Source organism: Streptomyces sp. NPDC001373 (assembly GCF_042895815.1).
In the GTDB taxonomy this organism is placed as follows: domain Bacteria; phylum Actinomycetota; class Actinomycetes; order Streptomycetales; family Streptomycetaceae; genus Streptomyces.
This window is the reverse complement of the sequence record NZ_JBIAWQ010000002.1, coordinates 320,931-544,144: the sequence shown is the minus strand read 5'-3', so window position 1 is coordinate 544,144 and position 223,214 is coordinate 320,931. Positions and strand designations below refer to the sequence as shown.

Annotated in this window: 208 protein-coding genes, 3 tRNA genes and 11 pseudogenes (1 of these 222 only partly in view); 94 read left to right on the top strand and 128 right to left on the bottom strand. The window is 71.9% G+C overall.

Going from position 1 to position 223,214, the window contains the following annotated elements; translation table 11 throughout:
* The 3 genes from ACFY15_RS07945 to ACFY15_RS07935 all read right to left on the bottom strand — a co-directional run.
* On the bottom strand, positions 1-220 hold the 5' portion of the coding sequence (locus ACFY15_RS07945; protein ID WP_390688053.1) for a hypothetical protein. Its footprint begins 113 nt before the window's first position; the window shows 220 of its 333 coding nt (coding positions 1-220); its start codon is at positions 218-220; its stop codon lies off the left edge, out of view.
* 125 nt (positions 221-345) lie between these two features.
* Positions 346-1,674, bottom strand: coding sequence for a PH domain-containing protein (locus ACFY15_RS07940; RefSeq protein WP_390825182.1), 1,329 nt, complete (start codon positions 1,672-1,674; stop codon positions 346-348).
* Entirely contained in the window at positions 1,671-2,162 is a 492-nt protein-coding gene (locus ACFY15_RS07935) for a PH domain-containing protein (RefSeq protein ID WP_390688055.1), read from the bottom strand. The genes ACFY15_RS07940 and ACFY15_RS07935 overlap by 4 nt, the downstream gene beginning before the upstream one ends.
* A 31-nt stretch (positions 2,163-2,193) precedes the next feature.
* Between ACFY15_RS07935 and ACFY15_RS07930 the strand changes: the two genes are divergently transcribed.
* The 3 genes from ACFY15_RS07930 to ACFY15_RS07920 all read left to right on the top strand — a co-directional run bounded on the left by ACFY15_RS07930 (position 2,194) and on the right by ACFY15_RS07920 (position 4,608).
* Positions 2,194-3,336, top strand: coding sequence for an NADH-quinone oxidoreductase subunit D (locus ACFY15_RS07930; RefSeq protein ID WP_042816650.1), 1,143 nt, complete (start codon positions 2,194-2,196; stop codon positions 3,334-3,336).
* Positions 3,337-3,413: 77 nt separating this feature from the next.
* Positions 3,414-4,292 carry an arylamine N-acetyltransferase gene (locus ACFY15_RS07925; RefSeq protein WP_390825181.1) on the top strand — a complete coding sequence of 293 codons (879 nt, stop codon included), beginning with the start codon at positions 3,414-3,416 and terminating at the stop codon, positions 4,290-4,292.
* A 103-nt stretch (positions 4,293-4,395) separates the two neighbouring features.
* Positions 4,396-4,608, top strand: coding sequence for a hypothetical protein (locus ACFY15_RS07920; RefSeq protein ID WP_390825180.1), 213 nt, complete (start codon positions 4,396-4,398; stop codon positions 4,606-4,608).
* Between the two features lie 97 nt (positions 4,609-4,705).
* Here the strand turns inward: ACFY15_RS07920 and ACFY15_RS07915 are convergent, their stop codons facing one another.
* The 4 genes from ACFY15_RS07915 to ACFY15_RS07900 all read right to left on the bottom strand — a co-directional run bounded on the left by ACFY15_RS07915 (position 4,706) and on the right by ACFY15_RS07900 (position 8,296).
* Positions 4,706-5,785 carry a hypothetical protein gene (locus tag ACFY15_RS07915; RefSeq protein ID WP_390688057.1) on the bottom strand — a complete coding sequence of 360 codons (1,080 nt, stop codon included), beginning with the start codon at positions 5,783-5,785 and terminating at the stop codon, positions 4,706-4,708.
* Between the two features lie 98 nt (positions 5,786-5,883).
* Positions 5,884-6,876, bottom strand: a complete 993-nt coding sequence (locus tag ACFY15_RS07910; protein WP_390825179.1) for an ABC transporter substrate-binding protein — start codon at positions 6,874-6,876, stop codon at positions 5,884-5,886.
* 46 nt (positions 6,877-6,922) lie between these two features.
* Entirely contained in the window at positions 6,923-7,597 is a 675-nt protein-coding gene (locus ACFY15_RS07905) for an ABC transporter permease (protein WP_390825178.1), read from the bottom strand.
* Positions 7,598-7,600: 3 nt separating this feature from the next.
* Positions 7,601-8,296 carry an ABC transporter permease gene (locus ACFY15_RS07900; protein WP_390825177.1) on the bottom strand — a complete coding sequence of 232 codons (696 nt, stop codon included), beginning with the start codon at positions 8,294-8,296 and terminating at the stop codon, positions 7,601-7,603.
* A 161-nt stretch (positions 8,297-8,457) separates the two neighbouring features.
* Between ACFY15_RS07900 and ACFY15_RS07895 the strand changes: the two genes are divergently transcribed.
* Positions 8,458-9,423, top strand: a complete 966-nt coding sequence (locus ACFY15_RS07895) for an ABC transporter ATP-binding protein (RefSeq protein ID WP_390688061.1) — start codon at positions 8,458-8,460, stop codon at positions 9,421-9,423.
* 95 nt (positions 9,424-9,518) lie between these two features.
* Here ACFY15_RS07895 and ACFY15_RS07890 read toward each other — a convergent pair whose 3' ends face one another.
* Positions 9,519-10,628, bottom strand: coding sequence for an alpha/beta hydrolase-fold protein (locus ACFY15_RS07890; RefSeq protein WP_366449697.1), 1,110 nt, complete (start codon positions 10,626-10,628; stop codon positions 9,519-9,521).
* 152 nt (positions 10,629-10,780) lie between these two features.
* On the opposite strand from ACFY15_RS07890, the gene ACFY15_RS07885 reads away from it, so the two are divergent.
* The 6 genes from ACFY15_RS07885 to ACFY15_RS07860 all read left to right on the top strand — a co-directional run bounded on the left by ACFY15_RS07885 (position 10,781) and on the right by ACFY15_RS07860 (position 15,684).
* Positions 10,781-12,628 carry a phosphatidylglycerol lysyltransferase domain-containing protein gene (locus ACFY15_RS07885; RefSeq protein WP_390825176.1) on the top strand — a complete coding sequence of 616 codons (1,848 nt, stop codon included), beginning with the start codon at positions 10,781-10,783 and terminating at the stop codon, positions 12,626-12,628.
* Between the two features lie 76 nt (positions 12,629-12,704).
* The gene (gene folP, locus ACFY15_RS07880; protein WP_390688063.1) at positions 12,705-13,568 is read left to right on the top strand and encodes a dihydropteroate synthase; all 864 of its coding nucleotides are present in this window, start codon (positions 12,705-12,707) and stop codon (positions 13,566-13,568) included.
* Positions 13,569-13,614: 46 nt separating this feature from the next.
* The gene (locus ACFY15_RS07875; protein ID WP_390688064.1) at positions 13,615-14,058 is read left to right on the top strand and encodes a nuclear transport factor 2 family protein; all 444 of its coding nucleotides are present in this window, start codon (positions 13,615-13,617) and stop codon (positions 14,056-14,058) included.
* Between the two features lie 130 nt (positions 14,059-14,188).
* Positions 14,189-14,548: a dihydroneopterin aldolase gene (gene folB, locus ACFY15_RS07870; RefSeq protein WP_069920812.1), complete on the top strand. Its 360-nt coding sequence runs from the start codon at positions 14,189-14,191 to the stop codon at positions 14,546-14,548.
* Positions 14,545-15,153, top strand: coding sequence for a 2-amino-4-hydroxy-6-hydroxymethyldihydropteridine diphosphokinase (folK, locus tag ACFY15_RS07865; RefSeq protein WP_390688065.1), 609 nt, complete (start codon positions 14,545-14,547; stop codon positions 15,151-15,153). Before folB ends, folK begins: the two co-directional genes overlap by 4 nt.
* A 45-nt stretch (positions 15,154-15,198) precedes the next feature.
* Entirely contained in the window at positions 15,199-15,684 is a 486-nt protein-coding gene (locus ACFY15_RS07860; protein ID WP_390688066.1) for a DUF3180 domain-containing protein, read from the top strand.
* 550 nt (positions 15,685-16,234) lie between these two features.
* On the opposite strand, the gene folE is transcribed toward ACFY15_RS07860, so the two are convergent.
* From folE to dacB, 6 genes are all read right to left on the bottom strand, one after another.
* The gene (folE, locus tag ACFY15_RS07855) at positions 16,235-16,843 is read right to left on the bottom strand and encodes a GTP cyclohydrolase I FolE (protein ID WP_390688067.1); all 609 of its coding nucleotides are present in this window, start codon (positions 16,841-16,843) and stop codon (positions 16,235-16,237) included.
* Positions 16,844-16,935: 92 nt separating this feature from the next.
* Positions 16,936-18,969, bottom strand: coding sequence for an ATP-dependent zinc metalloprotease FtsH (gene ftsH, locus ACFY15_RS07850; RefSeq protein ID WP_390688068.1), 2,034 nt, complete (start codon positions 18,967-18,969; stop codon positions 16,936-16,938).
* Positions 18,970-19,163: 194 nt separating this feature from the next.
* The gene (gene hpt / locus ACFY15_RS07845) at positions 19,164-19,724 is read right to left on the bottom strand and encodes a hypoxanthine phosphoribosyltransferase (protein ID WP_007264874.1); all 561 of its coding nucleotides are present in this window, start codon (positions 19,722-19,724) and stop codon (positions 19,164-19,166) included.
* Positions 19,725-19,790: 66 nt separating this feature from the next.
* Positions 19,791-20,852: a tRNA lysidine(34) synthetase TilS gene (tilS, locus tag ACFY15_RS07840; protein WP_390825175.1), complete on the bottom strand. Its 1,062-nt coding sequence runs from the start codon at positions 20,850-20,852 to the stop codon at positions 19,791-19,793.
* A gap of 188 nt (positions 20,853-21,040) precedes the next feature.
* The gene (locus ACFY15_RS07835; RefSeq protein ID WP_390688070.1) at positions 21,041-22,186 is read right to left on the bottom strand and encodes a zinc-dependent metalloprotease; all 1,146 of its coding nucleotides are present in this window, start codon (positions 22,184-22,186) and stop codon (positions 21,041-21,043) included.
* Positions 22,187-22,232: 46 nt separating this feature from the next.
* Positions 22,233-23,645, bottom strand: a complete 1,413-nt coding sequence (gene dacB / locus ACFY15_RS07830) for a D-alanyl-D-alanine carboxypeptidase/D-alanyl-D-alanine-endopeptidase (protein ID WP_390688071.1) — start codon at positions 23,643-23,645, stop codon at positions 22,233-22,235.
* Positions 23,646-23,825: 180 nt separating this feature from the next.
* Here dacB and ACFY15_RS07825 point away from each other — a divergent pair, with 180 nt between their 5' ends.
* Positions 23,826-24,320 carry an inorganic diphosphatase gene (locus ACFY15_RS07825; protein ID WP_042818871.1) on the top strand — a complete coding sequence of 165 codons (495 nt, stop codon included), beginning with the start codon at positions 23,826-23,828 and terminating at the stop codon, positions 24,318-24,320.
* A gap of 160 nt (positions 24,321-24,480) precedes the next feature.
* Entirely contained in the window at positions 24,481-26,091 is a 1,611-nt protein-coding gene (locus tag ACFY15_RS07820; RefSeq protein ID WP_390825174.1) for a threonine/serine exporter ThrE family protein, read from the top strand.
* Positions 26,092-26,215: 124 nt separating this feature from the next.
* Here the strand turns inward: ACFY15_RS07820 and ACFY15_RS07815 are convergent, their stop codons facing one another.
* From ACFY15_RS07815 to ACFY15_RS07795, 5 genes are all read right to left on the bottom strand, one after another.
* Positions 26,216-26,929 carry a DedA family protein gene (locus tag ACFY15_RS07815; protein ID WP_390688073.1) on the bottom strand — a complete coding sequence of 238 codons (714 nt, stop codon included), beginning with the start codon at positions 26,927-26,929 and terminating at the stop codon, positions 26,216-26,218.
* A gap of 136 nt (positions 26,930-27,065) precedes the next feature.
* Positions 27,066-27,824 carry a MerR family transcriptional regulator gene (locus ACFY15_RS07810; protein ID WP_390688074.1) on the bottom strand — a complete coding sequence of 253 codons (759 nt, stop codon included), beginning with the start codon at positions 27,822-27,824 and terminating at the stop codon, positions 27,066-27,068.
* Positions 27,825-27,910: 86 nt separating this feature from the next.
* Entirely contained in the window at positions 27,911-28,423 is a 513-nt protein-coding gene (locus ACFY15_RS07805; protein ID WP_390825173.1) for a DinB family protein, read from the bottom strand.
* A 97-nt stretch (positions 28,424-28,520) separates the two neighbouring features.
* On the bottom strand, positions 28,521-29,978 hold the full coding sequence (locus ACFY15_RS07800; RefSeq protein ID WP_390825172.1) for an aldehyde dehydrogenase family protein: 1,458 nt from the start codon (positions 29,976-29,978) through the stop codon (positions 28,521-28,523).
* A gap of 92 nt (positions 29,979-30,070) precedes the next feature.
* Entirely contained in the window at positions 30,071-30,949 is an 879-nt protein-coding gene (locus ACFY15_RS07795) for a helix-turn-helix domain-containing protein (RefSeq protein WP_390688077.1), read from the bottom strand.
* Positions 30,950-31,311: 362 nt separating this feature from the next.
* Here ACFY15_RS07795 and ACFY15_RS07790 point away from each other — a divergent pair, with 362 nt between their 5' ends.
* Positions 31,312-31,806, top strand: coding sequence for an ATP-binding protein (locus tag ACFY15_RS07790; RefSeq protein ID WP_390688078.1), 495 nt, complete (start codon positions 31,312-31,314; stop codon positions 31,804-31,806).
* A gap of 95 nt (positions 31,807-31,901) precedes the next feature.
* On the opposite strand, the gene ACFY15_RS07785 is transcribed toward ACFY15_RS07790, so the two are convergent.
* Positions 31,902-32,147, bottom strand: coding sequence for a DUF397 domain-containing protein (locus ACFY15_RS07785; RefSeq protein WP_045946130.1), 246 nt, complete (start codon positions 32,145-32,147; stop codon positions 31,902-31,904).
* Between the two features lie 107 nt (positions 32,148-32,254).
* Positions 32,255-34,288 (bottom strand): FUSC family protein, encoded by a 2,034-nt coding sequence (locus ACFY15_RS07780; protein ID WP_390825171.1) that lies wholly within the window; start codon positions 34,286-34,288, stop codon positions 32,255-32,257.
* A 135-nt stretch (positions 34,289-34,423) separates the two neighbouring features.
* Here ACFY15_RS07780 and tatA point away from each other — a divergent pair, with 135 nt between their 5' ends.
* Positions 34,424-34,600: a Sec-independent protein translocase subunit TatA gene (gene tatA, locus ACFY15_RS07775; RefSeq protein WP_390688080.1), complete on the top strand. Its 177-nt coding sequence runs from the start codon at positions 34,424-34,426 to the stop codon at positions 34,598-34,600.
* A gap of 20 nt (positions 34,601-34,620) precedes the next feature.
* Here tatA and ACFY15_RS07770 read toward each other — a convergent pair whose 3' ends face one another.
* Entirely contained in the window at positions 34,621-35,796 is a 1,176-nt protein-coding gene (locus ACFY15_RS07770; RefSeq protein WP_390688081.1) for a DUF2786 domain-containing protein, read from the bottom strand.
* Between the two features lie 200 nt (positions 35,797-35,996).
* Between ACFY15_RS07770 and ACFY15_RS07765 the strand changes: the two genes are divergently transcribed.
* On the top strand, positions 35,997-37,709 hold the full coding sequence (locus ACFY15_RS07765; protein WP_390688082.1) for a bifunctional 3'-5' exonuclease/DNA polymerase: 1,713 nt from the start codon (positions 35,997-35,999) through the stop codon (positions 37,707-37,709).
* Position 37,710: 1 nt separating this feature from the next.
* On the opposite strand, the gene ACFY15_RS07760 is transcribed toward ACFY15_RS07765, so the two are convergent.
* The 14 genes from ACFY15_RS07760 to ACFY15_RS07695 all read right to left on the bottom strand — a co-directional run bounded on the left by ACFY15_RS07760 (position 37,711) and on the right by ACFY15_RS07695 (position 53,073).
* Positions 37,711-38,193, bottom strand: a complete 483-nt coding sequence (locus ACFY15_RS07760; protein WP_390688083.1) for a GNAT family N-acetyltransferase — start codon at positions 38,191-38,193, stop codon at positions 37,711-37,713.
* Between the two features lie 61 nt (positions 38,194-38,254).
* Entirely contained in the window at positions 38,255-39,469 is a 1,215-nt protein-coding gene (locus ACFY15_RS07755) for a serine hydrolase domain-containing protein (RefSeq protein WP_390688084.1), read from the bottom strand.
* Between the two features lie 182 nt (positions 39,470-39,651).
* A complete protein-coding gene (locus ACFY15_RS07750) occupies positions 39,652-39,909 on the bottom strand; it encodes a hypothetical protein (protein WP_390688085.1) in 258 nt (85 codons plus the stop codon).
* A gap of 12 nt (positions 39,910-39,921) precedes the next feature.
* Complete coding sequence (locus ACFY15_RS07745; protein WP_390688086.1) at positions 39,922-41,316, bottom strand: WhiB family transcriptional regulator; 1,395 nt, start codon at positions 41,314-41,316, stop codon at positions 39,922-39,924.
* Between the two features lie 124 nt (positions 41,317-41,440).
* Positions 41,441-42,058, bottom strand: coding sequence for a hypothetical protein (locus ACFY15_RS07740; RefSeq protein ID WP_390825170.1), 618 nt, complete (start codon positions 42,056-42,058; stop codon positions 41,441-41,443).
* On the bottom strand, positions 42,058-43,104 hold the full coding sequence (locus ACFY15_RS07735; protein ID WP_390825169.1) for a hypothetical protein: 1,047 nt from the start codon (positions 43,102-43,104) through the stop codon (positions 42,058-42,060). The genes ACFY15_RS07740 and ACFY15_RS07735 overlap by 1 nt, the downstream gene beginning before the upstream one ends.
* Positions 43,101-43,727, bottom strand: coding sequence for a hypothetical protein (locus tag ACFY15_RS07730; RefSeq protein ID WP_390825168.1), 627 nt, complete (start codon positions 43,725-43,727; stop codon positions 43,101-43,103). The genes ACFY15_RS07735 and ACFY15_RS07730 overlap by 4 nt, the downstream gene beginning before the upstream one ends.
* Positions 43,728-43,757: 30 nt before the next feature.
* Entirely contained in the window at positions 43,758-44,381 is a 624-nt protein-coding gene (locus tag ACFY15_RS07725; RefSeq protein WP_390825167.1) for a hypothetical protein, read from the bottom strand.
* 13 nt (positions 44,382-44,394) lie between these two features.
* Positions 44,395-46,671, bottom strand: coding sequence for a hypothetical protein (locus ACFY15_RS07720; RefSeq protein ID WP_390825166.1), 2,277 nt, complete (start codon positions 46,669-46,671; stop codon positions 44,395-44,397).
* Positions 46,672-46,834: 163 nt separating this feature from the next.
* A complete protein-coding gene (locus ACFY15_RS07715; protein WP_390825165.1) occupies positions 46,835-47,350 on the bottom strand; it encodes a hypothetical protein in 516 nt (171 codons plus the stop codon).
* A gap of 74 nt (positions 47,351-47,424) precedes the next feature.
* Entirely contained in the window at positions 47,425-50,421 is a 2,997-nt protein-coding gene (locus ACFY15_RS07710) for an ATP-binding protein (RefSeq protein WP_390825164.1), read from the bottom strand.
* Between the two features lie 7 nt (positions 50,422-50,428).
* Positions 50,429-50,968, bottom strand: a complete 540-nt coding sequence (locus ACFY15_RS07705) for a hypothetical protein (RefSeq protein WP_390825163.1) — start codon at positions 50,966-50,968, stop codon at positions 50,429-50,431.
* A 94-nt stretch (positions 50,969-51,062) separates the two neighbouring features.
* Positions 51,063-51,338, bottom strand: coding sequence for a hypothetical protein (locus ACFY15_RS07700; protein WP_390825162.1), 276 nt, complete (start codon positions 51,336-51,338; stop codon positions 51,063-51,065).
* A gap of 85 nt (positions 51,339-51,423) precedes the next feature.
* On the bottom strand, positions 51,424-53,073 hold the full coding sequence (locus ACFY15_RS07695) for a conjugal transfer protein (RefSeq protein WP_390825161.1): 1,650 nt from the start codon (positions 53,071-53,073) through the stop codon (positions 51,424-51,426).
* Between the two features lie 273 nt (positions 53,074-53,346).
* Here ACFY15_RS07695 and ACFY15_RS07690 point away from each other — a divergent pair, with 273 nt between their 5' ends.
* From ACFY15_RS07690 to ACFY15_RS07660, 7 genes are all read left to right on the top strand, one after another.
* Positions 53,347-53,805, top strand: a complete 459-nt coding sequence (locus ACFY15_RS07690; protein WP_390825160.1) for a hypothetical protein — start codon at positions 53,347-53,349, stop codon at positions 53,803-53,805.
* 40 nt (positions 53,806-53,845) lie between these two features.
* On the top strand, positions 53,846-54,481 hold the full coding sequence (locus ACFY15_RS07685; RefSeq protein WP_390825159.1) for a hypothetical protein: 636 nt from the start codon (positions 53,846-53,848) through the stop codon (positions 54,479-54,481).
* Positions 54,478-55,644 carry a hypothetical protein gene (locus ACFY15_RS07680; protein ID WP_390825158.1) on the top strand — a complete coding sequence of 389 codons (1,167 nt, stop codon included), beginning with the start codon at positions 54,478-54,480 and terminating at the stop codon, positions 55,642-55,644. The genes ACFY15_RS07685 and ACFY15_RS07680 overlap by 4 nt, the downstream gene beginning before the upstream one ends.
* Complete coding sequence (locus ACFY15_RS07675; RefSeq protein WP_390825157.1) at positions 55,641-56,030, top strand: DUF4913 domain-containing protein; 390 nt, start codon at positions 55,641-55,643, stop codon at positions 56,028-56,030. Before ACFY15_RS07680 ends, ACFY15_RS07675 begins: the two co-directional genes overlap by 4 nt.
* Before the next feature lie 190 nt (positions 56,031-56,220).
* Positions 56,221-56,907, top strand: coding sequence for a hypothetical protein (locus tag ACFY15_RS07670; protein ID WP_390825156.1), 687 nt, complete (start codon positions 56,221-56,223; stop codon positions 56,905-56,907).
* Between the two features lie 7 nt (positions 56,908-56,914).
* Positions 56,915-58,957, top strand: coding sequence for a peptidoglycan DD-metalloendopeptidase family protein (locus ACFY15_RS07665; RefSeq protein WP_390825155.1), 2,043 nt, complete (start codon positions 56,915-56,917; stop codon positions 58,955-58,957).
* Positions 58,958-59,043: 86 nt separating this feature from the next.
* Positions 59,044-60,777, top strand: coding sequence for a type IV secretory system conjugative DNA transfer family protein (locus tag ACFY15_RS07660; RefSeq protein ID WP_390825154.1), 1,734 nt, complete (start codon positions 59,044-59,046; stop codon positions 60,775-60,777).
* A gap of 165 nt (positions 60,778-60,942) precedes the next feature.
* Here ACFY15_RS07660 and ACFY15_RS07655 read toward each other — a convergent pair whose 3' ends face one another.
* On the bottom strand, positions 60,943-61,788 hold the full coding sequence (locus ACFY15_RS07655) for a hypothetical protein (protein ID WP_390825153.1): 846 nt from the start codon (positions 61,786-61,788) through the stop codon (positions 60,943-60,945).
* Positions 61,789-62,121: 333 nt separating this feature from the next.
* Positions 62,122-62,487: pseudogene (locus ACFY15_RS07650) on the bottom strand (sigma factor); the annotation flags it as partial.
* Positions 62,488-62,678: 191 nt separating this feature from the next.
* Between ACFY15_RS07650 and ACFY15_RS07645 the strand changes: the two are divergent.
* Both ACFY15_RS07645 and ACFY15_RS07640 read left to right on the top strand, forming a co-directional pair.
* On the top strand, positions 62,679-63,302 hold the full coding sequence (locus ACFY15_RS07645; protein ID WP_390825152.1) for a hypothetical protein: 624 nt from the start codon (positions 62,679-62,681) through the stop codon (positions 63,300-63,302).
* Positions 63,299-64,309 (top strand): hypothetical protein, encoded by a 1,011-nt coding sequence (locus ACFY15_RS07640; protein WP_390825151.1) that lies wholly within the window; start codon positions 63,299-63,301, stop codon positions 64,307-64,309. The genes ACFY15_RS07645 and ACFY15_RS07640 overlap by 4 nt, the downstream gene beginning before the upstream one ends.
* A 193-nt stretch (positions 64,310-64,502) precedes the next feature.
* Here the strand turns inward: ACFY15_RS07640 and ACFY15_RS07635 are convergent.
* The 11 genes from ACFY15_RS07635 to bldG all read right to left on the bottom strand — a co-directional run bounded on the left by ACFY15_RS07635 (position 64,503) and on the right by bldG (position 80,508).
* Positions 64,503-64,579, bottom strand: a tRNA-Thr gene (locus ACFY15_RS07635).
* Between the two features lie 107 nt (positions 64,580-64,686).
* The gene (locus tag ACFY15_RS07630; RefSeq protein WP_390825150.1) at positions 64,687-66,222 is read right to left on the bottom strand and encodes an alpha/beta hydrolase; all 1,536 of its coding nucleotides are present in this window, start codon (positions 66,220-66,222) and stop codon (positions 64,687-64,689) included.
* 144 nt (positions 66,223-66,366) lie between these two features.
* Positions 66,367-67,578, bottom strand: coding sequence for a DNA polymerase III subunit delta' (locus ACFY15_RS07625; RefSeq protein WP_390688105.1), 1,212 nt, complete (start codon positions 67,576-67,578; stop codon positions 66,367-66,369).
* Positions 67,579-67,687: 109 nt separating this feature from the next.
* On the bottom strand, positions 67,688-70,924 hold the full coding sequence (gene tmk, locus ACFY15_RS07620; protein ID WP_390688106.1) for a dTMP kinase: 3,237 nt from the start codon (positions 70,922-70,924) through the stop codon (positions 67,688-67,690).
* A 149-nt stretch (positions 70,925-71,073) separates the two neighbouring features.
* Positions 71,074-73,914: a type I DNA topoisomerase gene (gene topA / locus ACFY15_RS07615; protein ID WP_390688107.1), complete on the bottom strand. Its 2,841-nt coding sequence runs from the start codon at positions 73,912-73,914 to the stop codon at positions 71,074-71,076.
* A 267-nt stretch (positions 73,915-74,181) separates the two neighbouring features.
* Entirely contained in the window at positions 74,182-74,379 is a 198-nt protein-coding gene (locus ACFY15_RS07610) for a hypothetical protein (RefSeq protein WP_390825149.1), read from the bottom strand.
* A 137-nt stretch (positions 74,380-74,516) separates the two neighbouring features.
* Positions 74,517-76,046 (bottom strand): methyltransferase, encoded by a 1,530-nt coding sequence (locus ACFY15_RS07605; RefSeq protein WP_390825148.1) that lies wholly within the window; start codon positions 76,044-76,046, stop codon positions 74,517-74,519.
* Between the two features lie 175 nt (positions 76,047-76,221).
* Positions 76,222-76,776: a small secreted protein gene (locus ACFY15_RS07600; protein WP_390825147.1), complete on the bottom strand. Its 555-nt coding sequence runs from the start codon at positions 76,774-76,776 to the stop codon at positions 76,222-76,224.
* A 170-nt stretch (positions 76,777-76,946) separates the two neighbouring features.
* The gene (locus ACFY15_RS07595) at positions 76,947-79,352 is read right to left on the bottom strand and encodes a sodium-translocating pyrophosphatase (protein WP_390825146.1); all 2,406 of its coding nucleotides are present in this window, start codon (positions 79,350-79,352) and stop codon (positions 76,947-76,949) included.
* Between the two features lie 257 nt (positions 79,353-79,609).
* A complete protein-coding gene (locus tag ACFY15_RS07590) occupies positions 79,610-80,050 on the bottom strand; it encodes an ATP-binding protein (protein ID WP_390688111.1) in 441 nt (146 codons plus the stop codon).
* Positions 80,051-80,166: 116 nt separating this feature from the next.
* A complete protein-coding gene (gene bldG / locus ACFY15_RS07585) occupies positions 80,167-80,508 on the bottom strand; it encodes an anti-sigma factor antagonist BldG (protein WP_049716377.1) in 342 nt (113 codons plus the stop codon).
* Positions 80,509-80,588: 80 nt separating this feature from the next.
* Between bldG and ACFY15_RS07580 the strand changes: the two genes are divergently transcribed.
* The gene (locus ACFY15_RS07580; RefSeq protein WP_390825145.1) at positions 80,589-83,036 is read left to right on the top strand and encodes a DEAD/DEAH box helicase; all 2,448 of its coding nucleotides are present in this window, start codon (positions 80,589-80,591) and stop codon (positions 83,034-83,036) included.
* Positions 83,037-83,138: 102 nt separating this feature from the next.
* Here the strand turns inward: ACFY15_RS07580 and ACFY15_RS07575 are convergent.
* From ACFY15_RS07575 to ACFY15_RS07550, 6 genes and pseudogenes are all read right to left on the bottom strand, one after another.
* Positions 83,139-83,336: pseudogene (locus ACFY15_RS07575) on the bottom strand (Rv3654c family TadE-like protein); the annotation flags it as partial.
* A gap of 59 nt (positions 83,337-83,395) precedes the next feature.
* Positions 83,396-83,788: a TadE family type IV pilus minor pilin gene (locus tag ACFY15_RS07570; protein WP_390825144.1), complete on the bottom strand. Its 393-nt coding sequence runs from the start codon at positions 83,786-83,788 to the stop codon at positions 83,396-83,398.
* A complete protein-coding gene (locus ACFY15_RS07565; RefSeq protein WP_390688114.1) occupies positions 83,775-83,972 on the bottom strand; it encodes a DUF4244 domain-containing protein in 198 nt (65 codons plus the stop codon). Before ACFY15_RS07565 ends, ACFY15_RS07570 begins: the two co-directional genes overlap by 14 nt.
* A gap of 87 nt (positions 83,973-84,059) precedes the next feature.
* Positions 84,060-84,842: a type II secretion system F family protein gene (locus tag ACFY15_RS07560; protein WP_390825143.1), complete on the bottom strand. Its 783-nt coding sequence runs from the start codon at positions 84,840-84,842 to the stop codon at positions 84,060-84,062.
* A complete protein-coding gene (locus tag ACFY15_RS07555) occupies positions 84,839-85,723 on the bottom strand; it encodes a type II secretion system F family protein (RefSeq protein ID WP_390825142.1) in 885 nt (294 codons plus the stop codon). Before ACFY15_RS07555 ends, ACFY15_RS07560 begins: the two co-directional genes overlap by 4 nt.
* Positions 85,720-86,031: pseudogene (locus ACFY15_RS07550) on the bottom strand (ATPase, T2SS/T4P/T4SS family); the annotation flags it as partial. The gene ACFY15_RS07555 and the pseudogene ACFY15_RS07550, both read right to left, overlap by 4 nt.
* 73 nt (positions 86,032-86,104) lie before the next feature.
* Between ACFY15_RS07550 and ACFY15_RS07545 the strand changes: the two are divergent.
* The 12 genes from ACFY15_RS07545 to ACFY15_RS07490 all read left to right on the top strand — a co-directional run bounded on the left by ACFY15_RS07545 (position 86,105) and on the right by ACFY15_RS07490 (position 95,931).
* Positions 86,105-87,727 carry a recombinase family protein gene (locus tag ACFY15_RS07545; protein ID WP_390825141.1) on the top strand — a complete coding sequence of 541 codons (1,623 nt, stop codon included), beginning with the start codon at positions 86,105-86,107 and terminating at the stop codon, positions 87,725-87,727.
* A complete protein-coding gene (locus ACFY15_RS07540) occupies positions 87,724-88,074 on the top strand; it encodes a hypothetical protein (protein WP_390825140.1) in 351 nt (116 codons plus the stop codon). The genes ACFY15_RS07545 and ACFY15_RS07540 overlap by 4 nt, the downstream gene beginning before the upstream one ends.
* Positions 88,075-88,722: 648 nt before the next feature.
* Positions 88,723-89,040 carry a hypothetical protein gene (locus tag ACFY15_RS07535; protein WP_390825139.1) on the top strand — a complete coding sequence of 106 codons (318 nt, stop codon included), beginning with the start codon at positions 88,723-88,725 and terminating at the stop codon, positions 89,038-89,040.
* Positions 89,041-89,684: 644 nt separating this feature from the next.
* Positions 89,685-90,035, top strand: coding sequence for a hypothetical protein (locus tag ACFY15_RS07530; RefSeq protein WP_390825138.1), 351 nt, complete (start codon positions 89,685-89,687; stop codon positions 90,033-90,035).
* Positions 90,036-90,426: 391 nt separating this feature from the next.
* On the top strand, positions 90,427-90,819 hold the full coding sequence (locus ACFY15_RS07525; RefSeq protein ID WP_390825137.1) for a hypothetical protein: 393 nt from the start codon (positions 90,427-90,429) through the stop codon (positions 90,817-90,819).
* 26 nt (positions 90,820-90,845) lie between these two features.
* Positions 90,846-91,694: a hypothetical protein gene (locus tag ACFY15_RS07520; RefSeq protein ID WP_390825136.1), complete on the top strand. Its 849-nt coding sequence runs from the start codon at positions 90,846-90,848 to the stop codon at positions 91,692-91,694.
* Between the two features lie 699 nt (positions 91,695-92,393).
* Positions 92,394-93,017 (top strand): hypothetical protein, encoded by a 624-nt coding sequence (locus ACFY15_RS07515; RefSeq protein WP_390825135.1) that lies wholly within the window; start codon positions 92,394-92,396, stop codon positions 93,015-93,017.
* Between the two features lie 173 nt (positions 93,018-93,190).
* Entirely contained in the window at positions 93,191-93,457 is a 267-nt protein-coding gene (locus tag ACFY15_RS07510; protein WP_390825134.1) for a hypothetical protein, read from the top strand.
* Entirely contained in the window at positions 93,438-93,956 is a 519-nt protein-coding gene (locus tag ACFY15_RS07505) for a DUF6879 family protein (RefSeq protein ID WP_390825133.1), read from the top strand. The genes ACFY15_RS07510 and ACFY15_RS07505 overlap by 20 nt, the downstream gene beginning before the upstream one ends.
* Positions 93,957-93,966: 10 nt before the next feature.
* Complete coding sequence (locus tag ACFY15_RS07500; RefSeq protein WP_390825132.1) at positions 93,967-94,815, top strand: helix-turn-helix domain-containing protein; 849 nt, start codon at positions 93,967-93,969, stop codon at positions 94,813-94,815.
* A gap of 523 nt (positions 94,816-95,338) precedes the next feature.
* Complete coding sequence (locus ACFY15_RS07495; RefSeq protein WP_390825131.1) at positions 95,339-95,578, top strand: hypothetical protein; 240 nt, start codon at positions 95,339-95,341, stop codon at positions 95,576-95,578.
* 143 nt (positions 95,579-95,721) lie between these two features.
* A complete protein-coding gene (locus ACFY15_RS07490) occupies positions 95,722-95,931 on the top strand; it encodes a DUF397 domain-containing protein (protein ID WP_390825130.1) in 210 nt (69 codons plus the stop codon).
* Positions 95,932-96,093: 162 nt separating this feature from the next.
* On the opposite strand, the gene ACFY15_RS07485 is transcribed toward ACFY15_RS07490, so the two are convergent.
* Positions 96,094-97,080 carry a TadA family conjugal transfer-associated ATPase gene (locus ACFY15_RS07485; protein WP_390825129.1) on the bottom strand — a complete coding sequence of 329 codons (987 nt, stop codon included), beginning with the start codon at positions 97,078-97,080 and terminating at the stop codon, positions 96,094-96,096.
* Positions 97,077-98,243, bottom strand: coding sequence for a septum site-determining protein Ssd (gene ssd, locus ACFY15_RS07480; RefSeq protein WP_390825128.1), 1,167 nt, complete (start codon positions 98,241-98,243; stop codon positions 97,077-97,079). Before ssd ends, ACFY15_RS07485 begins: the two co-directional genes overlap by 4 nt.
* A 492-nt stretch (positions 98,244-98,735) precedes the next feature.
* Between ssd and ACFY15_RS07475 the strand changes: the two genes are divergently transcribed.
* The gene (locus ACFY15_RS07475) at positions 98,736-99,605 is read left to right on the top strand and encodes an HAD family hydrolase (protein ID WP_390688125.1); all 870 of its coding nucleotides are present in this window, start codon (positions 98,736-98,738) and stop codon (positions 99,603-99,605) included.
* Positions 99,606-100,035: 430 nt separating this feature from the next.
* On the opposite strand, the gene ACFY15_RS07470 is transcribed toward ACFY15_RS07475, so the two are convergent.
* A complete protein-coding gene (locus ACFY15_RS07470) occupies positions 100,036-100,857 on the bottom strand; it encodes an oxidoreductase (protein WP_390688126.1) in 822 nt (273 codons plus the stop codon).
* Positions 100,858-100,966: 109 nt separating this feature from the next.
* Between ACFY15_RS07470 and ACFY15_RS07465 the strand changes: the two genes are divergently transcribed.
* On the top strand, positions 100,967-101,977 hold the full coding sequence (locus ACFY15_RS07465) for an ATP-binding protein (RefSeq protein ID WP_390825127.1): 1,011 nt from the start codon (positions 100,967-100,969) through the stop codon (positions 101,975-101,977).
* Here ACFY15_RS07465 and ACFY15_RS07460 read toward each other — a convergent pair.
* Positions 101,934-103,244: a hypothetical protein gene (locus tag ACFY15_RS07460; protein ID WP_390825126.1), complete on the bottom strand. Its 1,311-nt coding sequence runs from the start codon at positions 103,242-103,244 to the stop codon at positions 101,934-101,936. The genes ACFY15_RS07465 and ACFY15_RS07460 overlap by 44 nt on opposite strands.
* 234 nt (positions 103,245-103,478) lie before the next feature.
* On the opposite strand from ACFY15_RS07460, the gene ACFY15_RS07455 reads away from it, so the two are divergent.
* From ACFY15_RS07455 to ACFY15_RS07435, 5 genes are all read left to right on the top strand, one after another.
* Positions 103,479-105,947: a SulP family inorganic anion transporter gene (locus ACFY15_RS07455; RefSeq protein ID WP_390825125.1), complete on the top strand. Its 2,469-nt coding sequence runs from the start codon at positions 103,479-103,481 to the stop codon at positions 105,945-105,947.
* A 267-nt stretch (positions 105,948-106,214) separates the two neighbouring features.
* On the top strand, positions 106,215-108,170 hold the full coding sequence (gene acs / locus ACFY15_RS07450) for an acetate--CoA ligase (protein ID WP_390688130.1): 1,956 nt from the start codon (positions 106,215-106,217) through the stop codon (positions 108,168-108,170).
* 229 nt (positions 108,171-108,399) lie between these two features.
* The gene (gene nhaA / locus ACFY15_RS07445) at positions 108,400-109,857 is read left to right on the top strand and encodes a Na+/H+ antiporter NhaA (RefSeq protein ID WP_390825124.1); all 1,458 of its coding nucleotides are present in this window, start codon (positions 108,400-108,402) and stop codon (positions 109,855-109,857) included.
* A gap of 54 nt (positions 109,858-109,911) precedes the next feature.
* Positions 109,912-110,370: a phage holin family protein gene (locus ACFY15_RS07440; RefSeq protein ID WP_390688132.1), complete on the top strand. Its 459-nt coding sequence runs from the start codon at positions 109,912-109,914 to the stop codon at positions 110,368-110,370.
* On the top strand, positions 110,367-111,341 hold the full coding sequence (locus ACFY15_RS07435) for an alpha/beta fold hydrolase (protein ID WP_390688133.1): 975 nt from the start codon (positions 110,367-110,369) through the stop codon (positions 111,339-111,341). The genes ACFY15_RS07440 and ACFY15_RS07435 overlap by 4 nt, the downstream gene beginning before the upstream one ends.
* Positions 111,342-111,735: 394 nt before the next feature.
* On the opposite strand, the gene ACFY15_RS07430 is transcribed toward ACFY15_RS07435, so the two are convergent.
* The 3 genes from ACFY15_RS07430 to nth all read right to left on the bottom strand — a co-directional run bounded on the left by ACFY15_RS07430 (position 111,736) and on the right by nth (position 114,705).
* Positions 111,736-112,938, bottom strand: coding sequence for a MarP family serine protease (locus ACFY15_RS07430; protein WP_390688176.1), 1,203 nt, complete (start codon positions 112,936-112,938; stop codon positions 111,736-111,738).
* Positions 112,939-112,951: 13 nt separating this feature from the next.
* A complete protein-coding gene (locus ACFY15_RS07425; RefSeq protein WP_390688134.1) occupies positions 112,952-113,671 on the bottom strand; it encodes an NUDIX hydrolase in 720 nt (239 codons plus the stop codon).
* A 116-nt stretch (positions 113,672-113,787) separates the two neighbouring features.
* Positions 113,788-114,705, bottom strand: a complete 918-nt coding sequence (nth, locus tag ACFY15_RS07420) for an endonuclease III (protein ID WP_390688135.1) — start codon at positions 114,703-114,705, stop codon at positions 113,788-113,790.
* Positions 114,706-114,956: 251 nt separating this feature from the next.
* Between nth and ACFY15_RS07415 the strand changes: the two genes are divergently transcribed.
* Together ACFY15_RS07415 and ACFY15_RS07410 are read left to right on the top strand one after the other, a co-directional pair.
* Positions 114,957-115,631: a Crp/Fnr family transcriptional regulator gene (locus ACFY15_RS07415; RefSeq protein WP_042811540.1), complete on the top strand. Its 675-nt coding sequence runs from the start codon at positions 114,957-114,959 to the stop codon at positions 115,629-115,631.
* A 245-nt stretch (positions 115,632-115,876) separates the two neighbouring features.
* Positions 115,877-116,686 (top strand): nucleotidyltransferase domain-containing protein, encoded by an 810-nt coding sequence (locus ACFY15_RS07410; RefSeq protein ID WP_390688136.1) that lies wholly within the window; start codon positions 115,877-115,879, stop codon positions 116,684-116,686.
* A gap of 22 nt (positions 116,687-116,708) precedes the next feature.
* On the opposite strand, the gene ACFY15_RS07405 is transcribed toward ACFY15_RS07410, so the two are convergent.
* From ACFY15_RS07405 to ACFY15_RS07385, 5 genes are all read right to left on the bottom strand, one after another.
* A complete protein-coding gene (locus tag ACFY15_RS07405; RefSeq protein ID WP_390688137.1) occupies positions 116,709-117,011 on the bottom strand; it encodes a hypothetical protein in 303 nt (100 codons plus the stop codon).
* The gene (locus ACFY15_RS07400; protein ID WP_390688138.1) at positions 117,008-117,853 is read right to left on the bottom strand and encodes an MBL fold metallo-hydrolase; all 846 of its coding nucleotides are present in this window, start codon (positions 117,851-117,853) and stop codon (positions 117,008-117,010) included. The genes ACFY15_RS07405 and ACFY15_RS07400 overlap by 4 nt, the downstream gene beginning before the upstream one ends.
* Positions 117,850-118,761: an NUDIX hydrolase gene (locus tag ACFY15_RS07395; RefSeq protein ID WP_390825123.1), complete on the bottom strand. Its 912-nt coding sequence runs from the start codon at positions 118,759-118,761 to the stop codon at positions 117,850-117,852. Before ACFY15_RS07395 ends, ACFY15_RS07400 begins: the two co-directional genes overlap by 4 nt.
* Positions 118,762-118,911: 150 nt before the next feature.
* On the bottom strand, positions 118,912-119,385 hold the full coding sequence (locus tag ACFY15_RS07390; protein WP_390688140.1) for a RidA family protein: 474 nt from the start codon (positions 119,383-119,385) through the stop codon (positions 118,912-118,914).
* Positions 119,382-119,543: a DUF4177 domain-containing protein gene (locus ACFY15_RS07385; protein ID WP_007264966.1), complete on the bottom strand. Its 162-nt coding sequence runs from the start codon at positions 119,541-119,543 to the stop codon at positions 119,382-119,384. Before ACFY15_RS07385 ends, ACFY15_RS07390 begins: the two co-directional genes overlap by 4 nt.
* A 46-nt stretch (positions 119,544-119,589) precedes the next feature.
* Here ACFY15_RS07385 and ACFY15_RS07380 point away from each other — a divergent pair, with 46 nt between their 5' ends.
* Positions 119,590-120,576, top strand: a complete 987-nt coding sequence (locus tag ACFY15_RS07380; RefSeq protein ID WP_390688141.1) for an ArsA family ATPase — start codon at positions 119,590-119,592, stop codon at positions 120,574-120,576.
* Positions 120,573-121,871 (top strand): ArsA family ATPase, encoded by a 1,299-nt coding sequence (locus tag ACFY15_RS07375; RefSeq protein ID WP_390688142.1) that lies wholly within the window; start codon positions 120,573-120,575, stop codon positions 121,869-121,871. The genes ACFY15_RS07380 and ACFY15_RS07375 overlap by 4 nt, the downstream gene beginning before the upstream one ends.
* A gap of 38 nt (positions 121,872-121,909) precedes the next feature.
* Here the strand turns inward: ACFY15_RS07375 and ACFY15_RS07370 are convergent, their stop codons facing one another.
* The gene (locus ACFY15_RS07370) at positions 121,910-122,260 is read right to left on the bottom strand and encodes a WhiB family transcriptional regulator (RefSeq protein ID WP_052291094.1); all 351 of its coding nucleotides are present in this window, start codon (positions 122,258-122,260) and stop codon (positions 121,910-121,912) included.
* Between the two features lie 397 nt (positions 122,261-122,657).
* On the opposite strand from ACFY15_RS07370, the gene ACFY15_RS07365 reads away from it, so the two are divergent.
* Positions 122,658-124,976, top strand: coding sequence for a transglycosylase domain-containing protein (locus ACFY15_RS07365; RefSeq protein ID WP_390688143.1), 2,319 nt, complete (start codon positions 122,658-122,660; stop codon positions 124,974-124,976).
* A 70-nt stretch (positions 124,977-125,046) separates the two neighbouring features.
* Here ACFY15_RS07365 and ACFY15_RS07360 read toward each other — a convergent pair whose 3' ends face one another.
* Entirely contained in the window at positions 125,047-125,508 is a 462-nt protein-coding gene (locus tag ACFY15_RS07360) for a GatB/YqeY domain-containing protein (protein ID WP_042811801.1), read from the bottom strand.
* Between the two features lie 68 nt (positions 125,509-125,576).
* Between ACFY15_RS07360 and ACFY15_RS07355 the strand changes: the two genes are divergently transcribed.
* From ACFY15_RS07355 to ACFY15_RS07345, 3 genes are all read left to right on the top strand, one after another.
* On the top strand, positions 125,577-126,515 hold the full coding sequence (locus tag ACFY15_RS07355; RefSeq protein WP_390825122.1) for a metallophosphoesterase: 939 nt from the start codon (positions 125,577-125,579) through the stop codon (positions 126,513-126,515).
* Between the two features lie 97 nt (positions 126,516-126,612).
* Positions 126,613-126,686 (top strand) — tRNA-Pro (locus tag ACFY15_RS07350).
* Between the two features lie 223 nt (positions 126,687-126,909).
* On the top strand, positions 126,910-128,235 hold the full coding sequence (locus ACFY15_RS07345; RefSeq protein ID WP_390825121.1) for a chloride channel protein: 1,326 nt from the start codon (positions 126,910-126,912) through the stop codon (positions 128,233-128,235).
* Positions 128,236-128,280: 45 nt separating this feature from the next.
* Here ACFY15_RS07345 and ACFY15_RS07340 read toward each other — a convergent pair whose 3' ends face one another.
* The 3 genes from ACFY15_RS07340 to ACFY15_RS07330 all read right to left on the bottom strand — a co-directional run bounded on the left by ACFY15_RS07340 (position 128,281) and on the right by ACFY15_RS07330 (position 130,421).
* Positions 128,281-128,874, bottom strand: coding sequence for an HD domain-containing protein (locus ACFY15_RS07340; protein ID WP_390688146.1), 594 nt, complete (start codon positions 128,872-128,874; stop codon positions 128,281-128,283).
* Positions 128,875-128,884: 10 nt separating this feature from the next.
* Entirely contained in the window at positions 128,885-130,186 is a 1,302-nt protein-coding gene (gene codA, locus ACFY15_RS07335; RefSeq protein WP_390825120.1) for a cytosine deaminase, read from the bottom strand.
* Between the two features lie 67 nt (positions 130,187-130,253).
* Complete coding sequence (locus tag ACFY15_RS07330) at positions 130,254-130,421, bottom strand: hypothetical protein (RefSeq protein ID WP_390688148.1); 168 nt, start codon at positions 130,419-130,421, stop codon at positions 130,254-130,256.
* A 99-nt stretch (positions 130,422-130,520) separates the two neighbouring features.
* On the opposite strand from ACFY15_RS07330, the gene ACFY15_RS07325 reads away from it, so the two are divergent.
* Positions 130,521-132,392, top strand: a complete 1,872-nt coding sequence (locus ACFY15_RS07325) for a prolyl oligopeptidase family serine peptidase (protein ID WP_390688149.1) — start codon at positions 130,521-130,523, stop codon at positions 132,390-132,392.
* 43 nt (positions 132,393-132,435) lie between these two features.
* Entirely contained in the window at positions 132,436-133,263 is an 828-nt protein-coding gene (locus ACFY15_RS07320; RefSeq protein ID WP_390688150.1) for an SURF1 family protein, read from the top strand.
* Here the strand turns inward: ACFY15_RS07320 and ACFY15_RS07315 are convergent.
* From ACFY15_RS07315 to ACFY15_RS07285, 7 genes are all read right to left on the bottom strand, one after another.
* Positions 133,241-134,398: a hypothetical protein gene (locus ACFY15_RS07315; protein ID WP_390688151.1), complete on the bottom strand. Its 1,158-nt coding sequence runs from the start codon at positions 134,396-134,398 to the stop codon at positions 133,241-133,243. The genes ACFY15_RS07320 and ACFY15_RS07315 overlap by 23 nt on opposite strands.
* Positions 134,395-135,153, bottom strand: a complete 759-nt coding sequence (locus ACFY15_RS07310; RefSeq protein ID WP_390688152.1) for a SigE family RNA polymerase sigma factor — start codon at positions 135,151-135,153, stop codon at positions 134,395-134,397. The genes ACFY15_RS07315 and ACFY15_RS07310 overlap by 4 nt, the downstream gene beginning before the upstream one ends.
* Before the next feature lie 169 nt (positions 135,154-135,322).
* The gene (locus tag ACFY15_RS07305; protein ID WP_390688153.1) at positions 135,323-136,399 is read right to left on the bottom strand and encodes an aspartate-semialdehyde dehydrogenase; all 1,077 of its coding nucleotides are present in this window, start codon (positions 136,397-136,399) and stop codon (positions 135,323-135,325) included.
* Positions 136,396-137,676 carry an aspartate kinase gene (locus ACFY15_RS07300; RefSeq protein ID WP_007264986.1) on the bottom strand — a complete coding sequence of 427 codons (1,281 nt, stop codon included), beginning with the start codon at positions 137,674-137,676 and terminating at the stop codon, positions 136,396-136,398. The genes ACFY15_RS07305 and ACFY15_RS07300 overlap by 4 nt, the downstream gene beginning before the upstream one ends.
* An 89-nt stretch (positions 137,677-137,765) precedes the next feature.
* On the bottom strand, positions 137,766-138,413 hold the full coding sequence (locus ACFY15_RS07295; protein ID WP_390688154.1) for a DUF5063 domain-containing protein: 648 nt from the start codon (positions 138,411-138,413) through the stop codon (positions 137,766-137,768).
* Positions 138,406-139,005 carry a recombination mediator RecR gene (gene recR, locus ACFY15_RS07290; RefSeq protein WP_042816380.1) on the bottom strand — a complete coding sequence of 200 codons (600 nt, stop codon included), beginning with the start codon at positions 139,003-139,005 and terminating at the stop codon, positions 138,406-138,408. Before recR ends, ACFY15_RS07295 begins: the two co-directional genes overlap by 8 nt.
* A gap of 68 nt (positions 139,006-139,073) precedes the next feature.
* On the bottom strand, positions 139,074-139,418 hold the full coding sequence (locus tag ACFY15_RS07285) for a YbaB/EbfC family nucleoid-associated protein (protein WP_390688155.1): 345 nt from the start codon (positions 139,416-139,418) through the stop codon (positions 139,074-139,076).
* 277 nt (positions 139,419-139,695) lie between these two features.
* On the opposite strand from ACFY15_RS07285, the gene ACFY15_RS07280 reads away from it, so the two are divergent.
* Positions 139,696-140,421, top strand: a complete 726-nt coding sequence (locus ACFY15_RS07280) for an SLATT domain-containing protein (protein WP_390688156.1) — start codon at positions 139,696-139,698, stop codon at positions 140,419-140,421.
* 39 nt (positions 140,422-140,460) lie between these two features.
* Here ACFY15_RS07280 and ACFY15_RS07275 read toward each other — a convergent pair whose 3' ends face one another.
* The 3 genes from ACFY15_RS07275 to ACFY15_RS07265 form a co-directional block, all read right to left on the bottom strand.
* Complete coding sequence (locus ACFY15_RS07275) at positions 140,461-141,111, bottom strand: hypothetical protein (RefSeq protein WP_390688157.1); 651 nt, start codon at positions 141,109-141,111, stop codon at positions 140,461-140,463.
* A gap of 110 nt (positions 141,112-141,221) precedes the next feature.
* Positions 141,222-141,887, bottom strand: a complete 666-nt coding sequence (locus ACFY15_RS07270; protein ID WP_390688158.1) for a GntR family transcriptional regulator — start codon at positions 141,885-141,887, stop codon at positions 141,222-141,224.
* 108 nt (positions 141,888-141,995) lie between these two features.
* Positions 141,996-143,348 carry an aspartate aminotransferase family protein gene (locus tag ACFY15_RS07265; protein ID WP_390688159.1) on the bottom strand — a complete coding sequence of 451 codons (1,353 nt, stop codon included), beginning with the start codon at positions 143,346-143,348 and terminating at the stop codon, positions 141,996-141,998.
* 245 nt (positions 143,349-143,593) lie between these two features.
* Here ACFY15_RS07265 and ACFY15_RS07260 point away from each other — a divergent pair, with 245 nt between their 5' ends.
* From ACFY15_RS07260 to ACFY15_RS07245, 4 genes are all read left to right on the top strand, one after another.
* Positions 143,594-144,235, top strand: coding sequence for a DJ-1/PfpI family protein (locus ACFY15_RS07260; protein WP_390688160.1), 642 nt, complete (start codon positions 143,594-143,596; stop codon positions 144,233-144,235).
* A complete protein-coding gene (locus ACFY15_RS07255; protein ID WP_390688161.1) occupies positions 144,228-144,719 on the top strand; it encodes a MarR family winged helix-turn-helix transcriptional regulator in 492 nt (163 codons plus the stop codon). The genes ACFY15_RS07260 and ACFY15_RS07255 overlap by 8 nt, the downstream gene beginning before the upstream one ends.
* Positions 144,720-144,799: 80 nt before the next feature.
* Positions 144,800-145,213, top strand: a complete 414-nt coding sequence (locus ACFY15_RS07250; RefSeq protein ID WP_390688162.1) for a nuclear transport factor 2 family protein — start codon at positions 144,800-144,802, stop codon at positions 145,211-145,213.
* Positions 145,214-145,218: 5 nt separating this feature from the next.
* On the top strand, positions 145,219-145,860 hold the full coding sequence (locus ACFY15_RS07245; protein ID WP_390688163.1) for a LysE family translocator: 642 nt from the start codon (positions 145,219-145,221) through the stop codon (positions 145,858-145,860).
* Positions 145,861-145,890: 30 nt separating this feature from the next.
* Here ACFY15_RS07245 and ACFY15_RS07240 read toward each other — a convergent pair whose 3' ends face one another.
* Complete coding sequence (locus ACFY15_RS07240) at positions 145,891-146,370, bottom strand: HIT family protein (protein WP_390688164.1); 480 nt, start codon at positions 146,368-146,370, stop codon at positions 145,891-145,893.
* A gap of 223 nt (positions 146,371-146,593) precedes the next feature.
* Here ACFY15_RS07240 and ACFY15_RS07235 point away from each other — a divergent pair, with 223 nt between their 5' ends.
* From ACFY15_RS07235 to ACFY15_RS07205, 7 genes are all read left to right on the top strand, one after another.
* Positions 146,594-147,586 (top strand): alpha/beta hydrolase, encoded by a 993-nt coding sequence (locus tag ACFY15_RS07235; protein ID WP_390688165.1) that lies wholly within the window; start codon positions 146,594-146,596, stop codon positions 147,584-147,586.
* On the top strand, positions 147,579-148,793 hold the full coding sequence (locus ACFY15_RS07230; RefSeq protein WP_390688166.1) for an acyltransferase: 1,215 nt from the start codon (positions 147,579-147,581) through the stop codon (positions 148,791-148,793). Before ACFY15_RS07235 ends, ACFY15_RS07230 begins: the two co-directional genes overlap by 8 nt.
* Positions 148,794-148,878: 85 nt before the next feature.
* A complete protein-coding gene (locus tag ACFY15_RS07225; protein WP_390688167.1) occupies positions 148,879-150,132 on the top strand; it encodes a sensor histidine kinase in 1,254 nt (417 codons plus the stop codon).
* Positions 150,129-150,800, top strand: coding sequence for a response regulator (locus ACFY15_RS07220; RefSeq protein WP_390688168.1), 672 nt, complete (start codon positions 150,129-150,131; stop codon positions 150,798-150,800). Before ACFY15_RS07225 ends, ACFY15_RS07220 begins: the two co-directional genes overlap by 4 nt.
* A gap of 87 nt (positions 150,801-150,887) precedes the next feature.
* Entirely contained in the window at positions 150,888-152,216 is a 1,329-nt protein-coding gene (locus ACFY15_RS07215) for a sensor histidine kinase (RefSeq protein ID WP_390688169.1), read from the top strand.
* Positions 152,213-152,872 carry a response regulator gene (locus ACFY15_RS07210; RefSeq protein ID WP_390688170.1) on the top strand — a complete coding sequence of 220 codons (660 nt, stop codon included), beginning with the start codon at positions 152,213-152,215 and terminating at the stop codon, positions 152,870-152,872. Before ACFY15_RS07215 ends, ACFY15_RS07210 begins: the two co-directional genes overlap by 4 nt.
* Positions 152,873-152,881: 9 nt before the next feature.
* On the top strand, positions 152,882-154,099 hold the full coding sequence (locus tag ACFY15_RS07205; protein ID WP_390825119.1) for a cytochrome P450: 1,218 nt from the start codon (positions 152,882-152,884) through the stop codon (positions 154,097-154,099).
* 5 nt (positions 154,100-154,104) lie between these two features.
* Here the strand turns inward: ACFY15_RS07205 and ACFY15_RS07200 are convergent, their stop codons facing one another.
* Together ACFY15_RS07200 and ACFY15_RS07195 are read right to left on the bottom strand one after the other, a co-directional pair.
* The gene (locus ACFY15_RS07200; protein WP_390825118.1) at positions 154,105-155,688 is read right to left on the bottom strand and encodes an ABC transporter permease; all 1,584 of its coding nucleotides are present in this window, start codon (positions 155,686-155,688) and stop codon (positions 154,105-154,107) included.
* Positions 155,685-156,584: an ATP-binding cassette domain-containing protein gene (locus tag ACFY15_RS07195; protein WP_390688173.1), complete on the bottom strand. Its 900-nt coding sequence runs from the start codon at positions 156,582-156,584 to the stop codon at positions 155,685-155,687. The genes ACFY15_RS07200 and ACFY15_RS07195 overlap by 4 nt, the downstream gene beginning before the upstream one ends.
* A 114-nt stretch (positions 156,585-156,698) precedes the next feature.
* Here ACFY15_RS07195 and ACFY15_RS07190 point away from each other — a divergent pair, with 114 nt between their 5' ends.
* Positions 156,699-157,214 carry a GbsR/MarR family transcriptional regulator gene (locus tag ACFY15_RS07190; RefSeq protein WP_390825190.1) on the top strand — a complete coding sequence of 172 codons (516 nt, stop codon included), beginning with the start codon at positions 156,699-156,701 and terminating at the stop codon, positions 157,212-157,214.
* A gap of 84 nt (positions 157,215-157,298) precedes the next feature.
* Here ACFY15_RS07190 and ACFY15_RS07185 read toward each other — a convergent pair whose 3' ends face one another.
* Positions 157,299-158,150 (bottom strand): diacylglycerol kinase, encoded by an 852-nt coding sequence (locus ACFY15_RS07185; protein WP_390825189.1) that lies wholly within the window; start codon positions 158,148-158,150, stop codon positions 157,299-157,301.
* A gap of 184 nt (positions 158,151-158,334) precedes the next feature.
* On the opposite strand from ACFY15_RS07185, the gene ACFY15_RS07180 reads away from it, so the two are divergent.
* Positions 158,335-159,618: an adenylosuccinate synthase gene (locus ACFY15_RS07180; RefSeq protein WP_390688174.1), complete on the top strand. Its 1,284-nt coding sequence runs from the start codon at positions 158,335-158,337 to the stop codon at positions 159,616-159,618.
* 295 nt (positions 159,619-159,913) lie between these two features.
* Here the strand turns inward: ACFY15_RS07180 and ACFY15_RS07175 are convergent, their stop codons facing one another.
* Together ACFY15_RS07175 and ACFY15_RS07170 are read right to left on the bottom strand one after the other, a co-directional pair.
* The gene (locus ACFY15_RS07175) at positions 159,914-160,990 is read right to left on the bottom strand and encodes a serine hydrolase domain-containing protein (RefSeq protein WP_390825117.1); all 1,077 of its coding nucleotides are present in this window, start codon (positions 160,988-160,990) and stop codon (positions 159,914-159,916) included.
* A gap of 87 nt (positions 160,991-161,077) precedes the next feature.
* Positions 161,078-161,748, bottom strand: a pseudogene (locus tag ACFY15_RS07170) (DUF4097 family beta strand repeat-containing protein).
* Between the two features lie 249 nt (positions 161,749-161,997).
* Here ACFY15_RS07170 and ACFY15_RS07165 point away from each other — a divergent pair.
* A complete protein-coding gene (locus ACFY15_RS07165; protein WP_390686370.1) occupies positions 161,998-162,735 on the top strand; it encodes a helix-turn-helix domain-containing protein in 738 nt (245 codons plus the stop codon).
* Between the two features lie 314 nt (positions 162,736-163,049).
* Here ACFY15_RS07165 and ACFY15_RS07160 read toward each other — a convergent pair whose 3' ends face one another.
* The 5 genes and pseudogenes from ACFY15_RS07160 to ACFY15_RS07140 all read right to left on the bottom strand — a co-directional run.
* Positions 163,050-163,925, bottom strand: coding sequence for an alpha/beta hydrolase (locus ACFY15_RS07160; RefSeq protein WP_390686369.1), 876 nt, complete (start codon positions 163,923-163,925; stop codon positions 163,050-163,052).
* 172 nt (positions 163,926-164,097) lie between these two features.
* Positions 164,098-165,300 carry a kynureninase gene (gene kynU / locus ACFY15_RS07155; protein WP_390686368.1) on the bottom strand — a complete coding sequence of 401 codons (1,203 nt, stop codon included), beginning with the start codon at positions 165,298-165,300 and terminating at the stop codon, positions 164,098-164,100.
* Entirely contained in the window at positions 165,293-166,141 is an 849-nt protein-coding gene (locus ACFY15_RS07150) for a tryptophan 2,3-dioxygenase family protein (protein WP_390686367.1), read from the bottom strand. The genes kynU and ACFY15_RS07150 overlap by 8 nt, the downstream gene beginning before the upstream one ends.
* A gap of 129 nt (positions 166,142-166,270) precedes the next feature.
* Positions 166,271-166,684, bottom strand: coding sequence for a DUF3151 domain-containing protein (locus ACFY15_RS07145; protein ID WP_390686366.1), 414 nt, complete (start codon positions 166,682-166,684; stop codon positions 166,271-166,273).
* 269 nt (positions 166,685-166,953) lie between these two features.
* Positions 166,954-168,033: pseudogene (locus ACFY15_RS07140) on the bottom strand (CE1758 family FMN-dependent luciferase-like monooxygenase); the annotation flags it as partial.
* A 246-nt stretch (positions 168,034-168,279) separates the two neighbouring features.
* On the opposite strand from ACFY15_RS07140, the gene ACFY15_RS07135 reads away from it, so the two are divergent.
* The gene (locus tag ACFY15_RS07135; protein WP_390825116.1) at positions 168,280-169,509 is read left to right on the top strand and encodes a transposase; all 1,230 of its coding nucleotides are present in this window, start codon (positions 168,280-168,282) and stop codon (positions 169,507-169,509) included.
* On the opposite strand, the gene ACFY15_RS07130 is transcribed toward ACFY15_RS07135, so the two are convergent.
* The 9 genes from ACFY15_RS07130 to ACFY15_RS07090 all read right to left on the bottom strand — a co-directional run bounded on the left by ACFY15_RS07130 (position 169,482) and on the right by ACFY15_RS07090 (position 179,225).
* Positions 169,482-171,437 carry a helix-turn-helix domain-containing protein gene (locus ACFY15_RS07130; RefSeq protein WP_390686364.1) on the bottom strand — a complete coding sequence of 652 codons (1,956 nt, stop codon included), beginning with the start codon at positions 171,435-171,437 and terminating at the stop codon, positions 169,482-169,484. The genes ACFY15_RS07135 and ACFY15_RS07130 overlap by 28 nt on opposite strands.
* Before the next feature lie 98 nt (positions 171,438-171,535).
* Positions 171,536-172,243: a BTAD domain-containing putative transcriptional regulator gene (locus ACFY15_RS07125; RefSeq protein ID WP_390825115.1), complete on the bottom strand. Its 708-nt coding sequence runs from the start codon at positions 172,241-172,243 to the stop codon at positions 171,536-171,538.
* A gap of 88 nt (positions 172,244-172,331) precedes the next feature.
* The gene (locus ACFY15_RS07120) at positions 172,332-173,063 is read right to left on the bottom strand and encodes a ScbR family autoregulator-binding transcription factor (protein WP_390686362.1); all 732 of its coding nucleotides are present in this window, start codon (positions 173,061-173,063) and stop codon (positions 172,332-172,334) included.
* 224 nt (positions 173,064-173,287) lie between these two features.
* The gene (gene fbaA / locus ACFY15_RS07115; protein ID WP_042813236.1) at positions 173,288-174,310 is read right to left on the bottom strand and encodes a class II fructose-bisphosphate aldolase; all 1,023 of its coding nucleotides are present in this window, start codon (positions 174,308-174,310) and stop codon (positions 173,288-173,290) included.
* 321 nt (positions 174,311-174,631) lie between these two features.
* On the bottom strand, positions 174,632-175,171 hold the full coding sequence (pyrE, locus tag ACFY15_RS07110) for an orotate phosphoribosyltransferase (protein WP_390686361.1): 540 nt from the start codon (positions 175,169-175,171) through the stop codon (positions 174,632-174,634).
* 20 nt (positions 175,172-175,191) lie between these two features.
* Complete coding sequence (locus tag ACFY15_RS07105) at positions 175,192-175,980, bottom strand: aldose 1-epimerase (RefSeq protein ID WP_390686360.1); 789 nt, start codon at positions 175,978-175,980, stop codon at positions 175,192-175,194.
* 55 nt (positions 175,981-176,035) lie between these two features.
* Entirely contained in the window at positions 176,036-176,893 is an 858-nt protein-coding gene (locus tag ACFY15_RS07100) for an SRPBCC domain-containing protein (protein ID WP_390686359.1), read from the bottom strand.
* A gap of 57 nt (positions 176,894-176,950) precedes the next feature.
* The gene (locus ACFY15_RS07095; RefSeq protein ID WP_390825114.1) at positions 176,951-178,591 is read right to left on the bottom strand and encodes a polyamine aminopropyltransferase; all 1,641 of its coding nucleotides are present in this window, start codon (positions 178,589-178,591) and stop codon (positions 176,951-176,953) included.
* Between the two features lie 115 nt (positions 178,592-178,706).
* Positions 178,707-179,225 (bottom strand): DUF2617 family protein, encoded by a 519-nt coding sequence (locus tag ACFY15_RS07090; RefSeq protein ID WP_390686357.1) that lies wholly within the window; start codon positions 179,223-179,225, stop codon positions 178,707-178,709.
* Positions 179,226-179,915: 690 nt separating this feature from the next.
* Between ACFY15_RS07090 and ACFY15_RS07085 the strand changes: the two genes are divergently transcribed.
* Both ACFY15_RS07085 and ACFY15_RS07080 read left to right on the top strand, forming a co-directional pair.
* Positions 179,916-181,100 carry a pyridoxal phosphate-dependent aminotransferase gene (locus tag ACFY15_RS07085; RefSeq protein WP_390686356.1) on the top strand — a complete coding sequence of 395 codons (1,185 nt, stop codon included), beginning with the start codon at positions 179,916-179,918 and terminating at the stop codon, positions 181,098-181,100.
* 8 nt (positions 181,101-181,108) lie between these two features.
* The gene (locus tag ACFY15_RS07080; protein WP_390686355.1) at positions 181,109-182,266 is read left to right on the top strand and encodes a hypothetical protein; all 1,158 of its coding nucleotides are present in this window, start codon (positions 181,109-181,111) and stop codon (positions 182,264-182,266) included.
* A 21-nt stretch (positions 182,267-182,287) separates the two neighbouring features.
* On the opposite strand, the gene ACFY15_RS07075 is transcribed toward ACFY15_RS07080, so the two are convergent.
* Both ACFY15_RS07075 and clpB read right to left on the bottom strand, forming a co-directional pair.
* Positions 182,288-182,824, bottom strand: a complete 537-nt coding sequence (locus ACFY15_RS07075) for a YbjN domain-containing protein (protein ID WP_042820112.1) — start codon at positions 182,822-182,824, stop codon at positions 182,288-182,290.
* Positions 182,825-182,947: 123 nt separating this feature from the next.
* Positions 182,948-185,554 carry an ATP-dependent chaperone ClpB gene (gene clpB / locus ACFY15_RS07070; RefSeq protein WP_390686354.1) on the bottom strand — a complete coding sequence of 869 codons (2,607 nt, stop codon included), beginning with the start codon at positions 185,552-185,554 and terminating at the stop codon, positions 182,948-182,950.
* 124 nt (positions 185,555-185,678) lie between these two features.
* On the opposite strand from clpB, the gene ACFY15_RS07065 reads away from it, so the two are divergent.
* Positions 185,679-186,098, top strand: a complete 420-nt coding sequence (locus ACFY15_RS07065) for a pyridoxamine 5'-phosphate oxidase family protein (RefSeq protein WP_390686353.1) — start codon at positions 185,679-185,681, stop codon at positions 186,096-186,098.
* 174 nt (positions 186,099-186,272) lie between these two features.
* Here the strand turns inward: ACFY15_RS07065 and ACFY15_RS07060 are convergent, their stop codons facing one another.
* Together ACFY15_RS07060 and ACFY15_RS07055 are read right to left on the bottom strand one after the other, a co-directional pair.
* A complete protein-coding gene (locus ACFY15_RS07060; protein WP_042820115.1) occupies positions 186,273-186,587 on the bottom strand; it encodes a (2Fe-2S)-binding protein in 315 nt (104 codons plus the stop codon).
* On the bottom strand, positions 186,587-186,784 hold the full coding sequence (locus ACFY15_RS07055; RefSeq protein WP_390686352.1) for a hypothetical protein: 198 nt from the start codon (positions 186,782-186,784) through the stop codon (positions 186,587-186,589). The genes ACFY15_RS07060 and ACFY15_RS07055 overlap by 1 nt, the downstream gene beginning before the upstream one ends.
* Positions 186,785-186,869: 85 nt before the next feature.
* Here ACFY15_RS07055 and ACFY15_RS07050 point away from each other — a divergent pair, with 85 nt between their 5' ends.
* Positions 186,870-187,937, top strand: coding sequence for a helix-turn-helix transcriptional regulator (locus tag ACFY15_RS07050; protein WP_390686351.1), 1,068 nt, complete (start codon positions 186,870-186,872; stop codon positions 187,935-187,937).
* 90 nt (positions 187,938-188,027) lie between these two features.
* Here ACFY15_RS07050 and ACFY15_RS07045 read toward each other — a convergent pair whose 3' ends face one another.
* From ACFY15_RS07045 to dnaK, 4 genes are read right to left on the bottom strand one after another with little or no spacing between them, the layout of a single operon-like run.
* Positions 188,028-188,492: a heat shock protein transcriptional repressor HspR gene (locus ACFY15_RS07045; protein WP_390686350.1), complete on the bottom strand. Its 465-nt coding sequence runs from the start codon at positions 188,490-188,492 to the stop codon at positions 188,028-188,030.
* A 1-nt stretch (position 188,493) separates the two neighbouring features.
* A complete protein-coding gene (gene dnaJ, locus ACFY15_RS07040) occupies positions 188,494-189,669 on the bottom strand; it encodes a molecular chaperone DnaJ (protein ID WP_390686349.1) in 1,176 nt (391 codons plus the stop codon).
* Positions 189,670-189,708: 39 nt separating this feature from the next.
* Positions 189,709-190,368 carry a nucleotide exchange factor GrpE gene (gene grpE, locus ACFY15_RS07035; protein WP_390686348.1) on the bottom strand — a complete coding sequence of 220 codons (660 nt, stop codon included), beginning with the start codon at positions 190,366-190,368 and terminating at the stop codon, positions 189,709-189,711.
* On the bottom strand, positions 190,368-192,212 hold the full coding sequence (gene dnaK, locus ACFY15_RS07030; protein WP_390686347.1) for a molecular chaperone DnaK: 1,845 nt from the start codon (positions 192,210-192,212) through the stop codon (positions 190,368-190,370). The genes grpE and dnaK overlap by 1 nt, the downstream gene beginning before the upstream one ends.
* Positions 192,213-192,618: 406 nt before the next feature.
* Between dnaK and ACFY15_RS07025 the strand changes: the two genes are divergently transcribed.
* From ACFY15_RS07025 to ACFY15_RS07015, 3 genes and pseudogenes are all read left to right on the top strand, one after another.
* Entirely contained in the window at positions 192,619-193,143 is a 525-nt protein-coding gene (locus ACFY15_RS07025) for a sugar transferase (RefSeq protein ID WP_390686346.1), read from the top strand.
* 110 nt (positions 193,144-193,253) lie between these two features.
* Positions 193,254-195,470, top strand: a pseudogene (locus ACFY15_RS07020) (heterodisulfide reductase-related iron-sulfur binding cluster); the annotation flags it as partial.
* A 764-nt stretch (positions 195,471-196,234) separates the two neighbouring features.
* Positions 196,235-197,158, top strand: a complete 924-nt coding sequence (locus ACFY15_RS07015) for a Yip1 family protein (RefSeq protein WP_390686345.1) — start codon at positions 196,235-196,237, stop codon at positions 197,156-197,158.
* Positions 197,159-197,248: 90 nt separating this feature from the next.
* On the opposite strand, the gene ACFY15_RS07010 is transcribed toward ACFY15_RS07015, so the two are convergent.
* A complete protein-coding gene (locus ACFY15_RS07010) occupies positions 197,249-197,746 on the bottom strand; it encodes a phosphoribosyltransferase (RefSeq protein ID WP_344159849.1) in 498 nt (165 codons plus the stop codon).
* The gene (gene dcd / locus ACFY15_RS07005; protein ID WP_007265045.1) at positions 197,743-198,330 is read right to left on the bottom strand and encodes a dCTP deaminase; all 588 of its coding nucleotides are present in this window, start codon (positions 198,328-198,330) and stop codon (positions 197,743-197,745) included. Before dcd ends, ACFY15_RS07010 begins: the two co-directional genes overlap by 4 nt.
* 470 nt (positions 198,331-198,800) lie before the next feature.
* Here dcd and ACFY15_RS07000 point away from each other — a divergent pair.
* Positions 198,801-198,874, top strand: a tRNA-Gly gene (locus ACFY15_RS07000).
* Between the two features lie 284 nt (positions 198,875-199,158).
* Here ACFY15_RS07000 and ACFY15_RS06995 read toward each other — a convergent pair.
* Positions 199,159-199,332 (bottom strand): annotated as a pseudogene (locus tag ACFY15_RS06995) (site-specific integrase); the annotation flags it as partial.
* A gap of 177 nt (positions 199,333-199,509) precedes the next feature.
* The gene (locus ACFY15_RS06990; protein ID WP_390686344.1) at positions 199,510-199,833 is read right to left on the bottom strand and encodes a putative quinol monooxygenase; all 324 of its coding nucleotides are present in this window, start codon (positions 199,831-199,833) and stop codon (positions 199,510-199,512) included.
* A gap of 149 nt (positions 199,834-199,982) precedes the next feature.
* On the opposite strand from ACFY15_RS06990, the gene ACFY15_RS06985 reads away from it, so the two are divergent.
* The gene (locus ACFY15_RS06985) at positions 199,983-200,960 is read left to right on the top strand and encodes a GlxA family transcriptional regulator (RefSeq protein WP_390686343.1); all 978 of its coding nucleotides are present in this window, start codon (positions 199,983-199,985) and stop codon (positions 200,958-200,960) included.
* 817 nt (positions 200,961-201,777) lie between these two features.
* The gene (locus ACFY15_RS06980) at positions 201,778-201,990 is read left to right on the top strand and encodes a hypothetical protein (RefSeq protein ID WP_390686342.1); all 213 of its coding nucleotides are present in this window, start codon (positions 201,778-201,780) and stop codon (positions 201,988-201,990) included.
* Between the two features lie 144 nt (positions 201,991-202,134).
* Here the strand turns inward: ACFY15_RS06980 and ACFY15_RS06975 are convergent, their stop codons facing one another.
* Positions 202,135-202,635: a DUF5994 family protein gene (locus ACFY15_RS06975; protein WP_390686341.1), complete on the bottom strand. Its 501-nt coding sequence runs from the start codon at positions 202,633-202,635 to the stop codon at positions 202,135-202,137.
* Between the two features lie 280 nt (positions 202,636-202,915).
* Here ACFY15_RS06975 and ACFY15_RS06970 point away from each other — a divergent pair, with 280 nt between their 5' ends.
* The 3 genes from ACFY15_RS06970 (at position 202,916) to ACFY15_RS06960 (ending at position 204,390) form a co-directional block, all read left to right on the top strand.
* Positions 202,916-203,491, top strand: coding sequence for a DUF5994 family protein (locus tag ACFY15_RS06970; protein WP_390686340.1), 576 nt, complete (start codon positions 202,916-202,918; stop codon positions 203,489-203,491).
* Between the two features lie 311 nt (positions 203,492-203,802).
* Positions 203,803-204,069 carry a hypothetical protein gene (locus tag ACFY15_RS06965; protein ID WP_390686389.1) on the top strand — a complete coding sequence of 89 codons (267 nt, stop codon included), beginning with the start codon at positions 203,803-203,805 and terminating at the stop codon, positions 204,067-204,069.
* Between the two features lie 48 nt (positions 204,070-204,117).
* Positions 204,118-204,390 (top strand): hypothetical protein, encoded by a 273-nt coding sequence (locus tag ACFY15_RS06960; protein WP_390686339.1) that lies wholly within the window; start codon positions 204,118-204,120, stop codon positions 204,388-204,390.
* A 12-nt stretch (positions 204,391-204,402) separates the two neighbouring features.
* Here ACFY15_RS06960 and ACFY15_RS06955 read toward each other — a convergent pair whose 3' ends face one another.
* Positions 204,403-205,671, bottom strand: a complete 1,269-nt coding sequence (locus tag ACFY15_RS06955) for an ATP-binding protein (RefSeq protein WP_390686338.1) — start codon at positions 205,669-205,671, stop codon at positions 204,403-204,405.
* A 236-nt stretch (positions 205,672-205,907) separates the two neighbouring features.
* Here ACFY15_RS06955 and ACFY15_RS06950 point away from each other — a divergent pair, with 236 nt between their 5' ends.
* Entirely contained in the window at positions 205,908-207,107 is a 1,200-nt protein-coding gene (locus tag ACFY15_RS06950; RefSeq protein ID WP_390686337.1) for a PP2C family protein-serine/threonine phosphatase, read from the top strand.
* A gap of 278 nt (positions 207,108-207,385) precedes the next feature.
* On the opposite strand, the gene ACFY15_RS06945 is transcribed toward ACFY15_RS06950, so the two are convergent.
* Positions 207,386-208,300 (bottom strand): LysR family transcriptional regulator, encoded by a 915-nt coding sequence (locus tag ACFY15_RS06945; protein ID WP_390686336.1) that lies wholly within the window; start codon positions 208,298-208,300, stop codon positions 207,386-207,388.
* 71 nt (positions 208,301-208,371) lie between these two features.
* Between ACFY15_RS06945 and ACFY15_RS06940 the strand changes: the two genes are divergently transcribed.
* Both ACFY15_RS06940 and ACFY15_RS06935 read left to right on the top strand, forming a co-directional pair.
* On the top strand, positions 208,372-209,025 hold the full coding sequence (locus ACFY15_RS06940) for a maleylpyruvate isomerase family mycothiol-dependent enzyme (protein ID WP_390686335.1): 654 nt from the start codon (positions 208,372-208,374) through the stop codon (positions 209,023-209,025).
* 140 nt (positions 209,026-209,165) lie between these two features.
* Positions 209,166-209,657, top strand: a complete 492-nt coding sequence (locus tag ACFY15_RS06935; RefSeq protein ID WP_390686334.1) for a DUF1772 domain-containing protein — start codon at positions 209,166-209,168, stop codon at positions 209,655-209,657.
* A gap of 128 nt (positions 209,658-209,785) precedes the next feature.
* Here the strand turns inward: ACFY15_RS06935 and ACFY15_RS06930 are convergent, their stop codons facing one another.
* The 6 genes and pseudogenes from ACFY15_RS06930 to ACFY15_RS06905 form a co-directional block, all read right to left on the bottom strand.
* On the bottom strand, positions 209,786-210,064 hold the full coding sequence (locus tag ACFY15_RS06930; protein WP_390686333.1) for a hypothetical protein: 279 nt from the start codon (positions 210,062-210,064) through the stop codon (positions 209,786-209,788).
* Positions 210,061-210,429, bottom strand: a complete 369-nt coding sequence (locus ACFY15_RS06925; RefSeq protein WP_390686332.1) for a hypothetical protein — start codon at positions 210,427-210,429, stop codon at positions 210,061-210,063. The genes ACFY15_RS06930 and ACFY15_RS06925 overlap by 4 nt, the downstream gene beginning before the upstream one ends.
* Entirely contained in the window at positions 210,426-210,692 is a 267-nt protein-coding gene (locus ACFY15_RS06920; RefSeq protein ID WP_390686331.1) for a hypothetical protein, read from the bottom strand. The genes ACFY15_RS06925 and ACFY15_RS06920 overlap by 4 nt, the downstream gene beginning before the upstream one ends.
* 589 nt (positions 210,693-211,281) lie before the next feature.
* Positions 211,282-212,439 (bottom strand): helix-turn-helix domain-containing protein, encoded by a 1,158-nt coding sequence (locus tag ACFY15_RS06915; protein ID WP_390686330.1) that lies wholly within the window; start codon positions 212,437-212,439, stop codon positions 211,282-211,284.
* Positions 212,440-212,469: 30 nt separating this feature from the next.
* Positions 212,470-213,108, bottom strand: a complete 639-nt coding sequence (locus ACFY15_RS06910) for a hypothetical protein (RefSeq protein ID WP_390686329.1) — start codon at positions 213,106-213,108, stop codon at positions 212,470-212,472.
* Between the two features lie 146 nt (positions 213,109-213,254).
* A pseudogene (locus ACFY15_RS06905) lies at positions 213,255-213,686 on the bottom strand (tyrosine-type recombinase/integrase); the annotation flags it as partial.
* A gap of 16 nt (positions 213,687-213,702) precedes the next feature.
* Between ACFY15_RS06905 and ACFY15_RS06900 the strand changes: the two are divergent.
* The 5 genes and pseudogenes from ACFY15_RS06900 to ACFY15_RS06880 all read left to right on the top strand — a co-directional run.
* Positions 213,703-214,053 (top strand): annotated as a pseudogene (locus ACFY15_RS06900) (serine hydrolase); the annotation flags it as partial.
* Positions 214,054-214,606: 553 nt separating this feature from the next.
* Positions 214,607-214,810, top strand: coding sequence for a cold-shock protein (locus ACFY15_RS06895; RefSeq protein ID WP_266976802.1), 204 nt, complete (start codon positions 214,607-214,609; stop codon positions 214,808-214,810).
* A 310-nt stretch (positions 214,811-215,120) separates the two neighbouring features.
* Complete coding sequence (locus tag ACFY15_RS06890; protein ID WP_390686328.1) at positions 215,121-216,641, top strand: DEAD/DEAH box helicase; 1,521 nt, start codon at positions 215,121-215,123, stop codon at positions 216,639-216,641.
* A gap of 46 nt (positions 216,642-216,687) precedes the next feature.
* Positions 216,688-217,092: a CBS domain-containing protein gene (locus tag ACFY15_RS06885; protein ID WP_390686327.1), complete on the top strand. Its 405-nt coding sequence runs from the start codon at positions 216,688-216,690 to the stop codon at positions 217,090-217,092.
* Between the two features lie 48 nt (positions 217,093-217,140).
* Positions 217,141-217,449: an SCO5918 family protein gene (locus tag ACFY15_RS06880; RefSeq protein ID WP_390686326.1), complete on the top strand. Its 309-nt coding sequence runs from the start codon at positions 217,141-217,143 to the stop codon at positions 217,447-217,449.
* 246 nt (positions 217,450-217,695) lie between these two features.
* On the opposite strand, the gene ACFY15_RS06875 is transcribed toward ACFY15_RS06880, so the two are convergent.
* Both ACFY15_RS06875 and ACFY15_RS06870 read right to left on the bottom strand, forming a co-directional pair.
* Entirely contained in the window at positions 217,696-218,055 is a 360-nt protein-coding gene (locus tag ACFY15_RS06875) for a hypothetical protein (RefSeq protein WP_390686325.1), read from the bottom strand.
* A gap of 506 nt (positions 218,056-218,561) precedes the next feature.
* Positions 218,562-218,816, bottom strand: a pseudogene (locus ACFY15_RS06870) (ATP-binding protein); the annotation flags it as partial.
* Between the two features lie 836 nt (positions 218,817-219,652).
* Between ACFY15_RS06870 and ACFY15_RS06865 the strand changes: the two are divergent.
* Positions 219,653-219,991, top strand: coding sequence for a helix-turn-helix domain-containing protein (locus ACFY15_RS06865; protein WP_390686324.1), 339 nt, complete (start codon positions 219,653-219,655; stop codon positions 219,989-219,991).
* Positions 219,992-220,030: 39 nt separating this feature from the next.
* Here ACFY15_RS06865 and ACFY15_RS06860 read toward each other — a convergent pair whose 3' ends face one another.
* Together ACFY15_RS06860 and ACFY15_RS06855 are read right to left on the bottom strand one after the other, a co-directional pair.
* Positions 220,031-220,732, bottom strand: coding sequence for a hemolysin III family protein (locus ACFY15_RS06860; RefSeq protein ID WP_390825113.1), 702 nt, complete (start codon positions 220,730-220,732; stop codon positions 220,031-220,033).
* Between the two features lie 64 nt (positions 220,733-220,796).
* Positions 220,797-220,958, bottom strand: a pseudogene (locus tag ACFY15_RS06855) (hemolysin III family protein); the annotation flags it as partial.
* 469 nt (positions 220,959-221,427) lie between these two features.
* Between ACFY15_RS06855 and ACFY15_RS06850 the strand changes: the two are divergent.
* On the top strand, positions 221,428-221,649 hold the full coding sequence (locus tag ACFY15_RS06850; RefSeq protein ID WP_390686322.1) for a hypothetical protein: 222 nt from the start codon (positions 221,428-221,430) through the stop codon (positions 221,647-221,649).
* 284 nt (positions 221,650-221,933) lie between these two features.
* On the opposite strand, the gene ACFY15_RS06845 is transcribed toward ACFY15_RS06850, so the two are convergent.
* Complete coding sequence (locus tag ACFY15_RS06845; protein WP_390686321.1) at positions 221,934-222,161, bottom strand: hypothetical protein; 228 nt, start codon at positions 222,159-222,161, stop codon at positions 221,934-221,936.
* Positions 222,162-222,566: 405 nt separating this feature from the next.
* Between ACFY15_RS06845 and ACFY15_RS06840 the strand changes: the two genes are divergently transcribed.
* Positions 222,567-222,899, top strand: a complete 333-nt coding sequence (locus ACFY15_RS06840; RefSeq protein WP_390686320.1) for a peptidase inhibitor family I36 protein — start codon at positions 222,567-222,569, stop codon at positions 222,897-222,899.
* Positions 222,900-223,214: the final 315 nt, after the last annotated feature.

The window sequence follows — 223,214 nt, the reverse complement described above, 5'->3', positions numbered from 1 at the left end:
CGCCGAGGATGGCGCGCAGCGAGCCGTTGAGCTCCGCGGTGACGGCGTCGGAGCGCCGCTTGAACGAGTCGAAGGCGGTGCGGCCGACGCCGTTGAACTTGCCTTCCAGCGGGTCGGCGGCGGCGATCAGCAGCTTGATCAGCGTGCCGAGGTCGTCGCTCGAACCGCTCGTGGCCTTGCCCAGTTCGGACAGCGTCGTGCTGCCCATGTCGAACTTCATCCGCCCACCCCTGACGTGTTGTGCCGTCGCTTCCGTGCCTACCTGTCTACAGAAGGGACGTTGCGAACACAAACACGGTTTCAGCTGGCCGGAACCTCTGTCCGGAAATCGACGGGGCCCCGGGCTCAGGCCATCCAACGGTCGGGGCGGGCCGTCGCCCGGGAGGTGCGGGAGCGGGCCGCCTGGGCGTAGAGGAGTGCGGTGGCCTCGCCGGCCGTCCTCAGCCGGGCGGTGACGGTGTTGCCGGCTCCGGTGTCCACGTGCAGGTCGGCCACCCCGCAGACGCGTTCCCGGAGGCCTTGCGTACGGCGCACGCTCTGCACCTTCGCATGCGGAACGATCTCCGTGCGTCGGCAGAGGCGTCCGCGCCGGGCCGCGAACAGCTCCGCCGAGACGGCCAGCCCGTACCCCTTCCACCACACCGGGACCACCCACCGCGAGCCCCGGCGCGGGGACGGCACGAAGGCCAGCGCCGCCGGGTCCGCGCCGGGCAGGACGCGGGCGACCAGGGCGTGGGCGGCGTCCCGGGTGGCGACCGGGACCAGGACCCCGTTCTTAGAGCCCGCCACGGCCAGCTCCACCCGCACCCACCCGCGCCGCCGCCACAGCAGCGGCTCCACGATCCGCACGGTCTGCACGCGCCCCGGCGGGACGGTCTCGTGGGCCCGGTCCAGCAGTCCGTGGTCCAGGCGCAGCCCGTCGGGGGACTCGGCGACCCGCCAGTCGTAACCGGTGAGGAAGCGGGCCGCGCTGCCCTTCCAGCCCGCGCCCAGCAGCGGCAGCAGGGCGACCAGGGTCGCCCAGGGGTTGGAGCTGAGCCCCCACACGAGCACCGGACCGGCGACCCCCGCGGCGAGGGCGGCCCACACGTCGAGGCTGAGCAGCAGGGAGACCACGAGGTCCCGCACCGGGACCCGCAGCAGCTCCCGCTCGGGGGCCTCGCCGAGCGCGGTGGCCTCGGCCGGGGCGAAGCCGGCCGCCCGGGCCAGCAGCTCGGCGCGCAGCGCGACGGCGTCCCCTTCGCCGAGGAAGGCCAGCTCGTCCTTGTCCTCGGTGCCGATGACGTCGATGCGCAGCGCGGCCACCCCGGCCACGCGGGCCAGCAGGGGACGGGTGACGTCGATGGCCTGGATGCGGTCGAGGCGGATGTGGGCGGTGCGCCGGAATACCAGGCCGGTGCGGATGCGCAGCTCCGTGTCGTTGACGGCGTAATGGGTGAACCACCAGCTGAGGAAGCCGTACGTGCCGAACACGAGGACCAGCCCGGCGAGCACGAGCAGGCGCAGCCACACGGGCAGGGCCAGCGCCCACTCCTGGGCCCGCTCCCCCTGCTGGGCGACCAGGCCGACGCAGCCGGCGATCGGCACCCAGGCGCGCCGCAGCGGCGTCAGCACGTGCAGCCGCCGCTCGGCGCCCGGCGGGGGCGGGGCCGGGGACGGGGCCGGGCCGGTCACAGGCCGGCCGATCGGGCCTCGCCGAGCTCGGTCAGGCGGTCGCGGAGGCGTTCCGCCTCGTCCGGGGCCAGGCCCGGGATCTTGGCGTCGGTGGCCGCCGCGGCCGTGTGCAGCTGGACGGACGCCAGCCCGAAGCGCCGCTCCAGCGGGCCCGAGGTCACCTCCACCAGCTGCATCCGCCCGTACGGGACCACCGTCTCCTCCCGCCACAGCACCCCCCGGCTGATCAGCAGGTCGTCCGCGCGCTCCGCGTACCGCCAGGACCGCCAGTTCCGCCCCAGCAGCACCCACCCCCAGACCAGCGGCAGCAGCCACGTGCCGCCGAGCGCCGCCCACCCCGCTCCGGCGAGCAGCCCCAGCGGGAGGGCCGTCGCCACCACGAGGAGGGTCGTCCACACCACCAGCAGCAGCCGCCGGAGGGACAGGAGCCCACCCGGCAGTCCGACCCATGCGGGCCGGTCCGTCTCACCCGTCGTCCCCGTTTCCATGCCCCCACCCTAGGACTGCGACAATGCGCCCATGACGGAGACCACGGTCGGCATCGGCGGCGCGGCGGAGAGCACCGACATGGTGCTCAACATCGGACCGCAGCATCCTTCCACCCACGGCGTGCTGCGGCTGCGGCTCGTCCTGGACGGCGAGCGCATCGCGAGCGCCGAGCCGGTGGTCGGCTACATGCACCGTGGCGCCGAGAAGCTGTTCGAAGCCCGTGACTACCGCCAGATCATCATGCTCGCCAACCGCCACGACTGGCTGTCGGCCTTCTCCAACGAGCTCGGCGTGGTCATGGCGGTCGAGCGGATGCTCGGCATGGAGGTCCCCGAGCGCGCCGTGTGGATGCGCACGCTCCTCGCCGAGCTGAACCGGGTCCTCAACCACCTGATGTTCCTCGGGTCCTACCCGCTGGAGCTGGGCGGCATCACCCCGATCTTCCACGCGTTCCGCGAACGCGAGGAGCTCCAGGCGGTCATGGAGGAGATCTCCGGCGGCCGCATGCACTACATGTTCAACCGGGTCGGCGGCCTCAAGGAGGACCTCCCGGCGGGCTGGCTCGGGCGCGCCCGGGCCGCCGTCGCCGACGTCCGCACCCGGATGGACGTCTACGACAAGCTCGTCCACGGCAACGAGATCTTCCGCGGCCGTACCCGCGGCGTCGGCGTGCTGTCCGCGGAGGCGGTGCACGCGTACGGCGTCTCCGGTCCGATCGCCCGCGCCTCCGGCGTCGACTTCGACCTGCGCCGCGACGAGCCGTACCTGGCGTACGGGGAGCTCCAGGACGTCCTGAAGGTGGTCACCCGCACCGAAGGGGACTGCCTGGCCCGCTTCGAGGTGCTGCTGGAGCAGACGCACAACGCGCTGGACCTGGCCGTGGCCTGCCTGGACCGGATGGCGGAGCTGCCGCCGGGGCCGGTCAACCAGCGGCTGCCGAAGGTGCTGAAGGCGCCCGAGGGGAGCACGTACGCCTGGACGGAGAACCCGCTCGGCATCAACGGCTACTACCTGGTCTCCAAGGGCGAGAAGACCCCGTACCGGCTGAAGCTGCGCAGCGCCTCCTTCAACAACATCCAGGCCCTGGCGGTCCTGCTGCCGGGGCAGCTGGTGGCGGACATGGTGTCGATCCTGGGCTCTCTCTTCTTCGTCGTCGGCGACATCGACAAGTAGGCCGGCGGGCCCGCCGACCTGACAGTCGGCGTGCGCCGCCCGCCGGGCGGGGACGGGGCCGCCCTAGGGTCGCCCGCATGACCACTGCTGCCACCCGCGACGACCTCGCCGGCTACCTCCGCAGGCTCGGCGTCACCGAGCCCGGCGCCCCCTCCGAGGAGGGGCTGTACGCCCTCGCCCGCGCCCACGTCGAGCGCGTGCCGTTCGAGAACACCGGCATCCAGCTGGGCCGGCCGCCGGGCATCGACCCCGCGCTGTCGGTGCGCCGGATCGCCGCCGGGCGCGGCGGCTACTGCTTCCACCTCAACGGGGCCTTCGCCCTGCTGCTGGAGGAGCTCGGGTACGAGGTGACGCGCCACCTCGGCGGAATGCACGGCGACCCGCAGTCCCGGGACGCGGGCGGCGACCACCTCGCCCTGACGGTACGGGCCGGGGGGCGGGAGCACTTCGTCGACGTCGGCATGGGCGACGGCCCGCACGAACCCCTGCCCCTGCGGGAGGGCGTGTACGCGCAGGGGTTCACCTACCGGCTGGAGCCGGCGGACGTGACCTGGGACGGGGGCGGCGAGGGCGGCGGCTGGAGCCTGCACCGGGACGGCGTGCCGACGCCGCGCATGAACTTCCGCTCGGCACCGGCCGTCATGGCCGACTTCGAGCCGGCACACCGGTGGCTGTCCACCGCCGAGGACTCGCCCTTCCGGCAGTCGTTCGTCATGCTGCGGCGCAGTGCCCGGGGCATCGACCGGCTGCACGGCCGCATGCTGATCCACACCGCCCCGGACGGCACGCGCACGGTACGGGAGCTCGCCACCGCCGAGGAGTTCTACGGGGCGGTCACGGAGGTCTTCGACCGCGACCTGGACGACCTCTCCCGCGAGGACCGCGCCGCCCTGTGGACCCGGGTGACCCGGGCCCACGAGGCCTGGCGCGCGTCGCGGGCGGAAACCGCCGGCTGAGGCGGGGCCGCGCTACGGCCGCGCCCCGCGCCGCGGCCGTAGCGGCGGGGGCGCGCGCCGGCCCGGCGGAGTCGATGTCGGTGCGGCAGGGCAGACTTGGGGCATGTCCGCTTCCCCCCGACGGGCCTGCCCGTCCTGCGGCCGCGACTGCGCCGTGACCGCCGGCCGGATCGCCCGCCACGACCCCCCGGCGGGGCGCCGCGCCGGCCTGGTGTCCTGTCCCGGGTCGCGGGCGCGCGTGGTCCTCGGCGCCTGCGCCCCGACACTGGACGGCTTCACCCTGGGCCCCCACCCGGGCCAGCTCCCCCTGTTCTGACCCCGCGCGGCGGCCACCGGCCGACCCGCCCGGTGGCGGCCTGCACCGGCTGACGCGGCGGGCCCGGACGGGCTCCCCAGCACCAGTGCTCCGACCGCTAGGAGATGGCCGTGCGGAGCCGGACCACGTCGATCGGTTCGGTCTCGTCGTGGGCCGTCAGGTCGATGACCTGGCCCACCGCCAGCTGCTCCGGCGTCGCCGGCTTGAACTCCGCTTCGGCCTCGTCCTCGCCGGACTCCGCCTTGTGCGCGGCCAGCGCCTCCGCGCCGACGACGTCCGCCAGGTCCTCGTTCTGCACGGACTCGATCGCGGCACGCGCCTGCGCGGTGTTCTTGGTGCCGAAGAAGTCGAAACCGCCCTCGACGCGCGAGGCGGAGCGCCGCTGGGCCGCGTACGGGGCCACCGGCGCCGCGGGACGCCGCACCGGGACCGCCGGCGTCAGGGCCGCGGCGGAGGTGGGGGCGGGTGCGGGGACCGCCGGACGGGTGTGGTCGCCGGCGGAAGGGGCCGGATCCCTGGGGGCTGCGGCGGAGGGGGCCGGCTCCCTGGGGGCTGCGGCGGAGGGGGCCAGCTCCCTGGGGGCGGCGGCAGCGGCCGCCCGCGCCTGCGACTTGCGCAGCAGCGCGGTCATGGCCGCGTTGGCCCGCGCGTACCCGACCGCGGTCGGCGCCCCGCTGCCGGTGCGCTCCTCCGACACCGCCGGAAGCTCCTTCGGGTTGCCCGCGTTCTCCAGCGCCAGCAGCCGCCGCTTCTCCAGCGCGCTGGCCCGCTCGGTCTCGGCGGTGGCGTACCGGCGCAGCAGCGCGGCGTGCTCCCCGCGCAGGCCCGCGAGTTCGACCCGCTTGGCGCGGAGCTTGGCGTCCAGCTTGGCGCGCAGGACGCGGGCCTCCTCGAGGTCGGACTCCAGCTCGGCTATCCGCTCGTCGGTCTTCCACTCGTCCTTGACCCGCTCGCGGGCCAGCTCCGCCACCCGGCGGCCGGCCGCCCGGTCCCAGGAGCGCATCAGGACGGCGCCGCCGATGCCCGCGGCCGCCGTGAGGGCCACGAGCAGGCGCAGCGCGAGGGGTTCCGCGAGGAGCCAGGCCGCGCCGGCACTGGCGACGGAAACCCCGCCGACGGCCGTCGGCGTGAGAAGTCGGTGCAGGGGCTCGGGATTGCGGTGACGTCCACGGGGCATGGCCTGAAATTTACAGGGCGTGGGCCACGGTTGGGGTACCCGCCCGGCAATCTCTTCCCGCGCGGTTACCCCACAATTGGCCATCAACCGTGTAACCGCTACTTCTTCAGAAGGCCCTTGGCTTCCAGGTACGCCTTCGCGACGTCCGCCGGCTTCGCCCGCTCCGCGTCCACCTTGCGGTTCAGTTCGACGAGGTCGGCGGTCGTGAGCACCTTGGTGAGCCGCTCCAGCGCGGCCGCGACCTCCGGCGCCCCGGCGTCCTTGGCGTTGACGACCGGGAGCACGTTGTCGGCGTTCTGGAGCTTCTTGTCGTCCTCCAGCAGGACCAGGCCGAAGCTGTCCAGGGTGGCGTCGGTGGTGGTGGTCAGCACGAGCTGGTCCACCCCGTCCTTGACGGCCTGCTTGGCCTGCGGGGTGCCGACGCCCTTCGGGTCGATACCGGAAACCTGGATTCCGTACGTCTTCTCCAACCCGGGTGCGCAGAAGGGGCGGACGGAGCATTCGTCACCCGCCGCGATCTTCACCTTCTGGCCCGACTTTCCAAGATCGGAAAGGGTCCTGAGGTTGTTCTTCTGGGCGAATTCCCTGCTCACGGCGAAGGCGTTCTGGTCGACTGCCGCGCCCGCCGGGAGCGCCTTCAGACCGAGCGGCGCCGCCAGCTTCTCCAGCGCCGTGACCGTCGCCGGCGCGTCGCTCGACGCGACCGGCTTCCCCTTCGGCGCGTCCGGACCGTTCACCTTGGCGTTGAGGAACTCCGCGAGGGTGGCCGCGTACTCCGGGACGACGTCGATCTCGCCCTTCTCCAGCGAAGGCTCGTACAGCTCCCGGTTGCTGACCGTGGTGACGGAGGTGTCGTAGCCCGCGTCGGCCAGGAGCCGCGCGTACAGCTCGGCCAGCACGTCGGACTCGGTGAACCCGGCCGCGCCGACCACGAGCCTGCCCTTGGCTCCGCCGCCCCCGGACGAGGAGGAGGACGAGGACGAGCCGCCCTCCTTGGCCTTCTCCAGGCTGTCGCCCCCGCAGGCGCTGAGCGAAACGGTCAGGGCCACCGCGCCCAGGGTCGCGCCGAGGATGCGCGTGGACTTGCTCATCATGCTCCTTGGAGATCAGGGGAAAGCGTCGGAAAAGGGGACGGGCTCAGCGCGGCACCCGGCGTCCGCGGCGCAGCAGCAGCCGGTCCGCCGCGACCAGGAGGCCCTCCACCAGCAGGGCCAGCAGCGCGACCAGCAGGGCGCCCGCCACCACCTGCGGCGTGTTGTAGGTGTTGAAGCCGGCGGTGATGATCCGGCCCAGGCCTCCCTGGCCGACCATCGCCGCGATCGTGGCGGTGGCGATGACCTGGACGGCGCCCGAGCGCAGCCCGGTCATCACCAGCCCCCGGGCGAGGGGAAGTTCCACCCGCCAGAACAGCTGCCGGCCGGACATGCCCATGCCCCGGGCCGCCTCGACCACCGCGCGGTCCACCTCCCGCACGCCGACGTACGCGTTGGTCAGCAGCGGCGGTACGGCGAACAGCACCAGCGCGGCCACGGCCGGCAGGTAGCCGGCGCTGCGCAGCGGCGAGACCATGAACAGGGCCAGCACCGCGAACACCGGCACGGCCCGCCCCACGTTGGAGACGTTCACCGCGAGCGCCCCGCCCCGCCCCACGTGTCCGAGCCACAGCCCCACCGGCAGGGCCACCGCGCAGGCGACGCCCAGGGCGATCCCGCTGACCAGCAGGTGCTCGACCAGGCGGTGCCGGACGCCGCTCTCCCCCGACCAGTTGGCTCCGTCGGCCAGCCAGCCGCAGGCCTTCCCGAGCACCTCCACGCCTCAGCCCCCCTTCCCCGCCCGCGCGGGGCGTCCGGCGCGGGTCCACGGGGTCAGCAGCCACTGGAGGGCCAGCAGCAGCAGGTCGGCGGCGAGCGCGAGCAGGACGCACAGCACGGAGGCGGTGAGCACCTGGGCCTTGAAGGAGCTGTTCACGGCGGGGGCGATCAGGTTGCCCAGCCCGCCCTTTCCGACGATGGAGCCGACGGTGGTCAGCGCCACGGTGGAGACGGTCGCGATCCGTACCCCGGCGAGCAGCGCGGGCAGCGCCAGGGGCAGTTCGACCTGCCACAGCAGCCGCGCCGGGCCGTAGCCCATGCCGCGTGCGGCCTCCCGCACCTCCTCGGGGACGGCCTCCAGGCCGGCCAGCACGTTGCGGACCAGGATGGTCAGCGAGTACAGCACCAGCCCGGTCACCACGAGCGCCGCCGAGAGCCCGAAGAAGGGCAGCAGCAGGGAGAACATGGCGAGCGAGGGGACCGTGTAGAGCAGGGTGGTCAGGCCGAGCACGGGGGCCGCCCAGCGGCGGCCGCGGCGGGCCAGGAGCGCGAGGGGGACGGCGACGGCGACGCCGATGAGCACCGAGACGGCCGTGATCCACACGTGTTCGAGGGTGGCGTCGGCGAGTTCGGGGGCCCGGGAGCTGACGTAGTCCCAGCAGATCCAGTCGTTCGCCACCAGGCAGTTCCGTACCGCCACCCCGCCACCCCCTTCTTCCCTCGCACACGCGTACCCGAAGACCCGGCCAGTGCGACCATAACCCCGGGTGCCCGCACCGGCCGGAATGATTCGCACAGGTGCAACACTCCCCTCACAAAGCCTTCGCCCATCCGTGAGCAGCGGTGGGGGAGGATGGCGGAGTGATCCGATTCGAGCATGTGACCAAGCGCTACCCCGATGGGACGACGGCCGTCGAGGACCTGACGTTCGAGGTGGCGGAGGGCGAGCTGGTCACGCTGGTGGGCCCGTCCGGCTGCGGCAAGACGACCACGATGAAGATGGTCAACCGGCTCATCGAGCCCACCTCCGGCCGGATCCTGCTCGACGGCGAGGACGTCTCCGCCGCCGACCCGGTCGAGCTGCGCCGCCGCATCGGGTACGTCATCCAGCAGGTCGGGCTGTTCCCCCACAAGACCGTGCTGGAGAACACGGCGACCGTGCCGCAGCTGATCGGGACCCCGAAGGCGAAGGCCCGCGCGCGGGCGGCCGAGCTCCTCGAACTCGTTGGCCTGGACCCGGCCGTGTACGGGGACCGCTACCCCGAGCAGCTGTCGGGCGGGCAGCGCCAGCGCGTCGGGGTCGCCCGCGCGCTCGCGGCGGACCCGCCGGTGCTGCTGATGGACGAGCCGTTCGGCGCGGTGGACCCGGTGGTGCGCGAGCGGCTCCAGAACGAGTTCCTCACCCTGCAGAGGACGGTCCGCAAGACCATCCTGCTGGTCACCCACGACCTGGAGGAGGCCGTCCGGCTCGGCGACCGGATCGCGGTCTACGGCGGGGGCACCATCGAGCAGTTCGCCCGGCCGGCGGCGGTGCTCGGCGCCCCGGCGACCGACTACGTGGCCTCCTTCGTCGGCGCCGACCGGGGGCTGCGGCGCCTCGCGGTCACCCCGGTCGGGGAGGCGGACCTGACACCGGCGCGGGAGGGCGAGGCCCCGGCCGGCTCGGTCGCGCTGGGGGCGTCGCTGCGCGAGGCGCTGGCGGCCCTGCTCCAGGAGGACGCGGGGCGGATCGGGGTCACGGATCCGCGGTCCGGCGCGCTGGTCGGTGTCCTGACCCCGGAGGGCGTCCACCGGGCCCTGCGCCGGGCCGAACCGCCCGCGGCATGACGAAGGGCCCGACGGGAGTCGGGCCCTGACCACGCGCGAGCAAGAGGGGCTCGGTACTGCTGGACTGCTGGACTGCCGGGACCGCGTGCCCTGCCTCAGGCCTGCATGCGGCTGCTCATCCACACCAGCATCGGCGGGATCTCGCGGCGCCAGGTGTTGAAGTTGTGGCCGCCGCTGTCGAGGATGATCGAGGAGACCCGGTCCGGACCCTTGACCAGCTTGATGAACTTCTTGGTGTCGTTCAGGTTGTCCTCGCCCTTCTCGCTCGTGGTGACGAGGAAGGAGGTGCCGGTCGGCTTCTTGTTCTCCATGCTCCACAGCACGTCCGCGGCCTTCTTCAGCTTCTCGTCGCCGTGGAAGAGGTCACCTGTCGTCGGGTCGTCGGCCGCCTTGTAGTACGCGGACAGGCCCGCGGCGGCGCCGAAGACCTGCGGGTGGTGCGCTGCGATCTTCAGGGCGCAGTAGCCGCCCGTGGAGTTGCCGATGAAGCCCATGTTCTGCGGCTTCTTGCCGACCCGGAAGGTGCCCTGGATCGCCTGCGGCAGGTCCTGCGCGAAGAAGGTCTCCGTCTGCGGACCGCCCGGTATGTCCACGCACTCGGTGTCGCGCGGCGGCGCGATGGTCGGGCGCAGCATGACGAGGATCATAGGCTTCATCTTGCCCTGCTTGGCCTGCTTGAAGGCCGTCATGGGGTAGTTCAGCCCTTTGATGAGGTTCTCGGCGGTACCCGGGTAACCCGTGAGGACGATGGAGGCGGGGAAGTTCTTGTCCTTGTGCTGCGGCTGGAAGTACTCCGGCGGGAGCCAGACGTAGCCGGGACTCGTTATCTTCGACTTCTGCCCGGTGATGGCCACCTTCAGTATCTGACCGCCGACCTGCGGCTGGCCGCCGCCGGGGACGTCCAGCTTCTGTTTGTCGATGACCTTGATGTCCTTGCTGCTCATCGAGTGGTCGACGACCTTGCCGATGGCCGTCTGCTGACCGAACAGGTCGGCCCAGGAACCGTAGAAGAGGAAGGACTTGTTGGCGGCGAGACCGACTGCCGAGAACAGCGCCAGCTGGGTCGCGAGCAGGAGGCCGACCCGGCCGAGGACCGACCGCCAGGTGCGGCCGGAGAGCTTCGGCCAGAGCCAGACCGTCACCGCGAACAGCGCTACACCCGCGATGATGGCCAGGACCAGAACGGCATTACTGGTGAGACCCATGAGCAGTCAGTCGACTTTCTGATGGCAGGGCTGGATTTTTCCGACGGAAGAGTGAACCCGCTCCTCCTCGATGTCGTCCTAGTGGACGCACCACACCCCGGAGGCTGTCGCGGCCTTCGGCCACATGATCTCTCGCGGAGCAACGGGAAGCGATGTCTAGCAGGATAGATGGCGATAAGTCGGGACAGGTTCCGAGTAAGGTCCGGCGAATCTTCCGCGGACCCAAGCCGGAGTCGGTGCCCGGTCTCGTAGGTACGGCCGTCATGATCGTCGGCCTTCTGGACATCGCGGCGGGCGTCTTCCCGCGATTCCGCCACAGCCGGTTCCACGCGGTCACCGAGGTGCTGCCCGGCTCCCTGGGCCCCTTCGCCGCGGCCCTCTCCATCAGCGCGGGCGTCCTGATCCTGCTGCTCGCGCACGGACTCAAGCGACGCAAGCGGCGCGCCTGGCGCGCCGCCGTGATCCTGCTGCCGGCCGGTGCGGTCGCGCAGTTCGTCTACCGGCACTCGATCATCAGCGTGGTCATCTCGGCGGTGCTCCTCGCGCTGCTCGTACGCCACCAGGGTGAATTCAAGGCCCTCCCGGACCCGCGCAGCCGCTGGAAGGCGCTCGCGAACTTCGTCCTGATGAGCGCCGGCTCCATCGGCCTGGGCCTGGTCATCGTCAACGTCCACCCGAACAAGGTCGTCGGCCACCCCAGCCTCTACGAGCAGATCACCCACGTGGTCTACGGCCTCTTCGGCTTCGAGGGCCCCGTCGACTACGCCGGACGGGTGAGCTGGACCGTCGGCTACTCCCTCGGCGCCCTCGGCATGCTGACCGCCGTCACCACGATCTACCTCGCCTTCCGCCCCGAGCACCCGGCCGCGCAGCTCACCGCGGACGACGAGGCGAAGCTGCGCGACCTGCTCGCCAGGCACGGCGGCCGCGACTCGCTCGGCCACTTCGCGCTCCGCCGCGACAAGGCCGTCGTCTTCTCCCCCAGCGGCAAGGCCGCCGTCACCTACCGCGTGGTCTCCGGCGTCATGCTCGCCTCCGGCGACCCCGTCGGCGACGTCGAGGCCTGGCCCGGCGCCATCGAGCGCTTCATGGAGGAGGCCAAGGCCCACTCCTGGACCCCGGCCGTCGTCGGGTGCAGCGAGACGGGCGGCGAGGTCTGGACCCGTGAGACGGGCCTGGACGCCCTGGAGCTCGGCGACGAGGCCATCGTCGATGTCAAAGACTTCTCCCTCGCCGGACGCCCCATGCGCAACGTCCGCCAGATGGTGAAGCGCATCGAGCGCAACGGCTACACCACCAAGGTCCGCCGGGTCAGCGAACTGAACGAGTTCGAGCTGTCCCAGGTGCGCGGCGCGGCCGAGGCCTGGCGCGGCACCGACACCGAGCGCGGCTTCTCCATGGCCCTGGGCCGCATCGGCGACCCGGGCGACGGCGACTGCATCATCGCCACCGCGCACCGCGTGGAGGAGGGCGACAGCAGCCCCTTCGGCGACCTGAAGGCCATCCAGCACTTCGTGCCATGGGGCAAGGACGGCATGTCGCTGGAGATGATGCGCCGCGACCGCGGCGCCGACCCCGGCATGAACGAGCTGCTGATCGTCGCCTCCCTCCAGCAGGCCCCCGAGCTGAAGATCGAGAAGGTCTCCCTGAACTTCGCGATGTTCCGCGCGGCCCTGGCCCGCGGCGAGAAGATCGGCGCCGGCCCGGTCCTGCGCGCCTGGCGCAGCCTGCTCGTCTTCCTCTCGCGCTGGTTCCAGATCGAGTCGCTGTACAAGTTCAACGAGAAGTTCCGCCCCCGCTGGGAGCCGCGCTTCATGGTCTACCGCCACCACCGCGACCTGCCCCGCATCGGCTTCGCCGTGATGCAGGCCGAGGGCTTCGTCACCCTCGCCCTCCCCCGCCTCTTCGAGAGCCGCCGCCGCCCGAAGCCGGTCCGCCCCTGCGCCCACCAGGAGACGACGGTCCCGGCCCAGCAGGACCGCGAGGTCCAGGCCGCGTAGCCGCCACCGCTCCCGACGCCCCCGTGCCCGCCAGGGCCCGGGGGCGTTCCGCTGCGCGGGATCTACCCTGGACCCCATGAACACCACCGCCCCCCGGGGCCACGTGGCCGGGCTCCCCGACTGGGACCGCTGCGCGGTCATGGGCGTCGTCAACGTCACCCCCGACTCCTTCTCCGACGGCGGCCGCTGGTTCGACACCACCGCCGCCGTCAAGCGCGGCCTCGACCTCGTCGCCCAGGGCGCCGACCTCGTCGACGTCGGCGGCGAGTCCACCCGCCCCGGCGCCACCCGCGTCGACGCCGAGGAAGAGCTCCGGCGCGTCGTACCCGTCGTCCGCGGCCTCGCCTCCGAGGGCGTCGCCGTCTCCGTCGACACCATGCGCGCGACCGTCGCCGAACAGGCCGTCGCCGCCGGCGCCCGCCTCGTCAACGACGTCAGCGGCGGCCTCGCCGACCCCCGCATGATCCCCGCCGTCGCCGCCACCGACGTCCCCTTCGTCGTCATGCACTGGCGCGGCTTCAGCGACAACATGAACAGCCTCGCCGTCTACGCCGACGTCCTCGCAGAGGTCACCGCCGAACTCCGCGCCCGCATCGACGCCGTCGTCTCCGGAGGCATCGCCCCCGAGCGGATCGTCGTCGACCCCGGCCTCGGCTTCGCCAAGAACGCGGAACACGACCTGGCCCTCGTCGCCCGCCTCCCCGAGCTGCGCGCCCTCGGCTTCCCCCTCCTCGTCGCCGCCTCGCGCAAGCGTTTCCTCGGCCGGGTCCTGGCCGGCGCCGACGACGCCGCCCCGCCCCCCGCCCGCGAGCGGGACGCCGCCACGGCCGCCGTCTCGGCCATCGCCGCCCACCAGGGCGCCTGGGCCGTACGGGTGCACGAGGTACGGGCGACCGCCGACGCGGTTCGGGTGGCCCGTGCCGTGGAAGGGGCTCTGTGACCCGCAGGGCCGACGGGACCGACCGGACGCACAGGGAAGGGGAAAGGTGAGCCGTACCGACATCGAAGCCGTCGAAGAGGTCAACGCGGCCTTCTACGAGGCCATGGAGCGGGGGGACTTCGACGCACTGTCGGCGCTCTGGCTCGACGACGAGATCTCCTGCGTCCACCCGGGGTGGCCGGTGCTCTCCGGGCGGGGCGAGGTGCTGCGCTCCTACGCGCTGATCATGTCGCACACCGAGTACATCCAGTTCTTCCTCACCGACACCAAGGTGGCCCTCATAGGCGACACCGCCCTGGTCACCTGCACCGAGAACATCCTCAGCGGGGGCCCCGCCGAGCAGGCCGGGGAACTCGGCCCGCTCGTCGGCCAGCTGGTCGTCGCCACGAATGTGTTCCGACGCACACCGGAGGGGTGGCGGCTCTGGTCCCACCACGGTTCTCCCGTGCTCACGGACTCCGATGACGAGGAAGAAGAGGCCTCCGACTGACCCAAGGGCGGGGGCGAAGGTTTATCGCAGGTAAATTCGAAGGTGGACGACGCCGACCGCACTCGGCGTAGGCCCAAGGGCCCGGGGAGTCCCGGGACCGGAAGCACCTACGAAAGCAGGAGTGATTCGCGTGGATCGTGTCGCGCTGCGCGGCCTCAAGGCTCGCGGGCACCACGGCGTCTTCCCCCGGGAACGCGAAGAAGGCCAGACCTTCATCGTCGACCTCGTGCTGCACCTGGACACCCGCCCGGCGGCGGCCGGGGACGACCTGGCCAAGACCGTGCACTACGGGGTCGTGGCCGAAGAGGTCGTCGACGTCGTCCAGGGCGAGCCCGTCGACCTGATCGAGACCCTCGCCGAGCGCATCGCCCAGCAGTGCCTCAAGCACGAGGCCGTCGCCCAGGTGGAGGTCGTCGTCCACAAGCCGGACGCACCGATCACCGTCCCCTTCGACGACGTGACCGTCACGATCACCCGGAGCCGCGCGTGAACAACGGACAGAACGCCCAGAGCGACCCCACGGTCCAGCCCGTCCCCGCGTCCGTGGTCGAGGCGGTCGACGCGGCCGACGTGACGCTCTCCAACCCCAAATGGGCCGTGATCGCGCTCGGCGCCAACCTCGGCAACCGGCTGGAGACCCTCCAGGGCGCCATCGACGCCCTCGGCGACACCCCCGGGCTCCGGGTCAAGGCCGTCTCACCGGTCTACGAGACCGAGCCGTGGGGCGTCGAGCCCGGCTCCCAGCCCTCGTACCTGAACGCGGTCATCGCCCTGAAGACCACCCTGCCGCCGTCCTCGCTGCTGGAGCGGGCGCACGCCGTCGAAGAGGCCTTCGACCGGGTCCGCGAGGAGCGCTGGGGCCCGCGCACGATCGACGTGGACATCGTGGCGTACGCCGACGTGGTCTCCGACGACCCCGTCCTGACCCTGCCGCACCCTCGGGCTCACCTGCGGGCCTTCGTCCTGGCCCCCTGGAACGACATCGACCCCGAGGCCCAGCTCCCCGGCCGCGGCCCGGTCTCCGACCTGCTGGCCGCGATCGGCCTGAGCGGGGTCACGCCGCGGGCCGACCTGGAACTCCGTCTCCCGGAATAGCCGTTAGCGTGTTCAGGTAGCAGACACTGAACAGGGGACGCGCAAGTGAAGCAACTGAGGCCGGCGGTCCTGGCGGGCACCTTCGTGATCGCCGGCGTGCTGTCCTGGGCCGGCGCCCGCCTGTGGAACGCCTACGGCAACCTGCCGGGCGTCCCACTGGCCGCGCCGATCGTGCTGGCGGTCATCGCCGCGGTGCTGTTCGCCACCGCCCTCTCGCTGCGCGCCCGCCTGAAGGCCCAGCGCGAGCGCCGTCCGGGAGCCAAGGGCGTGGAGCCGCTGATGGCGGCCCGCGCGCTAATCTTCGCGCAGGCCAGCGCCCTGGTCGCGGCCCTGGTCGCCGGCATGTACGGCGGGGTCGGCGTCTTCCTGCTGACCGACTCCCTGGACGTCCCGGCCCGCCGCGACCAGGCCTGGTACGCGGGCGGCTCGGTCCTGGCGGGCGCCGCGGTCGTCGCGGCCGCCCTCTTCCTGGAACACGTCCTGAAGCTCCCGGACGACGAGGACCCCCACAAGGCCCACGCGGCGGCCTAGGGGCCGCTACTCCAGCCAGGCCGTTCGGGCGAGATGCCCGCTGACCAGGAACGTCTGGTGGGAATCGAGCGGAAGCCGTAAAGGGTGGACGGCTTTCGGCTCACCGGACGCGCCTCGACGGCCGTCACCTCCACCCATGCCGACTCCACGAGGTGGAGAGGGTGCGCCTCGGATCGGAACGTGCCCCTCGTCGGCCAGCCGTCGGCGATGACCAGGCGCGACGCCCGCCCCTTGGCGCTTGGTGTGAACCGCGCCCCGACCACTCTGGCAAGCTCCTCCAGGAACGGGACGTTCGCGCTGATGAGCACCCGTGCGGGCCACCGCTGGATCCGGCAGCCGTCGCCGTCCTCATACCCGTCGAGGAAGCCTCTGAAGGTATGGCTACGACCGTCGCGCAGCGTCCACAACAGGTCCGCCCGGCCGCACGTCACAGGCCCGCAGACGTCCTCCTACCGCGTTGACGGTCTGCCGACTCGGTAACCCCCAAAGCATCGGTCCCCCTCCACATCCAGGCGGAGGGGGACCGTAGCGGACCGCACTGACAATCCGGCTAGCGCGCGATGATGAGGCTCATCGCCTCGCTGCGGGTCGCGGGGTCCCGGAGCTGCCCCCGCACCGCCGACGTGGTGGTCTTGGCACCGGGCTTACGGATCCCTCGGACCGACATGCACATGTGCTCGGCCTCGATCACGACGATCGCCCCTCGGGCCTCCAGGATCTCCATGAGAGAGTCGGCTATCTGCGTGGTCAGACGTTCCTGCACCTGCGGCCTGCGGGCGAAGACCTCCACGAGGCGCGCCAGCTTCGAAAGCCCGGTGATCTTGCCCGACTCGGCCGGGATGTAGCCGATGTGGGCGACACCGTGGAAGGGCAGGAGGTGATGTTCGCACAGACTGACGATTTCGATGTCCTTCACCAGGACCATCTCGTCATGGCCGAGGTCGAACGTCGTGGTCAGGACGTCCTCCGGCTTCTGCCACAGGCCGGCCAGGATTTCGCGGTACGCCCGCGCCACGCGTGCCGGGGTCTCCAGGAGGCCCTCGCGGTCCGGGTTCTCGCCGACCGCGATCAGGAGTTCGCGGACGGCCGCCTCGGCTCGCTTCTCGTCGAACTCGCCGATCGTGCCCTCGCCACCGGTCAGGGTCACTGGGTCGGTCATCTCATCCTCGTTCCTGTGTGCGCGTACGGCGTACGAACGGCCGCGCCCCCCAGGCTAGAACCTGGGGGGCGCGGCATCCATTCCGGACCTGATCAGGCCCCCGGACGGTCCTCCGGGGAGGACTCCGGGGACTTCTCCACCGACACGGCCGTCTGGGCCGAGGCCGAGGTGCCGTTGGCGGCGTTCGTCAGCTGGAGCTCCTTGGGCGAGAGCACCGGCGGACGGGTGGAGGGGGTGCGGCGCGCGGAGCCGGTCCAGGCCGGGCGGGCCGGGCGCTTCACGATCGTGGAGAAGATCTCGGCGATCTCCTCCTTGCCCAGGGTCTCCTTCTCGAGGAGCGCCAGCACCAGGTTGTCCAGGACGTCCCGGTTCTCGACCAGGATCTCCCAGGCCTCGTTGTGCGCGGTCTCGATGAGCTTCTTGACCTCTTCGTCGACCAGCGCCGCGACCTCTTCCGAGTAGTCCCGCGGGTGCGACATCTCGCGGCCCAGGAACGGCTCGGTGTTGTCCCCGCCGAACTTGATCGCGCCGAGGCGCTCGGTCATGCCGTACTGGGTGACCATCGCGCGGGCCGTCGCCGTGGCCTTCTCGATGTCGTTCGCGGCGCCCGTGGTCGGATCGTGGAAGACCAGTTCCTCGGCCGCGCGCCCGCCCAGCATGTACGCGAGCTGGTCGAGCATCTCGTTGCGGGTGGTCGAGTACTTGTCCTCGTCGGGCAGGACCATGGTGTAGCCCAGGGCCCGGCCGCGGGACAGGATCGTGATCTTGTGCACCGGGTCGGAGTTCGGGGAGGCCGCCGCGACCAGGGCGTGTCCGCCCTCGTGGTACGCGGTGATCTTCTTCTCCTTGTCGGACATGATCCGGGTCCGCTTCTGCGGGCCCGCCACGACGCGGTCGATCGCCTCGTCCAGCATGAGGTTGTCGATCAGCTTCTTGTCCGAGCGGGCCGTGAGCAGCGCGGCCTCGTTCAGCACGTTGGACAGGTCGGCACCGGTGAAGCCGGGGGTGCGGCGGGCGACGGCCGAGAGGTCGACGTCCGGTGCGACCGGCTTGCCCTTCTGGTGGACCTTGAGGATCTCCAGACGGCCCTGCATGTCCGGGCGGTCGACCGCGATCTGGCGGTCGAAGCGGCCGGGGCGCAGCAGCGCCGGGTCGAGGATGTCGGGGCGGTTCGTGGCGGCGATCAGGATGACGCCGCCCTTCACGTCGAAGCCGTCCATCTCGACGAGCAGCTGGTTGAGGGTCTGCTCGCGCTCGTCGTGGCCGCCGCCGAGGCCCGCGCCGCGGTGCCGGCCGACGGCGTCGATCTCGTCGACGAAGACGATCGCCGGGGCGTTGGCCTTGGCCTGCTCGAACAGGTCGCGGACGCGCGAGGCGCCGACACCGACGAACATCTCGACGAAGTCGGAACCGGAGATCGAGTAGAAGGGAACGCCGGCCTCCCCCGCGACGGCACGCGCGAGCAGGGTCTTGCCGGTGCCGGGCGGGCCGTAGAGCAGCACACCCTTGGGGATCTTGGCGCCGACGGCCTGGAACTTCGCCGGCTCCTGGAGGAACTCCTTGATCTCGTGGAGTTCCTCGACGGCCTCGTCCGAGCCCGCGACGTCGGCGAACGTCGTCTTCGGGGTGTCCTTGGTGATGAGCTTGGCCTTGGACTTGCCGAAGTTCATGACCCGGGAGCCGCCGCCCTGCATCTGGTTCATCAGGAACAGGAAGACGACGACGATGAGGACGAAGGGCAGGAGCGAGAGCAGCACGCTCAGGAACGGGCTGGTCTTGTCCGGCGTGACGGAGTAGCCGTCCGGGATCTGACCGGCTTCGTACTTGGTCTGGAGGTTCTGGGCGAGCTGTACGCCCTGGTCCCCGATGTAGTTGGCCTGGAACTTGGTGCCGCTGTTGTTGCCGAGCTTCTGGCCCTTCTTCAGCTCGATCTTGATCATCTGGCTGTCGCCGGTGGTCAGCTTGGCGCTCTCGACCTGGCCACTGTTGATCGCCTTGATGACCTCGCTGGTCTCCACCGACTTGTAGCCGCCGCCGGAGCCGACGACGTTCATCAACACGACCACGGCGAGGACGGCCAGCACGATCCACATGACCGGCCCACGGAAGTATCGCTTCACGTCCATCCATACGGGGTGCCGGGCACCCCGTCCCTCCTGCCCGTAGGTAAATGCTGCTGTGAGTAAAGACTGTTCTTCGGAATGTACCCCTGTATTGTCACCCGCCGCCCCGTGGGACGGCTGACAGACCCGCCTTCTCCTCCAACGGCGGGAATCGCCCCCGGGTTCCCCCCGGGGGCGATCCAGGTGACGGCGGGGGTTCAGCCGCCGTAGACGTGCGGGGCGAGCGTCCCGACGAACGGCAGGTTGCGGTACTTCTCCGCGTAGTCGAGGCCGTAGCCGACGACGAACTCGTTGGGGATGTCGAAGCCGACCCACTCGACGTCGATGGCGACCTTCGCGGCCTCGGGCTTGCGCAGCAGCGTGACGACCTTGAGGGAGGCCGGCTGGCGGGAGCCCAGGTTCGACAGCAGCCACGACAGGGTCAGGCCGGAGTCGATGATGTCCTCGACGATCAGGACGTGCTTGTCCTTGATGTCGGTGTCCAGGTCCTTGAGGATCCGCACCACGCCGGAGGACTGGGTTCCGGCGCCGTAGGAGGACACCGCCATCCAGTCCATGGTGAGCGGGGTGGACAAGGCGCGCGCCAGGTCCGCCATCACCATCACGGCGCCCTTGAGCACCCCGACGATGAGCAGGTCCTTGCCCGCGTACTCCGCGTCGATCTTCGCGGCCAGCTCGGCCAGCTTCGCGTCGATCTCTTCCTTGGTGATGAGCACCGACTGGAGGTCGTTGCCCATGTCCTTCTCGTCCACCCGCATCACTTTCGTTGTCGGCCGGGGCTCCGGAGGGCGTCCCCGGAGGACTCAGCCGTGCTTCAGCACCAATCAGCCCTGCCGGATGACAAGTCTGCCACCCTGCCGCTGGGCCTCGACGCGGCCGGGCAGGTTGATGGCCCCCTGGCCGCGCCATCCGGTGATGAGCCGGTCGACTTCCTCGATGTGGCGGGCGAAGAGGGAGCCGGCGGGGGAGCCCGCCGCGACCACGGCCCGGCGCAGCACGCGGCGGCGCACGGCGGGCGGCAGGGCGTACAGCTTGGCGCACTCCAGGCGGCCGTCCGCGTCGCGTACGCCGGCCTCGGCGTCGGCGGCCCAGGCGTCGAGGGCGTCGGCGTCGTCCCGGGAGAGCTGGGCGGTGCGGGCGAGCGCCTCCACGACCCCCTTGCCGAGCGCCTTCTCCAGGGCGGGCAGTCCCTCGTGGCGGAGCCTGGAGCGGGCGTAGGCGGGGTCGATGTTGTGCGGGTCGTCCCAGACGGGGAGGGACTGCACCATGCAGGCCTTGCGGGCGGTCTGCCGGTCGACCTGGAGGAAGGGGCGGCGGTAGCGCCGGGTGCGGCCGGGGCCGCCGGAGACCTCGGCCATGCCGGACAGCGACCGGATGCCGGAGCCGCGGGCGAGGCCCAGCAGGACGGTTTCCGCCTGGTCGTCGCGGGTGTGGCCGAGCAGCACGGCGGCGGCCCCGAGGCGGTCCGCGGCCTCGTCGAGGGCGGCGTAGCGGGCGTCTCGGGCGGCGGCCTCGGGACCGCCGTCGCGGCCGACGCGCACGGCGACGGACTCCACCGGGTCGAGGCGGAGTGCGGTCATGCGGCTGACGACCTCCGCGGCACGCAGGTCGGAGCCGGGCTGGAGGCCGTGGTCGATGGTGATGCCGCCGGCCCGGATGCCGAGCTTGGGGGCTTCGAAGGCGAGGGCGGAGGCGAGTGCCATGGAGTCGGCGCCGCCGGAGCAGGCGACGAGGACCAGCGGCGGGGTTCCGGCCGCGGCGCGGGGGCCCGTGGGGGCGGGACCCGCGGACGGGGCCGGGGTGAGGTCGGTGAGGTCGGTGAGGACGTCGTGGAGTACGCGGCGGACCGCCAGGCGTATCGCCGCGACCGCAGGATGGGGACCCATGTCCGGTGCCCTTCGTGGAGTTCGGATGCTCGGAGGCTTCGGGGTGCTGCGCGCAGGTGGTCACTCAGAGTGCGTTGATGGTGACAGAAGCGAGCCGTTCCCTGAGCATCGCACGCCCTTCCACGGCCCACGGTCCCTCGGAAGGGTGATGCTGCTTCCCCCAGTGGGACATGTTTACGCCTCCCGAGTCACCCTTCTTCGCGCCCCGCGCTCCCCCTGCGGTGCACACGCGCCACCCAGTCCGCGGGCCTGGCGATCTCCGCCTTGGTCGGCAGTGTGTTCGGGGAGGTCCACACGCGGTTGAAGCCGTCCGTCCCGACCTCGCCGACGACGGCCCGGACGAACCGCTCGCCGTCGCGGTACTGGCGCAGCTTGGCGTCGAGGCCCAGCAGCTTGCGCAGGGCGACGTCGAGCCGCCCGGCCCCGCTGGCGCGGCGCTGCTGGAACTTCTCGCGGATCTCGGCGACGGAGGGGACCACATCGGGGCCCACCCCGTCCATGACGAAGTCGGCATGGCCCTCCAGCAGGGACATGACGGCGGTGAGCCGGCCGAGCACCTCGCGCTGCTCGGGGGTCTGGACGAGTTCGACGAAGGAGTGGGCCTCGTCGCCGCGCTCGCCCTCGGGGCGGGCCCCGGTGAAGGACTGGACGGCCTCGCGCACCCGCTCCAGGAGGGCTCCCGGCTCCACGTCGGTGGCGCCGAGGAAGGCCTGGATCTCGCCCTCCAGGTGGGCGCGCAGCCAGGGCACGGCGGTGAACTGGGTGCGGTGCGTCTCCTCGTGCAGGCAGACCCAGAGCCGGAAGTCGTGCGGGCTGACCTCCAGCTCGCGCTCCACGTGGACGATGTTGGGCGCGACGAGCAGCAGCCGGCCGCCGGTGGCCGGGTTGCCGGGCAGGTCGGTTGCGACCGGCGCGAAAGTCTCGTACTGGCCGAGGACGCGGGAGGCCAGGAAGCTGAGCAGCATGCCGAGCTCGACGCCGGTGACCTTGCCGCCGACGGCTCCGAGGACGGGGCCTGCGGGGGCGCCGGCGCGGCGGTCCTGCATCTTGGCGAGAAGGGGGCCGAGCAGTTCCCGGAAACCGGCGACGTTGGCCCGGACCCAGCCGGCCCGGTCGACGACGAGGACGGGGGTGTCGGGGAGGGGGGTGCCGCCGGCCGTCATCCGGGTGAACGCGCGCACGTGCTCCTCGGAGGTCCTGGCGTGCCGGCGGAGCTCCGCCACCACGGCCCGGGCCTCGTCGCGGCTGACTTCCGGACCCGGCCGTACGAGGCGGGTCGCGGTCGCCACCGCGAGGTTCCAGTCGACCATCTCCGCACCACCGATGCTCGTCATGCGTCAACGGTACGTGGACCTGCGCCGTTGCGGATCCCCCCGGGTGTCAGGGGGTGGTGGCGACGGCGGCGGCCAGTTTGTCGAGGCCCTTCTCGGCGGCGGACCCGTCGGGGGCGTTCGCGGTCAGGAAGGCGAAGGCGAGGAGCCGCCCGGACGGGTCGACGACGGTGCCCGCGAGGGAGTTCACGCCGGTCAGGGTCCCGGTCTTGGCCCGGAGCAGGCCGGCGGCCGGGGAGGTGCCCGCGTTGCGGGTGCGCAGGGTGCCGGTGAAGCCGGCGACGGGCAGTCCGGTGAGGACGGGCCGCAGCTCGGGGTGGCCGGGGTCCGCGGCCTTGGCGAGGAGGCCCGTCAGGAGGCGGGCGCTGACCTTGTCGGCCCGGTTGAGGCCGCTGCCGTCGGCGAAGCGGGAGCCGGTGAGGTCGACGCCCAGGGAGCCCAGCCGTTCGGAGACGGCCTTCTCGCCGCCCTCGAAGCTGGCCGGCTTGCCGGAGGCGAGGGCGGTCTGGCGGGCGAGGGCCTCGGCGATGTCGTTGTCGCTGTTGGTGAGCATCCGCTCGACGAGCCCGGCGAGGGGGGTGGACAGGGTGGTGGCCAACGGCCGGGCGTCGGGGGCGGGCCTGGCCGGGGCGGGTTCGCCGGTGACCTTGACGCCCCGGTCGCGCAGCAGGCCGGCGAAGGCCCGGGCGGTGTCCCTGGAGGGGTCGTCGCTGCGTTCGACGGGTCCGGCGGTGGAGTCGTCGGGGCGGCCCTCGTCGGCGGTGAGGGCGGTGACGGGCGCGAGGTTGTCGTTGCGGCCGATGGGGTGGCGGACGGGGCCCGTGTAGAGGGTGTCGTCGTAGCCGAGGGCGACGGTGTCGGTGCCGGCCGCCCTGAGGGCCTGGGCGGTGTCGGCGGCGAGGGCCACGAGGCTGCCGCCGGAGCCGGCCGGGCTCTTCTTCTTCGCGGTGAGGGAGGGGTCGCCGCCGCCGACCAGGACGATCTGGCCGGGTCCGGGGCCGGGGGCCACGGTGGTGCGGATGCGGTGCTCGGGGCCGAGGGCGGCCAGCGCGGCGCTCGCGGTGGCGATCTTGACGGTGGAGGCGGGGGTCATGGCCTCGCCGGCCCCGGACTCGTAGAGCACCCGGCCGGTGACGGCGTCGACCACGGCCGCGCCGCGCACGGTGCCCAGCGCGGAGTCGGCGAGCAGCGGCCCGAGCACCCCGGCGAGGGCGGCCGAGGGCGCGTCCGCGGCGCGCGGGGCGATGCCCTGGAGCACCCCGGGGGCGCTCGGCGCGGCCTGCGGCGGGGATCCGGCCGCGTGATCTGCGCCACCCGTCCGGCTCCAGGAGGCGGCCTTGTCCCGCTCGGCCTTACGCTGGCCGGAGTCCCAGGGACCTGCGGAGGCGACGGCCACCGCCGACAGGGCGAGGCCGGCGACGGCCGACCCCGCGATGAGCTGCCACGTCTTGACCAATGGCACCTCGGACCAGCCCCTTTCGCGATCACACATATGCGTGAGGGACACTTAACCACTGCGTCTTGCCGCGAGCATGGCACCCCACCCCAGGGATGGGCCGGACGCGCACGTATTTGAGTCAAAGCCGTCTCGAAGCAGTCAAGCTTCGGCACCGGGCCGGAGCTGATCATGGAGGAGCAGGACGTGGAGTTCGACGTCACCATCGAGATCCCCAAGGGTTCGCGGAACAAGTACGAGGTGGACCACGAGACCGGCCGGATCCGTCTGGACCGTCGCCTCTTCACCTCGACCAGCTACCCGACGGACTACGGCTTCGTCGAGAACACCCTCGGCGAGGACGGCGACCCGCTGGACGCGCTGGTCATCCTGGACGAGCCCACCTTCCCGGGCTGCCTGATCAAGTGCCGCGCGATCGGCATGTTCAACATGACGGACGAAGCGGGCGGCGACGCCAAGCTGCTGTGCGTCCCGGCCTCCGACCCGCGTGTCGAGCACCTGCGCGACATCCACCACATCTCGGAGTTCGACCGCCTGGAGATCCAGCACTTCTTCGAGGTCTACAAGGACCTGGAGCCGGGCAAGTCGGTCGAGGGCGCCAACTGGGTCGGCCGCGCCGAGGCCGAGGCCGAGATCGAGGCCTCGTACAAGCGCCTCGAGGCCCAGGGCGGCCACCACTGAGCTCCGCTCGGTAGGCGCTGGAGCCGGCGGGCGGCACCCCACACGGGGGTGCCGCCCGTCGGCGCGTTCACGGGGGCTGCCGCTCCCGCCCGCCCGGCCTCGCCACGGACGAAACGATTCCGCATACTGATACCGCCAGTGATCAAGGGTGGGAGGATGCGTGGCGGAGGCCGAAGAGCCCGGTCCCGAGGACCGGAAGCCGAAGTCCGACGAGGCCCACAGCGCCTTCACGCCGCCACCCGGGATGGAGCCGGAGACCACCGGGGACCAGCCCACCTCGGAGTTCGCCCTGCCGGAGGGCCTCACCCCGCCGGCCGCCACGGCCACCCACAGCGCCCAGCACTCCCCGCCCGCCCACACCCCGGCCCCCACCCCCTCCTTCCCCGCCTCCTCCCCCTGGCAGGACCGCATGCGCACGATGCTGCGCATGCCCGTGGACGTCCGTCCCGTGCCCGAGCCCGCGCAGCGGCAGAGCGAGGCCGGCCCGGCCGTGGGCCGCGTCCTCGACCTGACCCTGCGCATCGGGGAACTGCTGCTCGCGGGCGGCGAGGGCGCCGAGGACGTGGAGGCCGCGATGTTCGCCGTGGCGCGCTCGTACGGCCTCGACCGCGCCGAGCCGACCGTCACGTTCACCATGCTGTCGATCACCCACCAGCCCTCCCTGGTCGGCAACCCGGTCTCCGCGAGCCGCACCGTACGCCGCCGCGGCACCGACTACACCCGCCTGGCCGCCGTCTTCCGGCTCGTGGCCGACATCAGCACGCCGGAGGTGGAGATCTCCCTGGAGGAGGCCTACCGCCGCCTCGCCGTGATCCGCCGCAACCGCCACCCGTACCCCACCTGGGTGCTCACCGGCGCCGCCGGGCTGCTGGCGGCGGCCGCGTCCGTCCTGGTCGGCGGCGGGGTGACGGTGTTCCTCTGCGCCGCCCTCGGCGCCGTTCTCGGCGACCGGCTGGCCTGGTACCTCGCCGACCGCGGGATGCCGGAGTTCTACCAGTTCGTCGTCGCGGCGATGCCCCCGGCCGCGCTCGGGGTGGCCCTGAAGTTCGCCGACTCCGACGTCCGCGCCTCCGCCGTGATCACCGGCGGACTGTTCGCCCTGCTGCCCGGGCGGGCCCTGGTCGCGGCCGTGCAGGACGGCCTGACCGGCTTCTACATCACCGCCTCCGCCCGGCTCCTGGAGGTCATGTACCTCTTCATCGGGATCATCATCGGCGTACTCGCGGTGATCTACGTCGGCCTCCAGATCGGCTCCTCGCCCAACCCGGACGAGGTCCTCCAGATCCCCCACCGGCCGGTGCTCCAGACCCTGGCTTCGATGGTGCTGGTGTTCACCTTCGCGATCCTGCTCCAGCAGGAGCGGTCCACGGTGTGGATCGTGACCCTGAACGGCGGGGTCGCCTGGGTGACCTTCGGCGCCCTGCGGGCCGCCGAGCTGCCGCCGGTGCCGTCCACGGCGATCGCGGCCGGGCTGGTCGGCCTGTTCGGGCAGCTGTTCTCGCGGTACCGGTTCGCTTCGGCGCTGCCGTACGTGACCGCCGCCATCGGCCCGCTGCTGCCGGGCTCGGTCACCTACTTCGGGCTGCTGTCGATCGCCGAGGGACAGCTGGACAAGGGGCTCGCCTCGCTCACCAGCGCCGCCGCGATCGCGCTTGCGATCGCGATCGGCGTGAACCTGGGGTCGGAGACCTCGCGGCTGTTCATGCGGATCCCGGGGGCGCGCACCGAGGCCAAGCGCCGGGCGGCGGCGAAACGGACCCGCGGCTTCTGAGGCCCCCCTGCCGGGCCGGATCCCCCGCCGGAGCCGGATGCGCCCGGACGCACCGGCGCCCCGGAGACGGGCCGTCTCCGGGGCGCGGGTGGACGTCGTACGGGGCGCCCGGGGGCGCCCTGCGTCAGCGCTTGGCGTGGCGGCCGCGCTGGCCGGGGGCCGGCGGCTGCTCCTCGTGCGCGTACACGGACTGCACCGGGGCGGGGACGGCGGCCTTCTTGGCCCTGCGGGCCTTCAGCACCTCGAAGATCACCGGAATCACCGAGATCAGCACGATGACGATGAAGATCGCCTCGATGTTGTTCTTGATGACGTCGAAGCGGCCGAGCTGATAGCCGAGGCAGGTGACGCCCGCGCCCCAGGCGACGCCGCCGATGATGTTGTAGACGAGGAAGGTGCGGTACTTCATCGCGCCGGCGCCCGCGACCATCGGGGCGAAGGTGCGGATGATCGGCACGAAGCGGGCGAGCACGATCGCCTTGGGGCCGTGCTTCTCCATGAAGTCGTGCGCGGCGTCCAGGTTCTCCCGCTTGAAGACCTTGCTGTTCGGCCGGTTGAACAGCTTCGGGCCGAAGAACTTGCCGATCAGGTAGCCCACCTGGTCACCGATGATCGCGGCGGCCGCGATCAGCGTGCACACGAGCCACAGCGGCTCCTTGATGCTGCCGCTGGCCGTGAACAGGCCGGCCGTGAACAGCAGGGAGTCGCCGGGCAGGAAGGCGAAGAGACCGGATTCCGCGAAGACGATGACCAGGATGCCGATCAGGCCGAACTGCCCGATCAGGTAGTCCGGCGACAGCCACTGCGGGCCGAGGGCAAGCGTGTAGAGGGGTTCCACGTTTCCGGGCTCTCCTGGATCAGCAGGGGGACGTCTGCGGTGGGGGACGCGACGATGCAGGCGGTCTCAATTATGAACGCACACCGCCCCCACCGGGTTCCAGGGACCGGAGGGGGCGGTACGGGTGAGGGGCCGGCTACGCCTTGCGCACGGCGTTGGCCGTGATCGAGTCCCGCAGGTGCTCGGCCACGCCCTCGCCCATGCCGTCGTAGAACGCCTTGAACCGCTCGTCGGCGACGTACATGTCGCCCAGGCAGACGTGCATCTCGTAGGGGCAGTCGTAGTACCGGTCGCAGATGTGCTGCCGGTGCTCCTCGGCCATGTCCATGGCCGCATCGCCGTCGGCGGGTGCGCCCGCCGCCACCAGGGCGGCGTAGCGGGAGCCCCAGTCGGCGACCTCGTCCTGGATCCGCTGCCAGTCCTCCTTGGTGTACGCGGCCGCCCGGCGCTGCGACTCGGCGTAGGCCTCCGTGCCGCCCCAGCGGCGCTCGGCCTCCTCCGCGTACTGCTCCGGGTCCTTGTCCCCGAACACCTCGAACCTCTCCTCGGGCGTGAGGTCGATGCCCATCTTCTTCGCCTCCATGGCGTGCTCCACAGCCGTGGCCATCTGCTGGAGCCGGGCGATCCGTTCGGTCAGGAGGGCGTGCTGCCGGCGCAGGTGCTCCCTCGGGTCCGAATCCGGGTCGTCCAGCAGGACCGCGACCTCGTCGAGCGGGAAGCCGAGCTCCCGGTAGAACAGGATCCGCTGCAGCCGGTCCAGGTCGGCGTCGTCGTAACGCCGGTGGCCCGCGCCGCTGCGGCCGCTCGGGGAGAGCAGGCCGATCTCGTCGTAGTGGTGCAGGGTGCGCACCGTCACTCCGGCGAAACCGGCGACCTGGCCCACGGAATAGCCCATCGCTTTCCGCTCCTTCCGGTTGGGTACGCCCTCCACTGTGGTTCCTCACGCCGCGTGAGGTGCAAGCCCCGGTCCGGAGGAAGGGCTCAGCCCATCGCCTTCGTGCCGTCCAGTGTCTCGCGGATGATGTCGGCGTGGCCCGCGTGCCGGGCGAACTCCCGGACCAGGTGCAGGAGCATCCAGCGCATGGAGACCGTGGCGTTCTCGGGGAACCAGGGGGCCGGCGGCAGCGGGAACTCGTCGTCCAGGCTGGGGACCGCCTTGATGAAGTCGGTCGTCTGCTCCGTGACCGTGTCCCAGAACGCGAGGGCGGATTCGAGGGTCTCCCCCTCGGCCAGCCGGAAGCCCTCGTGCCATTCCTCGGGCGCGCGCCTGTGCTCGTTCGGCTTCTGCTGGGCCATGCGGAGCCAGTTGAGCTCCACCTCGGCCGCGTGCTTGACCAGCCCGGACAGCGACAGCTCGCTCGCCGTGGGCCGGCTCGCCGTCTGCTCCGCCGTCAGGCCCGACGCGGCCCGGCGCAGGGCCTCGCGCTGGTCCTCGACGAAGAGCAGGAGCGTGCCGCGCTCGTCTCCCGCGACTTCCTGGGTGGGGTGTGCCATGACCGACCGCCTTTGCCGTGGTGGTGTCCGGGGTCTCCCCCGCCGACACCCACCACGCTACAAACCAATGCGGTCAGTTCCTGTCCTTGATGGCGCCCTAGAAGGGAAAAGTCGTCCGGCCGTGCTGGACGGAGATCCACTTCTGGGTGGTGAAGGCCTCGACCGTGGCCTCCCCGCCCAGGCGGCCCAGCCCCGAGGCCTTCTCCCCGCCGAAGGCGGTCAGCGGCTCGTCGCCGATGGTGGAGTCGTTGACGTGGAACATCCCGGTCTCGACGCGCTGGGCGAAGCGGACCCCGCGTTCGACGTCGCGGGTGTGCACCGCACCGCTGAGCCCGTACGGCGTGGCGTTGGCCAGGCGCACGGCCTCCTCCTCCCCGTCGAAGACCACCAGCAGCGCGACGGGGCCGAAGATCTCCTGGCCCAGCAGCGGGGAGTCCTCCGGGAGCCCGGCCAGGACGGTCGGCTCGACCAGGTTGCCGCGCGTAGAGCCCCGCACGAGGGCCCGCGCCCCGGACTCTACGGCGCGGTCCACGAGGGCGGTCAGGGCGTCGGCCTGGAAGGAGTTGATCAGCGGGCCGATGTGGGTGTCGGCCTCGCGCGGGTCGCCCGTCTTCAGGGCGCGGACCCGGGCGGTGAACTTCTCGGTGAACTCCTCGACGACGGAGGCGTCGACGAGGATCCGGTTGGCGGCCATGCAGACCTGGCCCTGGAAGACGAAGCGGCTGAAGACGGCCGCGTCCACCGCGTAGTCGACGTCGGCGTCGTCGAGGACGACCAGGGCGCTGTTGCCGCTGAGCTCCAGGACGGTCCGCTTGAAGTGGCGGGCGGCGACCGCGCCCACGTGCCGTCCGGTGCGGTCGGAGCCGGCGAAGGAGATGACCTTCGGAACGGGGTGGGTGAGGATCGCGTCGCCGATCTCGGCGATGTCCGTGACCAGCACGTTCAGCAGCCCGGCCGGCAGGCCCGCGTCCTCGAAGATCTTGGCGATGATCCCGCCGCCGGACACCGGGGCGTTCTGGTTGGGCTTGATGACGACGGCGTTGCCGAGGGCCAGCGCGGGGGCGACCGACTTCAGGGTCACCAGGAGCGGGAAGTTGAAGGGGCTGATCACGGCGACGACGCCGACGGGCAGGCGCTGGACGCGGTTCTCCCTGCCCGTGACCGGCGAGGGCAGGATGCGGCCCTCGGGGCGGACGGCCAGCTGGACCGCCTCGCGCAGGAACTCCATCGCGAGGTGGACCTCGTACTCGGCCTTGGGGCGGGTCCCGCCGAGCTCGTCGATCATCGCCTCGACGATCTCCTTCTGGCGCTCCTCGGTGATCCGCAGGGCGCGCTCCAGGACGGTGCGTCTCGCGTAGGGGCTGGTGGCGGCCCATTCCCGCTGGGCCCGCTCGGCCGCGCGGTAGGCCCGGTCGACCTGCTCGACGGTGGCCACGGTGATGGCCGCGAGCTTCTCCCCGTTGTAGGGGTTGACGTCGATGATGTCCCACGAACCGGTGCCGGCCAGCCATTCGCCGTCTATGTACTGGTGAGCCAGGTCGGTGAATATGGACATGCCATCCCTTACTGCGAGCGCGCACCCCTGCGCTGCACCGGAGACCGATCGTTCTTCGTCGAGCACTGATCAGACGTCATAATACGTGCGGTTCAAGACAGTTGGAGCAGTCCGCGCAGGAGATCCCGGGTCTGGTCGGGGTCGGGGCAGTCGGCCTGGAGCCGTTCCATCGCCCGTGCGTACTGGCCGACCTCCTCCTCCTTGTCCAGGTAGAGCGCGCTGGTGAGCTGCTCCAGGTAGACGATGTCCTGCAGGTCGGACTCGGGGAAGCGCAGCAGGGTGAAGGCGCCGCTCTCGCCGGCGTGCCCGCCGAAGGAGAAGGGCATCACCTGGAGCTGCACGTTGGGCCGCTGGCTGATCTCGATCAGGTGTTCCAGCTGGCCGCGCATCACGTCGCGGTCACCGTAGGGGCGACGCAGCGCCGCCTCGTCCAGGACGGCGTGGAAGACCGGCGCGTTCTCGGAGACGAGGACCTTCTGGCGCTCCAGGCGCAGCGCGACGCGGCGGTCGATCTCGGCGGCGGAGGCGCTGGGCATGCCGCGCTTGACGACGGCCTGGGCGTAGGCCTCGGTCTGGAGGAGGCCGTGGACGAACTGGACCTCGTAGATGCGGATGAGGGACGCGGCGCCCTCCAGGCCGACGTAGGTCTGGAACCACCCGGGGAGCACGTCGCCGTAACTGTGCCACCAGCCCGCCGCGTTCGCCTCGCGGACCAGCCCCAGGAGGGACTCCCGCTCCGCGCCGTCCGTGACCCCGTAGAGGGTCAGCAGGTCCTCGACGTCCCTGGCCTTGAAGCTCACCCTTCCCAACTCCAAGCGGCTGATCTTCGATTCGGATGCGCGGATCGAGTAGCCGGCCGCCTCACGGGTGATGCCGCGGGATTCTCGGAGTCGCCTGAGCTGTGAGCCCAGGAGGATGCGGCGCACCACAGAACCGCTGGCTTCTGCGGTCACTAGTCCTGCCCTCCCCATCGCAATGGTGTGCGCGTGGTGTGCGCGTGCCTCGTCGGGGCCCCCGTATCCCCGGTGCCGCAGTCTGCCACCAAAACGCATCGGCCCGTACTCGTTCTGTAACGGAATCCGGCGTCCCGGAAAAGAAGTCCGTAAGTATGCGTAGGAAGAAATGAGCAAGAACCGTCACGGGAGCGGACAGGTCCGGCGCGTGCACGTGCATCTGCCCTTGCATCCGGCTTCGGCATTCGGAACGATGGTGCCGCGCACCTGCGTGCTCTTCGCGCCGGCGCCGGACCCACCCCGCAGTTCTCTTTGGCCGGAGCCGACCGCTTCGTCCGCGAATCCCGGGAGTGCCTCGCATGGGGACGATTGGATCGGTCATGCTCGAGCCGTTACGGCAGGGGCTGCCCCCGGTCGACCCCACGGCTGTCTCCGGGTCCGCGTCCTGCGCCCTGCCGGCCCGCTTCGAAGCGGTGCGGGGCGCCCGCTCCTTCACCAGATCGACCTTGTCCCAGTGGGGCCTGGACGACCGCTTCGACGACGTCGCGCTGGTGGTCTCCGAACTCGTCACCAACGCGCTGCGCCACGCCCTCCCCGACGACGCGCGGCCCTGCGGGGGCGAGCCGCCGGAGTCGGCGGCGGTGCGGCTGCACCTGATGCGGTGGAGCACGCGGCTGGTGTGCGCGGTGCGGGACCCGAGCGAGGACCGGCCGGGGGGCTCGTTCGCGCCCGAGCGCACGGACGAGAACTGCGACCTGGAGTCGGGGCGGGGACTGTTCCTCGTGGACTCCTACAGCGACAGCTGGGGCTGGCACCCGCTCGCGGGACGGCTCACCGGCAAGGTGGTCTGGGCACTGTTCCTGCTCCAGGACTGACCGCACGCCGCGCGACGCACCACTGGCCGGGCCTGATCCTTTCGATCAGTCCCGGCCAGTGCACGTGCATGGCCTGATCCTTGGCGCTGTTCCGTTCAGCCGATCAGATGATCGAACTCGCCGTCCTTGACGCCGAGGAGCAGCGCCTCTATCTCGGCCGGCGTGTAGACGAGCGCCGGACCGTCGGGGAACCGCGAGTTGCGCATGGCGACGTCGCCGCCGGGCAGTTTGGCGAACTCCACGCAGGATCCCTGCGAGTTGCTGTGTCTGCTCTTCTGCCAGGTCAGCTCATACAGGGAAGTGAGTTCTGCAGCTGCCGTCCCGTTGTACGCGTGGTCCACAGGAAGCCCCCGATAGTGCAGATGTCAACTCCACCGGATCATAGCTGTGTTCACCACCGCATGCATGGGCAGATGCACGTGCACGCGGGGTACCGCAGTGATCACTGTCAGGGGCGGAGGGCCTGCGCGACCTCGTCCAGAGAGTCCAGCAGCCGCTCCGCCGCCTGGCGTACGACGCCCGATTCCGGCAGGCGGTTCCCCCCGTCCAGCAGCGCGCGTACCTGCTCCCATTCCGGAACCCGGCGCTCCCGCACCGCCGTCGCCCCGCGCAGCGCCTCCGCGAGCTCGGCAGCCCCCGGCACGGGGTCGTGGGCCCGGTCGGGGAGGTGCGCCTCCAGCAGCATGGCGCCCCGCCCGAACGCGGCCACCGCCTCCCCGGCGCCGTCGGCGGCCGCCCGGGACAGGCCCCGGTGGCGCACCGGCTCCCCCTCCGCCCGCGCCAGGGCCTCCTGCCAGGCGATGCGGGCGTCGCGGGCCGCCAGCAGGGCCTTCCGCACCTCCTCGCGCCGGGCCCCGGCCGGATCGGCGTACGGCCCGAGCACGGCGGCCGCGTACCGCCCGTCGGCGGCCAGCCAGTCGGCCAGCCGGGTGCGCAGCCGCGGGGTCTCCCAGGCCGGGTAGACGGCGTACGCGAGCATCGCGAGGACCCCGCCGACCAGGGTGAGCGCGATCCGGTCGGGCACGGTCTGGTCCCAGCCGACGCCCCCCATGCCCAGCAGGAACACGACGTACGCGGAGACGAAGACCTGCGTGACGGCGTACCCGGTGCGCATCAGCGCGTACATCAGCCCCGCGCTGACCACGGCGAGCAGCCCCGACAGGTACGTCCCCGGATGGAACAGCTGCACGACGCCGGTGGCCGCGCCCACCCCCACCAGCGTGCCGGCGAAGCGCGCGACGGCCCGCGACCAGGTCTGGGTGAAGTCGGGCCGCATCACCATCACCGAGGTCATCGGCGCCCAGTAGCCGTGCCCGAACGGCAGCGCCTGCCCGAGCAGGTACCCCGCGCACGCCGCCCCCGTCACCCGTACGGCGTGCCGCAGGACCGGCGAGTCCGGCCGCAGCTCGGCCCGTACGGCCTTCAGCACCAGCGGCACCAGGGCCGGCACGGCGGGCCGCAGCCGTGCCTCACCGGGGTCGGCGGTGCGCCCGGTGCCCGGCTCGGCCGTCTCCAGGACGTCCTCCAGCAGCGCGGCGAGCCTGCGCGCGGCCCGCAGCGGCGCCCCGCGGAGCACCTCCGGCGGGTCGGGGGCCTTCAGCACCTCCAGGGCCGGCCCCGGCAGCCGTACGGGGTCCCCGTGGCGGATCGCGTGCGCGGCGGCGTCCAGAACGGTCCCGGCGGCGTCCAGCAGCGCGCGCACCCGGTCCCGCCCCGGCCCCTCGGCGGGGGCCCCGACGGCCGGGTCGGCGAGCGAGGCCAGCACGGGCCGGATCTTCTCGGCGAGCCCCCGCGCCCCGTGCAGCTCGGCGGGCCGCCGCCGGGCCTGCCGGACGGTGACGGCGGCCGCGTCGCGGGCCTTCATCAGCGGCACCGGGTCGAAGGCGCAGACGGGGTCGTGCCGCAGCCGGCGGGCGTAGTCCGCCTCGGCGGCCAGGGCGTCGGCCAGGGCATCGCGCTGGGCGCCCCAGCGGCGGACCGGGAAGAGCACGATCAGCAGCGCCTGGACGACCCCGCCCGCGGCGATCATCGCGGCGTGGCCGGCGGCCTGCGGGACGGAGGTCGGGAGGGTGACGGTGACCAGCATGATCGCGACGTTGCCCGAGGCGATCATCCCGGCGGTCGGCCCGGCGGCCCACAGCAGCCCCGCCCCGAAGGCCCACACGGCCAGCATCGGCAGGAACAGCCCCAGGTCGGCCGAGCCCACCAGGTACCCGAGGAAGGTGGAGACGGCCAGGGTCAGCCCGGAGGCGAGAGCGAGCACGGGACGCGGGCGCCAGCTCTGCTGGAAGGTGGCGACGGCGGCCGTGAAGGCCCCGAACGCGGAACTCGCGGCCGCGCCCGGCCCGAGGAGGGCCAGCCCGGCCCCGATGACGAGCGCCAGGCCCGCGGCGGCCCGGAGCGCGACGAGCGGCTCCAGCCGGCGCCGCTCGACGGTCACGGCCGCCCGCGCGGTGTCCTTCAGCGCGCGGAGCCAGCCCATGGCGCCGAGCCTAACGGTCCCGACGGTTTTCAGGATTTCTTCAGATTTGTACGGGACCCTTGCCGCGCTGTTCGATGACCCCGAATCATCGGTGCGTCCCCTGTCCTCCGCCCCTCACCCGAATGTAGGTATCCCATGCTCCGCAACGGCCTGGAGCCCTGGCACCTGATCATCGTCCTGGTGGTCTGCCTGATGCTGTTCGGTTCGAAGAAGCTGCCGGACATGGCCCGCTCCCTGGGCAAGTCGGCCCGCATCCTGAAGTCGGAGGCCCGCGCGATGCGCTCCGAGAACAGCCCCCGGGACCCCGCCTAGACACGGCCCCCGGGGCCCGGCTACGGCAGGGCGGGCCGCTTCCCTCCCACATGGGCCGCGTCGGCGGCGGCGGTCCCGTCCTCCCACCCCGCGTGGTCCGTGGCCCCGCGCAGCCGGGTCGTGGTGGTCCGCGGGAACATCTCGTCGGCCCGGGAGGTGACGGCCACGTCCCGGGCCACCAGCGCGGGCAGGTTGTCCGGAGTCTCGGCGGCCGTGTGCTCGGCGGTCTCGGCGAGGCGCCGGCCGAGCCGGCTGGCGTACGCGAGCAGGAACGACTGCCGGAAGGTCTTGGTGCGCTTGCGCCCGCCGGCCCGCTGGGCGGCCTCGGCCCGCGTCATGGCCGCCGTCCCCTGGACGAGCAGCGAGGTGTACAGCAGCTCCACGGCCTCCAGATCGCTCTCGAACCCGACCACGGTCGAGAACCCGAAGGCGCTGTTCCACACCGCCCGGCAGCGGTTGGCGGTGGCCACCGCGTCCAGCAGGACCGCCTTGGCCTCCTCGTACGGGGGCTCCACCCCGATCCGGCAGGCCCCGGGCACCTGCGCCGGTCCGCCGCCGCGCACGGCCAGCAGTGCCTCGTCCACGGTGTGCCGGGCCATCAGCTCCTGCGCCTTGGCGCTGAGCGCCTCCGCCTCCTCCGGGTAGGTGGTCGCCTCGGCCTTGGCCAGCAGCGCCCGGATCCGCCCGAGCATCCGCGGCTCGATGTGCGCGTGCTCCAGGGCGTCCCCGGCCGGGTCGCCGGGGACCGGCCCCACGGGCTCGACGGACGGCAGCCGGATCAGCAGCCGGTACACCTCCAGGACGGCCGTGGCCAGGGTGAACCGGTCCGCCCGCTCGCGCCGCGCGCACTCCTGCGCGTACGCCTCGTCCCCGGACCACCACACCTCCCCGGCGCCCCACCCGTCGGGCAGCCGCGCGTACCGCCGCGCCTCGGCGGCTACCACGTCCCCGAGGAGCCGCAGGTGCACCTCCCCGAGGTCCCGCCGCGCCAGCCGCGCCACGTCGGCCGGCCGCCACCCGCGCTCCCAGGCCTGCCGCACGTATGCCTCCCCGCGCCCGAGCAGCTCCCGCCCGACCGCGCCCCACAGGCCCCCGTCGGCGGCCAGCACGGAGGCCCCGCTGTCGAGCCCGGCATCGTCCTGGGCGTACAAGGCGGCGGCGAAGGCCCGGTCGACCAGCTCAGCGATCTCACTCACCCCTTCAGGGTGTCACGCCGCGTTCCACCGGCCGGACCGGCCGGGATCCGGCCCCGCCGGCGTCCGGGGTGCGGGGGTGCGGGCGCCCGGGGTCCGGGGGGTGCGGGGTGCGGGGGTGCGGGGGTGCGGGGGTGCGGGGCGGGAGCCGCCGGAAGCGCTCGCGCGGCCCCTTGTCAGCCCCCGGTGGGACACTCGCACCCGTGAGCGACCACCCCACCCCCTGGGCCCTGACGGAGACCCCCGACGGCCGATGGCAGGCCACCCCCGTACCCCCCACCCCCGCGGGCCCCCTCACCACCGCCACCCCCGCGGAGGCGATCCGCTCCGCGCCCCCCGGCACACGCTGGATCTGGCGCTCCACCCAGGCCGTCTACCCCCGCCTCCTCGCCGCCGGCGTCCGCGTGGACCGCTGCTACGACGTCGAGGACGCCGAGCTCCTCCTCCTCGGCCACGAGGGCCGCTCGGGCGAGCCCCGCTCGGCCGCCGCCGCCTGGGCCCGCCTCACCCACGCCCCAGTCCCCCAGGACCCCCCGCAGCGCGCCGCCGCCCCGCCCCCCGCCCGCGCCCAGGACTCCCTCTTCGACGCCGCCGGGCTCGCCGACCCGCACCACCGGGCCGCGGTCCCCCTCCCCCTGGACGCCCTCCTCGCCGTCCACGCCGACCAGGCCCGCCGGCACGCCGCCACCGCCCATCCCGACCGGCTCCGCCTGCTCACCGCCGCCGAGTCCGCGGCGTTCCTCATCGCCGCGGAGATGCAGCACACCGGCATGCCCTGGCGGGCCGACGTCCACCGCGCCCTGCTGACCGAGCTGCTCGGCGAGCGCTACGCCGGCCGCGGCGAACCCCGCCGCCTGGCGCAGCTGGCCGACGAGATCTCCGCCGCGTTCGGCCGCCGGGTCCGCCCCGACCTGCCCGCCGACGTGGTCAAGGCCTTCGCCGGGGCCGGGATCACACTCCGCTCGACCCGCCGCTGGGAGCTCCAGGAGGTCGACCATCCCGCCGTCGAGCCGCTCCTCCTCTACAAGAAGCTGTACCGGATCTACACCGCCCACGGCTGGTCCTGGCTCACCGACTGGGTCCACGACGGCCGTTTCCGCCCCGAGTTCGTCCCCGCCGGCACCCTCACCGGCCGCTGGGTCACCCACGGCGGCGGGGCCCTGCAGATCCCCAAGGTGATCCGCCGGGCCGTCGTCGCCGACCCGGGCTGGCGGCTCGTCGTCGCCGACGCCGACCAGATGGAGCCGCGCGTCCTCGCCGCGATCTCCCGCGACCCGGCCTTCATGGAGGTGGCCGGCCGGCCGGAGGACCTCTACGCGGCCGTCTCCCGCCAGACCTTCTCCGGCGACCGGGAGAAGGCCAAGATCGCCGTCCTGGGCGCGGTCTACGGACAGACCTCCGGCGACGGGCTCAAGAACCTCGCCGCCCTGCGCCGCCGTTTCCCCCGGGCCGTGGCGTACGTGGACGACGCTGCCCGCGCCGGCGAGGAGGGCCGGCTCGTACGCACCTGGCTGGGCCGCACCTGCCCACCCCCGGCCGACGCGGCCGAGGTCGGGGAGGCGGGCCTCCCCCAGGACCGGGGCGACGAGGACCCGGGCCGGACCCCGTCCTACGCCTCGACCGACACCCGCGCCCGGGGCCGCTTCACCCGCAACTTCGTCGTCCAGGGCAGCGCCGCGGACTGGGCCCTGCTGATGCTCGCGGCGCTGCGCCAGGCCACCGCCGGGATGCGCGCGGAGCTGGTGTTCTTCCAGCACGACGAGGTGATCGTGCACTGCCCGGCCGACGAGGCCGAGGCCGTCGCGGAGGCGATCCGCGCGGCGGGCGACCGCGCGGGCCGGCTCGCCTTCGGCGACACCCCGGTCCGCTTCCCCTTCACGACCGCGGTCGTGGAGTGCTACGCGGACGCGAAGTGACTCAGCCCAGGCCGTGGAAGTAGAGGTGGAACCCCTCCCGCACGAACCCCTCCGACTCGTACAGGCCCTGCGCGACGTGGTTGTCGTACGCGGTCTCCAGCTGCACCCCGACCACCCCGGCCTCCCGCGCCCGCTCCAGCACCTCGCGCAGCAGCGCCCGCCCGGCGCCGGTGCGACGGCCGGACGGGGCGACGTACAGGTCGTTGAGGATCCAGGCCGGCCGCAGGGTGAGTGACGAGAAGGTCCGGTAGACCTGCGCGAACCCGACCGTGCCCGCCCCCGCCACCTCGGCGAGCAGCACCAGCGACTCGTCCTTGGCGATCCGCTCGGCGAGGAACTCCCGGGGCCGGCCGGGATCTTCGACGTCCACCTCGTAGAAGTCGAGGTACCCCCGGAACAGTTCGGCGGCGACATCGAGGTCCGCCTCCCCCGCCACCCGAACCGACGCCCCGCCCCGCTCGGCCATCCGCAACCCCTCGCTCACTCCGCATCGCACCCGACGGTCCATTGTGCGCGCGGGCGGGGGCCCGCACCACCGGCATTCCTCAGGACCCGGTGACGGGCTGGGCGGGCAGCCGGAAGACGTGCTGCGGGGTGACCACCTTCGTGATCGCCTCACCGAAGCGCGTACCGGGCTCGCCCCCCTGGGAGGAGATGTCGGTGTTGAGCAGGACCACCAGCGTGGCCCGCGACTCGGGCAGGTAGACGACCAGCGCCTGGTAGCCGGGCAGGGAGCCGTTGTGCCCGATCCACCCGGCGACGTCGAAGACGCCCAGCCCGTAGCCGGCGTCCGGCGCGGCCCGCGTCACGTCGAGCCGCTCGGCCTGGGTGGCGGGGGTCAGCAGGGTGCCGGTGGCCAGGGTCCCGGCCCAGCTCCGCAGGTCGGCCAGGTCGGAGACCATCGCCCCGGCGGCCCACCCCCAGGAGGGGTTCCAGTCGGTGGAATCCTCGACCCTCCCGCCGGCCGTCTGGTCGGTGTAGCCCTGCGCGTGCGGCTTCGGGAACTCCGCGCCGGTGGGGAACAGGGTGTGCCGCAGCCCGGCCGGCGCGATCACCTGCTCGGTGACGAACCGGTCGAGCGGCTTCCCGCTCACCTTCTCGACGACCAGCCCCAGCAGGATCAGATTGGTGTTGGAGTAGTCGAACTTCGCTCCCGGCGCGAACTGCACGGGGTGCTTGAACGCGTACGAGAGCAGCTCCTGCGGGGTGAACGGCCGCCGGGGGTCGGCGGTCAGGGCCTGGAAGAACCCCTCGTCCTCGGAGTAGTTGAACAACCCGCTCCGCATCGAGGCCAGCTGGCGCAGGGTGATCCTGTCCCCGTTGGGCACCCCGCTCACGTACCTGCCGACGGGGTCGTCCAGCCCGGCCTTCCCGTCGTCGACCAGCCTCAGCAGCGCGGTCACGGTGAAGGTCTTGGTCACGCTGCCGATCCGCATGTCCAAGTCGGTCTTCATCGGCGCGCCCGCCGCCTCGTCGGCGAGCCCGAAGGCCCGCACGTACTCCCCCTTGCCGGGCGCCGACAGTGCGACGATCACTCCGGGGACCCGGGCCTCCTTGAGCACCTTCAGCACGGCCTGGTCCAGTCGCGCGGCGACGGCGGGCGTCAGCTGCGGGAACCCGTCGGACGCCGGGGTCGCGGACGCGGATGCGGCGGGAGGTGCGGGCGTGTCCCCCGCGTACCCGGCCCCGAACCCCGGAGGAACCACCACCAGCCCCACCGCGGCCGCTCCGAGAGCCGCACCGCGCCACCGTGCCGCCATGCCCGGCCTCCTGCCTGCTGCCTGCCGCCCGCCGCCCAGGCCGGTGACCTCCACGAACCTCCCCACCAACGGAGCCCGCGCCCCACGCCCGGCGAGCGGAGCCGCCCGGCGGCATGCGAAAGGCCCGGGTCACGCGCACGCGACCTGGGCCCTCCCGGGCCATCGGCCCCTCTCGCCCCGCCTCAGCCGGCGGCGCCGGGCTCGGGCAGGCTCTCGGTCCTGCCGTCGGGGTGGATGAGCAGGCGCACCGCACCGCCGTAGCGGTCGTCGGTGACGACCGCGTGGGTCGGGGCGCCGAGCTGCTGGGCGCGCTGCTGGAGGATGCCGATGACGACGTCCTGGATGTTGCCGAACGGCGGTGCCGTCACGGGGACACCGTCGATCAGACCGGCGTGGTGGGAGAAGACGCGGACTTCCGCGGCCGGGGAGGTGGGCTGCACGGCGACTGCCTTTCAGGGGTTCGGGCCGGCTTCGCCGGCGGGGGTCGGACCGGCGGTGTAGGTGCCGCGCGAGATCCGCTGCAGCCGGCCCGACTTGACCATGGCGGACAGGGCGTTGCTGACCGACTTCCCCGCGTCCGGGTACGCACCCGGCGGCAGCGCCCGCACCACGTCGCGGCCGGTGAAGTGGCCGGGGAAGGAGGCCACCGCCGTCTCCACGGCCCGGCGCAGGCTGGGGGCGCTCCAGGAACCGGCCCCGCCCGCGCTGCCGGCCGCACCGGCGCCGGTGTGCTGCGGGTACGCGTCGCGCGGGGCGGCCGCGGGACCCCCGCCGGGCTCCTGGAGGCGGGGGTCGGGGCTCTGGTACCGCTCCAGGTGGGGGCCGAGCTCGCGCACCGCTTCGCGTACGGCCGCCAGCTCCCGGCCGTGCGGGACGGCGGCCGGGTCGGCGGCGTCCGGGTCGGGGACGAGCACGGCCGTGATGGCCTCGACGCGCCGGAGCGAGTCCGCGAGGCGGCCCAGCAGGGGCTCGAAGATGTCCTGCCGCAGCGCGGCGACGGGGTCGCTGGTCGCGAGCTCTATGCTCACGGATCCGGTCAGGCCGCTGTCCGCGACCTCGTACACGCTCTCGTCGTCGGCCGCCGCCCGCCAGGCCTCCAGGCTCAGCCGGGTCCGTCCCACGGCGGCGAGGAATTCGGGCGCCACCGCGGCGGAGGGCGTGAGCGCGAGCATGCCGGCGAGCTGCTCGGCGGCCTTGAGCACGAGGAGCGTGGCGCGGGCCAGCGGACCGAGCACGGTCTTCTGTATGGCCAGGGCCGGATCGTCCAGTGAGTAGGTGATCCGTTCTCCCGACAGGGCCGCAGCGGCCATCTTCGGTACCTCGTCTGTGTCGGCGCGCTGTCGGCGGTCTGCTGGGACGTGCTGCGGCGGATCCTGCCGCTGGGCGGGCACCGCCCCGGACCCGCCGGGCCCGTAGGACCGGCGGGTCCGGTGCTCCTGGAGAGCGCTGAACGCGTCGAGCACGGCGGCGGCCTCGACCGCCTCACCCCGCCCGCCGGCGGCCGACGCGGTGGCGGCGAGCCGCCCCAGGCGGTCGCCGATCTGCAGCCACCTGCGGATCCACCGCCGGTCCTGCTCGGTGGTGGCGGCTGCGTACCCGCCCGGATCCGAGCGGACGACGGAGTCCTGCAGGCACTCGGCCCACAGGGGGCAGGAGAAGCAGAGCTGCCGGGCGGCATGGGTGAGGGCCTGGCTCCGGCGCATCCGGAACGGAAGCTCCGGAGCACCCGCGGGCGGGTGCTCCAGGAGCGGCTCTTCGAATATGTCGGGCCGCCGCTGGCAGGGCAGAAGCGCCGTGGTGGCCGGCAGCACGCCTGCCGGCCGGGTTCTCAGTGCTGTCTTCACCATGGAAGAAGTCCCCCGATGTTTTCTGTAACCATCGGGGACTCTAGAACAGGCGAATTGGCAGCGGCAAAGCCGTCCCAGGTGCTGTGAAGTGTTTATTACACAGCGGTGCTGACGGTGCGCCATCTCACCGCGCTTCCGTCTCGGCGACCGCCGCGGACCGCCGGGAGCCCCGACGCCTCACCCTCTGTTCGCGCCCGCTCACAGGGGAAGCGAATTTACTACGTGCTGTCAGAACCCCCACCACGCAAAGGAATCCAAGGGGAACGCCGAAGAGCGGGGCGAGCATTCCCACCCCGGACGCGCCGACGAGCAGGAGGTCGGCCAGCACCACGGTGACCCCACGCCGGCCGCGCGGCCGCTTGAGCATCCAGGCCCCCAGCAGCGCCATCCCGCCGAGCGCCCAGTACCCGAAGACCGCCTGCCCGCTGAGCAGCCCGCCGGCCGACCCGCGCGCGATGTCGCCCGCGGCGGCCAGGTAGCCGGTCATGGCGGCGGTGACGGCCGTCGACCCGAGCGCGAGCAGCAGCTGGCCGCGCCGGCGCAGCAGCCAGAGGATCCCGGCGAGCACGAGCACCGAGCAGACCGCGATGAACTCGGCCATCCCGGACGAGGCCAGCACGAACAGCGTGTAGGCGGCCGCCAGTCCGAGGACCAGGCGGGGGAGCATCCGCACGGCCCAGGCGTCGTCCCGCTCCTGGCGGAGCAGCCGGCGGACGGATTCGAGGGTGGGACGAGGGGTCATTACGGACCGTCCATACCTGGTGCGAGAGATCGGGGAGGCGGAGCCGCTGCGGGGCCGGCCGTCTGGGCCGGCCCCGGGTTCGCCGGCCGGACGATGGTGCGCGGCTGCTGGAAGCCCATCTGCCAGAGCGGGCTGGGCAGGCTCTTCGGCGAGGCCTGCTGCTCGGGGGCCTCGACGGCCGGGGCCTGCGCCTGGGCGGGGGCGATGGCCTCCAGGGCGGCGTCGATCTTCGCCTTGCGGACCTCGGGCGCGTCGGCGGCGAAGGCGTGCGGATCGATGTAGCGCGGGAGGTCCTTGTTGTCGAACTGCGCGGCGACGCGCGCGGCGTTCGTACCGGCCTCGGCACGGGTGACCTCGGGCCAGGACTGGGGGGCCTCGTATACGAAGTTGATGTTGTGCAGGCCGACGTCCGGGTTGTTGCAGAGGGCGCCGAGTTCCTTCCGGTACAAGACCGCGCGGGTGTTGGCGGTATCCGCGAAGATGATCACGCGGCCTGCGGCGACGCTGCCGTAGGTCTCGGAGATCTTGTCCCAGGTCTCCTTGGCGAAATCCTCGTGGAAACCCGCTTCGACACCACCGAGAGCACGGATGACTTCCGGTTCAAAGAGGAACATGTCGTCGAGCTCCTGGCCGCCCCGGGTCGTCTCCAGGGTCTGAGCGGTCCCGGCGCTGATCGCGTTCTGCTCGGCGGCCCACTGCTCCGCGATGAAGCGCTGGGACAGGAACGGGACGCCCCGGTTGTTCTTCGGCGCCTCCGGGTGCTCAATGCCGTGCGACCAGAAGGCGCTGATCGGCTTGGTACCTTCGGGCGGAGTCAGCTTCACCTTGTCCCGGGCAAGGGCGTCGATGTACTGCCTCTCCTTGGACAGCCGGGACTTGCCGTCCTTCGAGACGATGTCCTTCAGTCCTGCCGCCTCGGCGGCGGCCGCGATGCGCTCTACCGTGGAGTCCGGGTCAAGGCCGGCTTCCCGGGAAGCCAGGGCGCGGGCTTTCGCCCGCTCCAGCGCACCCTCCTCTATGTGCTCCGGTATCGATTCCGAGTTCACCGACTGCCGGCCTTCAACGGACGGGGATACACATCGAGGCTCATGTTGACCACTCCGGGACGAGACCCGTCGGCGGTGCCCGTGGCGGGGCTGATGGTCAGGCTGGCGAGTGCGCCGCCGGGAAGGCCGAGCTCCCAGTAGGCGATGTGGTACGGACGCTTCTGCTTGAGGCGGCTCTCCAGCTTGGGCACGGCGACCTCCCGGAGCTCGTCGGGGAAGGCCGTCGAGTCCCAGGCGCCGACCCAGGCCGGTGCGCCCAGCACCGAGGACACGGCGTCGCGGTAGAGGGGCCACACGCGGTCGGCCTCGGCCAGCACCTGTGCATTGCCCTCCGGGCTGACAGTCGACTCCCCCCACACCCAGTAGGAAAGACTCTGCACGGGCGCCCAGCTCCCGCCCAGCGCGTTCAGCGTCATCCTGCCGCCGGTCCGCGTGACCACGTTGAGCACGTACTCGAACTGCGTGGGCGTCCACCCGAACTGCGCGCACCACTCGTCCAGCCCCTGGCTCGGCAGCGGCGGGCCGTTCCACACCGTCTCCCAGTGGACGCCCGCCAGCCCCCGCAGCTCGGTGGCGAGCTCCTGCGGGGTACGGTCCACCGGCGGTTCGAACGGCGTGCCCATGTCGTGCTCTCTTTCTCGTGTCTCGTTACGTCACAGCAGCCAGCCGGGGCCGCCCATCGGGTTCGGGTCGGGCGGTCCGTGGAAGGTGAGAGTGATCGTCCCACCCGCCGCGTACCCCGTGTCCCGGCAGTCCAGGGCCAGCACGATCACCGGCGCAAGCGGATGCGGGTACCTCCACTGCGCGAGCCGGTACGGCGCCCGCAGCTCCCGCCGCTCGTCGGCGTCACCCCACCGGCCGGGCGCGGGCGGTTCCGGGAAGTCCGGGCGGTCCCAGGCGCCCTCCCAGCCCGGCGCGCCCAGCGCGGCCGTCATCCGGGCGAGGTGGGCCGCGTAGCGGTCGAGGCCGGCCGCCAGCACCACCTCCCCGTCGGACGCCCCGCCCGCCGCGGCCTTCCAGACGTCGTACGAGGCCCGGGTCACGGGCCGACCGGGGCCGGGCGAGGCGGCCAGGTGCAGCCGGCCGCCCTGCGGCGTCCGCACCCACAGCCCCGACTGGGACCACAGCGGCCGCCACCCGAACCCCGTGCACCACTCGTCCCGCCCGGCCTCACCGTCCGGCACCCCGGGCCACACGGATCGCCAGTCCACCCGCAGGAGCCCGGCCAGCTCGGCAGCGAGCTCCTGGGGCGGGTGGTCGGCGATGACGCTTGCCATGGCTCAGCCTTTCCTAGCCACCGGACACCCGGCCGCCACCGTCACCGTCCCGCGGTGCGGGCGGCGTCGGGGGCGTGGGCGGCACAGACCGGCTCGGCCGCGTGGGTGCGCTCCGGGGATCGGGCACGGACGGCCGCGGCTGCGGCCGCGCAGGTCCCAGGTCCGGGGCGTTGACCCGGCCGCCGCTCCCGGAGGGAAGGGGAGCGGCGGGCCTGGGTGCCTGCGCGGGTGCCTGTGCGGGTGCCGGCTCGGGCGCCTGGACCCGGTTCCCGGAGGACTCGGAGCCCTTCGGCAGGGGCCCCGTGGGCTGTGCGGTGGGGGCGGGGTCCGGGGTGGGCGCGTTCCCGTGGCTGACGCGGCCGCTGTGGCTCCTCGGCGGCTCAGGCGGTGATTGCTGAGCGGCCTTCCTCTGGGCGGCCTCCCTTTGAGCAGCCTTTGCCCCCTGTCGTTCCACCGCCTGCTCGAACGCGTCTTCTGCGATGTACTCGTCCCGGTGTTCGCGCCGGTTCTTCTCGTAATCGGGGAAGGGATCCGTACGCTTCCATGAGCCAGCGACCTTCGTCTTGCCGTAGATCCGTCCGGCAGCAGAAGCGGTCTTCCCGGCGACACGGCCCGTCGTCTTCGCGGCGCCGGCCGCGGCACCAGGGGCGTACTGGGCCAGCTTGCCGCCCACGGTGTTCGCCATGTCCCCGACACCCAGGGCGTCCTGCGCCCCTGCGATCTGCGGGCTGTAGGCACCCGAGAGCAGCTTCTTCAGCATCATCACGACGGCGATGGTGACCAGGAGCAGCATCAGCAGCTGCATGCCGAGGGAGATCTTGGCGGGCAGGATCATCTGGTAGAGCACCAGGAGCACGGTCAGGATGACGCCGAATCCGGCCCGCAGCACGAAGCTGTGGATGAAGGTCTGGAGCCAGCCCTTGAGCAGCTTCTGCTGGGACGGGTGGATGCCGATCGTGGCGATCAGCGGCAGCATGATGATCATGATCAGCGTGACGGCGTGCCACAGCAGGGTGAGCGCACTGAGCACGATGACCATGATGCCGACGATCAGAGCGGCGATCAGCGAGTAGACGGCGATCCCGATCCGGTTCCCGGCCTCGTGCCCGGCCCACAGATCGAAGGCGACGGGGTAGACCCTCTTCTTCGGATCGTCCTCCTTGTGATTGACGCCCTTTCCGCCGGCCATGTCCTGACGGACGCCGTACCAGTCCACCTTGTACTTGTCGTGCGTACTCACGTCTTTGGCGACGTCGAAGTTGGTCATGGACTGCGAGACCATCTGCCGGACCCGCAGATCCTCGCAACGGGCACCCTTGCCGTAGTCACACGTGGTGGAGGCACTGGCGGGCCGACAGGTCCCGTTGACGACCTCGCCGCCGTCCTTCCGCTTGAATATGCAATTCGTTCCACCCTCGCCGAACTGGCCGAGCGCCCACGGGCGGAACGCCAGCGTGTCGTACATGGCGCAGCTCGACTCGCGCAGCCCGCGGTTGGGCGCACCCGTCGGGAGGTCGCAAGGCGGCTGCATCTCGTCCGCCATGCCGCTGAGCACCGCTTCGGTGAGGTAGCTGTTGGCCTGGGCAATGCCCGAGTCCGCCTCGTTGATGAACTTGTGGAAGTTGCCGCCGGTCAGAAGCGCGACAACGGCGATCGTGGTCAGGGCAGACCAGCTGACGCCGGACCATGCCTCGCGCATCTCACCCTTGCGCCACTTCGTGAAGACCCAGATACCGGTGAGGGTGATCAGAAGCGGCACGGCCGGTACGAAGACCTTGGTCTTCAGCGTGTCCACGACGTTGTCGCGTCCGGTGTACAGGCCGCTGAGGGGGCTCGGGTTGGAGGCGAACTCCTTGATCGATATCGCGATGCGCGTCAGGGTCTTGGTGCCGTCGAACACCAGGTTGGCTATGCCGTTGTTGACATAGTCCATGATCTTGCAATTGTCGGCGCCACTGGCGTCCCACGTGGAATCGGTCTGTGATGCGTCACCGATGCCCCGCTGCGTCCCGGACCAGTTCATACCGCGTACGGCGTTGATCTCGTACATGGTGTACTGGTCGGCGCCCAGGGGCATGTTCACCGCCCCGGTGACCATGCCCGTGGTGTCGTTGAGGTTCTTGGCCCGCTGCGCCTCGTTCTCCCACTGGTTGACGGCGGGGAAGACGCTCTCGCCGTTGGCGCCGGGCGAGTCAAGTTCATAGGCGTCGTCTCCGGTGAAACTGCACGCGAAGTCGGCGGCCGCCGTACCAGGGGCTGCCAGTGTCAGCGCGAACAACGCGAGGAGCACGAACAACGCGGCTCTGACGGCCCGCCCGGTTCCCTTCACCCGGTCGCGGAGCGACCGGCCATCGGTGGCAGTTCCGCGTGGTTTTGCGCTACGGCGCAAGGACATCGGCATCCTTCTGGGGTCTCCACAGGGGCTGGGGCAGGGGCGGTCGTGGCCGACCGGGTCAGGAGGGCAGGTAATCGGTCACGAAGCAGCCCTTCACCAGCTCCTCGTTGACCTTGTAGCCACTGGGGATCCGGTCCTTGTGCTTGGGGTTGCAGGACATCATGAAGAGGCCGGCTGCCTTGATGCCTTTGGCCCCGTCGTCGCTTCCCGGCACGACGGCGAAGTTCTGCCCCACGAGATAGCCCGTGTCGAAGCCCGGGTCACTCTCCAGCGCCTTCTTGTTGGCTTCCTGGAACGTCTTCATGTCGGACAGGAGCAACAGCGTGGCGAACTTGCCCTTCTCGTCCTTGCAGGTTGCGGTCTCTTTGACGCCGAACGACGGCTCCTTGAGGCTCTTGGCGGCATCCGGACCGATGCCGCCCGCCTCGAGTTCCCGGCAGGTGCCGCCCTTGTTGATCACCTTCTCGATCCCGGCGATGTCGTCCGCCTTCGGCAGGCCGAGCGCAGCCAGCGGTCCGCCGTCGGCCTCCCCGCCGCAGCCGGTCAGTGCCGTCAGCGCCACGGCCGCGGTCACGGCGGTGAGGGTCCTGGTCAAACGCACGATGTCTCCTGAGGGTCGGGGGTAGGGCATGTCCGGCGTCCGCCGCTTTACCGCGCGGCAGCAGCCTCCGTCTCGGCCGACCGGTCCTCGCGGGCGGCCTCCTGCATGAAGGTCCAGTCCCAGACGCTCAGCGGCGGGTCGACGGACTGGCGGCCCGGGCGGGTGGTGCCGTTGGTGTCCGTGGCGGCGAGGATCTCCTGGAAGACGAGGTCCACCGCGACCGTACCGACCCGCTTGTCCACGTCCCGCTGGAGGCAGACACCCGTCCGCAGCTCCTGGAGGGCGTTGGACACCTTGGTGTCGCTCTCGGGCCGGCCGAGCAGGGGGGCCACCAGCGAGGCCTCCTGGGCGGACTTCTGCTTGAAGGCGAAGACCGTGTGGATCTGGTTGGCGCCACCACTGCGGGCCTCGGAGTCCTCGATCTGCACGAGGTCGATGGCCTGCTGCGTGATCAGGACGATCACCGCCAAGTACGAGCGCCCCTGCTTGAGCGCGCGCCGCATCAGGTCGCGGCCGCTCTCGGTCGCGGTGACCACGTACGCCTCGTCGACGAACAGCGCCTTGGGCCGCAGCCCGACCTCGCCCGTCACCGGGTTCTTCTCGTAGCCGACGTCGAGCATCTGGCTGCCCAGTTCCACGACCGCCATCAGCGCGGTCGCGGCCAGCCGCTCGGCCGGGTTCCAGCTGCGCGGGTCGGAGGACGCTGGGGTCTGGAAACCGCGCAAGGTGATGACCGTGCGGCGCTTGCGCATCGCGGACAGGGTCTGCGGGTTCTCCGCGAAGGCCAGTCGCGCGTACGGCAGGGTGCGCAGCTCGGTGAGCAGCATCTGGGCGAGCTTGAGTTCCTTGACGGCCTCGCGGTCGCCGCCGGCCACCGCGTTGTCGTAGGCCCGTACGACCTCGTCGACCACCTGCCACAGCGTCGGCCGGGGCACCTGGCGTTCGGCGTCACGGGCGCTCAGACCCTGCTCGGTGGCCTGGCGGATGGCGGAGTTGTACCAGCCGACGACCGTGGCCATGGCCTCGATGACGGGCAGGCGCACCCGCTGGTAGTCCTCGTCGCCGAGGAAGCCCCGCAGCATCGTTTCGGCGAGGAGCCGACCGGAGGGGACGTCCCGCGCGACCACCCAGGGGTCGAGTACACCGGCCTGGCCCTTGAGGAGGTCGACGACCTCGGTCTCGTCCCAGAACTCCCGGTTGACCGGCTGGAAGCGGCTCTGCTGGGTCCCGAGGAGGCCCGCCTCGGCGTCGAGGGGGAACTCGGGGTCGTTCACCTGGGACCCGAAGGCCAGGTAGTAGCAGAGCTGCGCGAAGTCGGTCTTGGGGTCGATGACCAGGCAGCGCACGCCCGACTCGGACTCCTCGTAGAACTTCTGCAGGGCCAGCGAGGACTTGCCACCGCCGGAGGCGCCGACGATGGCCACGCCGCCGCCGTCGTTGCGGGCGGGGCCGACGTGCAGCGAGTAGTGGACCGGGGTCTTGCCGGCCCAGCCGACGAGGTTGCCGACCCAGCCCAGCTGCTTGCCGGAGCGGTGCTCGGGGTTGTCGCCCAGCTCCGTGCCGGCCGTGGGCAGCCCGGCGCCGAGCTGTTCCACCTCCTGGAGCCGCAGGTAGGGCGCGACGGGCAGCCTGGGCGCGTCGCCGGGGAGCTGCGACTGCAGCAGCCGCCACTGCTGGCGGCTCGGGCGCAGCAGCGTGACCTTCAGGTCCTGCTTGAACTGCATCTCCAGGACCCGGCGGCGGCGCTCCAGCTCGGCGAGGTCGGGGGCGGAGATGGTGAAGCGGATCTGCGCCTCCATGCCGGGCATCTTGTGCTCGTCGACGTCGTCGAGGAGGTTCTGGGCGCGGGTGACCTGGGCGGCGAGCTGGGTGCTGGGGGCACGGCCGGAGTTGGCCATGTCGTTCATCTCGTCGACCAGGTTGCCGCTGATCTTCTTCGCCCGGTCCTTGAACTTCAGGTACGGGATGAGCGTGAACCGCAGGTCGATCTCGACGGGGAACTCGACGTGCTGCGCCGCGTAGCGAGCCCAGGCGGTGGACTGCCGGAACCGGGTCTCGGTGGGCCAGCTCGCGGCGACCAGGGTCGTCGTATAGCTGGTGTGCCGCTCGCCGGTCATCTCGTCGTACTGGTGCAGCACGATGTGCGTCTTGTGGTTCTCACCGGAGAAGTCGACGACCAGGTCGAACTGGTCCGGACCCCAGGACCGGCTGCCGAGCAGCGGCTCGGCGGGCACCGCCAGGTCCCCGTGGAGCGGCTTGCGGATCAGCCAGACCAGCTCCTCGCGGCTCAGCGGCGAGCCCCCGAGGGATTCCAGGCTCTCGTGGACCTCCCGGGCGACCTGGGTCCAGTGGGCCAGCAGCTCCGGCGACAGGTACTCGTCGTGCACGCCCGTGGCCCCGGCCGCCGCCGCGTCGGCGGCACCGCGCACCGAGCGGGTCACCCCGGCCTGCTCGACCGGGTCGTCGCCGCCCGGCAGGACGCCGCTGCCGCCCGCACCCCGCTTCATCGAACCCAGCTTGACCAGCAGGATGTTGCGCTCGCGCATCGCGCCGATGCGCTCCTGGTACTCGGCCTTGCGGAGGTTGTACGCCTTGTAGTTCTCCGTCGGGTCCCACGCCACGCCGTTGAGCTGGTCGGCCCAGTCCTGGGCCGTGATCGGCCGGTACACCTTGCGGTAGTGGCACTCGACGTTGCGGTCACCGCGGGCGAGGTTGAGCAGCGCGCGGGCCGGGGCCTCGGCCATGGCCTGGAGCTCGACGGCGTTGAGGTACTCGTCGATGGCCGTGGGCAGCGCGATGCCCGTCCAGACGGATTCCCCGTGGACGAAGATCATGTCGTCGGCGTACCGGTAGGGCAGCCGCATCTCCTCGCGGCGCTTGGCCTGGGCCTGGCCGCGGCCCTGGCTACGGGAGCCGCCCGTCTTCCCCTGCCCACCGGAGCGCCCGTTGCCGGAGCCGGTGTTCTTCTTGGAGGAGGAGGCGGCGAGGAGCATGGCGATCAGGAAGAAGGCGACCGCCCCGCCCAGAAGGATCATCAAGAACATGGAGGATTCATCCTGCGGTCTCGGAGCGTGCGCTCTCGGCGGGTGCGGTCGGGGAAGACGCCGACGCGGCGTACGAGGAGCCGTGCCGGGCGGCCGACGCGAGCGCCGCGTCGTACCGCTTGTGCCAGCGCCGGGATTCCGGCCGCCAGAGGATGACCTGCCAGTGCAGTTCCTCGGGTTCGCGGTCCGCGGCCAAGCCCTGCAGCCGCTTCGGCTGCATCCAGTAGTCGGCCCAGACCACCACCTGCTGGCTGAGGGTGAGCGCGGAGGGCAGCGGCCGCCCCCAGACGAAGTACACGGCCACCGGCGGACCGATGTACAGGAGCGAGGTGACGATCGAGATGCCCAGGAAGGGCAGGAAGGCGGAGAGCGAGAGCAGCACCACGAGCCACACCACCCCGAACCCGAAGGCTGCGCCCAGGGCGGGCAGGAGCAGGCCGGGAAGCGGGATGTTGCCCCAGTTCCAGATGCGCTTGGGCCGGTTGAGCAGATCCGTGTGGTCGTAGGCCACCATGGGTGCCGGTGCTTCCGGTGTCTGCTGCGTCATCCGTCGGTCCCCCTCTCTGGCGTGGTTGCGTGCTGTGCCACGCGGCCTCGGGCCGCACGGTCAAAGTCGCGGGCCGTCGCCGGCCCGCCCCGGCTCAGCTCTTGCCGCCGCCACCGCCGCCGCCGATCTGGGCGCCGAGGCTGATGAGGAGACCGGCGAGACCGGTCGCGCCGCCGATGATCAGGGCGGCCAGCGCGATGATGCCGAAGCCCTGGAAGGCCTCGCGCATGCCGTCACCGCGCTTCATCGAGAGCAGCATCCGGATGCCGAGGATGAGCAGGGCGCAGATCGCGACGGTGGTGCCGATGCCGGTCAGGATCGTCTGGATCTGACCGAACATGCCTTCGAGGGTCGTGGCTGCCAGGATCATGATGTGGGTCCCTTGTCGTGAGGGGCGTACGGATGGGTGTTGGGTGGTGCGAGGCGGTCGGTGCACCGCTCCGCGGGATGGCGGGTCAGTGGGCCGGCTTGGACGAGGCCGCCTTGGGTGACGAGGAGGGGCCGGGCGAGGACGGGCCTGCCGGGGAGGACGGGTTGCCCGCTCCGGCGGCCGGGGTGGCGCTCGGAGAGACGGCCGGGGCGGCGGTCTTCCCCTCGTCCGCGCGACCGCCGGTCGGATCCATGACGCCGCCGCGGACGTCCTTGATGAACCAGCCCTGCGGGGTGTTCACCACGGTCACCCGGTACGAGCGCTTGAGGGTGACCGCGTTCTTCCCGTCGTCGGGTCCCCCGCCGCCCCAGATGACCGTCACACGGGCCGGGACCGACTGGCCCTGCGCGTACGTGAGCTTGTCCCCCACCTTCGCGCCCTCAGGTGCCAGCGCCTGCACCTCCTGGACCACCGGGTCGGTCAGCACGCCGGCCAGGCCGGTGACCGCCGACGCGGTGGCGTCGGGGGTGGTGAAGCGGGTCAGGGCGGTGGTGTCGGAGGCGGCCCACGCCTTGAAGTAGCCGGGCAGGACCTGCTCCTTGAGCTGGCCCGACAGCGTCTGGTCGACGACCTCGTCCTTCTTGTCCACCACGGGCACGGTGTCGCGTACCGGCAGCGGCATCTCGCCGACGTCACCCGCGATCCGCAGCCCCGACCCCTTGCCGAGGTCCTTCACGTACACCGGCACGGAGAGCGTGGTGGTGCGGCCGTTCCCGTAGGTCAGCTGGATGTTGAGGTACCGGCCGTTCTTCCCGTACTCGGGAAGCTCCTCGGTCGTCCCGTCCCAGCTGGCGAGCTTGACCTCCTGCTTGCCCTTCCCGTTCCAGCCGCATTCGCGGTCGACACCCGCCGAGGCGAAACGGGCGAGGGACTCACGGCGCTTGTCGGCCGTCTCCGGGGAGTAGGTCATGCAGAGGGTCGCGTACTCCTCGGCGAAGACCGCGGCCGTCTGGGTGGGGAACTCGCTGAGCCGGTAGCGGTCCAGCTCCTGACCATCCAGGGACGCGGGCTTCAGCGAGACGGAGGACCGCCCGATGACCAGTCCGGTGACGGCGCAGGAGCCCAGGGCGAGACCACAGGTCGTGATGAGCAGCGTGGCGCGCAGCGCGGCGTGCAGACCCCGGCCCTGCGAGGGCAGGCGGCCCCCGGGACGCGGGACGTCGAACACCGCACGCGTGCCGTTGGCCCCGCCCGGCGCGGGATCGGCAGGGACGGCCCGGTCCTCGCCCTTGGTGACAGAGACAGGGGCGGCGGATGAGGAGGGAGCGGGGGAGACGAGAGCAGCCGGGGCCGAAGCGGCCGCAGGAACGGTTCCGCCCTTCCCCCCGCGCTTGCGCTCCTCGCGGGCGGCCTTCTTTGCCTCGTAGTCGGCCTTGCGCTGAGCCTTCTTGCGCTCGTACTCCGCCTTGCGCTTGTCCTTCTTCGACTCCGCCACGGGCTGCTCCGTGCGCGGCGGAAGGCTCGGAACGGCGGCCTGGCCCGGCGGGACGTTGGACTGCGGGGCCACGCGCACCCAGGCGGCGGCCACCTGGGTGCGGGCCTCCTCCGGGGAGAGCTGGGGCGCGGCGGTGCCGGGATGCGCGTACGGACCCGGCGACTGCGGGTTCGGCTGCGAGGGCTGCCCGGACGGCCGGCCCTCGCCGGCCCCGTCAGCAGAACTGCTGTGGTCCGTCATCGACTCGGCTCTCTCCCCGCGTGTGGTCCCCGTCCGCCGGTCGGGCGTGCGGCGGGCCCTGGTGAGACCAGGTGCGGACGGCAGTGTGGCAAATCGCGCTGACATTCCCCTCCCGCTTTTCCTCGCGGGGAGATGTGAGGAAAAAATAAGGAATCCCCGTGAGGAAAACCGGAGGATCGCCGACGCCGCCACCTGCCGGCGGCTCCGTCACAATGCCGGGTTGTGACCGGGTTCCGGGTACGGAGCCGTCCCCGACCTTCCGAAGGACGAGAGTTGAGCGAGCAGAAGGTCCACCCGTGGCAGGACCCGGGCACCGCCGCCGAGACCCCCGAACCGCCGGCGGTGGACGCCACGCACGCCTGGATCTCCGGCTACGAGCCGGGAAACCCCTGGCAGTCGAAGCTCTGCCTGCGCACCCCGCACGGCACGGTCGCGTATCCCCTCACCCCGCACACCATGCCGGACCTGCTGGAGGGCCTGGTGGTGGTCGCGCAGGAACAGCAGGGGGTGACGGGGGCGGACGCCCTGTACGACGCCGAGGCCGAGGATGCCCCGGAGGCGGAGCCGTCCGCGTACGAGCCACAGCGCCCGAGCATGCACAACGGCCGCGCGGCACGCCTGACGGGCTGGGCCGCGGTCCACGAACTGTGGGAGCGGGAGGACCCGACGGTCCGCCTCGTGATGGGCGCGATCGTGATCGCCGTCTTCGCGTTGGGGATCTTCCTGTCCTGACCGGATACGGTCAAACCCACCACGGACGAGGGAGACCAGCATGCTGACGGAGACAACCGGCCGGACGCCTCAGGACCTTACCGCCGAACTGGCGGGCCTCAAGGCCGTCGACGACTGGCCGTCGGTCTGGTCGGGCCCGCCTCAGGGCGGGACCCGGGAGTTCGACGAGTGGTGCGCGCGCTACGGCTGGCAGCCGCGGACGACGGAGCGGACCCTGCAGCTCCGTACGCGCGCCGGCGGGGAGTGGACCTTCTTCGCGGCGAGGGGCGCCTTCTGGAACCCGATCGGCACCCTCAACCACTACGCGTGGCAGGTGCTGGCGGGGTCCGGCGAGGAGAACGGCACGGTGCACACCGCGGCGGCCGAGGCGTGGCCCGCGTACCTGAAGGCGGCCGAGGACGTCCTGGGCGCTCCGACCTGGTCCGGGGACTGGGACGCCGCCGACTTCCCGGAGCCGCCCCGCCCCGACTTCTGGGAGGGCCGGGAGGACCGGATGGAGACGCGCAGCCCGTACCGCCTCGCCTACTGGGCCCCCGCCGGGCGGGTCCCCGGACAGCCCTCCTTCGTGCTGCAGCAGTCGCTGTCGTTCCAGGCCTGGACCGCTGCCGAGCCCGGCGGCTCGGCCATCTCCCTGGACGTCTTCGCCCCGGTCGAGTCCCTGTCGGGTGACCAGTGAGCGAGGCGTTGCGCCCCACCCTCGAGGAGATCGAGCTGGCGAAGGAGCTCCAGGCGGAGCACCTGTCCAGGCAGCCGGGAAGCGCGGCCGAGGCCCGTAGGGTCATCAGCCGGATGTACGCGGACTGGCAGGCGCGCAAGGGGCTGGAGGAGTCGACCCCGAACCCCGGGAGCCTGCTGGCGTACGTCGAGGCGGTCGCCCAGGACGCCGGGGTCACCAACGAGGACCGCGGAGACGTGCGCGCGCTCTGGTCCTGGAGGTCCCAACCCGAGGGCGCCGACCGCGAGATACCCCACCGATACCTGGCCCAGGCCTGCGGCCGGACCCGCGGGTACCAGGTGCTGGAGGACTCCCCGGCCGGACAGCAGCTGGACGACTACTGGCTCTTCGACGAGCAGGTGCGCAACACACTCGTGCGGTCCTACGGCGTCAAGCTCGACGACGTGACGACGAGCGCCGGCAAGGTCTGGGACGGTGTCTCCGCGCGCTACATCAGCGAAGCCCGGGGCAACGTCGCCGTCTTCGCGGCCGAGATCGGAGAAGAGTCCATCCTCGGCGGGACGGAGCTGCCCGTGGTCATGGCCAACGAGCTCGTCGGCAAGGACGGACTGCAGTTCCCGATCGAGTTCCCCCACCCGGCCCACCTGCCGGCGGACATGCGCGACCTGCTGGCGGACCCCGCCGTGCGGGCCGTGCTGCGCAGGGAGCACTACGACCCGGAGAAGACGACCCCCGAGCAGTTCGCCGCCAAACTGGCGGCCTTCGACCTCCCCGAACACCTGCTCCAGGCGCAGACGGCGGCGGTCGCGCAGCTGAACACGGCGCCTTCCTATGGTGCGTTGACCGGCCTTGCGGCGGAGGCCGCCGGGACCGGGCTCACCGAGCCCGAGACCGAGCAGCCCGGGAGCCACCCCAGGCTCCGGGATCCCGAGCTCGCCGAACCCGCGCCGGACCAGCCGGTGTCCGCGCCCGCGACGCCCGCCCAGCCCGAGCCCGAGCCCGAGCCCAGGGTGCCCGTGCACGGCGCCTCGTTCCTCCGTGGTGCGACCATCCCCCGCACCCTCACCGTGCCGCCCCGCCCCGCCCCGGGCGTCGCGAGTACACACGGCGTGATGAACCCGGCGGTCGAGGCCGCCCCCAAGGCCCCGGAGATCGACCAGTGACCGGCCCCGCAGAGGTACCCGCACCCGGTGAGGAGGTGGAGCTCTTCTTCCCGGACGTGTTCGCCTTCGTCAGCGAGTTCCTCGCCCCGACCGTCCGCCGCCGCCTGAACGGCTCCTCCGCCACCTGGTGCCCCCGCTGGTGGGAGCACCCCGAGGCCGGGGCGCGGCTCTCCGCGCTCTGGCTGGCCTGGGAGCAGCTGCGCCTGGAGCCCACCCTCGGCCTGTCGACGTGGTGGCTGCACCACGCCGACCCGCACCTGCGGGTGCTGATGGACACGGACCTGGGCCCGTTCGCGGCCTGTTCCCCCAAGACGGGCGGGCACACGGCGTACCCCTTCGACCCGCTCCCGCTGGAGGAGTACGACCCCGAGGAACAGCCCTTGTAAGGAACCGGTGAGGACGCGACAGACGTTCCTCACCGTTTCCCCACATCCTCCAACCCCACGCCGAGCAGCCTGTTTTCCTCACCCGCCCTCGCGCTTTTCCCCGGTTTTCCCCACGGGGAAATCCCGCGCTCCCCTGGTCGCCGCGCCACCTACGGTGGCTCGGCGACCAGACTGAGGGAGGCCCGGGACGGTGGATTCACCTGCCGAGAACAAGCGAAGTGCCGTACTGGCCCTGGCACTGCTCGGTGCCCTGCTGGTCGGCAGCCTGGTCGTCCTCACCGTGTTCGACGGCGAGGACGACCCCGCAGCCGATGCCAAGCCCAAGACGACCGCACCCGCCCTGAGCGCCGCGGGCGGCACCGGCGGTTCTGGTACCGCCGGCGGTCCGGCGGGGCCGCAGTCGGCGGCGGCCGACGGGGTGGCCCCCATCGTCCAGCCGGCCGACCTGGCCAAGGCCCACCGGGCGATGGCCGACTACATGGCGGGCGTGAGCACCTTCAAGTACACCGACAGCACCGCGTCCTGGGCACCGCGTCTGCTGGCCCTCACCGACGGCGGCGAGACGATGAAGAAGCAGACCGTGCTGCCGACGGACAAGGCCTGGGCCGTCTGCCAGCAGACCAAGTGCTCGTCCGCCGGCAAGGCCTTCGTACGCCGGGACGCGCTGATCGCCGACGAACTCTCGCGCGGCAGCGGCCAGTCCATCTCGAGCGTGGTGGAAGTGACCGCGACCCGCTCCGGCGAGGGCGGCAAGAGCGAGACCGAGACCAACACCTGGCTGGTGAGCGCCCGCAGGAGCGGTGGTGGCTGGCAGGTGACCGGGTTCGACATATACGGCCTGGGCAACGTGGGCGCGCCCGAGCCGAAGGGAGGGTGAGGCACCCGTGGTGGCTCCTGCCGTACTGGCGGCCGCGTCGAAGGCCGCCAAGGTGGCGAAGGCCGCCAAGGGCGCGGCTCAACTCGCCTCGGGACAGGGCGGCAAAGGCGGCGGCAAGAAGAAGGGCGGCAACCTCAAGTGGGTGCTGCTGATCGGCGGCATCGGCTCGATGCCGACGCTCGGCGTCGTCTTCATCGTCATCATCCTGATCAGCGCCCTCGTGGGCGGCCTCGGTGGCGGCGCCGCCCAGGCGGCCTGCGGCAACTACGGCAAGAACGCGGGCGCGGGCAACACCGGCGACAAGGCGGCCACGAACCCGATCATGCCCGCCGGCAAGATGTACATGCCGAGCGACACCGCCCGCGACGAGATACCCCCGAAGATGATCCTCGCCTCGATGCGGGCCGCCGCCCGCTACGAAGGCCTCGACTGGACGATCATCGCCGGGCAGATGTACCAGGAGACGAGGTACGGCCAGGACAAGTCCGCGGCCCCCGGCGGCGACAACGGCCTCGGCTACAAGGGCCTGCTGCAGTTCGGCGACTGGGCCTGGGGCCAATACGGCGAGGACGGCAACGGCGACGGCCAGAAGGACCGCTACGGCATCGACGACTTGGCCTTCGCGGCGGCCAACTACATGCACGCCCTGAAGGCGGAGAGCAACGCCTGGGACGCGCTGCTCGGCTACTCCGGCTCGACCAAGACCAACACCGTCTACCCCCGCGTGGTCCTCACCCAGGCCGCCCGCTACCGCGGCACCCTCACCGGTGACAAGGACCTGATCAACCGCTGGTACGCGCACCTGAAGACCACCGTCGAGAAGAATCCCTCCTTCCCGGTCCTGGGCCAGAGCTCGGACATCCCCGAGCCCGTCGGCAACGACGCCCAGCCGAGCGAGGCGCTGAGCATCCGCTCCAAGGGCCCCCACAGCTGGTCCACCCCGCCCCTCGGCGGAGGCGGAGGGGGCGGCACGACCACGGCCATGGCACCGATGGGCTTCTCCCGCCCGCTCGCGGCCCCGTTCCGCCCGGACGACCCGCCCGCGACGACCGGCGGCAAGGACTGGCAGTGGCCGCTCAAGCAGGGCACGTACACGATCGGCACCAAGTACCACCAGGAAGGCCCGCACTGGAGCCTCGGCTACCACACCGGCCTCGACCTGGTGGCCTCCACCGGAACCCCGATCTACGCCCCGGCCGACGGCAAGGTCGTGAAGGTCGGCAGCGGCGGCGCGTACGGCAACGAGACCCGCATCGAGCACGCCGGCGGCGTCATCACGCTCTACGCCCACCAGAGCAGCGTCGCCGTGAAGACGGGCGACACCGTCAAGCGCGGTGACCAGATCGGCCTGGTCGGCGCCACGGGCAACGTGACCGGCCCGCACCTCCACTGGGAGGTGCTGATGCCGGGCGTTGACGACCCGTTCCGCAGCGGCCAGGACAACGGCCCCGGCGAGATCGACCCCGAGGGCTGGATGTCCGGCAAGGTCACGGCCAGCCCCGACTACGGCGGCGTGCCCGGCGGCAACGGCAACGCCAAGGACGCCGACTACCGCGACTGCGCCAAGAACGGCAAGGGCACCGCCGTCCCGCCGGACGGCGCCGGCTCGACCGGGCCCCTGCCCGACGTCGACGACACGGTGGTCCGCGCGGCGCTCGGCTGGGCCCAGCGCGGCATCGGCAAGCCGTACGTCTGGGGGGCCGCCCGCCTCCAGGGCGACAACCCCACGTCCTTCGACTGCTCCAGCTTCACGCAGTGGATGTACTACCAAGCCAGCGGCGGCAAGATCAATATCGGGTCCACCACCTACGACCAGCAGCCCAACCTCTCCAAGTACAAGGTCGAGCTGAGCCAGTCCAAGCCGGGCGACGTGATCTTCTTCCACCCCAGTGCGGCGGGGTCGGAGCACGTTGGCATCGTCTGGGACCCGGCCAAGCACACGATCCTGCACGCCCCGAGGCCGGGCAAGAACGTCGAGTTCAGCAACTGGGAGTGGCAGGGGCAGATCACGGGCGTCTACCGGGTGCCCACGGCCGGGAACTTCCCCTAGACCAGCGGCGCACACGGCGCCCGAGACCACCGGAAGAACGAGATGCCGACGTCCACCCCGGGCCCGGCGGAAGGAACGCCCTGACCATGGCCCAAGAACCACAGAAGAAGCCACGCGCCGAGGACGACTGGACGATCGAGATCGTCCTCCTCGTCGTCGGCGTCCTGGCCCTCCTGTCCGCCGCCTGGCTCGCGGCCCGCCTCGGCTCGTCGTTCACCGACCAGCCGGAGCCCCCGGGCAACCCCTTCTCCTTCGCCATCGCCATGGCCAAGGGCGACTACTCCTGGCCCGGCGGCGCGGCCAGCGCCATCGCCGCCGCCGAGGCGCTGCTGCTCGCCGGACTGATCACCGCCGGGTACCGGATACGCCAGCGGCTGCGCAACAAGCCCGAGGTGGACCGCGCGGCCAAGCACATGGTGGACGGCGCGGACCTCGGCAAACTCACCATGAAGGGCGCGGCCGCCACCGCGGAGCGCCTCGGTGTGAAGGCCGGGGTTCCCGGCGTGTTCATCGGCCGGTCGGTGAAGGGCCGCCAGCCGCTGTTCGGCTCCTTCGAGGACATGCATGTCGACATCTGGGGCCCCCGTACCGGCAAGACGACCCGGCGCGCCATCCCGGCGATCCTCGACGGCCCGGGAGCGGTCCTCGTCACCTCCAACAAGCGGGACATCGTCGACGCCACCCGCGGACCGCGCCAGGCGCGCGGCCAGGTGTGGGTCTTCGACCCGCAGCAGGTCGCCCAGGAGGCGCCGGCCTGGTGGTGGAACCCGCTGTCCTACGTCACGGACGTGGCCAAGGCCCGCAAGCTCGCGGACCACTTCGCCTCGGGCTCCCGCGACCCCGACTCCTCCGGCGACGCGTACTTCGACCCGGCGGGCCAGGACCTCCTCGCCAACCTGCTGTTCGCGGCCGCGACCGGCAAGATGCCCATCACCCAGATCTACACCTGGCTGACCAACCCGAAGGACGACACCCCCGAGCGCATCCTGCGCGGCGCCGGGCACCACATGCCCGCCGACGCCCTCAACGGTGTGATCACGGCCCCGGACAAGCAGCGCGGCGGTATCTACGGCGTCGCCCTGCAGATGGCGTCCTGCCTGATCAACCCCGAGGTCAACAAGTGGGTGTCCCCGCTCGGACCGACCGACGGGCGGCCCGAGTTCGACCCGCACGAGTTCGTCCGCACCCGCTCGACCCTCTACTCGCTCTCCCGCGAGGGCAGCGACTCGGCGGGCCCGCTGGTGACGGCCCTGACGGTGGCCGTCGTCGAGGCGGCCGAGGAGTACGCCACCAGCCAGCGCGGCGGCCGCCTCTCGCTGCCGATGGTCGGCGTCCTGGACGAGGCGGCGAACGTCTGCCGCTGGCGCGCCCTGCCCGACCTCTACTCGCACTACGGCTCGCGCGGCATCATCCTGATGACGATCCTCCAGTCCTGGGCCCAGGGCGTCGAGGTGTGGGGCGACCGCGGCATGGAGAAGCTCTGGTCCGCCGCGAACGTCCGCGTCTACGGCGGCGGCGTCTCCGACACCCGCTTCCTCGGCGACCTCTCGGAGCTGGCGGGCGAGTACGAGCTCCGCGAGTACTCCGCGACGCAGGAGTCGGAGCGCGGCCGCTGGTCGGGCAACCGCACCGTGAACGAGACGGTCCGCCGCGAGCGCGTCCTCCAGGTCTCCGACCTGGGCTCGATGCCCCCGGGCCGCGCCCTGGTCCTGGCCTCGGGCACCAAGCCGGTCCTGGTGGAGACGATCCCCTGGTGGGAGGGGCAGCACGCCGGTGAGGTGAAGGCCTCCCTGTCGAAGTACGACCCGGGCGCCCGCTGAGCACCACACCGTAGCGGAAAACCCCAGGTCGCGAGCGGTACGGCCTGGGGTTTCCCCATGCCGCCAGCCCGCCGACCCGTTGACCGCCATCGGCACCGCCGAAAGAGGGTCCGACGACGAAAGTGCAGGCCACTCCCGTGACCTGCACTCCCTCGCCCCGCCCTGCTACTTGGCGTACTGCACCCACGTGCTGCTCGTCGCCATCTCCTTCAGCTGCGCCATCGTCAGCGCCGGCTCCTTCCGGGAGGCGTCGCTCTCCTGGTTCTTCGAGTTGAAGGCCGAGACGATCACGCGGGTGCCGTCCGTCCGCAGCGTGTCCACGGTCCACCAGACCACGTTCTTGCCGCCCTTCTCCCCGGGCTCCTGGCGGGTCACCACCTTCGTGCCGTCCGGCATCACCGCGGCGCCCGCGAACAGGCTGTCCACGGGACCGGCCTTCCCGACCGACTGGACCTCGACGCTGACCATCGACTTGCCCTTGCCGTCGTCGAGCACGGCGTAGGCGCTGTAGCCCTCGTCCCCCTTGGCGACGACCGGGATGCCGTACCCGGCCAGCAGGCCGTCCAGGACCGGCCCGACCGAGGCGCCCGGACGCGGGGCCGAGCGCGGCGACTCCGGGTGGGCCGCCGGCAGGTCCTCCAGCGCCGGGCGCCACAACGGCGAGAGCGCGAGGGCCTTCAGCTGGGCCGCGTCCAGCGGAGGATGGGGCCGCGAGACGGGCTCGCCCTTCTCCGCAGCCGCGTTCCACTCCTGTACGTCCACCTGGTAGCCCTGCGCAGTCACCAGCGTGGCCCGCCACGACTTCGTGGGGACGCGGCGGTCGGGGTACTCGTAGCCCTGGTAGACCATCACCTTCGTCCCGTCCGCCAGCGTCTCGGACGTGCAGCCGTCGTAGTCGAACGCGTTCTTGTCGGGGCAGGCCAGCATCTTGGCGGTGCTCGCACCGTTCGGGTCCACCCGGTTGAGGGCGACCCCGAGGGCCGCCTTTGCCCCTGCCGTCGTCGTACACACCGGAGGCCCCCGGGATCCCCCCGGGTCCGGCACCCGTTCCGTGCCCCTTGGCCTCGGTCAGCTGCCCGTCGGGCAGCAGCTGCCTGAGCCACGCGACCATCTGGCCGTCGGAGACGGCACCCGTGCCGTACCCCGGCACCCCCTTCGCTGTCGGGGCGCTCGACAGGGGCGGCGGGGCCACGACGTTCGACGCCCAACGCTGCCCGAGGCACCCAGCAGGCCGACCGTGTAGGCGCCGGCGCTACCGATCAGCGCCAGCCCCAGCACCGATCCGCCGATCACGGCGGCCCGGCGGCGGACCACCAGCCTCCGCCCGCGCCGCTCACCGCCGGCGACGAGGGCCTGCCGGTCAGGCGTGAAACCGTCCCCCGCCTGCCGCAGGGTCACCCGCAGCTCCGGGTCGGCGGCGCCGGCCTCGGGGGTGCCCGACTCGGGGAACTCCCCGACCGGACGCTCCCCCGCCGAGCGGCGCCGCTGGTGCGTCAGGAAGGACCGTACGAGCACCGTCTGCGCGTACGCGGCCGGATTGTCGATGCGGGAGATCCTGCCCCAGAGCAGGTACATCCGCCCCAGGGTCTCCTGCACCAGGTCCTCCGCGAGGTGCACGTCACCGCTCGCGAGCAGGCATGCCGACCGGTACAGAGGCCCCGACCGTCCCACTGCGAACTCCCGGAACCCGTCCTTGCGACCCTGCCGCATCCACTCCCCCTCGCGTCCGTCCCACTCCTTCGGCGCGATGGCGGTCCGGGAATGTTTCAGCCGAGTTCGTGGAAACAGGGCCCGCACAGGTCATGGGCCCGGTGGTCGTCTGCCTGCTGATACGGGGGATTGCTCTGCGCTGACGGCATGTCATGATGCCCACACCTACACCGGGCGAGGAGCTTGAGACGATGCTGACGGAGACATCGGGCCGCACGGCCCAGGACCTGGCCGCCGAGCTGGAGGGCCTGCGGGGGGTGGACTGGGCATCTGTTTGGGCCGGTCCGCCGCAGGGCGGCTCTCCGGAATGCCGCACGTGGTGCGAGCGCTACGGCTGGGAGCCGCAGACGGCCGACCGCAATCTGACGGTGCGCAGCGGGGCCGGCGGCAGGTGGACCTTCGAAGCGGGTGGCAACTGGCATCCCGTACGCCGCCTGACGCACTGGGCGTGGCACCTCAAGGCGGACGAGGCGTCCGAGAACCCCGCTCTCTTGACCCGCGCGGCCGACGAATGGCCCGACTTCGTCAAGGCGGCCGAAAGTGTGCTGGGGCCTGCGGTATGGACCGGCCCCTGGGATGCACCGGACTTCCCGGAGCCGATGGAACCGGCGTTCTGGGAGAGCCGTGAATACCGCCTCGAGACCCGCACCCCCTACCGGATGGCGTACTGGAAGCCGGTGGGGGACCACCCCGGGCAGGCCTTCATCGTGCTGGCGCAGTCGGTGTCGTTCACAGCGTGGGCCACTGAAACGCCGGGCGGTTCGCGGATCCAGCTGACCGTGAATGCCCCTGAAGGTTCACGGAGGAACCCGTGAACCCCGACGCTCCTCCGACCCCGGAGGAGATAGCCCGAGCCTTTACCCTCCAGCAGGAACATGCCTCCGCGGAACCACGTGACAGGCAGTCCGGGGCCGCGATAGCCCGCAGGCTGTACGGCGACTACCTGTCGACTCTCGATCCGAAGGCGGAAGGGCCCAAGCCGGGTCTTCTGGACTTCATCGAGAACCTTTCGGCGAAGGAGTCGGTCACCAACAAGAACCGCGGCCCCCACCGCGCTTTCTGGTCCTACGAGTCCAAGCTCGAGGGCGTGGACATACCCGTGCCCAATCGCTTTCTGGCCAAGGCATGTGGTCAGTCGCGCGGTCTGCAGGTGCTGGAGGACACCCCTGCCGGGCACCGGCTCAACGGCTACTTCCTCGGCAACGAATTCGTGGTGGATGCGCTCGCCCGGCACTTCGACTTCGATCCGGAGGAACTGGACGCCGCTCACGGTGCCGCCTGGGACACCCTTTCGGACCGGTACGCCCTCGCAACCGAGGGACTCGTGATCGGGTTCGCCGCCGACATCACCGCGGACTCGGTCCTCGGCAAGACCGAGATACCAGCGCTCCTCAAGAACGCCAAGGTCGGCAAGGAGGGCATCAAGTTCGCGACGCCGTTGCCTGAGCACGCGCACCTTCCGCCCGACATCAACGCGTTCATGGCCGATCCCCCCATCCGCTGCCAACTGCGAATGGGGGACGACGACCCCGGGAAGTCCCCCGAGGCATTCGCCATGAAACTGCACGCCATCGATGTCCCCGAGGACCGGAAGGAGGCCCATGCGGCGATCGTCGACCGGCTGTCGACGGCCAGCTCCTACGAGGAACTGAATCCGCCGACCGCCGAGGTGAAGCGGAGGGAGCGCATGAGTGCCTTCATGCCCGGTGTGAACCTGGGCCACGGCGTCATCCGCGCACCCCGCAGCGCCCTCACCGGCCACGGAGTGAGCGAGCCCGCACCCCCTCAGATCACGCCGAAGTCCTCCGGTATCGAGCACTGACCGCAGGGTCTGCCACGATGCGTCCGCGCGCTCCCATGCCGGCGTACCCGGCGGCGGACACCGGAGTCCTGGGCGCGCCCGCGTGGGGCCGGTTCCTGGAACGCCCCAAACTTCCCGGAGCCGCCCGCCCCGCCTCCTGGAGAGCGAAAAAGCAGAAGCCCCAGGTCACGGCGAGTGAGTCCTGGGGCTTCGCTGGAGCCGCCTTCGGGATTCGAACCCGAGACCTACGCATTACGAGTGCGTTGCTCTGGCCAACTGAGCTAAGGCGGCACCACTGGGAAGACGAGAAAATTCCCCCGGAGGGTGCCTCTCATCAGCAGCGTCGCCAAGTCTACAGGGTGGGAACCGGTGCCCCGAACCAGGGCCGGCCGCCGAGGTCAGCAGCGTTTGCCGGCGGGCGGGGCCTGGCCCTCCAGGAGGTAGCGGTTGATCGCGGTGTCGATGCAGTCGCTGCCCCGGCCGTACGCCGTGTGGCCGTCGCCGTCGTACGTGAGGAGGGTGCCCGAGTCGAGCTGCTCCGCCAGGGCCTGCGCCCACTTGTACGGGGTCGCCGGGTCGCGGGTCGTGCCGACCACCACGATCGGGGCCGCCCCCTTGGCCTCCAGGCGCTGGGCCGTGCCGGTGGCCTTGACCGGCCAGTACGTGCAGTTCAGCGAGGCCCACGCCAGTCCCGCGCCGAAGACCGGCGAGGCCTTCTCGAAGGAGGGCAGGGCGGTGTCCACCGCCTGCGGGCCGCTGAAGGCCGGGGGCTGGTCCAGGCAGTTCACGGCGGCGTTGGCGAACATGAGGTTCGCGTACTTCCCGTCCGCCTCGCGCTCGTAGTAGCTGTCGGCGAGGGACAGCAGGCCGGCGCCGTCGCCGTTCATCGCGTCCGTGAGGGCCTGGCGCAGCTGCGGCCAGGCGCTCTCGTCGTACAGCGCCGCGATCACGCCCGTCGTCGCGAGGGCCTCGCCCAGCGGGCGGGCCGGGTCGCCGGAGGGGACCGGCTGGGCGTCGAGCTTGCGGAAGAGCTCCTTCAGGCGCCGGCCCTGCGCCTCCGGCCCGCCCTGCCCCAGGGCGCAGTCGGCCTGCTGGGCGCAGTCCTTGGCGAAGGAGCGGAAGGCCGTGTCGAAGCCCGCCGTCTGGTCGCGGTTGAGGTCGAGCGCCGGCCGCGAGGGGTCCATCGCCCCGTCCAGGACCAGCCGGCCCACCCGGCCCGGGAAGAGGTCCGCGTACGTCGCGCCGAGGAAGGTGCCGTAGGAGGCGCCGACGTAGTTCAGCTTCTCGTCGCCCAGGACCGCCCGGAGGATGTCCATGTCGCGGGCGGCGTCCACGGTGGAGACGTGCGGCAGGATCCGCGCGGAGCGCTGCTCGCAGCCCGCCGCGAACTCCTTGAACGCCGCCACGAGCCGGGCCCGTTCCTCCTGGTCGTCCGGCGTCTGGTCCACCTGGGTGAACCGGTCCATCGCCGGGCCGCTCAGGCACTCCACGGGGCTGCTGCGGGCCACCCCGCGCGGGTCGAAGGAGACCATGTCGTAGCGGGCGCGGACGGGCGCCGGGTAGCCGATGCCGGCGTACGCCTGGAGGTAGCCGATGCCGGAGCCGCCGGGGCCGCCCGGGTTGACCACCAGGGAGCCGAGCTTCTTGCCCGGCCCGGTCGCCGTCCGGCGGGCCACCGCGATGTCCACGTCCTGGCCGGAGCCCGGGTTCGCGTAGTCCAGCGGCGCCTTCATCGTGGAGCACTGGAACCCCTGGACACCGCAGTCGCGCCAGGTCAGCTTCTGCTCGTAGTACGGACGCATTCCGGCGGGGACCGAGGACGGCTCGGCCGAGGCGGAGGCCACGTCCGGGCTGCCGGAGGTACAGCCGGAGAGCAGCAGCCCGGCGGCTGCGATCACGATCCCGGTGGTGCGCAGCAGTCGCCTGGTGTCCATGCGGCGAGCGTACGTCCTGCCGGGGCGCCTGTCCGTCGGCCGCCGCCCGGGCGGCCGACCGCAGACCGGGGACCGGCCCCGGGTGCGGTGACCGCACCGTCCGCCGGGCGCGGGGCCCGGGATTCGCTCGTACGGGTGAAACGGTCAGCCGGAGCGCAACGCCATCGTCATGGCCTCCACCGCCAGGAGCGGGGCCACGTTCCGGTCGAGGGCCCCGCGGCAGGCGATGATCGCCTCGATGCGCCGCAGCGTCCGCTCGGGGCCCGAGGCACGGGCGATCCGGTCGAGGTCGGGGCGTATGTCCTCGTTGGCGATGGCCAGGGCCGAGCCCAGCTGGAGGGCCAGGACGTCCCGGTAGAAGCCGGTCAGCTCGGTGAGGGCGAGGTCGAGGCTGTCGCGCTGGGTGCGGGTGCGACGGCGCTTCTGGCGGTCCTCGAGCTCCTTCATCACCCCGGCCGTACCGCGCGGCAGCCGGCCTCCGGCGCCGGCTCCGGCGCCGAGAGCCGCCCTGAGCTCCTCGGTCTCCTTCGCGTCGACCTCCTCGGCGACCTGCTTGGCGTCCTCCGCGGCGGCGTCGACGAGCTCCTGCGCGGCCTTGAGGCAGCCGCCCACGTCGTCCACCCGCAGGGGGAGCTTCAGGACGGCGGCGCGGCGGGAGCGGGCGGCCTCGTCGGTGGCGAGCCGGCGGGCCCGGTCGATGTGTCCCTGGGTCGCGCGGGCGGCGGCCGCGGCGGCGGCCGGCTCGACGCCGTCGCGGCGCACCAGCACCTCGGCCACCGCCGCCACGGACGGGGTGGTCAGGGCCAGGTGCCGGCAGCGGGAGCGGATGGTGGGCAGCACGTCCTCCAGGGAGGGCGCGCACAGCAGCCACACGGTGCGCGGGGCGGGTTCCTCCACGGCCTTGAGCAGGACGTTGCCCGCGCCCTCGGTGAGCCGGTCGGCATCCTCCAGGACGATGACCTGCCAGCGGCCGACGGCCGGCGAGAGCTGGGCCCGGCGGACCAGGTCGCGGGTCTCCTTCACGCCGATCGACAGGAGGTCGGTGCGGACGAACTCCACGTCGGCGTGGGTCCCGGCCATGGTGGTGTGGCAGCCGTCGCAGAACCCGCAGCCCGGTTCGCCGCCGAGAGCGCGGTCCGGGCTGACGCACTGCAGGGCCGCCGCGAAGGCGCGGGCGGCGGTGGCCCGCCCGGAGCCGGGCGGGCCGCTGAACAGCCAGGCGTGGGTCATCTTGGAGCCGGGGGGCAGCGGTTCGCCCGCGGCCGCGGCCGTGACCAGGGCGTCGGCGTCGCGGGCGGCGGCGGCCAGCTGCGCGCGCACGCGCTCCTGTCCCACCAGGTCGTCCCACACGGGCATCCCGCCCACCGCCTTTCACCGTCCGCGGATGCCGCGCACCCGTCTGCTCACATTGTGGCGCGCGCCGCCGACAATCCGTCCCCGGCGCCGGGAGCGCCCGCCCGCCGGGTCAGCGGCGCCAGCGCCGGCCGCCGCGGCCGCCGGCGTCGCCGCGGTCGTCGCCGCCGTCCGGGCGCGGGCCCAGCAACTCGTCCGCGAGGGTCGGCTGGTCGTCCTCCGCCGGGGCCGACCCGGCGCGGTCGGGCGTGGTACCGCGCGGCCGGCCGTCCTCGTCGAAGACGGGGAGCTCGCGGGTCACGTCGTTCGCCGAGTCCCGGAAGATCTCCGGCGGAACCCGGTCGGCCGGGGGCTCCTGCGTGTGCGGGGCGGTCGGCCGCTCCGCCGGGCGGGTCCGGCCGCCCGGGGCGGCGGGGGCCTGGCCGTCGGGCCGTACGGCGGGCAGGACCGCCGTCTCGTCCGCCGCGCGCGCCGCGGACGGGTCGATCTTGGGCACCGGCACCGTCTGGGTGACGTCGTCGGGCTGCACGAACCGGCGCACCACCGGCGTCTCGACGGTGACGGCCTCGTCCGCCGGCAGCGGCTCCTTGCTCATCACGACCTTGGACGCGGGAGCCTCGGGGGCCTTCGGCGCGGCGGCAGCGGCGGCCGAGGCCTCCGCGAGCCTGCGCGCCTCCTCGGCGCGCAGCAGGGCCTCCTCGGCCCGCCGCTGCTTCTCCAGCCGGCGCTCCTCCGCCTCGGCGCGCAGCCGGGCCTCCTCCGCCTCCTGGAGCCGGATCCGCTCCCGCTCGGCGGCCAGGGCCCGCTCCTCGGCCTCCGCGCGCAGCCGCTCGGCCTCGGCCCGTGCCCGGGCCTCCTCCTCGGCCCTGATCCGGGCTTCCTCGGCCTTGCGCCGGGCCTCCTCCGCCTTGCGGGCGGCCTCCGCCTCGGCAAGGCGGCGCGCTTCGGCGGCCTCCGCCTCGGCGAGACGACGCGCCTCGGCGATCTCCGCCTCGGCCTTGCGCCGGGCCTCCGCGGCCTCCTCCTCGGCCCTGATCCGGGCCTCCTCTGCCTCCCGGGCCAGGCGGGCTTCCTCCTCGGCCTTCAGCCGGGCCTCCTCCGCCTTGCGGGCGGCCTCCGCCTCGGCCTTGCGCCGGGCCTCCTCCTCCGCGAGGCGGCGGGCCTCCAGCTGCGCGGCGACCTCCGCCTCCGACAGCGGGAGCATCCGGTCCAGGCGGTGGCGCACGACGGTGGTCACGGAGCCGGGGTCCTGGCCGGCGTCGACCACCAGGTAGCGCCCGGGGTCGGCGGCGGCGAGCGTCAGGAAGCCGGCCCGCACCCGCTGGTGGAACTCGGTCGGCTCGGACTCCAGCCGGTCGGGCGCCTCGGTGAACCGCTCCCGGGCGGCCTCCGGGGACACGTCGAGCAGCACGGTCAGGTTCGGCACCAGGCCGTCCGTGGCCCAGCGCGAGATCCGGGCGATCTCGGTCGGGGACAGGTCGCGCCCGGCACCCTGGTAGGCCACCGAGGAGTCGATGTAGCGGTCGGAGATGACCACCGCCCCCCGCTCCAGGGCGGGCCGCACGACCGTGTCGACGTGCTCCGCGCGGTCGGCGGCGTACAGCAGCGCCTCGGCGCGGTTCGACAGCCCGGCCGAGGAGACGTCGAGGAGGATCGAGCGGAGCCGCTTGCCGACCGGGGTGGCGCCGGGCTCCCGGGTCACGACGACCTCGTGGCCCTTGCTCCGTATCCAGTCGGCCAGCGCCTCGACCTGGGTGGACTTGCCGGCGCCGTCGCCGCCCTCCAGGGCGATGAAGAACCCGGTCGCGGACGGGGTCTGTACGGGCTCCCCGCCGCGCAGCGCGTCGCGCAGGTCGCGGCGCAGCGGTACGCCTCCGCGGTCGTCGGCCTTGGTGAGGACCACGACGGCGGCGGGCAGCAGGAGCGCGCCGACCAGCATCAGGGTGTAGGCCGCGCCTCCGTGCGTGAGGACGATCCGGCCGGCGTCCAGCCGGTGCGGGCCGATCGCGGCGGCCAGCAGGGGGGCGGCCACCGCCCCGACGGCCACGGCCACCCGGACCACGGCCTGGAGGTGTTCGGTGACCCGGGCCCGGCGGAACTCCTCGGTCTCCTGGTCGAGCAGCGTGTGGCCGGTGTTGGCGGCGACGCCGGCGGCGGTGCCCGCGAGCAGCGCCAGGAACAGCACGGTCGCCGTGTCCCGGACCAGCCCGCTCAGCAGCAGCGCCAGCCCGGTGACCGCCGTGGCCAGGGCCAGCAGCCGGCGACGGGACAGCCCGGGCAGCACCTTGCCGGCCTGGGAGGCGCGGATCCCGACGCCGGTGCCGCCGACGAGGGCGAGCACCATCAGGGCGTACGAGGAAGGACCGCCGCCCAGGTCGAAGGCGTGCAGTACGGAGACGGAGGCCGCGGAGGCCACGGCTCCGGAGACGGCGGCGCAGGCCAGTACGAGGAGCGGGATCGCGCCGGTACGGCCCTTCTCGGTCCGGTCGCCCGCCCGGGGAGGCCGCAGCCCCTCCAGCGGGGAACGCGGCCGCGAGGTCTTCACCGCGGGCAGCGCCAGCGGCAGCAGCAGCGAGACGGACGCGGCGAACAGCCCGGCGGCGACGTACGACCCCAGCGCCGACTGGTTCACGGCGAACCAGTCCACGCCCAGGCCCAGCGCCCGGCCGACCAGGGTCGCGACGAGCAGGGCGGCGGCCGCGGCGGGCATCGCCGCGAAGGCCGTGCGCAGGCTGAGGCGGCGCAGGGCGTCGAGGTGGTCCGGGAGCGGGCGGACGGTCGCCCCCTCCGGCGGCGTCGCGGGCAGCAGCGCGGGCGCGGCGCTCTCCTTGGCCACGGTCCACACGCGCTCGGCGGCGCCGGAGACGAGGACGGTGGCCAGCAGGGCGGTCGTGGCGTGCGCCGGGATCCAGTCCAGCCAGAGCGGGGCGACGACGAACAGCACGATCCGCAGGCCGTCCGCGCCGACCATCGTCCAGCGGCGGTCCAGCTTCCCGCCGGGGGCGGTGAACCGGGCCAGCGGTCCGAGAAGGACCGCGCCGAACAGGACGGTGGCGAGGACGCGCACCGCGAAGACGGCGGCGACGGCGAGGGCCGCGCCCCGGTAGCCGGTGCCGAAGAGGCCGCCGGTGGTGGTCGTGACGGTCGCCTGGAGCGTCAGCAGGACGAGGACCAGCAGGGCGAGGGCGTCGCCGATGCCGCTCACCAGCTGGGCGCTCCACAGCCGGCGCAGCCCGGGCGTGCGCAGCAGGGCGCGCACCGCTCGCTCGCGGGAGTCCGCGGCTAGGGCTTCGTCGTAGGCGGGGTTCTCGGAGGCGGTCACGACCGGGGGCTGCTCGGCTCGCGTCATCCGCCCAGCCTATCCGCTGTGATGGGCCGTCGCCGTGGCCTGTGGACGCCGTCGCATGTGACCCCGGACCCACCTTCCGGAGGCGGCCGCGCGGAGCCGGTCCCGTCCTCCTCTCCGGCGGTGGCCGGGGAGGAGGACGGGCGGGGCGACTACTCGTCCGCCGGGGCCGCGGCGGCCGCCTTCTTCGCGGCGGCGGCCGTCGTCGTCTTCTTCGCCGCCGTCTTCTTGGCCGCCGAAGCCGTCGTCTTCTTCGCGGCCGTCTTCTTGGCCGCCGCCGTCGTCGCCTTCTTCGCCGGCGCCTTCTTCGCGGGGGCCTTCTTCGCGGGGGCCTTCTTCGCGGTCTTCTTCGCCGGGCCCTTGGCCCGCTTCTCCGCGAGCAGCTCGTAGCCCCGCTCCGGCGTGATCGTCTCGACGTCGTCGTCCCGCCGCAGCGTCGCGTTCGTCTCGCCGTCCGTCACGTACGGGCCGAAGCGGCCGTCCTTGACGACCACCGGCTTCTCGCTGACCGGGTCGGTGCCCAGCTCCTTCAGCGGCGGCTTGGCCGCGGCCCGGCCCCGCTGCTTCGGCTGGGCGTAGATCGCGAGGGCCTCGTCCAGCGTGATCGAGAAGAGCTGGTCCTCGGTCTCCAGGGACCGCGAGTCCGTGCCCTTCTTCAGGTACGGGCCGTAGCGGCCGTTCTGGGCCGTGATCTCCACGCCCTCCGCGTCCGCGCCGACCACGCGGGGAAGCGACATCAGCCTGAGGGCGTCCTCGAGGGTGACCGTGTCCAGGGACATGCTCTTGAAGAGCGAGGCCGTCCGCGGCTTGACCGCGTTCTTGCCGGTCTTCGGCGTGCTCTCGGGCAGCACCTCCGTCACGTACGGCCCGTAGCGGCCGGCCTTGGCGACGATCTCGTTGCCGCTGACGGGGTCCTTGCCGAGCTGGAAGTCCCCGCTCGGCGCGGCGAGCAGTTCCTGCGCATACGCGATCGTGAGCTCGTCCGGGGCGAGGTCGTCGGGGACGTCGGCCCGCTGGTGGCCCTCCGCGTCCTTCTCGCCCTTCTCCACGTACGGGCCGTAGCGGCCGACGCGCAGCACGATGCCGTCGCCGACGGGGAAGGAGGAGATCTCCCGGGCGTCGATCGCTCCGAGGTCCGTGACCAGCTCCTTCAGGCCGCCGAGGTGGTCGCCGTCGGCCGGGACGACCTCGGAGGCGTCCTCGGAGCCGAAGTAGAACCGCTTCAGCCACGGCACGGACTGGGCCTCGCCCCGCGCGATGCGGTCGAGGTCGTCCTCCATCTTGGCGGTGAAGTCGTAGTCGACGAGCCGGCCGAAGTGGGTCTCCAGCAGGTTCACGACGGCGAAGGACAGGAAGGAGGGGACGAGCGCCGTGCCCTTCTTGAAGACGTAGCCGCGGTCGAGGATCGTGCCGATGATCGACGCGTACGTCGACGGGCGGCCGATCTCCCGCTCCTCCAGCTCCTTGACCAGCGAGGCCTCGGTGTAGCGGGCCGGGGGCTTGGTCGCGTGGCCGTCGGCGGTGATCTCCTCGGCGGTCAGCGCGTCGCCCTCGGCGACCTGCGGCAGCCGGCGCTCGCGGTCGTCGAGCTCGGCGTTCGGGTCGTCGGCGCCCTCGACGTAGGCCTTCATGAAGCCGTGGAAGGTGATCGTCTTGCCGGAGGCGCTGAACTCGGCGTCGCGCCCGTCGGCCGCCCGGCCGCCGATCTTCACGGTGACCGAGTTGCCGGTGGCGTCCTTCATCTGGGAGGCGACGGTCCGCTTCCAGATCAGCTCGTACAGGCGGAACTGGTCGCCGGTCAGGCCCGTCTCGGCCGGGGTGCGGAAACGATCACCCGAAGGCCGGATCGCCTCGTGCGCCTCCTGCGCGTTCTTGACCTTGCCGGCGTAGACGCGCGGCTTCTCGGGCAGGTAGTCGGCCCCGTAGAGCTGGGTGACCTGCGCCCGCGCCGCCGCCACCGCGGTGTCGGAGAGCGTGGTGGAGTCCGTACGCATGTAGGTGATGAAGCCGTTCTCGTACAGCTTCTGCGCCACCTGCATCGTCGCCTTCGCGCCGAAGCCCAGCTTGCGCGAGGCCTCCTGCTGGAGGGTCGTCGTGCGGAAGGGGGCGTACGGGGAGCGGCGGTACGGCTTGGACTCGACCGAGCGGACGGAGAAGTCGGCGCCCTGGAGCGCGGCGGCGAGCGCTCGCGCGCCGGCCTCGTCGAGGTGCAGCACCTCGCCCTTGAGCTGCCCGTTCGGGCCGAAGTCGCGGCCCTGCGCGACGCGCTTGCCGTCGACCGTGTTCAGGCGGGCGACCAGCGACGACGGGTCGGACGCGTCGCCGGCGCGGCCGGTGCCGAAGGTGCCGGTCAGGTCCCAGTACTCGGCGGAGCGGAAGGCGATGCGCTCGCGCTCGCGCTCGACGACGAGGCGGGTGGCCACGGACTGGACGCGGCCGGCCGACAGCCGCGGCATGACCTTCTTCCACAGGACCGGCGAGACCTCGTAGCCGTAGAGGCGGTCGAGGATGCGGCGGGTCTCCTGGGCGTCGACCATGCGCTGGTTCAGCTCGCGCGGGTTGGCGACGGCATCCCGGATGGCGTCCTTGGTGATCTCGTGGAAGACCATCCGGTGGACGGGGACCTTGGGCTTGAGGACTTCCTGGAGGTGCCACGCGATGGCTTCGCCCTCGCGGTCCTCATCGGTGGCGAGGAAGAGCTCGTCGGACTCGGCCAGCAGGTCCTTGAGCTTCCTGACCTGGGCCTTCTTGTCCGCGTTGACGACGTAGATCGGCGCGAAGTCGTGCTCGACGTCCACGCCGAGGCGGCGCACCTCGCCGGTGTACTTGTCGGGGACCTCGGCGGCGCCGTTCGGCAGGTCGCGGATGTGCCCGACGCTCGCCTCGACGACGTATCCCGGGCCGAGGTAGCCCTTGATCGTCTTCGCCTTGGCAGGGGACTCGACGATGACGAGTCGGCGGCCGCCCTTTGCGGTCTCGCTAGTCGGGGACAACTTGGCTCTTCTCTCCGGTCGGCACTCGGTCGCGGTACGGCGACGCTGCGGAGTGTGACGGTACAACCCGCCCCCGTGTCAAACGGCACAAGCCCGCAACGGCCACTCGAACGGTAACCCGACAAGTGCCATTTCTGCCGCCCGGATGCCGCGCCGGACCCCTCCCGGTCACCGGGCCGGGTGGCCTGGGGGCCGTCTGGCCCCACCCCCGCACCCGCCGCGACGTCGGGTTTCACACCCCGGTGGAGATCATCGCCGGTCCGCGCCTCAGAACCGCTGGAGGCACCAGACTCCCAGGGCCAGCGACCCCGCGCCGGCGAGCAGGGCGAGCGGAACGGCCACCGCGGGGCGCACGCCTTCGGCCACCGGCGCACGACGGCCGACGCGCGCCCCCGTCCAGACCAGAAGAGCGGCCCCGAACAGCAGGAACACGCCCGCCGCGAAGACCGCCGGACCGCGTTCCATGCCGTTCCCCCTTCACCCCGGGCCGCCCGGGGGATCCCCCCGAATCCCCCGCTGCCCGGGAGCCTGCCACCCGTGGGGATACGGCGGGCGAACCCCGGGTTACATCACGGGTTCGCGGCTCGGCGGCCCCGGGACGGCTACCGGCCCTGCTCCTGGACGGGCTCCAGGAAGCCCTGCTCGACCAGCATCCGGATCGCCTCCGGGGTCCGGTCGCGCAGCAGGACCGGGTCCTCCTCGACCAGCTGCGCGATCGCGTCGAGGATCCGGCCCGCGCTGAGCGAGCCGTCGCAGACGCCGGCGAAGCCCGCGCCGACCGTGTCCACCTTGGTGGCCCGGCGCATCCCGCGGTTCTGCCGGAGCACCACGTGCTCGGGGTCCTCCGCGCCGGGCGCGCCGACCTGCTCCTGGACGACCTCCGCGGTCAGCCGGAAGTGCCCGGCCAGCAGGGCGGCGTCGTCGTGCTCGCGCAGGTAGTCCTGGCGGGCGAAGTGCGCCAGGACGGTCTCGCCGAGCGGCTGTTCCACCGTGTGCGGCCACTCCTCGACCACGATCGAGGGCTCGGCCGCGTCGGTGCGGCGCAGTGTGATCCAGCCGAAGCCGACGGCCTTGGTCCCCCGCGACTCGAACTCGTCGAGCCAGGCCTCGTAGCGCGCGGCGTACTCGGCCGGCTCGGTGCGGTGGTCGCCGGCGTCGCGCAGCCACAGCTCCGCGTACTGCGTCACGTCCTGTACGTCGCGCTGCACGATCCACGCGTCGCAGCCGCGCGGCACCCAGGAGCGGACCCGGTCGTGCCAGTCCTCGCCCTCGACGTGCTGCCAGTTGCCGAGGAACTGCGCGAACCCGCCCGGGTTGAGGTGTTCCCCCGCCTGCTGGACGAGGGTGCGGCACAGGTCGTCGCCGCCCATCCCGCCGTCCCGGTACGTGAGCCGGGCGCGGGGGGAGATGACGAAGGGCGGGTTGGACACGATCAGGTCGTACGTCGCGTCGCCGACGGGCTCGAACAGGGACCCGGCGAGCAGCTCGGCCTCCGGGGCCCCGGAGAGTGCCAGCGTCAACCGGGTGAATTCCAGGGCGCGCGGGTTGACGTCGGTGGCGGTGACGCGGGTGGCGTGCCGGGCGGCGTGCAGCGCCTGGATCCCCGATCCGGTGCCCAGGTCGAGGGCGGATCCGACGGGGACGCGGACGGTGATCCCGGCCAGGGTGGTGGAGGCGCCGCCGACGCCGAGGACGACGCCCTCCTCACGGCTGCCGATGCCGCCGGCCCCGCCGACGGCGCAGCCGAGGTCGGAGGCGATGAACCAGTCCTCGCCGTCGGGGCCGCCGTACGGGCGCACGTCGACGGTGGCGTGCACCGTGTCCTCGCCGTCGGCGACCTCCTCCCGCCGCAGCCAGCCGTCGGCGAGCGCCGCCTCCAGGGGCAGCGCCTGCGCGGCGTGCGCGTGGGGCACGGGGCACTGCAGGAGGAACAGCCGGACCAGCGTGGCGAGGGGGGCGTCGCCGTGGCTGCGGGTGGCGCGCAGGGCGGGGACCGTCTCGCTGCGGGCGAGCGCGGCGTAGGCGGGGGCGCCGAGCAGGTCGAGCAACCCGTCGGCGGTGAAACCGGCGGCGAGGAACGCCTTGCGGAGCTCGGCGGCGCGGTCGGGCTTGGGGAGGCTGGTGGTACTCACGCGTCCATTGTGGCCGCTGGTACCGGCGATCCGTGCGAAGCGCGGGGCGCGACGGGGCATCCGGGGGCTCCCCGGACGGTCCGGCCGGGGCCGCGCGGGGCGCGGCGGCCGGACCCGTCGGGGATCCCGGCCGCCGCGGACGGCGTGCGGCCGCCCGCGCGCCGCGCGGGGGCGGTCACTTGGGTGCCGAGACCTGGCAGCCCTTCTGGGTGTAGATCACCTTGAGGCCCGTCGAGTTGAGCTTCTCCTTGCTCGCGGTCTCGTTGGCCGCGACCTCCGTGAGGCCGCCCGCGACCTGCTGGAGGCCGTCCGCGAACTTGGCCTGGTCCTTGGGGTCCAGCGCGTCGATCTTCGTCTTGAGATCGGTGTAGCCCTTGGAGATCTCGCCGTAGCTCTTCACCACGGAGTCCTGGGCGGTCTTGCCGTCCGCGACCGGGGCCGTGCCGGCTGCCGTCAGGGAGCCCGCCATGCTCTTGTACGAGTCGGACAGCGTCTGGAAGGCTGCCGAGTCGGTCTTCTGGACCTCCTCGGGCTTGCTGCTCTGCGAGGCGACCCGCTTCAGCTCGTCATTGGTGGTCTTGATCTTGGTGAGCTCGGGCTCCCACTTGTCGCAGACCTTCTTGGCCCAGGCGTCAGCCTTCTTGTCGCCGTCGTCGTCACCGCCGCAGCCGGACAGCACGAGCATCAGTACTGCACCGCAGGACACCGCGGTCGCAAGCTTCTTGTTCACCGGATTGGTCCCTTCGAAGGCTCTCGGCCGGAAGATACACGCCCGCCATCGGAGCACGCAGAAAGGCGGACGGACGGCGCGTCAGTACGCGCCGCCCGTCCGCCGTTCGGGCGCATCCCCGGGCCGGTCGGCCCAAGGGGCCGCGGTCCGCCCTCAGGGGGTCAGCGGGGTCAGGAGACGGGCGCCGGGTCCGCCGGCTTGCCCACGCGCTCCGCGGTCGCGTCCGCGCCCTCCTCGTCGCCGACGGCGATGCCGCGCCGCTTGGACGCGTACACCGCGCCGACGATGATCAGGAGCGCGATCGCGGCGACGATCGCCCGTACGGCCGCGCTGGTGTCCTCGCCGTAGCTGAACTGCACGACGGCCGGGGCGATCAGCAGGGCCACCAGGTTCATGACCTTCAGGAGCGGGTTGATGGCCGGGCCGGCGGTGTCCTTGAACGGGTCGCCGACGGTGTCGCCGATGACGACCGCGGCGTGGGCCTCGCTGCCCTTGCCGCCGTGGTGGCCGTCCTCCACGAGCTTCTTCGCGTTGTCCCAGGCGCCGCCGGAGTTGGCGAGGAACACCGCCATCAGGGTGCCGCAGCCGATGGCGCCCGCGAGGAAGGAGCCGAGAGCGCCGACGCCGAGGGTGAAGCCGACGGCGATCGGGGTGAGCACCGCGAGCAGGCCGGGCGTGGCCAGTTCGCGCAGGGCGTCCTTGGTGCAGATGTCCACGACGCGCCCGTACTCGGGCTTCTCCGTGTAGTCCATGATCCCGGGGTGCTCGCGGAACTGGCGGCGCACCTCGTAGACGACGGCGCCCGCGGAGCGGGACACGGCGTTGATGGCCAGGCCCGAGAACAGGAACACGACGGCCGCGCCCAGGATCAGACCGACCAGGTTGTTGGGCTGGGCGATGGCGAGGCTGAGGTTCATCTCCCCGGCCTTGGCGCCGACCGTCCTGACCGCGTTCGTGATGGCGTCGTTGTACGAGCCGAAGAGCGCGGCGGCGGCCAGGACCGCCGTGGCGATCGCGATGCCCTTGGTGATGGCCTTGGTGGTGTTGCCGACGGCGTCGAGGTCGGTGAGGACCTGGGCGCCCGCGCCCTCGACGTCGCCGGACATCTCCGCGATGCCCTGGGCGTTGTCGGAGACGGGTCCGAAGGTGTCCATCGCGACGATGACGCCGACGGTGGTGAGCAGGCCGGTGCCGGCCAGGGCCACCGCGAAGAGCGCGAGCATGATCGACGTGCCGCCGAGCAGGAAGGCCCCGTAGACGCCGAGGCCGATGAGCAGCGCCGTGTAGACGGCGGACTCCAGGCCGACGGAGATGCCGGCGAGGACGACGGTGGCCGGGCCGGTCAGCGAGGTCTTGCCGATGTCGCGGACGGGGCGGCGGGTGGTCTCGGTGAAGTAGCCGGTGAGCTGCTGGATCAGGGCCGCGAGCACGATGCCGATGGCGACGGCGACCACGGCCAGGACGCGCGGGTCCCCGGAGTGGGCCAGGATCGCGGGGTCCTCGACCCCGGCGAGCTCCTTGTAGGTGGCCGGCAGGTAGGCGTAGACGGCGACGGCGACGAGCACCAGGGAGATCAGGGCGGAGATGAAGAAGCCCCGGTTGATCGCGGTCATCCCGCTGCGGTCGGCGCGGCGGGGGGCCACGGCGAAGATGCCGATCATGGCGGTGACGACGCCGATGGCCGGCACGATCAGCGGGAAGGCGAGGCCGAGGTCGCCGAAGGCGGCCTTGCCGAGGATGAGGGCGGCCACGAGGGTGACGGCGTACGACTCGAAGAGGTCGGCCGCCATCCCCGCACAGTCGCCGACGTTGTCGCCCACGTTGTCGGCGATGGTCGCGGCATTGCGCGGATCGTCCTCCGGAATGCCCTGCTCGACCTTGCCGACCAGGTCGGCGCCCACGTCGGCGGCCTTGGTGAAGATGCCGCCGCCGACGCGCATGAACATCGCGATGAGCGCGGCGCCGAGGCCGAATCCCTCCAGGACCTTGGGGGCGTCGGCGGCGTAGACGAGCACGACGCAGGAGGCGCCGAGCAGGCCGAGGCCGACGGTGAACATGCCGACCACGCCACCGGTGCGGAAGGCGATCTTCATGGCCTTGTGGGCCACTTCGGTCAGGTCCTTGGCGGGCTCGCCCTCGGCGGGGGTGGCCTCGCGGGCGGCCGCGGCGACGCGGACGTTGGCGCGGACCGCGAGGCGCATGCCGATGTAGCCGGTGGTGGCCGAGAAGAGGGCGCCGACGAGGAAGAAGGCGGAGCGCCCCGAGCGCTGCGTCCAGTCGTCGGCGGGGAGCAGGAAGAGCAGGAAGAAGACCACGACGGCGAAGATGCCGAGGGTGCGCAACTGGCGGCCCAGATAGGCGTTCGCGCCCTCCTGCACCGCCGCAGCGATCTTCTTCATGTTGCTGGTGCCCTCGTCGGCTGCGAGGACCTGGCGGACCAGGATCTGCGCGACGACGAGCGCGGCCAGTGCGATGCCCGCGATGACGAACACGATCAGCCGGTTGTCATCGGTGAGTACTGCGGCCGCCAGATCATCGGCGGGAACCGCTGCTTGGGGGGTGAAGAGCCCCGTCATTCGTCCTCCTTGACGTGATGAGCTCAAGATGTGGACGGATTGTAGGGAGCGCGACCCGATCAAAACAGTGGGCGTGAAACGGAATTGGCGTGCTCCTGCTCCTCAGCAATAGATCGCATCACTCCTTTACCCTCGAAAGAAGTAATGGGACAAAGCCATTGACGGTCGATCAGCGATCTAGAGGATTTCCCGGGAAATGAAAAAGGCCCTGCTCAGCAGGGCCTTGATAAAGATCGGAAGATAGGACGGGCGGGGCCTTACGGAAGATCGGCGACGCCGGAGACGGGCCACCGCATGCGGATCGTTCCGCCCGATTCCCCACTGGTCACCGAGACGTCGTCGACGAGCCCGCTGATCACCGCGAGCCCCATCTCGTCCTCGCCGTCGGCCTCCCGGTCCAGGGCCGCGTCCATGCCCGGCACCGGCTCGGACGAGCCGCCGCCCGGCCCGGGCACCTGGTCGCCGACCTCGATGGAGAACAGCTTCTCCTCCTCGATCAGCACCACCCGGACGGGCGCGGTCAGCCCGTTGCTGCGGTGCAGTCCGACGGCACGGGAACAGGCCTCACCCACGGCGAGGCGGACCTCGTCGAGGACGGCTTCCTCCACCCCGGCCCGGCGCGCCACGGCGGCCGCGACCAGGCGGGCCGTACGGACGTGTTCGGGCTGGGCGCTGAAACGCAGTTCAACGGTGGCCATGTTCGTCCCCCTCGGACTACAGGCGTGCCTTGACAGGGGCCCGGACCACCCGTGGTCCGGTACCCCCTGCTCCTCGTCGGCTCCCGCGCCGCCGGGGCGGCGCTCGCCGGGAGCCGTCAGTCGGTGGCGCTGACGGCGTCGTCCACAGAGGTGTGGATCGGGAACACCTTCGTCAGACCGGTGATCCGGAAGATCTTCAGGATGCGCTCCTGGTTGCAGACCAGACGCAGCGAGCCCTCGTGCGCGCGGACGCGCTTGAGGCCTCCCACGAGCACACCGAGGCCGGTGGAGTCGAGGAAGTCCACTCGCTCCATGTCGACAACCAGGTGGTAGCTGCCGTCGTTCACCAACTCCACCAACTGCTCGCGCAGCTTGGGCGCGGTATACACATCAATCTCGCCACCGACCTCTACGACCGTGCGGTCGCCGACAGTGCGAGTCGACAGGGACAGGTCCACGGATCCTCCAGCACCTTGCTATCGAGCGGCGCCCCCCAGGGGCCTCCCACCCGAAGGTAGGGGAGGGATCGGCTGCCGCGATGGCATTCAATCACTTACCGGCAGGCGCGCACGACGCCTTGAGTCCATTGTCCCGCACTCCGGTGACACACTCGGTACCAATGGCCAACACTCACCGCCCCGGTCCGGCCACGGCACCGGAGGACCCGCGACCCACCCCCGGCGCCGTCCTGGACCGCCTGTCACGGGGGCCTTCCCGAGCTGCGCGCATCACCCATACGGAGCACTTGCCCCCTCGAAAGGGCCGTCATGCGGTCTGGCCGCACCGCGTCCGAACGGATGTGGTCGCGGCGATCCGGGCCGCGGGCATCGAACACCCATGGGAACACCAGGCGGCCGCCGCCGAGCACGCCCTGGACGGCGAGTCGGTGGTCGTCGCCACCGGAACCGCCTCCGGCAAGTCCCTGGCCTACCTGGCCCCCGTGCTTTCCGCCCTCGCCGACGGCGCCGAGGCGCCGAACGGGCGGGGTGCGACCGCCCTCTACCTGGCTCCGACCAAGGCTCTGGCGGCCGACCAGCGGCGGGCCGTCCGGGAGCTGGCCGCCCCTCTCGGAAACGCCGTGCGACCGGCCGTGTACGACGGGGACACGCCCGTGGAGGAACGCGAGTGGGTGCGCCAGTACGCCAACTACGTGCTGACCAACCCCGACATGCTGCACCGCGGCATACTGCCCTCCCACCCCCGCTGGTCCTCCTTCCTGAAGGCCCTGCGCTACGTGGTCGTCGACGAGTGCCACAGCTACCGGGGGGTATTCGGCTCCCACGTCGCCCAGGTACTGCGGCGGCTGCGCCGGCTGTGCGCCCGCTACGGCTCCGCGCCGGTGTTCCTGCTGGCCTCCGCGACCGCAGGCGACCCGGCGGCCGCCGCCTCCCGGCTGACCGGCGTACCGGTCACCGGGATCACCGACGACGCCTCGCCGCGCGGCGAGGTGGTCTTCGCCCTGTGGGAGCCGCCGCTGACCGAGCTCAAGGGCGAGAAGGGCGCCCCGGTGCGCCGCACCGCCACGGCGGAGACCGCCGACCTGCTGACCGACCTGGTCCTCCAGGGGGTCCGGACGGTGGCCTTCGTGCGGTCCCGGCGCGCGGCCGAGCTGATCTCCGTGATCGCCCGGGAACGGCTGGCGGAGGTCGACCGGTCCCTGCCCCGGCGGGTCGCGGCCTACCGGGGCGGCTACCTGCCCGAGGAGCGCCGCGCCCTGGAGCGGGCCCTGCACTCCGGGGAGCTGCTGGGGCTGGCCGCCACCACGGCCCTGGAGCTCGGCGTGGACGTGTCCGGCCTGGACGCCGTGCTGATCACCGGCTATCCGGGCACCCGGTCCTCGCTGTGGCAGCAGGCCGGGCGCGCCGGCCGGTCGGGACAGGGCGCCCTGGCCGTGCTGATCGCCCGCGACGATCCGCTGGACACCTACCTGGTCCACCACCCCGAGGCGCTCTTCCGGCAGCCGGTGGAGGCCACCGTGCTGGATCCCGACAACCCCTACGTGCTGGCCCCGCACCTGTGCGCGGCCGCCGCCGAGCTCCCCCTGACCGAGGCCGACCTCGACCTCTTCGGGCCGGCCGCGGCCGGGCTGATGCCGCAGCTGGAGGCGGCGAAGCTGCTGCGGCGGCGGACCGCGGCCTGGCACTGGACCCGCCGGGAGCGGGCCTGCGACCTGGCCGACATCCGCGGCGGCGGGGGCCGCCCGGTCCAGATCGTCGAGGCCGCGACCGGCCGCCTGCTGGGCACCGTCGACGAGTCCGCCTCCCACACCGCCGTCCACGACGGCGCCGTCCACCTCCACCAGGGCCGCACCTACCTGGTGCGCCGGCTGGACCTGGAGGAGTCCGTGGCCCTGGTCGAGGAGGCGGACCCGCCCTTCTCGACCACGGCCCGCGACACCACCTCGATCTCGATCCTGGAGACCGAGACGCAGATCCCGTGGGGCGGGGCCCGGCTCTGCTACGGCTCCGTCGAGGTCACCAACCAGGTCGTGTCCTACCTGCGCCGCAAGCTGATCACCGGCGAGGTGCTCGGCGAGGCCAAGCTGGACCTGCCGCCGCGCACCCTGCGCACCCGGGCTGTGTGGTGGACGGTCACCGAGGACCAGCTCGACGAGGCCCGGATCGACCCGGAGATCCTCGGCGGCGCCCTGCACGCCGCCGAGCACGCCTCCATCGGCCTGCTCCCGCTCTTCGCCACCTGCGACCGCTGGGACATCGGAGGCGTCTCCGTCCCGCTGCACCCTGACACCCTGCTGCCCACGGTGTTCGTCTACGACGGCCACCCGGGCGGCGCCGGCTTCGCGGAGCGGGCCTTCCACACGGCCCGGGAGTGGCTGACGGCCACCCGGGATGCCATCGCCGCCTGCGAATGCGAGGCGGGCTGCCCCTCCTGCATCCAGTCCCCCAAGTGCGGCAACGGCAACGACCCCCTCCACAAGCGCGGCGCGATCCGCCTCCTCACCCGCCTCCTCGCCCCCGCCCCCTGACCGCCCGCCGGGGGCCGCGGGCGGTCTCACGGGAGCCAGGGGCGGGCCCGCACGGGCCCGGACCGCGGGGGCGAAGGGACCGGCCCGGACCACCGCGGTCACCTCGGCCACCTCGCCCCCGACACGGCACCCTGCGACCTCGGCCCCCTGGGCCGCCGCCACCCGCCCGGCCGCCGCGCAGGCGTCCTGTGGGCCGTGCGCCCAGGTGGCCGCCGCCGCGAGGGCCGCCAGATCGGCCGCGGCGCCCGCCCGGTGCCGGGCAACCACCGCCTGCCCGAGCAGCAGCACGCCCCCGAACACCGCCACCAGCGCCGTCGCCACCACGGTGGCCCACACCGTCGCGGAGCCCCGGTCCCGGCTCACGGCGGCGGCCCGATGCTGTCCTCGGCCAGGGCCACCGCCCGCGCCCCGATCCGTACCGGCAGCCCGGCCGGACCCGGGGCGGGCGCCGCCACCCGCACCCGCCACAGGTCCCCGGTCCGCTCCAGCTCCACCCGCGCCCCCGGCGGGGCCGCCTGCCGGGCCGCCGCCAGAGCGGCCTCGACCGGTTCCGACCGGGCCGCCGCCCGGGCACCGGCCCGGGCGGCGTCCACACACCGGATCTGCGCGGCCGACGCCATCAGCGCCCACACCAGCAGCGCCGCGAACAGCACCAGGGCCGGAATGACGAGTGCCGCCTCCGCCGTCACGTAGCCCCGGTCCGCGGATCCCCTGTCCGCAAAGGGCGGCGGCTTTCGCTCAGAAGGGCGCATCGAGCGCCTTCCCGATGGTCGACTGGAGTGCCGCCGAGACCACGTCACTCGTCACCACCTTGTACAGAACCGCGGCGAACGCACAGGCCGCGATCGTGCCCATGGCGTATTCCGACGTCGACATTCCCGCGTCGCTCCCGCGACGCCTCAGAGCCGCCCGCAGACGAAACCCGGCGATCCTCATGACAACCTCCTGTGGGATTACGTTCTTGATGTGATTTCAGGTTTGTGATTCCGGAACTCCACGGCGAAGCACGGGGGCTTCGGGATTTCAGCCGGCCGACAGCAGACCGGACGCCATTCCGATCACCACCGGCGCCACCCCGACCGCGAGGAACGCGGGGAGGAAGCACAGCCCCACCGGCGCGGTGACGAGCACCGCGGCCCGCTGCGCCCGGGCGGCCGCCCGCCGGGAGCGGTCCGCCCTCAGGGCCGCCGCCAGCCGGGAGACGGGCTCCGCCGCCGGCGCCCCCGTCCGCGCGGCGCGCTCCAGGCACTCCGCCAGCGCCCGCGCCCCGGGTATCCCCGCCAGGCTCCCCCACGCCGCGCCCGGTTCACCGCCGAGCCGCAGCTCCGCCCCCGCGAGCGCCAGCCGCTCGCCCACCGGCCCGCCCAGCGACTCCCCCACCACCTCGGCCGCCTCCACCGGCCCCGCGCCCGCCGCGAGACAGGCGGCCAGCAGGTCGGCCGCGAACGGCAGCTCCCGTTCCGCCTCCCGGGGGTCGACCCCGGCGGGTGGCCGGGGCCGGAGCGACCACCACCGCACGACCGCCGCCGCAGCGCACCCGGCCGCCGGCCCCCACACCCCGCCGACCAGCGCCCAGCCCGCCAGCAGCGCCCCGGCGGGCCCCGCCCAGGCCACGGCCGCCGTCCCCACCCGGGGCACCCACCGCGGCCCGCGCCGCACAGGCTCCGCCACCGGTATGACCGCGGCGAGCCTGCGCCGCACCGCCCGCCGCCCCATCCGCGCCGACACGGCCGACGCCAGGCACCACACCGCCGCCGCCAGGCACAGCGCCGTCCCCAGGCTGTGGACCGCCGGCCCGCCCCTCACCGCTCCCCCATCCGTACGATCCGCCGGCACCACAGCAGCCCCAGCGCCTCCAGCACTCCGCCCGCCGCCAGGCAGCCCCACCCCACCGGGGAGTGCAGCAGCACCCGCAGCGGATCCGCCCCGAGCGCGGTCCCCATCAGCAGCCCCACCAGCGGCAGCAGCGCGAGCACCACCGCCGTCGACCTCGCTCCGGCCAGCTGGGCCCGCAGCGACTCCTTGCGGTCCCGCTCGGCCCGCAGGGCGCCCTCCAGCCGGTCCAGCCCCGCCGCGAGGCCCGCGCCGCCGTCCACCGAGACCCGCCAGCAGGCCGCCATCCCGGCCAGCCCCTCCGCGCCCGGCTCCCGCGCCGCCTCGCCCAGGGCGAAGGCCACGTCCCCGCCGAACGCCGCGGCCGCCAGGACGGCCGTCTCGGCCGGTCCCGGGCCGTCCGGAGAGGCCGCCGTACGCCGCAGCGCCGCCGTCAGCGCCGGCCCGGGCTGGGCACCCGCCCTCAGCTCCCCGACCACGGCCGTGCACAGGGCCACCACCGCGCCGGCCCGGGCAGCCCGCGCCCGCTCACGCTCCCGGGCCCGCAGCCACCGGCGCAGCAGCGGCACCGAGGCCGCCCCCAGCACCAGCGGGATCACCGAACCGCCGAGGACGGCGACCAGCACCCCGGCCGCGAGCGCCGCCCCCTCCCGCCACCGGGCGGCCCGCACCCGCGCCGCGGCCACCAGCCGCCATCCGGGGGACGGCCCGCCCGGCACGCCCGGAACTCCCCCCGTCAGCACCAGCCGGGCCCGGCGGGTCGCCCCACCGCCCCCGGCCAGCCCCCAGGCGGCCGCACCGGCGCAGAGCACCCCGGCGAACACCGGCACCGACCCGAGCGCCCCGGCGTTCACCGGGCACCCCGCAGCAGCGGACCGAGTCGCTCCCAGCCCCGCTCCCGTACGAAGCCCCGCGCTCCCCAGCGCAGCGCGGGGACCGTCACCACCAGCCCGGCCGGATCCCGCTCCAGCACATGCACCTCGGCCACCCGCCGGCGCCCCGACCGGTCCCGGACCAGATGGACCACGAGGGTCAGCGCGGCCGCCACCTGGCTGTGCAGGGCGGCCCGGTCGAGCCCGGCAGCGGTGCCGAGCGCCTCCAGCCGGGCCGGAACATGCTCGGCGGCATTGGCGTGGACCGTGCCGCAGCCCCCCGAGTGCCCCGCCTAACCGTGCATAGCGGTATGGCGCCGATTCGCCTCCCTCTACCGGGGGCGTGACTCGCTCGGGGTCCACATGAGCCAAAAGACCGTTGTCATCTACGACCGGCTGTCCCGCCTGTTCGCCGAGGAAGCACCCGACCACCGCATTGCCGCCTGCAAGGCGTACGCCGCACAGCGCGGGTGGAAGGTGGTGCACGTCGCCACCGATACGAACGTCAGCGGCGCGAGCAAGCTGGAAGACCGCCCCGGTATGCGGGAGGTACTGGCGTGGATGCCCCGCGCTGACTACGTGCTTGCCGCCAAGCTCGACCGGTACGCCCGCAGCGTCCTGGAGTTTCAGCGGCTCCTCGACGCAGCCAAGACCACCAACGCAACCGTGGTCACCGCCGATGGTGTGGTCAGCCCCGAAAACGCGTCCATCATCATCAACGTTCTCGCTGCGTTCGCCGAGTACGAGCGCGACATGATCAAGGCCCGCATCACAGCGAGCAAGGAACACTTTCGGGCGCGCGGTAACCACCTGGGCGGGCTGGCGCCGTACGGGTACCACGTCGTCGGTCCGATCAACGACAAGCGATGGGCCGTCGATGAGGCAGCCGCAGCGATCATCCGCGAATGCGCGGACAAGCTGATCAACCACGGGGCGACGCTCACGGGTCTTATGCACGACCTCAACGCTCGGGGCGTTCTTCCGCCCGCTGACCACGCACGCGCCCGCGACGGCCGCAAGCTGCGCGGAAACCGGTGGCACCTGAGCACGCTTCGGGACGTGCTCTACACCCCCGCCATGCGCGGTTGGCTTGTGCAGGCAGCACCCGGCGACAAGCGGGGCGCGCTGACCCACCAACCCGTACTGGATACCGAGGGCATCCCCCTGTCTGTGGGGCCGGAGATCCTCGACGGCGAGACGTGGGCGGCCGTCCGCGCATCTATCGACAGTCGGGCCGTAGGCCGTGGCAACGATCGCTCCCGCTCCGGAAAGTCGCCGCTGCTGCACGTGGCGCGCTGCTCCGAGTGCGACGGCCCGATGTACAGGCAGCGCCGCGCCGTCAAGGGCAAGGACTACAGCACGTACGTATGCCGCAAGGGCGTAGGCAAGCGCGGCATCCACGCCCCGAACGTGATCATCGCTCGCAACCTTGAAGAGACCGTGTTTGCGGACTTCCTGCGGCGGTTTGGCCGATTCAACTTGCAGCGCTGGGCGGAGCCTGACGGCAGCGCGGTACTCCAGCTCTCCGAGGTGACGACGCAGATTGAACGGCTCGCAGGAAACCTTGCACAGCTTGACCCGAACGGGACTGCGGCGCGCGTGGTCATCGCCCAACTGGGAACGCTGGAGAAGCGACAGGCGGACTTGCGCGCGGAGGCCAATCACGCCGAGGGCCGATGGGTGGACGCCGGGGGCACCGTGGCTGACGAGTGGGAGCGCCGTAACGAGGAAGGGCGGCGGGGCCTGCTCGCCGACATGGGGGCGCGGGTGGTGATCCGTCCGGCGACGCCGGGGGCACCGAAGCGGTTCGATCCCTCGCGGGTGTCCATGACGTTCGAGGGCCCGGCATGGGTTCGAGAGACCGACCCCGAAGCGGCGGAACTTGCGGCCATCGCTGCCGACGAGGCCGAGCCCGAAACGCTGTCAGCCTCGCCCCGTAATGTCCCGACCCAGAACCGCACAAAGACCATGGAGAGCACAGCGTGAGGCACCACCCGACCCCCGAGGAGATAGCCGCCGAACTCATCGCGACCGTGGCCGCGAACACCCCGGCCCGGCTCGCACAGCGGGAGCGGGAGGAGCGAGAGGCCGAGGAGCGCCGGAAGGCCGCAGCCGCCCGCAGGAAGGTCGAGAGGGAGCGGGCCGCACGCGCCGAGGCAGAGGAGCGGGAGCGGGCCGAGCGAGACGCCGAGAGGCTGCGCCAACGGGACGGCAGGCGGTCCGAAAAGCTTGCTGCGGCTGAGCAGTTGAAGCGGGTCAAGGAGGAACGCGCAGCGCGCATGAGAGCCGCTGTGGAGAGGGAGAGGCACAGGGCGGCCAGCAAGACCATGTAGGGCCACCTGAGAGCCAGTGAGAGCCTCGGTGAGGCATTTCCCCGCCGGGGCTTTCCCATGCCCGCAGACGGCCGTACAGCGGTTCACAGGAGCAGCCGAACTTTACATATTACCCATCGGTAACTTATGGCGCTTAACTGGCACCCCTCGTGCAGATCGGAACCGCTTACAGGAAAGACAGCGAGGAGGTGCGCAGTGCCCATCACGAACACGCTTGACCTTGAAATGCTCAGCGCCCGAATGGACTCATGGGCCAGCGAGGAGACGACAAAGCGCGGCCGACTCGTTCGGGCGTTCCGTAAGAATCTCGGGAACTCTCCCGACCTACAGGCAGCCCGGTTGGCACTGCTGGTCGGTTACGCCGAGAATCCCGCATAAACGTTCTGCCGCCCTCCCCAGAGAAACCCCCGTCACTCCCTGGCGGGGGTTTTCCCTGTCCTACTTTCACGGACTAACGCGGAATGACACTCGCCTTGCGCGGACTTTCGCGGGAACCAACCCAAGCCGCGTAGTCCTTACGCGGACTAACACGGAATGCCCCTGCACTTGCGCGGACATTCACGGAATCCACCACCCCGTCACATGCCCCTTACGCGGACTAACGCGGAATCGGGTACTACTTCCACGGACATTAGAGGAGACCAACCTATGAATAACAACCTTTCCACTCTCGGCAAGGGGAGCCGCGCCATGATCCGTCGCCACATCGCAGACGCCGAGCAGGCAACGCGAGAGGCCATGTTCACCGGCGACCCCGCAGCGTCCAGTGCTCACCAGTCCATCGTTTCAGCGCTGGAAATCGTCGATGCCCTGTTGTTCCCCGCTGACGGCTGCGCCGGTCCCGACTGCGTACACCCCGTACAGGACAAGGGGTTTGGTCGTCCGGCCCTGTACTGCGGGCAGCGCTGCCGGGATCGCGCCTCATACCGCGCACGTAAGCAGCGAGCGGCACAGCGGGAGGGGTGAGCCGGTCCCCCCCTTCTTCTTGTTTTTCTATCTCTGTTACGTAATGAAGAGTGTATGTACCTAGTTCCAGTCAGGGGCAATGGAAAGCAGCTCCTTAGATGGAACTAGGTACAACAGCAGCACTCTTCGTAACACCACGAGGAGCAACCAAAATGCTGACGTTTTCCCTGAGCTGCGTGATCTGTGACGGCCCGCTATCCGGGCGACAGGTTGTCGTATGTTCCCCCCGCTGTGCGCAGGCTCGTAAGCGCGCCGCCAAGATGACTGAGGCTGAGTACATGGCCCGGCTCGTGGGCCGTGACTGCGCATACTGCCGGGACGCTTTCGACCCCCGCACGGCGAGCCAGAAGTATTGCGATGCGAACTGTGCCGCTGCTGCTCAGCGAGAGTCCGAGGATGCGCGTTACGAGGCGGTCTGTGAACTGGACGGGTGCGAGGAGAACACCGGTTGGGACGGGGTAGGGGCACCGCGCCGGTTCTGCTGCAACGCGCACAAGCAAAAGGCGTACCGGCTCCGTAAGGCCGCTGAGAGGGAGCCTGCGGGCCGTTGATGAGTCGGGGGACTAACACCTGCTGCGGGGCACGTGAGGCCCTTAGAGGGGCGTAGGATGCCGCCTCACTGCAACCGAAGGGGAGGGGTTCCCGTGTCTGCTCTCAGCGATCCGTTCATCCGCTACGTGCTGGAACTGGAGAACAAATTTTCGGACGACACGCGGCGGGACATCGCGGATGGGTGGGACTTCAATCCCGACAGCATCCCGGGCCCCGTTGCGCTGGTGTACCGCATGGCTCAGCTCAAAGCGGATTGGGTCATCATGGATGAATTCTGGTCCGTGCTGGCCGACTATGCGCGAGAGCGGCCGGACGACGTTGTATCCGCTATGCGGGAGCTTGCCGACTGGAACATTGACTACGCCCCCATCGCGGATCGACAGAATCCCGTGCGTATCCGGTTGGCGCAGCTTGAAGCCGACGACGACTGGGTTACCCCCTGAGCCGGCCGTCACGATTGGGTGACCGAATTTCCACAGTCGGTCGGGTTTCATTGGCTCATGCGCTTCGCGCCTCTCGAAATCGTCCCCACTCACCTCCCTATAGGTAGGGGCGACGTTCGGCTGCCCCCTCGGGAAACTCGGTGTCTCTTTCTGGCGCGTGGCCGGTCGTCCTCTCCGTCGGCCGGTCATGTACCACCCCTTAACGTCAAGGGGTGGGTACCCCGCTTCCCTCCCTGCGGCTGCTCCCGCAATCCCCCTTAATTCTTCGGCGAGTTGATGTCACGCGCGCACACAGCGGCGGACTCCTCGCCGGTGGGCCCCCTTGCCCGCTGTGGTCTGAGCAGAGACCCGGCGAGTAAGGGGGTTTTTTTCGTACCCGAAAGGAATCCCCATGACTACCTGGGAAGGTGCGGCCGTTCAAGGTGGCGGCGGCTCTACGTCTTATGACAAGGAATACGCCCGCCGCTGGTCCCGTAGTCGCGCGGCAAACAGCAGCGTTGATCGCTTCGACCACTACGAGGAAAAGGCACGGGCGCGGGAGGCTGCCCAGCGAGAGGCTGATGAATACCGCGAGCGAATCCGCGTAATGCACGAGATAGACGAGCGGGACGGTGCACTAAAGGCGTTCCGCGCTGATGACCCGGAGCCGCGCACGCCTGGCCCGGACGCTGACGACTTTCTAGAGCGCATGACGGAACACGACGCATGGACAAAGCGCCGTAACAAATACCTAGCGCGTGTCGAGGGTGAGGCGCTAGCCGCCCGCATCGGCCGTCGTTGGTAACCCCGTAAACCCCGAGAGGAAACCCCATGTTTGAGCTTGCTCCAAGTAATATCCGTATCGCTCTCGATTCGGCCGACCGCACTAAGGCGCGTGTCGCTGAGCTAGAGGGCAAGGTGAACCGGGCAAAGCACCCGGACGAGATCCTTACTGATAGCGTTTTCGCTCTTGCGTCCGGCCCGCTGCACGACGACCTGGCCCCGGCCGTGGCTGCTGAGCGGTGGGAAAAGGTTCTCGACGCGTACGCTGCTTGCGAGGATCTGGCCGACCGTTGGAATTCCCTAGAGGCCGAGGTCGAGAACGTACGCGCGAATGCCGTCAAGAAGGGCGCTGAGGCGATCCGGACCGGTAAGAAGGCCCCGAGTGTCGCCGCTGCAATTCTGGACGCTGAGACGGCCCTAGAGAGCTGTTCTCTCGTGCTTACCGAGTCCGTGGCCGATCTACGTAAGGCCCGGTCGGCATATGACGTGCTGTGGCGAGACCGTAAGTTCCTGACCACGTACCGGGATGCCGTCATTGCAGATTTCAAGGAGCAGCGAGTAAAGGTGGCCGAGGCGTACAGCGAGATTGCCGGTGCCATTGGCGAGGCGCGTCGCCGTTACGCCGTTCTGCATGACCTTACAGTGAATCACCTAGACGCAATTCCCGATGAGTCTTACCGCTGCCTGCCATTGCGGGGTACGGGCTGGGCGCACGCTGATCTAACGACGTCCCTAGACACGATTCACCGGCAGGTCAACGAGACTTCCCCGCTGCTCTCTGGTGACTTCCTGGCAATGCCGCTAGGCGAGATTGCCGATAAGGCCGAGGAGCTAGCCGAGGAGCGTATGGGGACGCGCGAAAACGAGTGGGCTGTAGAAGGTTGGACGCGCAGCTAGGCGCCGCGATTCAAGCGGGGTCGGGCACTAGTCGGCTCGGCCCCGCTGTGCACGAAAGGACCCGCGCTTATGGCATGGGAGACCAGTAACCGGCGTTCCCGTCTACCGGCCAATTGGGCCAAGCTGCGACAGCGCGTAATTCGACGGGCCGGGGGTCGCTGTCAGGCCGTCCTACTCGACACCGGCCAGCGCTGCGGAGAAGCGGGCACGGACGTTGACCACGTAGTCCAGGGCGACGACCACAGCCTAGACAATCTGCAATTGCTGTGTCGCTGGCATCACACGCGAAAAACTCAGGATGAGTCAGCAGCAGCACGCGCGCTGAATCCCCGGCCACGAATTGAGATCCCCAGGGTGCAGCGGGAGGCCACGCCCGACCCTTGGTGATCCTCGCTGTGAGCGCTGCGACTCTTTGGGTTCGTCTCGAATTTCGCGCTGCGTGACTGCCGGCCCAGGCCACAGAAAGTGACCATAGGGGTGCGGGGGTACCCCAAAATGGCCCTTTTCCGGATCGCTAGCGTTTAGCATCCCTGCCCCGGTACAGGTTTCCAAGTCGCCGAACGCCCCGCCGCTTACACAGCGCACAGACCGCCCCTTAACGTTAAGGGGTGGGCCAGCTATGTTACCGGCCAGTAGGAATGTTAGGCGGGTTCTCCGAAATAGCTATCCCGCTGTTTCGCTTGGCGTTATTCTGCCCGCATGTCAGATGAGTTTGTGGGTAGGTTCCGTTCGGGACGCATGGTCGGTAACCGGCCGGAGAGCCTTGCGACTTGGCGAGTAACGACCGGAGACCCCGAGATTGCCGAAAAGGTTTCTGAACTCATGGGCGGCACTCCTGCCGAGTGGGAAACCAGCGGCGAGGACTTCAATGAGGTTGTGACCCAGCTCGATAAGGTCCTGATCGTCATTGAGGGGCCCAATGCTCTTACGATGGAAAATTGCCAGTGGGGTCATTCGGGTCTCATCCATCACTGTGATGGCGTTGAGTCCCTGATGGAAAAGAACAAGGGTCAGCCGTGCGGTTGCCCTCCCCTCATGGAGGATCGCAAGGCACAGGCCAAGTCTGGCCGTGGTCCGGCACCGGACACGAACCTTGTGTTCCGTCTCGCCGAGGATTACGACCTTGGCAAGTTCCGTTTCAAGTCGGCCTCTTGGAAGCTTGCGGAGGTTGTCCACGAGATTGACGAGGCGCTGTCTCGTCACAAGGGTGAGGTTCTGGCGGAACTTTGCCTCGAACTCGTGGAGTTCACCACGAAATCGGGTCAGGGGGTGCGCTACCGAAAGCCGATGATCACCGTCCTGAGCGCACACGATCCGGCTTGACCCCTTGGCCCCCGGTGGCCTCCCCTCGCTGGGGTGGTTGTCGGGGACCCGCCCCGTTTCTGAGGCCCCTTCGTCTCAGGCCCACAGCGTGACTGCCTGTCCTCTTGCGCTGATCACGCGCAGGAGTGACGCTCATGCACACCCGTGCAACCGACTCGGTAGAGGAGTGCCCAATGGCCCTAAAGTTCCTGGGGATTTGGCCCAACACCCCGGATGACGGCTCGCCCACGATCTGGCTGGAGGAGGAGACAGGAGACCTGATCATCCAGTCGTGGAAGGCGGACGAGAAGACGATCCGGCAGGCAGAGGAAGTCGGCTCGGTGCCGGGCCACTCCACGGACGTTCCGGAGCACGAGACTGTGATCCGGCTTCCCGCGAACATGCTCCAGTTCATCCCCCGCCCGGACAGTGAGGACAACGGTGGCAACAGCGGTACGTGAGTGCCTCGCAAAGGCGCAGCGCTCAGCGATGCACCTTGAGATGCGAGACAGCTACATGCGGGATGATCCGGAGTTCATCCGCTGGCAGGAGGGGCACCGGTACGACCCGGCCGACCGTGAGTCGTGGTGGCGGTCGTGGCTGGACGTGGTGGCCGAGACGACCGGCCGAGGGGTCCACATGCGGCGGCTGCGCGTCGTCTCCGAGCCGCTGAGCGACTACGTCCGGTACGAGTACGACGGCACTTTTACGAACGTCGCAGCGGGTGAGGACGTGCGTTGGCTGCCTCGCTCGCGGGCGCGTGATCTGTTGCTCCCCGCGCTGGACGGGTGGGTCATGGATGAGGAAACCGTGATCCTCCACCACTTCAGCGGAGAGGGTCAGTGGACCGGCCCGCGCATGGAGGTCGTGCACGATCCGGCATTGGCCGCGCAATACGTCACGGCGTACGAGGCAGCGTGGGAGCGCGCGATTCCTCACGCGGAGTACCGGCCCGCCTGATCACGCACACATGGCTGTCTCTGCATCTTCCAGTGCCCAGCAGGCCCGGCAGGCTCTCGCGGATCGTCTCGCGGAACTCTGCCGGGATGCTGGCCTGTCCGGACTCGACCTAGCCGAGCGCTGTGGGTGGAGCCGGTCCAAGTCGTCCCGGATTATGAACGCCAAGACACCCCCGTCCGCTGACGACATCCGGGCATGGTGCACGGCGTGCGGGGCCGAGGATCAGACCGAGGATCTGATTGCCTCGCTGCGGACGGCCGAGGGCATGTGGGTTGGCTGGCGGCGCATGGAGCGGGCCGGACTCAGGCAGGCGCAGGAAGCCCGCTTGCCGCTGTACCAGCGGACCCGCCGTTTCCGGTCCTACTCGTCATGGCTCGTACCCGGCGTGATCCAGACGCAGCCGTACACCACAGCGGCTCTCCAAGCGATCCAGAAACGGCGCGGCCTGGTGGACGACGTGGCCGACGCTGTGGCCGCCCGAATGGAACGTCAGCGGGTGCTGTACGAGGGTGATCGGCGGTTCGCGTTCCTCGTTGAGGAGTCGGTGTTGCGGGCCGGTATCGGTGGCGCTGAGGTCATGTCCGGGCAGCTTGGCCACCTAATCTCGATTGCCTCACTTCCCAATGTCAGCTTGGGAGTTGTGCCCATGCGGCCGGATCGGGAGCGTTGGCCGGCTGAGGGGTTCTGGATCTATGACACGGCCCAAGTCAACGTCGAGTTGATCTCTGGCTACCTCACGCTCACGCAGCCGAGCGAGGTAGGCATGTACGCCGAGACGTTCGCCGAACTGGCAACTCTGGCCGTCTACGGGGCTCCCGCTCGTACGTTGATCACATCGGCGCTGGATGCCCTCGGGTAACTCGCGTGCAACCTCATGCACACTCATGGCAGTTGGGGTTCCAGCCTCTCTAGCGTGATTCCTCTCGGACCACGTGAGGGGACGGCGGCGATCATGAAGACGCAGACGACGCAAGAGCGACCCGTAGAACTCCCGCTGAGGCTTGAGCCCGACCCCGCGCCGGTGCCGGGGTGCGCGCACTGCGACAAGGTGGCGAGCGACCGAGACCGAGCCAAGGCGAACGGCGACGGTAGCGCTGTTAGTGACTGCAACGTGCGGTTGCGGCTGCACCTCGGGGACGCGCACGCATGAGCGCCCCTGTGAAGCCACAGCAGCGCCGTACGCGCGCACTCCCGGGGCCTGAGCTAGTCAGCCTCATAGGAGACGCCACAGGCCCGTACGCGGGCTCTCCGGCCGGTTGGTGGACTCAGTACGGCGGAGCGCTGGACGTGTCCTCGGGTGTGGTCTACCTCCCCGGCCCGCTGCACCCGCCGTCCCGCTGGCACACGGACTGTCCCAACTGCGTACCGATGAAGGATGACCAGTGACCCGCGCTACCTACCGCTTCCGTGAACACGTGCTGACCCCGGACACCGGTCCCGACTCCGACCCGTGGCAGTACGCCATGGAGTGCAAGGGGTGCGGCCAGCGCAACGGGAGCAGCGGGAGCGCCGAGGACGGCACCGAATGGGCCGCTGATCATCTCAAGGGCAACCCCGGTCACCTCACGTACCGGGAGATCATCACCCGCCCTTACCGGTTCGAGCCGGGGGCGTGGCTGTGATGACCGGTACCCGCTGAGTTCCCGGCTCCGTTCGCTGTCGGCAGCGTACGGGGCACGGGGCACGTTCCCGCCCCTTTCGCGCTGTCGCCGATTCAGCGCGGTCGGGGCGGGCTCCACAACACCGACGAAGGGAAGTACGCACCATGACCGGACGCCCCGAGTTCGAGTTCGTCAAGACGGCCGCGTGCCGTGACGCCCGTGTGAACAACTGCCCCGAGGTCGCGACCAACGTTCCCGGCGTCGTCGCCTTGCGTGACAGCAACCGGCCGGACATCGTCGTTACGTACACGGCCGCTGAGTGGGCGGACCTGAGCGCCGCCATCAAGGGCGGAGAGTACGACCTGAGCGTCTGAGAGAAGGTCCCGTGAGCCGGTGCCCGCGCTGTGCCGACGAGTGCCCCAGCGACCCCGAGAACGGGTTGCCGTGGTGCGCGCGGTGCGGGGCGTTCTTCGGGCTCTCGCTGCCCGCCTGCCGGGGCCTGTGGTGGACGCGCAACGCTGCCACTCGTCAGCCGGTCAGGCCGCGCCAGCACTGAGCGGGACGACTCCCCAGCGGCCCCGTCCGTGTGCCTCCCCCGTGGCACGTGGGCGGGGCTTTCTCCTATCAAGCGCCCCGATGATCGCCCAATGTGTGTACGGTTTACTCAGGCACTCACCTTCGTGCCCGGTGTTCAGGGCGGCCAGCAGATCGGCCACCTCGCCACCGCGGACCTCGCCGACCACCAGCCGGTCGGGGCGCATCCGCAGGGCCTGCCGCACCAGGTCGGCCAGTGTGACCAGCCCCGCGCCCTCCTGGTTGGCGGGCCGCGTCTCCAGCCGCACCACATGGGGGTGGTCCGGCCGCAGTTCGGCGGAGTCCTCGGCCAGCACGATCCGTTCGGCCGGCCCGACCAGTCCGAGCAGGGCGCTGAGGAGAGTGGTCTTGCCCGTGCCCGTCCCGCCCGAGACGAGGAAGGACAGCCGGGCCTCGACCATGGCCCGCAGCAGCCGCTGCCCGCCCGGCGGCAGGGTTCCGGCGGCGACCAGCTCGTCCAGCGTGAACGCCTTCGGCCGCACCACCCGCAGCGACAGGCACGCCGACCCGACGGCCACCGGCGGGAGGACGGCGTGCAACCGGGTGCCGTCCGGCATCCGGGCGTCCACCCAGGGCCGGGCGTCGTCCAGCCGCCGCCCCGCGACGGCGGCGAGCCGCTGGGCCAGCCTCCGTACGGCCTCGGCGTCGGGGAAGGTCACCGCTGTCAGCTCCAGTCCGCCGCCCCGGTCCACCCACACCCGGTCCGGGGCGGCGACCAGCACGTCGGTCACCCCGGGATCGTCGAGCAGCCGCTCCAACGGGCCCGCGCCGACGAGTTCGGACCGCAACTCGGCCGCCGTGCCCAGCACTTCCGCGTCCCCGAGCAGCCGGCCCTGCGCCCTCAAGGCCGCCGCGACCCGGGCGGGCGTGGGCTCGGCACCGCTCTCGGCGAGCCGTCGGCGGACGGCGTCCAGCAGCACCGCGCTCATGCCGGCACCCCCTGCGCGGAGCCGAGCGCCCGCTGCCAGAACCCGTCGCAGAACCGGGCCAACGCGCCCCGGGCGCCCGGGGGTTCCCCTTCGGCCACCCGCCCCGGGAGCCCCACCTCCACCGGCACCTCGCCGGCCAGCGGCGCCCCCAGCAGCCCCGCGACCGCTTCGGCGTCGAGCCCCTGCCGGCAGCGGCCCCGCACGACCACGCGGACGTCCCGGGCCACCATCCGCACCCCGGCGGCGACCCGACCGGCCGCGGCCACCGACCGCAGTTCGCCGGGGACCACCAGCAGGACGAGATCCAGCTGGGCGAGTACCTCCGCCACGGCCTCGTCCACCCGGCGGGGCAGGTCGACCACGACCACCCCGCCCCGCCTGCGCGCGGCGGCGACGACCGACCGCATCGCGGCGGGCGGTACCACCACCCGGTCGCCGCGGTCCCAGCTGAGCACCCGCAGCGCATGCAGCTCGGGGAGGGATTCCTCCAGCGCTCCGGCGCCGACCCGGCCGCGGGAGGCGGCGAAGTCCGGCCAGCGCAGCCCCTCGGCGCCCTCCCCGCCGAGCAGGACATCCATGCCCCCGCCGAGGGGGTCCCCGTCGACGAGGATGGTGCGCTCCCCGGCCCGGGCGGCCCGCAGCGCGAGGGCGCAGGCGAGGGTGGACGCACCGGCTCCGCCGCTGCCGCCGACGACCCCGACGGTGAGGGCGGGCCGGCCGGCCCCTTCGACGACGTCGGCGAGGCGGTCGACGAGCCGGTTCTCGGCGTCGGGCAGCCTCAGCACCCCCTCGGCGCCGATCTCCACCGCCCGCTGCCACACGAACGGGTCGTCGAGGTCCCGGCCGACGAGGAGGACCCCGTGCCGGCGCGGCGCCCCGCGGACCCGGCGCGCGGCGTCGTCCCCGACCAGGACCAGCGGGGCGGTCTCCCAGCCTGCGCCCGCACGGGACCCGGCGGTGGCCGCACCGTCCCCTTCGGCCCGGCCGTCCCCGGCGGCACTCCGCTCCGGGACCGCGTGGTGCACATGCGGCTCGGCGCCCGCGGCGGCGCACAGCCGCAGCAGATCGTCGAGCAGCAGCGGGTCCTCGGTGATGATCAGCGGTCGCCCGCCCGCCGGCCCGGCTCCCGCGGTCCGGGCGGCCAGCCCGCTCCCACCCGCCACGACGGGCCCCCGCGCTTCACACGACTTCGATCCAGCCACGATCTCCGCCCCCTTCTCGCTGCAAATCCACACGCCGCGGACTTCGCGGCTGGAATCACGGTGCAGGGATCGGGAAAAAGAAGTGGATCTTGCTGGAAAACTGTGGACAAGAAGGCACTTGTGAATATCTTCTCCACCCCGGCGGGTGAGTTCCGGAGTGCGCCGGAACAACTACGCAGCGTGACGCGTCGGAGGGTGTGAGGGCCCGCGCCGGGCGGGTCCGACGAAGCGGAAGGGCCGGGAAGATGTCCGTCAAAGACAGGGGACGGGGAGCGCAAACCGCATCCGGACATGCGACGACCCCCGCCGGGGGGGAGAGCGGGGGTCGTCCCCACAGTCCGACTCGGGGGGGGAGGAGTCAGACCGGGTTAGCACGGTCGCGAACGATCCGTGACTTCCATGGTGTACCCGAGAGCCTTCTCAGGCAAACCCACGCGCCACACCTTACGCCGAATGGTGGGCGCATATGCTCGGGTCGTGGAAAATCAGCCCTTGCCGCACTCCTCGCCTCGGACCGCCGCCTTCTTCGACCTGGACAAGACGGTCATTGCGAAGTCCAGCGCCCTGACGTTCAGCAAGTCCTTCTATCAGGGTGGCCTGATCAACCGTCGGGCCGTGCTGCGGACCGCGTACACCCAGTTCATCTTCCTGGCCGGCGGCGCCGACCACGACCAGATGGAACGGATGCGCGAGTACCTGTCGGCCCTCTGCAAAGGGTGGAACGTCCGGCAGGTGCGGGAGATCGTCGCCGAAGCACTGCACGACCTGATCGACCCGATCATCTACGACGAGGCCGCGTCCCTCATCGAGGCCCACCACACCGCGGGCCGCGACGTGGTGATCGTCTCGAGCTCCGGCGCCGAGGTCGTCGAGCCCATCGGCGAGATGCTCGGCGCGGACCGGGTCGTGGCCACCCGCATGGTGGTCGGTGAGGACGGCTGCTTCACCGGGGAGATCGAGTACTACGCCTACGGGCCCACGAAGGCGGAAGCCGTACGGGAGCTGGCCGAGTCCGAGGGCTATGACCTCGCTCGGTGCTATGCGTACAGCGACTCGATCACCGATGTGCCGATGCTGGAGGCCGTCGGGCATCCGCACGCGGTCAATCCCGACCGGGCCCTGAGGCGTGAGGCGGTCGCGCGCGAGTGGCCGGTGCTGGTGTTCAGCAAGCCGGTGCGACTGAAGCAGCGGCTGCCCGGGTTCTCCGTCCCCGCGCGGCCCGCGCTCGTCGCCGCCGCAGCGGTCGGCGCCGCGGCGGCCACCGCCGGACTGGTCTGGTACGCGAGCCGCCGACGGGCCGCCGCGGCCCTCGCGTCGGCCTGAGCCCATCCGCGTTCCGGGCCGAAGAATCGTCCCGGCATGGAGCGATATGGGCTGTCCGAATCACCCAGAATCGCCCCGGAAAGTAAAGAACTCGGGCCAGGGGTTTCACTCCACCTCGAAGCGAGGTACAAAGGATTCACGGCCCGCGAGACCAAAGAACATCCGAGAGGATCATCTTTAAAACGCAGTAAGGCCCACGGACCGAAGCAGGAGCGCCGAGCACCCACGCGACGTCGACCCGTCGATTACGGGCCAGCCGCACCAGGCCACGGGCAAAGTACCCGGCCTGATGGGCATCATCGAGGACGCTTGGTAACTGGGCGCGAATGCCAGCGGCGACACCAGAGCAGTACGGTGTCGCCGCAACCCGTTGCCCGGGCGGCCGGCACACACCACGCCCCGCCCGCCCCGGGCCCGAGGCGACCCGGACCTACGCCGCGCCGCGCTGGAGCGCCTCGCAGACCGCCGTCGACTCACGCGCACCGAGCTCGACCGCGCGGCCGCAGTGCGCGATCCAGGCCGCCATCCCGTCCGCGGTGCCGGAGACATAGCCCCTGAAGGCCTCCAGGTAGGCCTCCGGCCCCTGTTCGGCGTGCCCGACCTCCGCCGGGCAGATCGCCTTCGGGTCCAGACCGCTGTTGATCAGCACGATCCGCTCCGCTGCCCGCGCGACCAGGCCGTTGTACGAGGCGAAGGGGCGCAGGGCCAGCAGCTCACCATGCACTACCGCGGCGGTGACCAGGGCCGGAGCCGACCCGCCCGCGACGACCACCCTCGACAGCCCGTCGAGCCGGCCCGCGACCTCGTCGGCGTCCGGAAGCGGAAGATCGACCAGCGGCTCGTCCACCGGCTCACCGGCCAGGCGCGGACGGCCCACCACGTCCCCCGCTTCGGCCGAACCGGACGCGACCAGGTGAAGCCGGGCCAGGACCCGCATCGGCGACTGGCGCCAGATGCTCAGCAGTTGGCCGGCCTCCGCCGTCAGGCGCAGGGCCGCGCCGACCGCCAGCGCCTCCGGGTCCGCGCCGAAGTCGGTCCGGCGGCGCACCTCCTCCAGCGCCCAGTCGGCTCCCGACAGCGCCGCGCTCCCCCGGGCGGCGCGCAGCGCGGCCTCCGAGGTGATCTCACCGCTGCGCCGGCGCATGACCCGGTGCCCGTAGACCCGGTCCACGGCCTTGCGTACGGATTCCACGGACTCTGCGACGCCCGGGAGAACACCCAGGGCCGCCAGCGGGTCAGAAGCGCTACTCATAAGTAGGGAGCCTACGCACTGCGGACCCATAGCACCGACCCCTCCTTGGAGTGGTCTTCTTCACTCACCTTGACAACACCCCGCTGTCGATCAACTACTCTTGGTGAACATGAAGATCGCTTTCGTGGGAAAGGGAGGCAGCGGGAAGACGACGCTGTCCTCCCTCTTCATCCGCCACCTCGCAGCCAGTGGAGCCCCCGTCGTCGCGGTGGACGCCGACATCAACCAGCACCTCGGAGCCGCCCTCGGGCTCGCCGAGGAGGAAGCCGCGGCGCTTCCGGCGCTGGGTGCGCACCTGCCCCTGATCAAGGAGTACCTGCGCGGCTCGAACCCGCGCATCGCCTCGGCCGATAAAATGATCAAGACGACGCCGCCCGGGGCGGGTTCGCGCCTGCTGCGGGTGGACGAGGACAACCCGGTCTACGAGGCCTGCGCGCGCACGCTGCTGCTCGACGGGGACTCCGTACGGCTGATGGCGACCGGCCCCTTCACCGAGTCCGACCTGGGGGTGGCCTGCTACCACTCGAAGGTCGGGGCGGTGGAGCTGTGCCTGAACCATCTGGTCGACGGGCCGGACGAGTACGTCGTCGTCGACATGACGGCCGGCTCGGACTCCTTCGCCTCGGGCATGTTCACCCGCTTCGACATGACCTTCCTGGTGGCCGAGCCGACCCGCAAGGGGGTCTCGGTCTACCGCCAGTACAAGGAATACGCCCGGGACTTCGGCGTCTCGCTGCGGGTCGTCGGCAACAAGGTGCAGGGTCCGGAGGACATCGAGTTCCTCCAGGACGAGGTGGGCGAGGACCTGCTGGTCACCTTCGGCCACTCCGACTGGGTGCGGGCGATGGAGCGGGGCCGCCCGGCCTCCTTCGAGCTGCTGGAGGCGACCAACCGGCTCGCCCTGGAGACCCTCCGGCACGCGGCCGAGGACTCCTACTCCGGCCGTGACTGGGACAAGTACACCGAGCAGATGGTCCACTTCCACCTGCGCAACGCGGAGAGCTGGGGCAACGCCAAGACCGGGGCCGACCTGGCGGAGCAAATCGACCCCGGGTTCGTCCTCCACGAGGGCCTGATCAGCCCTCGTCCGGCTCGCCGGCCGGCCCCTCAGCCGGCTTGACCCTGCCCGCCGGCGGGGCGGCCGGGACGGCCGGAGGCCCCGCGGTGAGGAACTTCGTCCAGCCCTCCTTCGGCGCCTGCCCGACCTCCAGGCTCCGCAGCCAGTCCAGCGTCTTGGGGTCCTGGGCGTCCAGCCAGTCGGCCAGCTCCCGGAAGGGCACGCAGCGGACCTCCTTCTGGGTGCACATGCTCTTGATGGACTCCTCGACGGCACGCATGTAGGTGCCGCCGTTCCAGGACTCGAAGTGGTTGCCGATGATCAGCGGTGCGCGGTTGCCCTGGTAGGCCCGGTCGAAGGCCTGCTTGAGGCCGTCGCGCATCTGGTCGCCCCAGTACTGGTGCTGCGAGGGGTCGCCCTGGGTGGTCGTGCCGGACTGGTTGACCATGTAGTTGTAGTCCATGCTCAGCGTGTCGAAGGCCCGGCCGGGCATCGGCACCAGCTGGAGCGGGAGGTCCCAGAGCCCGTCCGTCTTCTTCGGCCAGACCTGCTTGCTGATCCCGCTGGAGTCGTAGCGGAAGCCCATGTCCTTGGCCGCCAGCATGAAGTTCTTCTGCCCTTCGAGGCAGGGGGTGCGGGCGCCGATGAGCTCTTTGTCGTAGTCGAACGGGAGCGGCTCCATGTCCTTCAGGCCGGCGTTCGTCTTCCAGTTCTTGACGAACGACTTGGCCTGGTTGATCTCGCTCTTCCACTCCTCTACGGACCACGTGCCCACGCCGCCGTCGGGACCGCAGAAGTGGCCGTTGAAGTGGGTACCGATCTCGTTGCCCTCCAGCCAGGCCGCGCGGACCTGGTCGGCGGTGTCCCTGATGCCCTGGAGGTCGCCGAACCCGATGTCGGAGCGGCCCGGCGAGTGCTGCGGCGCGGTGTAGAGGGAACGCTTCTCCTCGGGCAGCATGTACACGCCACTGAGGAAGTAGGTCATCCGCGCGTTGTACTCCTTGCCCACCTCGCGGAAGTGGGAGAAGAGCTTCTGGCTGTCCTCGCCGGCCCCGTCCCACGAGAACACCACGAACTGCGGCGGCTTCTCACCGGGCTTCAGCTTCTGCGGCTTCTGCACGTTCGGCTGCGGACCGGTGTAGGCGGTCGATCCGTCGCCGATGAGCCGGTTGGCGCTGCCGGGCGCCTCCGGGGCGGCGGCGCCCTTCCTCCCGTTCGGCCCGCCGGGGGCCGCGCGCCCCGCGGACCCCGAGCCGCCGCACCCGGCGGCGCACAGGACCAGGGCCGTGGCGACCAGCCCGCCGGCGATCTTCTTCGTGGCGGCCATCATCCGCACACCTCTCCCTCGCAGTACCGATGCAGGACGTTCGCGACGCAACGTCCCACGCGGTGCGGTTTTCGGAAGGTATGACAAGCCAGACAAAATGCTTAATCACCATCAAGGGTGAGTTTCTAGGCCGCTTGCCCGTATTACCCCCCACCCTTCTTTACTCTCCATTACCATCCATTTACCGAGTGTTGAGACTCCCGCCGCTTCATCCCTCCGCAGAGGAGACGGGAACCCATGACAGCCACCGCACCAGCCCCATCCGCTCACCGGAAGCCGTCGGGCGCGGGGAACTTCCGCAAGGACCTCCCGGCCGACCTGTCCGCCTCCGCAGCCGTCTTCCTGATCGCGCTGCCGCTCTCCCTGGGCATCGCACTGGCCACCGGCGCCCCCCTGCAGGCCGGGCTGGTGGCCGCGGCCGCGGGCGGGGTCGTGGCCGGGCTGCTCGGCGGAGCTCCGCTCCAGGTGAGCGGCCCCGCCGCCGGACTCACGGTCGTGACAGCCGAGTTGATCCAGCGCTACGGATGGCGCACCACCTGCGCCATCACCGTCCTGGCGGGCTGCTGCCAGCTCGGGCTCGCCTTCCTGCGCACCGCGCGGTCCGCGCTCGTGGTGAGTCCGGCCATCGTGCACGGGATGCTCGCGGGCATCGGCGTGACCATCGCGCTGGCCCAGCTGCACATCGTGCTCGGCGGGAACCCGCAGAGCTCGGCCGTGGCCAACGTGCTCGGACTGCCCGCCCAGTTGGCCGATCCGCATCCGGCCGCCCTGGCGGTGAGCGCGCTGACGCTGTGCGTCCTGCTCGGCTGGAACCGGCTGCCCGGACGGGCGGGCCGCACCCTGCGCAAGGTGCCCGCCGCGCTGGCCGCCGTCGCCTCGGCCACGGCGTTCGCGGCGCTCGCCGGGCTCTCCCTGCCCCGGGTCGACCTGCCGTCCTGGAGCAGCCACGCGCTGCCCGGGCTGCCCGAGGGGCCGGTGCTCGGGCTGATCGCCGCCGTCCTGACGATCACGCTGGTCGGCAGCGTGGAGTCCCTGCTGTCCTCGGTCGCCACCGACAAGCTGATCGCCTCGGAACGCGATACGGAGGACCGCCCGCCCCGCGCCGACCTCGACCGCGAGCTGCGCGGCCAGGGCGCGGCGAACATCGTCTCCGGGCTGCTGGGCGGACTGCCGATCACGGGTGTGGCCGTGCGCAGCGTGGCGAACGTCAAGTCGGGCGCCGTCAGCCGCAAATCGGCCATGTTCCACGGCCTGTGGGTGGTGCTCGCGGCCGGTCTGCTCGTCCCGGTCCTGGACCTGATCCCCCTCGCGGCCCTGGCCGCGCTGGTGATGTTCGTCGGGGTCCAGATGGTCAGCATCACGCACCTGCGGACCGTCTCGCGGCACGGCGAGATCCTGGTCTACGCGACCACGATCGCGGCCGTCGTGCTGGGCGGGGTGCTGGAGGGCGTGGCCGTCGGGATCGCGGTCGCCGTGGCCCTGGCGCTGCGCCGGCTGGCCCGGACGCGGATCACGGTCGCGGAGGTCGACGGCGTCCACCGGGTCGCGGTGCGCGGGCAGTTGACCTTCCTGGCGGTGCCCCGGCTGAGCCGGGTGCTGAACCAGGTTCCGCACGGCGGGCGCGCGGTGGTCGAGCTGGACGGCTCGTTCATGGACCACGCCGCCTACGAGACGCTGCATGACTGGCAGGAATCGCACCTGGCGCACGGCGGTGCGCTCGAACTGACCGGCCGGGGCAGCGCGGCGCTCTCCGGCGGCTCCCCGGGAACGTCCGGCGACTCCGGCCCAGGGGAGGGCCACGCCGACGGGGGCGCGTGGGAGGGTGCGGCGGCCGACGGACACCGGGCCGAGGCGAGCCGGGGTGCACACCAGTGCTGCCGCCCCTGGACGCCCTGGCAGAACCACTGCGCCCACCGGCCGGTCCAGGCGGCGCAGCCCACACCGGCGGGCGGGGACGTCGGGGCCGACGCCGAGAGCCCGCCCGTGCGTACGGCTCCCGACGCCTCCGGCGCCCCTGCGGCCGCGTCCCGGCGGCACGGGGCGGGCCAACTCGCGAGCGGGATCGGCGCCTTCCAGCGGGACACCGCCCCGCACGTGCGCGAGGAGCTGGCCCGGCTGGCGCGAGAGGGGCAGCGGCCCTCGCAGCTCTTCCTGACCTGCGCGGACTCCCGCCTGGTCACCAGCATGATCACCGCCAGCGGCCCGGGCGACCTGTTCACCGTGCGCAACGTGGGCAACCTCGTCCCGCTGCCCGGTGCGGAGTCCGGCGACGATTCCGTCGCGGCGGCCATCGAATACGCGGTGGACGTGCTGAGGGTCGCCAGCATCACGGTGTGCGGGCACTCGGGCTGCGGGGCCATGCAGGCCCTGCTGAGCTCCGGCCCGGGCGCCCCGACGACCCCGCTGAGCCGCTGGCTGCGGCACGGCCTGCCCAGCCTGGAGCGGATGGGCAGCCGGCACCACGCCTGGGCCCGGATCTCCGGGCGGCTCCCGGCCGACGCCGTGGAGCAGCTCTGCCTGACCAACGTGGTGCAGCAGCTGGAGCACCTGCGGGCCCACGAGTCGGTGGCCCGGCGCCTCGCCGAGGGGACGCTGGAGCTGCACGGGATGTACTTCCACGTGGGTGAGGCCCAGGCCTATCTCCTCTCCGCGGGCGAGGACTTCTTCGACTGTCGGGTTTTCGACAGCGTCGGCCAGAGCGCCTGACCAGCGGCCCGCCGGAACCGATACCCTCCCGTATCCGTGCGAGCTGACGACCCCTTCCCGCACCCTGCGGCGGGAGGGGGCCGTTCGCGCGCCGCCGGCCGACGCCGACACGCCGTGCGTGCGGAGGCCGGATACGGGCCCAGTCGTGGTATAGGTCTAAACCAATTTTCGGCAACCCCTTGTCACCTGGGCGTCTGACTGATGAGCTGTCCCCGGGGACCCAGCTATGCCCGGGGAACAACGGACACCCTGGGAAAGGGAGATGTCGTGAGCAACGAGAGCCTGGCCAATCTGTTGAAAGAGGAGCGGCGGTTCGCACCGCCCGCCGATCTGGCCACCGCCGCGAACGTGAAGGAAGCCGCGTACGCGCAGGCCGACACGGACCGGCTGGGCTTCTGGGCCGAGCAGGCCCGACGGCTCTCCTGGGAGACCGAGCCCACCGAGACGCTCGACTGGAGCAACCCGCCCTTCGCGAAGTGGTTCGCCGACGGCCGACTGAACGTCGCGTACAACTGCGTGGACCGGCACGTGGAGGCCGGCAACGGCGAGCGCGTCGCGATCCACTTCGAGGGCGAGCCCGGCGACAGCCGCTCGATCACCTACGCACAGCTCAAGGACGAGGTCGCGCAGGCCGCGAACGCCCTGACCGAGCTCGGCGTCCAGGCGGGCGACCGGGTCGCCGTCTACCTCCCGATGATCCCCGAGGCGGTCGTCGCGATGCTCGCGTGCGCCCGCGTCGGCGCCGCCCACTCGGTGGTCTTCGGCGGCTTCTCCGCCGACGCCGTCGCCTCCCGCATCCAGGACGCCGACGCCAAGCTGGTGATCACCGCCGACGGCGGCTACCGCCGCGGCAAGCCCAGCGCGCTCAAGCCCGCCATCGACGAGGCCGTCGCCAAGTGCCCGCAGGTCGAGCACGTCCTCGTCGTCCGCCGCACCGGCCAGGACACCGCCTTCACCGAGGGCCGCGACCTGTGGTGGCACGACGTGGTCGGCCGCCAGTCCACCGAGCACGCCCCGCAGGCCTTCGACGCCGAGCACCCGCTCTTCATCCTCTACACCTCGGGGACCACGGGTAAGCCCAAGGGCATCCTGCACACCTCGGGCGGGTACCTCACGCAGGCCTCGTACACCCACCACGCCGTCTTCGACCTGAAGCCGGAGAGCGACGTCTACTGGTGCACCGCCGACATCGGCTGGGTCACCGGGCACTCCTACATCGTGTACGGCCCGCTGGCCAACGGCGCCACGCAGGTGATGTACGAGGGCACGCCGGACACCCCGCACCAGGGCCGGTTCTGGGAGGTCGTGCAGAAGTACGGCGTCACCATCCTCTACACCGCGCCCACGGCGATCCGCACGTTCATGAAGTGGGGCGACGACATCCCCGCGAAGTTCGACCTGTCGAGCCTGCGCGTGCTCGGCTCGGTCGGCGAGCCGATCAACCCCGAGGCCTGGGTCTGGTATCGCAAGCACATCGGCGGCGACCGCTGCCCGATCGTGGACACCTGGTGGCAGACCGAGACAGGCGCGATGATGATCTCCCCGCTCCCGGGCGTCACCGCGACCAAGCCGGGCTCGGCCCAGCGCGCCCTGCCCGGCATCGGTGCCACCGTCGTCGACGACGAGGGCCACGAGGTCCCGAACGGCGGAGGCGGCTACCTGGTCCTCACCGAGCCGTGGCCGTCGATGCTGCGCACCATCTGGGGCGACGACCAGCGGTTCATCGACACCTACTGGTCCCGTTTCGAGGGCCGCTACTTCGCGGGCGACGGCGCCAAGAAGGACGACGACGGCGACATCTGGCTGCTGGGCCGGGTCGACGACGTGATGCTGGTGTCGGGCCACAACATCTCCACCACCGAGGTGGAATCGGCGCTCGTCTCGCACCCCGCCGTCGCCGAGGCCGCCGTCGTCGGCGCGGCCGACGAGACCACCGGCCAGGCGATCGTGGCCTTCGTGATCCTGCGCGGCAGCGCCTCGGAGACGGACAGCCTGGTCGGGGAGCTGCGCAACCACGTGGGCGCCACGCTCGGACCGATCGCCAAGCCGAAGCGGATCCTGCCGGTCCAGGAGCTGCCGAAGACCCGGTCCGGCAAGATCATGCGCCGTCTGCTGCGCGACGTGGCAGAGAACCGCGCGGTCGGTGACGTCACCACGCTCGCCGACTCCTCCGTGATGGACCTGATCCAGACGAAGCTGCCCAGCGCCTCCGACGAGGACTGATCCGGGACGGCGGGAGACCCACCGCCCCAGAGGGCGTCCGGCGCACAGCGCGCCGGACGCCCTCCATCCGTTTAAGGTGAAGATCACCCGATACGACGGCACGGACCCCTGTAAAATATGAGAAGCGTCAAGAATTGACGTCTGAAAGTCTCGCTACGTCTCTGGGTGCGCCGGGAAGTCTGGTCGGCAACTGCATGTGTCATGCCGTCGACCGACCGGAGGTCCCCCCGTGGCCACGCCCGCAACCCGCCGCAAGCTCCTCGGACGGCTCTCCCTCCCCGAGCGCCGCTTCGTCGCGGAGGCGCTGCGCACCGAGACCGTCGGCGGCGTCCTGCTGCTGGCGGCCGCGATCGCCGCCCTGCTGTGGGCGAACATCCCCGCCGTCTCGGACAGCTACGAGAGCGTCCGGTCCTTCCACATAGGCCCCGCCGCCCTCGGCCTGGACCTGTCGCTCCAGCACTGGGCCGCCGACGGCCTGCTGGCGGTCTTCTTCTTCGTCGCCGGCATCGAGCTCAAGCGCGAACTCGTCGCGGGCGACCTCCGCGACGCCAAGGCCGCCGCCCTCCCCGTCATCGCCGCCGTCTGCGGGATGGCCGTACCCGCGCTGGTGTACCTGCTGGTCAACACCCTCGGCGGCGGCTCGACCACCGGCTGGGCGGTCCCGACCGCCACCGACATCGCCTTCGCCCTCGCCGTCCTCGCGGTCATCGGCACCTCTCTGCCCTCCGCCCTGCGCGCCTTCCTGCTGACCCTGGCCGTCGTCGACGACCTATTCGCCATCCTGATCATCGCGGTGTTCTTCACCAACACGATCGACTTCGCGGCGCTGGGCGGCGCCGTCGCGGGCCTGGTCCTCTTCTGGTTCCTGCTGCGCGCCGGCGTCCGCGGCTGGTACGTCTACGTCCCGCTCGCCCTGGTCATCTGGGGCCTGATGTACAACAGCGGCGTCCACGCCACCATCGCCGGCGTCGCCATGGGCCTCATGCTGCGCTGCACCCGCAGGGAGGGCGAGGAGCACTCCCCCGGTGAGCACATCGAGCACCTGGTCCGGCCCCTGTCGGCCGGCCTGGCCGTGCCCCTCTTCGCCCTCCTCTCCGCCGGGGTCTCCCTCTCGGACGAGGCCATCGCGCAGGTCTTCACCCGTCCCGAGACCCTCGGCGTGGTCATCGGCCTGGTCGTCGGCAAGACGGTGGGCATCTTCGGCGGCACCTGGCTGGCCGCCCGCTTCACCAAGGCCGAGATCAGCGAGGACCTCGCCTGGCCCGACGTGCTCGCCGTGTCCTGCCTCGCCGGCATCGGCTTCACGGTCTCCCTGCTGATCGGCGAACTCGCCTTCGCGGGCGATCCCGTCCTCACCGACGAGATCAAGGCCGCCGTCCTGTTCGGCTCGCTGATCGCGGCGATCATCGCCTCCGTCATGCTCAAGCTGCGCAACCGCACCTACCGGCTGCTGACCGAGGCCGAGGACCGCGACGAGGACCACGACGGGATCCCGGACATCTACGAGGAAGAGGACCCGGAGTACCACCTGCGGATGGCGCGGATCCACGAGGAGAAGGCCGCCGAGCACCGCCGCCGGGCCGCCACGGCCGCCCCGGCTCCGGGCCCGGCGGCGGGCCCCGAGCCGGACGGCACCGGGGGCGAAGCCACGGGCGGGTCCAGCACGCGGGCCGACCGTCCGGCATGATCTGACTGACGACGGAGGACAGCCGCCGGCAGACGACGACAGAGGGAGACAGAGATGAGCGCAGTGGACCAAGGGGCTCCGGGGGCCGAGCGCACCCTCGGCCAGCTCGTCGCCGCGGCCACCGCCGAGATGTCCGCCCTGGTGCATGACGAGATCGCGCTCGCCAAGGTGGAGATCAAGCAGGACGTCAAGCGCGCGGGCATCGGCAGCGGCGCGGCGATCACGGCGGGCGTGCTCCTGCTCTTCTCCCTCCCCGTACTGAGTTTCGCCGCGGCCTACGGCATCCACAACCTCGGTCTCGGGCTCGCCTGGTCCTTCCTCATCGTCGGCGTGGCGTTCTGGCTGCTGGCGGCCCTGGTCGGGCTGCTGGCGATGACCAAGTTCAAGAAGATCAAGCCGCCGGTGAAGACGATGGAGTCCGTCAGGGAGACCGCCGCGCTGGTGGGGACCGTCAAGCCGCATCCGCGGCCGTTGAGTGACCAGGCCGTGGGTGTGGCACGCTCGTCCTCATGACAGCCCCCTCGCCGGACTCCAGCACTCCGCCCACCGCCGCCACGGCGGTACGGATCGACCTGCCGGACGGCAGGGCGGTGACCCACCGGGACGTCGCGGCCAACGGCGCCCGGTTCCACGTCGCGGAGCTCGGCGACGGGCCGCTGGTCCTCCTGCTGCACGGCTTCCCGCAGTTCTGGTGGACCTGGCGCCACCAGCTGACCGCCCTCGCGGACGCCGGGTACCGGGCGGTGGCGATGGACCTGCGCGGGGTCGGCGGCAGCGACCGCACGCCGCGCGGCTACGACCCGGCGAACCTCGCGCTCGACATCACCGGGGTCGTCCGGTCCCTCGGCGAGCCGGACGCCGCTCTCGTCGGGCACGACCTGGGCGGCTACCTCGCCTGGACGGCCGCCGTGATGCGGCCCAAGCTCGTGCGCCGGCTGGTCGTCTCCTCCATGCCGCACCCGCGCCGCTGGCGCTCGGCCATGATGGGCGACCTCGGCCAGACCCGGGCGAGCTCCCACATCTGGGGCTTTCAGCGGCCGTTCATCCCCGAACGGCAGCTGGTCGCCGACGACGGGGCCCTCGTGGGACAGCTGATCCGGGAGTGGTCCGGGCCACGGCCCGAGGAGGACGGCCCGGACGAGGAGGCGCTCGGCGTGTACCGGCGGGCGATGTGCATCCCGTCCACCGCGCACTGCTCCATCGAGCCCTACCGCTGGATGATGCGGTCGATGGCCCGGCCGGACGGGCTCCAGTTCTACCGCCGGATGAAGCGGCCCGTACGGGTGCCGACGCTGCACCTGCACGGATCGCTGGACCCGGTGATGCGGACGCGGAGCGCCGCCGGATCCGGGAAGTACGTCGAGGCCCCCTACCGCTGGCGGCTCTTCGACGGTCTCGGGCACTTCCCGCACGAGGAGGACCCGGCCGCCTTCTCCGCCGAGCTGGTGAACTGGCTCAAGGACCCCGAGCCCGACCGCCCCTGACGGGGCGTTGGCCGGTACCCAACGGACCGGTGACCGGTGGACGACAGTCCCGCGGTCGGTTCGTACGACAGGCTTACGGGCATTCAATTGCCGCGCGCATAGGCCAATTGGCCGCCCCGGACGGGGTTACCGACCTTGGAGGCCGGGCAGAGCTCGTTGTATGGGCTGGACGCACGACCACGGTGACACCACACGCGAACGCCGCTCGGCCACGGTGCCGGGCGCGCACGACAGGGGGTCCGGCCGCGAGGGCCACGACCCCCGACTCGGGATCCCGCGCATTCTGCGCCGCCGCGCCCGCTGGGTGTCGGCGCGGCTGCGCCATCCACGGGTGTAGCGGCGCCGCGCCTCCGGGCCCCGGGCCGGACCCGGAGCCCGGGGGCGCGGCCCCGGATCAGAGGGCGCAGCCCTGGGAGTCGACCCGCCGGTCGGCGACCCGGCCGAGGCGGATGTCGTCCCGGATCTCGTCCGCCGTCAGGGCGTACCCGGTGTCCGGGTCGTCGAGCGACTTCGCGAAGACGACCCCGTACACCCGGCCCTCGGGCGTGAGCAGCGGGCCACCGGAGTTGCCCTGGCGGACGGTCGCGTAGAGCGAGTAGACGTCGCGGCGGACGGTAGCCCGGTGGTAGATGTCCGGGCCGTTGGCGTTGATCCGGCCGCGGACGCGGGCCGAGCGGATGTCGTAGGCGCCGTTCTCCGGGAAGCCGGCGACGATCGCGTCGCTGCTGCTCGTCGCGTCCTTCTCGGTGAACTCCAGGGCCGGGGCGCGCAGCTTGGGCACGTCCAGGACGGCGATGTCGCGCTCCCAGTCGTAGAGCACGACCTTGCCGTCGTAGAGCTTGCCCTCGCCGCCGACCTGCACGGTCGGCTCGACGACCCCGCCGACGACATGGGCGTTGGTCATCACCTTGCCGGGCGCGAAGACGAAGCCGGTGCCCTCCAGGACCTTGCTGCAACTGGGTGCGGTGCCGACGACCTTCACGATCGAGAGCTTGGCCTGCTGGGCCACCACGCTGCGGGCGAGCGCCGGATCGGGCGGCCTGACCTCGGCGATGGGCTCGTTCGAGAACGGGCTGAAGACCTGCGGCAGGCCGTTGCGGGCGAGGGTGGAGCTGAAGTCCGAGAACCAGGTGTTCGCCTGGGCGGGCAGCACCCGCGACACGCCCAGCAGCACCTTGGAGTTGCGGACCTCCTTGCCCACCGTGGGCAGTGAGGTACCGGCGAGCGCCGAGCCGATCAGCCAGGCCACCAGCAGCATCGCGACCACGTTGACCAGCGCACCGCCGGACGCGTCGAGCGCGCGTGCGGGCGACCAGGTGATGTGGCGCCTGAGCCGGTTGCCCAGATGGGTGGTCAGCGCCTGGCCGATCGAGGCGCAGATGATGATGACCACGACGGCGATCACCACCACGGTGGTGGACACCTGGGTGCCGTTGTCCGTCACCCGGTCCCAGATCAGCGGCAGCAGCGACACGGCGATGAGGCCACCGCCCAGGAAGCCGATCACCGACAGGATGCCGACGACGAAGCCCTGGCGGTAGCCGACGATCGCGAACCACACGGCCGCGAGCAGCAACAGGATGTCCAGCACGTTCACGAGGGTCACCGTCTCATGCGCGCCAGTCGAGCGGGACGTGACGTGAGCGGTCCCACGGGCGTTCCCAGCCGGCGTAGTGCAGGATCCGGTCGATGACCCCGGCGGTGAAACCCCAGACCAGGGCCGATTCCACGGTGAAAGCGGGCCCCTGATGGCCTCTCGGGTGGACCACGGTGACCCGGTGGGCGGGGTCCGTGAGATCCGCCACGGGCACCGTGAACACCCGGGCCGTCTCCGCCGGGTCCACCGGGCCTACCGGCGACGGCTCGCGCCACCAGCCGAGCACGGGGGTCACGACGAACTCGCTGACCGGGATGTAGAGCCGGGGCAGCACACCGAACAGCTGCACGCCCGCCGGGTCCAGCCCGGTCTCCTCCCGGGCCTCGCGCAGGGCGGCGCGCAGCGGTCCGGTGGTGTGCGGGTCGCCGTCCTCCGGGTCGAGGGCGCCGCCGGGGAACGAGGGCTGGCCGGCATGCGAGCGCAGGGTGCCGGAACGCTCCTGGAGGAGGATCTCCGGGCCGCGCGGCCCCTCACCGAAGAGGATCAGCACGGCGGACTGCCGGCCCCGGCCGTCCTCGGGGGGCAGGAAGCGGCTGAGCTGCCGCGGCCGGACGGTCCGGGCCGCCTCGACGACGGGGGCGAGCCAGCCCGGCAGGCCGGCGGTCGTGAGCGTGAGCCCGTGGGCCCGGCGGTCGGCCGCGGCCGTGGTCTCGTCCTGCGTACCGCGCGTCATAGGCAACCCCTGTCCGTGTTCTCCCCGTCCGCTGAACGCGGACCGGGTACCGATTCGTTCCGCCGGGGGCGCGCAGGTGCGGCCGCCGCGCCCCCGGACAGGCGGTCGCGCCCCGCTCAGGGCCCCGTACGGGGCGCCAGGGGCGCCGCGGGGAGCCCCGGGTAGTCCGGGGGCGGGGAGAGCCGCTGGCCCGGCTGGCCGCCCTTCTCGTACTTCAGCAGCTTCTTCGCCTTCTCCGGGTCGGTCTCGCCCTCCCCGTAGGAGGGGCAGAGCGGGGCGATGGGGCAGGCGCCGCACGCGGGCTTCACGGCGTGGCAGATCCGGCGGCCGTGGAAGACGACGCGGTGCGAGAGCATCGTCCACTCGCTCCTGGGGAAGATCGCGCAGATCTCCGCCTCGACCTTCTCCGGGTCCTGCTGCTCGGTCCACTTGAACCGGCGCACCAGCCGCCCGAAGTGGGTGTCGACGGTGATCCCGGGGACCCCGAAGGCGTTGCCGAGGACCACGTTGGCGGTCTTGCGGCCCACTCCGGGCAGCTTGATCAGGTCCTCCATCCGGCCCGGCACCTCGCCGCCGAAGTCGTCCCGCAGGGCCTGCGAGAGGCCGAGGAGGGACTTCGCCTTCATGCGGAAGAACCCGGTCGGCCGAATGATCTCCTCCAACTCCTCCGGCACGGCGGCGGCCATGTCCTCGGGGGTCGGATAGGCGGCGAAGAGGGCCGGGGTCGTCTGGTTCACGCGCAGGTCGGTGGTCTGCGCGGACAGGACGGTGGCCACCAGGAGCTCGAAAGGGTTGCGGAAGTCCAGCTCCGGATGGGCGTACGGGTACACCTCGGCGAGCTCGCGGTTGATCCGGCGGGCCCGGCGGACCATGGCGAGGCGGGACTCGGGCCGGGGCGCCCCGGCCCGCTCGGCGGGCGCGGCGGTCCTCGCGGGAGCGGCGGCCTTCGCGGCCCGTGGTTTCTTGGCCGAAGCTTTGCCCGTGGGGGCAGGTCGGGCCTTTTCGGGCGTCGCCGCAGGGACCTGTTCGCCCACGGCTGAATTCTGGGCCGCCGTCACTCCCGCGGACCCCTTGGCCTGTGCTCTCACCGGCTTCTTGGACACCCGGCCAGCCTAAGGCCGGGCACCGACACCCCGCCCGGACCTCAGGTAACACCACTCCGATCGGCCTCTCGCCGCACAGCACGCCCGTCCGTCCGGCATCCTTGTGATTGATCGCACTGTTTGAGCCGTCCGGCAAAATGGGGAACGGTCCCCATTGGCCGGTCGACATAGGAGAGAGACTCGTGGACGACGTTCTGCGGCGCGCCCCGCTCTTCGCGGCGCTCGATGACGAGCAGGCCGCGGAGCTCCGCGCCTCCATGGGCGAGGTGACCCTCGCACGCGGCGACGCCCTGTTCCACGAGGGCGACCCCGGTGACCGGCTGTACGTCGTGACCGAGGGCAAGGTGAAGCTGCACCGCACCTCCCCCGACGGCCGCGAGAACATGCTGGCCGTCCTCGGCCCCGGCGAGCTGATCGGCGAGCTGTCGCTCTTCGACCCGGGCCCGCGCACCGCCACCGCCACCGCCCTGACCGAGGTCAAGCTCCTCGGCCTCGGCCACAGCGACCTCCAGCCCTGGCTGAACGCCCGGCCCGAGGTCGCCACCGCGCTGCTGCGCGCCGTCGCCCGGCGCCTGCGCAAGACCAACGACCAGATGTCCGACCTGGTCTTCTCCGATGTCCCGGGCCGCGTGGCCCGCGCGCTCCTGGACCTGTCGCGCCGCTTCGGCGTGCAGTCCGAGGAGGGCATCCACGTCGTCCACGACCTCACGCAGGAGGAGCTGGCCCAGCTCGTCGGCGCCTCGCGCGAGACCGTGAACAAGGCGCTCGCCGACTTCGCGGGCCGCGGCTGGCTGCGCCTGGAGGCGCGCGCCGTGATCCTGCTGGACGTGGAGCGGCTCGCCAAGCGCTCGCGCTGACGAAGCTTCGCGGAGGGGCCCCGTCCGGGTTTCGGACGGGGCCCCTCCGCGCGTTCGCGGCACCGGCGGGGCGGTGGCGGCGCGGGCCGGTGGGCGGTCGTCGCGGTCCCGGGCCGTGGCGGGCGGGCCCAGGCCGTGGCGGGCGGGCGGGCGGGCCCAGGCGAGTGCGGCGCGGCCCCGGGCGGGGGGCGGCGCGGGCCGTAAATCCGTTCGCCCCGGGCCGTGCTGCGGGCAGAGTGGGGATCATGGACCGCAGAGGGCTGGACGAGGACGGGTACTTCGAGCGGGACGGGTCCCTCGGGCGGATCCAGCCCGAGTTCGCCGGACTCGTGGCCGCCGCGCGCGGCCGGCTGGCCGAGGCCTACGGAAACCGGCTGCACAGCGCCTACCTGTACGGCTCCGTGCCCCGCGGCACGGCCCGGCCCGGCCGCTCCGACCTCGACCTGCTGATCGCCCTGCACCGGGAGCCGTCCGACGAGGACCGGGACACAGCCGAGGTGCTGGGCCGCGGACTCGACCAGGACTTCCCGCAGATCGACGGCGTCGGCATCCTCTTGTACGGCAAGGAGCGGCTGCTCAGCGAGCCGGAGCGGCACGACCTGGGCTGGTTCCTGGCCTGCCTGTGCACCCCGCTGCTCGGCGCCGACCTGGCCGAGCACCTGCCCCGCTACCGCCCCGACAGCCTGCTGGCCCGGGAGACCAACGGCGACCTGGCCGCCCTGCTGCCCCGGTGGCGGGCCCGGTTCGAGGCGGCCTCGGAGCCCGCGGAGTTCCGCAGGATGAGCCGGTTCTTCTCCCGGCACCTGGTACGGACCGCCTTCACCCTGGTCATGCCCGAGTGGGGCGGCTGGACCAGCGACCTCGCCGAGTCCGCGGAGATCTTCGGCCGCTACTACCCGCGGCGGGCGGCGCAGCTGCGGGAGGCGGCCGCCGTGGCGCTCGACCCGGTCGAGGACCCGGCCGTGGTGCGCCGGTACCTGGACGACCTCGGGCCGTGGCTGGCCGCGGAGTACGGGGCCCGGCACGGCACCAAGACGCCGCGCCCGGCGGGCTGACGGGCCGGAGGCGGTCAGAGCACTAGCTCCCGGCGGGGACCCGGTCCAGGGACTCGACGGCCTGCTTGGCCTCCGCCAGGCCCGCGCCGGTGATCCGGCGGTACTCCTTGATGGCCGAGACGGTCCGGCCCTCGCGCATCAGCGCGCGCACGGCGTCCAGCCCGGCCGGCTCCGGCTCCTCGACGCCCAGGTGCTCCAGCACCAGGCCGAGCCGCCGCTCCAGCCGGTCGGCACGGTCCTGCAGGGCGCGCATGCGCAGGTTCACCGTCGAGGTGATCCAGCCCGCGACGGCCAGCAGCGCGAGCGCCAGGTAGAGCGTGTTCATTCAGGTCCCCCCGGGATCAGTCCGTGCTCCCGAAGGTACTCGAGCTGTGCGCGGACGGACCATTCCGCGGCGGGCCACAGGGAGCGGTCCACGTCGGCGTAGACGTGGGCGACGACGGCCCCGGGGGTGACCAGGCCATCCTCCACGGCCGTCTCGACCTGGGCGAGCCGGTGGGCGCGGTGGGCCAGGTAGAACTCCACGGCGCCCTGGGCGTCCTCCAGGACCGGCCCGTGGCCCGGGAGCACCGTGTGGACCCCGTCGTCGACGGTGAGGGAGCGCAGGCGGCGCAGGGAGTCCAGATAGTCGCCGAGGCGCCCGTCGGGGTGCGCGACGACCGTCGTACCGCGGCCCAGGATCGTGTCACCGGTCAGCACGGCGCGGTCGGCCGGCAGGTGGAAGCAGAGAGAGTCGGCGGTGTGTCCCGGAGTGGGCACGACCCGCAGCTCCAGGCCGCCGGTGCGGATCACGTTCCCCGCGGCCAGGCCCTCGTCACCCAGGCGCAGCGCGGGGTCCAGGGCCCGCACCTTGGTGCCGGTCAGCTCGGCGAAGCGGCCGGCGCCCTCGGCGTGGTCGGGGTGGCCGTGGGTGAGAAGGGTCAGCGCGATCCGCTTGCCGGCCCGCTCGGCGGTGGCGATGACGGCGCGCAGGTGGGCCTCGTCGAGGGGGCCCGGGTCGATGACGACGGCGAGTTCCGAGTCGGGCTCGGAGACGAGCCAGGTGTTGGTGCCGTCCAGGGTCATGGCCGACGGGTTGGGAGCAAGGACGTTGACCGCGCGGGCGGTGGCCGGTCCGGAGACGACCGCCCCGCGAGGCTGGCCGGGCAGGGCCGCTGCGTCGGTCATACGGGGCCTCCTCCGAGAGTGACGCGCTTGGTGAACTCGTCGTGGCCCGGCCAGCTGAGCACGACCACACCGTCCTCCAGCGAGGCCTCGGCCAGCACCGGGGCGAGGTCCTGCGCGCCGGCCGCCGCGAGGGCGTCGGCGGCGGCCCCGTACGGCTCCAGGGAGCGCAGGGTGGAGATGGTGGGCGGCATCATCAGCAGCTCGCCCGCGTCGTAGCCGGCGGCGGCGTCCTGCGGGCGGATCCAGACGGTCCGGTCGGCCTCGGTGGAGGCGTTGCGGGTGCGCTGGCCTTCCGGGAGGGCGGCCACGAAGAACCACGTGTCGTAACGGCGGGGCTCGAACTCGGGGGTGATCCAGCGGGCCCACGCCCCGAGCAGGTCGGAGCGCAGCAGCAGGCCGCGGCGGTCGAGGAACTCGGCGAAGGACAGCTCGCGGCCGACGAGGGCCTCGCGGTCGGCCTCCCAGTCGTCCCCGGTGGTGTCGCCGACGACGGTGTCGGGGGTCGTCCCGGCGAGGAGTACGCCGGCCTCCTCGAAGGTCTCGCGGACCGCGCCGCAGACGATCGCCTGGGCGGTGGCGGCGTCGGTGCCGAGGCGCGCCGCCCACTGCGCCTGGTCCGGGCCGGCCCAGCCGATGCGGTGGTCCTCGTCGCGGGGGTCGACACCGCCGCCCGGGTAGGCGTAGGCGCCGCCGGCGAACGCCATGGAGGCACGACGGCGCAACATGTGCACGGCGGGGCCGGCAGGGGTGTCGCGGAGCAGCATCACCGTGGCCGCGCGCTTGGGCGCCGCCGGGGTGAGGGCGCCTTCCGCCAGGGCGCGGATGCGGGCGGGCCACTCCGGCGGGTACCACTGGCCTCCGGCGGGGGGCTGCTCGGGCGAGGGCTGTCCGTGCTGACCATTCGGCATGGCCGGATGCTACGGCCATCCGGCCCGATGTTCGAGGCCCCCCTGGGCGGGGGCCGGCCGCCGGCCGCGGGCGGGCCGCCGTCGGGGCCCTCCGCGGGCTCCGGGGGCTCGGACGTCCGGCGGGGCCGCGGACGGCCCCGCCGGGCCGGGTCAGGCGTCCGGGGTGAGTTCCACCTGGATCTCGATCTCGACCGGGGCGTCCAGCGGGAGCACCGCGACGCCGACCGCGCTGCGCGCGTGCACGCCCTTCTCGCCGAGGATCTCGCCCAGCAGCTCGCTCGCGCCGTTGAGCACGCCGGGCTGCCCCGTGAAGTCGGGGGCCGAGGCGACGAAGCCGACGACCTTCACCACGCGGGCGATCCGGTCCAGGTCACCGACCACGGACTTCACGGCGGCCAGCGCGTTCAGCGCGCAGGTCGCGGCCAGTTCCTTGGCCTGCTCGGGCGAGACCTCCGCACCGACCTTGCCGGTCAGCGGGAGCTTGCCCTGCACCATCGGAAGCTGGCCCGCGGTGTACACGTACGCGCCCGAGCGCACCGCCGGCTGGTACGTGGCCAGCGGCGGGACGACCTCGGGGAGGGTCAGTCCGAGCTCGGCGATCCGGGCCTCGACGACGCCGCTCATGCCTTCTCCCGCTTGAGGTAGGCCACGAGCTGCTCGGGGTTGTTCGGGCCGGGCACGACCTGGACGAGCTCCCAGCCGTCCTCGCCCCAGGTGTCCAGGATCTGCTTGGTGGCGTGGACCAGCAGGGGGACCGTCGCGTATTCGAACTTCTTGGTCATGGGGGCGAGCGTAGCGCCTGAGCGGGAGTGGTTAGGCTCGGAGGTTGTGAGCAGGCTCCAGGTGGTCAGCGGCAAGGGCGGCACCGGCAAGACCACGGTCGCCGCCGCACTCGCGCTGGCCCTCGCGCGCGAGGGCAGGCGGACTCTTCTCGTGGAGGTCGAGGGCAGGCAGGGCATCGCACAGCTATTCGGCACGGAAGCGCTCCCCTACGAGGAGCGGAAGATCGCCGTCGCGCCCGGCGGGGGCGGCGGCGAGGTGTACGCGCTCGCCATCGACGCGGAGCGGGCGCTGCTGGACTACCTCCAGATGTTCTACAAGCTCGGCTCGGCCGGACGCGCCCTCAAGAAGCTCGGGGCCATCGACTTCGCGACGACCATCGCGCCCGGTCTGCGGGACGTCCTGCTGACCGGCAAGGCGTGCGAGGCGGTGCGGCGCAAGGACAGAACCGGGCGGTTCGTCTACGACCACGTGATCATGGACGCCCCGCCGACCGGGCGGATCACCCGCTTCCTGAACGTCAACGACGAGGTGGCGGGGCTGGCGCGGTTCGGGCCGATCCACAACCAGGCGCAGGCCGTCATGAAGGTGCTCAAGTCCCCGGACACCGCCGTGCACCTGGTGACCCTGCTGGAGGAGATGCCCGTCCAGGAGACCGCCGACGGGATCGAGGAACTGCGCGCGGCCGGACTTCCGTTCGGGCGCGTCATCGTCAACATGGTCCGCCCGCACCACCTGGACGAGGACACCCTGCGCACGGCGGCGGAGGGCCGCCGCACGGAGATCGCCAAGGCCCTGTCCCGGGCGGGTCTCGGCGGGGCGCGGCGCGGCGGGCTGGCCGAGCGCCTGGTGGACCCGCTCCTGACCCAGGCCGCCGAGCACGCGAGCCGGGTGGAGCTGGAGCGGGAGCAGCGCCGCGTGCTGGCGGGGCTGGAGGTGCCGGCGTACGAACTCCCCCTGCTGGGCTCGGGGATGGAACTGGCCGGGCTGTACGAGCTGGCGACGGAGCTGCGCAAGCAGGCGGACGCCGAATGAGCGGGGGCGGGAACACCATGGGCCTGGACACGCCGCGGCAGCTGGCGGTCGACGCGCTGCTGGACGACCTGGAGACCCGGATCATCGTGTGCTGCGGGGCGGGCGGGGTCGGCAAGACCACGACGGCCGCGGCACTGGGCGTGCGGGCGGCCGAGCGCGGGCGGAAGGTGGTCGTGCTGACCATCGACCCGGCGCGCAGGCTGGCGCAGTCGATGGGCATCGACTCGCTGGACAACACCCCGCGCAGGGTCGACGGGGTGGACGGCGACGGCGGTGAACTGCACGCCATGATGCTGGACATGAAGCGGACCTTCGACGAGATCGTCGAAGCCCACGCGGACCGCGAGCGGGCGCGGGCGATCCTGGCGAACCCCTTCTACCAGTCCCTGTCGGCCGGCTTCGCGGGCACGCAGGAGTACATGGCGATGGAGAAGCTGGGCCAGCTGCGGGCGAAGGACGACTGGGACCTGATCGTCGTGGACACCCCGCCGAGCCGGTCCGCGCTGGACTTCCTCGACGCGCCGAAGCGGCTGGGTTCGTTCCTGGACGGGAAGTTCATCCGGGTGCTGATGGCGCCCGCGAAGGTCGGCGGGCGCGCCGGCATGAAGTTCCTGAACGTCGGCATGTCGATGATGACCGGCACGCTGAGCAAGCTGATGGGCGCCTCGCTGCTGAAGGACGTCCAGACCTTCGTTGCGGCGATGGACACGATGTTCGGCGGGTTCCGCACCCGCGCGGACGCAACGTTCCGCCTGCTCCAGGCGCCGGGCACGGCGTTCCTGGTGGTCGCGGCCCCCGAGCCGGACGCGCTGCGCGAGGCGGCGTACTTCGTGGAGCGGCTGGCCGCGGAGAGGATGCCGCTGGCGGGGCTGGTGCTGAACCGGGTGCACGGGAGCGATGCGCGGCAGCTGTCGGCCGAGCGGGCCCTGGCGGCCGCAGAGAATCTTGAGGAAGGCGGCATTGTCGATCAGGAGTCCGGGAAGGCTGGACCTCGTGACGCCGCCGACGACGGCTCCCCCGCCGTGGACGACGTGGAGAACGCAGAGAGCACAGAGGGCGCGGAAGGCACGGCCGGTCCCGGTGACGCTGACGCGATCACCGCGGGACTGCTGCGCCTGCACGCGGAACGGATGCAGGTGATCGCGCGCGAACAGCGCACGCGTGACCGGTTCACCTCGCTGCATCCCGAGGTGGCGGTGGCCGAAGTGGCCGCCCTGCCCGGCGATGTGCACGACCTCGCCGGGCTGCGGGCCATCGGAGAGCGACTCGCGGCCGGGGCTCCGGCCGGAGCCTGACCGCGGGTACGAGTGGTGACGGCGCGGCGCCCGGGTGACTACCCGGCTGCCGCGTAGGTCTCGTACTCCACGTCGATCTCCGCCGCGACATCCACGGTGAGGATGCCGGTACTGCGCTCGTACTCCGTGCGGGCGGTTTCGAGCAGCCGTCGCCACGAGGTGACGGTGGGACGCCTGCGCAACAGGGCGCGCCGTTCCCGCTCGGTCATTCCGCCCCACACTCCGAACTCGACACGATTGTCGAGCGCGTCGGCCAGGCACTCGGTCCGCACCGGGCATCCGGTGCACACCGCCTTGGCCCTGTTCTGTGCCGCTCCTTGAACGAACAGTTCATCCGGATCGGTAGTGCGGCAGGCTGCCTGCGCACTCCAGTCGGTTACCCAGCCCATCCCGGTGCCGTCCTCTCCCGAATCGAGGCTCCCCCACGGCGGTAGCGGCATATTCACCGCTGCCAGTTGAGGACGTTACGGAAGGCGCGGACGGTGCAACACCCCCGACGGGCCCAATCTTGAATGGTCCGAACGGACTATGGGTAAGCGGCAGATCACCCGACGGAGTGATCCGGCGACATGCCCGGCCATTCCGGCGATTCGGGTGAAATCAGGGAAGCGCCGATGAGCCGCCGTCAGAGCGAAGGGCGAGATTCGGACATGCGTCCACCCCATTCGGGAAGGGTGAAAATCAAGCCGAGGGGTTGATGTCGCACCACACTGCTGTGACAGTTGGGCACAGCTTAGGCCAAGGCATTCGCACGTGTCCGGCGAATGAGAACGTAGGCTTCCCTCCATGGGAAAGAAGCGCTCGGGCGCAGGGCTCACGGGGCCGCAGCAGGCCACCAGGTTCCTCGGTTTGTCGGTTCTCTCCGGAGTCGTTCTCGCCGGCATCGCGATCCCGGGCGCCGGTGCGCTGGGCCTCGCCGCCAAGGGCACCGTCGAGGGCTTCGATGAGATCCCGGCCAATCTCAAAACGCCTCCGCTGAGCCAGCGGACCACCATTCTGGACGCCGAGGGTGGCCTGATCGCCACGGTGTACTCGCGGGACCGGCAGGTGGTCCCGCTCACGGCCATCTCGCCGTACATGCAGAAGGCGATCGTCGCGATCGAGGACTCCCGGTTCTACGAGCACGGCGCCGTCGACCTCAAGGGCATCCTGCGCGCGGTCAACCGCAACGCGCAGGAGGGCGGCGCCGCGCAGGGCGCCTCCACTCTGACGCAGCAGTACGTGAAGAACGTCTTCGTCGAGGAGGCCGGCGACGACCCGGCCAAGGTCGCCGAGGCGCAGCAGAAGAGCCTGGGCCGCAAGATCCGCGAGCTGAAGTACTCGATCCAGGTCGAGGAGGAGCTCGGGAAGAAGAAGATCCTCGAGAACTACCTCAACATCACCTACTTCGGGCAGGCGGCGTACGGGATCGAGTCCGCGGCCCAGCGCTACTTCAGCAAGCCGGCCAAGGACCTGACCCTGGAGGAGTCGGCCCTCCTGGCCGGCGTCGTCCAGTCGCCGAGCCGGTTCGACCCGGTGAACGACGCGCAGGAGGCGATGAAGCGCCGCAACGTCGTCCTCCAGCGGATGGCCGACATGAAGGACATCTCGCAGGCGCAGGCGGACGAGGCGAAGAAGCTGCCGGTCACCCTGAAGGTGACCCGCCCGAAGAACGGCTGCATCACCGCGGTCAAGGGCGCCGGCTTCTTCTGTGACTACGTGCGCAACACCTTCCTGTCCGACACGGTCTTCGGCAAGACCCGCGAGGAGCGGGCGAAGATCTGGAACCAGGGCGGCCTGACGATCCGCACCACCCTGGACCCGCAGTCTCAGGACGCCGCGAACAACTCGATCCGGGACCACGTCAACCAGGACGACTCGATCGCCACGGCCGTGACCATGGTCCAGCCGGGCACGGGCCGGGTCCTGGCGATGGGCCAGTCCAAGCCCTACGGCTTCGGGAAGAACGAGACACAGATCAACTACTCCGTCGACAAGCGGATGGGCGGCTCCAACTTCGGCTTCCAGGTGGGCTCCACGTTCAAGCCCTTCATCGCGGCGGCGGCCATAGAGAAGGGCATGGAGCCGACGAAGGTCTACTCGGCGCCGAACAAGATGGAGTACCCGAGCCCGGTGGCCCGCTGCGAGGGCTCGCCGCCCTGGCAGAACCTGCCGCTGGCCGGCGGGAAGATGCAGACCGCCGAGAACGAGACGGCGGACGAGGTCGGCCCGTACGCGCTGAAGACGGCGATGGAGAAGTCCATCAACACCTACTTCGTGCAGATGATCTCCGACATCGGCCTCTGCCCGGTGACGGAGATGACGCAGAAGCTCGGCGTGGTCCCGGCCAGCGGCGTGAAGCTGCCCGAGGAGCCGTCCATCGCACTCGGCTCCGCCGAGATGTCCCCGCTGACGATGGCCAACGCGTACGCCACCTTCGCCAACCGGGGCGTGTACTGCACCCCCATCGCCCTGGAGTCGATCACCGACGCCCACGGCAAGGCGCTGGCGGTGCCGAAGAGCAAGTGCGAGCGGGCGATGTCCCAGGACACCGCCGACACGATCAACACCCTGCTGCGCGGAGTGGTCGACTCCGGTACCGGTGAGAAGGCCGGCCTGACCGACCGCGACAACGCGGGCAAGACCGGCACCACCGACGGCCGCTACAACGCCTGGTTCGTCGGCTACACCCCCAACATGTCGGGCGCGGTGTGGGTCGGCTCGGGCGGCGCGAAGAAGATCACAATGGAGGACATCACCATCGGAGGCCAGTACTACCCGAAGGTCTTCGGCGGTGGTCTGCCCGGTCCGATCTGGAAGGACGCGGTCTCGGGCGCGCTGGCCGGCCGCGAGGCCCCGGCCTTCGCCAACGTCCACATCCCCGACCCCTCGGTCGCGGGCGGCGGCAACGGCAACAACGGGGGCGGCGGCCGGGGCAACACCCCGAACCCGCCGACGACCCCGCGCAAGCCCGGGAAGCCCGGCAAGCCCGGCGGCGACAACAAGCCCGGGGACAACCGCGCGGGCGCCGGCGGCGCGGGCGACACCCCGGCCGACCCGCCGACCATCCCGATCCCCGGGCTCCCCGCAGACCCGGGCCTGATCGGCGGCGACAAGACCCAGTAACAGGGCGACGGGAACGGAAAAGGGCCCCGGCCGGATGATCCGGCCGGGGCCCTCCCCGTTCTTCCCCTGCTTACGAGAGCTGCTTCTTGACGGCGGCGGCGACGCGGCCGCCCTCCGCCAGACCCGCCACCTTCGGGTTCACGATCTTCATGACGGCACCCATGGCCCGCGGGCCCTCGGCGCCCGCCGCCCGGGCCTCCTCGACCGCCTGCGCCACGATCGCGGCGAGCTCGTCGTCGCCGAGCTGCTTGGGCAGGTAGGCGTCGAGGAACTCGCCCTCCGCCGTCTCGCGTGCGGCCTGCTCGTCGCGGCCGCCCTGGGCGAAGGCCTCCGCGGCCTCGCGGCGCTTCTTCGCCTCCTTCGCGATCACCTTGAGGACTTCCTCGTCGGAGAGCACGCGCGCCTCCTTGCCCGCGACCTCCTCCTTGGTGATGGCGGCGAGGGTCAGGCGCAGCGTGGACGAACCGAGTTCGTCCCGCGCCTTGATGGCGGTGGTGAGGTCTTCCTGGAGCTTGGCCTTGAGCGTGGTCATGCCCTTGAGTCTGCCAGGTGCGGGGGCTGCGGCGCCCATCGGTTTTCCGTGTCTGCGACCATGGGGCCATGCGCGCGCGTTACGGAGTACCCCTGAAGGTCACCGCCGGAATCGCGGCGGTGGGGGCCGCGGGAGTGGCCTACGCCGCCGGATTCGAGGCCCGCTCCTTCCGGCTGCGCCGGGTCACCGTCCCCGTGCTCCCCGCCGGGGCCCGTCCGCTGCGCGTGCTCCAGGTGTCGGACATCCACATGGTCGGCGGGCAGCGCAAGAAGCGCGCCTGGCTCCAGTCCCTGGCGGGGCTGCGGCCCGACTTCGTCGTCAACACGGGTGACAACCTCTCGGACACCGAGGGCGTTCCGGAGCTCCTCGACGCGCTCGGCCCGCTGATGGAGTTCCCCGGCGTGTACGTCTTCGGCTCGAACGACTACTACGGGCCGCGGCTGCGCAATCCCGGGCGCTACCTGATCGAGAAGGCGCAGGGCCGGCACGGCCTGAACGGGAACAAGCCGGTCGTCGGAGCCGTCCACAACCCGTGGGAGGGCATGCGGGACGCCTTCGACGCGGCGGGCTGGCTCAACCTGACCAACACCCGGGGGCGGCTGAAGCTGAACGGCATGGAGCTGGCGTTCACCGGCCTCGACGACCCGCACATCAAGCGCGACCGCTACGAGCGGGTCGCGGGCGGCCCGGAGGCGGACGCGGACCTCTCGATCGCCGTCGTGCACGCCCCGTACCTGCGGGTGCTGGAGTCCTTCACCGCCGACCGCTACCCGCTGATCCTCGCCGGGCACACGCACGGCGGGCAGCTGTGCGTCCCCTTCTACGGGGCGCTGGTGACCAACTGCGACCTCGACACGAAGCGGGTGAAGGGCCTGTCCACGTACGAGACCGGAGGCAAGCGCTCCTATCTGCACGTCTCGGCGGGCTGCGGCACCAACCGCTTCACCCCGGTCCGCTTCGCCTGCCCTCCGGAGGCCACCCTCCTGACCCTGGCCCCCCGGGCCTAGGACCTCCGCGGGGCCCCCGCGAGAACCGGATTTCGTCTCCGGCGCCGGGTCCGCTAAAGTAATCGATGTCGCCAGGCAGAAACGCCAGGGCGGCGATCGGGGTGTAGCGCAGCTTGGCAGCGCGCTTCGTTCGGGACGAAGAGGTCGTGGGTTCAAATCCCGCCACCCCGACAGTGTTTGACAGCGAAGGGCCTGATCCACATCAGTGGATCAGGCCCTTCGCTGTTGTGCGTTCCCGTGCGTGACGGGTGACTGGGGTGGCCGCGCGTGAGGTGCGGGTGGGGTCCGGGGGTGCTGCAATGCCCGGAGGGGCCGGCGGTCGGTGCAGAGGTGCGGGCGCGGGCGCGGTGGCACCGGCGGAGCGGGGCGTCCCGGCGGCCCGGAAGGAGTGGCCATGACGGCGACCCAGGCGGGGGAGGCGGAGCTGCTGCGGGGGCTGCTGACGACGCCCGAGTACCGCAAGACGCTCGCGCTGTGCGCGCTGACCGGCATCCCGGTGTCGCTGGTGTGCTTCTGGTTCCTGGCCGGGCTGCACGAGCTGCAGCACCTGCTGTGGGACAGCCTGCCGCAGGGGCTGGGGTGGGACGGGCCTCCGTGGTGGTGGCCGCTGCCGCTGCTGCTGGTCGCGGGCGTCGTCGTGGGCTGGGTGGTCACCCGGCTGCCCGGTGCGGGCGGCCACGTTCCGGCGGCCGGGCTGGCCATGGGCGGGACGTCGGCCAAGGCGCTGCCCGGGGTGGTGCTCGCCGCGACCGCGAGCCTGCCGTTCGGTGCGGTGCTGGGTCCCGAGGCGCCGCTGATCGCCCTGGGCGGCGGGCTCGCGCTGCTGCTGCGGGACCTGGCGCGCGGTCCGGGGACCCCGCAGGCCAGCGTGCTGATGGGGGTGGCGGGTGCGGCCGCGGCCATCTCCGCGATCTTCGGGAGCCCGCTGATCGCGGCCGTGCTGCTGATCGAGGTGGTGGGGGTGGGCGGGCCTCAGCTGGTTGCCGTCATGCTGCCCGCGCTGCTCTCCAGCGGGCTGGGGGCGCTGGTCTTCACCGGGTTCGGCCGGTGGACCGGGCTGAAGACCGGCGGCCTGACCGTCAGGATCCCCGGGACGGTTCCCCGGCTGGACGCGGCGGACGTGGGCTGGGGGCTGCTGCTGGCGGTGGTCCTGGCGGTGGTGCTGCGGCTGACGGTGGGCGCGGGCAGGCACGTCGCGGTCTACGTCACCCGGCGGACCGTCGCCCGTACGGCGCTGTGCGCGCTCGGCGCCGGGGTGTGCGCGGCCGTCTACGCCCTGGTCACCGGCCGGTCCCCGGCGGAGGTGGCCTCCTCCGGGCAGGCCATGATGGCCCCCCTGGTGGAGAGCCCGCAGTCCTGGGCGGTGGGGGTCCTGGTGGCCGTCCTGCTGTGCAAGACGGCCGCGTACGCCCTGTGTCTCGGCAGCCTGCGCGGCGGCCCGATCTTCCCGGCCCTCTTCCTGGGCTGCGCGGCCGGGGTGCTGGCGGCTCCGCTGCCGGGCCTGGGGGTGGTGCCGGCGGTGACCGCCGGGCTGGCCGCGGGGGCGGCCAGTGTGCTGCGGCTGCCGGTCAGCAGCACGGTGATGGCGCTGGTGCTGGTCGACAGCCCGGGGATGACGCCGGTGGCGATCCTGGCGACGGTCGCCGCGCTGATCACCGCCGAGCTGCCGGTGGGGCACCGGCGCCGTCAGCCGGCGGCGACCGCCGCCCGGCCGGCCTGATCCCTCGGGCCCGCGGACCGGTCGCGGCCCGGGGGCCCCGTGCGGCTACGCGTCCAGCGGGTTCGCCGCGATGCGCTTCGCCGCGCCGCTCGCGACGTAGGCGGCCGCCGCGCAGGAGGGCTTGCGGGCCGCCTGGTCCTCGACCAGGGCCAGGAAGGAGGGGCCAAAGCCGAGGCGGGGGTAGGCGTCCAGCAGGGCGGTGCGGAAGGCGGGGTCGAAGTCCGGGACGCGCAGGCCCGAGACGTCCGCGCTCGTGCCCACCTGGAGGAGGTGGCTCTCGACGTCCTCGGCGGCGGTGACGTCGTCGCGCATGTGCAGCACGATCACCTCCTCCGCGCGGGCCCGGCGGGCCGGGTCCCATCCCAGGCCCGCCGTGAAGACGCGGGCCACGTGGCCGCCGGCCTCCTCGAACGGCAGGGTGTGGCTGTCGAACGGCGCGGTCAGGCCCAGGTCGTGGAGCAGGGCGCTGACATAGAAGAGCTCGGCGTCGTACGCGAGGCCGTGCTGCCGTGCGTACTCGGCGCCGAAGGCGTAGGAGCGGACGGAGTGGTTGAGCAGGGCGGGGTCCGCGTACTCCGAGGCGATCCCGAAGGCGCGGCGGGCCGTGCCGGAGTCAAGGTTGTGAAGGGTCCACGTCATGCACCGCACTTTAGAGGGGCGGGGTGAAGTCCACGTCCGACGGCCCGACCTGCCCCGGCCACCACAGCCGGGTCGGCGCCGGCGGGGTTTCGGCGAGGACGGTGCCGCGCGCCACGACGTACCGCGGGCGGACCTGGCGGCGGACCGCCTCCGCGGGGGTCGGCGCGGGGAGGAGGACGAAGGAGGCGGGCGCGCCCTCGGTCACGCCGTACTCGTCCGGGCCCAGCCCGAGCACCCGGGCCGCGTGCTCCGTCACCATCGAGAAGGCGAGCGGGACCTCCTCGGCCCCGGTGAGCTGCGCGGCGTACAGGCCGACGAGGGCCGTCTGGAGGGGGTTGGCGGTGCCGAGGGCGTTCCAGGGGTCCATCACGTCGTCGTGCCCGAAGGCCACGTTGACCCCCGCGGCCAGCATCTCCTTGACCTGGGTGAGTCCGCGCCGCTTGGGGTAGGCGTCGAAGCGGCCCTGGAGGTTGAGGTTGGCGAACGGGTTGGCGACCAGGTTGATGCCCGAACGGGACAGGAGCCGCTGGAGCTTGAGGCTGTAAGCGCCGTTGTAGGAGCCCATGGCCGTCGTGTGGGAGGCGGTGGCCCGCTCGCGCAGGCCCGTGCGCAGGGCGAGGGTGGCGAGGACCTCCACGAAGCGCGACTGTTCGTCGTCGATCTCGTCGCAGTGGGCGTCGACCCGCAGCCCGTGCTCCGCGGCCAGCGCGAAGGCGGTGCGCAGGGAGGCGATCCCGTCCTCGCGGGTGTCCTCGAAGTGGGGGATCGCGCCGACGACGTCCGCTCCGCGCACCACGGCCTCGCGCAGCAGGGCCGCGCCGTCGGGGAAGGAGACGATGCCCTCCTGCGGGAAGGCCGTGATCTGGAGGGTCATCACGTCCCGGACCCGGTCGCGGACCTCCAGCAGGGCCTCGAGGGCGGTCAGGGACGGGTCGGTGACGTCGCAGTGCGTGCGCACGTGCAGGACGCCCTGGGCCGCCTGCCAGCGCAGTACCTCGGTGGCCCGCGCGATCACGTCCTCACGGGTCAGGGTCCGCTTGCGCTCGCTCCAGCGGGCGATGCCCTCCCAGAGGGTGCCGGAGGCGTTCGGGCGCGGCTGCCCGGCGGTCAGGGCGGTGTCGAGGTGGATGTGGGGCTCGACGAAGGGGGCGCTGAGCAGCCCGCCGTGGGCCTCGATGAGCACGCCTGTGGCGGGCGGCTCCTTCTGGTCGTCGTACGGCAGGACGCGCGCGATGCGTCCGTCCTCGGCGACCTCCACGTCGTGGAGGCCCTCCTCGTGCAGCAGCCGGGCGCCCCGGACGATCATCCGCATCCCGTCAGGCTAGGGCGGCGCGGTCCGTGTTTCACGTGAAACACGGACCGTGACCGGATGTCGGGGTTCAGCCGCGCCTGGCCTGCGCCTTCTGCTGCATGCCGCGCGTCTTCGCGGAGAGGGACTGGGCCTCGCGGCCCGCGGCCTTGGCCCGTGCCTCGGCCGCCGTGTTCTTGGCCATCGCGCGCTCGGAGTCCTGATGGCCGTGATGACCGGTACGGGCCTGCCTGGTCATGATCAACACCCTCTCGGGAAGCGCTCGGCGTACGCCCTCCACCATGCGCCCGTTCGGAGCAGTCGGCATCCCGGCGGCCCGTCGGCCGGTCAGGCAAGAATGGAGGGCATGACCAGCAGCGACAGCGATCTGACCACGGGCGGAACCACCGGCGGGACCCCCGGCAGGACCCCCGCTTCCGAGATGCCCGACTGGGAGAAGCGGTTCCGGGCCCCGCGCGTGGGACTGCCCGAATGGGCGGAGGACGCCCCGGACCGCTCGCTCTTCGTGTCGAACGCCACCGGGACCTACGAGCTCTACGCGTGGGACCGCGCCACCGGCACGCAGCGCCAGGCCACCGACCGCCCCAACGGCACCACCGACGGCACCCTCTCCCCCGACGGGGAGTGGATCTGGTGGTTCTCCGACACCGACGGCGACGAGTTCGGCACCTGGGTCCGCCAGCCCTTCGCGGGTGGCCCCGACGAGCCCGCCACGCCCGGTCTGGAACCCTCCTACCCCGCCGGGCTGGCCATCGGCCGCGACGGGACCGCGGTGGTCGGCCGGTCCACCGACGAGGACGGCTCCACGATCCACGTCGTCCGGCCCGACGGCAGCGCCCCGGCCGTGATCTACCGGCACCGGGAGTCGGCCGGGGTCGGCGACCTCTCCCGCGACGGGACCCTGGTCGCGATCGAGCACACCGAGCACGGCGACGCGATGCACTCCGCGCTGCGCGTGGTCACCCTCGACGGGACCACCGTCGCGGAGCTGGACGACTCGCGCGGCGGCACCGAGGAGCTGGGCCTGGAGGTGCTGGGCTTCGCCCCGGTCCCGGGGGACACCCGGCTGCTGGTCGGACACCAGCGGCGCGGCCGCTGGGAGCCGATGGTCTGGGACGTGGCCACGGGCGCCCAGGAGGACCTCGCGATCGAGCTCCCGGGCGACGTGAGCGCCGAGTGGTACCCGGACGGGACCGCGCTGCTCATCGAGCACAGCTTCGAGGCGCGCGACGAGCTGTGGCGCTACGACCTGGCCGCGCGGGAGCTCGTCCGGGTGGCCACTCCCCCGGGTTCGGTGTCGGGGGCCACGGCGCGCCCGGACGGGACGGTGGAGTACCAGTGGTCCTCGGCCGCCGAGCCGGCCTCCGTACGGTCCACCGCGGGCGGGGTGGTGCTGGACCCGCCCGGGTTCCGGCCCCCGGGCTCGGTGCCGGTGGAGGACGTGTGGGTGGAGGGCCCGGGCGGGCGGATCCACGCGCTCGCGCAGCGCCCGGCGGGCCACGGCGAGGGCCCCTTCCCGACCGTCTTCGAGATCCACGGCGGGCCCACCTGGCACGACTCCGACTCCTTCGCGGCGGCCCCGGCGGCCTGGCTGGACCACGGCTTCGCGGTGGTCCGGGTCAACTACCGGGGCTCGACGGGCTACGGCCGGGAGTGGACGGACGCCCTCAAGCACCGGGTCGGCCTGATCGAGCTGGAGGACATCTCCGCGGTCCGCGCGTGGGCGGTCTCCTCGGGCCTGGCGGACCCCGCGCGGCTGGTGCTGTCCGGTGGCTCCTGGGGCGGCTACCTGACCCTGCTGGGCATCGGGACGCGGCCCGACGACTGGGCGGTGGGGCTGGCCGCCGTACCAGTGGCGGACTACGTGACGGCGTACCACGACGAGATGGAGGCGCTGAAGTCCCTGGACCGCACCCTCTTCGGCGGCACGCCCGAGGAGGTACCCGAGCGCTTCGAGGCCTCCTCGCCGCTGACGTACGTGGACGCGGTGAAGGCGCCCGTGTTCATCGCGGCGGGCGTGAACGATCCGCGCTGCCCGATCCGGCAGATCGACCACTACGTCGACCGGCTCGTGGCGCGCGGCGCGGTCCACGAGGTGTACCGCTACGACGCGGGGCACGGCTCGCTGGTGGTGGAGGAGCGGATCAAGCAGGTCCGGATGGAGCTGGAATTCGCCCTGAAGCACCTGCCCCAAGGGCTGCCGCGCTGACCCGGCACCGGGCCCCCGGTGCACCCCCCGTACCGTTGGTGGGGTGCACCGGTTTCTCCTGACCCCGCGCTGGTGGGGGATCAACGTCTTCGTCGCCCTCTCCATCCCCTTCTGCCTGTTCATGGGGACCTGGCAGCTGGGCCGGTTCGAGGACCGTGTCGGCAGCCACCGGGAGGCGGCCTCCGGGCGCCCCGCCGCGGAGACGGCCGCGCCGCTGGACTCGCTGCTGCCGGTGGACACCAGGACCTCCGGACGGCTGGCTTCCGCGGCCGGCGAGTACGGGCGGCAGCTGCTGGTCCCCGAGCGGGACCTCGACGGCAGGCGCGGCTTCTACGTCCTGACCCTGCTGCGGACCGACTCCGGCAGGAGCGTCCCCGTGGTCCGGGGCTGGATGCCGGGTACGGCGGACGCGGCGAAGGCCCCGGCCCCGCCGGCCGGCCGGGTCGAGGTGACGGGGGCCCTCCAGGCCTCGGAGAACTCCGGCACCAAGGGCGTGCACGCGCAGGGCGGGCTGCCGCCGGGCCAGCTCGGGGTCATCGGGGCGGCCACGCTGGTCAATCTGGTGCAGGACCCGCTCTACGACGCCTGGCTGACGGTGCAGACCGCGTCGGACGGGATGGTCCCCGTCCCGGCGGAGGCGCCGAGCAACACCGGGCTCGACCTGAAGGCCTTCCAGAACCTCGGCTACACCGGTGAGTGGTTCGTCTTCGTCGCCTTCGTGCTCTTCATGTGGTTCCGGTTCTACCGGCGCGAGGTGGAGACCCTGCGTGACGCCGAGGCGGGCCTGCTGCCGGCCGGGAGCCCGGCGGGCGCGCCCGCCGCCGCCCCCGCGAAGGCGGCTGCTCCCGCTACGGCGCCGGCTGCGGAATGAGTCCCGTCCGGTAGACCGTGCCCCCGCAGGCCTGCGGAATGGTGGTCTGGGTGACGGGGGCGCCCGTGGCGGTGGCCGGGGCGTGGGAGACCGCCACTCCGGCCCGGTCCGGGTCGACCGGTCCGCTCGGCCGCTGCGTTCCGCCGGCCGTGTCGCCGGCCCCCGCCGGGGTGTCCGCCGCCGCGCCGGCCGGGGTGTTTGCCGAACCGCCGTCGGTCCGGTCCGCCGGGCTCTGCGCCGTACCGTCCTGCTGCCCGGGCGTGGCCGAGGGGCCCGGGGCCGCCGGGCAGGACTGCGGGGAGGGCACCCAGGCGAAGAGGACCTCGTACGCCTGCTTCGGCTGGAGCAGCAGCGCCGGGGCCTCCGCCGAGGGGTCGGGCAGCCCGCTCGCCGGGTCCCCGGCCTTGTGGCCCGTGACCGTCACCCCGGGGGGCTGTGCGGGAGGCGGGCCGTGGGCCACCGAGGCGGCCGTCACGGTGTCGGGGCCGGTGACCGTACAGCCCTTGGCGGAGACGTTGGTGACCTTGAAAACGCCGTAGACCTTGCCGTCGGCCTCGGGGGCGCGCGCGCTGCCCGCCACCCCGAGCTGGTCGGCGGTGCACCCGGGGGCCGCCCCGGCCGGGTGCTGCGGGCCGTTGCCGGCCGCGGCCGCGGGGGCTCCGCTGTCGGAGGGGCCCGCCGTCACGCCACCGGACGGGGATCCGCCGGGCTGCGGCGAGGGCCGCTCGCCCGTAGCGCCGGCCGTCGGACCCTGGTCCTCGCCGACGGACCGGGCGGGATGCGGCCGGGCCGCGCCGCCGGAGTCTCCGTCCCACGGGTCGCCGGGGCGCGGGCCCTGCGCCTCGCCGTGGCCCGCCATCGCCGAGTGCCCGGCGGCACTGCCGCCCTCGTCCTCGTCGCCCAGGTGCAGCGCCGCCGGGACGGCGGTGCCGGCCAGGAACACCGCGACCGCCGCCCCGAGCAGGGCCTGCCGTTTGCGGGCCCGGCGTGCCGGCACGGCGTGGCGCAGCCGTTCCAGGGCCCCGTCGGAGGGTTCGAGGCCCTGCACGGCCCCGGCGAAGAGGCTGCGGAGCACCTGCTCGTCGGCCGCAACCGGACCGGCGGGGTGCGACGGGTTCCCGTGGTCGTCCCTCATGACTGCGCAGCCTCCATCGCCACCCTCAGCGCGGCAATGCCCCGCGATCCGTACGCCTTGACCGAGCCGAGCGATATGCCGAGCGTCTCGGCGACCTGGGCTTCCGTCATGTCCGCGAAATAGCGCAGCACCAGCACCTCGCGCTGGCGGCGCTGGAGTCCGCGCATGGCCCTGATCAGGTCGTCGCGCTCGAGCTGGTCGTACGCACCCTCCTCCGCGCTGGCCATGTCCGGCATCGGCTTCGACAGCAGCCTGAGGCCGAGGATGCGGCGGCGCAGTGCCGAGCGCGAGAGGTTCACGACGGTCTGGCGGAGATAGGCCAGGGTCTTGTCGCGATCCCGCACCCGGTTGCGGGCGGAGTGGACGCGGATGAAGGCCTCCTGGACCACGTCCTCGCAGGAGGCGGTGTCGTCGAGGAGGAGGGCGGCCAGACCGAGGAGCGAGCGGTAGTGGGCCTGGTAGGTCTCGGTGAGGTGGTCGACGGTGGTCCCGGCCACGACCGGCGGCGCGGCGGCCTCCCCCGCGACGGCGGGTGCCGCGGCCCCGTCGGCGGCGCCGGCCGGCGCCGCGCTATCGCGGGGCGAGGGCACGCGGCCGCCAGGGACCGCCCCGGCGGGCGGCGCGGCGGCGGGCGCGCCGGCCTGCGGGACGGGCACTCTCACAGGAGAGCCGCCGTAAGCGCCGGTGCGCCGGCGCGGGGGAGCGATCCCCGAGCGCGCCGGTACGACGGCGAAGTCCAAGAGTGCCTCTGCCACGCCCGTTGGACACGCGTCCCCCCGTCAGGGTTGTACGCGCGAGGCAGAGTATTCAGCAATTTCCCCGTTGCCTTCATGCGTACCCGCTCTTCCCGATTGCCCCATTTATCCAGGCGGCAGTCGGGCCATCACCTTGATCAAGGGATCGAAGCCGATCCTACAAAGCGAATTACGCGAATTCACCCGCGATCAGTTCCGAGATCTGAGCGGCATTCAGCGCGGCGCCCTTGCGGAGATTGTCCGCACAGACGAAGAACTCCAGCGCCCGGGCGTCGTCGAGCGAGCCCCTCAGCCGGCCCACCCAGGCCGGGTCCGTCCCGGCCGCGTCCGCCGGCGTCGGCCACTCGCCCGCTGCGGGATCGTCCACGAGGACCACCCCGGGCGCCGCCTCCAGGACCTCCCGGGCGTGCGCCGCGGCCACCTCCCGCTCGAAGCGGGCCCGCACGGTCAGGGAATGCCCGGTCACCACGGGGACCTGGACGCAGGTCACGGAGACCGGCAGGGACTCCAGGCCGAGGATCCGCCGGGTCTCCGCCCGTACGGCCAGCTCGTGCGAGGACCAGCCGTCCGCGCGCAGCTCACCGGACCAGGGCACCACGTTCAGCGCGAGCGGAGCCGCGAACGGCCCCGTGTCCTCGCCCACGGCCCGGCGCACGTCCCCGGGCTGCTCCCCCAGCGGGCTCCCGGCGACCAGCGACAGCTGGCGCCGCAGCGCCTCGGAACCGGCCCGGCCCGCCCGGCTCGCGGCCTGGTACGAGGAGACGGCCAGCTCGACCAGCCCGTACTCGGCGTGCAGCGCGCCCAGGGCGGCGATCATCGCGGCGGTCACGCAGTCCGGGCCCGCGACGATGCCGCGCGGGCGGCTCCGTACGGCACGGGCGTTGACCTCGGGCACCACCAGCGGCACCTCGGGGTCCTCCCGGAAGGCGGCGGACTGGTCCACCACCACGGCCCCGCGCGCGGTGACCACGGGCGCCCAGCGCGCCGAGACCTCGGGCGGAGTCAGGAAGAGGACGACGTCGCCCGCGCCGAGGCCCTCGAAGGCGTCCTCGGTGAGGGCGAGCACCTCGGTCTCCTCGCCGCGGACGGTCAGCACGCGGCCGGCCGAGCGCGGGGAGGCGATCAGGCGTATGGCGCCCCAGACGTCCGCCCGCTGGGACAGGATCTGGAGCAGGATCGATCCGACCGCCCCGGTCGCCCCGACCACGGCGAGCGCCGGGGCCGGGGCCGACCGGTGCGGACTCATCGTCCGGTGCCTCCGTAGACGACCGCCTCGTCGCTGTCGGAGTCGAGACCGAAGGCCGTGTGGACCGCGATGACGGCGGCGTTCACGTCGTCCTGGCGGGTGACCACCGAGATGCGGATCTCCGAGGTGGAGATCAGCTCGATGTTGACGCCCGCGTCGGACAGCGCCTGGAAGAAGGAGGCGGTGACGCCCGGGTTGGTCTTCATACCCGCGCCGACCAGGGAGATCTTGCCGATCTGGTCGTCGTAGCGCAGGGAGTCGAAGCCGATCTGCGCCTTCGCCTTCTCCAGAGCGTCGATGGCCTTGTGGCCCTCGGTCTTGGGGAGGGTGAAGGAGATGTCCGTCAGGCCCGTGGAGGCCGCCGACACGTTCTGGACGATCATGTCGATGTTGATCTCGGCGTCCGCGATGGCGCGGAAGATCGCCGCGGCCTCGCCCGGCTTGTCCGGAACGCCGACGACGGTGATCTTGGCTTCGGAGACGTCGTGGGCGACTCCGGAGATGATGGCGTGCTCCACCTGCTCGTCCCCTTGCGACTCGGGCTTCTCGTTGCTGACCCAGGTACCCGGCAGTCCGGAGAAGGACGAACGGACGTGGATCGGAATGTTGTAGCGGCGCGCGTACTCGACGCAGCGGTGCAGCAGCACCTTGGAGCCGGAGGCCGCGAGCTCCAGCATGTCCTCGGAGGAGATCCAGTCGATCTTCCGGGCCTTCTTCACGACGCGGGGGTCCGCGGTGAAGACGCCGTCGACGTCGGTGTAGATCTCGCAGACCTCGGCGTCCAGCGCCGCGGCCAGCGCCACGGCGGTGGTGTCCGAGCCGCCGCGGCCGAGAGTGGTGATGTCCTTGGAGTCCGCGGACACACCCTGGAAGCCGGCGACGATGGCGATGTTGCCCTCGTCCAGCGCGGTGCGGATACGGCCCGGCGTCACATCGATGATGCGCGCCTTGTTGTGGACCGAGTCGGTGATCACGCCTGCCTGGCTGCCGGTGAACGACTGGGCCTCGTGGCCCAGGTTTTTGATCGCCATGGCCAGCAGGGCCATGGAGATCCGCTCTCCGGCGGTCAGCAGCATGTCGAATTCGCGCCCGGCAGGCATCGGCGATACCTGCTCGGCGAGATCGATCAGCTCGTCCGTCGTGTCGCCCATCGCGGAAACCACGACGACCACCTGGTGGCCGTTCTTCTTGGCATCCACGATCCGCTTGGCGACGCGCTTGATGCCCTCGGCATCGGCTACGGAGGAGCCTCCGTACTTCTGCACGACAAGGCCCACGTGCGCTCCTCGCTCGGTCCGTCTCATTGCGGGTGCAGTCTAACGAGCGGCCGCGATCCGACCGCCTCGTACCACATCATGAGATGGGATTATGTACGGCCGAGCCTACCGAGTTCCTGCTCCATGACCTGCCCCGCCTGCTCCACGAGGTCCTCCTCGGTGATGTCCTCGTCCGTGTCCAGCCCGTCGAGGGCCGCGAGCGGCTGGTTGAGGCGGACGTGCGAGATCAGCGACTGGAGGGCGCGCAGGGTGGCCGAGGCCGTCGGCCCCCAGTTGGTGAAGTACGAGAACTGCCACCACCACAGCGCCTCGGTGACCCGGCCCGCCTGGTGGTGGATGAGCCCGTGCCGCAGGTCGGCGACCACGTCGGCCAGGTCGTCGGAGATCCGGTGCGCGACCGGCGCCTTGCGCGGCTCGTACGGGTCGAAGACCTCGGAGTACACGTCGACGGGCTCCAGCATCACGGCGAAGCGCTCGCGCAGGACGTCCACGTCCGGCTCCGGGCCCAGGTCGGGCTCGTAGCGCTCGTCGGGCAGGACGTCCTGGTACGCGCCCAGCCGGCCGCCCGCCAGCAGCAGCTGGGACACCTCCAGGAGGAGGAAGGGAACGGCGCTGTCCGGGTCCTCGCCCTTGGCCACCTCGGTGACCGCGACGATGAAGGACTCGATCTGGTCCGCGATCGAGGCGGCGAAGTCGTCCGGATCCTGTCCCAGGGCGTGCAGCGTTGCGTCAGACATCAAGAAGTCGCCTTCCTTCAAAGGCCCGCCCGAGCGTGACCTCGTCCGCGTACTCCAGGTCTCCCCCGACGGGGAGCCCGCTGGCCAGGCGGGTGACCTTCAGGCCCATGGGCTTGATCATGCGGGCGAGGTAGGTGGCGGTCGCCTCGCCCTCCAGGTTCGGGTCGGTGGCGAGGATCAGCTCGGTCACCGTCCCGTCCGCGAGCCGCGCCAGCAGCTCGCGGATGCGCAGGTCGTCGGGGCCGACACCCTCGATCGGGCTGATCGCCCCGCCGAGGACGTGGTACTTGCCCCGGAACTCGCGGGTCCGCTCGATCGCGACGACGTCCTTCGGCTCCTCCACCACACAGATCACCGTCGCGTCGCGGCGCGGGTCGCGGCAGATGCCGCACCGCTCCTCCTGCGCCACGTTCCCGCAGACCGCGCAGAACCGGACCTTCTCCTTGACCTCCAGCAGCGCGTGCGCGAGGCGGCGGACGTCGGTGGGCTCGGCCTGCAGGATGTGGAAGGCGATCCGCTGCGCGCTCTTGGGCCCGACGCCGGGCAGCCTGCCCAGCTCGTCGATCAGGTCCTGGACCACGCCTTCGTACAACGGACTGCCTTCTTTCGGTTCTGGTGCTGTGTTCTACAGGGAACGGGGGCGGGACGGGAAGGGGCGGGCTAGAAGGGGAGGCCGGGGATGCCGCTGCCGCCGCCCAGGCCCTGGGCCAGCGGGCCCAGCTTCTGCTGCTGGAGCGCCTGGGCGTTCTCGCTGGCCGCCTGGACCGCCGCGACGACCAGGTCGGCGAGGGTCTCGGTGTCCTCCGGGTCCACGGCCTTCGGGTCGATGACCAGGGCCCGCAGGTCACCGGAACCGGTGACGGTCGCCTTCACCAGGCCGCCGCCGGCCTGGCCTTCGACCTCGGTCCGGGCCAGTTCCTCCTGGGCCGTGGCGAGGTCGCGCTGCATCTTCTGGGCCTGCTGGAGCAGCTGCTGCATGTTGGGCTGGCCACCACCGGGAATCACGGGTACTCACTCCATCTGCGCATCGGCCTGGCTGCGGCCGTCGGGAACGCTCGGTCAATCCGAGCCTACGTGCTCCCCGGGCGGCGCGCCCTACGCCGGGAGGACCAACTCTTTCGGGTGAGAGACGGGGCGTGCGCGTCCCTGATGGAGACCTCCTTGCGGGCGGAAAACCGGGGATTCGTTGTCCATCGCGTGTCATTCGAAGGTAGGAAGAGCATGCGCACCATTGCGCACACGCGCACCACGACACGTCAGTGCAGGCAGAGGGAGTGCCCGGGTGAGTCAGCCGGAGATGCAGCCCGAGGGGCCACCCCGGGATCCCGCAGAGGACGGCGACCTCACCGGGCGGCCGTTCCCCCTCGGCGACTGGGGCGAGCCCGCCGAACGGCTCGACGAGCTCTACCGGCGGGTGGAGGCCGACGCCCTGCGCACCGCCGAGTGGTACCTGTCGGACCGCGCCTGGAAGCGCCGGGGCGCGCGGACCCTGCGGGCCGGCGCGGCCCTGGGCGCCGTCACGGGCGCCGCGATGCCGCTGCTGGAGCTGACCGGGTCGGCGCCGGGCGTGGCCCCGTACGGCTACCTCTCGCTGCTGCTGGCCGCGGCCTGCCTGGCCTGCGACCGGTTCTTCGGCCTGACGTCGGGGTGGATGCGGGACGTGGCCACGGCGCAGGCGGTGCAGCGCAGGCTCCAGACGCTCCAGTTCGACTGGGCCTCGGAGAACGTGCGCGAGGTGCTGGGGCCGACGGAGGGCACGGCGAGCGAGGCCGCCGAGCGCTGTCTGACGGTGCTGCGCAGGTTCTCCGAGGACGTGGCGGAACTGGTGCGCTCCGAGACGGCCGACTGGATGGTGGAGTTCCGGGCGGGGCCGGCGCCGCTGGCCATGCAGTCCCTGGCCGCCAGCCCGGCCCGCCCGGACCCGGGTGTGCCCCCGGCCCGCTTCCCGCTCCCCCCGGGCACCCGCCCGAACATGCCCCGCCAGCGTCCTCCGGAGCAGCCCCGCTGAGGTCCGCGGAGTGCGGGGCGGGGGCCCGGGCCCGGGGGGTCAGCTGAAGATGATCATGGAGCCTTGGCCCAGGCTCCGGGTGGCCGCCGCATGCAGGCCCAGCCAGACGTGCCGCTCCCGCGCGAAGGGACTCTCGTCGTACGGGATCGGTCCCGCGGGCTCCTCCAGCGCCGTCGGGCCGCCCGGCGGCGCCGGCGCCGCGGGAGGATTGGCCGGGTCTATCCCGATCGCCGGGGCGACGAAGGCCAGCTCCCGCAGCAGCCCCTGCGCCGACCCCAGCGGGCCGCCGCCGGCCAGCAGCTCCTCGTTGGCCAGCGGCGCCGGGAAGTCCACCGGGACGTACGCCCCGGCGTGGTCGTAGTGCCAGACCAGGTGCGACTGCTGCGCGGTGGACTCGAACATCTCCAGCAGCTGCTCGTAGTCCCCGCCCAGCTCGTCGACCGGGGTCACCGGCAGCCCGCAGATCTGGAGCAGGTACGCCCGCCGCAGGAAGTGCAGGGCGTCGTAGTCGAAACCGGCCACCGGGGCCACGTCCCCGCTCAGGCCCGGCATGTAGGCGAACACGGGCACCGACGGCAGACCCGCCTCGCCCAGCGCCTTGTCGTACGCGGCGATCTCCTCCGCGAAGGGGTTGTCGGGGCTGTGGCACAGCACGTCGACAAGGGGGACCAGCCACAGGTCACAGGCCACGCGGGCTCCGATCAGTCGTTGCCGCCGATCCGGCCAGCGTAGTGCGCCGGACACGCTCCGCGAAGGGGTGCGCAGAACCCGGCGCGACGGTGCGGCGGCGGACGGGTCCCTCAGAGGGTCCCGGCCCAGGCCAGCCCGTGCTCGTTGTACCCGCGCACGATGCGGCGCACCGCCTCGGCGTCGGCCAGCGTCACCGCGTCGACCAGCTCCCCGTGCTTGTCCCAGAGCGCGTTCCCCAGCTCGGGAACCTCCTGGAGGTGCGGCACGGAGAAGACCCAGCACTGCACGCGGATCCGGTGCAGGAACTCGGTGATGTAGGTGTTGCCGACCAGCCCGCTGAGCTCCCGCCAGAACCGCAGGTCGTAGCCGATCAGCACTTCGAGCGAACCGCTGCGCGCCGCCCGCCGCGCCTCCTCCGCGCGGCGGCGCACCGACACCAGCCGTTCGGCGGAACCGGGCGCCGTCCCGCACTCGACGAGTCGGCGGAAGATCCCGTCGAGTATCAGCATCCGGGCCTCGATCATGCCCCGGAAGTCGTCGACCGTGTAGATCCGGACCCGGAAGCCCCGGTGCTGCACCGACTCCAGCAGGCCCTGCGCCGCGAGGTCGACCAGCGCCTCGCGCACCGGGGTCGCGGAGACCTCGTACTGCTCGGCGATCTGCCTGACCGTGAACTCGGTGCCCGGGGGCAGACGGCCCGCGAGCACCTCGTCGCGCAGCGCGTCCGCGATCTGCTGTCGCAGGGTGCTGCGGGTGACACCACCGCTGCCTGGCATAGGGGTCCGTCTCCTCGGTAGAACTTCGGACACCTTAGGCCAGGCAGCGCGGCCGAAACCGATCGGTTCCCCGCCGTTGTCCGGAGGTACCGACCGCTATGCGGATGATCAGCCTCCCGCGGTGTGCCGGTCGGCGACCGTCAGGGCCTCGTCCAGGAGGGCCAGGCCCTCCTTGGCCTCGGCTTCCGTGACGGTGCACGGCGGGACGACGTGCGTCCGGTTCATGTTGACGAACGGCCACAGACCGGACGCCTTGCAGGCCGACGCCAACTCGGCCATGGGCGCGTTGTCGGCACCGGAGGCGTTGTACGGCACGAGCGGCTCACGCGTCTCCTTGTCCCGTACGAGCTCCACCGCCCAGAAGGTGCCGAGCCCGCGGACCTCGCCGACCGACGGGTGCCGCTCGGCGATCTCGGCGAGCCCGGGGCCGATCACCTCGGCGCCGATGCGGGCGGCGTTCTCGACGATGCCCTCCTCGGCCATCGTGTTGATCGTCGCGACGGCGGCGGCGCAGGCCAGCGGGTGGCCGGAGTAGGTCAGTCCGCCCGGGTAGGGGCGGGTGGCGAAGGTCTCGGCGATGGCGCCGGAGATGGCGACGCCGCCGAGGGGCACGTAGCCGCTGTTCACGCCCTTGGCGAAGGTGATCAGGTCCGGGGTGACGTCCCAGTGCTCGGCGGCGAACCACCTGCCGGTGCGTCCGAAGCCGGACATGACCTCGTCGAGGATGAAGACGATGCCGTAGCGGTCGCAGAGCTCGCGCACGCCGGCCAGGTAGCCGGGCGGCGGGGTCATGATGCCGGCGGTGCCGGGCACCGACTCCAGGATGACCGCCGCGACGGACTGCGGGCCCTCGAAGGCGAGGGTGTCGGCGAGGTGCGCGAGGGCGCGCTCGCACTCCTCGGCCTCGGTGGTGGCGTGGAAGGGCGAGCGGTAGAGGAACGGGCCCCAGAAGTGCACGACGCCGGCGGAGGCGGTGTCCGAGGGCCAGCGGCGCGGGTCGCCGGTCAGGTTGATCGCGGCGGCGGTGGCGCCGTGGTACGAGCGGTAGGCGGACAGCACCTTGTGGCGGCCGGTGTGCAGCCGGGCCATGCGGACGGCGTTCTCCACGGCCTCGGCGCCGCCGTTGGTGAAGAAGATCCTGTCGAGGTCCCCGGGGGTGCGCTCGGCGATGAGGCGTGCGGCCTCGGAGCGGACGTCCACGGCGAACCCGGGCGCCAGGGTGCAGAGCCGGCCGGCCTGCTCCTGGATGGCCGCGACCACCTTGGGGTGCTGGTGGCCGATGTTGGTGTTGACCAGCTGGGAGGAGAAGTCGAGGAAGCGGTTCCCGTCGTAGTCCCAGAAGTACGAGCCCTCGGCCCCGGCGACGGCCAGCGGGTCGATCAGGGCCTGGGCGGACCACGAGTGGAAGACGTGAGCGCGGTCGGCGGCCTTGACGGACGCGCCGGTGACATGAGGGGTCATGGCGCCACGCTAGAAGTGCGCAGGTGGGAAGGGATATCGGCGGACTGTATGGGGGTGGGGGGCCGCCCTCGGCAGTCTGTCTGCCCCAGACTCGATTGACAGCATGCTGTCATCATGGGAGCGTGGTGTCGTCCCCTCCATCCCTCTTTCCTCGTTTTTCGCCTTTCCTGCCGCCTTCCGCCCTCTCCCGACCTCTTCCACCGTTTTCTACCCTCTTCCACCGTCTTCCGCCCTGGAGGCGTCCCATGAGCGGTACGACCGGCACCACGGCCGCCAAGCCCGTCCACCTCGCGGTCTACGACACGTACGCGGACTGGGAGACCGGCCACACCACCGCGCACCTCACCCAGCGCGGCCACCGGATCCGCACGGTGGGCCCGCTGGCCGGGGTACCGGTCACCACCATGGGCGGCGTCCGCATCCAGCCCGACCTGCCCCTCGCCGACCTGCACCCCGAGGACTCCTCGCTGCTGATCCTGACGGGTGCGCAGCTGTGGGACGCCGGTGACGAGCTGGCCCCCTTCGCCGCCAAGGCCCGCGCGTTCCTCGCGGCCGGGGTGCCCGTCGCGGCCATCTGCGGGGCCACGGCGGGCCTCGCCCGCGAAGGCCTGCTGGACGACCGCCCGCACACCAGCGCGGCCGCCGCCTACCTCGGCGCCCAACCGGGGTACGGGGGAGCCGACCGGTACGTGGAGGCCGACGCGGTCACCGCGGGGGACCTGATCACGGCGGGCCCGACCGAGCCGGTGGCCTTCGCCCGGGAGGTCTTCGCCCGGCTGGGCGTGTACAGGCCGGAGGTGCTGGACGCGTGGTACCGGCTGTTCCACGACTCCGACGCGAGCGCCTTCCCGGTCCTGATGGCGGCGGCGGAGGCCGGCGATGCCTGACCTGGTGCCGGCGGAGCCCCTGTCCGGGCGGGAGCGGCAGGGCCTGCTCAGCCGGACCGCGCTCGGCGTCTTCCGGCTGAACGGGCAGTTCCTGGCTGTCTCCGAGGAGCTGGCCCGCCCGGCGGGGCTGACGGCCGCGTGGTGGCAGGTGCTGGGCGCGGTGCTGACGGAGCCGCTGCCCGTCGCGGGGATCGCCCGGCGGATGGGGATCACCCGGCAGAGCGTGCAGCGGGTGGCGGACCTGCTGACCGCCGAGGGGCTCGCCGAGTACGTCCCGAACCCCGCGCACCGCCGCGCGAAACTGCTCCGCCCGACCCAGGAGGGCCGGGCCGCGATCGCCCGCATCGACCCGGGCCACGCGGAACTGGCGGCCCGCCTGGCCTCCCTGCTGGGCGAGACGGCCTTCGCGGAGACCGCCGCGGCGCTGGAACGCCTGTCGGAGGCCCTGGCGACACTCACCGCCTCCGGCCCCGGCGACGGCTGAGGCGCATCGAATGTGTCGAAGTCAATAAGCCTGCGGGCAGAGCTTGTTGGGCACGAGCACCCCACCGCACACTGCGGCACATGGAGCCGTCGAGGGTAGTGGCACGACTGTGGGAGCGAATCGGGGCACGCGACTGGAACGGCGTGGCCGCACTCGTCGCCGAGGACGCGGTCATCGAATGGCCGGTCAGCGGGGAGCGCATCGTGGGCCGGGCGAACTTCGTCTCCGTGCTCAGCGACGAGGGCCCCGCCGCCGGCGAACGGTCCGTCGGCACGGTGGAAGTCCTGCGCATCCTCGCGGACGAGGACCTCGTCGTCACCGAGGTGGAGATACCCGAGGACCACGTCCTGTACCGGGCCGTCTCCCTGTGGACGGTACGCGACGGGGAGGTCGTCGCCGCCCGGGAGTACTGGACCAGCCCTGGACAGGACCCCGCGCCCCGCTGGAGGGCGGGCTACGTCGAGCTCCTGTCGGCCGACCGGGTGGCAGACTGAGCCGCGTGCTCACGCAACTCGCGGCGGCGACCGGCGTCCTGGCCCTGCTGACCCTCGTACCAGGGCCCGACATGGCCCTCGTGACCCGGCGGGCCGTCACCCGGGGGCGGGCCGACGGGCTGCGCACCGTCGGCGGGGTCGCCGCCGGACTGCTGCTCTGGGGCGCCCTCACCGTGGCCGGGCTCGCGGCGCTGCTCGCCGCCTCGGCGGAGGTGTACCTGGTGGTCAAGCTGGCGGGGGCGGCGTACCTGTGCTTCCTCGGCGTCCAGTCGCTGCGCCGGCCGGGGACGGGCACGCAGGCCCCGGCGGAGGGGGACGCGGGTGGTAGCGGGGGCCCGGGCCGGCCCGACCGGGGCGGCGCGTGGCGGACCGGGCTGGTCGGCAACGCCCTCAACCCGAAGATCGCCGTGTTCTACACGGGGCTGCTCCCCACCCTGGCGCCGCCGGGCCTGGGCCCGACGGCGGGGATGGCCCTGCTCGTGCTGGTCCACGTGCTGCTGACCCTGGCCTGGCTGGGCACGTACGTCTACGTGCTCTCGCGCGCCCGGCGCTTCTTCGCCCGGCCTCGGGTCCGCCGGACGATGGACCGGGTGACGGGCGTGGTCCTGATCGGCTTCGGGGTGCGGGTGGCGGCTTCGGCGCCGTAGCCGCCACGTGGCTGCGGGCAGGGCCCCTGGTCAGGCGACGAGGCGGTCCAGTTCCTCCGTGATGGCGGCCCGCATCGCGTCGTGGCGGGGCGCCAGGGCGTGGCGCCCGCCGCGCCAGTACTCCTCGTCCGTGTAGCGCCAGACCGGCATCCGGACGAGGTCGGCGGGCTCCCAGTCGTAGCGGGGCCAGATGTGCGCGTGCAGGTACGGGTCGGTGTTGCCGAGGATCTCGATGTTCACGCGGCGGAAGGCCGGGTCGAGGCGCGCGCAGGCGCGTTCGACGGCCTCGGCGAACCGCTCCAGGTCGGTGAGGTACGCGCTCCGGCGGGCCGGCGGGAGGTCGGAGAGGCGCGTCACCGCCGGGTCGTCGGCCAGCAGGACGGAGTAGCCGGGGAGGAACTGCCGGTCCCCGATCGCGGCGAATCCGGCGTCGAGGCGGCGCAGGACGGTGGGGTTCAGCCCTCGGTGCGCGCTGCCGATGCGGTCGTGCCGCCAGTCGTCGTTGCTCATTCCCGGACCCTAGCCGAGCGCCCGTCCCGGCCGGCCTGTCGGCCTGTCGGCCTGCCTGCCTGCCTGCCTCGGGGCAACTGGCTCTCAGGTAGGGCATGTCATACCTGAGAGCCACCCCCGAAGCCCGCTCCGCAGCGGGACGCCGACCAGGGGTGCCGGTTCCTAACTTCGATACCGGAGCGGGCGAGTGCCCGATCGGGAACGAAGCACGGGGGGCACCGCCATGACCAGCAGTCTCGGCAGTGGGAGCGGCAACGGCGTTCGCGGGGGCGTGCGTCGTGGACGGGGCGGCCGGATCGGCCGCACGCTGCTGGCCGCGCTGGTCGCGGCGGCCGTGGTCGTCCCCGTGTCCGCCGCCGCGTCCCCCCGGGTGCCGGCGCCCGCGCCGGCGGTGCTCGCCGCGTCCGCCTCCCCGCAGGAGCGCTATGCCGCCAACCTCGCCAACCTCGCCGCCTCGGCGCGGATGGCCGAGGCGGCGGGCCGCGGCGGGCGGGCGTCGAAGCTGCGGGAGATGGCGTCGGCGGGAGCGGAAGGAGCCCGGTTCCTCGACTTCGACGGGCGGGGCAGAGGCCGGGCCGTGGAGGTGTTCGGCGATCCGGGCACCGCCGACCGGATAGCGGTGCTGGTGCCCGGTTCCGACACGACCCTGGACACCTACCGGCGCTTCCGGGACGGCGCGCTCAGCCTCCAACGGCGGCTTGCGCAGGAGCACCCGCGCTCCGCGGTGGTCGCCTGGCTCGGGTACGACACCCCGGGCACGGTCAGCACCACGGTGCTGACCGCCGACCGCGCCGACCGGGCCGCCGCCGAACTGAGTCCGTTCCTCACCCGCTTGCGGGAGCTCGCCCCGTCGGGCGCCAGGATGTCGCTGCTGTGCCACTCCTACGGCTCGGTGGTCTGCGCCCGTACGGCGACCGGCTCCGACGTGGCGGACTTGGCCCTGTTCGGCAGCCCGGGCACGGGGGCGTCCTCCGCCGCCGAACTGCCGACCCGCGCCCGGGTCTGGGCCGGCCGGGGCAGCGGCGACTGGATCGGGAACGTTCCCCATGTCCGGCTCGGCGGGATCGGGTTCGGCACCGATCCCGTGAACCCCGCCTTCGGCGCCCGGATCTTCGCCGCGGGCACCGCCGGGCACAGCGACTACCTCAAGCCCGGCACCGCCTCCCTCGACAGCCTGGCCCGCATCGTCCTCGGTTCGGAGGCCCCTCATGCGTGACGTACGCGACCGCTGGGCCGTGCTCGCGGAGCGCGTCGACCGGGCGACCCCGGCCGGGAGGGACCGGTCCGTGGACGCCCTGCGGGCCCTCGCGATCCTCGGTGTGGTGCTCGGGCACTGGCTGGTCACGGCCCTGACGACCGACGACGGCACCCTGCACGGCACGAGCCCGCTGGTGCACATGCCCTGGCTGGCCCCGGTGTCCTGGGTGTTCCAGACCCTGGCCGTGTTCTTCCTGGTCGGCGGTCATGTCGCCGCTCAGGGGTACGCCTCGGCGCGGGCGCGCGGGGTCGCGTACGGGGCCTGGGTCGGGCAGCGCCTGGGACGGCTGTTCCGTCCCGTGGCGGCGGTGATCGCCCTGTGGGCGGTGGTAGCGGGCGGGCTGCTGCTGGGCGGGGCCGAGTGGGACACCGTGCGGACCCTGCTCACGCTCGTGTGGTCGCCGCTGTGGTTCCTGCTGGTGTTCTCGGCGCTCACCGCCGCTACTCCGCTGGTGGTCCGGCTCAGCCCCGTGTGGCCGCTGGCCGTGGTGGCGGGGGTCGACGCCTGGCGGTTCGGCTTCGGCGGCCCGCAGTGGGCCGGCTGGGTCAATGTCGCCGCCGGCTGGCTCGTCCCCTACACCCTGGGGGCCGCCTGGGCCCGGGGCGCGTTCGCCCGGCGTCGTGGGGCCCTGTTCCTGCTGGGCGGTGGGGCCGCCGCCACCACCGCTCTGGTCCTCTGGGGCGGGTACCCGGCGTCCATGGTGGGGGTGCCCGGGGCGGCGATATCGAACCTGAACCCGCCGACGCTGGCCGCCGCCGCCTTCGGCCTGGCCCAGTGCGGGCTGGCCCTGCTGGTGCGCGAGCCGCTGGCCCGGGTGATGCGCCGGCCGCGGACCTGGGCGAAGGTGGCCCTGCTGAACCTGTCGGCGATGACCGTGTTCCTCTGGCACCAGACCTCGATGATGGCCGTCACCGCCCTCGGGCTGCTGGTCTCCACGGATCTGCCCGGGCTGCACACGGTGCCCGGCTCGGCGGGCTGGATCGCCGTCCGGCTGCTGTGGCTGCCGGTGTTCGCGGCCGCCCTGGGCGTCTGCTGGGCCGCGTTCCGGGTTCACGAGCGGCCCCGGCCCCGGCCCCGGGCCGCCGGCCGCGCCGCCGCTGCGGAAGCCGCCAGCCCCGGCGGTGGCCGCCGCCCGGCACCGGACCCGGTGATCACCCGTGCCTAGGCTGGGCGTCGTGAAGGAGCAGAGCGGTCCCCCGGTCCCGTCCCCATCCCTGTCCCCCGTCCGGGACGGAAGCACCCTGCATGGGGTGGGCCGGCAGTTGTTCACCCTCGGGCGGGACCCGCTGCCCCCGATGAAGCGGCCCCGCTGGCTGGCCCGGCTGCCGCACGCCCTGGTCTGCTACACGGCCTTGTTCTTCGGGTTCATGACGTCCGCTCAGCTCCAGGACCTCTACGACGTGCACGATCCGAGCATCGTCGTCCTGTCCCTGTTCACCGGCTTCTCCGTCGTGGCGGCGATGTTCCGGCCGGTCGCCGCCTGGTGGCTCGGGCTGGTGACGGCCGGGTTCATCGCCTGGACCGTCCACGGCAGCGCCGGGCCGGAGCAGACCTGGCCCTGGACCCCGATCGGGCCCTTCGCCTTCGCGCCGCTGGTGCTGCTGGTGGCCCTGCGGGTGCCGCCGCGGGTGACGGCTGCGGTCATCGGCGTCTCCGCCGCGTACACCGGCGCGGCCGAGGTGCTCTTCAAGCCGGAGCACAGCCAGAGCAGCACGATCGGCGCGCTCCTCGTCTTCGGCTTCGCCGGGCTCCTCGGGTACGCCCTGCGGGCGACGCGGCTGGCCCGCAGCCAGCTCGTCGTGCAGGAGACCCTGACCGAGGAGGAGCGGGCCCGGCGGACCCTCCTGGAGGAGCGCAGCCGCATCGCCCGCGAACTGCACGACGTGGTCGCCCACCACATGTCGGTGATCTCCATCCAGGCGCAGGTCGCCCCGCACCTGGTGGAGAACCCGTCCGAGGAGCTGAAGGAGAACCTGGCGGGCATACGGGAGAACGCCCTGGAAGCCCTGACGGAGCTGCGCCGGGTGCTGGGCGTGCTGCGGTCCGAACAGCCCGACGACCCGGCCGGCCCGCACCACCCGCAGCCCACCCTCGCCGAGCTGGACGGGCTCGTGGACAACGTCCGCGGCGCCGGGCTGGAGGTCACCACCGAGGTGGCCGGCATATGCCGGGCGCTGACCCCGGGCGTCGAGCTGACGGCGTACCGGATCGTGCAGGAGGCGCTGAGCAACTGCCTGCGGCACGCGCCCGGTTCCCGGGTGGAGGTCGGGATCGCGTACGGGCCGCGCGAACTGCACCTGTGCGTCGCGAACTCGGCCCCGACGCGGCAGGCCCCGCCCTCGCCGGGAGCCGGGCACGGGCTGCTCGGGATGCGGGAGCGGGCGGGCATGCTGGGGGGTGAACTGGCCGCCGGGCCGCGCCCCGACGGCGGGTACGAGGTGAGCGCCGTCCTTCCCATGGACCCGCCCGGCGGGTCCTCCTACGAGACGAAGAAGGACGTATGAGCACTCCGATCAGGGTGATGATCGCCGACGACCAGATGATGGTCCGGCAGGGCTTCACCGTGCTCCTGAACGCCCAGCCGGACATCGATGTGGTCGGCCAGGCCGTCGACGGCGCGGACGCCGTGGCGAAGGCCGCCGAATTCGGACCGGACGTCGTCCTGATGGACATCCGCATGCCGGGGATGGGCGGCATCGAGGCCACCTCGATCATCACGGGCGCGCCGGACTGCGCCGTCAAGGTGCTCGTGCTGACCACCTTCGACCTGGACGAGTACGTGTACGAGGCGCTGCGCGCGGGTGCCTCCGGGTTCCTCCTCAAGGACGCGTCGGCCGAGCAGCTGGCCGAGGCGGTACGGGTGGTGGCGGCCGGCGAGGCCCTGCTGTCGCCGAACATCACGAAGCGGCTGATCACCGAGTTCTCGCGGCTGGGCGCTCCGCGGGGGCCGTCCAGGGCGCGGATCCAGGACCTGACGGAGCGGGAGACGGAGGTGCTGTCGCTGATCGCCCAGGGGCTGTCCAACGCGGAGATCGCAGGGCACCTGGTGCTCGCCGAGCAGACGGTGAAGACGCATGTGGGCCGCATCCTGGTGAAACTGGGCCTGAGGGACCGCACGCAGGCGGCGGTGTTCGCGTACGAGACGGGTCTGGTCCGTCCGGCGGGCTACTGACGGGCCGGCGTAGTACCTGAGGGGGACCCCGGGAAATCCCCTTCGGCGGCGACGCGGACCAGCCGGGCCCCGGCCTACGGTGAGGACATGACCCAGACGACCACCGGGGCGACCCCCCGGCCTCCCGAACTGCGGCTGGCTTCGGGCTTGATCCGGAGCCTGCGGGAAGACCTCCTGACGGACGCCTTCGCCTACCGGCCCCTGCCCCCCATGCGGACGGACGGGCGGCTGCCCCGGCTGCTGCCGCGGCGGATGCGTCCGAGGGCGGCCTACCTGCCGCACGCGGCGGTGGGGGCGGCGGCGCTGTTCGTGTTCCTGCTGGGGAACACCGAGCACTTCGACAGGATGCCTCCGGTCCAGTCCCTGGTGATCGGGGTGCTGGCGGCGGCGCCGGTGCTGATGACGCTGGTGCGGCCCGTAGGGGCGTTCTGGGCGGCCCTGGCCGTGACCGCGGTACTCTCCGTCCTCCAGGACCGGATCATGGTCTGGCCGTGGTCGCCGGCCACGTTCACCGGTCATCTCGCCGTGATGACCTTCGTGGCGCTGCGGACCCGGCCCCGGGTCGCCGGGTGGATGTGGGTCGTCACGCTGCTGTTCGGGACGGTCCTGCCGGTCCTCGCCGGCTCGGGGGACTCGGTGCAGCCGGCGCCCATGGCGGTCATCTCGGCGGTGGCGCTCCTGGCGGTCACGGTCCGCAACACCCGGCGGGAGGCGAAGCAGGAGGTCACCGCGCAGCAGGAGGTGACGGCCGTCGAGCGCGACCGGCGGACCCTGCTGGAGGAGCGGACGACCATCGCCCGCGAGCTGCACGACGTGGTCGCCCACCACATGTCGGTGGTGGCGATCCAGGCGGAGGCGGCCCCGTACCGGGTGAAGAACCCGCCGCCGGAGCTGGAGGCGGCCTTCGCCACCATCCGGGAGAACGCGGTGGCGGCGCTGACGGAGCTGCGCCGGGTGCTGGGCGTGGTCCGGTCCGCGGACTACGAGGCCCCCGAGGCGCCGCAGCCGACGCTGGCCTCCCTGGACGGGCTGCTGGCCAATGTGCGGGAAGCCGGGCTGAGCGTGGAGAAGACGGTCACGGGTGCGGTGCGCGAGCTGCCGCAGGGGGTGGAGCTGTCGGCGTACCGGATCGTCCAGGAGGCCCTGAGCAACAGCCTGCGGCACGCCCCGGGCGCGGTGGCCGGGGTGGAGATCTCCTACGTGCTGGGCGGATTGGGGATACGGGTCGTCAACGGGCCGGCGGTCGGGGACGTCCGGCCCTCGCCGGGCGCCGGGCACGGGATCACGGGCATGCGGGAGCGGGTGGCGATGCTGGAGGGGGAGATGACGGCCGGGGAGAGCTCCGGCGGCGGGTACGAGGTGGCGGTGTTCCTGCCGGTGCGCAGCCGGCCGCGGCCCGAGGAGGCTCCGGTATGACGATCCGGGTGCTGATCGTCGACGACCAGATGATGGTCCGCGAGGGCTTCTCCGTCCTGTTGAACGCGATGGAGGGCATCGAGGTCGTCGGCGAGGCGGTCGACGGCCGACAGGCCATCGCCCAGGTGGCGGCGCTGCGGCCGGACGTGGTGCTGATGGACATCCGGATGCCGGAGATGAACGGCCTGGAGGCGACACGGCACCTCGTGGCGGCCGACACGGACGCGAAGGTGCTGGTCCTGACGACCTTCGACCTCGACGAGTACGTGTACCAGGCGCTGCGGGCGGGGGCGTCGGGGTTCCTGCTGAAGGACGCGTCTGCCCGGCAGCTGGCGGAGGGCGTGCGGGTGGTGGCGGCCGGGGAGGCGCTGCTGGCCCCTTCGGTGACGAAGCGGCTGATCACGGAGTTCTCGAAGCTCTCGGACGTGCGGCGGGCCCCGGATCCGGCGGGGGTGGGGGAGTTGACGGAGCGGGAGACGGAGGTGCTGGTGCTGATCGCGCAGGGGCTGTCCAACGCGGAGATCGCCGACCGGCTGCTGGTCGCGGAGTCCACGATCAAGACGCATGTGAGCCGCATCCTGGTGAAGCTGGGGCTGCGGGACCGCACGCAGGCGGCGGTGTACGCCTACGAGACACGGCTGGTGACACCGGCTTAGGCTGCGGGGATGGGTTTTGATCCGTGGGACGCCGCTTTCGTCGCCGATCCGTACCCCGCCTACCGGGAGTTGCGCGAGCGGGGACGGGTCGAGTGGTCGGAGGCGACCGGGCAGTGGCTGGTGTCGCACCACGCCGATGTGAGCGCGCTGCTGCGGGACCGCCGGCTGGGGCGGACGTACCTGCACCGGTTCGGCCACGAGGAGTTCGGGCGTGAGGCGCCGCCGCCGGAGCACGAGCCCTTCCACGTGCTCAACGGCAACGGCCTGCTGGACCTGGAGGATCCCGCGCACGGGCGGGTGCGGCGGCTGGTGTCGAAGGCGTTCACCCCGCGCACTGTCGAGCGGCTCGCGCCCGCCGTGGACCGGATGGCGCGGGAGCTGGCGGCCGGGCTGCTCGCCGACGGGGGCGGGGACCTGTTGACGGCCGTCGCCGAGCCCCTGCCGGTGGCGGTGATCGCGGAGCTGCTCGGCATCCCCGAGTCGGACCGGGGCCTGCTGCGGCCCTGGTCGGCGGACATCTGCGGGATGTTCGAGCTCCGGCCGGACCCGGAGACCGCGCGGCGGGCGGTGAGGGCCAGTGTGGAGTTCAGCGCCTATCTGCGAGATCTGATCGCCGAGCGGCGCCGGCGCCCCGGCACGGATTTGATCTCCGCGCTGATCACCGCCCACGATGAGGGGGGCCGGCTCAGCGAGCAGGAGATGATCTCCACCTGCGTCCTCCTGCTGAACGCCGGGCACGAGGCGACGGTCAACACCACCGTCAACGGCTGGTGGGCCCTCTTCCGCAACCCCGGGCAGCTCGCCGGGCTGCGCGCGCTCCCGGGGCCCCCCGGTCCGGAAAAGTTGTCCACAGCTGTGGATGAACTCCTCCGCTACGACACGCCGCTCCAGATGTTCGAACGCTGGGTGCTCGACGACATCGAGGTCGGGGACGCCGTCATCCCGCGCGGGGCGGAGATCGCCCTGCTCTTCGGGTCCGCGAACCGGGACCCCGCTCGCTTCGAGGACCCGGACGTGCTGGACCTCGGGCGGGCCGACAACCCGCACCTGACCTTCGGGGCCGGGATCCATTACTGCCTGGGCGCCCCGCTGGCCCGCCTGGAGCTGGCCTCCTCCTTCGGGGCCCTGCTGGACGAGAAGGTCCCGCCGATGCGGCTCGTGAGGGAGCCGCAGTGGCAGGACGGCTACGTCATCCGGGGCCTGCGGGAGCTGCTGGTCGAGTTCTAGCGGGCCTACGCCGTCAGGTCCCGGCGGCGCAGGGCCGCCAGACCGGCCGCCGTCAGGGCCGCGGCCAGGGCGGTGAGCACCAGCGACGGGGCCGGGTCCCAGGCACCGGGGCCGGGCAGCTTCGGCAGGTGGGCGAAGGGCGAGAGGTCCATGACCGCCTGCGGCAGCCCGAGGGCCGGCCCGAGCCAGCCGAGGGCCAGCGCTGCCCCGGCAACCGCCCACGCGGCGACGGCGTACCGGGGGGCCGCCCCGTACAGCAGGACCGCGAGCGCCCCGACCGCCCACACCGCCGGGAGCTGCGCCAGGCAGGCGCCGACGGTCGCGGCCAGGTCCCCGCCACCCCCGCCGTGCCCGAGTCCCAGGCCGATCCCCGCCAGCAGCAGGATCAGCGCCGAGCCCCCGAAGGCGACCGCAAGGTGTCCGCCGGCCCAGCGCAGCCGGCCGACGGCGTTGGCGAGCAGCGGCTCGGCCCGCTGCGAGGTCTCCTCCCCGTGAAGCCGCAGCACGCAGGAGACGGCGAACAGCGCCGCGGCCATGCCCAGCAGCCCGGCCATCGCCGCCAGGAAGGCGTCGGTCAGCCCGCTCTGCCCGCCCATCCGTTCGATGATCCGGCGGGTCCGCTCGTTGTCGCCGACCACCTCGGCGGCGCCCTCCGCCATCCCCCCGAAGACCAGACCGGCGATCAGGAAGCCCGCGCTCCAGCCGAGTACGGTGCCCCGCTGGAGCCGCCGGGCCAGTGCCCCCGCCGATCCGAGCCGCCCCTCGGCCGGACCCGGCCGGTCGGGCAGCATCCCCGCGCCCAGGTCGCGGCGGCCCGCCAGCGCGTGGGCCCCGCCCGTCAGCGCCGCCGCACCGGCGGCGAACAGGCCGAGCACCCACCAGCGTTCGCCCGCGAAGGCCCGTACGTTCTCCAGCCAGCCCAGTGGCGAGGCCCAGGTCAGGGCCGAACCCCCGCCCGGGGTGCCGGCGTCGCCCGCCGCCCTCAGCACGAACGCGGCCCCCAGCGCGCCCGCTGTCAGCCCCTTCGCGGCGCGGGCGCTGCCGGTCAGCTGGGCGGCGACGGCCGCCGCCCCCGCGAAGAGCATGCCCGTCCCGGCGATGCCCAGCCCGAGGGCGAGGGCCCCGGACGCCCCCTGCCCCGCGAGGCCGCCCGCGACGAGCACGGCCACGGCCGCGTCGGCGGCGAACGCGGCGAGCAGGGCCGCCGTCAGCGGGGCCCGCCGCCCCACCGCTCCGGCCCCGAGGAGCTCCTGACGTCCCGTCTCCTCCTCCTCGCGGGTGTGCCGGACGACGACGATCAGGCTCATCACGGCGGCGAGCACCGCCCCGAACACCCCCGCCCGCCAGGCGGTGAGGGCGCCGAGGGAGTCACCGGACACCGGCCCGTACAGGGCCCGCATCGACCCGTTGGCGTTCATCGAGGCGGCGACGGAGGCCCGTTCGGCGGCGGTGGCGTACACGCTGCCGAGCGTGCGGGGCATGCTCACCACCAGCAGCCCGGTGACCAGCACCCAGACCGGCACCGTCACCCGGTCCCGGCGCGCCGCCAGCCGCAGCAGGGTCCCTGTGCCGGCGAACCGCCCGGTCATCGCCCCTCCACCGCCTCCGGCGCGTAGTGGCGCAGGAAGAGCTCCTCCAGGGTGGGCGGGGTCGCGGTCAGCGACCGCACGCCCGAGGCGGTGAGGGCGCGCAGCACGGCGTCCAGCCGGTCGGTGTCGGCCTGGAGGCTGACGCGCGCTCCACGCACCTCCACGTCGTGGACGCCGGGCAGCTGCGCGATGCCGTCCGGCGGGCCGGCGAGCTCGGCGGTGATGGACGTACGGGTGAGGTGGCGCAGCTCGGCAAGGGTGCCGCTCTCCACGGTGCGGCCGGCGCGGACGATGCTGACCCGGTCGCAGAGCGCCTCGACCTCGCTGAGCAGGTGCGAGCTGAGCAGTACGGTGCGGCCCGCGTCGCGTGCCTCGGCGACGCAGCCCTGGAAGACCTCCTCCATCAGCGGGTCGAGGCCGGAAGTGGGCTCGTCCAGGACGAGGAGCTCCGCGTCGGAGGCGAAGGCGGCGACCAGGGCGACCTTCTGGCGGTTGCCCTTGGAGTAGGTACGGCCCTTGCGGGTCGGGTCGAGTTCGAACCGCTCCACCAGCTCGGCCCGCCGCACCGGGTCGAGGCCGCCGCGCAGACGCCCGCAGAGGTCGATGACCTCGCCGCCGGTGAGCTCCCGCCAGAGGGTCACGTCGCCGGGGACGTACGCGATGCGGCGGTGGAGTGCGACGGCGTCGGCCCAGGGGTCGCCGCCGAGCAGGGTGACGGTCCCGGCGTCGGCGCGCAGCAGGCCGAGCAGGATCCGGAGGGTGGTGGACTTGCCGGCGCCGTTGGGGCCGAGGAAGCCGTGCACCTCGCCGGTGGCGACCTCCAGGTCGAGCCCGTCCAGGGCGCGGGTGCGGCCGAACGCCTTGTGGAGTCCGGTGACGCCGATGGCCTTCGTCATGACTCCGAAGCTACGCTTCTTTCACAAACTTGTGAAGTTGGCGAATCGCGTAAACTTCGGAGGGTGACGAGGGACGACACACGGAACGAGCACCGGGACGACGCGCGGCGCGACGTGGACGACGTACGCGACGTACGCGACGTACGCGACGTCGGGGAACGGGACAGGGAAGCGGTCTCCCGCTTCGTCGAGCGGTTCGCCGCGCAGCTCACCGAGGCGGGCATGCAGCGCATGGCCGCCCGGGTCTTCTCCTGCCTGCTCGCGAGCGACGGCGGCGCGATGACGTCGGCGGAGCTGGGCGCCGCCCTGCGGATCAGCCCGGCGGCGGTATCGGGCGCCGTCGCCTACCTGGCGCAGGTCAACATGGTCAGCCGGGAGCGCGAGCCGGGCTCCCGCCGGGACCGCTACGTGCTGCACAACGAGCTCTGGTACGAGACCTTCACCCGCCGGGACCAGGCCCTCACTCGCTTCGAGCAGACCCTGCGCGAGGGCGCGGCCGACCTGGGCACGGACACCCCGGCGGGCGCGCGGGTCGCGGAGACGGCGGCGTTCTTCGAGTTCCTCCAGCACGAGATGCACGGGCTGATGGACCGCTGGCGCACCCACCGGGCCGGCCTCGGCCTGCCGTAGCCGTCCGGCGGCAGGCCTGCGGCAGGCCGGTGGGGTCGGGGCGGGTACCTCGCGCCGCCCCGCGGCACCCCGCAGCCGCGTCCGTCAGCTCCTCGGCAGGGTCAGGGACCAGGCCCCGGGGCGGCGAGTCCAGGTACGGCGGCGGACCGGGGGCCCCGGCTGGGCGTGGTCGGCGCGGTAGCGGAACGCCGAGCCGGTGCCCGTGACGGACACCGTCACCGCCTCCCCGGCCGCCGCCAGCGGCGCCCCGCCCGGGAACCGGACCACCACCCGCGCGGGCCCGCCGTCCTCCCGCGTCCGCACGGCCACCTCCTCCACCGGGCGGTCCTCCTCCACCAGCACCGCCCCGTCGACCTCCACCCGCAGCGACTGCACCGGCCGGCCCGCGCCCCGGGCCGCCGCCGGAGCCGGAGCCGGAGCCGGAGCCGGAGCCGGAGCCGGCAGCAGCGTCCGCAGCAGCGACCGGTACCCGCCGGGCCCCCGTACGGACGGCGCAGGCTGCGCGGCGATCCTCAGCCCGCCCAGCACCACCCCGCCGCAGTCGTCCACCAGCAGGTCCCGCGGCCGCGTCACCCCGTCCAGAGCCGCCCGCGCCGCGAACACCGCCGAGAGCGGCACCCCCAGCGAACGGGCCAGCGCCAGCGACCCGGCCGGCCCCACGGGCACCAGGGAGACCGCGCCGTACGCCGGCTCCCGGTGCAGCAGCCCCACGGCCCGCACCAGCGCCCCGTCGTCACCCACCACCACGGGCCGACGATGGCCCCGGCGGGCGAGCGCCCGCGCAAATTCCTCCTGCGAGTCCGGGAGACAGATTTTCGCCGCGGCCCCCGCCGACAGCACATCCTTCGCGATGCGCACGGACTCGCCGTCAAGACGGCGGGCGACCGGGTCGACGAGCACGAGCAGGCCGCCTACCGGCGCGCCCGCATGGCTCATGGTGGGCTCTGGAGCCGACACCTCGGTCCTTCCTCGGGTAGCATCTTTGTGCAAGAGGCCCTTGCGCTATTGCGCCAGGGCCTTCGTCTATTCCGGGGCACCGGTCCGACGGCTCAGCCTGCGGTGTACATCGTCGTACGCCCCCTGACCTTGGACATGCCCCATCCGGAAGAGGTGTACGCCTGTGCCCGCTCTTGTGCTGCTCGGAGCTCAGTGGGGTGACGAGGGCAAGGGAAAGGCCACCGACCTGCTCGGTGGTTCCGTTGACTATGTGGTGCGCTACCAGGGCGGCAACAACGCCGGCCACACGGTCGTCGTAGGCGACCAGAAGTACGCGCTGCACCTCCTCCCCTCCGGCATCCTCTCCCCCGGATGCACGCCGGTCATCGGCAACGGTGTCGTCGTCGACCCCGCCGTCCTGCTCTCCGAGCTGCGCGGCCTGAACGAGCGCGGCATCGACACCTCCAAGCTGCTCATCAGCGGCAACGCGCACCTCATCACGCCGTACAACGTCACCCTCGACAAGGTCGGCGAGCGCTTCCTCGGCAAGCGCAAGATCGGTACGACCGGCCGCGGTATCGGCCCGACCTACGCGGACAAGATCAACCGCGTCGGCATCCGCGTCCAGGACCTGTACGACGAGTCGATCCTCAGCCAGAAGGTCGAGGCGGCGCTGGAGAACAAGAACCAGCTCCTCGCCAAGCTCTACAACCGGCGCGCCATCGAGGTCGAGGCGATCGTCGAGGAGATGCTCCAGTACGCGGAGCAGATCAAGCCGTACGTCGCCGACACCACCCTGATCCTCAACAACGCGCTGGACGAGGACAAGGTCGTGCTCTTCGAGGGCGGCCAGGGCACCCTGCTCGACGTCGACCACGGCACGTACCCCTTCGTCACCTCCTCGAACCCGACCGCCGGCGGCGCCTGCACCGGCACCGGCGTGGGCCCGACGAAGATCAGCCGCGTCATCGGCATCCTCAAGGCCTACACCACGCGCGTCGGCGCCGGTCCGTTCCCGACCGAGCTGTTCGACGAGGACGGCGAGGCGCTGCGCCGCATCGGCGGCGAGCGCGGCGTGACCACCGGCCGCGACCGCCGCTGCGGCTGGTTCGACGCCCCGATCGCCCGCTACGCGACCCGCGTGAACGGCCTGACGGACTTCTTCCTCACCAAGCTCGACGTGCTCACCGGCTGGGAGGAGATCCCGGTCTGCGTCGCGTACGAGATCGACGGCAAGCGCGTCGAGGAGCTGCCCTACTCGCAGACCGACTTCCACCACGCGAAGCCGATCTACGAAACCCTGCCGGGCTGGTCCGAGGACATCACCAAGGCCAAGACCTTCGCCGACCTGCCGAAGAACGCGCAGAACTACGTGAAGGCGCTGGAGGAGATGTCGGGCGCCCCGATCTCCGCCATCGGCGTCGGCCCCGGCCGCACCGAGACGATCGAGATCAACTCCTTCCTGTAGCCGGCAGGGCGGTACACGGCGCCGAGGGGCGGGGGGGGGCGCCCCGGGGCCCCCCCCCCCCCCCCCGGGGGGCGGGCCCCGGGGGCCCCCCCCCCCCGACCACACCCCCGGGCCCCCCCGCCGGGGCCCCGGGGGGGCCCCCCCCAGCGCCCCCCGGGGCGGCCCCCCCGCCCCCCCCCACCCCATCTACACCCCCCCCGCGGGGGGGCGGGCCGGGGGGCCCCGGGGGGGGGGGGGGGGCCCCCCCGCCGCGCCCCCCGCCCCTCCGTCGTCCGGGAGCCCGTCCTGGAGCCCCCTACGCTCCGAACACCTCCGCGAGCAGCCGCTTCTGGGCCTCGGCGAACAGCCCGCCCACGGCCGCCATGTCGAGCCGGGCGTCCCCGCAGGTCAGCGAGGCGGTGAAGGTCGTGCTGCCGTCGGGCGAGCCGAACATCAGGGCGCCCCAGCCCCACATGCCGCCGTTGTGGGTGTAGACGGCGCGGCCGTCCTCCGTCTCCTGCACGAACAGACCGAGGCCGTAGCCCGCCTTGGGGTGCGGGGTGCGCATCGCGTCCAGCAGCCCGGCGGGCAGGATCCTGCCGCCCATCAGGGCGGAGAAGAAGACGTGCAGGTCGCGGGTGGTCGAGATCATGTCACCGGCGGCGGAGATCCAGGAGGGGTTCGAGCGGGTGACGTCGAGCGACTTCCACTCGTCCCCGTCCTGGTAGGTGTACGTCGCGTGGGCGTGCGGCTCGGGGATCTCCGGCGAGGCGTCCGGCACCACGGTGCCCGTCAGGCCGAGCGGGGTCAGGATCCGCCGCCGCATCTCCTCGGCGTACGGGCGGCCGGTGACCTTCTCGACGAGCAGCCGGGCCAGCACGTAGTTGGTGTTGGAGTAGCTCCAGTCCGTCCCCGGCTCGAACCGGGCCGGCTTGGACAGGGCCAGCCGGACCAGTTCCTCGGGGCGGTAGGTGCGGAAGAGGTTGTCCACCCATTCCCGTCCCTCCCAGGCGATCCCCGGGGCGGTCGTCCCGTCCTCGTAGTACTCGCCGGTGAAGTTGAACAGCCCGCTGGTGTGCTGGAGCACCATCCGCAGGGTGATCCGCGGGTCCAGGTCGTACTCGGGGAGGCGGTCGGCGACCGGGCCGTCGAGTTCGAGCAGGCCGTCGGCCACCAGGAGGAGGACGAGGGTCGCGGTGAAGGTCTTGGTGTTGCTGCCGATCCGGAAGTGACCGTCGGCCGGCGGCTGGGCGCTGCCGCCCGGCTCGGCCACTCCGGCGCTGCCGACCCACTCGCCGCGCGGGTCGTTCACGCGCAGCAGTGCCCCGGCCCAGCCGGAGTCGACGATGTCCTGGAGGGCGGTCTGGAGTTCGGGGCGGTTCTGCTCGGACATGCTGGTGTGCTCCTCGGTAAGTGGGGTGGGAACGTCGTACGGGCGGTGCGGTCTCCGTCGCCGCTGCGTCTGTCCATGCGGGGACGGTCAGATGCTGCGGGCGGTGATGTCGCCGTGGGAGGTGGTCGCGCGGATGGTCAGGGCGGCGGCGGAGCCGTCGGTGTTGTTCAGCGCGTTGTGGATCCGGCCGGAGTCGGTGCCGGCGTCGAGGGCCGCGGAGACCCCGCGGGCGGCGGCGACCGAGATGGAGCCGTGCCGGGTGGTCAGGGCGAGCGCGCCCCGGAAGGCCTCGGAGACGGTGATGTCGCCCTTCTGGGTGCTGATCTCCGCAGGACCGTTCAGGCGGCCGAGCGCGATGTCGCCGTCCTGGACGGTGAGCCGGACGGACGCGGCCTCGTCCAGCTCGACGCGGGCCTGTGCGGCGTCGAGGACGACGTCGCCCAGTCGCCCGACGCCCCGGAACCCGGCGGCGGCCAGGGTCGCCGTGACGTGCGACCCGGCGGGCAGCCGGACGGTACGTCGACGTGGCCGGAGTTGCCCGTGATCCGGTTCCTGGCCGGTGCGGCCGCGATCCGCAGGACCCCGTCGCGGAACTCGACCCCGGTCTCCTCGGCCGCCTTCACGTCCCGGCTCTTCGAGGCGTCCGCCGGGTGGACCTCGACGGTGGCGTCGGACCGGTCGGAGGCGATGCACCGGATCGTTCCGGCCGGGATGTCGAGGACGGTCGGGACGGCGGTGGCGGTGGCGAACTTCCTCATGGCGGTCTCCTCTGCTCGGCGCGACGCCCGTCGGCGTTTCCGACAAGAGAAACGCTAAGTTGCGTTCGGAGCTGAGGCAACGGATTCGTTGCATACAGTCTTTATTAATGCAGGTCAGAGCACTGAAATCGTTGCATCGTTTGGGAATCTAACGCAATGAAACCAGCAGAGGCGTTGCAATGGAATGAGGGTGAACGCTATGCTGGCGACCCTACCGACCACCGCTCACGCACCGCCGAGGAGGCCGCAATGCCCGGAGGCAGACTCACCCAGCCCGAACGCCAGCAGATCGCGCTGGGGCTGGCCGACGGACTCGCCTACGCCGAGATCGCCCGACGGCTCGACCGTCCGACCTCGACCGTCACCCGTGAGGTCATGCGCAACGGCGGCCCCGCCTCCTACCGCGCCGACCTGGCCCACCGCGCCACCGAGCACCGCGCCCACCGCCGCAAGCCGGCCGCGCCCCGCGGGCCCCAGGCCCCGCCGCTGGCCCACGGCCGCGACGCCGAGGCGGTGGCCGCGTACGAGGAGACCTTCACGACGGTCCTGATCGCCACGGGCACGCCCAAGATGATGGCCAGGGTGATGACCTGCCTCTACACCAGCGACTCCGGCAGCCTCACCGCGGCGGAACTCGTCCAGCGGCTCCAGGTGAGCCCGGCGTCCATCTCCAAGGCGATCGCCTTCCTGGAGACCCAGGGGCTCGTCCGCCGGGAGCGCGACGAGCACCGCCGCGAGCGGTACGTCGCCGACAACGACGTCTGGTACCAGTCGATGATCGCCAGCGCCAAGGGCACCGCCCACCTCGCCGAGACCGCGCGTCAGGGCGTCGGTGTCTTCGGCCCCCAGACCCCCGCCGGCGCCCGCCTGGAGAACATCGCGCGGTTCGTCGACTTCGTCTCCGAGAGCATCACCCGGGCCGCGGAGCAGGCCCGCGAGATCCTGCACACGAAGCCGGATCCGGCCCGGCCGGACGACGACGCCTGAGAAACTCCTCCGCGGGCCGTCACACCGGGGCGCTCCCGGGGGTCAGAGCGGTACAGGGCGGCGGCCGCAGCCCCGGGAGACAGCCGCCGGTGGAGGCCGCCCTCCGGCCGGCCGCACGGGCCGGGAGCGCGTCCCGGACGCGCTGTACGCGGAGGCCGCGCGGCACTACGACGAGAAGGCGCTCGCCGCCCTGACCATCGCGATGGCCAGATCTCCTTCTTCATCGCCCTGGCCGTCATCGGCAGGCCGCAGCCGGTGGAGCCGCTCGCGGCCCGGCAGCGGGACTGAGGGCACACCCGACCGGAGGCCGGCCGCTACCAGGCGAGCTGGGCGATCTCCTCGGCCACCACCGCGCAGGCGTCCGCCGCAGGATCGATCAGGGGGAAGTGGCCGACCCCCTCGACCAGGGTCAGGCCGACCATCTCTCCGGCCTTCGCGGCCGCGGCCACGTACGACTCCGCGACCGCCGGCGGGACCACGATGTCCTCGCGGCCCTGGACGACCGTCGTGGCGATGCCCGTCGGGAGGAGGGAGGCGGGGTCCGCCGAGGGGCGGCGGGCGTCCCAGTGGGCCGGGCCGCCCAGGAGCTGGGACGAGGCGCCGCCGCACACGCCGAGCTCCTCCGCGACCTCGAAGTCCGCGATGGGGGCCAGGGCCACCACCCCGCGCAGCTCCGGCGGGGCGGGCAGGCGCCACGGCGAGCCGGCCGGCAGGACGTGGCGCGCCGCCGCCCACAGGGCGAGCTGGCCGCCCGCCGAGTGGCCCGTGACCACCGTCCGGCGGGGGTCGGCGGACGGCAGCGCGGCCTCGACGAGGCCGGGCAGGGCGTCCATGGCGGCGGCGACGTCGTCGAAGGTCTCCGGCCAACGGCCCGCCACAGGGCCCTCGGAGCCCTGGTGGGGCAGGGAACTGCCGCGCCGGTACTCGACGTTGGCCACGGCGAAGCCGCGCCGGGCCAGCAGGTCCGCGAACGGGGTGATGTGCTGCCGGTCGTACGGGGCGCGCCAGGCGCCGCCGTGCAGGACGACGACGAGCGGTGCCGGGCCCGGGGAGTCTCCGCGCGGGGCGTAGAAGTCGACTACCTGGTCGGGGTGTTCCCCGTACGCGGCGCTCGCGTCCGGTGCGACCGGGTGATGCGCGAAGGCCGAGGCGGCCTCGGCGGCGTCCCGTTCGACTGCGGGGTCCGTCATCGGCTCGACCTCTCGGTAACGCGTGTGACAGCGGGGACAGATGTTCCGGTGTTTCCGGCAGAGCCGGACCGTATCAGGCTGCCACGCGCCCCTGGCCTCCGGGACGAGCGCGCACGGAGGCGGGCGGAGCCACAGCCCCGCCCGCCCTGTGGTGTGACGTTTCCCTACCGCGTCACCCGAAAATGTGACCCAGCGTGCGCGCCGCGCGCTCCGCGTCGGCGAAACCGACGTAGAGCGGGGTGAACCCGAAGCGCAGGACGTCGGGGGCGCGGAAGTCGCCCACGATGCCCCGGGAGATGAGCTCGGCCATCACCGTGCGGGCGTCGGCCGTGCGCAGGGAGACCTGGCTGCCGCGGTGGGCGTGCTCCTCGGGGGTGACGACCTCGACCTCGCCCGGCGGGACGTAGGCGGCCACGCAGTCGAGGAAGAAGTCGGTCAGGGCCAGGGACTTGGCGCGGACCGCCTCGACGTCCACGTCCTCCCAGGCGTCCAGGGCCGACTCCAGGGCCAGCATGGACAGGATGTCCGGGGTCCCGACGCGCGCCCGGGCGGCGCCCTGGGCGGGCGTGTAGTCCGGGGTCATCGCGAAGGGCTCGGCGTGGCTGTTCCAGCCGGGGAGCGGGGAGTCGAAGGCACCCTGGTGGCGCTCGGCCACGTAGACGTAGGCCGGGGAACCGGGGCCGCCGTTGAGGTACTTGTACGTGCAGCCGACCGCGAGGTCCACGGCGTGCGCGTCGAGGCCGACGGGGAGGGCCCCGGCGCTGTGGCAGAGGTCCCAGACGATCAGCGCGCCCGCCGCGTGCGCGGCGGCGGTGAGGCCGGGCAGGTCGTGGAGCCGGCCCGTGCGGTAGTCGACATGGTTGAGGAGGACCACGGCCGTGGTCCCGTCCATCGCGCCCGCCGCGTCGGACGGGGCGACGGGGACGAGCTCCAGTCCGGTCATCCGGGCGGCGGAGGCGGCGATGTAGCCGTCCGTCGGGAAGGTGGTGGCGTCGACCAGCATCCTGGTGCGGCCGGGCGCGGCCAGCCGGGCGGCGCCGACGAGGGCCTTGAAGAGGTTGACGCTGGTGGAGTCGCCCACGGTGACCTGGCCGGGGGCGGCGCCGACGAGCGGGGCGATGCGGTCGCCGATCCGCTCGGGCGCGGTCCACCAGCCGCTCTCGTCCCAGGAGCGGATGAGCAGCTCGCCCCACTGGCGGTGGACCACGTCGGCCACCGCGTCGGGGACGCCCGCCGGGAGGGCGCCGAGGGAGTTGCCGTCGAGGTAGACGACGCCCTCGGGGAGGGTGAAGCGCTCGCGGAGCTTGGCGAGGGGGTCCTCGGCGTCGAGGCGGGCCGCGCGGGCCTGGAGGTCCCTGAGTATCGCGTCAGACATGGCTGCGGGCCGTCCAGAGCTCGGGGAAGACGTTCTTCGAGGCGCGCTTCTCCAGCCAGGTCACGCCGGCGGAGCCGCCCGTGCCGGTCTTGGCGCCCATCGCGCGGCGGGTGGCGACCAGGTGGTCGTTGCGCCAGCGCCAGACCAGCTCGGCCACGTCGGTGAGGACCTCGCCGAGGCGGTGGAGGTCGGCGTGGGCGCCCGCGGGGTCGGCGTAGAGCTCCGTCCAGACGGCCTCGACGGCGGCGGAGGGCTCGTACCGCCGGGACAGGTCCCGGTCGAGGACCGACTGCGGGACGGGCAGGCCGCGGCGGGCGAGCAGGCGCAGGGTCTCGTCGTAGAGGCTCGGCTCCTGGAGGGCCTTCTCCAGCTCGGCGTGGACGCGCGGGGCGCCGCGGTGCGGGACCAGCATGGACGCCGACTTCTCGCCGAGGAGGAACTCCATCCGGCGGTACATCGCGGACTGGAAACCGGAACCCTCGCCGAGGGCGCTGCGGTAGGCGTTGAACTGCGCGGGGGTGAGCTGGGCCAGCGGCCGCCAGGAGTGGTTGAGCGCCTCCAGCTCCCGGAGGGATCGTTTCAGCGCGTCCATCGCGACCGGGATGTCGTCCTCGCGCAGGGCACGGGCGGCGGTCTCCCACTCGTGGACGATGACGGTGAACCACAGCTCCATGACCTGGGTCGTGACCAGGAACACCATCTCGCCGGGGTCGTCCGAGCGCAGGTGCTGGAGGTGGGTGAGGACGTCCGCCTGGACGTAGTCCTCGTACGGGGTTGTGCCGGCGAAGTCGAGGTTCGGGGTGTCCGAACCGGCTCCGGAGGCATCAAGGGCGTGCGACATCGCTGTCTCCTCGACACGTGCTTCCGGGTAGCGGTCCGCTCCTTCCGAGTGGGTAAGTGGAGCCCCGGTCCCCTGCATCGCATCATAAACAGGAGATCCGGGGCGCCTCTAGGGCACTCGGCCCGGCCGTTACGCGAGCGTGTCCGCCGCGGTCGGGGACGAGTCGCGCAGGAAGGTCGAGCAGCGCTCGTACTCGTCCTTCTCGCCGATGGCCCCGGCGGCCCGGGCCAGGGCGTGCAGGGCGCGCAGGAAGCCGCGGTTCGGCTCGTGCTCCCACGGCACCGGGCCGTGGCCCTTCCAGCCGGCGCGGCGCAGGGCGTCCAGGCCGCGGTGGTAGCCGGTACGGGCGTACGCGTACGACTCGACGGTCCGGCCCGCGTCGAAGGCCTCGTCGGCGAGGGCGGCCCAGGCGAGGGAGGAGGTCGGGTGGGCGGCGGCCACCTCGGCCGGGGCGGTGCCGGCGGCGAGGGCCTCGCGGGGCGCGGGCTCGTCGGGCAGGTGGGTGGGGGCGGGGCCCCCGAGCAGGTTCTGGTGAATCGACATGCGTTCAGTGTGTCCGATCACCGTGTCCGGCGCGGCCGGGCGGCAGGCCTGTACCACCCCGTCCGCTCCTGCGCCGGCGCGGTGCGGGAGGGTGCCGCCGTCCGGGGGGCGGCGGCACCCGGGTGGTCCGCGTCCGTCCGGGAGGCGGCGGGCCGCAGGCCGGCGTCCGTCCGGGGGGCGGCGGGCCGCAGGCCGGCGTCCGTCCGGGGGGCGGCGGGCCGCAGGTCGGCGCCCGTCGGGGTGGCGGCGTGGCGGTGGTCGTCCCCGGCCTGCCGGCCCGCGGGCCGGTCCTCGGCGGCCGGGTGGCGGGGGCCCGGGGGGACGGCGGGCGGGCGGCCGGCGGCGAGCTCCCGGCGCAGCACCGGGACGATGCGCTCGCCGAGGAGGTCGATCTGCTCCAGCGCGGTCTCCAGCGGAATCCCGGCGTGGTCCACGGCGAAGAGCTGGCGCTGGCAGTGCCCGTACGCCTCCCGGAAGCCGAGGATCTTCTCGATGGCCTCGTCGGGGCTGCCCACGGTGAGCGGGGTCCGGGCGGCGCACTCCTCCAGCGACCAGTGCCCCGCGTACGCCGGCGAGCGGTCGAAGTAGGGGCGGAACTCGCTCAGCGCGTCCTGCGAGCGGGCCCGTACGAAGAGCTGGCCGCCGATCCCCACGACGGCCTGCTCCGGGGTGCCGTGGCCGTGCTCCGCGTAGCGGGCGCGGTACACCTCGACCAGGCGGGCGTAGTGGCCGACGGGGGCGTGGAGGTTGTCGGCGAAGAAGCCGTCGCCGTAGTACGCGGCCCGCTCGGCGGCCTCCGGGGAGCGCACCGAGGCGTGCCAGACGAAGGGCGGTACGCCGTCCAGCGGGCGGGGCGTGGAGGTGAAGCCGTCCAGACGGGCCCGGGAGCGGCCCCGCCAGTGGACGTCGCTCTCGCGCCAGAGGCGGTGCAGCAGCGCGTAGTTCTCGTCGGCGAGCGCGAGGGCCTCGCGCAGGTCCTGGCCGAACCAGGGGTACACGTCGGGGGTGTTGCCACGGCCGGCGATCAGGTCGAGGCGGCCGCCGGCCAGGTGCTGGAGCAGCGCGTACTCCTCGGCGACGCGCACCGGGTCGTTGGTGGTGATCAGGGTGGTGGCGGTGGAGAGGATCAGCCGCCGGGTGCGGGCGGCGACGTACGCGAGCAGGGTGGACGGCGAGGAGCAGACGTAGGGCGGGTTGTGGTGCTCGCCGGTGGCGAAGACGTCGAGGCCCGCCTCCTCCGCGCGGACGGCGAGAGCGGTCATGGCCCGGATCCGCTCGTGCTCGGTCGGCATGCGCCCGGTCCGGGGGTCGGGTGCGAGCTCGCCGACCGAGAAGATGCCGAACTGCACGCCGCCGCTCCCGCCTTCTCGCGCCTCCCGGCTCCCGGCTCCCGGTCCCGGGGGTCCCGACCGTGCCCGATCTGCGGTGATCCGGCCAGGTCCGGGACGACAGTCCGTCAAGTCGCGGGGGTGGTGGGGATCCCACCACCCCCGGCGCGAGCGCGGTGACCGGCGCACCTCCCCCAACAGGCCCTCCTCGTCGGACGGTAGAGGGGCAGTGGACGCACGCCGAGGGGGCATGTCGTGAAGGCGGTCATGAGCAGCAGCACCATCACGGGGACGCAGTCGGGAACGGGAACGGGGACGGGAACGGGGACGCCCGCGGAGGCGAGGGGCGGACGGCCGGATCCGGCCGTGGAGGCGGCCGACGACCTGTGCGCCGCCGTCCTCTCCTCCCTGCGCCGCAAGGACCAGCGGGAGAAGGGCCGCCGCTACGTCCAGGGGCTGCTCGCCCTCCCCGGCCGCAAGTCGATGCGCGGGATCGCGGGCCGGATCGGCGGCGGCGCCGCCGAGCAGAGCATGCACCACTTCATCTCCGGCTCCACCTGGGAGTGGCAGCCGATCCGCGCCTCCCTGTCACGGTATCTGGAGGCAGCCGGCCCGCTGACGGCGTGGGTGGCGCAGCCGATGGCCATCCCGAAGGGCGGGGAGCACTCGGTGGGCGTGGCGCACCGCTTCGACCCGCACCAGGGGCAGATGTTCCGGGGGCAGCAGGCGTTCGGGACCTGGTTCGCCTCGGCCGCGCTGGCCACGCCGGTGGGCTGGGAGATGTTCCTGCCGGAGGCGGAGGAGGCCGAGGCGGGGCCCGCGGGGGAGCACGCGGCGCGGTCCGCGTACGAGGAGGCCGCCGCGGCCTCCGTGATCTCGGCGGTGCGGCGCAGCAGCAGCCCGGTGCGGCCGGTGGTGCTGGACATCCGGCAGATCGGGACGCGCTCCACGATGAACCGCTTCGCCGAGGCGGGACTGCCCGTCATCGCCCGGATCGGTCCCTCCACCCCGCTGCTCGTCACCGATCCGGCACTGCCCGGGCACGGCGCGGGTGCGCGCTGCGCGCGGGACGTCCTTCAGTCGGTGAAGGGGCTGAGTACCCCGGTGGAGTGGACCGACCCGGACCCACTGGCCGGGGGCGGCCGGCATCGCAGCACCCTCGCGGTCGCGGTGCGGGTGATGATGCCCGACCCCTCACCGGCGCGCCGCCGCCACCTGCTGCTGGTCGGCGAGTGGGCGGATCCGCGCCGCGCCCCGTCGGAGCTGTGGGTGACCGACCTGGTGCGGCTGCCGGTGGGCCCGCTGCTGCGGCTGACGAAGCAGGGCCGGCGGGTGGCCTTCGCCGCCGGGCACAGCGGGCAGGAGGCCGGACTGCGGGACTTCGCGGGGCGCGCGCTGCCGGGCTGGCACCGGCACGTGACGCTGGCCTCGGTGGCGCACGCCGCCCGCGCGCTGACAGGGACGGAGGGCTACGGGGCCTCGTACGGGGCCGCGTAGGGGGAGGCCGGCGACCGGTCGGCGGCGGCGCGGCGGTCGTGGAGGACCGTGCGGGTCCTGCGCAGCCGCAGCGCCATCTGGATCTCCAGCGCCCGGCCGGGCTTCTGCCAGTCGGGGCCGAGCAGTTCGGCGATGCGCTCCAGGCGGCGGGAGACCGTGTTGGGGTGGACGTGCAGGGTCTCGGCGGCGTGGGTGGGGCTGGAGCCGGAGGCGAAGTAGGCCTCCAGGGTGCGGGTGAGCTCGGTCGGCCGGCCCGTGTCGTACTCCAGGACGGGGCCGATGGTGCCGGCGATGTACGACTCCACGTCGTGGTCGGCGGACAGCAGCAGGCCGAGGAAGCCCAGTTCGCGCAGGGAGGCGGTGCCGCCGACCCCGTCGAGGGCGGTCAGCGCGTCGAGGCAGCGCACCGCCTCGGCGTAGACGCGGGCCACTTCGCCGGGGCCGCCGGAGGGCCCGGCGGCCCCGGTGGACACCGCGTGGCCGAGCAGCGGCGACAGCTCGCCCGAGGCCCGGTGGGCGGCGGCGGAGGCATCGGTACCGGGCAGCACGAGGACGATGCAGCCCCGGCGGACGCCCTTGAGGCCGCCCGTCCGGTACGCGTACGAGGTGGCCCAGGCGACGGCCTTGCCGAGCTCGCCGCCCTCGGGCCGGGCGACGACCACCACGTGCGGGCGGTCGAGGTCGATGCCGAGCCGGCGGGTGCGTTCGAGGAGGTGCAGGTCGACGGAGTGCGGCCGGTCGAGGAGGTCGGCGAGGAGTTCGTCGTGGACGGGGCCCTCGGCGGCGGCGGTGCCCCGCTGGATGAGCATCAGGCAGGCCACGGACTGGGCGGCGAGCTGGAGCAGCCGGACGTCCTCGTCGGCGAGCGGGGCGGAGGCGCTGAGCAGCAGCACCCCGAGGTCCTCGGCGCCGGCGAGGACGGGGGCCAGCCACAGGTCGCCGGGCAGCCCGACGGGGCGCCGGTCGGTGAGCGCCTGGAGGGCCGCCTTGGTGACGTCCTCCTCGTCGAGACCGGGCAGTTCGCCGGTGGCCGTGAGCGGGCGCCCGCCCGGGTCCCGGACCTGGAGCACGCCGTCCAGCGCGTCGGCGGTGGCCCGGGCGAGGGTGGGCAGCCCGGCGCCGTCCAGGACCAGGCCGGCCAGGCGGGCGTGGCACTCCCACAGGTAGCGGACGCGGGTGAGGGCGGTGTTGGTGCGGGAGCCGAAGGCCTCCAGCTCGGTCACCTGGTCGCGGGTCTGCTCCAGCAGCCGGGCCTTCTCGATGGCGACGGCGGCCAGGTCGGCGAGGGAGAGCATGATGCCGACCTCGTCCGGGGTGAACTGCCGTACGGAGCGGTCGGAGCCGTAGAGGGCGCCGAGCGTGGAGTCCCCGCGGCGCAGCGGGACGGCGATGATCGCGTGGAGTCCCTCAGCCTCGACGACGGCGTCGATGCCGGGGGCGTGGGCGATGGCGGGGTCGGAGAGGTAGTCGGGGGTCCACACCGGGGAGCGGCGGGCCTGGGCGATGCTGCCGAGCCCGCGGCCGGTGCCGAGTTCGAGGCCGACGTTGAAGGCGGTGGTCTCGCCCTCGGAGGTGCGGACGTACGCCGATCCGTCGGGGCGGCTCAGGGAGAGCCAGGCCATGTCGAAGCCGAGGAGGCGCCGGGCGCGGCGGGTGATCAGGCGCAGCAGGCCGTCGATGTCGTAGGGGGAGGTGAGGTCGTGGGCGGTGTCGACGAGCGCGGTGAGGGCGGCTTCGCGCTGGCGGCTGCGGCTCGCGCGGGCCTGGACCGAGCGGGCCAGCTCCAGGGCCCGGGTGAGTCCGTCGAGGGCGGCGTCGTCGGCGCCGGCCGCGCGTGCCTCCGTGAGCAGTGCCTGGAAGCGGCCCGGCGGGGCGTCCTCCGCGAGCAGTTCCAGTACGGCCCATGCGCCCGCGTCGTCCCCGCGCATCCTGGCGACCCCCTCCGACCAGCCGTTTTCCCCGCGTCCCGTCCCGAACCTAGGTTCCGGGCGGCGAAGGGTCAAGCAAGGGCCCGAGGGGTGGGCGGTCAGCGGCGCGCGGCGCCCGCGAGCGTCGTTCCGGGGGCCGGGAGGGCGGCGCGCAGGGAGGTGACGCGGGCCTCGGCCCGGCGCAGCGCCGCCGGGTAGGCCCCGTCGGGGCCCTGGCCGCCCGCGCCGCGCAGGCCGGCGAGTTCCAGGAGCAGTCCGCGGTGGTGTCCGAGGGCGAGTTCGGCCTCGACCCACTGGCCGAGAACGGAGAGCCGGTCGGCGTCGAGGACGGCGGTGCGGCCCCGGAGCCAGGTCCCGGCGTCGATGCCGTCCAGGGCGGGTCCGGTCCACAGGCCGAGGGCGCGGCGCAGCCGTGCGGCGGCCTGCCCGAAGTCCCCGCGTCCCATGGCCCGGTAGCCGGCGCCCGCCTCGCGTTCGAACTCGCGGACGTCGCAGCGGCCGCCTCCGGTGTCGAGGAGGTAGCCGCCGGGGCGGGCGCACAGAACGGTCTCGGGGGTACGGACCGAACCGGCCCCGAGTGCCTCCGCGAACCGCTCGCGCAGCCGGCGCACGGCGGTGTCCAGGGCGGCGCGGGAGTGTTCGGGCGGGGTGTGGCGGGTGAGCTCGTCGGCGAGTACGGAGACCGGCACGAGTCGGTCGGGACAGACCGCGAGGACCGCCAGGACGTGCCGGGACTCCGGTGTGGGGGCGGTGATGGGCACACCGTTCTCGGTGACCCGTGGTGCGCCGAGTACCTCAATGTCCACAGTGTTCTCCCTGGGCAGGCGAGCGAAAAAAATAATACCCAGAAGGATCTTTTTGGGAAGAGGGAAGGAGAGGGGCAGGCGCGGCGTCTCAGGCGTCCGGGACCTCCCCTTCCCCGTACCCGCCGGCGGCCGGGACCACTCCGCCGGCGCAGCCGACCCGGCACGGGTGCAGGCCCTGCGGCCCGTACAACGCCCGCGCCCCGCGCCCGGGGGCGGTGTCCAGCCGGATCGCGACCGCCGGGGCCACCACGTTCGGCATCACGTGCGTGTAGAGCTCCGCGACCTGCGCGTCCAGGTCGAGGCCGAGAGTGTGGGACATGGTGTTCAGCCCCGCGTACGCGCCGACGACCAGCCGGGACGGGACGACCGGGTCCACGCCCGGCAGCAGCTCCCCGCGCCGCTCGGCCTCGGACAGCACGTCGGCGCACAGGTCGATCCAGGTCTGGTACGGCGTCACCCGGTCCAGGTCGCGGCCCGTCTGGTCCAGGGTCAGCCGCGCGCTCGCCCGGATCAGCACCTCGTGCCGCATCTGGTGCGAGAAGACCATGCCGATGTCGATGAACTCCTGCGCCTTGTACTGCTGCGGCAGGGCCTGCGGCCGGCCTTCGCTCTGGGCGTCGATGACGGCCTGGGCCAAACCCTCCTTCGACTCGAAGTGGAAGTAGAGCGCCCCCTTGGTGACCTTCGCGATGTTGACGATGTCCGAGAGCTTGGCCGCGTCGTAGCCGTTCTCCTCGAAGACCACGGCCGCCGCCTCCAGGATGGCGCGGCGGGTGCGCACCGCCCGGTCCTGCTTCACCTGGGGTCGCTCTGTCCTCATATGTGGCGTCGCCTCTCCTGGCCCGCCGGCTTCACATTCCCACGGGTACGTTTTCTCTCGACAGATTCCACACCATCGCGCGGGCGCACGTCCACCGGCGTATGTCACCTCGCCCGAACCAGGTACGAAGGCACACGACACGCACACGTAAAGGGGCCCGCCTGCCCGTTTCCGGACCGGCGGACCCCTTTTCGGAACCCGTTGGTGCTGGGAGCAGCCGGGGGCTACTTCAGCTTGGTGCCCGTGGAGCGCAGGTCGCCACAGGCCTGGAGGACGCGCTTGGCCATGCTCGCCTCGGCCAGCTTGCCCCAGGTGCGCGGGTCGTAGGTGGACTTCTTGCCGACCTCGCCGTCGACCTTCAGGACACCGTCGTAGTTGCGGAACATGTGGTCCGCGACCGGGCGGGTGAAGGCGTACTGGGTGTCGGTGTCGAGGTTCATCTTCACGACGCCGTTCTCCAGCGCGGTCGCGATCTCCTGCTCGGTGGAGCCGGAGCCGCCGTGGAAGACGAAGTCGAACGGGTTGCTCTTGCCGTACTTCTCGCCGACGCCCTGCTGGAGGTCCTTGAGCAGCTCGGGGCGCAGGACGACGTTGCCCGGCTTGTAGACGCCGTGCACGTTGCCGAAGGAGGCGGCCAGCAGGTAGCGGCCCTTCTCGCCCAGGCCCAGGGCCTCGGCGGTGCGGATGGCGTCCTCGACGGTGGTGTACAGCTCGTCGTTGATCTCGTGGCTGACGCCGTCCTCCTCGCCGCCGGTCGGAGTGATCTCGACCTCGAGGATGATCTTCGCGGCGGCGGCCTTGGCGAGCAGCTCCTGGCCGATGGCCAGGTTGTCGGCCAGGGTCTCGGCGGAGCCGTCCCACATGTGCGACTGGAAGAGCGGGTTCAGGCCCTTGGCCACGCGCTCGGCGGAGATGTCGAGCAGCGGGCGGACGTAGCCGTCCAGCTTGTCCTTGGGGCAGTGGTCGGTGTGCAGCGCGACCGTGATGTCGTACTTGGCGGCGACGACGTGCGCGAACTCGGCCAGGGCGACCGCGCCGGTGACCATGTCCTTGTTGTACTGGCCGCCCAGGAATTCGGCGCCACCGGTGGAGATCTGGATGATGCCGTCGCTCTCGGCCTCCGCGAAGCCGCGCAGCGCAGCGTGCAGGGTCTGGGTCGAGGTCACGTTGATTGCCGGGTAGGCGAACTTGCCTGCCTTCGCCCGGTCGAGCATCTCGTTGTAGACCTCGGGGGTTGCGATGGGCATCTGTCCGCTCCTTGGATGTGCGGGGAGTGTGCTTATTGCGGGCCCTGACCTGGGGGCGACGTCAGACGTCGCGCCTATCTTTCCAGACTCGGCGCGACACTCCACCCCGCGTGACCGGCCTGATACGCCGAGAAGGGCGGGGTGTTTCACGTGAAACACCCCGCCCTTCGGGAAAGGCGCAGGTCAGGAGCGGAACAGGGGCTTCCGAGGACCTTCGTCACCCGTCGGGACGACCCCGTTCCACGGCCCCGGCGACACCCTTCGTGACCACGATCCGAGACGGACGGGGGTTCAGGGCCGCCGGGATCCGGCGCGCGCGGGTCAGGCCAGGCCCAGGTCGCCGAGCTGGTAGCCGGTGAGGTAGGGCAGGCCCGCGTCGGCGATGGCCTCGGCCGCGCCGCGGTCCACGATGGTGGCGACGGCGACGACCTCGCCGCCGGCCTCCCGGACCGCCTCCACGGCGGTCAGCGGGGAGCCGCCCGTCGTGGAGGTGTCCTCGACGACAAGGCAGCGCTTGCCCGCGACGTCGGTGCCCTCGATCCGGCGCTGCATGCCGTGCGCCTTCTGCGCCTTGCGGACGACGAAGGCGTCCAGGCGCTGCCCGCGCGCGGCCGAGGCGTGCAGCATCGAGGTCGCCACCGGGTCGGCGCCCAGGGTCAGACCGCCGACGCAGTCGAAGTCGAGGTCGGCGGTCAGGTCGAGCATGACCTGACCGACCAGCGGGGCGGCCTCGCCGTCGAGGGTGATGCGGCGGAGGTCGATGTAGTAGTCGGCCTCCTTGCCGGAGGAGAGCGTCACCTTGCCGTGCACGACGGCCTTGTCCTTGATCTGCTGCAGAAGCGCATCGCGTACGTCAGTCATGCCCCGAGCTTAAGGGGGCCCTAGCCGAGCCGGCGCCAGGTCCAGGTCGTGGAGACCTCCAGCGGGTCCACGGGGGTGACCAGGCGCGGAAGGGTGTTCAGACCGTTCGGCGGGCCCGACTGCGGCTCCACGCAGACGGCCTCGGGCTGCTCGTCGTACACGACCACCCATTCGGCCGGGCTCGCGACCTTCAGTTCCAGCTCCCCCGGCCAGGTCAGGGTGACGTCTACCCCGTAGGGCGTCCCGAAGCAGTCGTCCCAGGGGCCGGGGGCGGGTTCGATCCGGCGGCCGGTCGGCAGGTGGTCCTCGCCGCGCTCCTCCTGCCAGGCCGGTGCGAAGGCGATCTGCGCCGCGGCGCCGCCGGGCGTCAGGGTGCGGTTGAACCAGGGGTGCCAGCCGGCCTGGGCCGGGAAGGAGTCCTGGTACGTCTCCACGCCCAGGGTGATTTTCAGGGCGTCCGCGCTCAGCTCGAAGGTCTGCGTGACCCGGCCTGCGCGCGGCCAGGGGTCGGCGAGGTCGAAGTAGAAGGACGCTCCGGTGTCGGTCACGGAGGCGGTCCGCCAGGCCAGGTCGCGGCCGAGGCCGTGGATGGCGTGCGGGGGGTGGTTGACGGGCAGCTGGTGGACGGTGCCGCCGTCGCGGAACCGTCCCTCGGCGGTGCGGCCGCACCAGGGGACCATCGGAAAGGACCCGTAGCGCGGGCCCTGGCGCAGCAGCTCCGTGCCGTCGACGCGCAGGCTGCCGATCCGGCAGCCGTTCTCCTGGTCGATGGTGATGTCGGCGCCGCCGGTGCTCAGTTGCGTACTCATACGGCCGACCCTACGGCGACCGGGGTCGGCGGCCGCTCAACTCCGGCTCGCCGGCTCAGCGGCGACGGCGCAGCGCCCTGCCGACGACCACCGCCGAGGCCAGCGCCAGCGCGGCCGCCGGGGCGATCCAGCGCATGGCGGGGCCGCCGTTGCCGGCCGAGGGGGCCGGGACCGGGGCGTAGCGGCCGCGCGGCGGTGCGTGGTCGACCTCCTCGGCGCTGCGGCCGATCATCGTGCGGCGGGCGTGGGCGGCCTCGGCCGGGGGGTTCGGGGGCGCGGTGGGATCGCCGGGGGCCGCGGCGTCCCCGGGTCCGGCGGCCTGCGGGAGCCCGCCCGGCTCGGGGAGCCCGGAGAAGTCCGGGAGGTCGGGGAAATCGTCGTCGGGGAAGGCACCGGGCGGCGGCACCTCGGTGTCGAACACGGACGCCGCGGCGGTCCCGGGCCGCCCGGTCTCCGCGTCCTCCCCGGGCGCCGCCGGCCCGGCCTCCTCGGCCAGGTCGGCGCAGAACCGGTCGAGCAGCCGCCGGACGGCCGTGGTCAGGGCCTCGGGGTCGAAGGCGGCGGCCCGCCCGTCGACGGTGGCCCGCCCGGTGAACTCCAGCCGGGTCCCGCCCTCGTGCGGGATGAGCCGCAGCCCCGCCGAGAGGCTGACGGTGCCGTCGCCGCGCACCTCCGAGCCCTCGCACTCCGCCGTGAAGTGCTCCGGGTCCCGCTCGGCCAGCTCCAGCGTCCCGCGGTAGGTGACGGTGCTGGAGCCGACCCTCAGCCTGAGCCGCCCGGCGAGCGGCCCGGGCGCGGCGCCGCCGCCGGCGTCCTGCTGGAGCCCGGGCACGCAGCGGGCCACCCGGACGGGGTCGCGCAGGACGGTGCGCAGACCGTCTGCCGGTACCGGGACGAACACCTGATGCTCCATGCGGTCGAGCCTACCGACGAGAGCCGCCCGTGCACACGGACGCGGCGTCCCCGCCTCTCAGGAGTAGCGCGGGTGCGGAAGCGTGGAGGGGGGCAGTCCGGACAGCCGGGTGCGGGCGGCGTCCCGGGCCGCTTCCTGGAGGCCCCGGGTGGACACCGCGCGCAGGGCGGGCGTGTCGCGGTCCACCCGCAGCTCGGGGGCCCGGTCCCGGGCGGCCAGGACGAAGCCCCAGTCCTGCGGCGGGGCGTCGGCGGTGCCCAGGGTGCGGTCGGGCCCGGCGGCGAAGCCGGAGAGGCGGCCGCCCGTGCTGTAGGGGGTGGTGCGCAGGCCGGCGGCGCGCAGCGTGGACTCGACGGTCCAGTACGTACGGGGCCGCGTGGTCAGCGGTCCCGCGTGCACCGCGATACGCCCGCCGGGGGTCAGGGCCCGCGCGGCCAGCCCGTAGAACTCCTGGGAGTAGAGCTTGGTGCTGGGGGTGATGCCCGGGTCGGGAAGGTCGGAGACGATCACGTCGAACCGGTCGCGGGCGGCGGGTCCGCGCAGCCAGCGGAAGGCGTCCTGGGAAACGACGGCCAGGCGCGGGTCCTCGTAGGCGCGGCCGTTGAGGGCGGAGAGCATCGGATCGGTGCGGGCGAGCCGGACCACCCCGGGGTCGAGGTCGACGACGGTGACGGCGGCGACGTCCGGGTAGCGCAGCACCTCGCGGGCGGCGAGCCCGTCGCCGCCGCCGAGGACCAGGACGCGGGCGTGCGGGCCCGTCATCGCGGGGTGGACCAGGGCCTCGTGGTAGCGGTACTCGTCGTAGCCGCTGACCCGCAGCCGCCCGTCGAGGTAGAGGTCGAGGGAGCGCGGGGAGCCGGTGGAGGGGCCGGTCAGCACCAGCTCCTGCACCCCGGTCTGCACGGCGACCCGCACCTCGCCGCCGTAGACGGCGGTGCGCGCGACGCGCTCGAAGTCGTCGGCGAGCAGGGTCGCGCAGGCGAGCCCGGCGAGCACGGCGGCGTTGACCGCGAGGAGCAGCCAGCGGCAGCGGCGGCTGAGGTCGCGGCGGAAGAGCCACAGGACGAGTCCGCCGCCGACGACTGCGTTGACGGTGCCGGTGAGCATGGCCCCGGTGAGCTGGCCGAGGACGGGCAGCAGCAGGAAGGGGAAGGCGAGGCCGCCGACCAGGGCGCCCACGTAGTCGGCGGCGAACAGGTCGGCGACGGCCCCGCCGGCGTCCTGCCGGCGGATGCGCTGGATGAGGACCATCAGCAGCGGGATCTCGGCGCCGATGAGCACCCCGATGGCGAAGGAGAACGCGACGAGCGCGGGCCGGGACTCGCCCAGCCAGGCGAAGCTCGCGTAGAGGGCCATCGCGGAGAAGCCGCCGAGCAGGGCGAGCCCGGCCTCGATCACGGCGAAACCGAAGGCGGGCCGGGTGCGGAGCCGTTTCGCGAGGAGGGAGCCGACGCCCATGGCGAAGACCATCACGGACAGCACGACGGACGCCTGGGTGACGGAGTCGCCGATGAGGTAGGAGCCCAGGGCGAGCAGCTCCAGTTCGTACACGAGCCCGCAGGCGGCGCAGACGAACACCGTGGCCAGGACGAGGAGTCGGCCGGTCCGGGGCTGTACGGGCAGGGCGGCCGGGACGGTCTGCACGCCCCGCGGCTCCGCCGCCGGGAGCACCCCGCGGGGGGCGGAACGGTCGATCATGCAGCGAACCGTACGTCACCGCCTACTGACATCCTGTCACCCACATGGGTGTAAGTGCCCCAAGTGTCCGGCCAGTTGGCGTAATCCGTACGCAACCTGGCGTAGAGGCACGGGGCTAGACGGGTGCACCCGTCCGGACCCCGACGCGGGTGCGGGTGGCCACCAGCCGGCCCTCCTGCGGGTAGGCGTGCCAGGTCCGCCAGCGCACCTGCCCCTCGTGCCGCTGCGCGAGCATGGCGGTGAAGGCGTGAGGGTCACCCGGAAAGGTCCCCGCCAGTCCGTTCGGGTGGTCCGCGACCAGCGCGAGCAGTTCCTGCGCCCGCCCCGCGAAGGAGCCCCGCGAGAGGGTCTCGACCCGCGCGGCGAACTCGTACTCCCAGTCCCCCACCCGCTTCGCCACGCCCAGTGGCAGCGGCGTGCAGCTGCCGGGCATGCAGGCGACCGTCTCCGAGCAGTGCACCTCGCCCTCCTCCAGGAGCACCTGATGGGAGGCGCCGAGCAGACGCAACTCCACCTTCGCGTCCGCGAGCTGGAGGTTCAGTACGGCCAGGGCGGGCAGGCGGTCCCGTCCCAGGGCCCAGGCGAGGTCGGCGGCACGCGTGTCGGTGTAGGTGGTCTGGAGGGTCGTGAGCATGAGTCGGCTCCGCAAACGCGCGAGGGAGAGGGGCCGGGGCCCGCCAGCGGTATGCAACGGGTGGGGGGACACCGGCACGGGTCCACAGGGAGTCCAGGGAGGTCCTCCGAGGACTGGTCTACTCAACCGAGGGAATCATGAAAGGCACGGCACTCACAGCGTTTTTACCCAACTTGAAGGGGTTTACATCCCCTCGGGGGCTACCCGGTTCACGTGTTCAAGGACGGGTCCTCCCCGGGCCTTCTCGCGCACCCGAACAAGAAGACGCCCGAGGGAAGTTGTCCCCACCGGGCGCCCCGTCCACGCGGCCGCGGCCGCCCCGGTCCAGTGTCAGCTCCCCCCGCACCCTCCGCCACCGCAGGACGAACCGCAGGACGAACCGCAGGAGGACGACGAACCGCACGAGGACGAGGATCCGCAGGAGGAAGAACCCCCGTCACCCGCCCACCAGCTGCCGCCGGAGCTCCCTCCGCTGCCGGATCCGCCCCCACCGCCGGACACCTTCCTCACGACCCAGACGACCGCTCCCGCGACCGCCGCGACGATCAGCACGACGACGACCATGTCCTCGCCCCCTTCTGACGCCCCGGTCCCCCGGGGTACGGGATCCCCGCGTCCCGCGTGCAGGGGGGATGCCCCCGGCCAGACGCGCCAAAGCACACTTGAGCAACTCCAGAGGTTCCCCTCAGGATGGCGCCCATGAGCGCACCCGTGGGCGGCGACCGCCCCTTCCTGAACCGTCGCCTGGCCTCCTTCGGCACCACGATCTTCGCGGAGATGTCGGCCCTGGCCGCCCGCACCGGATCGATCAACCTGGGCCAGGGCTTCCCCGACACCGACGGGCCCGCCGAGATCGCCGAGGCGGCCGTCCGGGCGATCCGCGACGGCCGGGGCAACCAGTACCCGCCGGGTCCGGGCGTCCCCGAGCTCCGCCAGGCCGTCGCCGCCCACCAGCAGCGCTTCTACGGCCTGTCCTACGACCCCGACACCGAGGTGCTGGTCACGGCGGGCGCCACCGAGGCCATCGCCGCCGCCCTCCTCGCCCTCCTCGAACCGGGCGACGAGGTCATCGCCCTGGAGCCGTTCTACGACTCCTACGCCGCCTGCATCGCCATGGCCGGCGCCGTCCGCGTCCCGCTCACCCTGCGCGCCCCGCACTTCCGCCCCGACCTCGACGCCCTGCGCGACGCGGTCACCCCGCGCACCCGCCTGCTGCTGCTCAACACCCCACACAACCCGACGGGCACCGTCCTCACCCCCGAGGAGCTCGCCGCCATCGCCGAACTGGCCGTCGAGCGCGACCTGCTCGTCGTCACGGACGAGGTCTACGAGCACCTGGTCTTCGAGGGCGGCCACACCCCGCTCGCCTCCCTGCCCGGGATGCGCGAGCGCACCGTCACCATCTCCTCCGCCGGCAAGACCTTCTCCTTCACCGGCTGGAAGGTCGGCTGGATCACCGCCCCGCCCGCGCTGGTCTCGGCCGTCCGCTCGGCGAAGCAGTTCCTCACCTACGTCGCCTCCGGCCCCTTCCAGTACGCCGTCGCCGAGGCCCTCTCCCTGCCCGACACCTACTACGACGCCCTCCGCGGCGACCTCGCCGCCAAGCGCGACCTGCTCGCCGATGGCCTCGACGCCGCCGGCCTGCGGGTCTTCCGCCCCCAGGGCACCTACTTCGTCACCACCGACGTCTCGCCCCTGGGCGAGAAGGACGGCATGGCCTTCTGCCGCGCCCTGCCCGAGCGCTGCGGGGTCGTCGCCATCCCGAACCAGGTCTTCTACGACGACCGCGAGACCGGCGCCACCCAGGTCCGCTGGGCCTTCTGCAAGAAGACGGAGGTCCTCCGCGAAGCCGTGGACCGGCTTAGGGCACTCTAGGGCTCGATATGGACGTGACGACGAGACAGAGCCCGCCCGCCCCCGCGCGGGCCCCGCGGGCCCCACGAAGACAGGAGACGGTCTGGTCGGCCGGCCACGCGCTCGCGGTGTTCGCCGCCGTCCGCGGGGCCGGGGCGCTGGTGATCACCGTCGGGGCCTGGTGGGCCGGGCGCAACCCGGTGCGGGTGCTCGGCGGCTCCTGGGACTCCTACTGGTACCTCTCCATCGCCGCCCACGGCTACGGCCGCACCCAGATGTGGCCCGCCTCGGACTCCATCCAGAGCGACTCCGCCTTCTTCCCGCTGTTCCCGGTGCTGGTGCACCTCCTCGGCGGCGGCCCCGTCGCCGGGCTCGTGGTGGCCTGGACGGCGGCGGCCGCCGCCGCCGTCGGGGTGTACCGGGTCGGGGAGCGGCTGCTCGGACCGCAGGCCGCGGTGCTGCTCGTCGCGCTGTGGGCCTCACTGCCGCACGCGGTGGTGCTGGGCCTCGCCTACACCGAGCCGCTGCTGTGCGCGCTGGCCTCCTGGGCCCTGTACGCGCTGCTGCGGGAGCGCTGGATGTGGGCGGCCTCCCTGGCGGTGCTCGCCGGGCTGACCCGGCCCACCGGGATCGCCGTGGCCGCCGCCGTGAGCGTGGTGGCCCTGCGGGAGCTGCTGCGGGGAAGCCGCGCGCCCGCGGTGTGGGCGGCCGGGCTGCTCGCGCCCGCCGGCTGGGCGGGGTACGTCGCGGCCGTCGGGATACGCCGCCACGAGTGGCTGGGCTACTTCACCGTCCAGCGGCAGTGGGGCTCGCGCTTCGATTTCGGGGCCGGCACGGTCGGCGTCGTGGACAAGGTCCTGACCGGCGGCGACGTCACGATCCCGGTGGCCGTGACGGTCGCCACGCTGGCCGCGGCGGTGCTGCTCGCGGTGCTCCTGCTGCTGGACCGGGCACCGCTGGCGCTGCTCGTGTACACCGCCACCCTGCTGGTGATCACCCTCGGCGGGGCGGGGTTCTTCGAGTCGAAGCCGCGGTTCCTGCTGCCCGCGTTCCCGCTGCTGCTGCCCCTGGCCGCCGCGACGGCGAAAGCCCGGCCGCGCACGGCGGTCGTGGTGACCGCCTGCATGGCCGGGCTCTCCTGCGGCTACGGGGCGTACCTCACGCTCATGGCGAAGGTACCCCTCTAGAGGGCCGTGGAGCGGGGACGGCTAGGCGTCGTCCCCGTCCTCGGAGTCGCCCTCTGCGGAGTCGACCTCCTTCTCCAGGCCGAGCTGCTCGATGAGCCACTTGTCGAACTCGATCGACGCACGGACCCAGCTGACCGTGGAGGACACGAAGTGCTCCAGGCTGACGCCGGTGCCGATCAGCATCTGCGCTTCGCCGATCAGTCGGACGGAGCCGTCGTCGTGCGTGTGGCTGTAGACCTTGGGCCACAGGGTGCGGCGGTTCCAGTCGTCGATCGACTCGAGCAGCTGCGGCTTGTCGTCGATCGCGTGCGGACGGTCGTAGAAGGTGCGGACGGAGAAAACCTGCTGCTCGCCCTCACCACGGAACATGAAGTACGTGCGGAAGTCCTCCCACGGCGCCGCGAGGTCTCCCTCGTCGTCGACTACGTACTTGAGCTCCATCTGCTCCAGGAGCTGCTTCACCAGATCCTGGTCGGGGACGACGGGGCCCGCCGGTCCTGTGGCCTGCGGTTCGGGCTGACCCCCGAAGTTCGGAATCGAGGCCGGGTCGATGCTCACCGTGTACTTCCCTTCGTGCGGATACAGCCATCCTCCACCATCGCGCCCACCCCGTGTCCAGCCCCGCACCCGCGATCCGCTCCGGGCGGACACGGGAGCGCGGCGGTCCTTACGGATACGGGGCTACAGGGCCCGGCCGACCAGCAGGTCGTCCCCGGCCACGTCGACCCGTACCGTGTCACCGTCGCGGACCTCGCCGGACAGGATCTCCTTCGCCAGCCGGTCGCCTACCGCCGTCTGGATCAGGCGGCGCAGCGGGCGCGCGCCGTACGCCGGGTCGTTGCCCTTCTCGGCCAGCCAGGCCAGGGCCTCGGGCGTGACGTCCAGGGCGAGGCGGCGGTCGGCGAGGCGCTTGGCCAGGCGGGAGATCTGGAGCTCGGCGATGTGCGCCAGCTCGTCCCGGGTGAGGGCCGAGAAGACGACGAGGTCGTCGAGGCGGTTGAGGAACTCCGGCTTGAAGCTCGCCCGGACCACGTCCAGGACGCGCGCCTTCTTGTCCTCGGCGGAGGTGACCGGGTCGACCAGGAACTGGCTGCCCAGGTTGGAGGTGAGGATCAGGATGGTGTTGCGGAAGTCGACGGTGCGCCCCTGTCCGTCCGTGAGGCGGCCGTCGTCGAGGACCTGGAGCAGGATGTCGAAGACCTCGGGGTGGGCCTTCTCGACCTCGTCCAGCAGCACCACGCTGTACGGGCGGCGCCGGACGGCCTCGGTGAGCTGGCCGCCCTCCTCGTAGCCGACGTAGCCGGGCGGGGCGCCGACGAGCCGGGCCACGCTGTGCTTCTCGGAGTACTCGGACATGTCGATGCGGACCATGGCCCGCTCGTCGTCGAAGAGGAAGTCCGCGAGGGCCTTGGCCAGCTCGGTCTTGCCCACGCCCGTGGGGCCCAGGAAGAGGAACGAGCCGGTCGGCCGGTCCGGGTCGGCGATGCCGGCGCGGGTGCGGCGCACTGCGTCGGCGACGGCCCGTACGGCCTCGGTCTGCCCGATCAGGCGGCGGCCCAGCTCGTCCTCCATGCGCAGGAGCTTCTGGGTCTCTCCCTCCAGGAGGCGGCCGGCCGGGATGCCGGTCCAGGCGCCGACCACGTCCGCGATGTCGTCCGGGCCGACCTCGTCCTTGACCATGGCGCTCTTGAAAGGTCCGGTCTTGGCCGGCCCGGCCTGCGCCTCCTCCTCGGTGGCCTCGGCGAGCTCGCGCTCCAGCGCGGGGATCTCCCCGTAGAGCAGCTTGGAGGCGGAGTCGAAGTCCCCGTCGCGCTGGGCGCGCTCGGCCTGGCCGCGCAGGTCGTCCAGGCGCTCCTTGAGCTCGCCGACGCGGTTGAGGGACTGCTTCTCCTTCTCCCAGCGGGCGGTGAGGCCGCGCAGCTCCTCCTCCTTGTCGGCGAGGTCCTTGCGCAGCTTCTCCAGGCGCTCGATCGAGGCCGGGTCGGACTCGTTCTTCAGCGCCAGCTCCTCCATGCGCAGGCGGTCGACGGAGCGCTGGAGCTCGTCGATCTCCAGCGGCGAGGAGTCGATCTCCATGCGCAGCCGGGAGGCGGCCTCGTCGACGAGGTCGATGGCCTTGTCGGGGAGGAAGCGGGAGGTGATGTACCGGTCGGAGAGGGTGGCGGCGGCGACGAGGGCGCCGTCGTTGATGACGACCTTGTGGTGGGCCTCGTAGCGGCCCTTGAGGCCGCGCAGGATCGCGATGGTGTCCTCGACGGTGGGCTCCGCGACCAGCACCTGCTGGAAGCGGCGCTCCAGCGCCGCGTCCTTCTCGATGCGCTCGCGGTACTCGTCGAGGGTGGTGGCGCCGACCATCCGCAGCTCGCCGCGGGCCAGCATGGGCTTGAGCATGTTGCCCGCGTCCATGGCGGAGTCCCCGCCGGCGCCGGCGCCGACGACCGTGTGCAGCTCGTCGATGAAGGTGATGATCTGACCCTCGCTCGACTTGATCTCGGCGAGGACGGTCTTGAGGCGCTCCTCGAACTCGCCGCGGTACTTCGCGCCGGCGACCATGGCGCCCAGGTCGAGGGAGACGAGCCGCTTGTTCTTGAGGGACTCGGGGACGTCGCCCTTGACGATGCGCTGGGCGAGGCCCTCGACGACGGCGGTCTTGCCGACGCCGGGCTCGCCGATGAGCACCGGGTTGTTCTTGGTGCGGCGCGAGAGGACCTGGACGACGCGCCGGATCTCGTGGTCGCGGCCGATGACGGGGTCGAGCCTGCCCTCGCGGGCGGCTGCCGTGAAGTCGGTGCCGAACTTCTCCAGGGCCTTGTACTGGCCCTCGGGGTCGGGGGTGGTCACCCGCCGTCCTCCTCGTGCGTTCTCAAAGGCGGCCAGCAGCTTCTTCGCGGTCGCGCCCTGGGCGGAAAGGACCTCACCGGCCGCGCCGCCCTTGGCGGCGACGGCGATGAGGAGGTGTTCGGTGGAGAGGTAGTCGTCGCCGAGCTCCTTCGCCTCGGAGTCGGCCTCGGCGAGCACGGCGAGCAGGTCCCGGCTGGGCTGCGGGGGCGCGACCGTGGAGCCGGTGACGCTGGGCAGGGCGGCGAGCAGCCGCTCGGCTCCGGAGCGGACGGCGGCCTGGTCGGCCTCGGTGGCGGCGAGCAGGTCGGTGATGTTCTCGTTGTCCTCGCCGGCGAGCAGGGCCAGCAGCAGGTGTGCGGGCGTCAGGTCGGCGTGGCCGTCCTTGACGGCCCTGCTGGTGGCCGCGTTCAGCGCGTCACGGCTCTTGTTGGTCAGCTCGGCGTCCACTCTCGGTTTCTCCTCTCCGGCGGGGCTACGACTCTCCAGTGCAGAACTCTGACTGGTTCAGCGTCTGCAAAGTTGAGTCTATTCCACTCAAGGCCGGATCCGGGCCGGACATATGCTTCGGACCATGCCTGATTCCAAGCCGGTCCACGACGTACTCAACCCCACGCCCGCCTACCTCGCCTTCTGGCGGGAGCGCCACATCTGCACCCTGACCACGCCGCGACCCGACGGCACCCCGCACGTGGTCCCGGTGGGAGTGACGTACGACCCGGAGGCCGGGCTGGCGCGGGTGATCAGCAACAGGCACAGCAGGAAGGTGCGCAACGTGCTGGCGGCGCCGGACGGCGGGGCGCGGGTGGCGGTGTGCCAGATGGAGGGCCGGCGCTGGGCGACGCTGGAGGGGCGGGCGGTGGTCCGCACGGACGAGGCGTCGGTCGCGGACGCGGTGGCGCGCTACGCCGAGCGGTACGGGCGGACGCCCTCGCCGAACCCGGACCGGGTGGTCCTGGAGATCACCCTGGACCGCGCCATGGGGCGCGCCTGAGGAAAACGGCCGGATTCGAGCGGTCCTCAAGGGATTCTCAGGGGATCCTCAGCCGGATGTCCGGTTCCGGCACTGGACGCGGACAGCACAACGGCGCCATCGTGGTCAGGTCCACGATGGCGCCGTTGTGTGGGGGAAGCACCTGGAGCGATCTGCAACGACGGGGGAATCGCCTCAGGCACTGCGGGGGGTGGCGGTGGTGATATCGGGTTCGAAGAGCTGGTGATCACGCTGGTCGAGGTTGACGAAGACCATGCCGTACCGCACTTCGCAGCGGACGGGCTGCGGTGCGCCCCGGGGGCGGCGCAGGCAGCGGTAGGCACGGACGTCCTCGTCCTCCTCGCGCACGATGACGATCGGCTGGCCGAACAGGGTGACCATCAGCGAGTCGCCGGCGTAGGGGATCGCCGTGGCGAGATCGATGAACTGCCAGCCAGAGCGGTATGCCGAGGCCATCTCGCGCCGGAAGTCGCGGTCGTCGGGGGTCATCAGGCGGCCGTCGCAGGAGTGCTGTTCCAGCCGAAATCACCCTCGGCCGTCGTCACGACCACCGAACTGGCAACGGTCTGAGCGCTTCCCGCGTCTCCATCGACGGCGACGACTGCTCCGAATACCGCGGCGGCGGAGAAAACAACGGCAAGCGCCGAGCGAAGCATTCTCTTATACATGGTCGGCTTCGTCCTCACTTGATGGAATCCTCTCCCCCGCACTGTCAGACGATGGCTCATTCAGGCACGTCAGTGCCACAGGGACGATGCATCATGTTCTTACATGTTCAGGACCCTGGGGGGTGGAGATTTGCCCAAGAGCGACATAAACCCGACACATCGCCACCCCGTCACGGAGATGTGCGCCGAGGGAGCGCGACTCTACGCAGCCGCCCTGAGCACCGGCCGCGTCGCCCGCGGCGAGGTTGAGAACGCCCCCTGCCTGCTCGAACTCGCCCTCCTGCGGCCCGACCCGGACGACGCGAACCAGCTGCGCGCGGTTCCCCCGTCCATCGCGCTGGCCCAGCGGCTCCATCCGCTCGAACGCGAGATCCAGGAGCGCCGGCGCACCGCCGTGGATCTCACCGACGCGTTCGAGCCTTTTCTCACCATCAGCGCCCAGAGTCCCGCCAACACCCACGCCATCACGGTGCTGGAGGGATTCGACCAGATCAACGCCGCCATCGACCTGGCCACCGCCGAGTGCCACACCGAGGCCCTGACGATCCAGCCGGGCGGGGCCAGGCCGACCTTCGTCCTCAGCGAGTCCCTGGAGCGGGCCACGCCGATGATCGACCGCGGCGTGAGCATCCGCACGCTCTACCAGCACACGGTGCGCCACAGCCAGGGCACGCTCGCCTACGTGGACCGGATCTCCGTGGGGAAGGTGGAGATCCGCACGCTGGAGGAGCTCATAGAGCGTCTCATGATCTTCGACCGCACGGTGGCGTTCATCCCGGCGAGCGATGACCGAAAAGTGGCCCTGGAGTTGCGGCATCCGGGGCTGATCGACTACCTGATCCGGGTCTTCGAACAGCTGTGGCGCAGGGCCGTGCCGCTGACCGACGAGGTCACCTACACGCACAGCTCCGACGGCATCTCGGGCGTCCAGCGCTCCATCGCCCAGCTCCTCATCGAGGGGCATGTCGACGAGGCGATCGCCCGCCGCCTGGGGATGAACGTCCGCACCTGCCGCGCCCACATCGCGAAGCTGGCCACCGCCCTCGGCAGTGGCAGCCGGGCCCAGCTGGGCTACCTCATCGCCCAGTCCGGCATCCTGCACAGCGAGGGCGAAGCGGAGGGCGGACCGGGCTGCCAGGGGCCCGCTGAGGGCCTCACGGCGCCCCGCTGAGGAAACGGGGCCGGAGAACATGCCGAAGGCCCCGTCCCGCCCCCTGGAGGGGCCGGACGGGGCCTTCGTACGCGCTGCGGGGCCCGCGCGTCAGTCCATCGGGCGCTTGGGGCGCCAGACGACCAGGGCGCTGCCCGGCTGCGGCGGCTGGTACGGGACCAGGTCGCGCCGGTACGAGGCATGCACCGCGGCCTCGCGGGCCTGGAGGGCGGCGGCCGCGCCGTCCACCGCCGAGGAGAGCTCGGCGACGCGCTGCTGGAGCGCGGCCACCTGGTTCTCCAGTTCGATGATCCGTTTGATGCCCGCCAGGTTGATGCCCTCGTCCTGGGACAGCTGCTGCACCGTGCGGAGCAGCTCGATGTCCCGGGCCGAGTAGCGCCGACCGCGCCCGGCCGTGCGGTCCGGGGAGACCAGGCCGAGGCGGTCGTACTGGCGGAGGGTCTGCGGGTGCAGTCCCGAGAGCTGGGCGGCCACCGAGATCACGTAGACCGGGGTCTCGTCGGTGAGCTGGTACGCCCCTTCACCGAAGCGGGACTGTCGTCGGCGGCCTTCCACGTCAAGCTCCCTTCGCGGACTCGAACAGCAGGGCGCGCGGATCGTCGGACCCGGTGGCGTCCCGGTACATCTCCAGGGCCTCGCGGGCCTTGTCGGACAGTTCCGCCGGTACCGCGACCTCCACCGTGACGAGCAGGTCGCCGCGGGTGCCGTCCTTGCGGACCGCGCCCTTGCCGCGGGCCCGCATCGTACGGCCCGTGGGGGTGCCCGGGGGAAGCTTCAGGGTCACCGGGGGGCCGCCCAGGGTGGGGACCTTGATATCGGCGCCCAGGGCCGCCTCGGCGATCGTGACGGGCACGGTCACCGTGAGGTTGTCGCCCTTGCGGCCGAACACGGGGTGGGTGCCGACATGCACGACGACGTAGAGGTCGCCCGCCGGGCCGCCGCGCTCGCCCGGGGCGCCCTTGCCGCGCAGCCGGATCCGCTGGCCGTCGGAGACGCCCGCCGGGATCCGGACCTGCATGGTCCGGGAGGACTTGGCGCGCCCGCTGCCCTTGCAGACCTCGCAGGGGTTCTCCGCGATCAGGCCGCGGCCCTTGCAGTCCGCGCAGGGGTCGGTCAGCGAGAAGCCGCCGCCGCTGCCCCGGGAGACCTGTCCGGTGCCGACGCAGGTCGGGCACACCCGGGGCGTGCCGTTCTTGTCGCCGGTGCCCGAACAGGCCTTGCAGGGGGCCTGCGAGGACATCCGCAGCGGGACCGTCGCCCCGTCCACGGCCTCCGTGAAGGAGAGCGTGACCTCGGACTCGATGTCCTGGCCGCGGCGCGGCTGGGTGCGGGTGCCCGCACCGGCGCCGGCGCCGCGGTTGAACAGGCCGCCGAAGACGTCGCCCAGGCCGCCGCCGAAGCCGCCCTGGCCGGCGCCCTGGGTACCTCCGAAGAGGTCGCCCAGGTCGAAGTTGAACGAGCCGCCCCCGCCCGGACCGGGGCGGAAGCCCCCGTTGCCGAACAGGGCGCGGGCCTCGTCGTACTCCTTGCGCTTCTTGGCGTCTCCGAGGACGTCGTTCGCCTCGGAGATCTCCTTGAAACGCTCCTCGGCCGAGGCGTCGCCCTTGTTGGCGTCCGGGTGGAACTCGCGGGCGAGCTTCCGGTACGCCTTCTTGATCTCGGCCTCGGTGGCGTCCTTCGGGACACCGAGGACCTTGTAGTAGTCCTTCTCGACGAAGTCCTTCGTGTTCATCCCCGGTGACCCTCCTCTCGGCTACCTACATGGTGTGCGTCAGCCCTTGTCGGGGGCATCCGTGTCCTTGTCGGACGGCGTGTCGCCGTCGGCGGACTCGGACTTCGCCGCGGGTGCCGCGCCCGGCTGGGGCTCGGCCACCGCGACCCGCGCGGGGCGGATCGTGCGCTCGCCGATCCGGTACCCCGGCTGCAGGATCGCCACGCAGGTCGTCTCGGTGACATCCGGCGCGTACGAGTGCATCAGGGCCTCGTGGATCGTCGGGTCGAAGGGCTCGCCCTCCTTGCCGAACTGCTGCAGCCCCATCTTGGCCGCGGCCGTCTCCAGCGACTCGGCCACCGACTTGAAGCCGCCGACCACCTCGCCGTGCTCCCGGGCCCGGCCGATGTCGTCCAGGGTCGGCAGGAGCTCCGACAGCAGGTTCGCGACCGCGATCTCCTTGACGGCGACCCGGTCCCGCTCCACGCGGCGGCGGTAGTTCTGGTACTCCGCCTGGAGCCGCTGGAGGTCCGCGGTGCGCTCGCCGAGCGCGGTACGGGCCTGGTCCAGCTGCGCCAGGAGAGCGACGTCCTGAGCGTCCCCGGCGGGGGCCGCCTCCTCCTTCTCGGAGGAGTCGGCGGCCTTCGCCCCGGCGTCGTCAGCGGCCGAGCCGGTGGGGACTTCGGGCTTCTCGTCGAAGCCCGGGGTCTCCTCCGACATCAGGCCTGGCCGCCCTTCGGCTTGTCCTCGTCGACGATCTCGGCGTCGACGACGTCGTCCTCGGCCTTGGCCTGGCCCGCGTCACCGGCGCCGCCGGCGGCCTGGGCGGCCTGCGCGTCGGCGTAGATGGCCTGGCCCAGCTTCTGGCTGACCGCGGCGAGCTTCTCCGTGGCCGTGCGGATCTCGGCGGTGTCCTCGCCCTTGAGCTTGTCCTTCAGCTCGGTGACGGCCGTCTCGACCTCGGTCCTGACCTCGGCCGGGACCTTCTCCGCGTTGTCCGCGAGGAACTTCTCCGTCTGGTAGACGAGCTGCTCGCCCTGGTTGCGGGACTCGGCGGCCTCGCGGCGGCGGTGGTCCTCCTCCGCGTACTGCTCGGCCTCCTGGCGCATGCGGTCGACCTCGTCCTTGCCGAGCGAAGAGCCGCCGGTGACGGTCATCTTCTGCTCCTTGCCCGTGCCGAGGTCCTTCGCGGTCACGTGCATGATGCCGTTGGCGTCGATGTCGAAGGAGACCTCGATCTGCGGGACGCCGCGCGGGGCCGGCGGCAGGCCCGTCAGCTCGAACATGCCGAGCTTCTTGTTGTACGCCGCGATCTCGCGCTCGCCCTGGTAGACCTGGATCTGCACGGACGGCTGGTTGTCCTCGGCCGTCGTGAAGATCTCCGACCGCTTGGTCGGGATGGTCGTGTTGCGCTCGATGAGCTTGGTCATGATGCCGCCCTTGGTCTCGATACCGAGGGACAGCGGGGTCACGTCGAGGAGCAGGACGTCCTTGACCTCACCCTTCAGCACACCGGCCTGGAGGGTGGCGCCGATGGCGACGACCTCGTCCGGGTTGACGCCCTTGTTGGCGTCCTGACCACCGGTGAGCTCCTTGACGAGCTCGGCGACGGCCGGCATACGGGTGGAGCCGCCGACCAGGACCACGTGGTCGATCTCGGACAGGTTGATGCCCGCGTCCTTGATGACGTTGTGGAACGGGGTCTTGCAGCGGTCGAGCAGGTCCGCGGTGAGCTGCTGGAACTGCGAGCGCGTGAGCTTCTCGTCCAGGTGCAGCGGGCCCTCGGCGGAGGCCGTGATGTACGGCAGGTTGATCGTGGTCTCCGTGGAGGAGGACAGCTCGATCTTCGCCTTCTCGGCGGCCTCGCGCAGGCGCTGGAGCGCCATCTTGTCCTTGGAGAGGTCCACACCGTGACCGTTGGCGAACTGCTTCACCAGGTAGTCGACGACGCGCTGGTCCCAGTCGTCGCCACCGAGGTGGTTGTCACCGTTGGTGGCCTTGACCTCGACGACACCGTCACCGATCTCCAGGAGGGACACGTCGAAGGTGCCGCCGCCGAGGTCGAAGACGAGGATGGTCTGGTCGTCCTTGTCGAGGCCGTAGGCCAGGGCGGCGGCCGTCGGCTCGTTGACGATGCGCAGGACGTTGAGGCCCGCGATCTCGCCGGCCTCCTTCGTCGCCTGGCGCTCGGAGTCGTTGAAGTAGGCCGGGACGGTGATGACCGCGTCCGTGACCTTCTCGCCCAGGTACGCCTCGGCGTCGCGCTTCAGCTTCTGCAGGATGAAGGCGCTCATCTGCTGCGGGTTGAAGTCCTTGCCATCCAGGTTGATCTTCCAGTCAGTGCCCATGTGGCGCTTGACGGAGCGGATGGTCCGGTCCACGTTCGTGACCGCCTGGCGCTTGGCCACCTCGCCGACGAGGACCTCGCCGTTCTTGGCGAAGGCGACGACGGACGGCGTGGTCCTGGCACCCTCGGCGTTGGTGATGACGGTGGGCTCGCCGCCTTCGAGAACGCTGACGACGGAGTTAGTGGTGCCCAGGTCGATGCCGACCGCACGTGCCATTTCGATTCCTCCAGCTGACTTGAGTGGAACAGACTCAAGGATGCACGGCGGCCCCGCCCACGTCAACAGAGCTGAGCCGAGGAGACTCAACCTTTAGGCCGTTCCTACACTCAGGGCGGGCCGGAATCCGGCCCGCCGGCGCCCGGAACCCGGGGCCCGGCGCCGCTGAGGCCGGGCCGCGGAACAGCACCCGAACGGGTTCCCGGCGCGCGACGCGGCCGCGCGGCACACCGGGGGGCGGGCCGGGGTCCGGCAGCGTGCGGGCATGCCCCTGCTGCCGCCCCTCCCCGCCCGGCCGTCGCGGCTCCGGCCGCACCGACTCCGGACACCGCGGCTCCGGACACCGCGGCTCCGGCCACTCCGAATCCGGACGCCGCGGCTCGGCGCGCCGCGGCTACGCCTCCGGATGCCGGCCCTCCGCGCCCCGGTGCGATGGCCGGCCAGACCCCCCGCCAAGCGGGTCTGCGACCTGATCGGCGCGGTGGCCCTGCTGGCGGCGTGCGCCGGCCCGGCCCTGCTGGCCGCCGCCCTGCTGTACGGGTCCCGGCGCGCGGGCGTCCTCGTACGGGAGCCCGCCCTCGGCCTGGCCGGGCGCCCCTTCCGCACCTGGCGACTGCGGACCGAGGGCGCGGGGCGGGCGGGGGCGTGGGTCCGGCGGTGCGCCCTGGAGGGACTGCCGCAGCTGCTGAACGTGCTGCGCGGCGAGATGTCACTGGTCGGGCCGCGCCCCGGGGTGGGCGCCGAACACCCCGAACGCCTGCTCGTACGCCCCGGAATGACCGGATTGTGGCAGGTCAGCGCACGTTCCGACCTCCCCTGGGAGGAGATGGCCCTGCTGGACCGGCACTATGTGGAGAGCCATTGGCTGGGGATGGACCTCGCGATCCTCGCGAAGACCCCTCGGGCCGCCCTCCGACAGAGGCGGACCTGAGCGACACAGATCACCGCTCACTCACCTACAGTGCGGCGCGGGAAATGGGTAACCTCAAGCCTTGACTCAATAAGTTACCGCTTAGTAAGTCCCGCCCGAGGAGCCCTCCCATGCAACTCGCCGCGATCATCGTGTCGCTGGTCCTGACCGTGGTCGGCGTCGCGCTGCTCGCCCGAGCCGTGGCGCAGATCTACCGGTTCGTGAAACTCGGCCAACCCGTACCCGCGGGCAGTCGCACCGACCGCCCGAAGGAACGAACGATCACCCTGGTCAGGGAGTTCCTCGGCCACTCCCGGATGAACCGCTGGGGCATCGTCGGCTTCGCCCACTGGTTCGTCGCGATCGGCTTCCTGACGCTGCCGCCGACCCTGGTGCAGGCCTTCGGCCAGCTGTTCCAGGCCGACTGGCTGCTGCCGATCGTCGGCGACTGGCTGCCCTTCGAGCTCTACACCGAGTTCATCGGTGTGATGACGGTCGTCGGCATCGCCGTCCTGATGGTGATCCGCCTGCTCAACCTTCCCTCGCGCGCCGGTCGGAAGTCGCGCTTCGCGGGCTCGAAGGCCTGGCAGGCGTACTTCGTCGAGTGGGTCATCCTCACCATCGGCGTCGCCATCCTGTGCCTGCGCGGCCTCGAGGGCGCGATCCACGACGTGGACACCTACGAGCCGGCGTACTTCGCCTCGTACCCGCTGGTCATGGCCTTCCAGGAGCTCTCGCCCGGCAGCATCCAGAACGCGATCTACTTCACCGCGATGGTGAAGATCAGCGTCTCGTTCATCTGGATGATCACGGTCTCCCTCAACACCAACATGGGTGTCGCCTGGCACCGCTTCCTCGGCTTCCCGAACATCTGGTTCAAGCGGAACGCCGACGGCGCGACGGCGCTCGGCGCCCTCCAGCCGATGACGAGCGGCGGCAAGGAGATCGACTTCGAGGACCCGGGCGAGGACGACGTCTTCGGCGTCTCCCAGGTCGAGCAGTTCTCCTGGAAGGGCATCCTCGACTTCTCCACCTGCACCGAGTGCGGTCGCTGCCAGTCGCAGTGCCCCGCCTGGAACACCGGCAAGCCGCTGTCCCCCAAGCTCCTCATCATGTCGCTGCGCGACCACGCGCACGCCAAGGCCCCGTACCTGCTCGCGGGCGGCGGCAAGACGATGGAGGGCGAGGAGAAGGCCTCGGCCGAGCAGCTCGCCGGCGTCCCGGCCACGGCCCTCGCGGAGGCGGAGCGCCCGCTCATCGGCACCGCCGAGGAGAACGGCGTCATCGACCCGGACGTGCTGTGGTCCTGCACCACCTGCGGTGCGTGCGTCGAGCAGTGCCCGGTCGACATCGAGCACATCGACCACATCGTCGACATGCGCCGCTACCAGGTGATGATCGAGAGCGCGTTCCCGTCGGAGGCGGGCACGATGCTCAAGAACCTGGAGAAGAAGGGCAACCCCTGGGGCCTGGCCAAGAAGCAGCGCGTGGAGTGGACGAAGGAGGTCGACTTCGAGGTCCCGATCATCGGGAAGGACGCGGAGGACCTCTCGGAGTTCGACTACCTGTACTGGGTCGGCTGCGCCGGCGCGCTGGAGGACCGGGCGAAGAAGACCACGAAGGCCTTCGCCGAGCTGCTGAACATCGCGGGCGTCAAGTTCGCGATCATGGGCGGCGAGGAGAAGTGCACCGGTGACTCGCCGCGCCGCCTGGGCAACGAGCCGCTGTTCCAGCAGCTGGGCCAGGAGAACGTCGCGATGCTGAACATGGCGTTCGGCGAGGACGACGAGGACCCGTCGACGAAGAAGCCGAAGTCGGCGAAGCGGATCGTCTCGACCTGCCCGCACTGCTTCAACACCATCGCGAACGAGTACCCGCAGCTGGGCGGCGAGTACGAGGTCATCCACCACACGCAGCTGCTCCAGCACCTGATCGACGAGGGCCGGCTGACGCCGGTGACGCCGGTCGAGGGTCTGATCACGTACCACGACCCCTGCTACCTGGGCCGCCACAACAAGGTCTACACGCCGCCGCGCGAGATCATGTCGGCGGTGCCGGGGCTGCGCCAGCAGGAGATGCACCGCCACAAGGAGCGGGGCTTCTGCTGTGGCGCCGGTGGCGCGCGGATGTGGATGGAAGAGCGCATCGGCAAGCGCATCAACAACGAGCGCGTGGACGAGGCCCTGTCCCTCAACCCGGACATCGTCTCGACGGCGTGCCCGTTCTGCCTGGTCATGCTGACGGACTCGGTCAACGGCAAGAAGAACGACGGCCAGGCGAAGGAATCCGTCCAGGTCGTGGACGTGGCGCAGCTCCTGCTGGAGTCGGTGAAGGCCCCGGAGCCGACGGAGGAGGAACTGGCGCAGGCCGCCGCCGAGGCCGCCGCAGCCGCCGAGGCCGAGGCGAAGGCGGACGCGGAAGCCAAGGCAAAGGCCGAGGCGGAAGCCAAGGCAAAGGCCGAGGCGGAAGCCAAGGCCAAGGCCGAGGCGGAAGCCAAGGCAAAGGCTGAAGCCGAGGCCGAGGCGGACTCCGAGGCCGCGCCCGCGGCGGAGGAGAAGGCGGAAGCCACCGAGGCGAAGGCCGAAGCCGAGACTCCGGCGGAGCCGAAGACCGAGGCCAAGGCCGACACCGAGGCAGAGGCCGCTCCGGAGGCCGGGGCCAAGTCGGACGCCAAGGCCGAGCCCGAGGTGAAGGCGGACGCGAAGACCGAGGCCAAGGCCGACACCGAGGCAGAGGCCGCTCCGAAGGCCGAGGCCGAGCCGGAAGCCGACACCACGGCTGACACCGAGGCCGACGCCGAGGAGGCTCCCGCCAAGGCGGAATCCGAGGTGAGGCCCGAGGGCGCCAAGTAGCGCCGTCGGCACAAGCGACAGGAACGGCCGGTCCCCGTGGAGGGGGACCGGCCGTTCCTGCATACCGGGACGGGGCCACGGCACGGAGTGGGCCCCTTCGGCATTCCGTTGTGCACAGCATCGAATGACATCGAAGCGCCGCACACCCCGGCAAACCACCCACCCCCACGCCCCCTAGGGGATGTCACAGCTCAGCCGCAAAGGCCCTGTTTCCACCGGCCCGGCCACCACCGCCCGCCGGAGCAGGTACTTTCGATCACGTGGCTGGATTCAGGATCGGACGGGGCCGGGACGACAACCGCCCCCCGCAACAACCCCCGCACGCCCCGCGGCAGCAGCCGTACGGCCAGCAGCAGGCGCCCCAGGCGCAGGCGCAGGCGCCGTACGGCCATCAGCCGTACCCGCCCGCCGGCGGCCCGCCGCCCCAGCAGCACTGGCCCCAGCCGGGCGGCGGCAGCCACGGGGAGCCCGAGTACTTCGACCCGTACGGCGGCGGCCACCACCAGCAGCCGCACCACGCGGCCCCGCACGAGCCCGCGTACGCGGACAACCCGGGCCACACGCAGGCCTTCTCCCTCGGCGAGGACCCGTACGGCCAGGCCGCTGCCTACCACTCCGGGGCGGCCGCGGCCGCCCCGGCCGGGCCGCGCCTGCACTGGAAGGACCTGCTGCGCGGCATCGTGCTGAGGCCCGGGCCGACGTTCCTCCAGATGCGTGACTACGCCGTCTGGGGTCCGGCGCTCGTCGTGACCTTCATCTACGGCATGCTCGCCGTCTTCGGGTTCGACAAGGCCCGCGAGGACGCGATCAAGGCGACCCTCACCCAGGCGATCCCGATCGTCCTGAGCACCGGCGCGGCCTTCGTCGTCTGCGGCCTCATCCTGGGCGCGGTCACCCACACCCTGGCCCGCCAGCTGGGCGGCGACGGGGCGTGGCAGCCGACCGTGGGCCTGTCGATGCTGGTCATGTCCATCACCGATGCCCCGCGCCTGCTGGTGGCGGTGTTCCTGAGCGGCGACAACATGGTCGTGCAGGTCCTGGGATGGGCGACCTGGCTGGCGGCCGCCGCGCTCTTCACCTCGATGGTCAGCAAGTCGCACGACCTGCCCTGGCAGAAGGCGCTGGGCGCGTCCGCGATCCAGCTGGTCGCCCTGCTGTCGATGATCAAGCTGGGCATGCTCTGACCGCACGGCCGGACATCCGGCCTTCCGGACGCGGGAAGGGGCCCGTCGCGCAGTGTGCGCGACGGGCCCCTTCCCGTATGTCCTGAGAGGTCAGGCGTCGAGGATCTGGCCCTCGCGCTTGACCACCGGCGGCTCCGTGGACCACGGGAACTCGATCCAGTCGTCCGTCTTCTTCCACACGTACTCGCACTTCACGAGCGAGTGCGACTTCTCGTAGATCACGGCCGAGCGCACCTCGGCGACGTGGCCGAGGCAGAAGTCGTGGACGAGCTTGAGCGTCTTCCCGGTGTCGGCCACGTCATCGGCGATGAGGACCTTCTTGTCGGTGAAGTCGATCGCCTCGGGCACGGGCGCCAGCATGACCGGCATCTCCAGGGTGGTGCCCACGCCGGTGTAGAACTCCACGTTCACGAGGTGGATGTTCTTGCAGTCCAGCGCGTAGGCCAGACCGCCGGCGACGAACACCCCGCCCCGGGCGATGCTGAGGATGATGTCCGGCTCGTAACCGTCGGCGGCGATGGTCTGCGCCAGCTCTCGGACGGCGCTGCCGAACGCCTCGTAGGTCAGGGTCTCGCGTACGTCGCTCATGCCTCGTGCCTCACCTGGGTGCGGTGGAAGTTCTGGAAGGAGCGCGAGGCGGTCGGCCCGCGCTGCCCCTGGTACCTGGACCCGTACCGCTCGCTGCCGTACGGGAACTCCGCGGGCGAGCTGAGGCGGAACATGCACAGCTGCCCGATCTTCATGCCCGGCCAGAGCTTGATCGGCAGCGTGGCGAGGTTCGACAGCTCCAGGGTCACGTGACCCGAGAACCCGGGGTCGATGAACCCGGCCGTCGAATGCGTCACCAGCCCCAGGCGGCCCAGGCTGGACTTCCCCTCCAGCCTGGAGGCGATGTCCTCGGGGAGCGAGATGACCTCGTACGTCGAGGCGAGGACGAACTCACCCGGATGCAGGATGAAGGCCTCGTCCCCCTCCGGCTCGACCATGCGGGTCAGATCGGGCTGCTCGATCGCGGGGTCGATGTGTGCGTAACGGTGGTTCTCGAAGACCCGGAAGAACCGGTCGAGTCGCACGTCGATGCTGGAGGGCTGCACCATCGACTCGTCGAACGGGTCAATGCGAACCCGTCCGCTGTCGATCTCGGCCCGGATGTCTTTGTCGGAGAGAAGCACGTCCCGAGGATACGCAGAGCGCGCGGGCCGCCCCCAATCGAGAGCGGACCCGCGCGCCTACGGAGCCCGGTGCGAGGTCCCTACCGCTTGACGCCGCCCACGGGCACCGCGTGCCTCAGCCGCGCGCACCGCGGACACCGCAGCAGCCGCCCCGGTCCGATCCGGCCGGCACCGAGGTGCTGCAGCGGGAAGGAGGCGGTGCTGAAAACGTGCCCTTCGGCACAACGGACGACTGTGCGCTCCATCGAGTCCCTTTCCCCAACGAGCCGTACTGCGATGAATCGCCACATTAGGGGATGATCGGGACCCGCTCCAGTTGCCGCTCCGCGCCCCAAAGGTACGCCCCAACTCCCGCACCCGTAGCGCCTGGTGCCCCGTCCGGAAGACGCCGACCCGGCGGGTGGATTCACCGGGGGTCGATCATGGGGTACAGTGTGCAACGGTAGGGATCCAGGCAGCTGGACCACTCTGCGGATGTAGTTTAATGGTAGAACATGAGCTTCCCAAGCTTATAGCGCGGGTTCGATTCCCGTCATCCGCTCCACGGCAAAGCCCCAGGTCAACGACCTGGGGCTTGTTTGTTGTCTAGACCTATCAGGGCCCGCGCGCCATTCGCGTGCCATAAGTGCCGTAACGGGGCGTCAGATTGGACCTCGAACCGTCACTCGCGGCCACCGCGCGCCCAACGGTCCCGAATCCCGAGACGCATTTCGGGTGACCTGCGCCACACGCCGCAGGGGCGCGGCCCCGGCTGTCTGCCTGGACCGCACCCCTGTACGTGCGTCACCTCCGCCGTGCCACTCCGGCAGGAGCCGCGAGCGGGGGAACGATCCTGTGCACGGTGGCGGTCGCGCTGTTACCCGCCCCAAGGATGGAGCAAGGGTTCCGGCGGATCAGCTCGTCCTCGACGGCCGTCTGCATGATGGCCTTCAGCAGCCGGTAGGACTTAGCCGTGGTGGTGGCCCCCGTCGCCTTGCGCCGTTCCGCGCGCCAAGTCCTGACCTTGGCAGTGCCGCTCGCCATCATCGGCACGGCGGCTCCGGCGCAGGCCGACAACGACAGCAACTTCGGCAGCGGCGTCAACGCCGCCAACGCCGGGCGATCAATGGCGGACGGCTGGGGCGCGGTGCTCATGCGGTTTCGGTTTCCCGTCCCAGCCGGAAGGCCCAGATCGGCGAGTCAGGAGAGCTTCGCGGCCAGGACCTCGACGGGCAGGATTTCGGGATCCTCGGCGAGCAGCTTGGGGGCGTTCTCCATGAGCGCCGCCGCGATCCGGCCCTGGAGGTGTGCTTGGCGGTTCTCCTCGGTGGCGAAGGCGTCGAAGATGCCGAAGGTGGTGGGGCCCAGGCGCAGCGCGAACCAGACGGTGGTGCCGGCCTCTTCCCCGGCCAGGGCGAGGGCGCCGGTGAGGAGTTCCTCGACCTCGCGGACATACTCCGGCTTGGCCTCGATGCGGGCGAGCAGGCCGATGCGGGTGGTCTCGGGGACAAGGGCGTTCGTCATCGAGTGCTCCTCGGTGCGTGGTGGGTGGTGCGTGGTGGACGCGGTGCGACCCGGTGGGGTGTCGCGCCGCCGTGCGATGTGATCACCGTATGAGCGGCAGAGGGGCTCGGGTCAGTGGCGCATCCGCCGGATGTTTTACCGTTTCCGACATGAGGATTTCGGTACTGGTCATGGACGGCCTCTTCGACTCCGGGCTGGCCACGGTCTTCGACGTCCTGCAGATGGCCAATGAACTGCGAGAGGAACTGCCTCACCCTCCACCGCGCTGGGAGCTGACCCGCGTCAGCGGGCGGGGGGCCGTCCGTACGGCCTCAGGGCACGTGGTCGAAGCCCAGGACGCCGGGGTCGGACCGCGGCCCGACCTCCTCATCGTGCCCGGGGCCGGCCCCAAACAGCCCGCACCCCTGCTGGACTGGGTGGCCGCCCCGGAACGGGAACCCGAACGCGAGGCGCTCCGGCGGGCCCGGGCCGAGGGCGTCCCCCTGGCCGCGGCCTGCACGAGTACGTTCCTCCTCGCCGAGGCAGGGGTGCTGAACGGGCTCACCGCCACCACCAGTTGGTGGCTGGCCCCGGCCTTCCGGCAGGCCTACCCCCACGTGGCCCTGGACGAGAGCCACATGCTGGTCCACGCCCCGGGGGTGACCACGGCCGGAGCCGCCATGGCACACCTCGACCTCGGCCTCGCCCTGGTACGGCAGGCCAGCCCGGCCCTCGCCGACCTCACGGCCCGCTACCTCGTGGTCGACCACCGCCCCACCCAAGCCGGTTACGCCATTCCCAGCCACCTCGCCCGCACCGATCCCACCGTCAGCGCCTTCGAGAGCTGGGTCCGCGCGCACCTCGACCAGCCCCTGCGGATGACCGAAGCGGCACGGGCGGTCGGCGCGAGCGAACGGACCCTCCAGCGCGCCGTGGACAAGGTCCTGGGCGTCTCACCCCTGCGGTTCGCCCAGACCATCCGGCTCGAACAGGCCGCCCACCTGCTGCGCACCACGGACCTGCCCACGGAGACCGTCGCCCGCCGCGTCGGCTACGAGAACGCCTCCACCCTCACCACCCTGCTGCGTCAACGCCTCGGCACCACCCCCGGCCGCCTCCGCAACGGAACCGCGCCCGCCAGCGCCTAGACCCGCCTGGGCCCTGTCCGCGACGACGCTCGGTGCCGGCCTCACGTGCGAGTGATTCCATGCAGCACCGGTGACAGCCACCGTTCCCAGGAACACCGTGTATCCCCCTCCAGAACGCGGAACCCTCTGCCCTCGCAGCCGTGCTCCTCTCACCGGGGGGCTGCGCGGCAGCCGCTGCGAGTGGTGAGCGGGGTTCCGCGGCCCAGAAGCCCGCGCAGATCGCCACCAGTACGCGCCATGAAGCCGGCAGCGATGGCGGAGTAGGTGCCGATCACCATCGGCACCTGGAACGGCGCGCGGGAGCACGTTCGCTCAGCGGATTCCGGAGTCGGGATGTTCGGGCGGCGCGCCCGAGCTATGCCGTACGCGTATCGCAGCTTCCGGTGCCGAGCACCGCCGATCGCCTCCTCGGCCGGGACCCTGCCGTTCCCTCACGGTGCGGAGGCCCGCCGCAGCGCAGATGCGCACATCGTCGCGTGGCGTTCCAGGCCGCAGCGCTCCACGCGGCCAAGCCGACGGGTGCGTGCCCCATCCGTGCCCCTGGCAGCGATGAAGAGCGGTCAACACCGGCGCGGGAAGGCCCTCACAACGAGCCGCCCAGTGACCGATACTTGCAGGTCAGAGACCACATCGGCGCTGTGGGCGCCATAGATTCCCAAGCTTTAGCGCGGGTTCGATTCCCGTCATCCGCTCCACGACAAAGCCCCGGGTCGTCCGTGTGCCTCGCTTCCAAGTCGCCATCATGCGGACCTTCGCTGTACGTGGCAGCGTGATCCGAGAGGAATCCGTACCCCCACGCACCAAGAGGAGCGCTGTCATGGACGGTACACAGGACAAGCGTCAGGAGCCGGGCAAGGACCGGGGCCTGGGCCGCGAGCCCCAGGAACACCATCGCCCCGGGGACCCCGCGCAGCCCCGACCGGGCAGGCAGTCGCGTGAGAAGGGGCAGAAGCCCGGTGCGAAGGAGACCTCGCGCCGCCGCGAGGACAACCTGCTGCGCGAAGAGGACCTGCACGACGAGGGGCTCTGACCAAAGCGCCGCACGCCCGGAGCCCGGCCGGTACGCAACACTCCGGCCGGGCTCTGCCGCATCCCGACCGCCCGACGCCGAAGGAGACCGGGCCGCCCGCCACGGGGGCGCCGCGCTCTCGGCTCGGCCGCCGTGGATTCGAGGTCAGCCTGCCGCATCGGCGGCGCCGTCCCCGGGTTCGGGTGTGATGGCGACGAGGAGCTGAGCGGCCGGCGTGATGTTGTCGGCGCGGACGGCGCGGGCCATCGCTTCCCGGGCGGTAGCGGCGGCGGTGTCCGGGGGAACCACCAACAGGGCGAAGTGGTCGTTGCGGCCGCGCGTGACGAGAACGGTGTCGTCGCCGACGGGGGCGGAGTCGAGGTGCACGACCTGGCCATCGATGACCAAGCGGGTCGGGATGCCGTTCCAGGCGGATGCGTCCACGCCCACGCGGGTGATCGGGCCGAGATGCCCGGTCAGCACTCTGATCAGCGCCGGCAGCTCGGTGCCGATGTCGCGGGTGCGTGGCCACCAAGCGCCGTCGAGCAGCCCCTCCCGGGACTGCGTGGTCTCCAGCCGCAGCACGGCCGCCCCGGGCTGGATCGTATGGTGGATCGCATCCGGCAGGAGCAGTGAGGGCGTGTGGGGGATGTCGGAGTCAGTCATGTGGGTTCACCCGTCTACGGGGGGCGGCCGTACTGCGTCGCAGGCCGGCACCGAGGCCGGTCGGGCGACGTCCGCGGGCCTGTGGTCCTTTCACGGTACTCCCACCGCCCACTCCAGCGCCCACCGGAAAATACCTGGTCAGAACGGTCAAACCCGGCTGAACGGGCGTACAGTGAAAACACCGGGAGTACTTCGCACACCGGCTTCCATGCGGGTGTCGTTTCCGGCGATCGCCTAGAAACCGGGCTGCCGACGGGCAGTCCGGGGGCAGGTCCACACCATGACCAGCACCCTCGACCGGACCGCGCCCCGCGATCTCGCCTCAGATCTCCCGGCCCGCTTGTCCCTCACCCCGAAAACCACGCTCGCCGGCCAGCTGGACGGTGCCTGGTGGCCCTACTCCCGCAACCTCGAAGCCGAGCTCCCACCACTCGCCGCCGCCCTGGAGGAACCCTGGGGTCGCATCACCCGCGTCACCGTGAATCCCACCCGATGGCTCGCCGTACCGCACACGGTTGCCGTGGGCGGGCGCACGCTGCACGTGGGCTGGTTCACCGAGCAGGACCCCGACAAGCTGATCCTGCTCTCCTACACCGTCGGCCGCTGGGACCTCCTCGTCATCCCGCCCGAGACCGCACCCGCAGCTGCGGCCCGTCTGCTGGCCGCCGCAGCGATCCCGGGCAGCGTCCTCACCGCGGGCGCGCTCATGGCCAACGAAACCGCCATCGAGCGCGGCACCCGCGATGTCGCGCGCCGGGAAGCCACCTGGGAGGGCGAAGGCGGAGCCTGCATGTCCCCCTTCGGGGACGCGATGGGACGAAGCTCCCAGCCACTGTCCGCAAGCGGCTGGAGGTGAGCTCAGTGGAGACCATCGTCTTCATCGCGGCGATCATCCTCATGATCGGCATCGGAGCGTGCTGGATCCACCTGCTGAACGCCCGGCACGCCGCGCGGATCGAGACCCAGCACTTCAGCGACCCCCTGCCGAGGGCTCCGGGCCTGCCGGACGACACCGGTCGTCGAGCCCACCACAGAGATGCCGGTCGGGGAGGGACGGCCCTTCCTCCGACCGGGGTCGGCAGGCGGCGTTCCACGGCGCCCCCGCCGTCGACTTCCCGCGCACTCCGAAGTCGACTTCCCGTGCACTCCGAAAGGGAACACGCCCGCATGAAGTACATCGAGACCGAGACACTGCCGTCGCTCGGAGAGGCCGAGGTACGGATCATCGCGAACACACCCGAGGCCGCCCGAGCTGTCGCGCAGGCGCTCCGCCACCGCTTCGCGGGCAAGGAGCAGCGCAGCTATCCCGGCCTCAACGGGGACACCCGCCTGCACCTCACCGTGGACACGGCAACATCCGCCGGCCCGGCACGCTCCTGGTTGGCCACCATCCGAACCCCCGTCGGCGCAGGCACCCACTCCGACGAGATGTGAGAGCCCCGACGGGCCTCGGAAGCCACCCCGGACGCGAAAGGACGGGTCATGGCCACTCTGGGCGAACGCAAGACCTACCGCGCGCAGGTGCTCCGGGCCCTGTACGAAGCCGTCGAAGGCAACCGCCTCCTCGGCATCACCGGGGCGCAGCTGCGGCGCGACCTCCGCATACCGGGACAGGACCTGGCCGCCGCCTGCACCTACCTGGCCGGTGAAGGCCTGATCACCGTCGACTGGGAACCGGGCAACACCCCCGCGATGGTCACCCTCACCCACGAGGGAATCCGGCGCCTGGAGGCCGAGGAGGAAGGGGCGGTCTAGCGAAGGAGCGGCCTAGATGCGGGCGAACTCCTCGGTCTGGTGGGCGAATTCCTGAGCTATGGCGGCGCTTACCGTGGGCCTGGTTTCGCGGATCGTGCGCAGGTAGTCCTCGGTGGTGGGGCGGACCCGGGCTCCGGTGTCGAAGGTGCGCTCGAACTGGGCTTGGGAGACGGTGCGCGCCACATGGGCGATGTCGGCGGGGGTGAACCCCTCGCTGGCTGACGCCAGCGCCGTGCTGTCGCCCTCCGCGCCCGCTCGGGCCAGGTAGCTCTCCCACAGCTCGGTCCTGGCGCGGTGGTCGGGAGGACCGATCGGCAGCACGTAGTCGAAACGGCCGTGCCGCAGGAACGCGGAGTCGAGCGTGGTCACGTTGTTGGTGGCGCAGACGAGCAGCCGCCCGTCCTGGCCCCGGAACCGGACGATCGCCTTGAGCAGTTCGTTGACGACACCGACCGCGGTCGCGTCCGCACCGCTCCGGGTTCCCGCGATCTCCTCGACCTCGTCGATGAAAACCAGGACGTGGTCGAGCCGGGCGATCTCGTCGAAGCGCCGGTTCAGCCCGCTCGCCAGCCCGTACTCGGCGGCCAGCCGGGCGGGGAACAGTTCGAGGAAGGGCCATGCCAGACGGCTGGAGATCGCGTGCGCGAACGTGCTCTTCCCCGTCCCGGGCGGCCCGAACAGCATCACCGCCCGCGGCAGCTCCACGCCGTGCTGGGCGGCCAGCTCGGGACGGGCCAGCGGCAGGATCAGGCGCCGCTCGATGAGCTGCTTCTCCCTCTGCATGCCCGCAACCTTCTGCCACAGCCCCCCGGGCGTCAGTTCCGCCCCGAGCGAGGACAGCATGTCGGCCGCGTGGGGAGTCACCGGCCCGCGCTTCTCGAAGAAGACCACACCCGGGCGGGCACGGAAGCCGCAGTCGTGCAGGGCTGCGGCACCGGTCCCGCCCTCGGGCAGGACCGCGTGCACCGTTCGGACGCCACTGGCGAACAGCCGGTGCTCCAATGCCGTGATCAGGTCGCTGCCCAGCCCCTGGTGCCGCCAGGCGGGCTCCATGCAGATGCGCAGGATCCACGACTGGTCGCCCTCCACCCTGCTCACCGCGGCGCCGACCACCACCTCGTCAGCTGTGGCCACCACTGCCGGGTGGAGGGCTTGGAGGGCCGCCACCGCGTCCGACAGCGGGAAGAGGGGCGGCTCTTCGGCCGTACTGCTCTCCGCATCGACCCGGATCACTGCTTCGAGATCGTCCGGGGTGTAGTCCCTGACACGCCAACCCGTCATGGTCAGCTCCGCATGTTCGGCCGTGCTCCCATCATCGGCCGAAGTCCGCGGGACGCGCACGCCGGGCGAACGGTGTGGTCCGTGACCTCCGTGGGCACCGGCTCACCGGGGAATCCGGGTCGTGGAGCCCGGCGGGCGTGGAAGCCGTGTGGCGTGCCCGGTCGCCGGGGAGCATCCTGGAGGCCACGCCGCCCGTGCAGTCGGCCGTCGGCCGCCGCCCGGTTGGAGGCAACAGGATGACCGTCGGAGGGCACGGGAACCCGGACCGCTCGGAGAGCTTCGGGGAGGCTCTGCTCGGGCTGCTCCTGGACCGGGCGCACGAGCTGCCGCCGCACATGGTCGGCCCGCTCGTCGCCGAGACGGTGGCCCGGATGGGGGGCCGCGAAACACGGATCCTGCTCCAGGACTACGGACAGCAGCAGCTGGTCTCCCTGCCCGCCGGCGGCGTGGCCGCCGGTGATCCGCAGCCCATCGACCACTCCGAGGCCGGGCGGTGCTTCCTGGAGTCACGCCCGGTCGAAGTCCCGACGGCCGACGGCGTACGGGTCCACCTGCCCCTGCTGGACGGCGGCGACCAGGTGGGGGTCCTCGCGGTCACCCTGGACGGGATCGACGACGACGCCCGCCGCGTCCTGCGCAGGATCGCGGGCCTGGCTGCCGACCTGTTGGAGACCAAGAACGGCTACACGGACCTCTTCTTCCGGACCCGCCGCAGCGAACCGATGAGTGTCGCCGCGGAGATCCAGTGGTCCCTGCTGCCCCCGCTGTCGATGGTGATGCCGCGCGTCGCGGTCGCCGGGGTCCTGGAGCCTGCCTACGCCGTGGCAGGTGACAGCTTCGACTACGCCCTGAACGGCAACGTCCTGCACCTCGCCATGATCGACGCCATGGGGCACGGCCTGGACGCGGCCACGATGGCCACGGTGGCCATCGGCGCGTACCGCCACGCCCGCCGGATCAGCATCGAGCTGTCCGAGATCTACCTCTTCATGGACCGGGCCGTCGCCAAGCAGTTCGACCCGGACCACTTCGTGACCGCCCAGATGATGCGCCTGGACACGAACACGGGGCGTCTCCAGTGGGTCAACGCGGGTCATCCAGCGCCGATGCTGATCCGCGCGCACCGCGTCATACACCGCCTGGACAGCCCCACAACCCTCCCCGTCGGCTTCGGAGGGGACCAGCCGCAGGTCAGCACGGTGGCGCTGGAGCCGGGCGACCGCGTCCTCTGCTTCACCGACGGCCTGGTCGAAGAGCACGAAAGCGGGCAGGAACAGTTCGGCGAGGAGCAACTGATCGACTGGGTGAACCAGCTGGAGCAGGCCGACTACGGGATCCGCACGGTGGCCCGGGACCTGTCCCACACCCTCAAGAGGGCACGCGGCGAAACCACCTCGGACGACGCGACGCTCGTCCTGCTCGAGTGGCGCGGATGACGGAAGGCCGTGCCACAACGTGCCAGGAGAAGCGGCAAACAGCGGTCAGGAAGGGTATGTCCGCGCCCCGCGCCGAAACACTCGCATGGGGATGTTCTTGCAGGTCAGAGGCCGTGTGGCGGTCAAAGCGCCGGGGATTCCCAAGCTTACAGCGCGGGTTCGATTCCCGTCATCCGCTCCACGGCAAAGCCCCAGGTCAGCGACCTGGGGCTTGTTTATTGTCTAGACCTATCGAGGCCCGCGTGCCATTCGCGTGCCATAACCACCCTCGCCGTGCGTCAGATTGGGCCCAGACTCGTACGCAGCAGGTTCAGGAAGACAGCGCCGGCGGGGCTGGAGGGGCCGTCCGTCCGCCAGGCCAGAGCGACCCGGCCGCGTAGCCGCGGCTCGGTGATCTCCAGCGTGCGCAGCCCGAAGGCGGACGCCGCGCCCGCCGGGAGGGCCGGAACCACCGCCACACCGAGACCGCGGGCAGCGAGCTGGGCAAGGAACAGCGGAGCGGCTGCCTCGAAGGCGATGCGGGGCTGGAACCTTGCCTGTGCACACGCGCGGTCGAGGACCCCGCGGATGCCCGTGCCACGCGGCAGGCTGATCAGCGGGCGATCGCGGAGCTCGGCCAGCGGAATGTCCGTGCGGTCCGGGGGCGTGAGGGCGGAGTCGTCCGGGGCGACGGCCGCGACCAGGGGTTCGTCGACCAGGACCTGTACGGCGATGCCCGGCGGGGGTTCCTCGTCCGCGAGTCCGATCACGGCGATGTCGAGTTCCCCTCGGTGCAGCGCGGCAAGCATCCGCTCCGAGGTGTCCTCGGTCAGGGCGATCTCCACCTTGGGGTGGTCCTTGTGGAAGCCGGCCAAGACGGTCGCCAGGTCGAACTCATGGGCTGCCGCGGCCGCGCCCGAGACGAGTCCGAGGGTAACGTGACCGCGCAGCAATCCGGTGAACTCGTCTGCGGTCTGGCGGACCGCTTCGACGGCGCTGATCGCGGCCCGCGCGTACGGCAGTACGGCCTCGCCCACCTCGGTCAGGGTCACCGACCGGCCGGAGCGGTCGAGCAGCGGGTGCCCAAGTTCCTTTTCGAGCTGCCGGACTTGGGCGCTCACCCCCGGCTGCGCCAGGTGCAGACGCGCGGCGGCGCGGGTGAAGTTGGCTTCCTCCGCGACCGTGACGAAGTACCGTAGCTGCCGAATGTCCATAACCGATCATTCTAATTGCGAGACATGCAAACTCTTGGACTTATGGCGGGAGGGCCAAGAGCCTTGAGGCCATGGGGAACACGACGCACCGCAGACCAGCGGCGGAGATCAGAGCCGCGATCGCTACCGAACGCCGGGAGCTGGCGGCCGTGTTGGGCGACCTGTCGGCCGAGGAGTGGGACGCGCCGACCCTGTGTGGGGGGTGGCGGGTACGGGAAGTCGCGGCCCACATGTCGATGGGGTTTCGGTACTCGCTCTCCAAGATGGCGTGGGAACTGATCAGGGCGCGAGGCAACCTCCACCGGATGACCGATCGATGCGCCCGCAAGGACGCGGCCACCCATTCGACGCGTGAGCTCGCCGCATTGCTGAGTGACAACGCGGATCACCCCTGGAGGCCGCCGGTCGGCGGGATCGAGGCGGCCTTGGGCCACGATGTGATCCACGGCCTGGACATCACGGTCGCACTAGGCCTGGACCGCCGGGTTCCCGAGGATCACGTGCACATCCTCCTGGAGAGCGTCAACGCCAGGACCCTCAAGTTCTTCGGAGCCGACCTCGGCGGCATCGAACTCCGCGCCGACGACCTCGACTGGCGCTTCGGTACCGGAACGCCTCTGTCCGGCGCCGCACAGGATCTCCTCCTGCTTGCATACGGACGACGGCTCCCCCCAGGGCGCCTCCGCGGCGAACTGGACGATCGCTTCCTCGCTGCGCAGGCGTGACGGCGGCAAACCCCGGACGGGCACCTGCCTTCCCGCCGGTGACGCACCCCACGTCTGGCTCGGTCCTCCTGTGCCTCCACCCCTCAGGGCCGTCGACCGGACCTGGCTGAACAAGCACCCATTTACTGGAGCCAACGAACATGTGCATCCGAGCCCTCCAGGGACTCGCCCTGCTCGCCACCGGCCTCCTCGCCGGCGCATTCGGCTACGGCGCGGCCAACCTCGTCCCCACCTTCAACGCTGTACCGCTCGACATGCGGCTGTCATTCCACGCCGAGCTGATGAAGATGAACGGCATCACCATGCAGGCGGCGATGGCCGTGTCGACGCTGAGCTCCTTCACTCTCGCGGCCCTGAAACGCGGCCGCGCCAGGCTGATCGCGGGTACGGCAGGACTGCTGACCTTCGCGTCCTTCCTGATAACCCGGCTCGGCAATGTGCCGATCAACGGCCGGATCAAGGAATGGGCGCGCACCTCGGCACCGGTCGATCACGCGGAGATCCTGCGGCGCTGGGAACTCTTCAACAACCTGCGCACACTCACCGCCCTCACCGCGTTCACTCTGCTGATCATCCTCTCCCTGAGGCAACCGCCGACTGACCGGAAGCAGCCGCAGACCACCACAGACTGAAGAGTTCCGAGCCCGCGCCCCATGCGTCACCTCCGTCGAGGAGCTCCGCCTGCCGCTCGCGGGAGCAATTTTCTGCACGGTGACACCCGCATGGGATCGGTGTACGAAACACCGCGGCAGGAAGGCGCTCAGAGCAGGTGCAGTGGCGGTACGACCAGGACCACGGCGAGGAGGCGCGGCCTCATCCTCGGGAGCGCCTGGGTCTCGAACCATCCGCCGGAGGGGAGCATGTGACGGCGAGCCGTACCGGGGGTGGGATCGCGGAGTTCGGCCGGGTCGATGCCGAGGTTGGCGAGCTCGACGATCCGGTCGGCGACGGCCGTCACCTCGTCGCGCACGACCTTCGGGCATCCGACCTCGTCCTCGGCGTGGAAGGCGTACTCCCACACCCAACGGTCGTCGGTCACCGGGCGACCTCGCCGGCGGTACGGATGCCCGCCTCGGCGGCGGCGGCATGGCGAATGCGGCTGATCTCGGCAGCGACGTCGCGCGCCTCGCCGAGGTCGGTGACCTCTCCGGCCCGCGCCTCTAGCGCGCGGAGCCGGGCGGCGGTCTCCGGGTGCCGGGCAATGGCCACCTCGACGGCCCATGCCTCCGTGAAGGTGCGGAGAGGAACCGCGGACACCTCAGCACGCGCGCGGGCGGTGCTGGCCGCGCGATCGCGGTCGAAGTCGGCGAGCAGGTGCGGAGCAACCTCGGCGAGGACGGCGCGGATCGCCTCGGGTTGGGCGGGCGGCTGCGGGACGGCGGACGGCTGGGGCGCGGTGCTCATGCGGCTTCAGTCCTCTCCTCCTGATCCGGTTCGCCCGCCTGGTAGGCATTGGCGAGGGTGGTGACGTGCTGGCGGGACCATCCGACGCGGCGGCCTACCGCGACCTTCTGCCCGTAGCGCTCGACGGAGCCGATGCGGCCCGCCGTGCGGTTGAGGTACGCCTGCGCCCGTGCGAGAGCCTGCTCGGCCCGGCGGACGGCTTTCAGAGCCTCGTCCAGGTCGGTCTTCTCGTCGTCGGTCAGGGGGTCACTGATGGCTCGCACAACCCGAGCATAAACCGTCATATCACCTTGACGCTATGAAGCCGCAGTCGTGGTCCACAGGAGCCCGGCCGCGCGTTACCGACCGCCGGATTCCTCGGCCCGCGAGGCCCAGGGCATCCGGCGGTCCCACCGACACGGGCCTGCGTCATCGTCCAGCCCTCTCAGGGCCTGCCGCGCCCTCCGCGTGCCCCATCTGTGCCCTTCAGAGCGGTGAACAGCGGTCACCACCAGCGCAGACAGCCCCTCACGAGAGGCCCGGCAGCAGGCTGTATCCGCAGTTCAGAGGGCATACAGACAGTCGGAGCGACGTAGATTCCCAAGCTTATAGCGCGGGTTCGATTCCCGTCATCCGCTCTTGAGAGAAGGCCCAGGTCAGCGACCTGGGCCTTCGTCGTTGTCTAGACCTATTGGGGGCTGCCGTGCCCTCCGTGTGCCCTAACTCAGGTATACGCCCCGTCCATGGCGCTGCCCCCGCACCATTATTTAGGTGGTGCGGGGGCAGCTCCGTCTCAATATTCGGGCGGGCGGCTCTGTGATCCGCCCCACTTCCAGCCGAGGGAACGTTCCTCCGCAGGCGCAAATGCGAGTGTCAACGCACGACGGAGAGCTGCGGCCTACGGGAGGCCGCCGCACCACGGGCACCACCGCGCCCGCCCTCCTGGGCCATGACCACCAGGCCGAAGATCAAGTCACTGAGGTCGGCTGATCGCAGGTCGAGGTCACGGGCGACTTGGGCCAACGGCATGCCCTCCGCTCGAAGTGCGGCGAAGACCTTGCCCAACACCTGGGAGGTCTCCCGCGTGAGTGTGCTCTGGGGTTCCGACTTCCGGTAGCCCATGCGACTGAGCTCGACGCAGTGTGTGCGGTACTGCCATTCGGTGGTGAGGTTGAGTTCGTGCAGGCGGTGGGCGAGTGCCATGGCGGCGACCTTCCAGCGGCGCTTCGCCTGGAGGATCCAGGTGGTGCTCGGGTTGCGAGGGGCGTACGCCAAGACGTCTGCGGCCGGCATGAGCAGGGCGGCGGCGAAGCGGTGGGCTTCCCCTTCGGCCTGGGGCCCGTGGGGGACCTGCTCCTCGCCATGCAGAACCAGATGCCCCAGCTCATGTGCGGCGTCGAAGCGTCCGCGCTCGGCGGTCTTCTCGGTGTTCAGCAGCACGAACGGGATGCCGCGGTCCCAGAAGGAGAAGGCGTCCACTTCCGGGCAGTCCCGGGACAGCGAGAACACGCGCACGCCGTGCGCTTCGAGCAGGTGAACCATGTTGGGGATCGGGGCGACCCCCAACCCCCATCGAGTGCGGACCAGTTCGGCGGCGCGCTCGGCGGGGCAGTTCTCGGCACCAGCCTCGCCCGGAAACACCGGTTCGTTGTCGCTGCCGAGACGGCTGAACGAGGTCAGGGACGGAAGGTCTGGCGCCGGCAGCTTGAAGCGAGCCCGGATCCAGTCCTGCAAGATCCGGGCGAGGCGACCACTGCTCAGGGCGATGTCCCGTTGTGAGGCCGTCATCTTGCTCAGCGCCCTGAAGCTGACCGACTCGACGGGCAGGTCGGCAACCTCTTCGGCGACAAAGAAGGACTCAGGGAACTCCAGAGCCTCAGCAAGGCTGGCCAGGGAGGCCGGGGGAGGGTAGGCCCGGCCGTTCTCGTAGTCGGACAGCCGGCGGGCGGTGAGTCCGACCATCTGGGCGAGACGGGTGACGGTGAGCCCGCGGCGCTTGCGCGCCAGGACGAGCCGGGATGCGGTGGTCATGGGAGTGCCAATGGGTTGTGGGGTGGACGATCAGCCCAGACGCTCGATCGGGATGTCGATGCCGCCTTCGCCGTCGTCGTCGTTCGGGAACGGGTTGAAGCCCTCGAAGTCGATGTAGGGGAAGATGATCCGCTCGTGCCAGCTGTCGATCTTGCCACGACTCCCCGGGTTGGTCGGCAGCGACAGCTCGTAGTAGAGCCGCGTGCCCGTCAGGGTGTTCACGTGCTGGTACAGGAGGAACCAGGTCGGGATCCCCTCTCCGACTCCCTGAGACTCGGGTTCGGCCTCGTAGCCAGGGATCACCAGCTGTCGATTGGTCTCAACCCGGCGGATGACCGCCGTGCCCTTCGAGTAGCGGGTGGCAGGGGTGAGCGCGGCGTAGCCGGTGGCCTTGTTGCCGCTGGAGGCGGTGATGGCGAAGTCTTCTTCCGGCGACAGCAGGAGCGAGACGTTCTGAGGGCTCACGCTGCGCCATCCGTCAGGGATGTACGCCTCGCGCAGGAAGCGGATGGCCCTGCCCCAGAAGATGTTGCCCGGGAGCGAGACCGGGTCGAGGGGCGTGCAGAAGTTGCGTTCCGCCTCGGCGCGCCGCAGCACGTTCTCGATGGCTTCGGCCGAGAGCCCCAGGTCTGCGAGACGGTTCTGGCCGCGTGAGTCCTCAACGTGCATGACTGCCATATTCAGCCCCTGACCACGGAGTGCAATTTCCGGAAATCCTCCCTCATTCGAGGAAGGAAATCAAGAAGCGCTGCTGGTCAGTCGACTACCCGGTCAGAGCCGGTCGTGAACCGCTCTGACCGGGGACGTAAGGGATCTCAGTCGGACCCGACGCCAGTCGCACGTCCACGCAACTCACGAACCCTGGCGTCGATGCCTCCGGCTACCTCCTGCCGACATTCGTCGTCGGAGTGCTGGTAGATCATCGCGGCCTTCTCCGAGGACTGGCCGGCGCGGACCATCGTGTCCTTCAGCATGGCGCCGGACTGGGTGGAGAGGGTGTGGCCCGTGTGCCGGAGGTCGTAGAAGCGGAAGTCCTCAGGCAGGCCCACCGTCGCGCGGGCCTTCGCCCACTTCCGGCCGAAGGTCGTCCGCCGGAAGGGTGCTCCCTTCTCCCCCACGAACAGCAGCCCGTCGGGCTCCTTCTCCGCGAACCAGTCCAGGTGCCGCTTGACCTCGATGGGGAGGAAGGCCGGCAGGTGGATCGTCCGGACGCCGACCGCGGACTTGGTGTCGCCCTCGGCGCGGCGGCGTCACACTGCTGCCCTCGCCGGCACCTTCACCGTCCTCGACGACCTGGCCGTCTTCCTGCGCTACATGCTCGACCACACCACAGCCCCTGCCGAGGCCGGCTTCGGCGCCGAATGGAGCCCCCGCTCCCTCACCGTGCAGACCAGCGGCCTCCAGCCCGAACGGGGCCTGTTCTGGCACCCCGCCCCCAGCACCACCGACGAACACGACGTCTGGGTCCACTACGGCTTCACCGGCACGGGTATGGGGATCTCCCTCGCCCAGGACCGATGTGCGGTACTGCTGACCAACAAGCTCTACTACACCCGCGACCGCCAGCCGCTGACCGAAGTCCGCAACGCCTTCCGCCAGGAGGCATCCGCCTGACCCAGGGCAGAACGCCGATGTCTCACCCACCGAAGCCTTCGCCGCCGTCTCGACCGCGTCAAGACACACAGGGCTGATCCGACCCACTCCTTCCCGCGTCAGCCCCGTGACGCCCAACAGCCCGCGAGGTCCTGCGCGTGCGCCGCGCTCCACCCTCGCCGGCGACCTCTCCCCGCCCGGGACTCGAGAGCACCGCGACGACTCCGTACCGGGGCCGGCCGCCGCCCGACCTGCCGACCGCCTCTCTTCCGAAACACCGCATTCGGAGTGCATGAATACCTGTGCTCGCGGCCTGAGATTTTAACGACCCTCGCGGAGAGGGTTTTTGCCAGCGGCGCCCGGGCGAAATATGTGACGCGCAAAGACTACGGGGACGTGCTAATGTCTATCTTAGTTGCAGTTTTGGTACCCAAAAAAGTTCGAGTGCTCCCGTCGGCCGTACGCCGCTCGGAAGCGCTTTACATTTCCGGCATTTTCCGGGCAGGGCATCATCGCGGCGACACGGCATCCGTAGGGTACGGATGGCCGGTGTACTGCCCCAAGGAGATACGACATGACTGCTGGCACCGTGAAGTGGTTCAACGCGGAAAAGGGTTTCGGCTTCATCGAGCAGGACGGTGGCGGCGCTGACGTGTTCGCCCACTTCTCGAACATCGCCGCCCAGGGCTTCCGCGAGCTGCAGGAGGGCCAGAAGGTCACCTTCGACATCGCGCAGGGCCAGAAGGGCCCGACGGCGGAGAACATCGTCACCGTCTGACTCTGACGCGCATCTTGCAGCTGGGGCCCGCATCCCTCGGGGTGCGGGCCCCAGCTGCATGCATTTCCGCAGTGACCACTCCTGCCGGAACCCCACCTCAAGGTACGCGACCCCCTCTTCGGAGCCGTACTCCTCGATGCCCCGGATCGAATTCCGCGCGCATTCCCTTTTTGCCCGCGTCGCCACGAGCTTTCCGTGCGCCACGTTCGCTTTCGCTTCTCGAATTCCATTCGGTCCGTACCTGTGATTCTGCATGCTGCTCTTACGCTGCGGACCTCCTTGATGCGTGCCGTGTCAAGGAAGGTTCTGAATGAACCCCACACGTACGAACAGCCGCTCTTCCAGCACCCGCCGCAACGGGGCTCCCGTTTTCGGCTCCCCCTCCGGTTCGACCCGGGGCGGTCGCTTCGGTGTGTCGTCCGCCCCGAGCCGTTCGGGTGCTCCCCGCCGCTCGGGAGGTCAGGGCCGGCGGCCCGCCCCGGTACAGGGGGAGTTCGCCCCGCCGAAGACGATCACTCCGGCGCTGCCCGCCGTCGAGACCTTCGCCGACCTGGCTCTGGACCGGCGCCTCCTGGCCGCGCTCGCCGCGCAGGGAGTGGCGGTCCCGTTTCCCATCCAGGGCGCGACGCTGCCGAACTCCCTGGCCGGCCGAGACGTCCTGGGTCGCGGCCGGACCGGCTCCGGCAAGACCCTCGCCTTCGGCCTGGCCCTGCTGGCCCGGACCGCCGGACAGCTCGCCGAGCCCCGTCAGCCGCTGGCGCTGGTACTGGTCCCCACCCGGGAACTCGCCCAGCAGGTCACCGACGCCCTCACCCCCTACGCCCGCGCCGTGAAGCTACGCCTGGCCACCGTCGTCGGCGGAATGCCGATCGGCCGCCAGGCGAACGCGCTGCGCGGGGGCGCCGAGGTCGTCGTGGCCACCCCCGGCCGCCTCAAGGACCTCATCGACCGCGGTGACTGCCGACTGGACCAGGTCGCGATCACCGTCCTCGACGAGGCCGACCAGATGGCCGACATGGGCTTCATGCCGCAGGTCACCGCGCTCCTGGACCGGGCCCGCCCCGAGGGCCAGCGGATGCTGTTCTCCGCGACCCTGGACCGCAACGTCGACCTGCTGGTCCGCCGCTACCTCACCGATCCCGTCGTCCACTCCGTCGACCCCTCCCAGGGCGCGGTCACCACGATGGAGCACCACGTCCTGCACGTGCACGGCGCCGACAAGCACCGGCTGACGACGGAGATCGCGGCACGCGAAGGCCGGGTGATCATGTTCCTGGACACCAAGCACGCCGTGGACCGCCTTACCGAGGACCTCCTCGCCTGCGGTGTGCGGGCCGCCGCCCTGCACGGCGGGAAGTCGCAGCCGCAGCGCACCCGCACCCTCACCCGCTTCAAGACGGGGCACGTCAGCGTCCTGGTGGCGACGAACGTCGCCGCGCGCGGCATCCACGTCGACAACCTCGACCTCGTCGTCAACGTGGACCCGCCGACCGACCACAAGGACTACCTCCACCGCGGCGGCCGCACCGCGCGAGCCGGCGAGTCCGGCACCGTCGTCACCCTCGTCACCACCAACCAGCGTCGCGGGATGACCCGACTCCTGCAGGACGCCGGCATCGTGCCGAAGACCAGTCAGGTCCGCTCGGGTGAGGCAGAGCTGATCCGGATCACCGGCGCCCAAGCCCCCTCCGGCATCCCGGTCACCATCACGGCACCGGCGCCCGAGCGCCCCAAGCGCAGCACATCCTCCTCCCGCGGCCGCCGCAGCCCCGCCTCGGCCGCCCGGCGCACCGGCGCCCGTCGGCCCGCCTTCGCCGCGGCGGCGGCCTGAGAACCACCTAACCCGGAAATTCGCCCATCTGTGCAGGAGGCATATCGTGACGCTGGTCCGGATGCAGCCCGGCTCGTCGAGCACCAGTTCTGGACCTCAGACGCTCCACGAGGTCATGGAGGTGGCCGGACCACAGGTCTGCGATGACATGACGGTCGAAGTGGCCCTGGCCGTGATGGCCAGTGCGCGCATCGGGCACCTCCTCGTCTGCGACGACGACGGCCTGTGCACCGGGCTGGTCACCCGGGCCCAGCTCCTCGCCGTCCGCGACAGCGACGCCTACGACGACCAGATCCGGTTGCGCGCCGTACCCGGCGACCGAGGGCTGTTCGCCTCGCCCCTGACCACGACGGCCGAAGCCGAACGCGCGATGCGCCACCGCAGGCTCGACGTGCTGCCCGTCGTCGACGAACAAGGCAGCGCCCTGGGCGTCCTCGCCCTGGCCCGCTGAACCGCCTCGCCACGGCTGAACCGTCCCTCCTTCTTCCTGTGAGGCATCATGCGCTGTGTCATCGCCCGCTTCCCCTTCGACCTCACCAAGAGCGGCGTCCTGCAGTCCGTGCAGGGTGTCAAACCCGAGCCGGCCCTTGGCGAGTCCGTGATCATCGGCCGCCGCACCTACCCCGCCAAGCAGGTCGGCCAGATCATCACCCGCCAGGACCGCCGCAACTTCACCGCCGGTGAGGTCCTCCGCGCCATGGCCAAGCTCGGCTTCACCTGCCGCAGCCTCCCCCAGAACACCGCGCCCGCCCGCGGCCTCGACCCCCTCCCGCATGCTTCCGCGATGCTCGGCTCCCCGGCCGTCTGACCGGGGATCAGCGGGTGCGGCACCGGCTTGACGAGGGAGGGGCCTGATCATGGGAGGCTGCAGGATGAACATCGGCCGGGGGATCACCCCGACCGTCCCGGGGTCGCCCTCCTACGGTGCCCGCGCCAAGGAACGACGTCCTTGTCGATGGGCTGGACCAGGCGCAGGGCGTCGAGCCGGGTGAGTCGGCGCTCCAGGAGCAGCGCTCGCCAGATCCCGGCAGGTGGTTCGTGACGCGGTACGGGGTCAGTGATCGGAGTAGCTGAAGTCGCCCATGGTCCAAGCGCTCACGTCCGCGATCGAGACGCGGTACATCCCGCCCGTCTCCGGGATCCCGACCGTGCCCTGCAGGATCCGCGCCATGTGGAAGTGCAGATACGCGGGCGGCCCGTCCCTCCGGGTCGGTGCGGTGAAGACGGCGGAGAACTCTCCCAGGCGGTCGGAGTCCGCCAGGACCTCCGAGACCCGCTGCCTCCATACCGCTTCGGGCGCCAGCCGGCCGGTGATGACCGTGCCACCGGTGACCACCGTCAAGGACATCTGATTGCTCTGCCCGGACTCCACCAGCGCGGCAACGTCCACGAGCAGCTCGTCAAGCTTCGACATAAGAGCCGATACTATTCAGGGCTCGTCCCGTCCTCTCAACGGGTCGGGCCCCCCGGGCAGAGCCGTCAACGCTTTCCCTTCAAAGGCACACCCCGTGAGTACCGAGACATCACGTGACCACCAGGTGTCCTCTCTTCCCCTCCGACGGGTGCTCGCGGCCGAGACGTGTGCTACCAAGGGGGGCGCCAGCCGTCGGTTAGCGGCTTCCTCGCCGTCCGCGACCGGTGGCCCAGGCAGAAACGCAGGCTCAGACCCGTCGAACGCTCCCGGCCCGTGCGGCGTCGCCTGAACGCTACCGCCTCGGCGCGACAGCAGTCGTCCCGGACATGTACTCCGTCCCGGGACGACACACGGACGTCATGGCCTTCAGGCTCCTGACCTGCGCCCCCGTGCCCGCGACGGTTCCCCTCGTCCATCACCACCCCCGAAATCTCCGCCGCCCCCTCCGGCTGCGCCGCACTGACGCTGGTCCCTGTACCGGGCTGCACCAGAAGAGAGGGGGCGGTCTACCGCGGGAGGGGGGCGCTTACGGTCTTCCCTCCAGAGGCCCGGGAAGTCACCGAGGTCGCTGTGGCGAGCCGGTCGACCATGGGCCACCCGAAGCCTCCAGTTCCGCCGTCGAGGTCGGGGGTACGCATGCGCGGGGCATGGGGGCTGGGGTCGTGCACGGCCACCTCGATGCCGTCCGGACGGGCGGCCAGGTCCAGGACGCAGGTGCCGCCACCGTGCCGCAAGGCATTGGTGACGAGTTCTGAGACCACTCCTGCGCACCCACCTGCATCACTGCCCGAAGCCGATTACCTCGTTGCTGGGCACACGAAAATCTATATTGGCCAGAGTAGACATTGGACAGTGGCGTGGCTATGGTTTCTTCCGTAGCCGAGAAGGACAGCAGGGCCTGGCAGAGACGAACTGCCGGCAAGCAGTACCAGCAGTACAGGTAGTTGCAGTTCGCAGGACGGTGCGGCGGCGGAGTTTCGAAGCCAGGGTTGTTGCAGGACGGCGACGGGACTGGCGGCCGGACCGGGTGGCCCGCAGTGATCAGGGGCCGCCGCACGGGACCGCGGTCATGGCATGTGCGGTACCCGTGAGTGCGCAGTTCACAGCAGTGAAGTAATGGAGCGGTACCCCTGGTGAAGGCGTCGGCTGCGGGCGCGCGCACCAGGAGGTTCGGCAGTGGGGTTCCAAGCCAGAGCAGATGCAGGACGGCAACGGGGCTGGCTGCCGGAGAGTGGCGCTGTAACAGGCCACTGAGCGGTTCGCACCACCAGCAGTACCCGCAGTAGGGCAGTACCAGTAGTAGGCAGTACCCCGATGGTAGGTAGTTGATCACCGAGGGAAGAACGGAGGAACGAAGCACCATCAGGATCGCCCGGACGGAAGTCTTGAGTCCGGGTACCGCAGGACATCGATAGTGAGGTGGTCTCCGGCGGTCAAGCAACCGCGATCCCCGCACGCCCGACAGCAACTGGGTCGGGTACGCGGACACAGAGGGCCGACGCGGTATCAGGGTCGGCATGTGGTGTAGAAGTTCCTTCGGGGCCCTGGTGCCAGTACGGCACCAGGGCCCCTCCGCGCGTTCCAGAGAGAGGTGCAGATGACAGCAGATGACTCGTACGGCCGACTTGACGACGACGACTACCCCGCCTACACCATGGGCCGGGCCGCCGAAATGCTCGGCACCACCCCCGCCTTTCTGCGGGCCCTGGGTGAGCACCGTCTGATCACCCCGCTGCGTTCCGAGGGCGGCCACCGCCGCTACTCCCGGTACCAGCTCCGCATCGCCGCCCGGGCCCGCGAACTCGTCGACCAGGGCACCCCGATCGAGGCCGCCTGCCGCATCATCGTCCTCGAAGACCAGCTCGAGGAAGCCCAGCGCATCAATGCCGCGTACCGCCGCACCACCGAAACGGCCCACCCATCGGCCGTGGCTTGAGGGAGTTCGACCGCAGTCGACATCGGCCGACGATGCGACTCAAGGGCTGGGCAGAGGATCGATCACGAGCAGTTGCTTGCGCGAGATTCGCCTCCATGCCGGCACTACCAGTGGCCGGGCAGGTGCAGTACGGCCAGACTGCGCGGAGCACTGACAAGTTCCTTCCGGCCCGGCCAGTCCTCCACGAAGTTCCCGATGAGGGACGGACTTTCCCATGACGCGACGGGAGCGCGTGTTGACGGCCATGGTGTTGGCGGTGACCCGCTCGACCTCCAGGTCCGTGAACCCCTTGCGGACCAGGGCCTTGGCCCCCTCGGTGGCGTAACCGTGCCCCCAGGCCGCCTGGTTCAACCGGTAGCCGAGTTCGACCACGGCAGGGCTCTCCTCCTCCAGCGGCCGGAGCTCGAACCAGCCCAAGAAGGTACCGGTGTCCTGCTCCTGCGCCGCCCAGTAGCCGCAGGGCCTCCAGCACCGATAGTCGTGCAGGAGCCGCGGAAGGGCGACCGCACCCACGCTATAAAGAAGCCCGCCGGTCACGACCAGACAGACCACGGCCACCCCGCCGCTGTGCAGGAAGTCGGGCAGGTATCGCACGGGCGCCCAGCCCAGAGCCAGGTAGCAGGGGGTGTACAGCCAGCGGGGAGCTCCGACCCACAGAACGCGGAAGGCGATGCCGACCACAGCGCCCGCCCACACGATCCACAGCAGGAAGGACCACTGGTCGCGGGAGAGCAGAAGCACGGCGAGGGGGGGTGCATGTGCCGGCGATGATCACGAAGATGTTGGCGTGGTCGAGGCGGCGCAGAACGGCCTCGCCGAGTGGTCCCCAGGTGCCGAGGTGATAGACGGCGCTCGTCCCGAACAGCAGCCAGGCCGTCACGGAGTACACGGTGCAGGCCAGCACGGCTCGTGGCGTCCCTGCCAGGCAGATGAGGACGATGCCCGCGGCGAGCGACGCGGGGACCATGCCGGCGTGAAGCCAGCCACGCAGTTTCGGCTTGATCGGTTCCTGTTCAGTCGCATCACGATCCGGTCCTGGCCGTCTGCCAAGAACCGAGCCCGTGGAAGTCGAGGATTCAGCGAGCCGTCGAGCGCTGCCGGCGCGGCTCAGGCCGTCGAAGAGTCCGGCGGCTGAAGACCGCGGCCTTCCTGCCGCCGCTTCCCTCATCGCGCCGCAGACCATGCACCGACGTGCCAGTAGCCAACAGTGAGCAGCGGCCAACAAGAACACAGGGAGCCGCCGGGTCGAGACGAGGTCACCTGCTCCAGATGATGCCCAGGCTCATGGTGAGGGTTCGGTTCCCGGCATCCGCTCCACAGCGAAGCCCCAGGTCAGCGACCTGGGGCTGTTGCTTTTCGGCGAGGTCCTTCTCAGCTACCGCGCGCTGCGGACGTGAACGGCCGTACTGGATCCGCGTGGGCGCATACTGGCAGGAATGACAAAGCCAAGTGCACCGAAGCGCTTTTTGCCCACCAGCCCCTTCAAAGCCCCGGTCACGCTGCCTCCGAAGCGGTTCGCCGTAGGCGACCAGGTCACACACGACGTGCACGGCCTCGGCCGGGTCACCGGCATCGAGGGCGGGATAGCGGCAGTCGTGGATTTCGGCTCGACGCAAGAGCGGATCTTGAGTCCGTACGCCAAGATGAGCAAGCTGTAGGACCGCCGTGCCTGGTCACGGCACACCAGTTCCGTTCACGGACCCGCAAGGAAGAAGACCCCTCTCATCGACCTGACCTCGCCGTTCTCCGCTCCGGTGGAGACGTTCCCCTGCGCCGCCGCAGCATCGCCGCATCCCACCACACATCCCTTCCAGGCGCCCGACTTCGGGGAGATCGAAGCCTTCCTGCTCGACGAAGACGTGCAAGCGTCAGCCTCTGGCGCGAGTGCGGCTCGACGCGAGGCAGGCTAGCTCCCACTCGCGACGACGGCTTCGGCATCGGGCTACGAGGCGTATCCGTTTCCGTCTCCCTCCACGGCGTGCGTCGACCAGCTCCGTGCGACTGCGACGGACTCTGATACGTCACCAAGCGAGGCTGCGGTGAGCGGGCGCATGCGCGTGGTGGCAGGGATGAGGTCGGCCACGAACAGCACGATGCCGATGAAGAGCAGGTAGAGGAGACCGTCGACGACGGCGCCGATGATGCCGAGCGCGATCACGACGGTGGTCACGGCCAGCAGAAGGCGACACGAGGGGCACATCCCCGGTCGGGTGGGAAGCGCAGCGGGCGAGCCGGCTGAGCCGGTCCCACCGTCGCACCGTCCAGGCGAACGAACACCAGACAGTGGCGCATGGGCGGACCGACCCGGATCGCGGCCATGGCCGGCTCGTCGGTGCCGGCGTCGACGTAGATCGCTCCCAGGCTGCCTTCCCGGTGGGACCAGGTCCGGCTCGCGACTCGGCAACCCCCGCGCCCCCTTCCGGCGAGGGCCGGGAACGGGATTCCGCCACACGAGTGGTCATGTACACCGCAGAAACGATCACGCCCGCGCCAGGGCATGCACCACGGGCTTCCCGTGGAACGTTGGTGTCGCTCCCACCGGAAAGGCCGATGGGACGGGAGAACGGAGCGAGCCATGAGCACGACCGCAGGGCTGCCCACGGGTGTCGTAGTGATCAGCCCCCCTGAGGGCTCGCCCTGTCCGGAGAAGACGCTGGGCCTCTGGCGGCACTACGACCGTGGTGGCGAGGCGTACGGAATCGGCGCCGGTCACACGGTGGACCTCAGCCTTCTGCCCCTCCCCAACGGCGCCAGCATGTCCAAGAACGTGTCGTCCTGGGAGAACCGCACGGACAGCGACGCGAAGCTGATCAGCAAGAACGCCACGCGCATCCTGAAGGCCGGCGACAAGCTCGAAGAGCCCAGGGAGCACAACGACACGGTGGAACGAGTCGAGTGGGCACTCTGACCCCCACCGGCTGACCCGCGGGGCGGGCAGACATCCGCGGACCGTCCGCCCCGCATCCGTTCGCCCCCACCCGGATTCACGTTCTCGGAGGTTTCGGACGACCTCCCCGAGACGGTCCGGGGGACACTCCGCCGGGGAGGGTTCAATATCTGTGCCCGCCGCCACAGAATTTACCGGACGTCGCGCACAGAGTTTTTACCCTGCCACACACGGTGTGAAATTCACCGGACGAAATCCTCCACAGCGTGCTACTGTCGATCCAGTTGCAGTTTTGGTACCCAAGATTTCGAGCGGATTCGACCGGCCCACGCCGCG

What these genes read in the sequence shown, in the direction of transcription:
- ACFY15_RS07935 (WP_390688055.1), bottom strand. Translation starts at nt 2,162, where the DNA reads ATGGAAACGGGGACGACGGGTGAGACGGACCGGCCCGCATGGGTCGGA.
- ACFY15_RS07930 (WP_042816650.1), top strand. Translation starts at nt 2,194, where the DNA reads ATGACGGAGACCACGGTCGGCATCGGCGGCGCGGCGGAGAGCACCGAC.
- ACFY15_RS07925 (WP_390825181.1), top strand. Translation starts at nt 3,414, where the DNA reads ATGACCACTGCTGCCACCCGCGACGACCTCGCCGGCTACCTCCGCAGG.
- ACFY15_RS07920 (WP_390825180.1), top strand. Translation starts at nt 4,396, where the DNA reads ATGTCCGCTTCCCCCCGACGGGCCTGCCCGTCCTGCGGCCGCGACTGC.
- ACFY15_RS07915 (WP_390688057.1), bottom strand. Translation starts at nt 5,785, where the DNA reads ATGCCCCGTGGACGTCACCGCAATCCCGAGCCCCTGCACCGACTTCTC.
- ACFY15_RS07910 (WP_390825179.1), bottom strand. Translation starts at nt 6,876, where the DNA reads ATGAGCAAGTCCACGCGCATCCTCGGCGCGACCCTGGGCGCGGTGGCC.
- ACFY15_RS07890 (WP_366449697.1), bottom strand. Translation starts at nt 10,628, where the DNA reads ATGGGTCTCACCAGTAATGCCGTTCTGGTCCTGGCCATCATCGCGGGT.
- ACFY15_RS07885 (WP_390825176.1), top strand. Translation starts at nt 10,781, where the DNA reads ATGTCTAGCAGGATAGATGGCGATAAGTCGGGACAGGTTCCGAGTAAG.
- folP (WP_390688063.1), top strand. Translation starts at nt 12,705, where the DNA reads ATGAACACCACCGCCCCCCGGGGCCACGTGGCCGGGCTCCCCGACTGG.
- folE (WP_390688067.1), bottom strand. Translation starts at nt 16,843, where the DNA reads ATGACCGACCCAGTGACCCTGACCGGTGGCGAGGGCACGATCGGCGAG.
- ftsH (WP_390688068.1), bottom strand. Translation starts at nt 18,969, where the DNA reads ATGGACGTGAAGCGATACTTCCGTGGGCCGGTCATGTGGATCGTGCTG.
- hpt (WP_007264874.1), bottom strand. Translation starts at nt 19,724, where the DNA reads ATGCGGGTGGACGAGAAGGACATGGGCAACGACCTCCAGTCGGTGCTC.
- tilS (WP_390825175.1), bottom strand. Translation starts at nt 20,852, where the DNA reads ATGGGTCCCCATCCTGCGGTCGCGGCGATACGCCTGGCGGTCCGCCGC.
- ACFY15_RS07835 (WP_390688070.1), bottom strand. Translation starts at nt 22,186, where the DNA reads ATGACGAGCATCGGTGGTGCGGAGATGGTCGACTGGAACCTCGCGGTG.
- ACFY15_RS07810 (WP_390688074.1), bottom strand. Translation starts at nt 27,824, where the DNA reads ATGGGCTATTCCGTGGGCCAGGTCGCCGGTTTCGCCGGAGTGACGGTG.
- ACFY15_RS07805 (WP_390825173.1), bottom strand. Translation starts at nt 28,423, where the DNA reads ATGGCACACCCCACCCAGGAAGTCGCGGGAGACGAGCGCGGCACGCTC.
- ACFY15_RS07800 (WP_390825172.1), bottom strand. Translation starts at nt 29,978, where the DNA reads ATGTCCATATTCACCGACCTGGCTCACCAGTACATAGACGGCGAATGG.
- ACFY15_RS07795 (WP_390688077.1), bottom strand. Translation starts at nt 30,949, where the DNA reads ATGGGGAGGGCAGGACTAGTGACCGCAGAAGCCAGCGGTTCTGTGGTG.
- ACFY15_RS07790 (WP_390688078.1), top strand. Translation starts at nt 31,312, where the DNA reads ATGCTCGAGCCGTTACGGCAGGGGCTGCCCCCGGTCGACCCCACGGCT.
- ACFY15_RS07780 (WP_390825171.1), bottom strand. Translation starts at nt 34,288, where the DNA reads ATGGGCTGGCTCCGCGCGCTGAAGGACACCGCGCGGGCGGCCGTGACC.
- tatA (WP_390688080.1), top strand. Translation starts at nt 34,424, where the DNA reads ATGCTCCGCAACGGCCTGGAGCCCTGGCACCTGATCATCGTCCTGGTG.
- ACFY15_RS07755 (WP_390688084.1), bottom strand. Translation starts at nt 39,469, where the DNA reads ATGGCGGCACGGTGGCGCGGTGCGGCTCTCGGAGCGGCCGCGGTGGGG.
- ACFY15_RS07745 (WP_390688086.1), bottom strand. Translation starts at nt 41,316, where the DNA reads ATGGTGAAGACAGCACTGAGAACCCGGCCGGCAGGCGTGCTGCCGGCC.
- ACFY15_RS07740 (WP_390825170.1), bottom strand. Translation starts at nt 42,058, where the DNA reads ATGACCCCTCGTCCCACCCTCGAATCCGTCCGCCGGCTGCTCCGCCAG.
- ACFY15_RS07730 (WP_390825168.1), bottom strand. Translation starts at nt 43,727, where the DNA reads ATGGGCACGCCGTTCGAACCGCCGGTGGACCGTACCCCGCAGGAGCTC.
- ACFY15_RS07725 (WP_390825167.1), bottom strand. Translation starts at nt 44,381, where the DNA reads ATGGCAAGCGTCATCGCCGACCACCCGCCCCAGGAGCTCGCTGCCGAG.
- ACFY15_RS07710 (WP_390825164.1), bottom strand. Translation starts at nt 50,421, where the DNA reads ATGTTCTTGATGATCCTTCTGGGCGGGGCGGTCGCCTTCTTCCTGATC.
- ACFY15_RS07705 (WP_390825163.1), bottom strand. Translation starts at nt 50,968, where the DNA reads ATGACGCAGCAGACACCGGAAGCACCGGCACCCATGGTGGCCTACGAC.
- ACFY15_RS07700 (WP_390825162.1), bottom strand. Translation starts at nt 51,338, where the DNA reads ATGATCCTGGCAGCCACGACCCTCGAAGGCATGTTCGGTCAGATCCAG.
- ACFY15_RS07695 (WP_390825161.1), bottom strand. Translation starts at nt 53,073, where the DNA reads ATGACGGACCACAGCAGTTCTGCTGACGGGGCCGGCGAGGGCCGGCCG.
- ACFY15_RS07685 (WP_390825159.1), top strand. Translation starts at nt 53,846, where the DNA reads ATGCTGACGGAGACAACCGGCCGGACGCCTCAGGACCTTACCGCCGAA.
- ACFY15_RS07660 (WP_390825154.1), top strand. Translation starts at nt 59,044, where the DNA reads ATGGCCCAAGAACCACAGAAGAAGCCACGCGCCGAGGACGACTGGACG.
- ACFY15_RS07645 (WP_390825152.1), top strand. Translation starts at nt 62,679, where the DNA reads ATGCTGACGGAGACATCGGGCCGCACGGCCCAGGACCTGGCCGCCGAG.
- ACFY15_RS07630 (WP_390825150.1), bottom strand. Translation starts at nt 66,222, where the DNA reads ATGGACACCAGGCGACTGCTGCGCACCACCGGGATCGTGATCGCAGCC.
- ACFY15_RS07625 (WP_390688105.1), bottom strand. Translation starts at nt 67,578, where the DNA reads ATGCCCGTGTGGGACGACCTGGTGGGACAGGAGCGCGTGCGCGCGCAG.
- tmk (WP_390688106.1), bottom strand. Translation starts at nt 70,924, where the DNA reads ATGACGCGAGCCGAGCAGCCCCCGGTCGTGACCGCCTCCGAGAACCCC.
- ACFY15_RS07610 (WP_390825149.1), bottom strand. Translation starts at nt 74,379, where the DNA reads ATGGAACGCGGTCCGGCGGTCTTCGCGGCGGGCGTGTTCCTGCTGTTC.
- ACFY15_RS07595 (WP_390825146.1), bottom strand. Translation starts at nt 79,352, where the DNA reads ATGACGGGGCTCTTCACCCCCCAAGCAGCGGTTCCCGCCGATGATCTG.
- ACFY15_RS07590 (WP_390688111.1), bottom strand. Translation starts at nt 80,050, where the DNA reads ATGGCCACCGTTGAACTGCGTTTCAGCGCCCAGCCCGAACACGTCCGT.
- ACFY15_RS07580 (WP_390825145.1), top strand. Translation starts at nt 80,589, where the DNA reads ATGGCATTCAATCACTTACCGGCAGGCGCGCACGACGCCTTGAGTCCA.
- ACFY15_RS07570 (WP_390825144.1), bottom strand. Translation starts at nt 83,788, where the DNA reads ATGCGCCCTTCTGAGCGAAAGCCGCCGCCCTTTGCGGACAGGGGATCC.
- ACFY15_RS07565 (WP_390688114.1), bottom strand. Translation starts at nt 83,972, where the DNA reads ATGAGGATCGCCGGGTTTCGTCTGCGGGCGGCTCTGAGGCGTCGCGGG.
- ACFY15_RS07545 (WP_390825141.1), top strand. Translation starts at nt 86,105, where the DNA reads ATGAGCCAAAAGACCGTTGTCATCTACGACCGGCTGTCCCGCCTGTTC.
- ACFY15_RS07535 (WP_390825139.1), top strand. Translation starts at nt 88,723, where the DNA reads ATGAATAACAACCTTTCCACTCTCGGCAAGGGGAGCCGCGCCATGATC.
- ACFY15_RS07525 (WP_390825137.1), top strand. Translation starts at nt 90,427, where the DNA reads ATGACTACCTGGGAAGGTGCGGCCGTTCAAGGTGGCGGCGGCTCTACG.
- ACFY15_RS07520 (WP_390825136.1), top strand. Translation starts at nt 90,846, where the DNA reads ATGTTTGAGCTTGCTCCAAGTAATATCCGTATCGCTCTCGATTCGGCC.
- ACFY15_RS07515 (WP_390825135.1), top strand. Translation starts at nt 92,394, where the DNA reads ATGTCAGATGAGTTTGTGGGTAGGTTCCGTTCGGGACGCATGGTCGGT.
- ACFY15_RS07510 (WP_390825134.1), top strand. Translation starts at nt 93,191, where the DNA reads ATGGCCCTAAAGTTCCTGGGGATTTGGCCCAACACCCCGGATGACGGC.
- ACFY15_RS07500 (WP_390825132.1), top strand. Translation starts at nt 93,967, where the DNA reads ATGGCTGTCTCTGCATCTTCCAGTGCCCAGCAGGCCCGGCAGGCTCTC.
- ACFY15_RS07490 (WP_390825130.1), top strand. Translation starts at nt 95,722, where the DNA reads ATGACCGGACGCCCCGAGTTCGAGTTCGTCAAGACGGCCGCGTGCCGT.
- ACFY15_RS07485 (WP_390825129.1), bottom strand. Translation starts at nt 97,080, where the DNA reads ATGAGCGCGGTGCTGCTGGACGCCGTCCGCCGACGGCTCGCCGAGAGC.
- ACFY15_RS07475 (WP_390688125.1), top strand. Translation starts at nt 98,736, where the DNA reads ATGGTGGGCGCATATGCTCGGGTCGTGGAAAATCAGCCCTTGCCGCAC.
- ACFY15_RS07470 (WP_390688126.1), bottom strand. Translation starts at nt 100,857, where the DNA reads ATGAGTAGCGCTTCTGACCCGCTGGCGGCCCTGGGTGTTCTCCCGGGC.
- ACFY15_RS07465 (WP_390825127.1), top strand. Translation starts at nt 100,967, where the DNA reads ATGAAGATCGCTTTCGTGGGAAAGGGAGGCAGCGGGAAGACGACGCTG.
- ACFY15_RS07460 (WP_390825126.1), bottom strand. Translation starts at nt 103,244, where the DNA reads ATGATGGCCGCCACGAAGAAGATCGCCGGCGGGCTGGTCGCCACGGCC.
- ACFY15_RS07455 (WP_390825125.1), top strand. Translation starts at nt 103,479, where the DNA reads ATGACAGCCACCGCACCAGCCCCATCCGCTCACCGGAAGCCGTCGGGC.
- ACFY15_RS07440 (WP_390688132.1), top strand. Translation starts at nt 109,912, where the DNA reads ATGAGCGCAGTGGACCAAGGGGCTCCGGGGGCCGAGCGCACCCTCGGC.
- ACFY15_RS07435 (WP_390688133.1), top strand. Translation starts at nt 110,367, where the DNA reads ATGACAGCCCCCTCGCCGGACTCCAGCACTCCGCCCACCGCCGCCACG.
- ACFY15_RS07425 (WP_390688134.1), bottom strand. Translation starts at nt 113,671, where the DNA reads ATGACGCGCGGTACGCAGGACGAGACCACGGCCGCGGCCGACCGCCGG.
- ACFY15_RS07410 (WP_390688136.1), top strand. Translation starts at nt 115,877, where the DNA reads ATGGACCGCAGAGGGCTGGACGAGGACGGGTACTTCGAGCGGGACGGG.
- ACFY15_RS07405 (WP_390688137.1), bottom strand. Translation starts at nt 117,011, where the DNA reads ATGAACACGCTCTACCTGGCGCTCGCGCTGCTGGCCGTCGCGGGCTGG.
- ACFY15_RS07400 (WP_390688138.1), bottom strand. Translation starts at nt 117,853, where the DNA reads ATGACCGACGCAGCGGCCCTGCCCGGCCAGCCTCGCGGGGCGGTCGTC.
- ACFY15_RS07395 (WP_390825123.1), bottom strand. Translation starts at nt 118,761, where the DNA reads ATGCCGAATGGTCAGCACGGACAGCCCTCGCCCGAGCAGCCCCCCGCC.
- ACFY15_RS07390 (WP_390688140.1), bottom strand. Translation starts at nt 119,385, where the DNA reads ATGAGCGGCGTCGTCGAGGCCCGGATCGCCGAGCTCGGACTGACCCTC.
- ACFY15_RS07385 (WP_007264966.1), bottom strand. Translation starts at nt 119,543, where the DNA reads ATGACCAAGAAGTTCGAATACGCGACGGTCCCCCTGCTGGTCCACGCC.
- ACFY15_RS07375 (WP_390688142.1), top strand. Translation starts at nt 120,573, where the DNA reads ATGAGCGGGGGCGGGAACACCATGGGCCTGGACACGCCGCGGCAGCTG.
- ACFY15_RS07370 (WP_052291094.1), bottom strand. Translation starts at nt 122,260, where the DNA reads ATGGGCTGGGTAACCGACTGGAGTGCGCAGGCAGCCTGCCGCACTACC.
- ACFY15_RS07365 (WP_390688143.1), top strand. Translation starts at nt 122,658, where the DNA reads ATGGGAAAGAAGCGCTCGGGCGCAGGGCTCACGGGGCCGCAGCAGGCC.
- ACFY15_RS07360 (WP_042811801.1), bottom strand. Translation starts at nt 125,508, where the DNA reads ATGACCACGCTCAAGGCCAAGCTCCAGGAAGACCTCACCACCGCCATC.
- ACFY15_RS07355 (WP_390825122.1), top strand. Translation starts at nt 125,577, where the DNA reads ATGCGCGCGCGTTACGGAGTACCCCTGAAGGTCACCGCCGGAATCGCG.
- ACFY15_RS07345 (WP_390825121.1), top strand. Translation starts at nt 126,910, where the DNA reads ATGACGGCGACCCAGGCGGGGGAGGCGGAGCTGCTGCGGGGGCTGCTG.
- ACFY15_RS07340 (WP_390688146.1), bottom strand. Translation starts at nt 128,874, where the DNA reads ATGACGTGGACCCTTCACAACCTTGACTCCGGCACGGCCCGCCGCGCC.
- codA (WP_390825120.1), bottom strand. Translation starts at nt 130,186, where the DNA reads ATGCGGATGATCGTCCGGGGCGCCCGGCTGCTGCACGAGGAGGGCCTC.
- ACFY15_RS07330 (WP_390688148.1), bottom strand. Translation starts at nt 130,421, where the DNA reads ATGACCAGGCAGGCCCGTACCGGTCATCACGGCCATCAGGACTCCGAG.
- ACFY15_RS07325 (WP_390688149.1), top strand. Translation starts at nt 130,521, where the DNA reads ATGGAGGGCATGACCAGCAGCGACAGCGATCTGACCACGGGCGGAACC.
- ACFY15_RS07315 (WP_390688151.1), bottom strand. Translation starts at nt 134,398, where the DNA reads ATGAGGGACGACCACGGGAACCCGTCGCACCCCGCCGGTCCGGTTGCG.
- ACFY15_RS07305 (WP_390688153.1), bottom strand. Translation starts at nt 136,399, where the DNA reads ATGAGTCCGCACCGGTCGGCCCCGGCCCCGGCGCTCGCCGTGGTCGGG.
- ACFY15_RS07295 (WP_390688154.1), bottom strand. Translation starts at nt 138,413, where the DNA reads ATGTCTGACGCAACGCTGCACGCCCTGGGACAGGATCCGGACGACTTC.
- ACFY15_RS07270 (WP_390688158.1), bottom strand. Translation starts at nt 141,887, where the DNA reads ATGCCAGGCAGCGGTGGTGTCACCCGCAGCACCCTGCGACAGCAGATC.
- ACFY15_RS07265 (WP_390688159.1), bottom strand. Translation starts at nt 143,348, where the DNA reads ATGACCCCTCATGTCACCGGCGCGTCCGTCAAGGCCGCCGACCGCGCT.
- ACFY15_RS07260 (WP_390688160.1), top strand. Translation starts at nt 143,594, where the DNA reads ATGAGCGGTACGACCGGCACCACGGCCGCCAAGCCCGTCCACCTCGCG.
- ACFY15_RS07255 (WP_390688161.1), top strand. Translation starts at nt 144,228, where the DNA reads ATGCCTGACCTGGTGCCGGCGGAGCCCCTGTCCGGGCGGGAGCGGCAG.
- ACFY15_RS07250 (WP_390688162.1), top strand. Translation starts at nt 144,800, where the DNA reads ATGGAGCCGTCGAGGGTAGTGGCACGACTGTGGGAGCGAATCGGGGCA.
- ACFY15_RS07240 (WP_390688164.1), bottom strand. Translation starts at nt 146,370, where the DNA reads ATGAGCAACGACGACTGGCGGCACGACCGCATCGGCAGCGCGCACCGA.
- ACFY15_RS07235 (WP_390688165.1), top strand. Translation starts at nt 146,594, where the DNA reads ATGACCAGCAGTCTCGGCAGTGGGAGCGGCAACGGCGTTCGCGGGGGC.
- ACFY15_RS07230 (WP_390688166.1), top strand. Translation starts at nt 147,579, where the DNA reads ATGCGTGACGTACGCGACCGCTGGGCCGTGCTCGCGGAGCGCGTCGAC.
- ACFY15_RS07220 (WP_390688168.1), top strand. Translation starts at nt 150,129, where the DNA reads ATGAGCACTCCGATCAGGGTGATGATCGCCGACGACCAGATGATGGTC.
- ACFY15_RS07215 (WP_390688169.1), top strand. Translation starts at nt 150,888, where the DNA reads ATGACCCAGACGACCACCGGGGCGACCCCCCGGCCTCCCGAACTGCGG.
- ACFY15_RS07210 (WP_390688170.1), top strand. Translation starts at nt 152,213, where the DNA reads ATGACGATCCGGGTGCTGATCGTCGACGACCAGATGATGGTCCGCGAG.
- ACFY15_RS07205 (WP_390825119.1), top strand. Translation starts at nt 152,882, where the DNA reads ATGGGTTTTGATCCGTGGGACGCCGCTTTCGTCGCCGATCCGTACCCC.
- ACFY15_RS07200 (WP_390825118.1), bottom strand. Translation starts at nt 155,688, where the DNA reads ATGACCGGGCGGTTCGCCGGCACAGGGACCCTGCTGCGGCTGGCGGCG.
- ACFY15_RS07195 (WP_390688173.1), bottom strand. Translation starts at nt 156,584, where the DNA reads ATGACGAAGGCCATCGGCGTCACCGGACTCCACAAGGCGTTCGGCCGC.
- ACFY15_RS07185 (WP_390825189.1), bottom strand. Translation starts at nt 158,150, where the DNA reads ATGAGCCATGCGGGCGCGCCGGTAGGCGGCCTGCTCGTGCTCGTCGAC.
- ACFY15_RS07175 (WP_390825117.1), bottom strand. Translation starts at nt 160,990, where the DNA reads ATGTCCGAGCAGAACCGCCCCGAACTCCAGACCGCCCTCCAGGACATC.
- ACFY15_RS07165 (WP_390686370.1), top strand. Translation starts at nt 161,998, where the DNA reads ATGCCCGGAGGCAGACTCACCCAGCCCGAACGCCAGCAGATCGCGCTG.
- ACFY15_RS07160 (WP_390686369.1), bottom strand. Translation starts at nt 163,925, where the DNA reads ATGACGGACCCCGCAGTCGAACGGGACGCCGCCGAGGCCGCCTCGGCC.
- kynU (WP_390686368.1), bottom strand. Translation starts at nt 165,300, where the DNA reads ATGTCTGACGCGATACTCAGGGACCTCCAGGCCCGCGCGGCCCGCCTC.
- ACFY15_RS07150 (WP_390686367.1), bottom strand. Translation starts at nt 166,141, where the DNA reads ATGTCGCACGCCCTTGATGCCTCCGGAGCCGGTTCGGACACCCCGAAC.
- ACFY15_RS07145 (WP_390686366.1), bottom strand. Translation starts at nt 166,684, where the DNA reads ATGTCGATTCACCAGAACCTGCTCGGGGGCCCCGCCCCCACCCACCTG.
- ACFY15_RS07135 (WP_390825116.1), top strand. Translation starts at nt 168,280, where the DNA reads ATGAGCAGCAGCACCATCACGGGGACGCAGTCGGGAACGGGAACGGGG.
- ACFY15_RS07130 (WP_390686364.1), bottom strand. Translation starts at nt 171,437, where the DNA reads ATGCGCGGGGACGACGCGGGCGCATGGGCCGTACTGGAACTGCTCGCG.
- ACFY15_RS07120 (WP_390686362.1), bottom strand. Translation starts at nt 173,063, where the DNA reads ATGAGGACAGAGCGACCCCAGGTGAAGCAGGACCGGGCGGTGCGCACC.
- fbaA (WP_042813236.1), bottom strand. Translation starts at nt 174,310, where the DNA reads ATGCCCATCGCAACCCCCGAGGTCTACAACGAGATGCTCGACCGGGCG.
- pyrE (WP_390686361.1), bottom strand. Translation starts at nt 175,171, where the DNA reads ATGACTGACGTACGCGATGCGCTTCTGCAGCAGATCAAGGACAAGGCC.
- ACFY15_RS07105 (WP_390686360.1), bottom strand. Translation starts at nt 175,980, where the DNA reads ATGAGTACGCAACTGAGCACCGGCGGCGCCGACATCACCATCGACCAG.
- ACFY15_RS07100 (WP_390686359.1), bottom strand. Translation starts at nt 176,893, where the DNA reads ATGGAGCATCAGGTGTTCGTCCCGGTACCGGCAGACGGTCTGCGCACC.
- ACFY15_RS07095 (WP_390825114.1), bottom strand. Translation starts at nt 178,591, where the DNA reads ATGATCGACCGTTCCGCCCCCCGCGGGGTGCTCCCGGCGGCGGAGCCG.
- ACFY15_RS07090 (WP_390686357.1), bottom strand. Translation starts at nt 179,225, where the DNA reads ATGCTCACGACCCTCCAGACCACCTACACCGACACGCGTGCCGCCGAC.
- ACFY15_RS07085 (WP_390686356.1), top strand. Translation starts at nt 179,916, where the DNA reads ATGGCGCCCATGAGCGCACCCGTGGGCGGCGACCGCCCCTTCCTGAAC.
- ACFY15_RS07080 (WP_390686355.1), top strand. Translation starts at nt 181,109, where the DNA reads ATGGACGTGACGACGAGACAGAGCCCGCCCGCCCCCGCGCGGGCCCCG.
- ACFY15_RS07065 (WP_390686353.1), top strand. Translation starts at nt 185,679, where the DNA reads ATGCCTGATTCCAAGCCGGTCCACGACGTACTCAACCCCACGCCCGCC.
- ACFY15_RS07060 (WP_042820115.1), bottom strand. Translation starts at nt 186,587, where the DNA reads ATGACCCCCGACGACCGCGACTTCCGGCGCGAGATGGCCTCGGCATAC.
- ACFY15_RS07050 (WP_390686351.1), top strand. Translation starts at nt 186,870, where the DNA reads ATGTTCAGGACCCTGGGGGGTGGAGATTTGCCCAAGAGCGACATAAAC.
- dnaJ (WP_390686349.1), bottom strand. Translation starts at nt 189,669, where the DNA reads ATGAACACGAAGGACTTCGTCGAGAAGGACTACTACAAGGTCCTCGGT.
- grpE (WP_390686348.1), bottom strand. Translation starts at nt 190,368, where the DNA reads ATGTCGGAGGAGACCCCGGGCTTCGACGAGAAGCCCGAAGTCCCCACC.
- dnaK (WP_390686347.1), bottom strand. Translation starts at nt 192,212, where the DNA reads ATGGCACGTGCGGTCGGCATCGACCTGGGCACCACTAACTCCGTCGTC.
- ACFY15_RS07025 (WP_390686346.1), top strand. Translation starts at nt 192,619, where the DNA reads ATGCCGGCCCTCCGCGCCCCGGTGCGATGGCCGGCCAGACCCCCCGCC.
- ACFY15_RS07010 (WP_344159849.1), bottom strand. Translation starts at nt 197,746, where the DNA reads ATGAGCGACGTACGCGAGACCCTGACCTACGAGGCGTTCGGCAGCGCC.
- ACFY15_RS06990 (WP_390686344.1), bottom strand. Translation starts at nt 199,833, where the DNA reads ATGACGAACGCCCTTGTCCCCGAGACCACCCGCATCGGCCTGCTCGCC.
- ACFY15_RS06985 (WP_390686343.1), top strand. Translation starts at nt 199,983, where the DNA reads ATGAGGATTTCGGTACTGGTCATGGACGGCCTCTTCGACTCCGGGCTG.
- ACFY15_RS06980 (WP_390686342.1), top strand. Translation starts at nt 201,778, where the DNA reads ATGGACGGTACACAGGACAAGCGTCAGGAGCCGGGCAAGGACCGGGGC.
- ACFY15_RS06975 (WP_390686341.1), bottom strand. Translation starts at nt 202,635, where the DNA reads ATGACTGACTCCGACATCCCCCACACGCCCTCACTGCTCCTGCCGGAT.
- ACFY15_RS06970 (WP_390686340.1), top strand. Translation starts at nt 202,916, where the DNA reads ATGACCAGCACCCTCGACCGGACCGCGCCCCGCGATCTCGCCTCAGAT.
- ACFY15_RS06965 (WP_390686389.1), top strand. Translation starts at nt 203,803, where the DNA reads ATGAAGTACATCGAGACCGAGACACTGCCGTCGCTCGGAGAGGCCGAG.
- ACFY15_RS06960 (WP_390686339.1), top strand. Translation starts at nt 204,118, where the DNA reads ATGGCCACTCTGGGCGAACGCAAGACCTACCGCGCGCAGGTGCTCCGG.
- ACFY15_RS06955 (WP_390686338.1), bottom strand. Translation starts at nt 205,671, where the DNA reads ATGACGGGTTGGCGTGTCAGGGACTACACCCCGGACGATCTCGAAGCA.
- ACFY15_RS06950 (WP_390686337.1), top strand. Translation starts at nt 205,908, where the DNA reads ATGACCGTCGGAGGGCACGGGAACCCGGACCGCTCGGAGAGCTTCGGG.
- ACFY15_RS06945 (WP_390686336.1), bottom strand. Translation starts at nt 208,300, where the DNA reads ATGGACATTCGGCAGCTACGGTACTTCGTCACGGTCGCGGAGGAAGCC.
- ACFY15_RS06940 (WP_390686335.1), top strand. Translation starts at nt 208,372, where the DNA reads ATGGGGAACACGACGCACCGCAGACCAGCGGCGGAGATCAGAGCCGCG.
- ACFY15_RS06935 (WP_390686334.1), top strand. Translation starts at nt 209,166, where the DNA reads ATGTGCATCCGAGCCCTCCAGGGACTCGCCCTGCTCGCCACCGGCCTC.
- ACFY15_RS06925 (WP_390686332.1), bottom strand. Translation starts at nt 210,429, where the DNA reads ATGAGCACCGCGCCCCAGCCGTCCGCCGTCCCGCAGCCGCCCGCCCAA.
- ACFY15_RS06915 (WP_390686330.1), bottom strand. Translation starts at nt 212,439, where the DNA reads ATGACCACCGCATCCCGGCTCGTCCTGGCGCGCAAGCGCCGCGGGCTC.
- ACFY15_RS06910 (WP_390686329.1), bottom strand. Translation starts at nt 213,108, where the DNA reads ATGCACGTTGAGGACTCACGCGGCCAGAACCGTCTCGCAGACCTGGGG.
- ACFY15_RS06895 (WP_266976802.1), top strand. Translation starts at nt 214,607, where the DNA reads ATGACTGCTGGCACCGTGAAGTGGTTCAACGCGGAAAAGGGTTTCGGC.
- ACFY15_RS06890 (WP_390686328.1), top strand. Translation starts at nt 215,121, where the DNA reads ATGAACCCCACACGTACGAACAGCCGCTCTTCCAGCACCCGCCGCAAC.
- ACFY15_RS06880 (WP_390686326.1), top strand. Translation starts at nt 217,141, where the DNA reads ATGCGCTGTGTCATCGCCCGCTTCCCCTTCGACCTCACCAAGAGCGGC.
- ACFY15_RS06875 (WP_390686325.1), bottom strand. Translation starts at nt 218,055, where the DNA reads ATGTCGAAGCTTGACGAGCTGCTCGTGGACGTTGCCGCGCTGGTGGAG.
- ACFY15_RS06865 (WP_390686324.1), top strand. Translation starts at nt 219,653, where the DNA reads ATGACAGCAGATGACTCGTACGGCCGACTTGACGACGACGACTACCCC.
- ACFY15_RS06850 (WP_390686322.1), top strand. Translation starts at nt 221,428, where the DNA reads ATGACAAAGCCAAGTGCACCGAAGCGCTTTTTGCCCACCAGCCCCTTC.
- ACFY15_RS06840 (WP_390686320.1), top strand. Translation starts at nt 222,567, where the DNA reads ATGAGCACGACCGCAGGGCTGCCCACGGGTGTCGTAGTGATCAGCCCC.